At 43.4% G+C, this 176,453-nt stretch carries 197 protein-coding genes, 1 tRNA gene, 1 riboswitch and 1 other annotated feature; of the genes, 20 read left to right on the plus strand and 178 right to left on the minus strand.

Features of this window, described 5'->3' with window-relative positions; genetic code table 11:
- The 10 genes from GC093_RS30720 to GC093_RS30765 all read right to left on the minus strand — a co-directional run.
- Positions 1 to 1,718 (minus strand): dynamin family protein (locus GC093_RS30720; protein WP_171655762.1); only part of this gene is annotated, 1,718 nt, incomplete at its 3' end.
- Between the two features lie 76 nt (positions 1,719 to 1,794).
- Positions 1,795 to 2,067, minus strand: a complete 273-nt coding sequence (locus GC093_RS30725) for an NAD/NADP transhydrogenase alpha subunit (RefSeq protein ID WP_171655763.1) — start codon at positions 2,065 to 2,067, stop codon at positions 1,795 to 1,797.
- A 38-nt stretch (positions 2,068 to 2,105) separates the two neighbouring features.
- Positions 2,106 to 2,771: an endonuclease III gene (gene nth, locus GC093_RS30730; protein WP_171655764.1), complete on the minus strand. Its 666-nt coding sequence runs from the start codon at positions 2,769 to 2,771 to the stop codon at positions 2,106 to 2,108.
- Positions 2,772 to 2,982: 211 nt separating this feature from the next.
- The gene (locus GC093_RS30735; RefSeq protein WP_171655765.1) at positions 2,983 to 5,709 is read right to left on the minus strand and encodes an S-layer homology domain-containing protein; all 2,727 of its coding nucleotides are present in this window, start codon (positions 5,707 to 5,709) and stop codon (positions 2,983 to 2,985) included.
- A gap of 53 nt (positions 5,710 to 5,762) precedes the next feature.
- Positions 5,763 to 6,332: a GerMN domain-containing protein gene (locus GC093_RS30740; RefSeq protein WP_171655766.1), complete on the minus strand. Its 570-nt coding sequence runs from the start codon at positions 6,330 to 6,332 to the stop codon at positions 5,763 to 5,765.
- Positions 6,333 to 6,345: 13 nt separating this feature from the next.
- Positions 6,346 to 7,914: an N-acetylmuramoyl-L-alanine amidase family protein gene (locus GC093_RS30745; protein WP_171655767.1), complete on the minus strand. Its 1,569-nt coding sequence runs from the start codon at positions 7,912 to 7,914 to the stop codon at positions 6,346 to 6,348.
- Positions 7,915 to 8,122: 208 nt separating this feature from the next.
- Positions 8,123 to 9,631, minus strand: a complete 1,509-nt coding sequence (locus tag GC093_RS30750) for an AAA family ATPase (protein WP_171655768.1) — start codon at positions 9,629 to 9,631, stop codon at positions 8,123 to 8,125.
- Positions 9,624 to 10,157, minus strand: a complete 534-nt coding sequence (locus GC093_RS30755; RefSeq protein ID WP_171655769.1) for a hypothetical protein — start codon at positions 10,155 to 10,157, stop codon at positions 9,624 to 9,626. Before GC093_RS30755 ends, GC093_RS30750 begins: the two co-directional genes overlap by 8 nt.
- Positions 10,158 to 10,316: 159 nt before the next feature.
- Positions 10,317 to 10,808, minus strand: a complete 492-nt coding sequence (locus GC093_RS30760) for a cell wall elongation regulator TseB-like domain-containing protein (RefSeq protein ID WP_171655770.1) — start codon at positions 10,806 to 10,808, stop codon at positions 10,317 to 10,319.
- Between the two features lie 36 nt (positions 10,809 to 10,844).
- Positions 10,845 to 12,146, minus strand: a complete 1,302-nt coding sequence (locus tag GC093_RS30765) for an amidohydrolase (RefSeq protein WP_171655771.1) — start codon at positions 12,144 to 12,146, stop codon at positions 10,845 to 10,847.
- Positions 12,147 to 12,417: 271 nt separating this feature from the next.
- Between GC093_RS30765 and GC093_RS30770 the strand changes: the two genes are divergently transcribed.
- The gene (locus GC093_RS30770; protein ID WP_171655772.1) at positions 12,418 to 13,038 is read left to right on the plus strand and encodes a DUF47 domain-containing protein; all 621 of its coding nucleotides are present in this window, start codon (positions 12,418 to 12,420) and stop codon (positions 13,036 to 13,038) included.
- A gap of 29 nt (positions 13,039 to 13,067) precedes the next feature.
- Positions 13,068 to 14,066, plus strand: a complete 999-nt coding sequence (locus GC093_RS30775; protein ID WP_171655773.1) for an inorganic phosphate transporter — start codon at positions 13,068 to 13,070, stop codon at positions 14,064 to 14,066.
- Between the two features lie 98 nt (positions 14,067 to 14,164).
- On the opposite strand, the gene GC093_RS30780 is transcribed toward GC093_RS30775, so the two are convergent.
- The 14 genes from GC093_RS30780 to GC093_RS30845 form a co-directional block, all read right to left on the minus strand.
- Complete coding sequence (locus tag GC093_RS30780; RefSeq protein WP_171655774.1) at positions 14,165 to 14,788, minus strand: redox-sensing transcriptional repressor Rex; 624 nt, start codon at positions 14,786 to 14,788, stop codon at positions 14,165 to 14,167.
- Positions 14,785 to 17,634: an ATP-dependent DNA helicase DinG, 3'-5' exoribonuclease type gene (locus GC093_RS30785; protein WP_171655775.1), complete on the minus strand. Its 2,850-nt coding sequence runs from the start codon at positions 17,632 to 17,634 to the stop codon at positions 14,785 to 14,787. The genes GC093_RS30780 and GC093_RS30785 overlap by 4 nt, the downstream gene beginning before the upstream one ends.
- Before the next feature lie 103 nt (positions 17,635 to 17,737).
- Entirely contained in the window at positions 17,738 to 18,370 is a 633-nt protein-coding gene (locus GC093_RS30790; protein WP_171655776.1) for a tetratricopeptide repeat protein, read from the minus strand.
- Between the two features lie 67 nt (positions 18,371 to 18,437).
- On the minus strand, positions 18,438 to 18,821 hold the full coding sequence (gene panD, locus GC093_RS30795) for an aspartate 1-decarboxylase (RefSeq protein WP_171655777.1): 384 nt from the start codon (positions 18,819 to 18,821) through the stop codon (positions 18,438 to 18,440).
- Positions 18,822 to 18,909: 88 nt separating this feature from the next.
- Positions 18,910 to 19,776: a pantoate--beta-alanine ligase gene (gene panC / locus GC093_RS30800; RefSeq protein WP_171655778.1), complete on the minus strand. Its 867-nt coding sequence runs from the start codon at positions 19,774 to 19,776 to the stop codon at positions 18,910 to 18,912.
- A 12-nt stretch (positions 19,777 to 19,788) separates the two neighbouring features.
- Positions 19,789 to 20,646: a 3-methyl-2-oxobutanoate hydroxymethyltransferase gene (gene panB / locus GC093_RS30805; RefSeq protein ID WP_171655779.1), complete on the minus strand. Its 858-nt coding sequence runs from the start codon at positions 20,644 to 20,646 to the stop codon at positions 19,789 to 19,791.
- Positions 20,647 to 20,916: 270 nt separating this feature from the next.
- A complete protein-coding gene (locus GC093_RS30810; protein WP_171655780.1) occupies positions 20,917 to 21,906 on the minus strand; it encodes a biotin--[acetyl-CoA-carboxylase] ligase in 990 nt (329 codons plus the stop codon).
- Complete coding sequence (locus tag GC093_RS30815) at positions 21,893 to 23,194, minus strand: CCA tRNA nucleotidyltransferase (RefSeq protein ID WP_171655781.1); 1,302 nt, start codon at positions 23,192 to 23,194, stop codon at positions 21,893 to 21,895. Before GC093_RS30815 ends, GC093_RS30810 begins: the two co-directional genes overlap by 14 nt.
- Positions 23,195 to 23,207: 13 nt before the next feature.
- Positions 23,208 to 24,377, minus strand: a complete 1,170-nt coding sequence (bshA, locus tag GC093_RS30820; protein WP_171655782.1) for an N-acetyl-alpha-D-glucosaminyl L-malate synthase BshA — start codon at positions 24,375 to 24,377, stop codon at positions 23,208 to 23,210.
- 62 nt (positions 24,378 to 24,439) lie between these two features.
- Entirely contained in the window at positions 24,440 to 25,138 is a 699-nt protein-coding gene (gene bshB1 / locus GC093_RS30825; protein ID WP_171655783.1) for a bacillithiol biosynthesis deacetylase BshB1, read from the minus strand.
- A complete protein-coding gene (gene mgsA, locus GC093_RS30830; RefSeq protein ID WP_171655784.1) occupies positions 25,135 to 25,560 on the minus strand; it encodes a methylglyoxal synthase in 426 nt (141 codons plus the stop codon). The genes bshB1 and mgsA overlap by 4 nt, the downstream gene beginning before the upstream one ends.
- An 84-nt stretch (positions 25,561 to 25,644) precedes the next feature.
- On the minus strand, positions 25,645 to 26,448 hold the full coding sequence (gene dapB / locus GC093_RS30835) for a 4-hydroxy-tetrahydrodipicolinate reductase (RefSeq protein WP_171655785.1): 804 nt from the start codon (positions 26,446 to 26,448) through the stop codon (positions 25,645 to 25,647).
- A 55-nt stretch (positions 26,449 to 26,503) separates the two neighbouring features.
- Positions 26,504 to 27,019 carry a tetratricopeptide repeat protein gene (locus tag GC093_RS30840; RefSeq protein ID WP_171655786.1) on the minus strand — a complete coding sequence of 172 codons (516 nt, stop codon included), beginning with the start codon at positions 27,017 to 27,019 and terminating at the stop codon, positions 26,504 to 26,506.
- Positions 27,020 to 27,069: 50 nt separating this feature from the next.
- Positions 27,070 to 27,405 (minus strand): nucleotide pyrophosphohydrolase, encoded by a 336-nt coding sequence (locus tag GC093_RS30845; protein ID WP_171655937.1) that lies wholly within the window; start codon positions 27,403 to 27,405, stop codon positions 27,070 to 27,072.
- 206 nt (positions 27,406 to 27,611) lie between these two features.
- On the opposite strand from GC093_RS30845, the gene GC093_RS30850 reads away from it, so the two are divergent.
- Positions 27,612 to 28,481, plus strand: a complete 870-nt coding sequence (locus tag GC093_RS30850; RefSeq protein ID WP_171655787.1) for a YitT family protein — start codon at positions 27,612 to 27,614, stop codon at positions 28,479 to 28,481.
- 32 nt (positions 28,482 to 28,513) lie between these two features.
- Here GC093_RS30850 and GC093_RS30855 read toward each other — a convergent pair whose 3' ends face one another.
- The 61 genes from GC093_RS30855 to GC093_RS31155 form a co-directional block, all read right to left on the minus strand.
- Positions 28,514 to 29,383, minus strand: coding sequence for a sporulation protein YpjB (locus tag GC093_RS30855; protein ID WP_216624941.1), 870 nt, complete (start codon positions 29,381 to 29,383; stop codon positions 28,514 to 28,516).
- 54 nt (positions 29,384 to 29,437) lie between these two features.
- Complete coding sequence (locus GC093_RS30860; RefSeq protein ID WP_171655939.1) at positions 29,438 to 30,094, minus strand: DUF1405 domain-containing protein; 657 nt, start codon at positions 30,092 to 30,094, stop codon at positions 29,438 to 29,440.
- Between the two features lie 79 nt (positions 30,095 to 30,173).
- Positions 30,174 to 31,055 (minus strand): c-type cytochrome, encoded by an 882-nt coding sequence (locus GC093_RS30865; RefSeq protein WP_171655788.1) that lies wholly within the window; start codon positions 31,053 to 31,055, stop codon positions 30,174 to 30,176.
- 25 nt (positions 31,056 to 31,080) lie between these two features.
- A complete protein-coding gene (gene qcrB, locus GC093_RS30870; RefSeq protein ID WP_171655789.1) occupies positions 31,081 to 31,752 on the minus strand; it encodes a menaquinol-cytochrome c reductase cytochrome b subunit in 672 nt (223 codons plus the stop codon).
- Between the two features lie 16 nt (positions 31,753 to 31,768).
- Positions 31,769 to 32,314, minus strand: coding sequence for a QcrA and Rieske domain-containing protein (locus GC093_RS30875; RefSeq protein ID WP_171655790.1), 546 nt, complete (start codon positions 32,312 to 32,314; stop codon positions 31,769 to 31,771).
- Positions 32,315 to 32,643: 329 nt separating this feature from the next.
- Positions 32,644 to 33,084: a DUF2487 family protein gene (locus tag GC093_RS30880; protein WP_171655791.1), complete on the minus strand. Its 441-nt coding sequence runs from the start codon at positions 33,082 to 33,084 to the stop codon at positions 32,644 to 32,646.
- Positions 33,085 to 33,235: 151 nt separating this feature from the next.
- Positions 33,236 to 33,427, minus strand: coding sequence for an IDEAL domain-containing protein (locus tag GC093_RS30885; RefSeq protein WP_171655792.1), 192 nt, complete (start codon positions 33,425 to 33,427; stop codon positions 33,236 to 33,238).
- A 27-nt stretch (positions 33,428 to 33,454) separates the two neighbouring features.
- The gene (locus GC093_RS30890; RefSeq protein WP_171655793.1) at positions 33,455 to 33,841 is read right to left on the minus strand and encodes a gamma carbonic anhydrase family protein; all 387 of its coding nucleotides are present in this window, start codon (positions 33,839 to 33,841) and stop codon (positions 33,455 to 33,457) included.
- Between the two features lie 52 nt (positions 33,842 to 33,893).
- The gene (locus GC093_RS30895; protein ID WP_171655794.1) at positions 33,894 to 35,018 is read right to left on the minus strand and encodes a hypothetical protein; all 1,125 of its coding nucleotides are present in this window, start codon (positions 35,016 to 35,018) and stop codon (positions 33,894 to 33,896) included.
- A gap of 318 nt (positions 35,019 to 35,336) precedes the next feature.
- The gene (locus GC093_RS30900) at positions 35,337 to 35,915 is read right to left on the minus strand and encodes a histidine phosphatase family protein (protein WP_171655795.1); all 579 of its coding nucleotides are present in this window, start codon (positions 35,913 to 35,915) and stop codon (positions 35,337 to 35,339) included.
- A gap of 64 nt (positions 35,916 to 35,979) precedes the next feature.
- Positions 35,980 to 36,615 (minus strand): anti-sigma factor family protein, encoded by a 636-nt coding sequence (locus GC093_RS30905; protein WP_246315724.1) that lies wholly within the window; start codon positions 36,613 to 36,615, stop codon positions 35,980 to 35,982.
- Positions 36,612 to 37,202 (minus strand): RNA polymerase sigma factor, encoded by a 591-nt coding sequence (locus GC093_RS30910; protein ID WP_171655796.1) that lies wholly within the window; start codon positions 37,200 to 37,202, stop codon positions 36,612 to 36,614. The genes GC093_RS30905 and GC093_RS30910 overlap by 4 nt, the downstream gene beginning before the upstream one ends.
- Before the next feature lie 495 nt (positions 37,203 to 37,697).
- Positions 37,698 to 38,789, minus strand: a complete 1,092-nt coding sequence (locus GC093_RS30915) for a prephenate dehydrogenase (RefSeq protein ID WP_171655797.1) — start codon at positions 38,787 to 38,789, stop codon at positions 37,698 to 37,700.
- Between the two features lie 55 nt (positions 38,790 to 38,844).
- Positions 38,845 to 39,945: a histidinol-phosphate transaminase gene (gene hisC, locus GC093_RS30920; protein WP_171655798.1), complete on the minus strand. Its 1,101-nt coding sequence runs from the start codon at positions 39,943 to 39,945 to the stop codon at positions 38,845 to 38,847.
- Between the two features lie 228 nt (positions 39,946 to 40,173).
- Positions 40,174 to 40,983, minus strand: a complete 810-nt coding sequence (gene trpA, locus GC093_RS30925) for a tryptophan synthase subunit alpha (protein WP_171655799.1) — start codon at positions 40,981 to 40,983, stop codon at positions 40,174 to 40,176.
- On the minus strand, positions 40,970 to 42,175 hold the full coding sequence (gene trpB / locus GC093_RS30930; RefSeq protein WP_171655800.1) for a tryptophan synthase subunit beta: 1,206 nt from the start codon (positions 42,173 to 42,175) through the stop codon (positions 40,970 to 40,972). Before trpB ends, trpA begins: the two co-directional genes overlap by 14 nt.
- Positions 42,168 to 42,917 carry a phosphoribosylanthranilate isomerase gene (locus GC093_RS30935; protein WP_171655801.1) on the minus strand — a complete coding sequence of 250 codons (750 nt, stop codon included), beginning with the start codon at positions 42,915 to 42,917 and terminating at the stop codon, positions 42,168 to 42,170. Before GC093_RS30935 ends, trpB begins: the two co-directional genes overlap by 8 nt.
- Positions 42,918 to 42,924: 7 nt before the next feature.
- Positions 42,925 to 43,731 carry an indole-3-glycerol phosphate synthase TrpC gene (gene trpC / locus GC093_RS30940; protein WP_171655802.1) on the minus strand — a complete coding sequence of 269 codons (807 nt, stop codon included), beginning with the start codon at positions 43,729 to 43,731 and terminating at the stop codon, positions 42,925 to 42,927.
- The gene (gene trpD, locus GC093_RS30945) at positions 43,718 to 44,761 is read right to left on the minus strand and encodes an anthranilate phosphoribosyltransferase (protein ID WP_171655803.1); all 1,044 of its coding nucleotides are present in this window, start codon (positions 44,759 to 44,761) and stop codon (positions 43,718 to 43,720) included. Before trpD ends, trpC begins: the two co-directional genes overlap by 14 nt.
- A 132-nt stretch (positions 44,762 to 44,893) precedes the next feature.
- Entirely contained in the window at positions 44,894 to 46,435 is a 1,542-nt protein-coding gene (gene trpE / locus GC093_RS30950; RefSeq protein WP_171655804.1) for an anthranilate synthase component I, read from the minus strand.
- A 369-nt stretch (positions 46,436 to 46,804) separates the two neighbouring features.
- Entirely contained in the window at positions 46,805 to 47,182 is a 378-nt protein-coding gene (gene aroH / locus GC093_RS30955) for a chorismate mutase (protein WP_171655805.1), read from the minus strand.
- A 3-nt stretch (positions 47,183 to 47,185) separates the two neighbouring features.
- Positions 47,186 to 48,280 (minus strand): 3-dehydroquinate synthase, encoded by a 1,095-nt coding sequence (gene aroB / locus GC093_RS30960; RefSeq protein ID WP_171655806.1) that lies wholly within the window; start codon positions 48,278 to 48,280, stop codon positions 47,186 to 47,188.
- A 28-nt stretch (positions 48,281 to 48,308) separates the two neighbouring features.
- Positions 48,309 to 49,472, minus strand: a complete 1,164-nt coding sequence (gene aroC / locus GC093_RS30965; protein WP_171655807.1) for a chorismate synthase — start codon at positions 49,470 to 49,472, stop codon at positions 48,309 to 48,311.
- Positions 49,473 to 49,828: 356 nt separating this feature from the next.
- Positions 49,829 to 49,999 (minus strand): hypothetical protein, encoded by a 171-nt coding sequence (locus tag GC093_RS30970; RefSeq protein ID WP_171655808.1) that lies wholly within the window; start codon positions 49,997 to 49,999, stop codon positions 49,829 to 49,831.
- Between the two features lie 111 nt (positions 50,000 to 50,110).
- A complete protein-coding gene (locus GC093_RS30975) occupies positions 50,111 to 50,890 on the minus strand; it encodes a CheR family methyltransferase (protein ID WP_171655809.1) in 780 nt (259 codons plus the stop codon).
- A 15-nt stretch (positions 50,891 to 50,905) separates the two neighbouring features.
- Positions 50,906 to 51,349, minus strand: coding sequence for a nucleoside-diphosphate kinase (ndk, locus tag GC093_RS30980; protein WP_171655810.1), 444 nt, complete (start codon positions 51,347 to 51,349; stop codon positions 50,906 to 50,908).
- A gap of 42 nt (positions 51,350 to 51,391) precedes the next feature.
- Positions 51,392 to 52,366 carry a heptaprenyl diphosphate synthase component II gene (gene hepT, locus GC093_RS30985; protein WP_171655811.1) on the minus strand — a complete coding sequence of 325 codons (975 nt, stop codon included), beginning with the start codon at positions 52,364 to 52,366 and terminating at the stop codon, positions 51,392 to 51,394.
- Positions 52,363 to 53,226, minus strand: coding sequence for a menaquinone biosynthesis protein (locus GC093_RS30990; protein ID WP_171655812.1), 864 nt, complete (start codon positions 53,224 to 53,226; stop codon positions 52,363 to 52,365). The genes hepT and GC093_RS30990 overlap by 4 nt, the downstream gene beginning before the upstream one ends.
- Positions 53,186 to 53,821 carry a UbiX family flavin prenyltransferase gene (locus GC093_RS30995; RefSeq protein WP_171655813.1) on the minus strand — a complete coding sequence of 212 codons (636 nt, stop codon included), beginning with the start codon at positions 53,819 to 53,821 and terminating at the stop codon, positions 53,186 to 53,188. The genes GC093_RS30990 and GC093_RS30995 overlap by 41 nt, the downstream gene beginning before the upstream one ends.
- Positions 53,818 to 54,690, minus strand: coding sequence for a UbiA-like polyprenyltransferase (locus GC093_RS31000; protein WP_171655941.1), 873 nt, complete (start codon positions 54,688 to 54,690; stop codon positions 53,818 to 53,820). Before GC093_RS31000 ends, GC093_RS30995 begins: the two co-directional genes overlap by 4 nt.
- A 23-nt stretch (positions 54,691 to 54,713) precedes the next feature.
- Entirely contained in the window at positions 54,714 to 55,433 is a 720-nt protein-coding gene (locus GC093_RS31005; protein ID WP_171655942.1) for a demethylmenaquinone methyltransferase, read from the minus strand.
- A 10-nt stretch (positions 55,434 to 55,443) separates the two neighbouring features.
- Positions 55,444 to 56,307 carry a heptaprenyl diphosphate synthase component 1 gene (locus GC093_RS31010; RefSeq protein ID WP_171655814.1) on the minus strand — a complete coding sequence of 288 codons (864 nt, stop codon included), beginning with the start codon at positions 56,305 to 56,307 and terminating at the stop codon, positions 55,444 to 55,446.
- An 88-nt stretch (positions 56,308 to 56,395) separates the two neighbouring features.
- Positions 56,396 to 56,926, minus strand: a complete 531-nt coding sequence (locus tag GC093_RS31015; protein ID WP_171655815.1) for a hypothetical protein — start codon at positions 56,924 to 56,926, stop codon at positions 56,396 to 56,398.
- A 234-nt stretch (positions 56,927 to 57,160) separates the two neighbouring features.
- Positions 57,161 to 57,394: a trp RNA-binding attenuation protein MtrB gene (gene mtrB / locus GC093_RS31020; RefSeq protein WP_171655816.1), complete on the minus strand. Its 234-nt coding sequence runs from the start codon at positions 57,392 to 57,394 to the stop codon at positions 57,161 to 57,163.
- Positions 57,395 to 57,499: 105 nt separating this feature from the next.
- A complete protein-coding gene (locus tag GC093_RS31025) occupies positions 57,500 to 58,516 on the minus strand; it encodes a phosphatase PAP2 family protein (protein ID WP_246315726.1) in 1,017 nt (338 codons plus the stop codon).
- Positions 58,516 to 58,592: transfer RNA gene (locus GC093_RS31030), tRNA-Pro, on the minus strand. The genes GC093_RS31025 and GC093_RS31030 overlap by 1 nt, the downstream gene beginning before the upstream one ends.
- A 186-nt stretch (positions 58,593 to 58,778) precedes the next feature.
- Complete coding sequence (gene hbs, locus GC093_RS31035; protein WP_171655817.1) at positions 58,779 to 59,051, minus strand: non-specific DNA-binding protein Hbs; 273 nt, start codon at positions 59,049 to 59,051, stop codon at positions 58,779 to 58,781.
- A gap of 185 nt (positions 59,052 to 59,236) precedes the next feature.
- Positions 59,237 to 60,715 (minus strand): stage IV sporulation protein A, encoded by a 1,479-nt coding sequence (gene spoIVA / locus GC093_RS31040; RefSeq protein ID WP_171655818.1) that lies wholly within the window; start codon positions 60,713 to 60,715, stop codon positions 59,237 to 59,239.
- A gap of 312 nt (positions 60,716 to 61,027) precedes the next feature.
- Positions 61,028 to 61,768 (minus strand): YphF family lipoprotein, encoded by a 741-nt coding sequence (locus GC093_RS31045; RefSeq protein WP_171655819.1) that lies wholly within the window; start codon positions 61,766 to 61,768, stop codon positions 61,028 to 61,030.
- Positions 61,769 to 61,770: 2 nt separating this feature from the next.
- Positions 61,771 to 62,115, minus strand: a complete 345-nt coding sequence (locus GC093_RS31050) for a 2Fe-2S iron-sulfur cluster-binding protein (protein WP_171655820.1) — start codon at positions 62,113 to 62,115, stop codon at positions 61,771 to 61,773.
- Positions 62,116 to 62,164: 49 nt separating this feature from the next.
- Complete coding sequence (locus GC093_RS31055; RefSeq protein ID WP_171655821.1) at positions 62,165 to 62,770, minus strand: nucleotidyltransferase family protein; 606 nt, start codon at positions 62,768 to 62,770, stop codon at positions 62,165 to 62,167.
- 59 nt (positions 62,771 to 62,829) lie between these two features.
- Positions 62,830 to 63,123: a 2Fe-2S iron-sulfur cluster-binding protein gene (locus tag GC093_RS31060; protein ID WP_171655822.1), complete on the minus strand. Its 294-nt coding sequence runs from the start codon at positions 63,121 to 63,123 to the stop codon at positions 62,830 to 62,832.
- Between the two features lie 63 nt (positions 63,124 to 63,186).
- Positions 63,187 to 63,366: a DUF2768 family protein gene (locus GC093_RS31065; protein ID WP_171655823.1), complete on the minus strand. Its 180-nt coding sequence runs from the start codon at positions 63,364 to 63,366 to the stop codon at positions 63,187 to 63,189.
- A 111-nt stretch (positions 63,367 to 63,477) separates the two neighbouring features.
- Positions 63,478 to 63,756 carry a stage VI sporulation protein F gene (locus tag GC093_RS31070; protein ID WP_171655824.1) on the minus strand — a complete coding sequence of 93 codons (279 nt, stop codon included), beginning with the start codon at positions 63,754 to 63,756 and terminating at the stop codon, positions 63,478 to 63,480.
- Positions 63,757 to 63,852: 96 nt separating this feature from the next.
- The gene (locus tag GC093_RS31075) at positions 63,853 to 64,896 is read right to left on the minus strand and encodes an NAD(P)H-dependent glycerol-3-phosphate dehydrogenase (RefSeq protein ID WP_171655825.1); all 1,044 of its coding nucleotides are present in this window, start codon (positions 64,894 to 64,896) and stop codon (positions 63,853 to 63,855) included.
- 46 nt (positions 64,897 to 64,942) lie between these two features.
- Positions 64,943 to 65,545 (minus strand): glycerol-3-phosphate 1-O-acyltransferase PlsY, encoded by a 603-nt coding sequence (plsY, locus tag GC093_RS31080; protein WP_312886644.1) that lies wholly within the window; start codon positions 65,543 to 65,545, stop codon positions 64,943 to 64,945.
- 12 nt (positions 65,546 to 65,557) lie between these two features.
- Positions 65,558 to 66,880: a ribosome biogenesis GTPase Der gene (der, locus tag GC093_RS31085; RefSeq protein ID WP_171655826.1), complete on the minus strand. Its 1,323-nt coding sequence runs from the start codon at positions 66,878 to 66,880 to the stop codon at positions 65,558 to 65,560.
- A gap of 175 nt (positions 66,881 to 67,055) precedes the next feature.
- Positions 67,056 to 67,238: a capping complex subunit for YIEGIA gene (locus GC093_RS31090; protein ID WP_171655827.1), complete on the minus strand. Its 183-nt coding sequence runs from the start codon at positions 67,236 to 67,238 to the stop codon at positions 67,056 to 67,058.
- 4 nt (positions 67,239 to 67,242) lie between these two features.
- Positions 67,243 to 68,154, minus strand: a complete 912-nt coding sequence (locus GC093_RS31095) for a YIEGIA family protein (protein ID WP_171655828.1) — start codon at positions 68,152 to 68,154, stop codon at positions 67,243 to 67,245.
- A 36-nt stretch (positions 68,155 to 68,190) separates the two neighbouring features.
- On the minus strand, positions 68,191 to 68,691 hold the full coding sequence (locus GC093_RS31100; protein ID WP_171655829.1) for a hypothetical protein: 501 nt from the start codon (positions 68,689 to 68,691) through the stop codon (positions 68,191 to 68,193).
- A gap of 185 nt (positions 68,692 to 68,876) precedes the next feature.
- Positions 68,877 to 69,947 carry a type 2 isopentenyl-diphosphate Delta-isomerase gene (fni, locus tag GC093_RS31105; RefSeq protein WP_171655945.1) on the minus strand — a complete coding sequence of 357 codons (1,071 nt, stop codon included), beginning with the start codon at positions 69,945 to 69,947 and terminating at the stop codon, positions 68,877 to 68,879.
- A gap of 55 nt (positions 69,948 to 70,002) precedes the next feature.
- Entirely contained in the window at positions 70,003 to 71,247 is a 1,245-nt protein-coding gene (rpsA, locus tag GC093_RS31110; protein ID WP_171655830.1) for a 30S ribosomal protein S1, read from the minus strand.
- A 129-nt stretch (positions 71,248 to 71,376) separates the two neighbouring features.
- Positions 71,377 to 71,961 carry a lysophospholipid acyltransferase family protein gene (locus tag GC093_RS31115; protein ID WP_171655831.1) on the minus strand — a complete coding sequence of 195 codons (585 nt, stop codon included), beginning with the start codon at positions 71,959 to 71,961 and terminating at the stop codon, positions 71,377 to 71,379.
- Position 71,962: 1 nt separating this feature from the next.
- Positions 71,963 to 72,643 (minus strand): (d)CMP kinase, encoded by a 681-nt coding sequence (cmk, locus tag GC093_RS31120; RefSeq protein WP_171655832.1) that lies wholly within the window; start codon positions 72,641 to 72,643, stop codon positions 71,963 to 71,965.
- 416 nt (positions 72,644 to 73,059) lie between these two features.
- Positions 73,060 to 73,713, minus strand: a complete 654-nt coding sequence (locus GC093_RS31125) for a flagellar brake protein (RefSeq protein WP_171655833.1) — start codon at positions 73,711 to 73,713, stop codon at positions 73,060 to 73,062.
- Between the two features lie 127 nt (positions 73,714 to 73,840).
- The gene (ypeB, locus tag GC093_RS31130; protein ID WP_171655834.1) at positions 73,841 to 75,199 is read right to left on the minus strand and encodes a germination protein YpeB; all 1,359 of its coding nucleotides are present in this window, start codon (positions 75,197 to 75,199) and stop codon (positions 73,841 to 73,843) included.
- A 117-nt stretch (positions 75,200 to 75,316) separates the two neighbouring features.
- Complete coding sequence (locus tag GC093_RS31135) at positions 75,317 to 75,478, minus strand: hypothetical protein (RefSeq protein WP_171655835.1); 162 nt, start codon at positions 75,476 to 75,478, stop codon at positions 75,317 to 75,319.
- Between the two features lie 47 nt (positions 75,479 to 75,525).
- Positions 75,526 to 76,218 (minus strand): glutamic-type intramembrane protease PrsW, encoded by a 693-nt coding sequence (prsW, locus tag GC093_RS31140; RefSeq protein ID WP_171655836.1) that lies wholly within the window; start codon positions 76,216 to 76,218, stop codon positions 75,526 to 75,528.
- A gap of 247 nt (positions 76,219 to 76,465) precedes the next feature.
- Positions 76,466 to 77,710 carry a Glu/Leu/Phe/Val family dehydrogenase gene (locus tag GC093_RS31145; protein WP_376768691.1) on the minus strand — a complete coding sequence of 415 codons (1,245 nt, stop codon included), beginning with the start codon at positions 77,708 to 77,710 and terminating at the stop codon, positions 76,466 to 76,468.
- A gap of 195 nt (positions 77,711 to 77,905) precedes the next feature.
- Positions 77,906 to 78,508, minus strand: a complete 603-nt coding sequence (locus GC093_RS31150) for a genetic competence negative regulator (protein WP_171655838.1) — start codon at positions 78,506 to 78,508, stop codon at positions 77,906 to 77,908.
- 246 nt (positions 78,509 to 78,754) lie between these two features.
- Positions 78,755 to 79,138 carry a hypothetical protein gene (locus GC093_RS31155; protein WP_171655839.1) on the minus strand — a complete coding sequence of 128 codons (384 nt, stop codon included), beginning with the start codon at positions 79,136 to 79,138 and terminating at the stop codon, positions 78,755 to 78,757.
- A gap of 102 nt (positions 79,139 to 79,240) precedes the next feature.
- Here GC093_RS31155 and GC093_RS31160 point away from each other — a divergent pair, with 102 nt between their 5' ends.
- Entirely contained in the window at positions 79,241 to 80,170 is a 930-nt protein-coding gene (locus GC093_RS31160; protein WP_171655840.1) for a polysaccharide deacetylase family protein, read from the plus strand.
- 99 nt (positions 80,171 to 80,269) lie between these two features.
- Here GC093_RS31160 and GC093_RS31165 read toward each other — a convergent pair whose 3' ends face one another.
- Positions 80,270 to 80,497, minus strand: a complete 228-nt coding sequence (locus GC093_RS31165; protein WP_171655761.1) for a hypothetical protein — start codon at positions 80,495 to 80,497, stop codon at positions 80,270 to 80,272.
- Positions 80,497 to 81,090 (minus strand): CPBP family intramembrane glutamic endopeptidase, encoded by a 594-nt coding sequence (locus GC093_RS31170; RefSeq protein ID WP_171655841.1) that lies wholly within the window; start codon positions 81,088 to 81,090, stop codon positions 80,497 to 80,499. Before GC093_RS31170 ends, GC093_RS31165 begins: the two co-directional genes overlap by 1 nt.
- A 67-nt stretch (positions 81,091 to 81,157) precedes the next feature.
- On the opposite strand from GC093_RS31170, the gene GC093_RS31175 reads away from it, so the two are divergent.
- A complete protein-coding gene (locus GC093_RS31175; protein WP_171655842.1) occupies positions 81,158 to 82,075 on the plus strand; it encodes a BAR domain-containing protein in 918 nt (305 codons plus the stop codon).
- 106 nt (positions 82,076 to 82,181) lie between these two features.
- Here GC093_RS31175 and GC093_RS31180 read toward each other — a convergent pair whose 3' ends face one another.
- A complete protein-coding gene (locus tag GC093_RS31180) occupies positions 82,182 to 82,508 on the minus strand; it encodes a rhodanese-like domain-containing protein (RefSeq protein ID WP_171655843.1) in 327 nt (108 codons plus the stop codon).
- A 243-nt stretch (positions 82,509 to 82,751) separates the two neighbouring features.
- Positions 82,752 to 83,018 (plus strand) — a binding site (T-box leader).
- A gap of 69 nt (positions 83,019 to 83,087) precedes the next feature.
- Between GC093_RS31180 and serA the strand changes: the two genes are divergently transcribed.
- On the plus strand, positions 83,088 to 84,671 hold the full coding sequence (serA, locus tag GC093_RS31185) for a phosphoglycerate dehydrogenase (RefSeq protein WP_171655844.1): 1,584 nt from the start codon (positions 83,088 to 83,090) through the stop codon (positions 84,669 to 84,671).
- A gap of 113 nt (positions 84,672 to 84,784) precedes the next feature.
- On the opposite strand, the gene GC093_RS31190 is transcribed toward serA, so the two are convergent.
- From GC093_RS31190 to GC093_RS31305, 24 genes are all read right to left on the minus strand, one after another.
- Complete coding sequence (locus tag GC093_RS31190) at positions 84,785 to 86,650, minus strand: HAMP domain-containing sensor histidine kinase (RefSeq protein WP_171655845.1); 1,866 nt, start codon at positions 86,648 to 86,650, stop codon at positions 84,785 to 84,787.
- Between the two features lies 1 nt (position 86,651).
- Entirely contained in the window at positions 86,652 to 87,368 is a 717-nt protein-coding gene (locus GC093_RS31195; RefSeq protein WP_171655846.1) for a response regulator transcription factor, read from the minus strand.
- A 24-nt stretch (positions 87,369 to 87,392) separates the two neighbouring features.
- Positions 87,393 to 88,628: a cytochrome c biogenesis protein CcsA gene (gene ccsA / locus GC093_RS31200; RefSeq protein WP_171655946.1), complete on the minus strand. Its 1,236-nt coding sequence runs from the start codon at positions 88,626 to 88,628 to the stop codon at positions 87,393 to 87,395.
- An 11-nt stretch (positions 88,629 to 88,639) separates the two neighbouring features.
- Complete coding sequence (gene resB, locus GC093_RS31205) at positions 88,640 to 90,325, minus strand: cytochrome c biogenesis protein ResB (RefSeq protein WP_171655847.1); 1,686 nt, start codon at positions 90,323 to 90,325, stop codon at positions 88,640 to 88,642.
- A 339-nt stretch (positions 90,326 to 90,664) separates the two neighbouring features.
- Positions 90,665 to 91,195, minus strand: a complete 531-nt coding sequence (gene resA, locus GC093_RS31210; RefSeq protein WP_171655848.1) for a thiol-disulfide oxidoreductase ResA — start codon at positions 91,193 to 91,195, stop codon at positions 90,665 to 90,667.
- A 66-nt stretch (positions 91,196 to 91,261) separates the two neighbouring features.
- A complete protein-coding gene (locus tag GC093_RS31215; RefSeq protein WP_171655849.1) occupies positions 91,262 to 92,008 on the minus strand; it encodes a pseudouridine synthase in 747 nt (248 codons plus the stop codon).
- Positions 92,009 to 92,029: 21 nt separating this feature from the next.
- The gene (locus GC093_RS31220) at positions 92,030 to 92,371 is read right to left on the minus strand and encodes a peptidoglycan recognition protein family protein (RefSeq protein WP_171655850.1); all 342 of its coding nucleotides are present in this window, start codon (positions 92,369 to 92,371) and stop codon (positions 92,030 to 92,032) included.
- A 107-nt stretch (positions 92,372 to 92,478) separates the two neighbouring features.
- A complete protein-coding gene (locus GC093_RS31225) occupies positions 92,479 to 93,012 on the minus strand; it encodes a spore maturation protein (protein ID WP_171655851.1) in 534 nt (177 codons plus the stop codon).
- Between the two features lie 5 nt (positions 93,013 to 93,017).
- Positions 93,018 to 93,644, minus strand: a complete 627-nt coding sequence (locus GC093_RS31230) for a nucleoside recognition domain-containing protein (protein ID WP_171655852.1) — start codon at positions 93,642 to 93,644, stop codon at positions 93,018 to 93,020.
- A 32-nt stretch (positions 93,645 to 93,676) separates the two neighbouring features.
- A complete protein-coding gene (locus tag GC093_RS31235; protein ID WP_171655853.1) occupies positions 93,677 to 94,849 on the minus strand; it encodes a D-alanyl-D-alanine carboxypeptidase family protein in 1,173 nt (390 codons plus the stop codon).
- Between the two features lie 186 nt (positions 94,850 to 95,035).
- The gene (gene ytfJ / locus GC093_RS31240) at positions 95,036 to 95,524 is read right to left on the minus strand and encodes a GerW family sporulation protein (protein ID WP_171655947.1); all 489 of its coding nucleotides are present in this window, start codon (positions 95,522 to 95,524) and stop codon (positions 95,036 to 95,038) included.
- A gap of 135 nt (positions 95,525 to 95,659) precedes the next feature.
- A complete protein-coding gene (locus GC093_RS31245) occupies positions 95,660 to 96,334 on the minus strand; it encodes a DUF2953 domain-containing protein (RefSeq protein ID WP_171655854.1) in 675 nt (224 codons plus the stop codon).
- A 140-nt stretch (positions 96,335 to 96,474) separates the two neighbouring features.
- On the minus strand, positions 96,475 to 97,092 hold the full coding sequence (gene scpB / locus GC093_RS31250; RefSeq protein ID WP_171655855.1) for an SMC-Scp complex subunit ScpB: 618 nt from the start codon (positions 97,090 to 97,092) through the stop codon (positions 96,475 to 96,477).
- Positions 97,061 to 97,825 (minus strand): segregation and condensation protein A, encoded by a 765-nt coding sequence (locus GC093_RS31255; protein ID WP_171655948.1) that lies wholly within the window; start codon positions 97,823 to 97,825, stop codon positions 97,061 to 97,063. The genes scpB and GC093_RS31255 overlap by 32 nt, the downstream gene beginning before the upstream one ends.
- Before the next feature lie 193 nt (positions 97,826 to 98,018).
- Positions 98,019 to 98,486: a 6,7-dimethyl-8-ribityllumazine synthase gene (gene ribH / locus GC093_RS31260; protein ID WP_171655856.1), complete on the minus strand. Its 468-nt coding sequence runs from the start codon at positions 98,484 to 98,486 to the stop codon at positions 98,019 to 98,021.
- Between the two features lie 27 nt (positions 98,487 to 98,513).
- A complete protein-coding gene (locus GC093_RS31265) occupies positions 98,514 to 99,728 on the minus strand; it encodes a bifunctional 3,4-dihydroxy-2-butanone-4-phosphate synthase/GTP cyclohydrolase II (protein ID WP_171655949.1) in 1,215 nt (404 codons plus the stop codon).
- 44 nt (positions 99,729 to 99,772) lie between these two features.
- On the minus strand, positions 99,773 to 100,435 hold the full coding sequence (gene ribE / locus GC093_RS31270; RefSeq protein WP_171655857.1) for a riboflavin synthase: 663 nt from the start codon (positions 100,433 to 100,435) through the stop codon (positions 99,773 to 99,775).
- 2 nt (positions 100,436 to 100,437) lie between these two features.
- Positions 100,438 to 101,550 carry a bifunctional diaminohydroxyphosphoribosylaminopyrimidine deaminase/5-amino-6-(5-phosphoribosylamino)uracil reductase RibD gene (ribD, locus tag GC093_RS31275; protein WP_246315728.1) on the minus strand — a complete coding sequence of 371 codons (1,113 nt, stop codon included), beginning with the start codon at positions 101,548 to 101,550 and terminating at the stop codon, positions 100,438 to 100,440.
- 260 nt (positions 101,551 to 101,810) lie between these two features.
- A riboswitch (FMN riboswitch) is annotated at positions 101,811 to 101,975 on the minus strand.
- Between the two features lie 116 nt (positions 101,976 to 102,091).
- Positions 102,092 to 102,646, minus strand: a complete 555-nt coding sequence (locus GC093_RS31280) for a stalk domain-containing protein (protein ID WP_171655858.1) — start codon at positions 102,644 to 102,646, stop codon at positions 102,092 to 102,094.
- 229 nt (positions 102,647 to 102,875) lie between these two features.
- A complete protein-coding gene (locus tag GC093_RS31285; RefSeq protein ID WP_171655859.1) occupies positions 102,876 to 103,307 on the minus strand; it encodes a peptidylprolyl isomerase in 432 nt (143 codons plus the stop codon).
- A 141-nt stretch (positions 103,308 to 103,448) separates the two neighbouring features.
- Positions 103,449 to 104,780, minus strand: a complete 1,332-nt coding sequence (lysA, locus tag GC093_RS31290) for a diaminopimelate decarboxylase (RefSeq protein ID WP_171655860.1) — start codon at positions 104,778 to 104,780, stop codon at positions 103,449 to 103,451.
- 76 nt (positions 104,781 to 104,856) lie between these two features.
- Entirely contained in the window at positions 104,857 to 106,650 is a 1,794-nt protein-coding gene (locus tag GC093_RS31295) for a spore germination protein (RefSeq protein WP_171655861.1), read from the minus strand.
- Between the two features lie 48 nt (positions 106,651 to 106,698).
- Entirely contained in the window at positions 106,699 to 107,124 is a 426-nt protein-coding gene (locus GC093_RS31300) for a stage V sporulation protein AB (protein WP_171655862.1), read from the minus strand.
- Positions 107,117 to 107,755 carry a stage V sporulation protein AA gene (locus GC093_RS31305; protein WP_171655863.1) on the minus strand — a complete coding sequence of 213 codons (639 nt, stop codon included), beginning with the start codon at positions 107,753 to 107,755 and terminating at the stop codon, positions 107,117 to 107,119. Before GC093_RS31305 ends, GC093_RS31300 begins: the two co-directional genes overlap by 8 nt.
- A 220-nt stretch (positions 107,756 to 107,975) precedes the next feature.
- On the opposite strand from GC093_RS31305, the gene GC093_RS31310 reads away from it, so the two are divergent.
- Positions 107,976 to 108,191 (plus strand): DUF378 domain-containing protein, encoded by a 216-nt coding sequence (locus GC093_RS31310; RefSeq protein WP_171655864.1) that lies wholly within the window; start codon positions 107,976 to 107,978, stop codon positions 108,189 to 108,191.
- 126 nt (positions 108,192 to 108,317) lie between these two features.
- On the opposite strand, the gene sigF is transcribed toward GC093_RS31310, so the two are convergent.
- From sigF to GC093_RS31335, 5 genes are all read right to left on the minus strand, one after another.
- Positions 108,318 to 109,073 carry an RNA polymerase sporulation sigma factor SigF gene (gene sigF / locus GC093_RS31315; protein ID WP_171655865.1) on the minus strand — a complete coding sequence of 252 codons (756 nt, stop codon included), beginning with the start codon at positions 109,071 to 109,073 and terminating at the stop codon, positions 108,318 to 108,320.
- 14 nt (positions 109,074 to 109,087) lie between these two features.
- Complete coding sequence (gene spoIIAB / locus GC093_RS31320; protein WP_171655866.1) at positions 109,088 to 109,567, minus strand: anti-sigma F factor; 480 nt, start codon at positions 109,565 to 109,567, stop codon at positions 109,088 to 109,090.
- On the minus strand, positions 109,564 to 109,917 hold the full coding sequence (gene spoIIAA, locus GC093_RS31325; RefSeq protein WP_171655867.1) for an anti-sigma F factor antagonist: 354 nt from the start codon (positions 109,915 to 109,917) through the stop codon (positions 109,564 to 109,566). Before spoIIAA ends, spoIIAB begins: the two co-directional genes overlap by 4 nt.
- A gap of 142 nt (positions 109,918 to 110,059) precedes the next feature.
- Positions 110,060 to 111,259 (minus strand): D-alanyl-D-alanine carboxypeptidase family protein, encoded by a 1,200-nt coding sequence (locus GC093_RS31330; RefSeq protein WP_171655868.1) that lies wholly within the window; start codon positions 111,257 to 111,259, stop codon positions 110,060 to 110,062.
- A gap of 150 nt (positions 111,260 to 111,409) precedes the next feature.
- Entirely contained in the window at positions 111,410 to 112,744 is a 1,335-nt protein-coding gene (locus tag GC093_RS31335; RefSeq protein ID WP_171655869.1) for a pyrimidine-nucleoside phosphorylase, read from the minus strand.
- Positions 112,745 to 113,040: 296 nt separating this feature from the next.
- Between GC093_RS31335 and corA the strand changes: the two genes are divergently transcribed.
- A complete protein-coding gene (corA, locus tag GC093_RS31340; protein WP_171655870.1) occupies positions 113,041 to 113,994 on the plus strand; it encodes a magnesium/cobalt transporter CorA in 954 nt (317 codons plus the stop codon).
- 129 nt (positions 113,995 to 114,123) lie between these two features.
- Here corA and GC093_RS31345 read toward each other — a convergent pair whose 3' ends face one another.
- The 10 genes from GC093_RS31345 to ald all read right to left on the minus strand — a co-directional run bounded on the left by GC093_RS31345 (position 114,124) and on the right by ald (position 122,628).
- The gene (locus GC093_RS31345; protein ID WP_171655871.1) at positions 114,124 to 114,498 is read right to left on the minus strand and encodes a cupredoxin domain-containing protein; all 375 of its coding nucleotides are present in this window, start codon (positions 114,496 to 114,498) and stop codon (positions 114,124 to 114,126) included.
- Positions 114,499 to 114,705: 207 nt separating this feature from the next.
- Positions 114,706 to 115,110, minus strand: a complete 405-nt coding sequence (locus tag GC093_RS31350) for a flagellar protein (protein WP_171655872.1) — start codon at positions 115,108 to 115,110, stop codon at positions 114,706 to 114,708.
- A gap of 326 nt (positions 115,111 to 115,436) precedes the next feature.
- Positions 115,437 to 115,934, minus strand: coding sequence for a GNAT family N-acetyltransferase (locus tag GC093_RS31355; RefSeq protein ID WP_171655873.1), 498 nt, complete (start codon positions 115,932 to 115,934; stop codon positions 115,437 to 115,439).
- Positions 115,935 to 116,334: 400 nt separating this feature from the next.
- Entirely contained in the window at positions 116,335 to 116,643 is a 309-nt protein-coding gene (locus tag GC093_RS31360) for a hypothetical protein (RefSeq protein WP_171655874.1), read from the minus strand.
- 356 nt (positions 116,644 to 116,999) lie between these two features.
- Positions 117,000 to 117,848 (minus strand): purine-nucleoside phosphorylase, encoded by an 849-nt coding sequence (locus tag GC093_RS31365; RefSeq protein WP_171655875.1) that lies wholly within the window; start codon positions 117,846 to 117,848, stop codon positions 117,000 to 117,002.
- Between the two features lie 35 nt (positions 117,849 to 117,883).
- A complete protein-coding gene (locus GC093_RS31370) occupies positions 117,884 to 118,714 on the minus strand; it encodes a purine-nucleoside phosphorylase (RefSeq protein WP_171655876.1) in 831 nt (276 codons plus the stop codon).
- Positions 118,715 to 118,809: 95 nt separating this feature from the next.
- Entirely contained in the window at positions 118,810 to 119,982 is a 1,173-nt protein-coding gene (deoB, locus tag GC093_RS31375; RefSeq protein ID WP_171655877.1) for a phosphopentomutase, read from the minus strand.
- A gap of 148 nt (positions 119,983 to 120,130) precedes the next feature.
- Positions 120,131 to 121,027: a site-specific tyrosine recombinase XerD gene (gene xerD / locus GC093_RS31380; RefSeq protein WP_171655878.1), complete on the minus strand. Its 897-nt coding sequence runs from the start codon at positions 121,025 to 121,027 to the stop codon at positions 120,131 to 120,133.
- 103 nt (positions 121,028 to 121,130) lie between these two features.
- The gene (locus GC093_RS31385; protein ID WP_312886646.1) at positions 121,131 to 121,364 is read right to left on the minus strand and encodes a DUF4227 family protein; all 234 of its coding nucleotides are present in this window, start codon (positions 121,362 to 121,364) and stop codon (positions 121,131 to 121,133) included.
- 130 nt (positions 121,365 to 121,494) lie between these two features.
- Positions 121,495 to 122,628, minus strand: a complete 1,134-nt coding sequence (gene ald, locus GC093_RS31390) for an alanine dehydrogenase (RefSeq protein ID WP_171655879.1) — start codon at positions 122,626 to 122,628, stop codon at positions 121,495 to 121,497.
- Between the two features lie 193 nt (positions 122,629 to 122,821).
- Between ald and lepB the strand changes: the two genes are divergently transcribed.
- On the plus strand, positions 122,822 to 123,376 hold the full coding sequence (gene lepB / locus GC093_RS31395) for a signal peptidase I (RefSeq protein WP_171655880.1): 555 nt from the start codon (positions 122,822 to 122,824) through the stop codon (positions 123,374 to 123,376).
- A gap of 88 nt (positions 123,377 to 123,464) precedes the next feature.
- Here the strand turns inward: lepB and fur are convergent, their stop codons facing one another.
- The 6 genes from fur to GC093_RS31425 form a co-directional block, all read right to left on the minus strand.
- Positions 123,465 to 123,914, minus strand: a complete 450-nt coding sequence (gene fur / locus GC093_RS31400) for a ferric iron uptake transcriptional regulator (protein ID WP_171655881.1) — start codon at positions 123,912 to 123,914, stop codon at positions 123,465 to 123,467.
- 225 nt (positions 123,915 to 124,139) lie between these two features.
- Positions 124,140 to 124,781: a stage II sporulation protein M gene (gene spoIIM, locus GC093_RS31405; protein WP_171655882.1), complete on the minus strand. Its 642-nt coding sequence runs from the start codon at positions 124,779 to 124,781 to the stop codon at positions 124,140 to 124,142.
- A 63-nt stretch (positions 124,782 to 124,844) separates the two neighbouring features.
- Positions 124,845 to 126,032 carry an endonuclease Q family protein gene (locus GC093_RS31410; RefSeq protein ID WP_171655883.1) on the minus strand — a complete coding sequence of 396 codons (1,188 nt, stop codon included), beginning with the start codon at positions 126,030 to 126,032 and terminating at the stop codon, positions 124,845 to 124,847.
- 1 nt (position 126,033) lies between these two features.
- Positions 126,034 to 126,594, minus strand: a complete 561-nt coding sequence (locus GC093_RS31415) for an NUDIX domain-containing protein (protein ID WP_171655884.1) — start codon at positions 126,592 to 126,594, stop codon at positions 126,034 to 126,036.
- A 381-nt stretch (positions 126,595 to 126,975) separates the two neighbouring features.
- Positions 126,976 to 128,160 carry a DUF3866 family protein gene (locus GC093_RS31420; RefSeq protein ID WP_171655885.1) on the minus strand — a complete coding sequence of 395 codons (1,185 nt, stop codon included), beginning with the start codon at positions 128,158 to 128,160 and terminating at the stop codon, positions 126,976 to 126,978.
- 176 nt (positions 128,161 to 128,336) lie between these two features.
- Positions 128,337 to 129,470 (minus strand): M20/M25/M40 family metallo-hydrolase, encoded by a 1,134-nt coding sequence (locus GC093_RS31425; RefSeq protein WP_171655886.1) that lies wholly within the window; start codon positions 129,468 to 129,470, stop codon positions 128,337 to 128,339.
- 77 nt (positions 129,471 to 129,547) lie between these two features.
- Between GC093_RS31425 and prli42 the strand changes: the two genes are divergently transcribed.
- Complete coding sequence (gene prli42, locus GC093_RS31430; RefSeq protein WP_171655887.1) at positions 129,548 to 129,643, plus strand: stressosome-associated protein Prli42; 96 nt, start codon at positions 129,548 to 129,550, stop codon at positions 129,641 to 129,643.
- A 9-nt stretch (positions 129,644 to 129,652) separates the two neighbouring features.
- Here prli42 and GC093_RS31435 read toward each other — a convergent pair whose 3' ends face one another.
- The 4 genes from GC093_RS31435 to lpdA all read right to left on the minus strand — a co-directional run bounded on the left by GC093_RS31435 (position 129,653) and on the right by lpdA (position 134,651).
- Positions 129,653 to 131,023, minus strand: a complete 1,371-nt coding sequence (locus tag GC093_RS31435) for a dihydrolipoamide acetyltransferase family protein (protein ID WP_171655888.1) — start codon at positions 131,021 to 131,023, stop codon at positions 129,653 to 129,655.
- 74 nt (positions 131,024 to 131,097) lie between these two features.
- Positions 131,098 to 132,078, minus strand: a complete 981-nt coding sequence (locus GC093_RS31440) for an alpha-ketoacid dehydrogenase subunit beta (protein WP_171655889.1) — start codon at positions 132,076 to 132,078, stop codon at positions 131,098 to 131,100.
- Positions 132,078 to 133,091, minus strand: a complete 1,014-nt coding sequence (locus GC093_RS31445; protein ID WP_171655890.1) for a thiamine pyrophosphate-dependent dehydrogenase E1 component subunit alpha — start codon at positions 133,089 to 133,091, stop codon at positions 132,078 to 132,080. The genes GC093_RS31440 and GC093_RS31445 overlap by 1 nt, the downstream gene beginning before the upstream one ends.
- A gap of 138 nt (positions 133,092 to 133,229) precedes the next feature.
- A complete protein-coding gene (lpdA, locus tag GC093_RS31450; protein WP_171655891.1) occupies positions 133,230 to 134,651 on the minus strand; it encodes a dihydrolipoyl dehydrogenase in 1,422 nt (473 codons plus the stop codon).
- 238 nt (positions 134,652 to 134,889) lie between these two features.
- Here lpdA and GC093_RS31455 point away from each other — a divergent pair, with 238 nt between their 5' ends.
- Positions 134,890 to 135,159 carry a DUF2627 domain-containing protein gene (locus tag GC093_RS31455; RefSeq protein ID WP_171655892.1) on the plus strand — a complete coding sequence of 90 codons (270 nt, stop codon included), beginning with the start codon at positions 134,890 to 134,892 and terminating at the stop codon, positions 135,157 to 135,159.
- Between the two features lie 178 nt (positions 135,160 to 135,337).
- Here GC093_RS31455 and GC093_RS31460 read toward each other — a convergent pair whose 3' ends face one another.
- The 4 genes from GC093_RS31460 to GC093_RS31475 all read right to left on the minus strand — a co-directional run bounded on the left by GC093_RS31460 (position 135,338) and on the right by GC093_RS31475 (position 138,552).
- On the minus strand, positions 135,338 to 136,291 hold the full coding sequence (locus GC093_RS31460; protein WP_171655893.1) for a hypothetical protein: 954 nt from the start codon (positions 136,289 to 136,291) through the stop codon (positions 135,338 to 135,340).
- The gene (locus GC093_RS31465) at positions 136,240 to 136,944 is read right to left on the minus strand and encodes a glycosyltransferase family 2 protein (protein WP_246315730.1); all 705 of its coding nucleotides are present in this window, start codon (positions 136,942 to 136,944) and stop codon (positions 136,240 to 136,242) included. The genes GC093_RS31460 and GC093_RS31465 overlap by 52 nt, the downstream gene beginning before the upstream one ends.
- 81 nt (positions 136,945 to 137,025) lie before the next feature.
- Complete coding sequence (steA, locus tag GC093_RS31470; RefSeq protein WP_171655894.1) at positions 137,026 to 138,060, minus strand: putative cytokinetic ring protein SteA; 1,035 nt, start codon at positions 138,058 to 138,060, stop codon at positions 137,026 to 137,028.
- A gap of 216 nt (positions 138,061 to 138,276) precedes the next feature.
- Positions 138,277 to 138,552: a hypothetical protein gene (locus tag GC093_RS31475; RefSeq protein ID WP_171655895.1), complete on the minus strand. Its 276-nt coding sequence runs from the start codon at positions 138,550 to 138,552 to the stop codon at positions 138,277 to 138,279.
- Positions 138,553 to 138,663: 111 nt separating this feature from the next.
- Here GC093_RS31475 and GC093_RS31480 point away from each other — a divergent pair, with 111 nt between their 5' ends.
- The 4 genes from GC093_RS31480 to GC093_RS31495 all read left to right on the plus strand — a co-directional run bounded on the left by GC093_RS31480 (position 138,664) and on the right by GC093_RS31495 (position 140,568).
- Entirely contained in the window at positions 138,664 to 138,960 is a 297-nt protein-coding gene (locus GC093_RS31480) for a hypothetical protein (protein ID WP_171655896.1), read from the plus strand.
- A 215-nt stretch (positions 138,961 to 139,175) separates the two neighbouring features.
- Complete coding sequence (locus GC093_RS31485; protein ID WP_171655953.1) at positions 139,176 to 139,511, plus strand: ArsR/SmtB family transcription factor; 336 nt, start codon at positions 139,176 to 139,178, stop codon at positions 139,509 to 139,511.
- A gap of 104 nt (positions 139,512 to 139,615) precedes the next feature.
- On the plus strand, positions 139,616 to 139,993 hold the full coding sequence (locus GC093_RS31490) for a DoxX family protein (protein ID WP_171655897.1): 378 nt from the start codon (positions 139,616 to 139,618) through the stop codon (positions 139,991 to 139,993).
- 71 nt (positions 139,994 to 140,064) lie between these two features.
- The gene (locus GC093_RS31495) at positions 140,065 to 140,568 is read left to right on the plus strand and encodes an SRPBCC family protein (RefSeq protein WP_171655898.1); all 504 of its coding nucleotides are present in this window, start codon (positions 140,065 to 140,067) and stop codon (positions 140,566 to 140,568) included.
- Positions 140,569 to 140,757: 189 nt separating this feature from the next.
- On the opposite strand, the gene GC093_RS31500 is transcribed toward GC093_RS31495, so the two are convergent.
- The 28 genes from GC093_RS31500 to GC093_RS31635 form a co-directional block, all read right to left on the minus strand.
- The gene (locus GC093_RS31500; protein WP_171655899.1) at positions 140,758 to 141,165 is read right to left on the minus strand and encodes a DUF6843 domain-containing protein; all 408 of its coding nucleotides are present in this window, start codon (positions 141,163 to 141,165) and stop codon (positions 140,758 to 140,760) included.
- Between the two features lie 24 nt (positions 141,166 to 141,189).
- Entirely contained in the window at positions 141,190 to 141,780 is a 591-nt protein-coding gene (locus tag GC093_RS31505; RefSeq protein WP_171655900.1) for a hypothetical protein, read from the minus strand.
- 304 nt (positions 141,781 to 142,084) lie between these two features.
- A complete protein-coding gene (gene spo0A / locus GC093_RS31510; protein ID WP_171655901.1) occupies positions 142,085 to 142,891 on the minus strand; it encodes a sporulation transcription factor Spo0A in 807 nt (268 codons plus the stop codon).
- A 208-nt stretch (positions 142,892 to 143,099) separates the two neighbouring features.
- The gene (gene spoIVB / locus GC093_RS31515; RefSeq protein ID WP_171655902.1) at positions 143,100 to 144,437 is read right to left on the minus strand and encodes a SpoIVB peptidase; all 1,338 of its coding nucleotides are present in this window, start codon (positions 144,435 to 144,437) and stop codon (positions 143,100 to 143,102) included.
- Positions 144,438 to 144,555: 118 nt separating this feature from the next.
- Positions 144,556 to 146,250 (minus strand): DNA repair protein RecN, encoded by a 1,695-nt coding sequence (gene recN / locus GC093_RS31520; RefSeq protein ID WP_171655954.1) that lies wholly within the window; start codon positions 146,248 to 146,250, stop codon positions 144,556 to 144,558.
- Positions 146,251 to 146,264: 14 nt separating this feature from the next.
- Entirely contained in the window at positions 146,265 to 146,714 is a 450-nt protein-coding gene (gene ahrC, locus GC093_RS31525) for a transcriptional regulator AhrC/ArgR (RefSeq protein ID WP_171655903.1), read from the minus strand.
- An 81-nt stretch (positions 146,715 to 146,795) separates the two neighbouring features.
- On the minus strand, positions 146,796 to 147,275 hold the full coding sequence (locus GC093_RS31530; RefSeq protein ID WP_171655904.1) for a hypothetical protein: 480 nt from the start codon (positions 147,273 to 147,275) through the stop codon (positions 146,796 to 146,798).
- A gap of 112 nt (positions 147,276 to 147,387) precedes the next feature.
- Positions 147,388 to 148,221 carry a TlyA family RNA methyltransferase gene (locus GC093_RS31535; RefSeq protein ID WP_171655905.1) on the minus strand — a complete coding sequence of 278 codons (834 nt, stop codon included), beginning with the start codon at positions 148,219 to 148,221 and terminating at the stop codon, positions 147,388 to 147,390.
- 37 nt (positions 148,222 to 148,258) lie between these two features.
- Positions 148,259 to 150,187: a 1-deoxy-D-xylulose-5-phosphate synthase gene (gene dxs / locus GC093_RS31540; protein ID WP_216624968.1), complete on the minus strand. Its 1,929-nt coding sequence runs from the start codon at positions 150,185 to 150,187 to the stop codon at positions 148,259 to 148,261.
- Positions 150,188 to 150,323: 136 nt separating this feature from the next.
- A complete protein-coding gene (locus GC093_RS31545) occupies positions 150,324 to 151,229 on the minus strand; it encodes a polyprenyl synthetase family protein (RefSeq protein ID WP_171655906.1) in 906 nt (301 codons plus the stop codon).
- A complete protein-coding gene (xseB, locus tag GC093_RS31550) occupies positions 151,226 to 151,483 on the minus strand; it encodes an exodeoxyribonuclease VII small subunit (RefSeq protein WP_171655907.1) in 258 nt (85 codons plus the stop codon). Before xseB ends, GC093_RS31545 begins: the two co-directional genes overlap by 4 nt.
- Positions 151,458 to 152,834 (minus strand): exodeoxyribonuclease VII large subunit, encoded by a 1,377-nt coding sequence (gene xseA / locus GC093_RS31555; protein ID WP_171655908.1) that lies wholly within the window; start codon positions 152,832 to 152,834, stop codon positions 151,458 to 151,460. The genes xseB and xseA overlap by 26 nt, the downstream gene beginning before the upstream one ends.
- Positions 152,835 to 152,837: 3 nt before the next feature.
- Positions 152,838 to 153,710, minus strand: a complete 873-nt coding sequence (gene folD / locus GC093_RS31560; protein WP_171655909.1) for a bifunctional methylenetetrahydrofolate dehydrogenase/methenyltetrahydrofolate cyclohydrolase FolD — start codon at positions 153,708 to 153,710, stop codon at positions 152,838 to 152,840.
- 22 nt (positions 153,711 to 153,732) lie between these two features.
- Positions 153,733 to 154,182, minus strand: a complete 450-nt coding sequence (nusB, locus tag GC093_RS31565; RefSeq protein WP_171655910.1) for a transcription antitermination factor NusB — start codon at positions 154,180 to 154,182, stop codon at positions 153,733 to 153,735.
- Positions 154,183 to 154,387: 205 nt separating this feature from the next.
- Positions 154,388 to 154,627: a DUF2273 domain-containing protein gene (locus GC093_RS31570; protein ID WP_171655911.1), complete on the minus strand. Its 240-nt coding sequence runs from the start codon at positions 154,625 to 154,627 to the stop codon at positions 154,388 to 154,390.
- 14 nt (positions 154,628 to 154,641) lie between these two features.
- A complete protein-coding gene (gene amaP, locus GC093_RS31575; RefSeq protein WP_171655912.1) occupies positions 154,642 to 155,202 on the minus strand; it encodes an alkaline shock response membrane anchor protein AmaP in 561 nt (186 codons plus the stop codon).
- Positions 155,203 to 155,370: 168 nt separating this feature from the next.
- A complete protein-coding gene (locus GC093_RS31580) occupies positions 155,371 to 155,781 on the minus strand; it encodes an Asp23/Gls24 family envelope stress response protein (protein WP_171655913.1) in 411 nt (136 codons plus the stop codon).
- Between the two features lie 335 nt (positions 155,782 to 156,116).
- On the minus strand, positions 156,117 to 157,475 hold the full coding sequence (gene accC, locus GC093_RS31585) for an acetyl-CoA carboxylase biotin carboxylase subunit (protein WP_171655914.1): 1,359 nt from the start codon (positions 157,473 to 157,475) through the stop codon (positions 156,117 to 156,119).
- Between the two features lie 110 nt (positions 157,476 to 157,585).
- Positions 157,586 to 158,080, minus strand: coding sequence for an acetyl-CoA carboxylase biotin carboxyl carrier protein (gene accB / locus GC093_RS31590; protein ID WP_171655915.1), 495 nt, complete (start codon positions 158,078 to 158,080; stop codon positions 157,586 to 157,588).
- A gap of 124 nt (positions 158,081 to 158,204) precedes the next feature.
- The gene (locus tag GC093_RS31595) at positions 158,205 to 159,029 is read right to left on the minus strand and encodes a SpoIIIAH-like family protein (RefSeq protein WP_171655916.1); all 825 of its coding nucleotides are present in this window, start codon (positions 159,027 to 159,029) and stop codon (positions 158,205 to 158,207) included.
- Positions 159,030 to 159,080: 51 nt separating this feature from the next.
- On the minus strand, positions 159,081 to 159,716 hold the full coding sequence (gene spoIIIAG / locus GC093_RS31600; protein WP_171655917.1) for a stage III sporulation protein AG: 636 nt from the start codon (positions 159,714 to 159,716) through the stop codon (positions 159,081 to 159,083).
- Between the two features lie 32 nt (positions 159,717 to 159,748).
- Complete coding sequence (gene spoIIIAF, locus GC093_RS31605; RefSeq protein WP_216624950.1) at positions 159,749 to 160,540, minus strand: stage III sporulation protein AF; 792 nt, start codon at positions 160,538 to 160,540, stop codon at positions 159,749 to 159,751.
- Positions 160,541 to 160,567: 27 nt separating this feature from the next.
- Complete coding sequence (gene spoIIIAE / locus GC093_RS31610) at positions 160,568 to 161,701, minus strand: stage III sporulation protein AE (protein WP_246315744.1); 1,134 nt, start codon at positions 161,699 to 161,701, stop codon at positions 160,568 to 160,570.
- A 209-nt stretch (positions 161,702 to 161,910) separates the two neighbouring features.
- Positions 161,911 to 162,300, minus strand: coding sequence for a stage III sporulation protein AD (gene spoIIIAD, locus GC093_RS31615; RefSeq protein WP_171655919.1), 390 nt, complete (start codon positions 162,298 to 162,300; stop codon positions 161,911 to 161,913).
- Positions 162,301 to 162,334: 34 nt separating this feature from the next.
- Positions 162,335 to 162,538, minus strand: a complete 204-nt coding sequence (spoIIIAC, locus tag GC093_RS31620; protein ID WP_171655920.1) for a stage III sporulation protein AC — start codon at positions 162,536 to 162,538, stop codon at positions 162,335 to 162,337.
- A 49-nt stretch (positions 162,539 to 162,587) separates the two neighbouring features.
- On the minus strand, positions 162,588 to 163,106 hold the full coding sequence (spoIIIAB, locus tag GC093_RS31625) for a stage III sporulation protein SpoIIIAB (RefSeq protein ID WP_171655921.1): 519 nt from the start codon (positions 163,104 to 163,106) through the stop codon (positions 162,588 to 162,590).
- Positions 163,100 to 164,215 (minus strand): stage III sporulation protein AA, encoded by a 1,116-nt coding sequence (gene spoIIIAA, locus GC093_RS31630; RefSeq protein ID WP_171655957.1) that lies wholly within the window; start codon positions 164,213 to 164,215, stop codon positions 163,100 to 163,102. The genes spoIIIAB and spoIIIAA overlap by 7 nt, the downstream gene beginning before the upstream one ends.
- An 85-nt stretch (positions 164,216 to 164,300) precedes the next feature.
- Positions 164,301 to 164,567, minus strand: a complete 267-nt coding sequence (locus GC093_RS31635; protein ID WP_171655922.1) for a YqhV family protein — start codon at positions 164,565 to 164,567, stop codon at positions 164,301 to 164,303.
- 219 nt (positions 164,568 to 164,786) lie between these two features.
- On the opposite strand from GC093_RS31635, the gene comA reads away from it, so the two are divergent.
- From comA to GC093_RS31650, 3 genes are all read left to right on the plus strand, one after another.
- Positions 164,787 to 165,626: a phosphosulfolactate synthase gene (gene comA / locus GC093_RS31640; protein WP_171655923.1), complete on the plus strand. Its 840-nt coding sequence runs from the start codon at positions 164,787 to 164,789 to the stop codon at positions 165,624 to 165,626.
- Between the two features lie 101 nt (positions 165,627 to 165,727).
- The gene (locus GC093_RS31645; protein WP_171655924.1) at positions 165,728 to 166,468 is read left to right on the plus strand and encodes a 2-phosphosulfolactate phosphatase; all 741 of its coding nucleotides are present in this window, start codon (positions 165,728 to 165,730) and stop codon (positions 166,466 to 166,468) included.
- 67 nt (positions 166,469 to 166,535) lie between these two features.
- Positions 166,536 to 167,000 (plus strand): DUF441 domain-containing protein, encoded by a 465-nt coding sequence (locus GC093_RS31650; RefSeq protein ID WP_171655925.1) that lies wholly within the window; start codon positions 166,536 to 166,538, stop codon positions 166,998 to 167,000.
- A gap of 33 nt (positions 167,001 to 167,033) precedes the next feature.
- Here the strand turns inward: GC093_RS31650 and GC093_RS31655 are convergent, their stop codons facing one another.
- The 8 genes from GC093_RS31655 to GC093_RS31690 all read right to left on the minus strand — a co-directional run bounded on the left by GC093_RS31655 (position 167,034) and on the right by GC093_RS31690 (position 173,549).
- Positions 167,034 to 168,290 (minus strand): aspartate kinase, encoded by a 1,257-nt coding sequence (locus GC093_RS31655; protein WP_171655926.1) that lies wholly within the window; start codon positions 168,288 to 168,290, stop codon positions 167,034 to 167,036.
- A gap of 84 nt (positions 168,291 to 168,374) precedes the next feature.
- Positions 168,375 to 168,968: a histidine phosphatase family protein gene (locus tag GC093_RS31660; RefSeq protein ID WP_171655927.1), complete on the minus strand. Its 594-nt coding sequence runs from the start codon at positions 168,966 to 168,968 to the stop codon at positions 168,375 to 168,377.
- Positions 168,969 to 169,044: 76 nt separating this feature from the next.
- Positions 169,045 to 169,506 (minus strand): VanZ family protein, encoded by a 462-nt coding sequence (locus tag GC093_RS31665; RefSeq protein WP_171655928.1) that lies wholly within the window; start codon positions 169,504 to 169,506, stop codon positions 169,045 to 169,047.
- Between the two features lie 51 nt (positions 169,507 to 169,557).
- The gene (locus GC093_RS31670) at positions 169,558 to 170,106 is read right to left on the minus strand and encodes a GNAT family N-acetyltransferase (protein ID WP_171655929.1); all 549 of its coding nucleotides are present in this window, start codon (positions 170,104 to 170,106) and stop codon (positions 169,558 to 169,560) included.
- 661 nt (positions 170,107 to 170,767) lie between these two features.
- Positions 170,768 to 171,331, minus strand: coding sequence for an elongation factor P (gene efp / locus GC093_RS31675; protein WP_171655930.1), 564 nt, complete (start codon positions 171,329 to 171,331; stop codon positions 170,768 to 170,770).
- An 80-nt stretch (positions 171,332 to 171,411) separates the two neighbouring features.
- A complete protein-coding gene (locus GC093_RS31680) occupies positions 171,412 to 172,485 on the minus strand; it encodes a M24 family metallopeptidase (protein ID WP_171655931.1) in 1,074 nt (357 codons plus the stop codon).
- Positions 172,486 to 172,487: 2 nt separating this feature from the next.
- Positions 172,488 to 172,934 (minus strand): type II 3-dehydroquinate dehydratase, encoded by a 447-nt coding sequence (gene aroQ / locus GC093_RS31685; protein ID WP_171655932.1) that lies wholly within the window; start codon positions 172,932 to 172,934, stop codon positions 172,488 to 172,490.
- 99 nt (positions 172,935 to 173,033) lie between these two features.
- On the minus strand, positions 173,034 to 173,549 hold the full coding sequence (locus tag GC093_RS31690) for a YqhR family membrane protein (RefSeq protein ID WP_171655933.1): 516 nt from the start codon (positions 173,547 to 173,549) through the stop codon (positions 173,034 to 173,036).
- Between the two features lie 293 nt (positions 173,550 to 173,842).
- Between GC093_RS31690 and GC093_RS31695 the strand changes: the two genes are divergently transcribed.
- Both GC093_RS31695 and GC093_RS31700 read left to right on the plus strand, forming a co-directional pair.
- Positions 173,843 to 174,823, plus strand: coding sequence for a DUF1385 domain-containing protein (locus tag GC093_RS31695; RefSeq protein WP_171655934.1), 981 nt, complete (start codon positions 173,843 to 173,845; stop codon positions 174,821 to 174,823).
- Between the two features lie 64 nt (positions 174,824 to 174,887).
- Complete coding sequence (locus tag GC093_RS31700; protein WP_171655935.1) at positions 174,888 to 175,163, plus strand: hypothetical protein; 276 nt, start codon at positions 174,888 to 174,890, stop codon at positions 175,161 to 175,163.
- Positions 175,164 to 175,243: 80 nt separating this feature from the next.
- Here GC093_RS31700 and GC093_RS31705 read toward each other — a convergent pair whose 3' ends face one another.
- Complete coding sequence (locus tag GC093_RS31705) at positions 175,244 to 176,227, minus strand: patatin-like phospholipase family protein (protein WP_171655936.1); 984 nt, start codon at positions 176,225 to 176,227, stop codon at positions 175,244 to 175,246.
- Positions 176,228 to 176,453: the final 226 nt, after the last annotated feature.

Raw genomic sequence — 176,453 nt, forward strand, 5'->3', positions numbered from 1 at the left:
TCTCGCGCGGCGTCGCTGGGCTGCGCTAGCGCAGCAGCAGCGCCTGGCGCTGCCGCGCTGACCGCCGCGGCAGCCGGGTCCGGCAGCGCCGGCTGCGGCACGCGCAAGGCCGCGAACGGCGCGACCAGCGCTGCGGCGTAGGCCGCTTCAGCGGCAGCGAGCCGCTCAAGCTCGCGCAGGCTGCTCAGGCGGCCGTGCAGCACGTCAAGCTGCGCACGCAAGCCATGCAGCTGCGGCTGTTGTGCAGCACGAAGTGCAGCACTAAGCTCATCGATAAGCTCGAACGCTTGCTTCCTGTACAGCAGCTTTACCTCCGCTGCAACCTGCTTGGAATAATTCAACGTGTAATCGCCACCAAAGCCGGCAGCTGTATTCACCTGCTCTGCCAGCCATTCCGGCTTCACCGTAATATGAAGACGTTCTGCAATCTCTCTAACCTGCTCAGCTGAAACCGCTGTAACTTCATCCATAGATTTTGTTAGCAGCTGCTGAAGATGGCGTTCAATCTGTGCAGCTACCTGTCCCGCAAAATCAAGGTGGAACGCCCCAAGACGTCGTTCCACCTCCTTCGCCGTCTTTGCTGCACCTGCAAATAAGCCAACCTTAAAGCCAGGCTTGCGGCCCTGCAAATACTCATGCGCGAGATCGCGCGTCACCGCAGGCGTAATATTGGCGTTGTCCAATATTACTGCAGCCTCCTTGCGTAGTGCAGCACGCAGCTCCTCAGGCTGCGCTTCCGTGCTTGCTAACGTCGCATTCAACTCGACCCACTGCTGCTGAGCCGATTCAATCCCTTCGTCGGCAGCTAGACGGGCTCGCAGCTCCTCTTTGGCCGGCTCATTGCTCTCTGCAATCTTCAATGCATGTGCATCGGCCAAAAACTTAACTGACTTCTCTAGACTAAGTGCCGCAAGTGGCACTTTCTCTTCGATTAATCGTCCAAGCAGCCAATCCAGCTTGTTCCATTCGCTATGAGGATGATCTGGTAATTTAACAGATGTGTACACAATCCCATCCGGTTGAATGTGCCAGTTCGCGAAAGCTTCCTCTACACCTGTCCGGTAATCGGAAAATGACAATTCCTGGTCTCGATGTTTATCTACTTGGTTAATAATTAAATAGAGCGGCTTTCCCCACTCTTTCATTTTCTTGGTAAAAGCAAAATTTATTTCTGATTGCACATGGTTATAATCCATAACATAAAAAACGACATCTGCGAGATGCAGAGCCGATTCAGTGGCCAATTGGTGCGCATCATCAGTGGAATCAATGCCTGGCGTATCTAAGAGCGCCGTATTTGAACCTAAAAAGGGTATAGGATACTGTAAATTTATGGTTTCAATAGCTTCTCCATCTTTACAATAGGCCGCCAGTTCCTCCAATGGAACCATCTGTATCTTTGCAGATTGATCTGTTCCTTTTACGTCCCTGTGAACCACTTTGGCTACCGCTTCTCCATTACTGATACTCACAATGTTCGCGCTTGTAGGAATCGGACTCGATGGCAGCAGCTGATGACCACACAGCTTATTTATTAAGCTTGATTTCCCCGCTGAAAAATGTCCGCAAAAAGCGATATATAAATTTCCACTCTCTGACTTCTGAAGCAATTGCTCTAGCTTTTTACCATTTTCCGGATCCCCGGCATCAAGAACCTTTCCCAGAAGCTTTCGAATGGCTTCCTCTATTGTTTCCTCTAGCAATGCAATGTTGCTCATTCTTTATCTCCCCATACTGTGAAAATTTACGTTTATTCTTTCCGTTACAACAAAAAAAACCGAATGACTTCGGTTTTTAGTGTACCACACTTTCTGGGGCTGGAATGAAAATTTCAAACAAATTTTTATGCTGCAAAATCGTAATATCTTTATCACGAACTTTCATTACAACTACTTCTGGTTTTATTTTCATTCGATCCAGGTAGTTGTCAGGAACATCTCCGGACTCCGTTACTGTAATACCTTCTATTTGCTTTTCCTCATTCTCTGCCAAGGGCATGCTCAGAACCTGTTCATAGATGTCTGAAAACACTTCAAAATCATTCGTATACACCGATATGCATTTCATATTAATCCCATCCTTATCGTATTCTAGTGATATTAATTTTACTGTATAGGTTTCCTACGACTACCGGATTTCATACGTTTTTTTCCTTCGCGGCATCCTTCCACAAGTGAACACACGTCACATTGCGGGTTTTGCGCTTTACAATGGTAGCGTCCGAAAAAAATGAGCCGGTGATGTGTCAGCGTCCATTCTTCTTTCGGGACCAGCTTCATCAGCTTTTTTTCCACTTCTAGTACAGTATCCTTCAGGTTTGCCATTCCTAGTCGTTTAGATACTCGTTCTACATGCGTGTCCACCGCTATAGCAGGAACACCAAATGCATTCGACATAACAACATTGGCTGTTTTCCTTCCAACTCCAGGTAATTCAACCAGTTGTTCGTGCTGCTCAGGAATTTCACCGCCGTATTTGTTCAACAGAAGGACGCACAAAGCTTGAATATTCTTAGCCTTATTTCGGAAAAGCCCAATCCTACGAATGTCCTGCTCCAATTCCTCTATCGGTACAGCAATATAGTCTTCCGGCTTTTTGTACTTTTGAAACAAGGAAGCCGTCACTTTATTGACAGTTTCGTCCGTACACTGCGCCGATAAAAGTACGGCGATTGTCAATTCGAAGGGATTCGCGTGATTCAACTCACAATGGGCATCAGGAAACATACCGCCAATCGTATCGAGAATATTACGAACCTGCTTCTTGTTCATAAATGAGGACTACCTCTTTCTAATGGTATAAAATTTAGTTTACCCAATCCGCCGAGAGGAATCAATGACTTTACACGACAAAATCCGAACTTTTAACGAAATTTACCTTAATTTAAGGAACTTTTAAGAAAAAACCGCCTAATCGGTAGAATAAAACTCCTCTACCCCATAGACGGTTGTTTGACTATAAAAGTTTCCTCTTAAAAAATTATTATTTTTCTAACTCTATAATTTTGTTTGCTAGTACAAAAACGGTTACTTCATCATTTTCTACGAAAGCATTCGCAGCTACAATATTAGTCCCTTTATGAAGATATGCTTTTGAAAATAAGTTGTAGGTCGTTTTGTCACCGTTAGCTGTAGGCTTTAATACGATCTGATTGAGTACAATATCATAAGTAGCTACTGTACGTTTAGTGGAATCAGCTACTGTAATGAATGTTTTATCATCTGTATCACTAATAATTTCAACGCGATCATTCGGTTTTATAGATGTTAAGGCTGCTGAAGTCAACCCGCCTTGTTTTATTACAAACTTTTGGCCCACTGGAATGACTTGAACTCCATTGGCATAATCCTGAACAGTTACCGTGCCAGCGGCCGTATCAACACCAGTTACTTTACCACGGATAGTTTTTAGAATAGTAACATTGGTCAATGTATTGCCGGTGTAGGATACTTTCAAATAATCATCTTGTTGAATATCTCCAAAGGTATGAGTGTTTTTGTTCGCATTTGAAATAATATCATTATTATCGATTTTGAATGTGAATAGAGAACCTGTTTCATCCTCAGCGTTGACTTGTCTGGTGTCTGAATTCGCCATCAAAATTTTGTAAACCGCCGTTTTCTTTACACTTATTTGAACAATTGAATCTTGAGATGATTTCATTCTTGCTGAAATACTATCTCCAACCTTCAAATCTTTTAATGTACCGTTCGTGGTCGACCAAAAGGACACCCACAAATTATCAGGCACCTTGAAAGTGATGCTTTGACCGCTTGCCGTACGTATACTTACCTCATTCGTTGTTGTATTAACTTGAGTCAGAATTCCTTCCAATTGCTCAGTTAATTGAACCGTTATGACCTTATCTTTAGAAACCTTCAGGTCAATCTTATCTCCCTTATGGAAGTTTGCGGAGAAATCCGCCAATGGATAGGTCCGGTTGCCATCTTTAAAGACGGTGCTTTCAGTCAGTTTATAAGCAAACAGGTCTCCGTTTTCAAAAGTTCCTGTAAGTACCTTCGTATCATTATCATAATTAACAATTGTGGCAAACGCCATTTGTTTGATAGAACGGCTCGTAACATTTACCTTAACAACTTTCTCATTAACCAATTCCAATTTCAATTCATCGCCAACTACTACATCGAACAGCCCTGCGCTAGGCAATCCTTCAATGCTTACAAGAGCATTCTCAGCAATGAAATAAGCTCCGAGGCTTTTGCCTCCAATATTGATGGTCATATTCTTCTTATCGTCACTTATACTGATCAAAGTACCTTGAACTACATTGCTGATATCCGCTTGCTTGCGAATGGAAATGCCTGCAATTTGATTAGCCTTAATTTCGTATGATACTTCATCGCCTACACGCAGCTTAGATAAGTCAGCTGCTGTTTGATCCGGTAGTTTAACCGGAACAATAGGTCCCAACGGGAATGTTTCATTCTTACCGGATGTCTTCTCTAGAAAAGTAACGGTATTTTGATCTTTTTGTATGCTTATTATTGTACCTTCCCCTGTTTTACTAACAGGAGTTTGCTTAACTATTATTTGACTAATCTTCGCGTTAGGAACTAATAGATTCCATTTCAGCTCAATAATACTGCCTTGGGTAATAGAACCAAGACTTAAACCTCGTCCATCCTTGTCCGTCACAGTAACATTAGGAGCAAGCTCTTTCAGATCTACCCCTGAAGCCTGGTTAATAGCTATTTGCATATTAGGCAAAAACAGTTGATTCAAGCTGCCTTCAAGTGATCCCATTCTCTCTTGATCACTCGTTAATTCTATGTACGAAGCCGTCCCTTGGGTCTGAATCACATACACTTCATAAGTTTCCTTTAAGGCTGAAGAAGCTATGCGGCTGTCATCCTTTGCATTATAAATTACGGTATTAGCATTTATCGAATATTCACTAGATTGACCACGTTCATTTTGAATGGTCATCTTACTATTACTCAACCCCATCACATAGCCGATTGAGACTTTGTCCGAACGCGTAGTCAGCTCTTTATCCGCTCTGCTCAAGAAAGTAGCCATCTGTGCACGGGTTACGGCACCCTTTGGTTGAAAATTATTGTCATCAACTCCGTTGACAATTTTCAAGGATACAGCAGCATTTACATAACCAACAGCCCAATTAGATAAGTCCTTTTCATCTTTAAAAATCGAAGGTGTTAGTGCTTTCTCCTGAGCTAAACCTTGCTTACCAATAGCTCGAATAACAAGCTTTGCGACCCACTCTCTGCTCGCAGTACGTGCTCCCCATGCTGTCTTAGAAGCTGCTCCAGAGGTATCGGTCTCTTCTTTAATATCAAGCAGTTGTTTATCGAATGCGTATGCAATATATGGTTTAAAGAAGCTATCGACAGCAACTGGCAATATAGTATCCGACTTGCTCTTCAATGCTTCATTCTCAAGTCCCATCATTCTAATAGCCATAACGATAACTTCTTGCTGAGAAACTGGGTTTTCCGGTCTGTACTCATTTTTTTCATAGCCTTGAATGATGCCTAAAGCAGCCAATTTGGTTACATGCTTAATAGCCCAATGCTGTGCACTCACATCCGAGAATGCAGAAACTGCATTAACCGATGTAGACACTGGAGTAGTTGTTGTTTCTGCAGCATAGACAGGACTGCTCATTAAAACTGATAAAGCTACGAAACCCGCAGCTATTTTTTTTGTTTGCTTCTTCTTATGATTCATTCAATTGCCCTCCTGGCGTTCTCAACATTTACATTTAATACGAAATCTAAAAGTTAGTCACGTTTAATTGGATGCGACAGCTCCATATGCCCCATTAAACTATCAACTACTTTTCCATCAACCAATATTTCTAAACTCTGAATCTCTGAAAATTGAAACATCGTTTTTTTCATAGCTTGCAGCAGCAAATCTTCACCACCCGCGCCCATTCTGGCTTCAGGAGCTATAGATATGTCAACTGTAAGCTGTTGATTTTTCAAAACAGCTGATTTAATAGTAATTCCTTTGAGCAATGCTATCCGCTTACTGTCAGGAGCTTTACTCAGTGCTGCTAATGATGATGAATATTTCTCATCCTCTTCCTTATAGCTCACCACTGTTTCTTGTTCAACTAATTTCTCACCATTCTCATCGCCGAAATACACTTTGATACTGGTTTGCTTCATCTTATCTTGAACAGGTGATTTAACAGGCTGATTGGGCTCAGAAGCATTCGTCTGCACCTGTGGCTTTGTAGTTTGATCCCCTGTCCCTGTCCCCTGCATCTTTGCTTGTCCGCAAGCAGATAACAAAGCAAGTAAAGAGACGCTAATTAGCAAGCCGTTTAGCTTATTGTTTAGCATCGTTACCATCTCCTTAGTCGATATTCAACTGCTGCTTAATAGCAGTAACGATGGACGCGGCAACCTGATTTTGAAAAGCATCCTGAAACATAGTATTTTCTTCTGCTTGATTAGATAAAAAGCCTACTTCCAATAGCAATGAAGGCATGTTTGTATTCTTCACAACATAGAAGCCAGATTGCTTCACCTTACGGTCAGTAAACCCGGTGGATTTGAGCATTTGCTTATGCATCACATTGGCAAATTCTAAACTCTGCTCCGTATAATAATACGTCTCCACACCTCGAACGGTTTCTTTCCCTGCAGAATTTCCGTGAACCGAGACAAACAAATCCGCATCCCTGTCATTTGCAAAAGCAGCACGGTCAGCCAATTCGATGAACGTATCATCTTTGCGGGTAATAAAAGCTTCGATCTTAGGCTCCTTTTCAAGCAATGCAAGGATTTTGGTTCCCATTGCAAGCACGAAATCCTTCTCAAGACGTTTGATCGCTGAGATTGTTCCTGAATCCTTCCCGCCATGTCCTGGGTCAATTACCACTCTATAGCGATCTTTTGCAGGAATCAAAGCCCAAATAAATTGATTGGATGTGCTTGTTGTTACTGGTTTAAAAGCTGCCTTCTTGGATAAATCTATTATTATTCTAACGATAGATGAATCTTTTGAAAAGAGCAAATATCTAATTTGTGACACGGACTGATTGTTTCCTTTAATGATTCCCTCTCCATTTGTACCCAGCTTTAGAGCCGGATCCAGCTTGCTATTAGGAAAATCAATGATAATTCGGTTAGTATCAGCTGTGTAAGTCATGTTCGGCGTTGCTTTTGCTCCACTCGTTTTAACTATAAACTGATCACCATCCACTGCAATTGAACTTAGAGTCGTAAATAACTCTAAATTTTTATCAGCGGCAGAAGGATTTTGCTTACCAGGCTGTGCTTCAGTTATTGGCTTCTCACTCGGCTTAGCTGCTCCCTCTTTGGTAGGCAGTTGAGCAGAAGAATCCGTTTTGCCAGGAACGGTTTCAGTTACTTTAGCTGTTGATTTATCAGTATCAGTAGACTTGTCCGTTCCTTTGCCGTTAGAATTGTCGGCTGGTTTGACTGGAACTTTTGTTTGATTTCCAGTGCCAACTTGTCCTTCATCATTCTGTTCTGAATCAAATAAAAATACGGAATGCGTTAATTCATCCCATATGACTTTAACTCCAAGTTGTTCACTTACAAACCGCAACGGCAGCATCGTGCTGCCATCCATAATTGAAGGCGCTGTTTCCAGCTGATAACGTTTTTTATTTACTATTACATCCTGTTTGTTAATAAACAATTGAATATTCACTTCATCTTTATCTACCGTAACTTTGCCTGACTTCTCTTCCCACGACACCTTGGACCCGAGTGACTCGGCGATGATCCTAACAGGAACAATCGTATTACCTGCTACAATTTTGGGAGCAACATTAGCAGAGAGCTGCTTTCCATTCAAAAATAAACTAATCGGCTGCTCCGCGGCAAACGCCAACATTGGAATCAGCAATAACGACAAAAACAACAATGAAATAAACGTAGTTAGAACTCTCATTTTACACCTCAGCTTATCGTATGTATTAAAAAATATGCAAATTGAAAATAATGGGTAAGCGGCGTATAATGTGGCGAAATCTGCCAATCTATTAGACTATTAAAAACTAAAAAAGTTGCGGAATCTGACAAAAAAACCATAGCTTCACTCAGGCTTACTTCATCTTATGAATGCAAAAAAACCTTTAGCAGCCATAGGCTGCTAAAGGTTAGGCCATCTGTAAACGGGATTGCTCCAATAATTGACGGAACTGATCTCCAGATAATACTTCTTCTTTAGTCAAAATATGCAGCGACTCATCGAAAACTGGGCGATGCCGTTCCAGCAGCTCTCTTGTATTAATCGTTAACTGCTGCAAGATTGCTGCGTTTTCTTTCATTAACTCTTCTTTGGTTACCATCTGTCTATCGATAATTCCCAAGCTAGTTAAGCCTGAATCCATCATTGTACCAACTAAGTGAAGAGCTTGCTCGAAATCATTACGAGAACCAGTGCTGCGTCCTCCATAGTACATTTCTTCTGCAACTGAACCTCCAAGAGCAATAATAATTTGTTCCTCAATATTCTCTTTGGTATATAAATATTGATCCTGCTGAGGATTATGACGGACATAGCCCAACGCCTTGCCGCGCGGACTAAGTGCTACTTGAGATACCGATCCCGGTCGTACAACTTCTGCGGCAATAGCATGTCCGAGTTCGTGCAAAGCGACACGATCGCGTTCCTCCTTAGTCGATTCACGATCAGTCTTCTCACCAAGCATCACCTTGTCAACAGCTTGTGATAAATGCCGCTGTTCAATTTCCTCAGATTCTTCACGCATTGCGTATATCGCAGCTTCATTCATTACACTCTCCAACTGTGCGCCGGAAAACTGAAATGTTTCTTCTGCAATTAATTCTAAACTTGTAGTATCTGCTAGAGGCTTGTTTTTGGCGTGAATATTTAATATATGCAATCTGCCTTTCTTATCTGGCAAATCCACCTCGATATGACGATCAAATCGCCCTGGACGCAATAAAGCACTATCCAGCATTTCTTTACGGTTTGTAGCGGCTACAATTAAAATACGTGGAGTTTCGGTAGTGTGAATCCCATCCATCTCCGTAAGCAATTGATTCAAGGTTTGATCATACTCACGGTGCTGACCCCCGTCTCTTTTACCTCCAATAACATCAATTTCATCAATGAACAATATGGCACTATCCTTATTTTCCTTTACGGCTTTTGCCCGAGCTTCTTTAAACATATCCCGAACTCGGCTTGCGCCTACTCCAACATACATCTCAACAAATTCACTACCTGCTGCTGCCATAAACACGGAATTCGTGTAATGCGCAGAGGCCTTAGCCATTAATGTTTTTCCGGTTCCTGGGGGTCCGGTCAATAAAATACCTTTCAGTGGTCGTATGCCGAGCTTTTGAATTTCTTCATGCTTAATCAGAAAGTCAAGCGCTTCTTTTAATTCTCCTTTGGCCCGATGCTGACCCCCTATATCGTCAAAAGTCATATAACTTGGGGCCGCAGCATTACGTGCTTTGCGGTCAGATCCCCCGCCAAAGCCACCTCCAGCACCTCGCATTCGAGTCATATAGAAAAGTGCACTCAATATTATGGTCATAAATAACAAGGGAACTACGTTTACGCCAATGAAATAGAGGAACACTAAAATTACAGGAATAACCCCAATGAAAATCTCTTTATAAATTTTACTCATTTGGCCACACCCCCATTACAGAAGCTGCCCTAGGCATCATAATAAACTTGCTTTGATCACCATCTGAAAGGGTGATATAAACAAACTTATCATCCATTTCCGTTGATACTTTTAAACTATCTGACGCTGCAGCACGATCTTGTAAGGTTTTCGGAATCTGTGCGTAACGTTTGGTTTCCATAGCTTGAGCCACATCAAATAGTGCCGATGACCACCATTGCTCTAATTGCGGTGATGGATCATTTACTATCTTCAATTTCAATTCTCTTTTACCGAGTGCCGAGCCACCTTCATTCTGAATTTTACTATAAACCTCCCGAAGACTAACTCCAGATTGAAGCTTCAATTCCAACTCTGTAGCCGTATTGGTAATATGAGTATGCACCAATTCTACACCTGAAGTACTTTCAACAACTTGTTTCAATGGATTCTCCATAGCAACGCTTTGATATACGAACCATCCGCCGAATAGGACAACAGCAGAAATAGAAACACTTATTATCACAGGTAAGAGACGTAACTTCATTAGCTGACGTCCCCCTTTCTTATATATCGATTTGTATACCGTTAGTATATCACATGATATATACGAATTGATGATGCAATGTGTGGAAACAACAAAAAGAGCGTCTAGCCAAAAGCTTTTCGGATATCCGATCGCTCCTGAATAAACACTCAAATTAAATTATTCAATACTTAACCGATAAGTATCTATATAGGTTCCATCATGGAACGCATAGTAGTCATAATAGTATCGGCCGCTGCCAGCATTCTCAGGCAAAACTTTATAAAAAGCTTCCCAAACCGGACTCCCATTAATTATCCCTGGCATTAATCTTAATACTTCTGCCTCCGGCTGCCGCCCTAATACAAGCTGTTCGGCTTGTTCAGCGGAGATTCCATCAGTAGCCATTCGTGTATAAATACTTTCTTGCCCTACCCAAACAATAATATTCTGCCCGATCTTATCTTCACCGAAAATGACGGTGTATGGTTGATCACTCACATAGTTTTCAACCTTATTCGCCTTTGTTAAAATTGTTTTCTGGTAGGCTGTCTGCACGGCATTACGTTGAACCTTCCACTCATCCTCTTGTACCGCGTTAAAAAAGCGAATACCAAAGAATATGAGCAGCGATACTACAATTATACTGGCAGCTATTATTTTATATTTCACGGGATGCAGACCTCCTCCCCGTTGTAACTCGTTATTTTAAGCTTGTCCAACCAAACGCTCGAAGCAGCTTTGAGCTTCGTACAACACCTTTTCTTCATCCAAAGTAAGACACTCGCCATTTTTAACGAGCATTTTTCCGTCCACCCATACATCCACAACATCTTTAGCGGATGCTGAATAAATGGCATGAGAGATAAAATTCGTTTTGGGGAAGAAGTGCGGCTGATCGATATTCAATGCAATGAAATCAGCTTTCATGCCTGCTTGCAAGGCGCCTACATCCTCTAACCAAATGGATTTAGCACCATCAATGGTTCCCATACGTAGTGCTGCATCAGCAGGAACAGCAACAGGATCTCCGGAAACTCCTTTATGGATTAAGGCAGCCAGTCTCATTTCCTCAAACATATCCAAGTTATTGTTGCTTGCAGGTCCATCCGTGCCAAGTGAAACCATAATACCTTTGCGTAAAAGCTCAGGTACCCGCGCCACTCCACTAGCCAGCTTTAAGTTACTGCCTGGGTTATGGGAAACACGTACATCATACTGCTTCAAAATATCTATTTCTTCATCTGTTAGATGAACAGCATGTGCAACCAAAGCAGGTCTGGAAAAGACGCCTAGCTTAGCTAGATGGGCAACGGGTCTAGCCCCATACTGATCCACGTTATCTTGTACCTCGCGTGCCGTTTCGGACATGTGAGTATGAATTGGGAGCTGTAAGTCATGTGCCGCTTGTACAATCTTTTCAATATAATCAGGAGGACAAGTATAAGGAGCATGCGGCGACATCATAGTTGTAATCCGCCCCCCTGCTTTACCATGCCAATCCAGGGCAAACTGCTTAGCTTCGATTAGCTTGGCCGTCTGAACCTCTGGCGGACACAAGCCGATAACTCCACGAGTTAAGCAAGCACGCATACCGCTCTCTTCAACTGCTTGAGCAACTTCATTCATATGATCATACATGTCAACAAAAGTAGTTGTTCCACCCTTAAGCATCTCTATAATAGATAGTAGTGATCCCCATCGAACATCATGTGCTGTGAATTTGCCTTCCATCGGCCACATTTTCTCTTGAAGCCAGACCTGAAGCGCCAAATCATCACCATAGCCGCGAAGTAAAGACATCGCCGCGTGGTTATGAGTGTTGACTAAACCCGGCATATACAGCTTCTTCGAACCATCGATTCGCTCGTCATAATAGTCAAGAGGATGAGGAGGGTTGGCCCCTATATATGTAATCTGATTATTTTCAACAGCCATACACCCTTGAAGCACAGGATTCTGTTCGTCCATCGTAATAAAAGTACCATTAGTAATAATCCATTTTTTCATTATTCACATTTCCCTTCGCGCACAATAACAATCAAATTTAACTGTACATCTTCAAACCACAGAAATCAAGTAATAAGAGGTAATACCATCTAGCTAAAATTACATTTTTACACTTTGATGAACATATTCTAAATTGGATAAACTATGATTGCAATCCATCTGTCTATTGTGTTATTTTTAATTTTGTGTTAATTTTTCTCGGCAAAATTCTACATATTACTACGTAAATTGTTAATTTATTGTTAAAACACAAAATCTAGGAGGCTGCTTCATGCTTTTTGCAAAAAAAAATGACACTGACTTTTTGCTGCTGCTAATCAAAGCATCGGAAAATACGCTTCATGCCGCACAAATGTTCCGGAACGCCATTATGGGGGATCAACCGCCGGCTACATTTTACCCGCAGTTGAAGGATTTGGAGCATAAAGGGGATCAAATTACACATCAAATTTTTAAAGGGCTTAACAAAGTATTTATCACACCTCTGGATCGTGAAGATATTATGGAGCTTGCATCCAAGGTAGATGACGTAATTGACGGCATTGAAGCAACCATCGCTCGTTTCGATTATTTGAACATTTCGGAGAGCGATAAATATATGAAGGAATTTTCAGCAGTCATTGTTGCCAGCTGTCAGCATATTCTCGATGCATTCAAGCTGCTTGCCAAAAAGAAATATATGCAAATGACGGAGCACACAGTTCAAATAAACAGTCTAGAAAACGAAGCCGATCGTCTTATGAGGGAAGGCATCAGAGAAATATTTCTTAATCCTAAGGATCCGTATCATGATTTTAAACTGAAAGAGCTTTATGAACGTATGGAGCAAACAACGGATGCATGTGAAGACGTTGCAAACATATTGGAAAGCGTAGTATTGCGTTATTCGTAAGCAGCGTCCATATTTGGTAGGAGGATACTATGTTAACCTTATTGTTGATCATTGTTGGACTGGCGCTGCTGTTTGACTTCATTAACGGCTTCCACGATACAGCCAATGCCATCGCCACCTCAATTTCTACCCGGGCGTTGACTCCAAGAGTTGCTGTTTTCTATGCGGCAGTTTTGAATTTCATTGGCGCATTTTTGTCTTCAGAGGTTGCCAAAACTGTCGGCGGTAAAGTAGCAAATCCGGCCGAAATCGCAAATGGAGTGCCAATATTAATTGCTGCACTTTTGTCTGCCATTATTTGGAATCTGGTTACTTGGTATTTTGGAATCCCTTCTTCTTCCTCCCATACCTTGATCGGGTCTTTAGCTGGCAGTGTTATTGCAGGAGCAGGAACAGCAGCGCTTAATTGGGGCGGTTTTAAAGAAATCATTATTATTCTGGTCTTATCGCCAATAGTAGCTTTTGGAACTGGTTTTATCATCATGTGGATTATTCGTCAGCTTATCATAGTAGGCGGTAATCATTCACGATCCAAGCTAAATAGAACCTTCCGATTTTTTCAAATTATTTCAGCAGGTTTACTTTCCCTTTCACATGGAATGAACGACGCTCAGAAGGCTATGGGAATCATGGTATTCGCCCTTGTCACGCTAAATTATCAAACAACTATGGATGTCCCGCTTTGGGTTAAAGCAGGCGCAGCAATTGCTATGGGACTAGGTACATCGATTGGTGGCATGCGCATCATTAAAACAATGAGTAAAAAGCTGATCAAGATCGAACCCATAAACGGCTTCGCTTCCGATCTAAACTCATCGATAGTAATCCAAGTGTCTACCTACATGGGAATGCCATTATCCACCACTCACGTAATCTCATCCTCCATTATTGGTACCGGCTCTGTTATGAGATTCCATGATGTGAAATGGGCTACTGTTACGAAAATGGTTATGACCTGGATCATTACAATTCCAATTAGTATGGTTGTTGCTTTTCTACTTTTCAAAGTTGTGTATCTATTCTTCTAAAATAATAAAACGATAAAAAAGATCGTCAGGAAACTCCTGACGATCTTTTTTTTATGCGAACCGTACGTATGTGTGAAGGAAACAGATAGGAGTAAGGGCTATTCATCCAAATAGTACGCCAAGCTTTGCAGCTCGGTAGTGAAGTCAGCATGATGTATTCGAACCTCGCTAGGAACTTTTATTATAATCGGAGCAAAATTCAAGATAGCTTCTACCCCGCCTTCAACAAACTGATTTGCAACATTCTGCGCTTCCGCTGCTGGTACCGTTATAATCCCTATTCGTATGTTCAAGCCCTGAATCGTTTCCTTCAGCTCGCTCATTGGTTTTACCTTCAAATGATTGATTGACTCCCCTACTTTGCTTGCCATCTCATCAAATATAGCGACAATTTTCATATTATCCTTAAGATAGGCATTATAATTGCAGAGTGCACGCCCTAAGTTCCCTGCACCAACCAATACAACCGGAATAACCTTATCAATCTTAAGAATTTGACGAATTTTCTCAATCAAATAATCCACATCATAACCAATGCCCTTTTTACCGAATTCACCGAAATAGGCAAGATCCTTACGTATTTGAGCTGGATTTAAATCAAGCTTTATACCAAGATCCTGTGAAGAAACAGTATGCACATTTTTCTTGCTCAGCTCGTTAAGAAAGCGTAAATAAATCGGCAGTCTTCGTACGACTGCTTCCGATATTTTCAATGTTTTCATATATCGCTTTCCTCCATCCACTGCTTAATTCTTGGAACTAATTGACTAGTAGGCATATGTTCAATTTTGGGACCAGGCAGAGAATATAGAAAGTACTTGCCATACGTCGTATCAATTACCCTCGTGTCGTATATGATAACGATACCTCTATCTTTTGCCGTTCTTACGAGACGACCAAAGCCTTGCTTGAAGCGAATGACCGCTTGAGGCACCGATAGCTTCATAAAAGGATTATGGCCTAGCTTTTTCAAATTCTCAGTTTTGGCCTCAACTAATGGATGGTTAGGAGGTTGGAATGGCAGCCTTACAATAGCCAGACAGCTCAATGCTTCCCCAGGAATATCCACCCCTTCCCAAAAGCTGCTCGTTCCAAGCAAAATACTAGCGGGACTGCTTTGAAAAAGCCTTGTCAGCTTGCTGCGATTACTGCTATCTACACCCTGCCCAAGCACTTGGATGCCGAAAGGACTTAGCTTATCTTTCAAGGCCGTATGTGCCAGTTTTAGCATCCTGTTCGAAGTAAATAATACCAGCATACGTCCCTTCGTTTCTAAAGCTACCTCTGCTAATGACATACTCAAATGCTCCATGAACACTTTCTCACCGTTATTGCCGCGAATGCTCGGAAAATCTCTTGGAATGGCGACAAGTGCTTGCTGCCGATAGTTGAATGGAGATGGAAGCTGAACTGTCTTCAGCTTACCGTCATCTTCCTTAGTTTCCAGACCCAATTGCTCGCAGGTATAATCAAAGGATTTGCCCACCGACAATGTCGCTGAGGTCATAATAACACTATCCTTTATACCGAAGAAAAATTGCTGCAGCATAGAGCTTACATCAATAGGCACACTAACCAGCTGAAGAGACTTACTTTTACCGTTTCCTGCCTCTATCCAATACACATAATTATCATCGGGCATAGTCATGAAAAAATGTAAATTATCACGATGACGGTACATTTCCTTAAGTGTTCCGTTCAGATCGGTTAATAATCCTTGGATGTCTAATTCATCTTGAATTTCTTTCATTTCGTTAAACAGCTTTTCCAACTTTTTTAATACTTCGTTCATATGAATAAATATATTGTCTTCCAGCACTAATAATTTGTCCCAACCATTAGGCGCTTCGTCTTTTTTAATTCGGTATACTAGCTGGCCAGCATCGGTTTGTGATGGATCCGAGCGAGTAATTACCAATTGATACAATAGCTCAGCAAGTTCGTCCCATTCCTCTTTAATTTGCAGCAGTTTAGGCGTTACTTCATCAATCGTTTGACACCATTTCTGTGTTTGCTCCTTCTCATGCTTCTGAAGCTTTAACCGAAGCAGCGACAATTGACCACTTCTGCTGTCCTTGAACAACCACCAAAGCGTACTCAAAAAAGCTCCGTAATAAAGCTCTATTCCCAAATGCTTGCTAGCTACCTCTTCAAAATGATGCGCTTCATCAATAACAAGATGCTTATAGCTAGGTAGAAGTCTGTTTTCCGCTTTCATGTCCGTAAATAACAAAGAGTGATTCGTAATAATTACATCGGCAGTGTTGGATTGATGACGCGCACGATGATAGAAGCATTTCTTAAACCAGGGACAAGCCCTATTTAAACAGGAATCCGTGTCACTTGCTACAGAATGCCAAAACTGCACACCCTTATTTCCAAAATGCAGCTCTTCATCGTCTCCATGCTTCGTTTCACTAAGCCAAACCAACATTTGTCCCGCCGATAACCGATCATCCTTGCCGTTCTCAAAGTCCTGAACATTCATCTTATGCTCAAATTTGCGTAAACATAAGTAATGGCTTCTGCCTTTTAGTACGGCGGCCTGAAAGCCTACAGGAAATAAATCCTCCAGCAGTGGAATATCTCTTTCACGAATCTGCTCCTGCAGGTTGATTGTATGGGTACTTACTATAATTTTCTTATCTTGTTTAAGCCCATAATACAGAGATGGAATTAAATAACCCAGCGATTTACCCGTACCAGTACCAGCTTCAATCATGAGATGCTGCCCTTGCTGAAAAGCAGACTCCACTTCTTCAAGCATACGAACCTGTGCTTCGCGATCCTCATAAGACTCAAAACGCTGCTTCAATGCTTTCTTCAAGTCATCGTAAAATAACGCAAAAGTATCAGGCAAAACCTTTACATCCTGCTCACCGCGAATGGGTTCCTCTTCCCCCCAATCTTCAACATTAATTGCAAATTGTCGAAAATAGCGTGCTGTATCAGAATCTATGCTTGTGAACATTTCCTTATACGCTTTCATCTCTTGTATGAACCAGCCGAAATCTGTAGTTACTTCGTCAAAGATCAAAGATAACCTTTGAAGAGTTAATAAAGGCAAAGCTTGGAATCTTTGAAGACACTTAATCCATATTAAAGCTGTCACTTCAGCATCACTGTCAGCTTGATGCGGTCGTTCATGCTCAATACCAAAAGCATGGCAGACCATACTAAGCTGTAGGGTTGATAACGATGGGTAAAGTACCTTTAGAGTATCCATGGTGTCTAGCACCTTGCCGTCAAAAGGGAAATAGCCTTCTTCATCAAGAGCTCGTTGTAAAAAAGCTAAATCAAAGGCAATATTATGACCAACCAAAACACAATCTTGGAGTAAAGGCACCATATTTCCCATGACGCTATTAAGTTCTGGTGCGCCAGCAACCATGCTGTCATCAATTCCAGTCAGGGCAGTAATAGAAGAAGGTATACCGATCCCGGGATTTACCAAGGAGGTATACCTGTCAATGATGTAATCATCCTGTATAATGACGAGGCCAACCTGAATAATGCGATCCGTAGACTGGCTCCCGGTCGTTTCAAAATCCAAAACCGCGAATTTCATTACTCTTATGTCAATCCCTTCATTCCCAATTTCTTTCTAAGCATACCAATACTCATGGGAAAAGGGAATAGTAAACTTATTACAAGAAACTAATAATAATCAGCTAGTTTCTTGTAGGATGCTGTAGAAAATAGAGCTTGCCTTTGATTTCAGAGCATAATCCCATATCTACAAGTGGTTCGACACTGGATGGATCCGAATGATGTGCCATTGCGAAATATTCAAATGCTTTTTCCATATTCTGATATTGAATTTGAATACATCCCATAGCGCTATAGGAAATAGCTCTCATTCGATTGTTTTCCGTTACTTGGGATAGAAAATGGAACTGGTTATAGCTTTCAGATATCTCGCCCTTTTGCAAATAGCTCATGGCCAAATAGATGCGCGCCAAAGTAAATTCAGGCTGCTTTTTCACAATAGCTCTAAATTCTCGAATTGCTTCCTCATACATTAAGAGCTTATAAAAGCCCTGCCCTTTTAAAAAAGCATCTGAACGTTTTCCCGCCAATTCCGGATCCAGTAAATCATTTACTGACACAGGCTGATGCAGCTGATAAAAGGCCGCGAGCTTTTCTTCAAATAAAAGCCACTCTTCAATATAGGTGTCGCTCATTGCCTTCAACGTGTGGAGCTTATCTTGAAGCTCTTTTCTTTGGGAGCCAGACGCATCTGCGAACTGGTCATTCACTTCGTCGAGCATTTCATTCATGGAGGCAAATAGTTGTTTGAACATGATGATTGCATCCCACCTTAACGTTGAGCATACTTTCATTTTTTGTTTCATCGGCCTTTTTCATGCGTTACATAACAGTGGAATGAATTTCTTCTTTTAGAACGCTTATGACTCGGTTGTTTTCACCCATAATTGCGATTTGAGGATGATGCTTTCTTGCTTCTTCATCTGTCATCATCACGTAAGATAAAATAATAACCGTATCTCCAACATGAACCATTCTGGCTGCAGCACCATTTAAACAAATAACGCCTGAACCGCGCGGGCCTGGTATAACGTAGGTCTCAAACCTAGCACCATTGTTATTATTGACAATCTGGACTTTTTCATTAGGCAGCATATCTATCATATCAATGAGGTCCTCATCAATGGTAATACTACCTACATAATTAAGGTTAGCCTCCGTTACTGTAGCGCGGTGGATTTTGGATTTAAGCATCGTTCTGAACATAGAATTTCCTCCCTAGAGTTTTCATTTGAAAACTTTCTTCGTAAGTGTTACTTTTAGTAGTTTTCGCAAGAAAACTTTTTCCTTATGCTTATTTAAGACGAATAATTACATTGTCTATTAAACGTGTTTTGCCGAATTTTACCGCCAAGGCTATAATAATCTGCTCCGTATCTTTCAAGCTGCTTACAGTTTCCAAAGAAGGGTAGGCTAATATCTCCACATAATCAATAACAGCTAGCGGCGCTTGCCGTATAGTTTGGGATAGGGTCTCTATAAGCGACATCACATCCACTTCACCGTTTTGTTCACGAATCAAACCTTCAGCCAGCTTTAACGAAGCCGAAAGTACTAGTGCCTGCTCACGTTCCTCAGGCAGCAAATAAACATTGCGGGAGCTCATAGCCAAGCCGTCGCTCTCTCTTAGAATGGGACACGGCACAATCTCTACTGGCATATTTAAATCGTTCACCATCTGATTAATGACAGCAATTTGCTGTGCATCCTTCAGACCAAAGTATGCTGCATCAGGCTGAACGATATTAAACAATTTACTAACAATAGTCCCCACTCCATCAAAATGTCCTGGACGCGATGCTCCACATAGCCTATCCGTTATCTGGGACACCGTAATGATGGTTTTAGTTGGCTGCGGGTACATTTCGTCAACTGATGGTAAAAATACGATATCCGTTCCCACTGCTTTTGCTACAGCAAGATCCCCCTCTTCATTGCGAGGATATTTATCAAAATCCTCATTTGGACCAAACTGAAGTGGATTGACAAAGATACTTAAAATAACCAAATCGCATTGTCTGCGAGCTGCTTCCAGTAGGCTGGCATGTCCTTTATGAAGAAATCCCATTGTTGGAACAAACCCGATTCTTATACCGGGATGGTTAATTTTTGCTTGTTTAACTGCCGCGCGAAGTTCATTAATGTTATGGATAGTTTGCATAGTAGGATCCTCCTATTTCTTAGCGCTGCCATATAAAGCCCCTGCAACCTCATCCTCCATTAGGAACGCATGCTCCTTTGTTGGAAAGGTACGGCTCTTCACCTCATTGACATATTGCTTTAAGCCGTTTCTAATTAAGCTGCCGGCATCCGCATAGGTTTTAACGAACCGTTTGGGCGCCAAATCAGAGCCATAGCCAAGTGCATCATGAAAAACAAGCACCTGCCCATCACAGCGCGGTCCTGCACCAATTCCGATGGTAGGGATCGACAGCTGCTCCGTAATGTGCGCGGCTAGCTGCTCTGTAACCAACTCCAGTACTATTGCGTAAGCTCCTGCCTGTTCTAATGCTTTTGCATCATCAAGCAGCTGCTGTGCTTGCGCTGAATTTTTACCCTGGATTTTGTAGCCGCCTATTTGATGAATCGATTGTGGAGTTAAGCCAAGATGACCCATTACCGGTATTCCTGCCATTGTACAGGCTCTTACGGCATCAGCAATTTCGCGTCCACCTTCCATTTTAATTGACTTCGCCAAACCCTCCTGCATAATACGCGCCGCGTTGTGTAAAGTCTGATCGATACTGCCATGATAAGTCATAAAGGGCATATCCGTAATAATAAAAGTTGACTGAGCCGCTCTTACTACTGAACGTGTATGGTAAATCATATCATCGAGCGTAACCGGAATAGTCGAGTCATAGCCTAGCACAACATTTCCTAATGAATCCCCGACCAATATAGCATCAACTCCCGCTTCCTCTGCTAACATGGCTGAAGGATAGTCATAAGCTGTAATAACGGAGATGGGATTGCCGGTTTCCTTCATTCTTCTTAACTTGGCGGTCGTGGCCGCTTTGCGCTGTTCCATTCATGCACCAGCCTTTCTAATGTTTAGTTGTGCTCTTAGTATGAACAAAAAAAACCTTTTAGCCCCTAGGAGCGAAAAGGTTCACATGTTAAAAAAATCATATGATCCTTCTGTCTCGGTCCGTTAGGCTCAGAGCAGAATCCGACATACTTACAAGCATGGGTCGTATTAAGTTCGTGCAAATTCGAATAAATCAGATAAATAAAGTTACATTCGAGTGCAGTTCCTAGCGGATACCACCTCAGATGTAACCTTATTATACCAAACTTTTTATTCTGACGATAGTGGGATAAATTGAATCGTGCCTGAATACCACTTGGTTAATGAACCATCCTCCAATTGCACGATTAAGGCCCCAGAGTCATCCAGGCTAATAGCAATACCTTCTACCAGCCCTTGCGTTGATTGATTACGCACCTTACGGTTCAGAGATACGCTAAGTGCCTCCCACAGCAGTTTGATAGGTCCGAATCCTTGACTATGAAACAACTCGTAAAGTGTCTCCAACTCCTCCAAAAACCGGCATAACAGCTCTGTACGGTCAACAACATGGCCGGACTCGATCTGTAGTGAGGTTGCTATTGCTTTAAGCTCTTCCGAATAATCATCCTCGCCTAAGTTAGCGCTTATACCTACTCCCACGATTACATACAGAGGCTTCTCGTCCTCTGCAATGGATTCGGAGAGAATGCCGCTGATTTTCTTTCCATCAATTAATAAATCATTCGGCCACTTAATTCCAGCAGGAAGCGAAGTAACCTGACGAATTGCACGGCACAAGGCAACAGCTATCAATAAAGTTAGCTGAGGGGCGAACTGAAGCGGAATTCGGGGTTTCAGGATCATACTCGTCCAAATACCCTTTCCTTTGGGGGAATGCCATTTACGGCCCATTCTACCTCGCCCTTCTGTTTGCTGCTCGGCAATGACCAGTGTTCCCTCCTCTGCTCCTTGTCGTGCTAACTCATGGGCTTTCGTTTGTGTTGAACCTAACTGTTCATAATAATGGATGTTGCGTCCGAACACCTTGGTCTTTAATTGCTTTTCAATCGAGATAAGCTCCAGTTTATCCGGTTTTTCAACGAGACGATAACCTTTACGCGATACCGCTTCAAAAACATAACCTGCACTACGGAGCTTTTCAACATGCTTCCAAATCGCTGTACGGCTGCATTGCAAGGTGGAGCTTAACTCTTCGCCTGATACGAAAGCTCCCTCTTTCTCCTCAAAGAGCCGCACCAATTGTTCACTTATGTTCATGTGCACCACTTTCCTGCTGAATGATGCTTTCATAGAAACGTTCAGCTTCAGCTAACAATAAATCACTCTCATTGGCCAATCGTTTCAGCGCTGTTTCACGGAGCAAGTGGGCGAGCACTTTAGATACCCAAGGACCAGCCGGTTTGGATAGACGAGCAAGAAGCTCACGCCCGCCCAAGTCAAGCTCTTCTAAGCTGTGTACGGGCATATCTTTCAACCAGGTCAATCCGCAAGTAATTAAACTCTTGCTCCATTTATCAGCTACACCCAATTCGGTAAGCACCCCAGGTGAAGCTTGGAGAATTTGATGCAGCCCAACTATCGATTCCTGTCCGTATGAAATCACCGTTAGCTTCCAAGCTTGCTGCAAACCATCCTCATTGGGTTCTAAAGCAAGCTGACGGCTCAGCTCATGTGCTGCAGCTATTACCTGTCGCACCTGCTCAACCTGCTGCTTAGAAAAAGTCAGCGCTCTTAGCTCTTGTTCCGTTTCAGCAGCACTGACCCCCATGGACAAATACAGATAGGCCCATTTGAGAAGCGGATCATTGAGGGTGCTCCAGTCTCCAGAGAGCTTCTCCTGGTTCAAATCAGCCAGCCTTAGACTCTGTTTGACATAATCGAGAAGCCGGCTGCCCTCGAGCAGTTGGACTGCGTGAGCAGGAGCTGCTTCAGCAATCATACGCTCCAGCTCCATACGTACACGTTCCATGGCAATATGTTCTAGCAGCGGCGCTTGCTTAAGCAGTGCGAGCCACGTTTGATTTTCGATCTCAAGACCATATTGCGACGCGAACCGAATGCAGCGAAGCATCCTCAAGGCATCCTCTTGAAATCTTTCATTCGCATCACCCACACAACGCAGCAGGTTCTTCTTCATATCGTTAACCCCATCGAAGGGATCAATTAAATGGCCATCAATATCCAATGCCATCGCATTCATAGTAAAATCACGACGGCGTAAATCCTCATACAAGCTATCGATAAATTGAACCTCGGTTGGATGGCGAAAATCCTCATAGCCCGACTCCGTACGGAATGTAGTTACTTCAAACAAGCAATCATCCATCCTAACGGACACCGTTCCGTGTTGAAGTCCCGTTGGAATGGTTCGTTGAAATAATTGCTGTACCTGCTCCGGTTTAGCTGCTGTGGCGATATCGTAATCCTTTACCGGTCGATTTAACTGCTTATCCCGAACACAACCGCCCACCATATATGCTTCATAGCCATGTTCCAACAGCTTTCGTATCACTTTTTTCGCTTTTCTTTCCAGGTCCTGCGTCATAACCATCACCTTTTTAACAATTCAATGGTTTTAATTTAAGTTCTTCAGGCAAAGGCAACCCTAGCACGCGGTAATATATCTCTTCATATTGGCGTGTAATAACGTCATTACAGAATGTGAACCGAGCACGGTGCAAGCATGCCTCAGTCATTTTTTCATATAAGGCTGCATCTGTTAATAACATTTTCGTATAATGAGCCATCTGATCCACATCACCGATTTCTGCTAAAAAGCCACTTTCCCCATGAGTAATCAATTCAGGAATGCCGCCTGCGTCAGATGCTACAGTTGGAACTCCGCATGCCATAGCTTCCAGAGCAACCAAGCCAAAGCTTTCCTTCTCAGAAGGTAAAAGCATAACATCGGACAAAGATAACAATTGAGCCACATCGTCCTGTTTGCCACAGAAAGTCACCCGATCGAGCAACCCCTTCTCTTTAACTTTGCAAAGCACCTTGGACAGCTCAGGGCCTTCACCCACAAACAACAGCCTAGACGGGACATCTTTACTTACACGGTCAAAAATTTCAACCACATCTGTAACCCGTTTAACTGGCCTAAAGTTGGAAATATGTATCAAAATCTTCTCATCAGGGTGAGCAAATTCCTTACGCAGTGCGGTAATTTCCCGAGGGTAGTACACCCTTTTATCAACAAAGTTATAAGATAAATCGATCGGCTTATCAATATCTAACAGACTACGAGTTTCATTAATTAAATCCTTCGAAACGGCTGTAACTGCATCGCTTTTATTAATGGCAAAACGGATCAAATCGCTTAAAGATTCATCCTGTGCGAGAACGGTAATATCCGTACCATGCAGCGTCGTTACTACTTTCAATCGATCGCCAACCATTTGCTTGGCTAAAATTGCACATACTGCATGGGGGATCGCATAATGTACATGAAGTAAATCAAGCTCCTCCAGCTGAGCAACCTGTGCAAGCTTACTAGCAAGTGATAAATCATAGGGAGGATATTTAAATACATAATAGTCATTCACTTCAACTTCATGATAAAAAATATTTTTATCAAATTTACCTAAACGGAAGGGCATACTGTGCGTTATAAAATGAACCTCATGTCCTTTTTCCGCAAGCAGCTTGCCCAATTCCGTCGCTACAACTCCAGAGCCGCCAAGGGTTGGATAACAGGTTATGCCGATTTTTAATCGTTCTTTCATTGGGCTCCCTCCTTAGGGTTTTCGTCTGTAAACTTATTACAAGCCTTATTTTCGGCTATGGATTAGAAAAGATTAATCAAATAGGGAAGCTTGCTTACAAAACCTTCTGCGTATGGGAGCATATGCTTCTGTCCTAGCATTCTATCCTTAGCTTCCACTCGTTCCAGATAACCTTGATTTAAGGGTGTAACTACAAAGTCATTAGCCGCGCCCACCGCTTCGAACTGAGTTCTATACGCCTTCAAAGCTTGCATCTTCACATCATGCGTTCCCGTTATATCAACTAATAAATCGGATTCATAAATATCATTGATAAAATAAAAGTAAACTTGTTCCACTGTATGAGCTTCTGTCTCGGATTCGTAGCGGCGAAGCTTTGAATTAAAGACAGCTTCCTGAACGAGCTTGCTGCATGCGATGTGATCAGGATGCCGATCCTCCCAATAAGGCGCAAAAACAATCCGCGGTTTGTACTTGCGAATCTCCAGGGTTATCTCTTTAATCGATTCAGGACTCATCCAAAGACCCCGGTCAGGCAGACCGAGATTTGAACGAACAGTTAGACCTAATATCTCGGAAGCCTGAGCCGCTTCTTGCTGACGGATTACAACTGTTCCATTAGAGGACATTTCCGCTTTGGTCAGATCGCAAATACCTACACGGAGACCAGCAGATGTGTGCTTGTAGATGGTACCCCCCATCCCAATTTCCGCATCATCCGGATGCGCTCCGAAAACAAGAATATCAAGCCGCTCGCTCATTCTGTCTCACCTTGCTTATATTTATGTACGAGTTCTCTCCATGCAAAATCTCCGCGATCCAATGCTTTCACCAATATTTCTGCTGTAGCAATATTGGTTGCTACAGGAATCCCCTGAACATCGCATAAACGAAGCAAGGCTATAATATCTGGCTCATGTGGCTGTGCCATTAATGGGTCACGTAAGAAAATGATTAAATCCAGCTCATTGGTCGCTACCATAGCTCCAATCTGCTGGTCGCCGCCAAGCGGCCCAGACATATACCGGTGAACTAGAAGCTCGGTACTGTCCATAATTCGAGAACCCGTTGTACCCGTAGCGTATAATTGATGATGCTTAAATACCTGCTCATAAGCTATGACGAAATTTACCATTTCTTCTTTTTTACGATCATGTGCGATTAATGCAATTTTCATGGACATCCCTCTGAGCTCCTTTATTATTCTTACCCGATATGCACATAGAACAAAAAGCCTTTCTTAGGCTAGTCCTCGTGACTTTATAAATTAGTCAATAAAATGCTCGAAGCCGTATACAATTCCTGTTAGCTCCATAACCTTCTTTACAGCAACATTAACGCCTGGCATATAACCTGCTCGGTCATAGGAGTCATGACGAATTTTTAAAGTTTGACCAAAAGCTCCAAATATAACTTCCTGTTGGGCAAAAACCCCCGGCAAACGTACGCTATGTATTCTAAATCCATTGTATAATCCGCCGCGAGAACCTTCAATTGTTTCTTCTTCACGAGGATTCCCTTGACGTAATTCTTGTCGATTCTGAGCTATTAATTCGGCTGTTTTAATTGCTGTCCCTGATGGCGCATCCAGCTTTTGATCACCATGATATTCTATGATTTCCAGGTTCGGCAAATATTTGGCCGCCTGCGCCGCAAACTTCATCATTAAAATGGCGCCAATAGAGAAGTTGGGAGCGATAATGCCACCTATGCCTTGTTCCTTACATTGTTTATCGAAGTTCTCAATATCCTCCGGAGAGAATCCTGTAGTCCCGATCACGGGGCGTACTTTATGCTTAATTGCCAATGCTGTATTGGAAACAACGGACTGCGGCGTCGTGAAATCAACCAATACATCAGGTCTAGCTTCCACGAGAGCAAGCTCCAGATCCGTACTTAGCATAACGCCGCATGGTTCCAGCCCGACAAGTCGACCTGCATCTATCGATAGCTCTGATGAACGGTTCACAGCTGCAACTAGCTGCAAATCAGCATCCTCCAATACCATTTTCACTACTTCTCGACCCATACGACCGCTTGCTCCTGCTACTGCCACTCGAATTTGACTCATATTGATTTTCGTTCCCTTCGTCTAAATATCTGCAATTAAACTAATAATTATTTGATTAAGAGTTCATATATTGTCTGAGCATTAGTTGATATTCTGTTAATAATTGATTCCCTATTTCATGCTGAGGATCCAATATCAACAGTTCTTTAATTGCCCGAATGGCTTGACTATACTCCTTCAGCCGAGAGTAAGCAAGACCTAATAGCAAGAAAGCATCCGAAGATAAAGAATCAAGCTTAATTGCCTCTCGAAGCAGCGTTACTGCCATCCAAGACCGCTCCTCAGGTTCATCTATAAAATTTTGCGCCTGTTGGATCAATTCCTTCGCCTGTAAGTGCTGGAAATGAAATCGATAATGCTCCTCATCAGGCTCCAGCTTAACTGCTTCCTTGGCGTGCTCAATGGCTTTATTCAGTTTATTACTTCTCGCATACGTGATTGAAAGCTTGTAATGGTAGGCAGCATTGTCAGGTGCAATTGCAATTGCCTGCTCGAACCATTCTACAGCTTGTTCAAAATCATGCATTAAAATCGATTCGTATGCCTTCTTAATTTGCTCTTCTCCATCCATCTGCCCATCCTCCCTCATAACAAAGATGATGGTATAACATATGAATTTTGTTAGCTATCGGTGTTAATTTTAGTCCATCGATCAGCATCGCGTGTTTGAAATTTGTGCATTATCTTATCATGGGCCTCAGTTAAATCGATACCCAAAGAATTAGCAAAGCAAATGGTAATAAACAAAATATCACCTAGTTCCAGCTCAATCGAGTTATCTGCTTCGGTCGCCTTTTTAGGCTTTTCTCCATACTCGTGATTTACCTCTCTTGCTAATTCCCCAACCTCTTCCGACATACGGGCAAGCATTGCAAGTGGACTAAAATAACCTTCTTTAAACTGAGAAATGTATTGATCCACTTCCTTTTGCAGCTCTTGCAATGAACGTTCTGCCATATCGAATATCTCACCAACCTTATCCTTGTTCATCCTGATCCTCAATTACCACTTTTGGTAAAAAAGATATCTCTATCCATGTTATCGCAAACAAGTAGGGATGACAAATTTATTTTGTACTAGTAAAGGCATACTAAAGAAGAAGTTCCCTGCGGTTGAAAATATAAGTTAATGAAAAATAATTTACTTCGGAGGCCGAACATCCAATGTCAACCAAACACTCGTTGGAAAGACTCCATTCTATATTGCCCATATTACTGGGCACAGCCATCTACGCTTTTGGATTGCATTATTTTGTCATTTCAAACGAGTTAATGGAAGGTGGAATAACCGGGATCGCCCTACTCCTCAATTACATCTTTCAATTCCCTCCTTCAATCTCAACTTTAGTTATTAACGTTCCATTGTTTTTGTTAGGGTGGAAGTTTCTAGGGAAAGAGACCATGTTCTATTCCATCATTGGCACCGTTTCTCTTTCATTGTTTCTGTGGATTATGGAATGGTTGATTCAGCATAAATGGCTGGTACCCTTTCGTACAGAGCATGATTACTTTCTGGTCACAGCTTACGCTGGGCTAACATTGGGGATAGGTTTGGGGCTTGTATTTCGCTATGGAGGGACGACCGGTGGATCAGATATTATTGCTCGAATTGGCCAAAAGTGGAAAGGCTGGAGCATGGGCCAGGTCATTCTTTTGTTCGATGGCTTAGTTATAGGAACTGCGTTTTTTTTTATTCCTAAGGAAAAGATATTGTACACCTTAGTAGCCGTTTTCATTACTACCAAGGTAATCGATATTATCATTGAAGGTGCCTATGCGGCGCGCGCATTTACCATCATTACCGATCATGCCGAAGAGCTCGTTACGATGATTTCTGAGCAAACCGACAGAGGAGCAACCATCATTCCCGCAATTGGAGGTTACTCGAGACAGAATAAAAATGTTGTGTATTGTGTTGTCTATCGACAAGAAATGAAAAGGCTCAAAGACTTAACCCGTTCCATCGATCCCCATGCGTTTATAATAATAAACGAGGTTCATGATGTTTTGGGTGAAGGCTTTAAGCCTGAGTAAACTGATAAAGGTGATTCTTTAGAACCTCTAAATTAATCTGCATCCTGTCTTTTGACGGGTATAACTCCATTATCCTTTTTGGCCAGACGCCAACCTGCGAATGCCAGAGCCGCAATAATGAATGAACCTATTGCCAATGTCCATATAATTGGGTTTTGCTGGTCAATCACTGGCAAGTATGCTGTTGCTTCCTTCTTCATAAATAGCTTGTCAATATGCTGTCTTAAGGTTGGCAATATATTCGTAATCTGCTTATAGTTCTCTTGCTCAAGACGAGCTTGTCCCGATACAAAGCTGACGAGAGAGTCCAGCTTATCTACATCTGCCAATTCACGACTTATCAGCAAGCTGGGATGAATAACGGAGATATGCTGCTCAAATTGCAGTACGCCCTTTTGTATTCCGGCCTTCCTTTGCTCTTTGGCTGCTTGTTCCAATTGATCCATGTCTTCTTGAAGTAATTTGTAATACTGAAGCCACATTGGCTGTGTTGCATGCGTCAGCGCATCTGTGGCTAATCGAATTTTGGCTGCTGAAATTTGACCTTCTTCTGGTGAAAACCTTACGGAGTTAAATACTTTATTAGCTTCTGTTACCGTTTCCGTTAAAGCATTCAGTCCATCAACCGAGGTTATTCCCTCATAGCTAATTTGCGGAATCTGAACTCCTAGCTGTTGAAGAATAGCTCGTCCACCTGCATAATCTCCTTGCATCACCTTGCTGTACATATCATCTGCTGCTTGGTTCAGCAGTCCTACCCTTTGCAGCTGCTCCTGCGTTGGCTTTGGTGCTGCCGCTTCACGCGAGCTTTTGCTTGTGTTTTGACAACCTACAAGCAGCCCCACTCCCAGCAGAACTGCCAGAATGAGGCCTACCCCTTTCCTTTGGCTAAGGTACCACATCGGACATCCCTCCTACCATCATCGTATGGGGGGATGTCCATATTTAGACCTGTTTTAAAGCTCTCGCTTTGCCAAAATCAAGCGTATCTTCATCATCACATACGCAACTATTACACTCACAAAGCTCAGCTCCACTGTAAACGCTGCCACAGCATACAAATCGTCCTCTAACGATTCTGGCAGCCACGGATAAACTCCATAGCCATAGTCCATATAATCATTCAGAAAGGTCCAAGCCGCAACAACAAGAATGGACATTGAACGATAGGTGTATAATCGCAAATATAAAAGCGCCTCAGCAGCCATACCCAGATGAGAGATCGTTAGCATCCAATCCTGCCAATTAAGAGAATCCCCTTGATAAACTCCTGCCCATATCATGCTCACAGCCCATATTCCATATTTGAAGGAGGTGATTACTGCAAATGCCTCAACTATCCCTCGAATCCATCCATTGCTGGGTTGAGCACTCTGTTTTCGGTACGAATCCACCAATAGAAATCCAATAGCCCCAGTAAAAAATAAACTGGCAGTAGGACTATCAGGTACAAAAGGAAGATAAGCAGAGGACATCGTTTCAGCTGTAAAAGTCATTTGCTTCCAGTACCACTGATATCCATAGATCGTACCTAGCAAATTGATCCAAAACAAGCTCCATAGCATAAAGCGGCTTGATAAAAATGCCTTCGAAAAATACGTCTTAAAAGACATGCTCAACAAAAGAGATTCCTCCCGTATGACTTCTAATTAAAGAAAAAAACCTGACCGATCGTACGGTCAGGTCCATAAATTATTGTGCTTTTTGCTTGCCTAACCATTCTGCAAGTTTATTGATATCTGCATCAGTTAAGCCTTTTGCAATGTTCGCATCATACTGGGCGCCCATATTGCCTTGGCCTTTTTTGATGATTCCCATAATCTCATCTTTACTGTGCTTGTCGCCCACACCACGTAAAGCTGGGATACCGGAAGATGGCATACCTTTTAACTCGCCGCCATGACATTGAAGACAAGTCGATTTTTTATAGATCTCAGCAGCCGGATCATCAGCAGCAACAATTGCTGCTGCAGCAGCAGGCTTCTTAGCTGCGCCGCCACCGCTGTCACCTTTACCTGCATGCATCTCTTGTTCACGCTTGATATGCTCAGGAATAATGTTCTTTTCTTTCAATTCATGCTGATAGTGAGACCACGAAACTACAGTTAAGTAAGTAATAGCCACTAAGCTTAAAAGCATCAAAGCTGTAGTAATAGGACGTTTATAAAAACGTCTTTCCTTACCCGTATCGAGGAATGGTGCCAGCATCAGTCCTCCGAACAAAATTCCAGGAACAATAACCGTACCAAATACAACGAATTTATCGGAAGCATAAGGATATTTAAGCAACTGGTACATAAATAAGAAGTACCAGTCAGGCATTGGAATAAACGCTGTATTAGTCGGATCAGCCGGATAGCCAAGCGGAGCAGCCTCGGACATAACCAATACCAATATACCAACTAGACAAACAACAGCAACCATCCACTCTTTTAATAGGAAGTTAGGAATAAATACTTCCGACTTTCCGGGATAGGCTGAAAAATCCGGTTGAGGCAAACGTGAGGTTTTAGCACGTACGCGGGTATCCCCAACATAAACAATTTTCTCATCAGGCTTATGACCATGTGCCACTATTGATGCACCTCCTTGCTTTCTTTTATAGCGGTCCAGAAATCCCTTGTTTACGAATCATAAAGAAGTGTCCAGCCAATAGGGCGAGCAAAGCGCCTGGCAAGAAGAACACGTGTAAAGCAAAGAATCTTGTAAGGGTTTGTGCGCCTACAACTTCTCCACCTTGAAGGAATGTCTTGATGTAATCACCAGCATACGGAACCGAAGCGGCAATTTTGATACCAACTTGTGTTGCGAAATAAGCTTTGTTATCCCAAGGAAGCAGGTAACCAGTGAAACCTAGTCCCAACATAACAAAGAAAATCAGAACACCAACAACCCAGTTCATTTCACGCGGCGCCTTGTAAGAACCTGTAAAGAACACGCGCAGTGTATGTAAGAACATCATAACGATAACCAAACTCGCCCCCCAGTGATGCATACCACGCACGATGACGCCAAACGCCACCTTATGCTGAAGGTAGTCAACACTCGCATAAGCATTGATAATGTCCGGAACGTAGTACATTGTCAAGAACATACCGGAGAGAATTTGAATAACCGTAATAAAAAACGTCAATCCGCCAAAACAATAAACAAAAGCGGAAAAATGGTGGGCTGGATTCACGTGTTCTGGTACTTCGTGATCGGCCACATCTCTCCACATCGGCGTGATATCTAGACGTTCATCAATCCAGTTATACATGTTTTTAAACATCAGATTTTACGCCTCCTTATACCCTCTTGTTCGGACCAAGCTGTCCTACGTAAACAAATCCGTTTTCCACTTTGAGTTCGTACTGATCCAAAGGCAATGGCGCTACAGCAAGGTTTTTTCCGTCTGCCGTATAATGTGCACCGTGACATGGACAATAGTACTGGTCTTTGTATTCCGGACTTGCATTCCAGTTAACTGTACATCCAAGATGTTTACAGGTTGGATTTAAGGCAAACAAATTACCAGCCTTATCCTTGGAAATCCAAGCTTCCAATTCTGGATCACTCTCATACCAGCCGTCTACTTGATGCACTTTAAATTTGAAAGAAGTCGGTACATCGGTTACCTTCGAAGCCTCGACCACTTTTACCCAAGCCGCTTGCGATTTCGGTTGAAGGACCGGATCAATAGCAAAGCGAAGCATAGGAACAATCATACCAGCGCCCATGAATGCTCCTGCTCCCCCTAGGGTATAAGAAAGAAACTGTCTGCGGGACATCTCGCGACGTTTAACAGGCTTTTCCCCTTGATGCTGCGCATCATGATTATTGTGCTCACTCATTCTCGTTCTACCCCCTTTTGCAACATATATCACGTCGTTCGACATAACTTTACAACACATACTAGGACATTACTAATAATAGCTTACGAGTTAGGGTGCGTCAAGAATATAGCCTTCTCTTTAAAGGCTCCAATGCTTGTCCCAAGCGTAACTTTTAACGAAATTGTCACATATGCCCCTTCGGATTAATTAGTTTGTCCTGTACATAGAATTAGCAAATATGTCACTGAACATACACTCATCACAAACTATCCCTGTTACAATTGTTACACACCACAAGCTGTATCACTTGATAATCCTCTTGTGATTATTACACTCGCATTGCTTTGTCAGCTTTCAATCTTTTTTAACCATAATTGCTGTAGCTGGTTAGAGATTTGTTCTTTAACGCTTGGCATTGAATTACTTAACTGCTCTTTTGTTAACGTGAAGAACAAATCTGCTTCTTCGTTCATCAATAAGGATTCGAGCTCCGACTTTGCGCTAATGATCACAATATAACGAAATCCATTTGCTCTTAGATTACTGCACACAACCTTTAGCATCTGACTTGTTTCTTCGCCTAACGTATAATGGTAGGCTGGATAGGTCAAAACCCTTCCTTTGTATGGTATTTCAAAGCAATCGAGAGCATCCCTTAGCTCCTCCAGTGCTTGAACGGCCTCCCAAGGCTTCTCCGAGCCGGTTAACCCGGTAACAGGCAATAAGCAGGTATCCACGTAAGGACGTAGCTCCTGCCATGAACTCTGCGAAACATCACTAAATTTCATCTTTTTCTAACCTCCTTAGAGTCTCGCTTTAGCGAAGCTTACTTCGTATGTATATGTCTTAGTAGTACTTTAACACAGAAAAAAAGACATATGAACCAGCTTCATATGCCTTTCATTAAAATGTCACAACCTAAGGCCCAAGAGCATCCAGTTATTTTCCATGAGTGTAGAGCGATTTCAGTTCTGTGGTGAGGGCTAGAAACGTGACTTCATCTCCCTTGGCCAAAGCCAAATCAATCTCTTTGTACAAATACTGCTCCCTATGTTTGCGTATAGACTCATCAAGTACCATTTCGGCAAACAAGCTCAGCATCATATCATTGGAAACGTTCATTTTGCCCATAGAATCTACCTCCAGCTGGGTCGAGCTTCAAAATAGTGTGTTACCAGGGTTCACTTGATGCCGGTATTCGCTACCTTTTACACAATAGCTTTCCATAGTACGCTGCATTCGTTGCAAGTCGGCTTCAATCAATTCACGTATTACCTTTGCAGGAGAACCCAGTGAAAGAGTATGGGAAGGAAGCTGCTTATTCTCCGTAACGAGAGACCCTGCCCCTACTAAAGCATATTCACCAACATCGGCGCCGTTAAGTACAATAGCCCCCATACCGATTAATGTGCCTTTACCTATACGGCATCCATGGATTATGGCTCCATGTCCAACCGATACTTCATCTCCAATAATTTGGACACCAGCCGCAAGAAAAACGGTTGGATGTATTTGTGGCAATGTTCCGTTATAACTGTGCAGCATCAGGCCAACACTCCTTATTCCAATAGTTGGTGGAGTGATCTTAGCAAGCCTCTTAAAGTTTGACAAATGGCAAAACGATAAGATCTTCCTCTGGCACATTTATTCCCTGTATAATACGCCCACCTATTTTAGTCAACTGAATGACAGTCCCTTTTTCCTCATGCTGACCAATGCGGATTAACCCCAAATGCATCATCATTTGTAAGATACGCTGTTCCAGAATGGAATCTGGGTTATCGTAATAAAAAGGTCTGATCAATGGAACCAAAGCGGTTTTGACAGAATCAACAGTCGCCCATGTTTTCGTGAGTCTTTCCAACCATTGAGCAATCGACTGCAGGTTGGGAATGGCTCCTTTATACAACCTTAACCAAAAGCGATACACTTGAAGCAAATCTTCCTTTTGTGAGTTAGCAACTCTTTCTCTTCCCTTCTCACTCAAAGCCAGTACTTGATTATGCTCTGTAATTAGATCCTCAAAATAACAGTAATCATAAATAAACGAAAAGCGGTTTGGGTATTCCTTGAACATACGTCCATAGCCAAAACGCCATGCTGTTTTACCTACCAAATCTTCTTTAACAGAAAGTCGATCCAGCACCTGCAGCAAATAACGCTTATACATGTAGTTTTCTGCGGTCAGTACGGTTTCCTGCTGCCCTACAAAGTGAAGGAAATGATAGATATCTTCAATAATCAGCTTTTGCTCATCGCGATATACGCCTGGTTCATCGGATATATCAAGATGCTGCTGAAGCTGCTTGCCAAGAGCATCACCAAACCTTTTCTTTAAATCCGCTGGAACCTGAAACAAATAACGAGTGTCTCGAGAATATCCGTTAAATAACCATCCACGTTGTTTAAAGCGGGTAATCATGTCTCTCGGATTCCAGCCATCATCCTCTTCTTTAACAAACCGGCTTTGCTGAACACGAGCTACAAGCTCCTCTAGACTGAATGAACCTCTTTTATCAAAAATAAGAGAGTTCAAAAAACGAACGTCTTCTATGGAGAGTTCAACTACATGCTGTTCAAATACTTCTCTACGAGTTATTGTGGATAGGATTGATTGTATCAACTCATTTTTGGAGTGGCCGTTGCATTCACAATTGTACGTAGTGGCAATTCGACCCAAGTCGTGAATATCCGCATAACTTAACATATCCGCTAAATTCATGGAACTATACCTCCCGTACACGCTTAATACCATTATTGGAAGTTGTGCTGAATTTAAACACAGTTTGAAAAACTTTTCTTGAAAAACGAACTCAGAATAACCGACAAGGAAATCTGATATAATCCCTTTAAGTAGATAAGTTTTAGAAACAACACTAACATCTACTTTCAAGGCAATAATCACGGAAGTAGAGAATAATAACGGAAGTACTGGTTGCGCAATCACCTGCAATGCACACAAAAGCAAAGAGATACCGGAACATCTGGTTCCGGTATCTCTTTGCTTTTATGTATAATGCTCCCATTCACCCATTCAGATCTACAAATCATTCAAATGGGCCGTACAATTCAACAACAAACAATTCCATATTGATACATCACGCTTTATTACAGTTAATGATGTATTGCTCAAATGAGATTCAACTGGTTTGCCCATTAAATGTTCAAGCACAGGAGCAATATACCCACCATGACTAACAATCAACACTTTCTTACTCCTATGCTGCGACTCTAGATCTTTCAGAAAGGAGAACCACCTTGCGAGTAAATCTTCATCGCTTTCCATACCAAGATCTAGCTCTCTCCAACCTTCACCCCAGCGATTAAGCCGATCGTCTAGTGTGGTACCTTCCAGTTGACCGAAATGTCGTTCTCTTAACCTAGAATCCAATCCCCATAGAGGAGTACCTGTCTTTTCAGAAATAGTCTGCGCCGTCTGTTTAGCTCGGATTAAATCACTGGACATGATTCCATCCCATGTTTCCGATTTTAATCGTTCACCCAGCCGCTCGGCTTGAAGACGTCCAACCTCTGCTAAATCCGTGTCCATTTGTCCCTGCATTCGGCCTACTAAATTCCATTCCGTCGTGCCATGCCGTATTAAACCAATTGTAATCATGAAGTCTCCGCTCGCTTTCAAGTTCTTGAGATAAAAAGACCCCTAGTTAGGGGGACTTTATTGCCTATGATTTTGTCCTGGATAACCAATTCATTACAAGCAATGTGCAAGTCAAGCCAAGCAATGATAAGAATAGCATGTAATCCTGATACGTATGAATAGGTCCAACCTGATACATAAATGGCTCATTAAAACCCTTAAGACTGGCTACTGCGGATGGCATAGTATGAACATTCAGCGATTCCGTCTTACTGGCGGCAATTACTACCGGATCTCCAATCCGTCCAAAAACAGATGAATTTGTATGACCTGCTACAACTTCCCCTGCTGTTGATTGATGAGTAATGGAGTAAATAAAAGAAAATATAAACAAAGCCAAGCAGAATGCTATTGCAGCCGTAATGTTTCTGCGGAGTTTAAATGATATTGCGTATAATCGATCTGCAATAGGTACTCTCCAGCCCTCTTCTTCATAGATGCGATTCATAACGCTTCGCGATATTGGAGTTGACTGATCCGAATACTCACCAGATACAGCGGCTGATTTGATTAATTCCGTACTCTCCTGCCACATTTCGAACTCAGCTTGACAGCTCTCACAATGCTTTATATGCTCATCAACGCGTTGTCTTTTTAAATCATGCTCCGGCAGGTCCCAGTAGACGCCGAACAATTCCTGTATTTCTTCACATTTCATCATCGATTCATCCCTTCATACTCCTCAAAAATTGGATCAAGAAAGTATGGTTCCAACTGGAGCTTTACGCTAGCTCTCGCCCTGAACAATAAGGATTTAACCGAACTCACGGTTTGCCCAAGGATATTCGCAATTTCCTGGTAATCCAGCTGGTCATATTCACGCAGAATGAGGGCAGACCTTTGTTTTTCAGGAAGATTATTTATTGCATCGCGAACCATCGAAACTTTCTCATTGCGCAGCGCACTCATCTCAGGCATAGCATCTAATCCTGCGTGAGGCTCATGTCCGCTTTGATCCAAAGACACATTATTGCTTTTATTTTTACGCAGTTCGCTCAAAACTGTATTTCTGGCAATTGTATATAACCATGTCGAAAAAGTCGCTTCAACTTCTCGAAAGGAATGCAGGCTGCGGTAGGCTTTATAAAATGTCTCGTTACACAAATCCTCAGCATGAGACTCCATCTTTGCGCTTTTTAACATATGATAAATAAAGGCCAATATTTTACGTTCATAGCGACGCATTAAATCGTCATATAGTTGGACGTTACCATCTTTGATCTCTCTGATCAACTGGGAATCGGTCATTCACTACGACCCTCCTTGTGATTCCTAGCTTACTCCCAGTGATTCTAACAAGTTTTACTGGTTGGGAGTAAAAAAGTTGCGCTTATTTTTAAAATAATTCAAGAATATTTAATGCATAGTTATTATCATTCGGTAAAAACGGCACAATTCCTGCCTAATCGACATCTTTCAGAGTAATTTCCAATAAAAGGTGTATAATCTTACTACTATTAGTGTACGAGATCAGAGAGAATAAGAGAACTTTTATTCGAGTCCATATTCAGGAAGATATCATGCATACTCCTGTATTAAATGTATCGAACCTTCTAAGGGTTAAACACAAATAAAAAAAGGACAAAAAAAATCCACCTTATAACTAAGGTGGCTGCACAGAGTGCACAGGATTCGGATAGGAGTGGAGAGAAACCATACTGTACTTTTATTATATGTATACGTTTTCAAAATGTCAATGCTTTTTTTGAAAACGCTTAACTTCTTGTGGGAAAAACAAAAGAATTACACGTGAACCGTGTAATTCTCCTGTTTTAACAGTTCTAGTGCTCTGTCCATATGGCATTCTTCCCGGAACGATAGTCTTAAAACGCCAGGAGTATCTTCTCGGCTTTCGATAATATGAATGTTGCTCAAATTAATCCGTTGGTTACCGAGGAGCATCGTAATCTGCCCAATAATTCCTGGATGATCCGGAACATCCACATAAATTTCGTATACCGAGGTTAATACCCCTTTGCGGCGCTCAGGCAAGCTGCTTCGAAATTCTCCTGCCTTCTGAAACTGCTTCTCAATTTCAATGCCATCCTGATCCTGGAGCAGCTTAATGAAACGAGCTACTTCCTCATTCCAATCGGCGAGCAGTTTAAGCATAACGTCCCTGTTGTTGATTAGGATATCCCGCCACATGATGGGATCACCAGATGCAATCCGGGTAATATCCCTGAAACCACCAGCAGCCAGGTCCTGATACAAATGGTTATTTTCATTATAGGCAGCGATTTGATTTACAAGAGCGACAGCAATAATATGCGGTAAATGACTGATTGCACCAACCACTTCATCATGCAGTACTGCGTCGACTTTAATCAGAATCGCTCGGGTCCATTCAAGAAGCTCCTCTAAACGTCGGTAGCTCTCTTCTGGCACGGCTGCACTCGGTGTAAGTACGTAGAATGCATTTTCAAACAGATGAGAGGTTGCTGCCTCCACACCCGATTTTTCTTTGCCTGCCATTGGATGTCCACCGATAAAATACACATGGTCAAGATCCAGCTTAGCTGCACTGGCTGCCACTGAGGCTTTCGTACTGCCTACATCCGATATGATGCAGCCTGGTTTTAATTGCAGCTTAGAAAGTTTAATTAAATACTCTTCTAAAATGCCTACGGGGCCGCACAAAAAGATAAAATCTGCATCAGCCGCCGCTTCCTCCATCGAGGTCGTGGCTTGATCAACAACCTGGCGTTTTAAATATCTGTCAACGGATTGCGGATTATTGGAGTGGCCGACTACGGTTATTCCCGGCTTCCCCTTAAAGCAGAGTGCCAGAGAACCACCTATCAAACCAACGCCGAAAATAGCGATTTTTGTCATGAATAGGTTCCTTCTATTTTGTTATGATCCGTAAAAAATAACGGACTCCCTCGAACTATGCTTCTACAGCTACTTCATTTAGCGCATGTTCAAGAGCGCCGATGAATTTTTCATTCTGATCCTGGCTTCCTACTGTAACTCGAATCATCGTCGGCAGCTTCCAACCTGGGTCATGACGTACAATTAAACCTTTACGAAGCAAGGAATCATATACTTGTCCGCCTGGACGCTGAACATCGACCATCATGAAGTTGCCATGGGCTGGATAGTAGCTCAGCTTCATTCGATCAAACTGCGCTGATAAATATACAATACCCTTCGCATTGGCCTCACGGCAATCATTGATAAACTGCTCGTCCTTCAATGCTGCAAGAGCAGCCTTCTGAGCAAACCCTGTCGTATTAAATGGCTCACGAACTTGATTAACAGAGCGAATTACATCAGCATGTGCTATACCATATCCGATACGTAAAGATGCCAATCCGTAAATTTTCGAGAAAGTCCGAAGTATAATAACATTCTTGTATTGATTCACCAAGCCAATACTGTCTGGGTAAAGTCCACTCACATTGTACTCGGCATAAGCCTCATCCAACACAACCAGAACGTGTGCAGGTACTTTTTTCAGAAAATCAGAAACTTCCTGATCTGTATTCATTGTGCCTGTAGGATTATTGGGATTGCACAGCCAGAGGATCTTGGTTCGCTCTGTAATTGCACCCAGCATAGCTTCTAGATCATGTGTGCCATCCTTTAAAGGTACTTCGATACAAATAGCACCTTCAATTTCAGCATTGTGTTTATATTGCGGGAAGGTTGTGGTAGCCATAATGGTTTCGTCACCAGGTTCAAAATAAGCCCGAGCCAGCATCAAAATAATTTCATCTGAGCCCGCTCCGAAAATGACTTGATTAGTTTGAACCTTGAAATACTCAGCAACCGCCGCTGTTAATTCTACGGCACCGCCGTCTGGATAAATACTTGCTTGATCAACATGAGCGATAATTGCTTCTTTGGCTTTAGGAGAACAGCCGAATGGATTCTCATTGGATGCTAATTTAATGACTTCAGATAGTCCTAGCTCGCGCTTTACTTCTTCCATCGGTTTGCCTGGCTTATACACCGGCAGGTGGACAATATTTTTCTTTGGCTGCACGCAGGTCACCCCATTCAAATAGTTGGAACATCCATGTTATCGATTGCTTTATAAAAAGTGCCACATCGTTATGTAAGACGTAAACACTATTTTAACTTATCTATACCATAGTTACCAGTCTGTTTCATTATTTTTATTAGTAGTCGTTATGCAACAAAGCCGAATATAAAAACAAGCCCCCCCATTATCTATCGATTGTGTAATGAGGAGGTTTGTTAAATTATGAGCCTACTGAATAAGATTCCGCACAAATTGGTCAATTTGTATAAGTGCTTGTGAACGTGTAGCCTCTTTCTCAAACAAAGGGAGCACATCCTCAACCTGACGGACAAGAGCGCTTCCTACAACAACACCGTCGCATACTTTTGCAAATCGGGCAAATTGTTCATTTGTAGAAATACCGAAGCCTACTGCTATCGGGAGAGTAGTAGACTGCTTCACCGTATCGAGAAATTCATCAATACCGCTATGGAACTGTGATCTCGTACCTGTAACTCCTAGCGAAGATACACAATATACAAAGCCTGATGCCCGGGATACTATACGTTTAATCCGTTCATTGGAAGTCGGAGCTACCAAAGGAATCAAATGGATACCATGCTGCTCAGCCAGCATCCGCATTTCTGCATCCTCTTCCATAGGCAGATCAGGAATGATCATCCCACTAATGTCGCTCTCCTGCAGTAAACCGAAGATTTTATCGAGTCCAAGCTGGAGCACTGGGTTGTAATAAGTAAAAAGTATGAACGGAAGCTCGCAGCCCTCACTTCTAGCTTGACGTGCAGCTTCTATACAATCCTTGATCGAAATCTGGTTGTTCTTCAATGCACGCCCTGAGGAACGTTGAATGACTGGTCCATCCGCAAGTGGATCCGAGTAAGGAACACCCAGCTCTACCATACTGGCTCCAGATTGCTCCAGTTGTTTAATAATATCGATGGAGGTCCGTAAGTCCGGATCGCCAATCGTCAGAAAAGGAATAAATGCCGGCTTGTTCTGTCCTTTAAGATCGGCAAATGCCTTATCAATGCGATTCATTCGGCGTACCCCCCAAGTATTTCATAATAGCTTCGACGTCTTTATCGCCGCGTCCTGATAAGCTTACGACAATGATTTCATCCTTGGCCATTGTCGGAGCTACCTTCATAACCTGAGCAATTGCATGAGCACTTTCCAGAGCAGGAATAATTCCCTCTGTTCGGCTAAGTAGCTGCAAAGCGTCCAATGCTTCCTTATCTGTGATCGGGAAATATTCAGCACGATTAGAATCCTTCAAATAAGCATGTTCTGGTCCAATACCAGGATAATCGAGGCCAGCAGAGATTGAGTGCGCCTCTTGTACTTGACCATAGGTATCCTGGAGCAGGTAGCTCATAGAGCCTTGAAATACGCCATGACTGCCTTTAGTCATCGTAGCAGCATGCTCATTCGTGTCGATCCCTCTTCCAGCAGCTTCTGCACCAATCAGACGTACTCCCTCATCACTTACGAACGGGTAGAAAATTCCAATAGCATTGCTTCCTCCACCAACTGCAGCAATAACCGCATCCGGCAGCTTGCCTTCTTGCTCAAGAATTTGTCTACGGGATTCATCACCGATAATACGTTGGAAATCACGAACCATCATCGGATAAGGATGCGGCCCTGTAGCTGAACCAAGAATATAGAAGGTGTCCTCCACGTTGCTGACCCAGTAACGTAATGTTTCGTTACAAGCGTCCTTAAGCGTTTTGGTTCCAGAAACTACAGGAACTACTTCCGTCCCGAGCAGGTTCATACGGAAAACATTAAGCTGCTGACGCTTCATATCTTCTTCACCCATAAACACCTTACACTCGTAACCTAGAAGCGCGGCGACCGTAGCGGTAGCCACGCCATGCTGGCCAGCACCGGTTTCAGCTATTAGCTTCTTTTTGCCCATTGCTTTGGCTAATAAGCCTTGGCCCAACGCATTGTTAATTTTGTGCGCGCCTGTATGATTTAAATCTTCTCGTTTTAAATAAACCTTGGCCCCGCCTAAATGGGCAGTTAAACGCTCGGCATAGAACAACGAAGTAGGTCTACCAGAATAACGATGCAGCAAGTAGTTCAGCTCTTGCTGGAATTTCTCTTCCTTGACATACTTTTTATAGGCATCTTCCAATTCAATTAAAGCACTCATTAAGGTTTCAGGAACATAGCGTCCGCCAAATTTCCCAAACCGCCCCTGTTCATCAGGTACGTTATACACGATGCTTCACCCTCTCTACAAAGCTGATTATTTTATGCAAATCTTTCACTCCGTTTGTTTCCACGCCACTAGACACATCAATCCCATCAGGGGAAAAACCATCTATCAGAGAACCCACATTATCCGTTTGCAAGCCCCCAGCTACGAGCAGCGGAACTCCTGCAGCTCTACACCATGCCTGATAAGGAGGGATTGCGTCCCAAGCAAATGTCTTACCAGAACCCCCACCATATACGGGGTCAAATGTATCTAACAGTATTCCGTCAACTGAACCCAGGTAAGGGTCCAACAAAGCCGCAACAGAATAAGCAGCAATATTATAGTCAATCGGAACTTCGTTTAATGGAGATAATGGTGCCGAACCGATACTTTGGTGCTGCAACTGCACTTGTGTTACCGAAATGACTTTCCACACCTTCACGTAAGGGAAGGCTTCCTTCACACTACGACAGTATGCTGGGCTTTCTTGCCCATGCAGTTGAATCACATCTAGCGGTGCCTCCACCATCACTTCAGCAAGCTCAGTAAGCCCAGGATTAACGAAGACTCCAACCGTTAGTGGAACCTGCTCTCCGTCCCGGCGATTGTCAGTCAGTACTTGAATCATCGCTCTCGCCTGCTGCGCCGTAACCTGGCGCTTACTCTTAGCAAATAAAAAACCGATATAATCAATCGGTAAATGCAAAATAGCCTTCACCATATCCGGCTGCTGAAGCCCGCATATTTTCACAGTACTACTCATGCCCGACTCACAGCTCCTTTACAGCAGGAAGCCCCATTAAATCATACACAGCTTGCTCTACAACCGGCTGACGCATGAAATGCTCACCGATCAGAACAGCTTCAGCTCCAATGGACTGTAAGTAAGCAATCTCAGATGGCTGTGATATACCGCTTTCGCTTACAACGGTCACGCCCTTAGGAATATGCGCTATTAGCTCTTCCGTCGTTTTCAAATCAGTTACAAACGTTTTTAGATTGCGGTTATTAATTCCGATTAAAGAAGGTGCGTCTAAATCCAATACTCGATCAAGCTCTTCTTTATCATGAACCTCGATCAACACATCTAATCCGATTCTTTTGGCCGCCTCTGAAAATTCCTTCAACTGTGCAGTGGTCAAAATAGCAGCAATAAGCAGAATAGCATCAGCCCCAATTAAGCGAGCTTCATAGATTTGGTGCAGATCAATAGTGAAATCTTTACGTAGAATCGGGACTCCAACAGAACGTCTTACCAAACTCAAATAATCATTCGAACCTTGAAAATAATCCACATCAGTTAATACAGAGATGCAATCCGTTCCCGCAGCTTCATAGGCTTGTGCTAAGCTGACTGGATCAAAATCCTCACGAATCAATCCTTTGGACGGAGAAGCCTTTTTCACCTCGGCAATAAGTCCCATAGTACGATTGCGGCCCTTTGCCAATAATGCCTTCTCAAACCCAAGACATGCAGGCAGGGAAGCGATACCCTGCTCCATCTCCGCCAAACTGATTCTGCTCTGTAATGCCGAAACCTCTTGCGTCTTAGTAGCTACTATTTTATCTAGAAACATGGCTGATTTCTCCCGTACATTGGACTAGTTGTTGCAGCTTGGCCGCGGCTTTCCCCGAATCAATCACATGAGCCGCATATTTAACACCCTCCTGAAGGGTAGCACTTATACCTGTTACATAGAAGCATGCGCCAGCGTTCGCCAGAACAATGTCACGGCATGCCCCTGGTTCACCGCGAAAAATATTACGAATAATTTCCGCATTTATAACAGGACCTCCGCCGACCACTTCCTTTATATCATAGGAACGCAGCCCGAGTAAATCAGGAGTCACATCATAAGTGGTAATCTCACCATTCTTTAACTCTGTCACCTGCGTTGCATCCGAGATGCTGATTTCATCTAAACCGTCATAACTCGCCACTACAAGCGATCTTTTTACATTCAATGCTTGCATGACATGAGCGATAGTTTCCGTCTTGCCGCGATCGAAAATTCCAAGCACTTGACGATCTGCGCCTGCAGGATTGGTTAACGGACCCAAGAGGTTGAATACGGTGCGTATACCAAGCTCCTTGCGGGGAGCAGCTGCGTGCTTCATCGATTGGTGATACAGCTGTGCGAACATAAAGCAGATACCTGCCTGCTCTAAACATTGTGCTGCCTGTTGGTTGTCAAGCGTAATATTAACTCCCAAAGCTTCTAACACATCAGCACTTCCGCTTTTGCTCGACATCGCGCGGTTGCCATGCTTAGCTACACGAATCCCCCCAGCAGCAGCCACAATAGCGGCTGTAGTGGAAATATTAAACGTGTCTGCACCATCTCCACCGGTACCGCATGTATCAAGCAGATCGTTTTTCTCCGTTTGAACTAAATTTGCTTTTGCTCGCATAGCTTCGGCGAATCCAGTAATTTCCTCAATCGTTTCGCCCTTCATGCGAAGAACGGTTAGAAGACCACCGATTTGCGCCGGTGAAGCTAATCCGTCCATAATGCCGGACATCAATTCATTAGCTTCAGATCGTGTTAAATGCTGAGTTAAGATCACTTTTTGTATTGCCTGCTGTATTGATAATTTATTATCCATTTATAACTGCCTCCCCATCCATATACTAAGCAGCTTTCAATACTTAATGAGCTTGTTTAAGGGGTCCCCATTGACCGTTTAAACGGATACTTACAGCCAGATACGGCTGTTAAAGCTCATGAAGTGGTTCATTTATTCGTAATAATCGTGGTTGATCACGGAATGAGCATATGATTTTCGAGCAAACACAGCCTCAGCGATGCGAATCGATTTAAGCATCCCTTTTGCTTTATTAACTGTTTCCTCGTATTCATTCTCTGGAATGGAATCCCACACAATCCCTGCACCTGCCTGAACATAGGCTTTACCATTTTTGAAAATGATAGTGCGGATCGTGATGCATGTGTCCATGTTGCCCGAGAAACCTAAGTAACCGATAGCGCCGCCATACGCACCACGAAATTCATTTTCCAGCTCCGCAATAATCTGCATCGCTCTCAACTTAGGTGCTCCCGATACAGTCCCCGCAGGTAAGCAAGAAATAAAAGCATCGAAGAAATCTTTGTCTTTAGCGATCTTTCCCGTCACATTAGAAACAATGTGCATAACATGGGAATATCGTTCGACCTGCATAAATGTATCGCAATGCACGCTTCCAAATTCGGAAACACGACCGATATCATTACGTCCCAAATCAACTAGCATTAAATGTTCTGCTCGTTCTTTCTCATCAGCCAGCAGCTCTTGCTCATAAGCCTCATCCTGCTCAGGAGTTTTCCCGCGAGGTCTTGTCCCTGCAATCGGTCGTGTGTCTACCTTCTCATCTTCCACCCGCACCAGCAGCTCAGGTGAAGTCCCCACGATTACTTCATCGTCCATTTTTAGACAATACATATAAGGTGAAGGGTTTAAGGTTCGCAAAATACGGTATACATGAAGTGGCGAAACATCTGTCTTGATCTCGAAACGCTGAGACAGCACTACTTGAAAAATATCGCCTGCACGAATGTATTCCTTAGCTTTTTCCACATTGCCAATGTATTGTTCCTTCGTCATATTCGATTGGATCTCACCAAGCTCTACATCCTCCGGTATTGGCTGCTGGGACATCGATAGACCAGGAAGCGGACGTTTCAAACGTTCTATCGTTTCATTGATTTTCTTGCAGGTTGCTTCATAAGCGGCCACTATATCTGCATCCGTTCCATGCTGAGGAACATGCACATTAGCAATAACCTTTAGCTGCTGTTTAAAATGATCGAAAACAATAACCTGGTCGCAAAACATAAATTGAATGTCGTTCATCTCTAGATCATCAACTCGATGCGCCGGAAGCTTTTCGTAATATTGAAGCAGATCATAGCCAAAGAATCCTACCGCTCCACCCGTAAATCTCGGCAAATCAGGCAACGAAGGGCTCGAATAAGTACGTAAGCACCCTTTCAGCACTTCAATCGGCTTTTGTTTCGTAACTGTCTTCCCGTCTTGTCTCTCGATTGTAGTCACACCGTCTTTGGCTGTAATCATCAGAAATGGATCCGTACCAATAAAAGAATACCGAGCCCATTTTAATCCACCTTCTACACTTTCCAAAAGAAACGCCCGTTTCTCCTGATAAAAGTGTTGAAATACCCGGATCGGAGTTTCAGTATCAGCCATAATGGAACGTACCACGGGAATTAAATTGTACTGCTTAGACAGCCGAATGACTTCTTTAGCTTCCGGTGTGAACATGTTCATTCTCCTCTCGTCCGTCCCCCATCCTAACTCTTCCCTAGGGAGAGCTCCGAGGGCTGCTGCCCTCTGGACACCCTATGGTGACCGAGCTACGTTATATGGGGGATCGCTTTCGTCCCTATGGGGCTATATGAAATAAAAAAAACCTCTACGTCAAAGTAGAGGTGGTTTCGCAGATGATCATTACCGTACCGCAGCTCCCATTGCCAAAATAGCAATAATAAATAAAAGTGCTGGAACAACCCAACTTTTTGCGGGCATGCACGGGAACGGTGTTTCACTCGGCTCATCTCTGCTCAACTGTCTTGCTCACTCTACTCATCTCAACTGATCTTGCAACTCACTACTGATACTATACTATTGCGTTTATGCTTTTGTCAATTTCGATAAATCTGGACGTAAACGCATGGCTTCTTTCAAGTACACATGTACAATCTCATCCTGCTTTTTCTCTGTGTTAGTCATTACCATCAATCGGATACACAATGGCAAGCTGCCTGCAACTGGTACTTCCAAGGAACACATCAATGGAACCAACTCCCAACCAGCCATTGCACGAATGGCACGCGCTGGAAAAGTTGCTGTTAAGTCAGTTGTTACTGTAACGAACACACTCGCAATTTCATCAGGAATAATGCTATTCTCTGCAATAATATGATTCAGCAGCTCGGTCGTTGCTGTTAAAATCTCATTTTCCTCATTATGTTCTACTGTAGTTGCACCGCGAATTCCCCGAACAAACATAAACTAGACCTCCTGTTTCAGTTGCTCCACGACTTCTCTCACCCATGCCGCGGATACATTTTTGTTAATTTCTACTTTACCGATCTCAGTAGGGATAATATATATCATATTGCCTTCACTGAACTTCTTGTCATGCATCATAGCATTCATAATCGCATCCGTGTCCAAATCTGCCGGTACGCTAACAGGCAGACCGAAAGCTTGCAGAATCCGTTTGGTTACGGTGTAAATATGCTCGGGGTGTCCAAGTCTGATAGCCAATTTGGCTGCTCCTACCATACCGATAGAAATGGCCTCGCCATGAAGCAGCTTGTTGTATCCACTCACTGCCTCCAAAGCGTGTCCAATCGTATGACCCAGATTCAGGATAGCTCGAAGGCCATTTTCTTTTTCGTCTTGCGAAACCACTATTGATTTCACCTTACAACCAAAGTATAACCCATACTGCAAAGCTTCTTGATCAAGTGATACTAGCTTCTGCGCATTTTCCTCCAGCCAAGCTGTAAACTCAGCATCCCAGATCAAGCCATGCTTGATCATCTCGGACAAGCCAGCCTTTACTTCACGGTCTGGTAACGTCCGGAGTGTAGCCGTATCATACAGCACCAGTTCCGGTTGGTGGAACGCACCGATAATGTTTTTGGCAAGCGGATGGTTCACTGCTACCTTGCCGCCAACACTACTGTCATGCGCCAGGATTGTAGTTGGAATTTGCACGAAGCGAATGCCCCTCATATAACTAGCCGCTACAAAGCCTGCAAGATCGCCTACCACGCCGCCACCTAATGCAACAACTGTCGATTTACGGTCAAGCCCTGCTTGAAGCGCTGCTGACACTACATCCTCCAGTACGCTAAGCGATTTGGACTTCTCGCCCGCCGAGACCGTATATGAGGTAGTAGTGTACCCAGCTTCCTCCAGCCTGCTAACAACATCGCCGAGATGATGCTCAGCAACATGAGAGTCAGTTACTATGAGGAGAGGTGAACCTTTCCCAATGCCGTGCTTGGCGAAAAGTTCGCCGATTTGCTGTAAGATGCCTTCCCCTATGTAAATAGGGTACGAACGCTCACCTAAATCAACTGTTAGTTCTTTCATTCGTATCAGCACCCCATACCGTCCGAAATTAGTAGTTCTTAATTTGCTCTAAATAACTATTGTAGTTATTCCGTATCTCTTCCAAAGAGTCTCCGCCAAACTTCTCAAGAAATGCATTAGCAACTTCCCAAGCAACGATATTCTCAAGGATTACGCCTGCAGCAGGCACAGCGCAAGTATCAGAACGTTCAACCTGTGCAGTAAAAGCTTCCTTCGAATCAATGTCAACGCTTTGCAGCGCTTTGTAAAGTGTAGAAATCGGCTTCATAACACCACGAACGACGATCGGCTCACCCGTTGTCATACCGCCTTCAAATCCGCCAGCTCGATTGGATGCACGATAAAAACCACGATCCTCTTCATACATAATTTCATCATGTACTTTAGAGCCTCTAAGCTTTGCCGCTTCAAATCCAATACCGATTTCGCAGCCTTTAAATGCTTGGATGGACAGAACTGCTTGCGCTATACGACCGTCCAATTTGCGATCCCATTGCACATGGCTGCCGAGTCCAGTTGGCACGCCTTCAATTATACATTCTACTATTCCGCCCAGCGTGTCGCCTTCTTCCTTAGCGGCATCGATAGCAGCGATCATCTTGGCTTCCGCATTCTTGTCAACTACCCGTACCTCTGATTCCTCAGTAATGCGAATTAGCTCATCAATCGGAAGCTCTTGCCGTTCCACTTCCACTTCACCAATACGGATTACTTGACCTGCAACTTTAATACCGAATGCTGCCAGCAGCTGGCGCGCTACCGCACCTGTTGCTACACGCATCGTTGTTTCTCTCGCACTTGAGCGCTCCAAAATGTTGCGCAGATCCCTTTGATTGTATTTCAAGCCGCCATTCAAATCCGCATGACCTGGACGCGGGCGGTTTACTCTCCGTTTGGTTTCATCATTGCCTTCGATAGGCTCAATATTCATAACAGACGTCCAATGCTTCCAGTCATTATTTTCAACAACCAAAGCAATCGGTGCACCTGTTGTTTTACCGTGTCTTACTCCACCTACAATGTTAGCGGTGTCTTTCTCAATTTGCATCCGTCTTCCACGGCCATAGCCTTTTTGACGGCGACCCAATTGAAAGTTAACTTCCTCAAAATCAATGGTTACATTGCTCGGAAACCCTTCAATGATCCCAGTTAGCTGTGGACCATGTGTTTCCCCTGCCGTTAAATATCTCACGTGTTTGTCCCCTTTCATCCTATCCCAAAACACAGCTGACTGCTGCAAGCACATTCCGTTTGCGTTGTCTAAAAAACATTTACGCACTTTAACGCTTTTATGTACTCAATTCATGTGCTAATTATAGTATAGGTGTCACCGTTTGACAAGAAAATGCCCAACAATTAACGTCATATATTCCCAATAATCCAAAGTTAACACCATTCGAATCCTTAAAGGAAGAAGATGTTCGTTATGTATGTACTATGCTGGTCTATAAACTTATAGCTTATTCCAACAAAAAAAAGAGGCATCCTGACAACTTTGGAAGCTGCTCGGGTGCATCTCTACGAGTTTCTTTCAGTTTCAATTGATCTTTATCCATTGACCGAATGCTTCTTAGCTGCACGAGACTTATTATTCGGCTCCGGCTCCGGATCATCTACCAGACCTATAACCTGCAGCGAATCAACACCTAGAATCTGAGCGCATTCCTGTATCGTAATAAAACCTCTTCTGTAAGCCATGATCACTTTCCTTTTGTCCATCTGAGCTCCTCCTGATCATAAGCTGCCCTTCTGCTGCACAGACAGTAAGTTTAGTCTTATTTCGAATGGTACTAGTATGGGGAACAATGGAAATAATCATACCTGCGAAGACTACTCTTTTTTACGGTAAAAGAACGTTTCAGCCGTTTCCAGCTGGTATTGCCCCGGTGAGAAAATTTGCTCTGTACTGCCTACAAATAAGATGCCACCAGGCTTAAGGGCGTTTGCAAATTTTTGATAAAGCAGATGTTTGGCCTCTTCAGTAAAATAGATCATTACATTTCTGCATACAATCAGATCGAACTGAGTGTCAAATGTGTCTGTCAGCAAATTTTGCTTTTGAAAACGGATGCCCTTCTTCAATTCATCGGAAATGAGATAGGTCAGATTCTCCTGTTTATAGTACTTTTTCAAATAGTTTGACGGTACGTCTCTGACAGAACGCTCCGAATAAATGCCATTCTTAGCTTTTGCCAATGCACCATCATCTATGTCAGTTGCCAATAATTGAGCATCCTTCAGCACGTTCAACTCAGATAAAATCATTGCGAGAGTGTATGGCTCCTCACCTGTTGAACAGGCTGCACTCCAACATTTCAGCTTCCTGTTTTTGCGCAGCATCTCTGGAAAAAAGGTTTGTTCCAGTACCTGCCATCGATTAGGATTACGCCAAAACTCAGAAACGTTAATCGTCATTCTATCCAAAAACTCATAAAACAGTTCCTTGTCCTTAGTCATAGCATCGAAAAAGGAAACGAACGTGTTATAGCCTTTTTTCATCCTCAAAGTCGTAAGGCGCCTTTTCATTTGAGCTTCTTTATATTGTGAAAGATCAATGGATGTATAATCTTTAACCTTTTTAATAAATAATAGAAAATCCTGATCTTCCATTCTCTTAACCCCGCCTTAAATCCACGTTTGTACAGCCTTGTTGTAGCTAATCAGTTCTTGCTCACTGAAAAAATTGGCTATTTCTCTTTGTGCGCTTGCCGGAGAATCCGATCCATGTATCAAATTCAGATTAGTGTGGACAGCGTAGTCCCCCCGAATAGTTCCTGGTGCTGCATCCAGTGCACTTGTCTTTCCAATCATCGTACGAGAAAGCGTAATAATTTCGTCGCCCTGCCAAACCATAGCAAATACAGGGCCGGAAGTGATAAATGTAACCAGTCTTTCAAAAAAGTCTTTTCCCAGATGCTCTTGGTAGTGCAATTCCGCTTGCTGCCTCGATATTTGAACTAGCTTAGCTCCTACCAATTGAAATCCCTTTTGCTCAAACCGTTTAACAATTTCCCCAATCAAACCCCGTTGTACTCCATCAGGCTTAACCATTAAAAAAGTGCGTTCCATCTTCAATTCCCCCTATTCCTTATTTTTATTTTATAAGAGCTGTTAGTAAGACCTGTTGCCTATAAAGTGCGCGATACCGATAAAGTCTTTTTTTGCCTGGATATTTGGTAAAGGTTGCAGCGCGGTGATTGCTTTATCAATATAACGAGAGGCTAAATCCTCCGCTCTTTTTATTCCGCTGCTGTTACGGATTGAGCGCAGGAAATCACTGATGTCTGTTTGTCCATCAAATTGCTGAATGCGAGCGATCTCCTTCAACAAGCCGGACTTGAGTTCAATATCCTGAAGGGCAAAAATGACTGGAATGGATATATTACCTTGACGAATATCGCTCCCCGGAGGCTTGCCTAATTCCTTCTCCGTTCCGCATAAGTCAAGTATATCATCTCGAACTTGAAACGCCATCCCCACATTATAACCGTATGTATATAAACATCTGGAGATTTCTTCACTTGCCCCAGAGGCGATAGCCCCAAGCTGGCAGCTGATAGCAATAAGCAAAGCGGTCTTACGTTTAATTCTAAGCAAATAATCGCGCACCGTTTGATCTGAATTGAAGAAGAAACGTATTTGCTCCATTTCACCGATACTCATTTCCACGATGGCCTTCGACATAATCTGATGGATCACTGGATTTGGCAGCTGCGTAACTACACTAAGAGCTTTAGCAAAAATATAGTCTCCCGTGTACATGGCAATCTTGTTGTCCCACTTGGACTTCACTGTAAGCTGCCCTCTCCGCGTAGTTGCATCATCAATAACATCATCGTGAACTAACGAGGCCATATGGATAAGCTCTAAGGATACAGCCACATGCTTGATACGTTCCAGGTCATATGTACCGAATTTCGCACCAAGCAGCACATATACAGGACGAATTCTCTTTCCGCCTGCCTTCAACAGATGAAGCGATGCTTCTCGCAGTAGAGCATTGTCATTATCTATGCAGCGTTCCAGCTCTTTTTCTATATAGGAAATATCTTTTTTCAATTTTGCGTATAAATCAATAAGCTTCATTCCGTCACCTGTGTCAGCGTTTTATCGTTCCATAATTGAATGGGTGCCTCTTGCTTAAGAAAGCCCAATTCCCACGCATAGCGGTAATAAAGCTTTAAACCAGCCTGCTGCTCAGGACCGAACTCATAAATTAAAGAGGAGAAATACTGCTCCCAATAAGAAGCCGTGCCTCCTAACAAACCTTGTGCATCCCGAACCATGGAGGATAAATCTGATAACGATTCCCTTTTGCTTTCCATAAATGCTCTATAAATCCGGCTCACCAGCTCAGGACGTTCTTCTACCAGCTGCTTTCGTATCGCACACACTGCAAATGACATCCATTGGCCTGTCAAGCGATTCCATTCCTCTGCAAGGTCTGTAACCATTAAGCCGTTATCTTTCCAGCTTTCACGAATAGCATGATCTCCTATAAGCAATGCCGCGTCAGCAGACTTCAGCATGTCTTTCAGAACTGGGGCGTCATAATGATATTCAGGCTCCGCCTCATAGAAGCGACGCAAAATAATTTTGAGCAGATTTACTGACGTTGCAGAAGTTGTCGGTAAGGCTATGGAAGCACCGGATAATTCCTCTAGCGGTTTGCGGTGAAACAACAGGATGGATTTCACTCGTTTGTGAGCACTGACCGACATATTAGGCAACAGTACATAATCATCTGTATGCTCTCCGTAAGAAAACGAAGATATCGGACCGATGTCGATTTCTCCTTTAGCCATAGCCGCATTCAATTGAGTAGGCACTTGTGTTATAAACTCAACCTCTCCTTGAAACCTCTCCAACGGAAAGTTGTAAAACAAAGGCCATACGTTTGTAAAATCAATCCGCCCGATGCGAACGGGCTTGTACGTGCTGCTCATCCGACATACCCCATCTTTTATACAATTCGTGTTCCACATCCATATTATCCAGTACCTTGCCCACCATAAAGTCAATCATATCATCCAATGTTTGAGGCCCTTGGTAGAAGGCCGGCATAGCAGGAATAATACGCACGCCCATTCGGGAAAGCTTTAACATATTTTCTAAATGAATGGCATGAAGAGGCGTCTCCCTTGGCACTATGATGAGAGGTCTGCCTTCCTTCAGCATTACATCAGCGGTTCTTTCGAGGAGGTTATCGGATGCCCCGTTCGCAATTCCTGATAAAGTCCCCATCGAACAAGGAATAATAACCATACCATGCGTACGGAATGAGCCGCTGGCCGTGCTGGCACCAATATCCTGAATAGAATGATACTGGTAGGCTCCGGTACCATATCCCCCAAGTTGGGCTTCCAAAGTATCCTTGCGTTTAGTTACATCCCAGCCAAGCTCTTCTTTAAGCACTCTCCAACCAGCATCCGTTATGAGCAAATGAATATGCATTCCTTGCGAAAGCAAGTAACGGCATAATCGAACACCGTAGGCAGCCCCGCTCGCCCCAGTTATTCCTATCACCCAAGGCTTGCTCATTTTGGCAGCACCACCAGATCGATGAATGTAAACACAAACACTCCAATACTCAAAACAGAGTTCAAATTAAAAAATGCGATGTTCAGCTTGCTTAAGTTTTGGGGATTCACAATTTTATGTTCATAAAACAATAGCCCATTTGCAAAAATAATCCCAATTAAGTAAATCCAGCTTAAGTCCGTAATATAAAATAAGGTTAAGAATCCAATGGCAGTTACAATATGAAACCAGCGAGCAATATGGAGTGCATTAGCAATCCCAAAACGTTTAGGGATCGAATGCAGCCCTTCTTTTTTGTCGATCTCATAATCCTGGCAGGAATAAATAATATCGAAGCCAGCCACCCAAAAGGCAATGGACACATAGAAAACGATAGCCGCCGTAGAAATATCATTAGTTACCGCAACCCAACCCCCGAGAGGCGCGAGTGCAATGGTCATTCCTAGGATGATGTGACATGCCCACGTAAAACGTTTTGTATAGGAGTAGAAAACAAGAAAAAAAACTGCAATTGGCAGTAGTTTCATCGATAGTGAGCTTAGGTTGGCCGTTGCCCAAAAGAGCAATGTGAAGGAAATCACAATGAATATGATAGCTTCTTTAGATGAAATTAATCCAGCAGGAATCGCTCTTGCAATAGTTCTCGGATTCCTTCCATCAAACACCTTGTCGATAACACGGTTCAGTCCCATAGCCGCACTTCTCGCGCCGACCATCGCCATAAGTATCCAACCAATTTGTCCCCAGCTGGGAAGATGCTGCGATATTACCACAGACCCCAGAATAGCTCCCATAAAAGCAAAGGGCAACGCGAATAACGTATGTTCAATTTTAATCATTTCCAGAAAAATCTTTGCCTTTTTCAGCAGCATGTAGAATCCACTCCTGTCCCTTATTCCGCTTCCTGCTTCTTGATGCCGATATGAAGTGCTGCGATGCCTCCGGTTAGCGGATAAGCTTGTACATGGGTCAGCCCTGTTTTTCTGAAAATATCGGCTAATTTCTTATGATCAGGAAAGTGAATCAATGATTCAGGCAACCACTTGTACTGCTCGTAGCGTTTGGCTATCAGTTTACCGAGCAGCGGTAAAATATTTTGAAAATAGAAATAATAAAGACCCTTGAAAGGCTGCCAGGTAGGCTTGGACAATTCCAGTGAAACGATCATACCGCCAGGCTTGACCACCCTTTGCATTTCTTCAATTACTTTAACCAAATCAGGCACATTCCTTAATGCAAAACCAATTGTGGCATAGTCGAAAGTATTATCTTCGTATGGGAGCTCCATAGCATTGCCGCGAACTAGCTCAATCTGCTTGTCCAGCCCCTTCTCACGGATCTTCTTACTCCCGTAATCCAGCATGTTTTGGCTGAAGTCTAGACCGACAATATCACCAGTACCGCTTTCTTGTGCTAAACTGACTGTCCAATCACAGGTCCCGCAGCAAAGGTCTATAGCTTTGCTGCCTGGTTTTACATTCATCTTCTTCATTGTAAACTCTCTCCAGGCTTTATGCCTGCGAAAGCTAAGAATATCATTCATTATGTCATACTTGGGAGCTATGCTTTCAAATACGGAGTGAACGAATTCTTCTTTTGACTTGGATTCCACAGTAGTCACCTCAAATTTCTTCCAGTACTTTAGGTGTCGATAGGTAACGTATAAAAGGCTCTCCAATCGACAGCAATTCCTTGCTAAGCTCTTTAGAATCAAGACCCTGCAGCTTATCCTGCAGCAACAGCATACAACTATCCAGCTGCTGATAAAGCTGTAAGGTTACTTTATACTTGAGCCAAATAGAGCGAATTTTGCTTGGATCAGGTTCTTCAGACAATAAATACTTCCGCTCTTCTTTGGTTGCCTGCTGCATCACATGCCAATATCCCCAGCTTTCCCGAAATTGCTGAGCTAACTCTGATCTGGAAATCTCCTGCAATAGAACCTCACATTGAGTAAACAGCTTCAAGATCTCCGGCCAAGCGCCGTGTATCGATTCTTCCATATACTCAGTAAATGCGAGGTACAGCTGAGTGCGAATCTCCACCGCACGCTTCAAATACTCTTCTGCTGACAGCTTCACTTGCTTCATCAATTGGTACATATCGATCTTCAATCGGTTAGCTTCGCAAATTGCATGCGAAATGACCCGAATCAGATCAATATGTCCGGCATTGGAGAGCAAATAATAAAACCGGCTGCTGAAATAATCGCCCGCCAGTATTTTGAGTTGCCTCGATCTTGCTGCTTTCATTTCCTTAACCTGATTCGTTACGCTAACCATATCGTGTGTGTCCAAGCCAACCTGGACTAAGGCTGTTACGAGACTGAAAAGCTCGCTATAGCTCGACATTGTGCTATGTTTGCTTAAAAAAACATATAAAAGCTTTGTACGAAATTCAGGAAACACCGGTAATTCAGTATGTGTTTGGATCATATCGTATTCTATATATTTTCTCGCCATCTCTGGGATACGATAAGAATTCATAATTAGCCTCCGAACGAGTACAAAGAATCATTAGATCATAATCTTAACTATTATAGCATAGTACAGCCTTACGCGCATAATATCCGCCTCAACTTTTTATCTCAAAACGCTCTCTCCACCTAGTTGTGTAGGTCACCCGAAAGTGAGATTGCAGGTACTGTTCCATTTCCTCGATACCTCGAGTAGGAATCACATTTTCACTAGGGAGCCACTTTTCTCTTCTGGCATCTGTTGCAAGCAGCAGAGCCGTTCCGTTACCAGTGTTGCTTTTGCCACTATCAAGAACTCGCACCAGTACTTGATTAATATTCGTTGAACGGCTAAACAAAGCACGTGGAATTTCATACATATCTTGAACAATCTCATCTTTCTCCGAGGACGGTGAAGAAATGAGATCTACTGAAACAATAGCATGCGTTACTTCAACCTTCCGAATGCGAAGGTGCAGCTGCAGCTTACTCATGACATCCACAATATTAGCTTCAGATACAGGCTGCGCTTTAACCGAACGGAACACTGCGGAATTCGAACCATTCTCTAATTGGGGCAATAAAGACAATGTCACTACGACACTTACAGACAATAACGTTGTGATAAGAAGTCGGGGCAACCATTTCATCGGGCAAACTCCTCCTAAGAGTTTTTGCGTAAGCAAAAACTAGCGTCGTAAGCATCTGCTGAGTTCCACTTTAGCGAAACTCACTTCTCAAGCACCATCTGTGTATCGCAAAAGTGAATTCACCACGTAAGCAGCGTATGTAATAATGCGTTACAATTGAATGCTTGACCGAGATCCCTACTCTTATCATTGTACAACGAAAAAAAGCAGGCTATGCCTGCAGAAGCTGAAAAATTATTCCTCTGTATCCATAACTCCGTACTTTGTCATAACTGTAGCCTTACCTCTAATTTTTACTGCTGATGTGTGTGCTGTAAATTGAGCTATCATAACTTCGCCTTTATCAAGCTTTTCCGTATGATGGAACCTCGTATCCTGGCCTCGGGTCAATCCGATAACCTGAACTCCGTTTTCCTTTGCTTTGATAACAAAATAATCGCCTTGAGTCGGACTTGTGTTAGTATCCATCGTTATCTTCTTCCTTCCTGTCAAAACATACTTACTTGTATGATGCACAAAAAATAGGGCTGATGTCAACTGTTCAATGCTCAAATGGACAAAAAAGGCCGCGGATTAAGCGACCATTGTTTCCTTAGAGTAAGTTTTACCCTTTTTGCCGTAAAAACCTTTGAAACTGCTTGGCAGCAGCTTGGACGCAAGGCCAATAACTAAATCAGCTAATTTAACCGTTCCGTAAGCAAATGCCATTCCTGCAAACACATCCAGCACCCAGTGAATTTGCAAATACATGGTAGAAAAAATAATAGAAGAGCAGTAAGCTACCATCATATATTTAAAAATGCGGTCTTTCTCTCTTAATGCCAATAACAGCATAGCAAACGATATCGAAGTATGCATACTCGGGAAACAGTTCATTACACTAACAAGCAGTTCATTCTCAGTAGCGAAGCTGCGCCCTAATAAATCAGGTTGATGCTTAACCCACCAAACTTCACGGAGAAGAATCAAATTATAAAAGGGCAGGATTAATGGAAACTGCATTAAATGCCCTGATAAAGCATAAGAAAGCATCTTCTTCATGCTTCTTGTCCAAAAGCTGCGCACAATGCAAATCCATAACGAAAGCACGAAGCCATAATTATAGATCCATACCATCGCATGGTCAAGGGAAGGGGTATTGAAAGTTCTCGCCCAGGCACCATCGTTAAACGGAATACTGTTCATCCAAGCATCCCAATTCCAAGGATGACGGTTATTTTCAAACATCCAATTGGCGATTTTCCACCAGAAGCCATTGCCGGATCCATAAAAATAATAAAACACATACAGCATAGGGATAGCAAAAATAAAAAAACGTTTCCATTCGACTTCAATTTGGTCTCTTCTGACACCAAGCAAACACAATAATAATAATACCCAGCAAGCAGCGCTCCAATTCCCGGCTGTACCAATACGCCAAATCAAATAAATGGAAGCTATAATACCATACATCGTCCAATCCAACGATGATAGATATGCTTTTGTCTTATCCCCCACCCCAGTATCCTCCTCTAGCATGTCACCACTGAAAAAGCCCAATATCTTTGCTTTCAAAAGAAAAAGACACCGGATCGACGATGTCTCTCTCATGGTCGGAGTAACACGATTTGAACGTGCGACCTCACCCACCCCAAGGGTGCGCGCTACCGAGCTGCGCCATACCCCGATTCTTTACATTGCTTATTATAATTGCGGTCTTTTTAATTGTAAAGATGATCTTTATAATTAAAAGAATCACTCATTAATCCTCTCATTGATCAAGGTATAAATTAAAAACACCTGAATCAAAATCGATTCAGGTGTTACGGCCTACTCTTAAGTTCCAGCTATGATATGTAGGAAAGCATGGTTCTTACTGAATACCGTCTTTAAGTGCTTTACCTGGTTTGAAAGCTGGAATTTTGCTTGATGGGATATCGATCTCTTCGCCAGTTTGCGGGTTACGTCCTTTACGAGCGGAACGTTCACGAACTTCAAAGTTTCCGAATCCTACCAATTGCACCTTATCTCCACCCTGCAAAGCTTCAGAGATAGCTTCAAAAACAGCTTCCACTGCTTTGGTTGCATCCTTCTTAGAAAGCTCAGAGGTTTCTGCAACTTTGTTAATCAATTCAGATTTATTCATGCCATTCACCTCCCCCCACTATATCTCATATTACCCTTTGTTAACTGAATTGTTTAAAAATATACATATAGAACAAGGAAATCAAACAAACAAGACTATATTAATACACCCTAGTAGCTTTTTCAAGTGAAAACGAAAAAAATGCACCCAAAGGAGTGCATTTTCACTAGATTTTGTGACCAAAATCACAATATGATAGCTATTAGTCCACCCGAGCCTTCATTGATAATCCGGCCAAGAGTTTCTTGAAGCTTATAGCGTGCATTGTCCGGCATCATCGCTAGCTTGCCTTGAATTCCTTCACGAACGATAGAGTGAAGCGATCTGCCGAATATGTCGGATTCCCATATTTTCAATGGATTGTCTTCAAAATCCTGCATTAAATAACGGACAAGCTCCTCGCTCTGCTTCTCTGTTCCAATAATAGGTGAAAACTCAGATTCGACGTCTACACGTATCATATGGATAGAAGGTGCAGTGGCTTTCAGCCTCACACCGAACCTAGACCCCTGCCTGATCAATTCCGGCTCATCCAGAGCCATTTCCTCTAGGGTAGGCGGCGCAATGCCGTAGCCAGTCGTTTTAACCATCTCAAGCGCTTCGGCAAAATGATCGTATTCACGTTTGGCATGGCTGAACTCCTGCATCAGCTGCAGCAGGTGATCCTTGCCGCGAATTTCTACTCCAACTACTTCCATCAGAATTCGGTCATAGAGCTCATCTGGTGCGTACAAGTCGATTTCTGCCACACCTTGCCCCATGTTCATACCTGCCAGAGCGGCTTTGTCAATGAATTCATATTCCTCGAAGTGGCTTACAACGCGATCCACATCACGCAGCCTGCGAATATCCTGAACCGTTTCACGGACTGAATTTTCGAAATGCGAGCGCAGCCAATGGCTGTCTTCCAGTACCATGACCCAGCTCGGCAGATTAACGTTCACTTCGTGAACCGGGAACTCGTAAAGCACCTCACGCAGTACAGAGGTCATATCATCTTCATTCATGTTAGCTACACTCATTGCAACAACAGGGATATCATGTGTCGCCTGCAGCTCATTGCGTAATTCCTGAGCAATTTCACCATTAGGCTTCGTTGAGTTAACAATGACTATAAATGGTTTGCCGACTTCCTTCAGCTCATTGATTATTCGTGCTTCAGCGTCCGCATAGGAAGATCGCGGTATTTCTGCAATGGTACCGTCTGTTGTTATCACCACGCCCAATGTCGCATGCTCCTGGATAACTTTGCGGGTACCGATCTCCGCTGCTTCCTGGAATGGAATCGCCTCATCAAACCAAGGCGTATTAATCATACGAGGACCGTGCTCGTCTTCATAGCCTTTCGCGCCTTCGACAACATAGCCTACACAATCGACCAACCGAACATTAACATTCAGTCCTTCAGCCACATGCAGCTGTACTGCAGTATTAGGCACAAATTTCGGCTCAGTAGTCATGATGGTACGGCCTGCCGCGCTTTGCGGCAATTCATCCGTAGCTCGGATACGATCAGCATCGTTCTGAATGTTTGGTAGTACGATCGATTCCATAAAGCGTTTAATGAACGTTGATTTTCCCGTACGGACCGCTCCAACGACCCCCAGGTAAATATCCCCGCCTGTACGCTCTGCAATGTCCTTAAAGATATCCACTTTTTCCAATGAGAATCCCTCCTACAGGTTGTTTAAGACGAAACTCGTACCTATGCTTTCGGACTAGTAAAAATATATGTACTAGCAGAAGAATTATGATGAATTATTGGCACTTTTTATTTTAATCACTCCTTGCCCATAACGACTTTAGCCAAGCCGCCGCATGATCCCTAAGTGAATATATGAACAAGGGGCTGCGTATATGACGGAATATTAAAAAAAGCTTCAATTCGAAGCCTTTTCGGCGAATATGCATAGTGATAGTACAAAAAAACCTCTGTTACCCTTCTAAAAGGTTTACAGAGGTTTATATCATTCCGATTATTCCTTAATATCTGGTACAGGCTGCCCATTCTTCCAGCGGTACGCAAACGAGCGCGCAGGAACATAGAAGGATTCTTTCACCAATAACTCTCTTAAATCCTGCTTGGCATCTAAACTATTCTGAAGTGATTTCTTATCAATCAGCCGCATCAACTCTTCAGAATAGTCAATGGCTACTTGTCCGGAATCGTTCATAATAAAAGGCAAGATAACCTGACGCGTATACATGCTCTGAATCTGAATCGGCTTTTTATTTAACTTTTCAAAATCAATTCGAGTAAAAGAAGGAGCCACCACTTCACCCTTGGGCAAAGCGCCTGCATGCTTCGATTTGTAATCATCTACAAGCTTTTGCGCTTCTACAGTTTGCTGATAAGAAATCAAGTCCATCATTTTGACCATAGGTTTAGTTTCTGGATCAACCAGTACATAGATGGCTGTCCCGCCATTCTCAAAGGCGTTAGTCGGCACATTGCTAATAAATGCACGTTCTTTTAATTTTTTGAAATCAATTGGATATTTCTCGAAAAGGGGAGTAGACTCCGTACTGTTTTTAATAGGGAGGACACCCGTTTTCGCATGATATTGATCCACTGCATTTTGTACGACTACTACAAACTCTCCTGTAGCCGCTTGACTCTCTTTGCGCATTTCTTTAGGGTACATGCATCCTGTCATAATCGAGCAGCAAAGTAGTAGTAAAATAACAACAGAGGCTGCCTTTTTAACTTGCTTCACGTCTATTCATCCTCCTGCTGCATCATTTCCAGTTGCTTACGGATAGCTGCCTTTAATGGATCCTCGGGGATCGATACAGTTACATTCCCAACCACCTTGGCCTGGCAAGACAATCGGTAGCCCTGTTCCTGCAGTCCACCCAGCTTCAAACGTTCATTTTGATTCATTGGAGCCAGTCCAGAAGCATCAGAGTCCTTGACTATAATCTTACACATTAGACAGGCTGCTTTGCCGCCACAGCGCGTCCGAATCTGTACCCTCACTTTACGAGATGCATCCAATACAGTTGTTCCCGGCCGTACCTCTATGGTCTTGCCGTCCGGTAAAAAAGTTACATGTATACCCATCGGCTTGTAAACTCCTTTATACACACTCTGCCTACCTCATTATTTATACTTAAAGCAATTCCTTCAACTGTGCAATCACTGCATCGTCCAAGGAGTTGCGCTCGATCAGCTCCCTCATAATAGGAGTCAATTCAGCATTACGATTGCGTAAAACTACCGCAATCGCCTCATACCGATCTGGACGGTTTCTCAACACATTAAATAACAGTTCATGCTCTAATGGCATAACATTTAAAGCAGGAATAAGAGCTTCTGCATCTTGGTTATTTAGTAGAACTTCACCTATTTCCAGTGAAGGGGCCTCGGCCAAAAACGCGGCCTCAACTTTATAAATACTACCGAGAGCTGTTACTTCAAATTCACCAACCAATTCGACATGGATACCATTTATTTCATAATGACTTAATATCGATTTATAAATTCCAGACTGATCCTCTATCTGGTGGTCAATGGAATACGGTAACAAGACTTTATGTATTTCTGTCGCGCCCAGACTATCTGTATATAAATCGAGATCACGAGGGGCCGCATGTAACGGCACACCATGAAGAAGCAGACCGCAGCTGCCGCCAACGAGCCACGGTTCTTTCACACCCCGAAGACTTAACTGCACCTGTCTGAGAACTTCAATCAGTTTATTTATTGATGATTCCAAAGTACTAATCCACCTCTTCTACCCTGGATGGTTTTGGGACAGACTCACTTATTCCTTTTTTAAAAATAAGGCTTGTGAATCACAGTAATAGAACCATCTTGCTTAATAGCCGCCTGACAGCTAAGCCGAAACCCTTCTTCAAGTTCTTCAGGCTCTAGACGGTCCCATTCTTCGTCAGTTGGTTCATTCAAATACTCTTTACCCTCAGTTACGAGACAGCGGCATCTAGCGCACGTTCCACGGGCACATGAGAATCCCCAATCCACTTCATGCTTCAGCGCTAAATCCAGTAATGTAAGCTTTATCTCTGCAGGCACTTCTTTATGTACTTTCCGTCCTTTAAGCATTATCATAAGCAATTGAGCTCCCTTAGCTATTCAGCAATTAATAATCATAATCATCCTAATTGTATAGGGTTACAAAATAGACACAACCATATAGAGTAAAATGGGAACAAACAATAGAAAAGCAATAGTAGAAAGAATGAATCGCAAAACGCCAGTCGTTTTGCTGCGCGCAAAAGAAATCAGAAATGACGCACCCACCATCAAAGCAATGGCTATAAAGGATGCCCACATTTTATCCATAGAACTCATTTTATTGCTCCTATTCTATATTTTTTTCTATTCATACGAATTTAAACAACCCTGATTATAACATAAAAAAAGCACAAGCGCCCTTTCAGGGAACTCATGCCACAAAACTGTCTATTTTTTTGAAATCATTTTCATGAGTTGATCCATATTGTTTGCATTCATTTTGCTGGATTTAATTGCAGAGATCAACTCATTCATAGTCGCTTCAGAAACCGGTATATTCACTAAACTCGAAACCTGCTTAATCAATTGCTTCAATTGAGCATCGCTTTGAGTCGTAGAGGGCTTCACGCCGCTGGCCAGTTTATATATATCCTTCTCGCTGACGCTTTTACCGGTTTTTTTCTTAACTACGCTTAGCACATCTTTAGATACGTTCTTGTTGCTCATTGTCCTGTCCCTCCTTAACCTCATTGCTTCCACTGACGTGGAAAATGAATCTAAGGTAGTTTATGTACAGGAATGATTAATCGTGTAGGCGGTTGTCTACCCGAACCATTTTGTTTGAACAGGCTTGGCTACTTCTTCAATTTCGTGAGTGCGCCCACGTCCCATTAAATCCTGGGCTGCTGCTATCGCTGACTTCCCCTCAAAAAGGACGGCGTAAAGCTCATCCGCAATTGGCATAGTTATCCCATACTCACGTGAAAGTCTATAGGCGGCCTGAGTAGTCTTAACCCCTTCTACGACCATTCCCATTTGTTGAAGCACCGTCTCAAGAGGTTCACCTTGTGCCAGCGTGTAACCAGCACGCCAGTTGCGGCTGTGCTTGCTTGTACAGGTTACTACAAGATCACCGATGCCGGCTAACCCAGCGAATGTTAAAGGATTTCCGCCCATCGCAGTGCCGAGACGCGATATCTCAGCTAACCCTCGGGTTATCAGTGCAGCCTTTGCATTATCTCCATATCCAAGTCCGTCTGTAAGACCTGCGCCAAGCGCAATGATATTTTTTAATGCACCGCCTACCTCAACACCTATTACATCGGGATTTGTATACACACGAAAGTAGGAATTAATCAATAAATCCTGTGCGGCCTCTGCAGCTTCGGTATTTTCCGATGCAACAACCACGGTTGTTGGACACTGCTTAATCACTTCCTCAGCATGACTAGGACCGGACAATACAACAATAGAGTACGGATCATATTGAGGCAGCTCTTCAGCTAAGACAGTACTCATTCTTCGTAAGGTCGTCGCCTCAAAGCCTTTTGTTGCATGAACCAATATTGTCTCCTGCCGTAGAAAAGGACGCATCTGTAAAGCAACCTCGCGCATAGAAGCAGAAGGAGCAACAACAAACACTGCACGTGTTTCGTGCAGCGCTTCCTCCATTGATGTAGTAGCTCGAATCCTTGGCGATAGCTCTATATCTCCAAGAAAACGATGATTTCGGTGTTCGTTATTAATTTCCGCTACCTGCTGCTCATTACGAGACCACAGCGTAACATCCAATTGGTTCTCCGCCAACACAGAAGCAATGGCCGTCCCCCAACTGCCTGCCACCAGAACGGCTACCTTGTCAGACATGAACGCCACCTCCCTTAATAACTATTCAAACATAAAGCCTGAGCTGTCAACCCGATTTTGTTTTGGAACCAATTTTATTCTCCTGGCCCTTCAACAGTCTGACAATATTAGAACGGTGACGAATCCAAGCAAAAACGAAAACTAATAAACTAAAGTAAAAGATTTCAATCGGAAAGTGCATAATCCATACTAGTATAGGTAAAATTGCGGTAAACAATAAAGATCCGAGTGAAACATAGCGTGTTACTACAATTGCCAAAATACAAACGATACCCGCATACAAAGCAGGAAGTGGCGCTAAGGTAAGCATAACACCGATCGTTGTAGCAATCCCTTTACCTCCGCGGAACCCAAAATATACAGGCCAATTATGTCCTGCAATAGCCGCTACACCGCAGAGCACCAAAAGCAGCGCACTGCCATCACCGATCCAAATTCCGAGTAGGACGGCAATTACTCCTTTTATGGCATCAAGCAATAAAACCGTTACACCGGGTCCTACCCCTAGAACCCTCAATGTATTGGTCGCACCGGCATTCCCACTGCCATGTTTTCGGATGTCAATTCCTTTCAGCAGCTTACCAGCCAAAAAACTAAAACTAATCGAGCCCAACAAATACCCGATCAGGATGGATATGACAAACCACACTTGTCATCTCTCCTATTCATCATCCGATTTTTTACGTGTAAAGATCCTAAGTGGGGTTCCTACAAAACCAAAAGCTGCACGCACTTTGTTTTCCAAATATCGCTCATAAGAGAAATGCATAAGCTCTGGATCATTAACAAACAAAACTATCGTAGGAGGCTTGACCGCAACCTGTGTCGCATAGTTGATTCTTAAACGTCTGCCTTTGTCTGTCGGAGGAGGATTGATTGCAACCGCATCAGAAATAACATCGTTCAACACATGGGTTTGAATCCGGAGAGCATGCTGCTCCGCTACCTGGTTGACAATTGGAAGTAATTTGTGTACTCTTTGTTTCGTTTTTGCCGATAAAAAAAGAATCGGTGCATAGCTCATGAACAGAAAATGATCACGGATTTTCTGCGTGAACACCTGCATCGTCTTTTCGTCCTTATCAACAACATCCCATTTATTAACAACAAAAATTGCAGCTTTCCCAGCTTCATGGGCATACCCTGCAATATGCTTATCCTGCTCGATAATACCTTCTTCTCCATTGATCAGTACGAGAACCACGTCAGCACGTTCAATAGCTTTCATCGCACGCATTACGCTGTATTTCTCCGTGTTTTCATATACTTTGCCGCGTTTACGCATCCCAGCTGTATCGATAACTACATACTTTTGACCATCCTTCTCAAAAGGTGTATCGATTGCATCACGCGTTGTTCCCGCAACATCGCTGACAATAACTCGATCTTCTCCCAAAATGGTGTTCACCAATGAAGATTTCCCTACATTAGGTCGTCCAATAAGAGCTATTCGAGTTACGTCCTCACCATATTCATCATCAGTGGCATCAGGAAAATGCTGAACAACTTCATCCAATAAATCCCCTATTCCTGTACCATGAGAACCTGAAATGCCAAATGGAGTACCAAAGCCTAGGCTATAAAATTCATAAATGTCATCCTGCCGTTTGATATTATCAATTTTATTAACAGCAAGCACTATGGGCTTTTTAGAACGGAACAACAGCTCGGCCACTTCTGAATCCGACGAGGTGATGCCACCTTTGCCATCGACCATAAAGATAATAACATCCGCTTCTTCAATAGCTAATTCTGCTTGCACACGGATGGACTTAAGCATCGCATCGTCACCGTCGATCTCAATACCACCGGTATCTATCACACTAAACTGATGTTCTAACCATTCACCTATTCCATACAACCTGTCCCGGGTTACCCCAGGCATATCTTCTACAATTGCAAGCCTATCTCCGATAATGCGGTTGAAAATCGTTGATTTTCCCACATTAGGTCGACCGACTATAGCTACAACGGGTCTTGCCATCAGACTTCATTCCTTTCTTGGATCCAGCAAATTCGTAACATGAAAAATTTCACATTCTACATCATAGCACTTGCCAACCAGTAAATCAACGGCGCTTCCATATCTAATTATCAAGAATAAGCGGCTTCAATGACCTAATTGGACTAACATAATTCTCAAATTGGAGAACAAATTCTTAGATCTTATGATCAACCAATATCATGGTGCCATTCTGTAAATCATGTGCTGAAGCATCTAAAATCTTTTCTAATTTAAACGAAACCTTCTGCTGTTCATCTGAATTATTCACGATAAATATTGGCGCCCCTCCAGCTACTTGGTTCTTATCCGCTGTTACCACAGCAACGATTTTCCCCATTATACTATCCTTCCTTTCCCTCCGGTTTCAAGTTGGCTTCCGTTGGCATCCGTACAGCGCTTTCCAATACGGGTGATTGCAGTATCACACACCTTGCCTTCTCAATATCTCTTTCCTGAGGCAGTAAAAAAACAGCCAGCCGTCCATCAGCCATATCCAGCTTGGCTAACGGCAACAGAGAAGGTTCCCCTTCGTCACGATAAATGCCCAATATAGTTGAGAGATCATGAAGGAGAGCTTGGCGCTGTCCGACATTCGCAAGTGTGACACGGCAATTTTTGTTTTTTGGAATTAGAATAAGCCCGATTCCACGTTTAAGGATGATTTTCCTCGTATCCTCCAAGCCAACGTTCATTATATAGATGTCATCTACAAACAAATTCGGACCATCCAGCCTAACCTCAGAAATCTGCACATCTGCAATATGACTAATGCTTTTACCGGATTTGAAGTGGTTTGTAATCAGAATAGCAACTATCCCTGCAGCAATTCCCCAATACCACGAAAAAACTATACTGAACAACGCCGCTAGAAACGAGGTGAAAATAACCATATAATTTCGTCCTTCAAACACCATCGCTATCCCTTCTATGTAGGTTGCTCCTCGAGGAACCAGCTCCATACTGTCAATTTTGGAGAGAGTCTGGCGTTCCATATTCCTAACATCGCGAAATTGTTGAGCAGCAAGGGAGAGAAAGGTAACAGCAGTATAGTTTTTGTCGAGCAATGACGGGACAGCAACCGAGCCGAGTCCTGCGGCTATAACGCCTAGTGAAATGTGAATGATCTTCCCGTGCGGGTAAGTCGGATATTGTCGATAGTCCGTTCTTAGCATACTTAATCTCGCTGCAATCCCGAATACAACCCCCAGCACAATTCCGACTGTATATTTTTGCTCCACAATCCAGTTCAGCATAACAGCCTCTACCCCTCATTTCTATTGATCCCGAGTTTACTCACGGTGTCGGACTATTTTTCTAACTCCTGTTACAATCCAACTAACACTTTTCTTACTGATCAGAATCATACTGGCTAAAAGTAGTGATGTCACCCGAGTAATATATACGGTAAGCCACCAACGGTCCTGCAGCATAGTTGTTCCTAATTGAAACTCGATTTGTCCCTTATGAATAAACCGGAAATAAGTCTCTCCTAATAGAAGACCTAATGAAACTACAGCCAATTGAACAGCTGGCACTTTAATTAGCGAACTAACCATAAATCCAATCAGCAAAGCCATTGAGAATTCAACACTTCCGAGAACCATGGAGGGAAACAGATGAATCGTTTCCTGCAAAAAGAAAGAAACAGATCCTAATAATATTCCTACAGACAATACATGCAAATTATACATAATCCCGCTGGAACGCCACAAAGCAGCTACAATTAGAACCACTAAAACTATAATCCATAAACCAATCCGTGCATGTGGTAATGTGATCATGATCTCCATAGTGACTAACCATGAGACAAAAAAAAGAAGTATCACCTTTGAAGTTATACCTCTCATAAAAAAATCCATCCAGCCACTAGCGAATAAAATCAACGATACGACTAGGAATAATATTGACAAATATCCTGGATTCATTTGCACCACCTAAGAGCTTTACTTCAGTACCAGTTCTTAGTATGGCTTTATTATGTAATTTTTATCAATCCTGTTCTAGCGGCATACTGCCGGACATTTATTCCCCTTACCTCGCACCACTGTGCACTTTCTCCTGAAATGACTACAGGGACATTCCATAGATTCTGAATAGTTGGAGCTCCCAACGCTGTCATAATCAGGTTTAACTCCTGATGATAATCAGTAATTTGTTTGACTAATGCTGATGTACCTTCAGCACGTAGCGTTCGGAGGAACGTTCCTGCGATTCCAACAGCCGATGCCCCCAGAGTTAGTGCTTTGCATATTTCTAGAGTGCTGCGTATTCCTCCAGATCCTATTACTGAAATGTTGGATGGTATAGCGCTATTCAGCGAATTGGAGATATTCATTACTTCCATTAGTGAAACTGCCGTTTTACAACCCCAGTCGTTCAACCAATTCATAGGCAGAGTACGCCGCGCATTCTCGATAGCTGCAAAATTGGTGCCCCCAGATCCGCCCACATCAATAATTTTCACACCTGCTTGTACTAAAGCAGCCGCGCTTTCCTGAGCCATCCCGAACCCTACTTCTTTGACAATAACGGGAACCCCGACTCTTTCATTTATTAACGAGATCCGCTCCAGCATACCAATAAAATTACGATCACCCTCAGGCATTATCAGCTCCTGCATGACGTTCAAATGAATCTGCAGAGCATTAGCCTGCACCATCTCAACAGCTCGTTCCGCTTGTTCTAATGAAGCCTCGCTCCCCAAGTTGCCAAAGATGATTCCTCGCGGATTCACCTTACGAACGACTCGGTAGCTGGAAGCAAGCTCAGGATTTTTAATAGCGGCCATTTGTGAACCAACCGCCATTGCCAGTCCAGTTTCCCTTGCAGCAACAGCCAGCTCCCGATTGATCTCTTCTGTCTCCTGCGCTCCGCCTGTCATGGCATTAACAATAATCGGCGAGCTCAGAGTGAGTTCGCCGATTATTGTTTGTAATGAAATAAGCTCAGTAGAAGTTTCAGGGAGACAATTAGGTATCAATTTGATGTCAGTAAAGCCTTGTTCACCACTTTGCCCAAGTTGGAGAGCATGATGAACATGCTCCATTTTTCTTGGAATACGCACCCTGACTCCTCCTAAAATCCCATGATATTATTTCAACTTATTTAAATTTGCTCAACTTATCGCCAAAGCGCTCGCCTAGTGTCAAGTTAAGTCCTTGATTTTGATATTCTTCAGCAATAACAGTTTCTTTAGGCGCTCTTGCTGGTCTATCAGATTTAGGAGCACGTTCCGGAGCTGCTGGAGCTTCTTCTGTTTCTTTGATGCTTAAGCTGATGCGTTTGTCTACAGCATTAACATCAAGGATTTTCGCCTGAACCTCTTGACCTTCCTTCAATACTTCCGAAGGAGTTGCAATATGTCGGTGTGCAATCTGAGAAATGTGAACTAGACCTTCAACACCTGGAGCCACTTCGACGAAAGCACCGAATTGCGCAAGACGTTTTACAGTACCGGTTACAATATCACCAACATTGAAGCTGCTAGTTACTTGCTGCCACGGACCTGGTTGTGTTGCTTTAATACTCAAGCTAATACGCTCATTAGCAGGATCCAGCTTCAAGATTTGAACTTTCACTTGATCGCCTTCTTTTACAACTTCAGCAGGGGTTTCAACATGATGCCACGCCATTTCGGAGATATGCACTAAGCCATCTACTCCGCCGATATCAACGAAAGCGCCAAATTGCGTCAAACGTTGAACTGTACCATCTAATTTTTGACCAACGGAAAGATTCGCAAAGACCTCTTTCTTTTTCGCTTCGAACTCTTCATCCAATATGTCCTTTTGGGACAAGATTACTTTGTTCTTTTCACGATCCATCTCTTTTACACGCAATCTAAGTGTACGTCCTTTGTAATCACTGAAATCTTCAACAAAAGAACGCTCAACCATCGATGCAGGCACGAATCCTCTCAGGCCAACGTCAACTACAAGACCGCCTTTGACAACCTCAGCTACAACAGCCTCAAGGATCGTCTTGTTTTCCATTTCGCTTGTCAGTTGCTCCCATGCTTTTTCACTGTCAACTACACGCTTGGAAAGCTCCAGCTTCTCCTTGCTGTCATTGATGGATAGTACCTTTAATTCTACTTCCTGACCAACCTGAACACTTTCACCTGCGCTACCTACTGTTACGGATGAAAGCTCGCGAACTGGTATTACTCCATCATACTTATAACCGATGTCAACGAATGCTTGATCGTCGTCGACTTTAATAATCGTACCTTTAACTGTATCACCCTTCTTCAGAATCGCTACATTAGCCATAGATTCCTCTTGGGATACCTCTTGTTGTACTTCTTCTGCTTGAACGTTTTGTTCTACTTTTGTTTCCTCTGACATGGTTCAATTCCCTCCTTGATTAGCAACCTCAACCAATAATTTATTAGTTACAATTGCTGCTGTCTTATATAATTTACCGACGCAAAAAAAATACGCGGTTAATTGTTTTTCTAAGTATTCCACATTCTATCATTTCGATTCGTATTGCTTTACCATAGTACGGATAACCGACAAAATTTTGTCAGTAGCTTGCTCGAGTCCTTCTGACCCTTGATCGGCAAATTCACTTATATCAACGGGTTTGCCATATACCAACGTCAATTGTCTAAATGGCTTGTATCCACCAACGATAGCCGCAGGAACAACTGTTGCGCCTGATTTCAAGGCTAAGCTCGCAGCACCCTTCTTGCCCATCCCCCCTGCATTACTTCTAGAGCCCTCAGGAAAAATGCCAAGAATTTTATTCTCGCTCAGCAGCTGCAGCGACAAGCGAATCGATTCTTTGCTTACTCCGCCCCGTTTAACTGGAAATGCACTTATTCTTGGAAGAACCCAGCCAAGTACAGGAACATCGAATAGCTCAGCTTTCGCCATATAATGTACACGTCTTCCTACTAACGGACTCCCTAACAGCGGAGGATCCATATTACTTGTATGATTAGCACATAAAATGACGGGTTGGCCGTGCGGAACATTCTCCAAACCAACAACTTTCAGACGAAAAACAAACCGAAATATAAAATGAAAAAGGGCGCGAAGCGTTGAATAAAGCATACTATTTACCTCCGCCGACTTCAGTCCTGCAAAGCTCCAATATACGTTCAACCACTTGAGGTATGGGCATGCCGGTAGTATCTAGCAGAACAGCATCCGGTGCTTGAATCAGAGGTGCAATTTCCCTTGACTCGTCCATCCTATCCCTTGCCGCTATTTCGGCTTCAAGCTGCTCCAAGGTAACATCTGTACGGTCATCTTGAATTTCTTTGTACCTTCGTTCAGCTCTTACCCTCACACTAGCCGTTAGAAACACCTTCAACTCTGCGTTAGGAAGTACATGGCTGCCAATATCTCTGCCATCCATAACTACTCCTTTATCAACGGCCAATTGCTTTTGTTTGACAGTTAAGTTTCGACGAACTTCAGCAATGGCAGCAATTTGTGACACATTATTCGTCACTTCAGCTGAACGGATATCCACTGTCACATCTCGTCCATTCACAAACACCTGTTGACCATTCTCACCAGGGGCAAGACGAATCTCCATCTGTTCTGTAGCAGCAATAATCTCAGCTGGATGATCCAGACTCAAACCACTTTGTAGTGCATTCCACGTGACTGCTCTGTACATGGCCCCGGTATCTACGTAAACAAATCCTAATGTGTTGGCAACAAGCCGGGCAATAGTGCTCTTCCCTGCTCCCGCCGGACCGTCTATAGCAATGTTGAACTTATCCAAAACACGGGCCTCCCAGCAATAAAAAGAAAATACGATAAAGCTTTAATTAACAGGCCCTGCCTGTGATCGAAGAAAATTATACCATAGGTGAAAGAGGGATTGCAAAGACGCCTCCCTCTTAATCATTGTTGTGACAGTTTCCTTCATTCCGAACGAATGAAAGATACCCCCTCCAATTGTTCCACTCTCACTAAAAAATAACGGATACTTGGATACTGCAGTAACAGCTGAAAAATCAACAATAACGTCAATAATCCGAGTATTATTCGTATAAGCCATCTCTCCACTAAAGAAGAAAACTGCAAAAAAAGTTCTTCATAACTACTAGTTTGTTTGGAGTCATTATTATGAACCACAGTCACCGCTCCATAAAATACTTTTGGAGGTAGTTTGTCCATATAACGGTAAATTATGCATTAACGTTTACGGAAATCCAGCTGTCGTTCAAAGCAATAACGGATAATTTTCTGCCGGTCTCTGTCGGATATTTCAGCAAACCTCATCATGACCTGCTGTTTTCCGCTCTCCAATTGCTTAACGCGAACCAATTCTCCATTAAAAGGGATATGCTCGATCTGCCCGTTCCTGTAATTGGCCAATAACCAGCAGCTTACAATTTGTTGATTATCCAGTGGTATGTATCCGTCACAAATAAAAGATATGCCACCTCCGCCAACATCATCCGTTACGGCTATAAATTGCAGCTGCTCCGAAAATTTCACAGCCATTTCCAACTCTGCAGGCACTCTTAGAAAGCTACGACGTTGAACCTTAGTAATGGCATCAGGTTCCGGCTTCTTAATATGAACCATGCGGATGACATCATCTGAAAAACCTAATACCGAGGATGTAAAATAGTTCTTAACACCGCCGTCGGTTATAAAATAGGCCGACATCTCATCTCCTACATACAACCTCTTTAAACGGCCTGTTTTTTCGTTAATCGGAACTTCCATGCTGATATAGCTTGAACTAATATCAGAAATTCTCGACTTTAACTCTTGCTTTGCTTCTTCCTCATCAATCGAGTTTATTTGTATATGTAAAATTTGATTTACTTTTGGAAGCAATGTTTGCACCTCCCATCGATGTTATAACCAGTACCATAGTACTAGACTCTACCATTTATTATAGCATGACGAGAACAGATGGGAAGCAAAAAAAAGGAGACTTTGTAAAAGTCTCCTTAAAATTTACTCATGTTTTGCTTACATTTTCATCATTTTGTCGAAGCCTCTCTATTTTCTCCTCAACGCCGGTTTCCGCATTAATATAGATCCGGTATACACCACCGTTAATCTTACCCATAAATTGATAACACAACACTTCCTCTTGTGTATCATTGCGTATTAGCGCCAACGCCTCATGCTCCGTTTTAAAGTTCGGATTCAGCACTTTTCGAGCTTCCTCGATTGTTAGTTTGGCAGCCTTCAATTGGCGTTCCTTATGATCAAATACATAATCTGTTGCTTGAAGTCCAGTCACCTCACCATTGTCAAGCGCTACCTTAACCGCTAACTTATCCAGATAGTTGATGATCTCGTTATCTCGGCTTGCAAACGTAATATTACCTATATTGTTATACTCATCATAGCTTACTGCTGTCATATTAGCGTAGCCATGTGAATCCAGAAATTCAGCTGCAGTATCTCTGGCACTGCGAATATCCAGCTTCTTCTCCTTTACATCCCTTGTAAATGAAAACCACAACAATTGACCGCCTTTAGTGCTGTAATCCATGTGAATCCCATCCAATGAATTCTCCTTAGGTGCAGAAACACTAAAGGAATGGTATTCAGTTCCGGGACCATTTTCAACCACTTGAAAAGAACTAGTATCTTGCACTCCAAGAAATTGAGCTGCTTTTTGCTTAATTTCTTCAGCAGTCACATTATTGCCTGATAACATATTCATGTCATGCTTTTGATAAACATTTAACATGGTGGGACTCCACTTCACGTCCGAATAATCAGCAACTTTCTTGTCAACCGTTTGAAAGCCGTCAATGATTACATTATCCAGTGGCTCTTTCTGCGTAGCCAATGCCGTCTCAACATCCATCCAACGTAAGTTATTATCCAGCACCTTGGTCTGCATGCTCCGAAGATCGGTTGAAATTTCAGAAGCATGTGTATACAGCGCGTTCAATGTCTTCATTTCTTCTTCAGTCAACGGCTGCTTAGTTAAATCGCGAACTGCGGCTCTGTAAGAGAAATTAGCCATATTGGCCAAAAACTCCTCCGTCTTATTAAAAGGCAGTAGTGTCAAAGGCAGTTGATTAATTTCGCTTTGCGCTTGGCTGGTGATCCTCCAGACGTTGATTAAACCTTTTTTATACGAATCCTGGGACAATGTGTTGACTGCTAACGTGTTCCCTAATTCATTATGAAGACTTTCTACATGGAACGATAAATCATGAAAAGCCCTTTGGTACTGATTTTCGGCTTTGATCAAAATAGCATTTTTTTCTTGATGCTCTAAATATCCCCACAAACCGGCTCCAATCAAGGCTATAAACAAGATGGGGAACATGACATAACTTAATCTTCTATACATATTCGTGAAATCTCCCTTCATCAGCCAAACTTGGGCTTAGTTTTCGCTGAAGGAAGAAGTCTTATGCACATAATCGTTCAAAAAACGGTCAAAACAAAAAGAAGCCCGCAAGGCTTCTCACACACCATTCGTATCAATATCAAAATCAGAATCATTACTGCATATACATTGCTTGAACCCTGTATCAATTTTCCCTTTTTCTCTTCTCCCTTTAAGTACAAAGCGTTCGCCGCATTGTTTACAGCGAATGGTCACTTTGACACGATCGTTTACCGTCATGCATTCCCTCCGGTTTGTAATATTACTATGCAGTATGGACAAACCGGTTATATTTTAACCTGATCCTCTGCTTGCATAACTCGGAGCGGTGATTTGGAGTTGGCTCGATTGACCTTCCATATGCTGCGCGCCCACAAGAATACCATCAATGGAATCATAAACCACACCCAGTTCGATTTGGTAGTCAGCAAAATATAGTCGTATAAACCATGCCAAAAAATAGGGAATAAAATAGAAAATGCCAAGTACCTAGTTTTGCGATCAGGTGTAAACTTCGATTTTCCTAAGTAATAACCCATCATGACCCCAAACATCGCATGACCGGAAACAGGAAGCAGCGCTCTAGACAATAGTGAGGTTATAGTCGCCGAGTTAAGGAAGGCATAAAACACATTTTCCAATGTGGCAAAACCAAGGGATACGGCTACTGCATACACAATACCATCATACGGTTCATCAAATGAAGCATGCTGATATATTACAATGTAAACGATAAACCATTTTAAAAATTCCTCTAAGCCCGAAGAGATGATAAATGAAAATATGAGCGGATCATCACCTAGGCCATGAGCAAATGCCCGCTGCAGCACCATAACCGGAAAAACCAGGAGCACACCGAACAAAAATAATTTCATAACCAGATGAATAGGCTCAGTATCGTACCGGTCCTTCAAATAAAAATAAGCCAGCAGAGCGACACCCGGCGCAATGGCCGCCGTCAAGACTGACAAGACGCTCAACGTGTCCCCTCCGTTCCTGGGTTTTAATGGGATAAATCATTTTCTGACAAAAGTACATAATTCCGGATCAGCAGTAACTGCCTCCGACCACTGTTGATAATCGATTATTCGGTTAGAATTTTACAAGGTAGATAATCCATTATCAAAGGCAGCACGTAAACTCTCCGGCAGTTACTCTGACCTCCATTATTTCCTTCGTCAGAAAATAAGAAATCCAATAAAACCTGCCATTACTATAAATAAAAAATCAAACCCAGCCGCGGTAACGGGAGGCTTCAGCCATCTTACGTACACCGACCATGTACGCGGCCAGACGCATATTAATTTTTCTCGTGATATGAACATTATAGACATTCTCAAAGCCTTTTTCCATCATTTCTTGTAATCTGGCATGCACTTCAGCTTCTGTCCAGTAATACCCTTGGTTATTCTGTACCCATTCGAAATAAGAAACGACCACACCACCAGCGCTTGCAAGTACATCAGGTACTATTAAAATTCCCCGGTCAGTCAAAATTTCGGTAGCCTCCAATGTAGTAGGACCGTTGGCAGCTTCAACTATTATAGAGGCTTGAATACGTTCAGCGTTCTCCAAGGTTATCTGATTCTCAATTGCTGCCGGAACAAGAATATCACATTCCAGCTCTAACAATTCTTTGTTTGTAATGGTGTCTTTAAAAAGCTTAGTTACCGTCCCGAAGGAATCTCTTCGATCCAATAAATATTCAATATCAAGACCATCCTTATTATAAAGTGCTCCATATGCATCTGATATACCAATTACCTTGGCACCCATCTCATGCATGAACTTGGCCAAATAGCTGCCCGCATTTCCAAAGCCCTGAATAACAACGCGTGCATTATGAAGAGGGATTCCCTTCTTCTTTAATGCCTGGTCGATCATGATGGTAACGCCTTTGGCTGTCGCCGTTTCGCGTCCATGAGAGCCGCCAAGCACCAATGGCTTGCCTGTAATAAAATTGGGAGCGTCGAACTCTCTAATTCGGCTATATTCATCCATCATCCAGGCCATGATTTGGGAGTTGGTCATTACATCAGGCGCTGGAATATCCTTGGTAGGCCCAACAATTTGACTAATGGCTCTTACGTATCCGCGGCTCAATCGCTCAAGTTCTCGGAAAGACATCTTCCGCGGGTCGCATATGATTCCGCCTTTTCCCCCACCATAGGGCAAATCAACAATGCCACATTTTAAACTCATCCAAATGGACAGAGCTTTAACTTCGTCCTCCGTCACTTCCGGATGAAAACGAACGCCCCCCTTGGTTGGTCCAACAGCATCGTTATGCTGCGCTCGATAGCCCGTAAATATCTGGATAGAATCATCGTCCATTCGAATAGGGATTCGTACTGTCATAATCCTCATAGGCTCTTTCAGCAGCTCTACCATCGCGGAAGAATAACCAAGCTTGGTTAGAGCCTCTTCGATGATCAGCTGTGTGGCTTGAAGCACGTTTAAGTTTTCAGTCATCAGAACCATCCTTTGCTACTGCATTGTTTGTATTCTTACACTTTCACGCCGCCCTGATTCATCATTCCCTATACAAATAAAAACGTGCTGTATTTTCAGCCGTTCTATACGAACTAAAAAACGTTGTAGAGCCCTGCCCAACCGCAAAAAAGCACCCCACAAAAACAATACTGTTTTTGAGAATGCTTTGGGCAATTATTTGAAGTGCGTACAGAGTACATTAACAGCATCAGCAGCAATAACTGTTTTACCGTATTCCTCAAGAACTGCCCGAGTTACGGAAGCTGCATCTCCATACTCCGATAGAACTGCTATGACTGCTTGATAACCGCTCTCTTCCATATCAACGGCATCGAGCTGCAAAAACCATTTGTTCTTATAGGAGAATAAGATACCACCATCGGTTACCATCGGCTGTAACACTTTGGCCATACGTACGAGGTCTTCAAAATCATGAAACACATAAGAGATTTGATCGGACTGCTCCAATGTGACCTCTAATTCATACATCTCTTCGACTTCCTCATCATAAGAATCGCTTGAATGATGGAAGTCCATCTTGCTGCGTGTGACGATAACAACCATTCCTTGAGCGGGTAGCGCTAAAACTTCGACAGCCAAAGGTCCCGAAGGATCGAATCCTAATTCGGTGTAAGCTTGATCCATCATATCACTGAAAAGCTCGTGAACCTTAGGGATCTCCCTCCACATATCATCCTTTTGAATGCCTCGCTCCGTCAAGTCGTCGAATGTGAGAAAAATCCGTATCTTGTCCTGACTTAAACGCTCCATTTTCATACAGGATTCCTCCCTTGCCGCCACTTATAATAACAGCTTATGAAGTAAGGTTAAAAAGGTGAGTAAGCTTCACAGCTTGTATTCAATTATATGAGTATTATATCACAACATAACAAAAAATGTCTTGTGCTCACAAAAAAAGAAAAGGACATAAGCGAAAAATCCGCTTATGCCCAGCTTTTTATGGGTAAATTAGATTGGCTAACATAAATGACCGTTCCTTAAAAAGAAGTTCTATACGAAGCTCTATTGTGTTTGATAAGTTTCTTTGCCATTATTATTTTGAGCGATAATTTCTTGAACTGTTTCATTTAACTTCGGATCTTGCTTAATGATTTCTTCAACTTTGCCAAGTCCGCTGTTACTGTTTGTAGAGAAAGGATCTTCCTTTTTGAAGCCATTTGATGAAGATGTGGATGAAGCCGACTTATTATTCGTTTTGCCCTCAAATCCATGGGTTGCTGAGGAATCTGAAGCACCGTTGAATCTATCCTTCGCTTTGTCCATCATATTCCCAACCGACTGATTGCTGCTTAATGCGGAAAATAACATCGATTTGCTTTTATTATTCAAATATACGACTGCTGCTGCTCCAACTAATCCACCAAACAAAAATGATCCTAATTTCATGTTATCCCTCCATCCGAATAGGTTCAATCTTATTTTTTACTATGTACGAACGAAGCATGCATGATAAAATTAGGAAACCATCATGAATAGGAGCAACTACAAATGAATATGAAACTTACAACACTCTTTGCTGCATTGCTGATAATAACCACAACTGCCTGCTCCAATAATACAAGTACACCTGCTGCATCACAGCAGCCCTCACCTACGGTGCCGACTGCTCAGGGTTCAACAACCATCAATACGCCTCAGAGCACAGACCAAAAACCAATTCCCGAAAAGCAGACGGGAGCTGTCCCTATTCCCCCAATCGTTGATTCTAAAGTTCCTGCCGCCGGTAAAGAACCTAATGCATCTAATGAGCAGGCAGCCGCTCCTCAAACGACAACCAAACTTTACAAAATGAATCCAAAATCCTACGACATAGTTCCAATCGATCCTGCTACTACAGATAAAAAGGTTGTATTGCTCACCTTTGATGACGGTCCACGCAACAAAGAAGTACTGGAAGGCATATTAAACACATTGGATAAACACAAAGCCAAAGCTATCTTCTTCGTTAATGGTTATTTAGTAAAACAAAAGCCTGAGCTGCTCAAGCTAATTAAGGAGCGCGGCCAAACGATTGGAAATCATTCTTGGGACCATATTGATTTAAAGAAAGAAGGCAAGGATAAAATAGATCAGCAAGTCGAAGACGTCCAGAAAATTGTGAAGGAATTAACAGGCAGCGCACCCCAGTTTTTCCGCCCGCCTTTTGGTTCAGGCAGTGATGAATTGCGAGCCAAGGTGAAACAAGAAAACATGCTATACATGACATGGTCAAATGGATCTTTGGATTGGGAAATGTCCGCTAAGAAAAATGATCCGAATAAGGTAATCAGCAATGTTATGGAGCAGCTAAGAGGAGGCAGCAACATCTTAATGCACGAGCTGCCCTGGACTGAAAAGGCTTTGGATAGCATGCTTACTCAGTTGGAGGAGAAGCAATACGGCTTTGTTGATCCAGAACTTATCGAGGTAAACCCATAATAAAAAGCCTCCCATAATATGAAGCCATGCAGCTTACTTCATATTGCAGGAGGCTTTTTAATTTTTCCCTATAAGCAGCTAACTTACACCCTACGGATGTCAAGCTTCTCCTTTAACTTTACGCCAGCCCCACACTAACAGCCCTACAACCAGCAATATAAATAACCATAATAAGGTTCGGTAGAAAATGCGCAGCCATTTTTCTTTCTCAGTTGGATGGACCGCATTGCGCGGAGGAAGAAAAGTATCATCCTGCTGATCTTCTGCCGTTCCTTTTTTCATGTCATTTGATTGATTCTGCAGATTTTGATTTGAATTGGAAAACATTAATCTTCTCTCCTGTAGCGAATGATGCAACCCATGATAAAGTCGATAATAAAATGTGCAACAATTGGTGTCCACAACGACCCTGTCTGAATATAGATCCAGCCCAGCCCGTAGCTTATACTAAAAACCAAGCCTGTCATAAGCCAATGCTGCAAATACCTGATATGAATAGCAGCGAACAGAATACTTGTCCAATAGGGACCCCATGATGCTTGAATCGCGCCGCGGAATAACCATTCTTCGCAAATAGCGACAACAAACGACAGTAACGCAATGTGCCATAACGGACGATTTTTAAAAATCATTTCATTAATACCGCCGTCATCCATAACTTCTGCTGGAACCCATCTCGAGACAAGAATATCGACAAGGAGCACTACCCCGGCAAAAGCTATCCCCCAAATTGGAATATATATGCCTTTCTCTAAAGATAACATCGTTCCCAAGGAAGGTCGTTGAAATAGCATAATAATACATGCTATCACAAACACGACTAACTGCGTCATGTACAAGTTGATCAAAAGCATTCTGTCATCTAAAGTTTGGATATCCACTTTTTGAAATTTAAACTGTTTGAAATTAATTTTTTTCATCAATTATTCCCTTTTTCGACAATATCACCTATACTATCAATAGAATTTAAGATAAGGAGCTAGGGTCATGAATAAGCGGCTGTCACGTACCGATTACTTATTTGCCATCATGTTTATCTTTATGCTTGTACTTGCTCTTGGCACCTTCTTCTTTGGTCTAAGGATGGGACAAGAACGAGCCACAACAAAGTATGAGGACCTGCTCTTCAAGAAAAATGAAGTAGCTAATGGATACTCTGCTTATCATCAACAATATTTGGTGTCCTACTATCATACCATTTATCAGCCTTACAGGGAATTTCATAAGAAATGGTTTGAGAAAATCAATGAATTGGAGCAAAACCGCTCTGCCGATGGGGCCCTTATTTTAAAAGAATTAAGTAAGCTGGCTAAAGAGAAATACGATGAATTAAGCAATAAAACCATGCCCGATTCTTCTCCACTGCTTCAAGAAGCTCAACAAAATTATGCGAAGAGCCTTAAGCTATTTAATGAAGCGCTAAACAGTCTAACCGCCAGAGCGAATGGAATGCCTGGATCCGAACTGGTTAAGCTAATGGATAAGGATGTTTATTTATCCGAAGCTCAGCAATTTTCTCTAAACTCGCAAAAAAACTATTATGAATCCATCATTAAATGGAATGAAGCTGATAATCCACAGCTAAAAAAGGTCGATCTCACTAAATCGCTTCTCCTTACTGATTGGGGTACATTAAGTCTGAACGTGAAGAACGAATACATAGCACAAGCACTTTTAACCGGCAAATCCTTCACACCCTTTACTCCACAAGACTTATCTGTTCGAATCGATGAAATCATTGCATCCGGACAAGCTAAGAAGATGAATCTGACCGAGGTTCAACAAGTAATCAGTGTACTTCTGGCAACGGAAGCTGTTCGTACGGGCGATTTTATCCGGAATAAAGCGAAATTTTATCCGAATGAAATCCTTCCGCAGCTCCCATTCTTCTCAAGTCAAAATTAGTGATACACTATCGAAGTGAGCCCTTACAGTATATTATGAAAAAAAGCCATCGTGTAGGAGCCTTGCTCCTACAACGATGGCTTTTCATTTGAATAGCACAGATGTCCTAATCGTACTGAAACCCTCTAAGCATAGCAACAGCCGCCATGCCACCGTCGACATTAATTACATCCTCATACCCCTGCTCCTGTAAGAAATAGCATACATTCGCGCTGCGTACGCCATGCGCACAAATAATATATAACTTGCGATCCCTGGGTAACTGATCCAAATTAGCAGGAATAGTATTCATGGGGATTAAAATCGATTCTTCCAGGTGATAATATTCCCATTCCATCTGTTCGCGTACATCTATGACTAAAGCATCTTCCAGTTCACCCTTATTAAGTAATCCGGTAAATTCTCTTGGTGAAATGATTTCAAATGAATCCATATTCGTCACTCCTCTCATTAGTGTTGATTGAAGAATAAACGAAAATTCATATTAGATCAACCCAAAACCATTGCAATTCTGCCGAGATTGCCATAAAATATGGTAGTGCTCTTACACAAGTCAACATTTTTTTATGAAGTGCACACCCCTGTTTTCCTTAGGTTTTGAATAAGCTGTGACAACATTCTTCATCTATTGACATGGCCTTCCAGGTCATGTTACGCTTATGAAAATTTCATTTGTAACAAAACATTGACGGAGAACGTGTAAACTTGCTAATGCACAGAGAGCCGATGATAGGTGCGAATCGGACATTATTGTTTACACAAAGCACTCCAGAGTTGCTGAGCTGAAAAGTGAAGGGTTATTCATTAGAATATCTGCTTCCTCTAGGTACAGCCGGGTAGAAACCGTTATATTTCTGGGTCTTTAACAAGGACCCATAAGGTTGCAGGTGCGAGCTTGCAACGAATTAGGGTGGTACCACGAAAGTTACTCTTCGTCCCTTGTATACGGCAATCGTATGGGGATTAGGAGTTTTTTTGTGTTTGTTTAAATATGAATTGGAGGTCATTAAGAATGTATAAAGTGTTAGTTATGGATGGCATCAGCGATTTGGGAATCCAACTGCTGAATGACGCAGCTGATGTAACAGTGGATAAGAAGGCAGGCCTATCCGAAGATGAACTGATTGCAATCATTGCTGATTATGATGCAATGATGGTACGCAGCCAGACGAAAGTAACCGAGAGAATCATGGCAGCAGCTCCTAAGCTTAAGGTTGTTGGCCGTGCAGGTGTTGGAGTCGATAATATCGACCTCGAAGCTGCAACTCAGCGCGGTATCGTTGTTATTAATGCTCCTGACGGCAATACAATTGCCACTTGCGAATTAACGTTCGCCATGATGATGGCAGTAGCTCGTTCCATCCCTCAAGCATACAAAAAAACGGTTGAAGGCGAGTGGGATCGTAAAACATTCGTCGGTGTCGAGCTACGTAATAAAGTACTTGGTATTCTCGGCATGGGCCGTATCGGTAGTGAGGTAGCTAGACGCGCGAAAGTATTCGGCATGGAAGTCATCGGATATGATCCTTTCCTAACGGAAGAGCGTGCAGAGAAGCTTGGCGTGAAGCTAGGTACAGTTAATGAAATCGCAGCTCAAGCGGACTTCATAACTGTCCACACACCACTTACTAACGAAACTCGCCATATTATCGCCCGTCCACAATTTGAATTAATGAGAAAAGGCGTAAGAATTATTAACTGCGCCCGCGGCGGCATCATTGATGAGTTGGCATTGGTTGAAGCTATTGACGCTGGAATCGTGGCAGGAGCTGCTTTTGACGTATACGAGCAAGAGCCGCCTCAAGCTGACCATCCTTTCTTAAATAATCCAAAGATCATTGTAACCCCTCACTTGGGAGCTTCGACTGTTGAAGCTCAAGAGAACGTGGCTATAGATGTTTCCGAGGAAGTGCTTCATATCCTACGCGATGAACCGTTCAAAAATGCGGTTAACATGCCTCCGGTTCCAGCAACCGTACTGAATCAGCTTCAGCCATACTTCTCGCTTGGAGAAAAGCTGGGCCAATTCATTGGACAAACAACTGAAGGTGCTGTTAAGGAAATCGTTGTAAGCTATGCTGGAGATTTGGCAGATGTGGACACTAATCCACTTACTCGCTATATTGTCAGAGGCATCTTATCTAACCAATTGGAAGGCGTGAACATCGTTAATGCGATGCACCTTGCCAAATCACGTGGTGTTAATGTCGTTATTCAAAAATCGGCAGCAAGCAAAACCTTTACTAATTTGTTATCTGTTACACTTAAAACCAAAAATGAAGAGCACATCGTAGCAGGAACTCTACTCAGCGGTTATGGCGAGCGTATCGTTCAAATTGACCAGTATCCGGTAGATATTACTCCAAACGGAAATCTTCTTCTTATCTCACATAATGACAAACCAGGTATCATTGGTAAAGTCGGAACTTTGCTTGGAAGCAATGACGTCAATATCGCCACCATGCAGGTAGGCCGTAAAGTGTTTGGCGGTTCTGCTATTATGGTATTGACGACTGATAAGCAAACTCCAAAGGAAGTCCTAGGCCAATTGATCCAGCTGCCTGAGCTGACTCACGTGAGCGAGCTATCTCTCTAGTATTTTTCGAGGCTAAGCCTACTTACGAAGCCTGATTGTTTCACGAACAACAAGATAAAATCTTACGTTTCAACAAAAAGAGAGCTTCCGATCCTAGAATCGGAAGCTCTCTTTTACATTTTTGGGTCTTTCAGAGGAAGAATTACGGAAAATGTCGTTCCTTGGCCTACAGTGCTTTTAACCTGTACAGTGCCCTGATGTGCCTCCACAAGGTTTCGAACGATTGACAGTCCTAAACCTGTTCCTCCTGAAGTGCCCCTTGTACGAGCCTTATCGGCCTTATAGAAACGCTCAAAGATGTAAGGCAAATCGCTTGCCGCTATTCCGTAGCCTTGGTCACTTATTTCAATAAGCGCAGCCTTCTCGCCTTTAAACTGAATCGTTTCCGCTCGCATCTCAATCGCTGCATCACGCGGGGTATGGCGAAAAGCATTGTCCAACAAATTTGTCATTACCTGTTCTAGCCTGTCTTCATCAGCCTCATGCAGGATCAGTTCTTGATCCGGTAGTTCGCAGGTTAAGGAGATGTTCTGGTCCTTAGATAACACAGCAAACTTGCGATGAATTCGTTTCATGAAGCTTCCGACTTCCATTGGTCTGAAATGGAGTTCTATATTGCCTGTCTCCATCCGAGCCAAATCCAATAAATCACGCACTAGCCTTCCCATACGTAACGACTCATCATGAATAACTTGAGCAAGCTCTTGGCGTTCTTCAGGGGTTCCCGCGATATCATCCAGCAATGCCTCACTATATCCTTGAAGCATCGATAGAGGCGTTCGCAGCTCATGTGATACATTAGCAACGAAATCCTTACGCAGCTTATCTAACCTGAACTCCTCTGTCACGTCACGAAGTACAGCTACGACACCACGTACTGCATCTCTTGAATATAGTGGTGCCATTACAACGGACCAAACTTCATTTTGTACGTGAAGCTTGGATGAAATCTCATGTGCCCCGCTTATCACATCATCAAACAGCATCCTCATCGGTTCGGGTATCTTGCTATCCTGTATTTCCATAGAAGTAACGATAGAACCCTCTGACTTCAAATCATCGTTCCACTGAATCTCGTTCCATTCCGTAATAATTTTGTTCCCTTGCGGGTTGGTTAAGATAACATTCCCATCCGCATCGAACGTCACAACCGCATCTGTCATACTTCGCAGTACGCTTGATAGATGCTCTTTTTCATGGCTTAAAGCCTTAATTGTATCCGATAACTCCTCGCCCATGCGGTTAAACGTTCTGCCTAGTTCACCAATTTCATCGGTTGAGGCTACCGGAACTCTTGTGCCATATTCCCCGTGTGAAATCAAATCAGCTGCTTTCTTAAGGCGAAGCAAAGGCTGAGTAATTTTCGTAGAGAGAAAGAAGGTGAAAAAGGTAGTCATCAGAAAACCGATAACTCCAACATAAGCAAATACTCGCTTTACGTAGGCTTGCGTCACCTCAACCGATTGAGTGGACTGGTACAATATAACCGCGCCGATAATATTTTGCTGAATGCTGTCCATCAGCGGTACAGCTACAGCAGAATACAAATTATTTGTCTGCTGCTTTTTCCCGCCTATTGTTCCAGTTCCAGCAATTTGATTATCTATCGACTCACCACTAAACACAGATTGGAGCGATTGCTTGGTAAAAAAATCATCATAATGCATATCATTCAAATTGCCATTATCGCGAAACGTATTTAGCTGCTTATAATCGGTATTAATAATAAATACGGTCGCTTCCTGTGCACTCAATAAGTCATTTACTAACGTTATATAGCGATCCTCTTCCATGTGATTGGAAATACCGCTTGCTACTTTTATAGCTACTCTATGCAAATTTTCGGTTTGATCCTGTGATTTCGGAAATGAGGTTTCAATATATTGGCTAAGAAACAAGCCTAACACAACCAGTATAACAGCTACCAATCCAATGATGGTCAGCCATAGCTTACCTACTACGCTTTTTAAAATAAACACTTTACTTAGGCACCTCTAGCTTATAGCCCACGCCCCACACGGTTGTAATCATGGATGCAGCATCAGGAGAAACCTTATTTAACTTCTCTCGCAGCCTTTTAACATGAGTGTCCACGGTGCGCAGATCCCCAAAAAACTCGTAATTCCATACGTCCTTCAATAGCTCTTCTCTGGAAAACACCTTATCAGGAGAAACAGCCAAATAGTGCAGCAGCTCATACTCTTTAGGAGTAAGCGCCACTTCTTGACCGCCAGCGCTTACGCGGTGGGCATCATGCTCTATTACAAGGTTCGGGAACACAATATTGTTGCTTGTATTTACTTCCTTGGATAGATAAGCCGTTACCGAAGATCTACGCAAAATCGCTTTGACCCGATAAATCACCTCACGTGGACTGAAGGGCTTCACAACATAATCATCAGCGCCCATTTCAAACCCTTGAACACGGTTCGTTTCTTCACCTTTAGCTGTAAGCATAATAACTGGAGTAGACTTCACCTGACGCAATCTAGCGCACACCTCATTACCGTCGATACCCGGCAGCATGACATCGAGAAGTATTAAATCATAATCAACCTCTAGCGCGTATTTCAGAGCAGTCTCGCCATCTTCCGCCTCTTCGATAATAAAATTTTCTTTTTCCAAATACATCCGCAATAAGCGGCGAATTCTTTCTTCGTCATCTACAACCAATATGGTCATCTTTGCTTCTAGCATCGATATCAACTCTTTTCCAATTAATTATACGCCCGAGTAAGAATGAAGTCCGGCAATAACAAGGTTAACGCCGATTAATGTAAACATTACAACCATAAAGCCGATAACAGCAAGCCATGCAGACTTCTTACCCTGCCAGCCTTTTGACAAACGGAAATGTAAATAAGCTGCATAATACAACCAAGTGATCAAAGCCCATACTTCTTTGGGATCCCAACCCCAGAAGCGTCCCCAGGCTTCAGCAGCCCAAATCATGGCGAATATTAATGCACCGAGCGTAAATATGGGGTAACCAATAGCTATCGCCCGGTAGCTGATCTCATCGATATCCTCTCCATCAATGCCATTAAGCATAGGACTTAGCATCATACCCAAAGGCTTACGGGCAATGAGCCGCAGCAAACCATACAAGATCAAGCCTGAAAGAACAGACCATACAACCGTATTCAGCTTACGTCCTGCATTTGCACCCTTCATCCAAGAAGGAGCTTCGAATGGAGCTTCCGTCATACCGAGGAACGGCTTCATGTCCAACTGCTCCCCTTCGTATGGCTTAAAGATCGGCGGCAGCACGTAATCTACAGGCTGCTTAACAGTTTGCACAATACCCTCTTTATCGGTATATGTAACATCATTTGCGAACTTGGCATGATAGCCTGTTGCATTGAATCCGAATATAGACACCACGAACGCTACGATCATAACAAGAAAAAATAACGTGAACTCAACTCCACGCTGCTCCTTACGATCGGCAGCTTCCTTGCTTTTGAAATTAACGCTGCGCAGCAAGTACATAAGTCCTGCCGCAAACCCGACAGCAAAAAAGGCTTCGCCAGTCGCTGCAGTAGTTACGTGGATTTTGAGCCAATAGCTTTGCAAGGCAGGGATTAGTGGTTGAATTTCTTTTGGAAATACCGAAGCATAAGCAATAATGATGATGCCAACCGGCAGTGCAAATGCACCAAGCACCGGTGCACGGTATATAAAATAAACAATGATAAAAGCAAACATAATCATCATGCCGAGAAAGGTCATGAATTCGTACATATTGCTGATTGGAATATGGCCGCCTTCCGCCCATCTTAAGAAGAAAAAGGATATATGGCCAAGGAATCCAACAATAGACAAACCTATTGCAATGTTGCCCCATTTTCTTGTGTGCGCTTCAGGATCCTCCTTATTCCATTTTTTACCGAGAATTGCGATAACAAAGCTCAGAAATGCCGCATTATACACAATAAACGCGATTAATAAAAACATACTGCTATCCACTATTTCACCACTCCTGCTTCTAACGATTTAGGATCTACATCGATTCCTGACTTATGAAGAATTTGAGCTACTTCTTTACGGACGCCAAACCAGTTTTTGTTAGTATGCGCCCCCAATGCTAATCTTCCATTATCGATACGAAGCCAGATCCGGCGATGATGCCAATAAAAGCCCATAATTAAGCCAATCATTGAAATCGTTGCTCCTACCCAAACGAATGGCATGGCACGATCAATACGTATATTTAAATAACTGATATATTCAGAGAATTTCACATCCGTCATTGAATTCACAGACAATTCCAGTTTGTCCGCCATCGCTCCATTGATTTTATCCTGCTGAAATGCTTCCTTATCAATCTGTCTTGGGAAATAAAGATAAGGCTCGCCCTGTGGCAGCAAATCAGGTCCGGTTATAGAAAAAATAAAGGCAGGCTTTTTCGGTTCATTCGAGTTTGTCATCGGCACTCCCTTGGAATCCAAACCAAAATCAGGGAAATAAGCCTTCAATGTTAGCGTATAAGCACCTGCTTTATAGCTTTCTGCAGGCCTTGACATCGAAAGATCGATACTGCCGTATGCTTCGCCTGTTTTTTTATTCTTGAGCGTCGGCTTCACTGAAATCAGCATCGGTGATTCCTTATAATCGAATTGATAAGCCATAAAACCTTTATATTGAAGCGGCGTATTGACGATAATGTCTTGACGGTATACTTCCTTGAGCTGCGGCTCTTTCCCGGATTCATTACAATCAGCTGTGCATTCATATAAGACCGCCTTGGTCTCATACACTTTAGGAACAGCTTGCTGTTTCTCGCGGAACCCCTCAGACATTTCCTGCTCGCTATAATATTCAAGCGTAAATTTTTCATTTTTCAAATAATACGGCGTATCGGTAATTTTAATGGCTTGGCCCTCGGGAAAAGCAACGTGCTGATCCATATGCCAGCCTGGAATACCTCTCATTAACACAGCCATGAGAAAAATAATAAGACCAATGTGATTAATGTATGGACCCCAACGGCTAAACCTGTATTTCTCTGCAAGTAATGCGGTTCCATCTTTATGTACACGGTAGTTCTGCTTTTTTAGCAGCACTGCTGCTTGATCGACCCATGCCAATTCCTCAGCCTTGGAAATCTCAGTATCCGTACCTGTGTTTCTTAACTGTCCATCATAAGATACCTTTTGCCGTAAAATAAAGTCCAGATGCTTGCGGATCTGCTGTTTATTCAGGGCACGATAAAGTGGAAGCACACGATCTAAGCTGCAGACGACAAGTGAAGTCCCAATCATAAATAGGAGCCCTATAAACCACCATGATTCAAATGTGTGCGATAAACCGGTTAAATAATAAATTTCTCCAAATGTTCCGTAGGTGTCCTTATAGTAGGTAGAAGGATCAAAATTAAGAAAGGTACTTTCCTGAGGATAAATGGTTCCGAGCGATGATCCTATAAGTGTAATTATTATCAGATAGATCGCGATCTTTACGGAAGAAAAGAAGTTCCATACTCTATCCAGCAGGTTGGGATTTTCCTTCTGTGATCGTCTGGCCACCCCATCGTAACGCATCTCCAGTGGAGCCTCTCCTGTGACCTCATACAAGGGTTTTCCACAGGATTCGCAAAGAACGGTACCTACATGATTCTGGTGGCCGCATTCGCATTTTGTGTTTTGAATCATGGTGGTCCTCCTAAGAGCTAATATGTGAGTTAGTTTCAGCGTTGCGTAAAAGAGAGCGCCTTCGGCCGCTGTTGAAAGAGTGTTCCCTTAATTGGAAAAGAATAAGCTGTAGGAATACTCTTTCAAAAGGGGGCGCGTGAAATCTCCTGCAGCTCTCTTTTACTCCACTGACGTAAACCATCAAGACAAATAACTCTAATCGTTATTTGTAGTTGAGATTAGTAAACTCCCTAGTCGTTTACTTTATTGGAGAAAAAACACTAATCAAGAATTAAGCAGCAGGAGATAGTATCACTCCAGCTGCTTTCCTGTATTTCGCTGAAGCGATACTAAGAGCGTTTACTTAGAAGCGGCAGTAATGGAAGCAATGGTTTGCTCAATGAAGGCTTCGGTCATTTCTCCGATCCAGATCTTGGCGATTTTACCATCGGGGCCAACAAAAAAGGTCGTGGGGTAATTCATAACACCGTAGCGCTTTCGCGTTTCCTCGTTATCATCTAACAAGATTGGAAAAGTAATTTTGTACTGATCAATGAAATTTTGGACAGTAATCTTGCTTTCGCCCAAGTTCAAGCCCAAAAACTCCACCTTCTGTGCGTTTCGTTTATCAAACTGATGCTGGATCGCAGGCATTTCATCCTTACAAGGAGGACAGAAAGTACCCCAGAAGTTGATCATTACCGTCTTCCCTTTATAATCAGACAGCTGATGCTCCTTGCCATCTAATCCAACAAGAGTGAAATCCGGTGCCTTGCTTCCTTCTACCGGCTTTTTATCCTTAGCATACAAGTTGTTGATTAGCGTTAAAGCCCCAATCAAAAGAACAGCAGAAAAAATAACCAGCTGCACCCATCGTTTATTTTTTCCCATTGGTTTACACCTCAAACGTTTGCTTATCAAGCCTACACCTATTATATCGAAAATTACAGTCCGTGCTTATTTCCCTTTTTGAATATTATGTGTCTTGAGCGCATTGTCTGTCAGTTCTTTGATCTCTTGTGTTGTTAAATGACGATATCTGCCGCGGCCGACCCCTGTCAAAGCTAACGGGCCAAACATTACGCGACGAAGCCTGATAACAGGAAATTGAATCGCATCGAACATCCGACGAACCTGTCTGTTTCGACCCTCATATATGGTTATGGAGACGATAGTTTCTTTGTTATCCGGACTGATGTCGTGATAATCAACCTCCGCCGGAGCCGTCATACCGTCGTCTAGCTCAATGCCGCTGCGCAGCTTGTCCAAAAGAGAACCATGAGGCACACCTTTTACGGTAGCGTGATAGGTACGGGGAACGTGGTGCTTGGGATGTGTCAACAGATTGGCAAATTCGCCATCATTAGTCAACAGCAGCAATCCTTCCGTATCATAATCCAGCCGACCGACTGGGTATATCCTCTCTGAAATATCATGAAGAAAGTCTGTGACAATTTTGCGTCCTCCAGGATCTGAAGCACTTGTAATAACTCCTTTTGGCTTATGAAAGAGCACATATACCTTTTTCTGCTGCCGAATGGCACGTCCGTCCACATGGATCACATCCTGATTAGCACTCACTTTCACGCCTAAGGTTGTGATCACCTCACCGTTTACCATCACGCGGCCCGCAGTAATTAATTCCTCACATTTTCTTCGGGAGGCTACTCCCGCTTCTGCCAATACTTTTTGTAATCGTTCCATTAGTCTCCATTCACCTCAACCCTAATGATACCTATCCTCAGAGGAAATCACAAGCTGCGACCAAGGAAAGAATGCGCCAGGGCAAGATAAAGTGTGAGGAAAAATATCATCATGCTCGAACTTGAACGTGCCAGCCAACCTTAGAACCAATTTATTCAACAGAAAAAATTGCTCTTTCTCTTCCAATGAAAATGGATACCGGAGATCCGAAAAGTCTCCTTCCAAGCAAACATGAATATACAAAGGGTCCGTTTGTTCGGAAGAAGGGATGATAGCTCCATTGCGAGTGATAAAGAAATCATACCCTTTTCCATTAATGGAGGGACATACTGAATGATGGATAACAATACCAAAAAACTGCACGCAGCTCACTCCTTAGTGCTACCATGACTTCCCATGCATCGTGAAGGTGGTCAGCACTTATTGATCCGTTAGCTGGTACAGTATATGTGCGGAGAAAAGCGAGGGTTCTAGGCAAAAACTAAATAACATATAAGAATCGAGGCTGCGAATCCAATAATATCTGAAATTAACCCCACCTTTAGAGCATAGCTCGCTTTTCGTATACCGATAGCCCCAAAGTAAACTGTAATCACATATAACGTAGTATCTGTACTGCCCTGAATCGTCGATGCAATACGACCTACCATGGAATCGGGACCAAATTGCTGCAGCAAATCAGTGGTGAACGCGAGCGACCCTGCCCCCGTAATCGGACGCAAGATCGCTAGAGGAAGAACTTCACTTGGTATTCCAATCATCTCGAAGAACGGACGCGACCATCCAAGCATAAGCTCCATCGCTCCCGAAGCCCGGAATACGCTGATGGCTACCATCATTCCGACAAGATGGGGAATAATTCGAATTGCTGTATCAAACCCTTCCTTCGCGCCGTCAACAAAAGATTCATAGACCGGTACTTTCCGATAAGCAGCATATAAGGGAATAAAAACAATAATGACTGGAATCGCCCAAGCCGAAATTAAATTAACTATTGAATACAAGGGAATCACCCTTTCCCTTTTGGATTATGATCAGTGGGCCGACCTTGTTGTGACAACAAATATTTACGTCTGTACCATTTATCCACTAGGATAGCAGCAACGGTCGATACAAATGTTGCGAGTAGTGTAGTCCCTACAATTTCTGCCGGGTTAACGGAATTATAATTCATCCGAATCGCAATCAAGGTTGTAGGTATCAGCGTAATGCTGGCTGTATTCAGCGCAAGAAGTGTACACATCGCGGGACTTGCAATATCTTTCTGAGAATTCAAGGTTTGCAGCTCCTGCATCGCCTTGATTCCCATTGGAGTGGCTGCATTTCCAAGGCCCAGTATGTTAGCAGCCATATTGGACATGATGTAGCCTAAGGCTGGGTGATCCTTGGGAACACTAGGAAATAAGAAGCGCACTGCTGGTCGAATCAATGCAGACAACACTCGCAGCATACCGGCATCCTCGGCAATGCGCATGATGCCAAGCCAAAAAACCATTATGCTGATTAGACCAAAGCAAACGGTTACCCCGCTTTTTGCCCCATCAAATGTCGCCTGAGTAACCAATTCTATCTTACCTTGAGCTGCGGCGACAATAAAACCGGCAACGATGAAAAACAACCAAATCACATTAACCATAGGTTATCGCCACTCCTTCCCCGGTTTGGCAGTTAATCGGAATTTCCCATAAACAAAACCCTCATCAGAAAATGTAAATTAAACAACCATTTATCCATAACGGATACTTCGCCTATCCCAGTTTCTGTGAAAGAGAATGCGCTGTTGTCTTTCAGCTTCAATCTTGGACTATCCTTCATATATAATGGCACGCTGCCAATCGATTTGCCGTTTAATAAATATTCTTGTTTGCCTAACTCTCCCATTCGAAAATAGATAGATCCCTGCTTATTCAGATCTATTTTTGAAGTAACTTGCGATTGCTCCATATCAAGAACGGGATAGGCGAAACTCGCTCCTGCTACATATTCCGTACCTTGAATGGCATCTCCTTTTTGAATGTAAGTTTGCAGAGGGTAGTTCTTGAACCCATAATCCAACAGCTTAGAATGATCCGCCCAGTCATCTGCATCATTCAGCGTTACCACAGCCAATTGTTGACCGTTACGTGTTGCAGAGGACACTAAACATCGTTTAGAGAGCTTGGTATAACCGGTTTTCACTCCATCTGCACCGTCATAAAGATTGAGCATTTTATTTTTATTCATCCATGTATAATCCCAAGCTTCATTTGGATTGGGTGCTTTTTTCACCTTCGTCTTCACGATCTCTTGAAATACTGGATTTCGCAGAGCGTAGGCTGTCAGCTTGGCCATATCATTGGCCGTGGAAAAGTGATTTTCCTGATCTAAACCAGATGGATTTTTAAAGCTAGAATGCTCCATACCGATCATCCTAGCCTTCTCATTCATTAGATAAACAAAACCGTCCAACGTCCCCCCCACATGCTCTGCAATAGCTGTAGCGGCATCGTTACCAGATCGCAGCATCATCCCATAAAGCAAATGCTGCAGGCTCATTTCCTCATTCAATTTCAAGTAAATAGAAGAACCCTCTTTGCCAGCTGCGTTTTTACTGATTGTAGCTGTACTCGATAGTTTGCCATGTTCAATTGCAACGATAGCCGTCATAATTTTAGTTAAACTCGCAATACGCATAGTTTTGTCACCTTGTTTGCTGTACAACACTCTCCCTGAACGCACATCTATCAAGGCCGCCGCTTCTGCGTGTGTTGAGATTGAGGGAGCAGCTTGTACGCTAATAGGCGAATAAATCGCAGAACTAAGCAAAGTCAAAGCAATTAACAGCATAATGATTCTTTTCATTTGGATCCTCCTAAGAGTTTTCGTTAGAAAACTTACTTCGTAAGCACAAAACTTTCAGCCCTATATCTTGTACATATATATGCTTATCCACACCAGTTATGTCCAAACAAAAAGAACCCTGCCAAGAACCTGTAGGTTCTTAACAAGGCCATAAATTCGTTTTATATTATGATACAAAGCTGCAAGTTAGACAATAAAGTTCTGATTCTCAATATTGTTTGTTACGGATGATGTCCCAGCGCTTGTTCCAGCACCATTGTTCATCCCATTGCCTATCGTACCTTTCATCATGCTTTGAATCCTGTCAACTACCGTAGGAGCCGAATCAATCAACCGCTCCAGCAAATGAGTCTGATTATCAAGCGGCACAATCTTAACCCCTGATTTACTTACCACCAAGAACGCAATTGGAGTAATGGATACTCCACCCCCGCTGCCTCCACCGAATGGAAGAGATACATTAGCATTCGCTGCATCATTGCGGTTCGAGCCGTTTTCCTCTGAACTAAACTCACTGCCTCCCGCTGCAAAACCAAAGCCTACCTTCGATATCGGCATAATCACACTACCGTCAGGGGTTTCCACAGGGTCGCCTACAATTGTGTTAACGTCCACCATCTCTTTGATGTTTTCCATGGCTGTTTTCATTAACCCTTGTATCGGATGTTCTGTCATCGTCATGTCGTCCTCCTTAATCCTTTTATAATAAAGTTCTTTTAAGCATTTGTTAGAATTCCCTGCAAGGATGCGGCATATCCCGAACTCCTCTTGTTAAAAAATCACAATCCACAATCAAATTAAGTTTCAACCTTATGCCTTAAACAGCACGCGCTGCCATGTTCTCCAGCCATCCTTGATCTTTATAATCCTGAAGAGCAAATGCAACCCAGCGAGCAAAATAAAATACATGCGAATTCGAGCCAAGCATAATACCTCTGTTGAGAACTTCACCTCGTTGAATTGCGGTATGACCATAATTTCCGGGCGGGTATCGAGTTTAATGAAACGAAACAGAAAGCCTAACAGAGATGTTTTTAATCCCCACACCATCCCAGTCGTCAATGCGGTTTCTGCAGCGTCCCCCACTCCCACATTCGTTTTCCAAACTACTCGAGTACAATGAACATGTTTCAATGTATCTAGAAGCCATTCATTAAACTGAAAGCAATGAGAGAGAAGGTTACGCATGATATCGAAAGCTTCTTTTATGGACCGTTTGGTTATTTTTTTCTCTGCATCCATAAGCACTTCGTCCTTCGTTTTATCCACATATTCTGTCTTAATTCCTACTCCTTCTGAAAAGCTCTTAAAAATAATAACGGGAACTTCGAATCGCTTTTTCACTAAGCCGAATACACCTTGAATATCGAGAACAATATCGTCATTATTTTTTTTACGTACAACTTTAAGACTAACCTTCACATTACTTGAAATCAACATGACTAATAAGACAACAGCTACTCCTGCGACCCAGGGCCAAACCATGACTAACCTCCACTCTTGCAGCCTTTGCGAGAAAAAGAAAAACTCCCTATGCAAGAAGCGCTGCTTCTTTTCATTTAGGAGTTAGTATAGCCCTGTATTGGCAAAACATTCGCTGTTACTATCATAGCCTTTCTGCCTGTTTATTCCGTATCCGAAACATCCTCGAAGGTTATTTGCGTAGTGTCATCACTTCCGAGTTTATCAAATAAGAGCCTCGTTTCTTCCTCTAAGTTATCCTCATTGTGGAATAGAGAAGACTCTGGAAGCTCCGCTATACTGGCTAAAGCAAAATAATCGAGAAACGATTTGGTCGTACCATATAGGATCGGTCGACCTGGAGCATCTGCCCGATCTACCTCATGAATCAGATCTTTGGCGACAAGCGTTTGAAGAGCACGGTCTGCTTTAACGCCACGGATCTCCTCGATTTCTACTCTGGTGATAGGCTGCTTATAAGCAACAATCGCCAATGTCTCTAAGGCCGCTTGTGACAATGATGTACGAGAAGGAGAATACGCAAGCCGCTCAAAAAAAGGAGCATGCGCCGGCAGGGTCGTTAATTGAAAGGTTCCTGCAAGCTCTACAATCTGCAAACCTCGCTTGCCGCGGCGCAAATCAGCTTTCAGATCCAATACAAGACCCCTTACGAAATCAGTATTTTGCTCAAGTACCTCGGCTAAATGTTTGACATCGAGACCTTCATCTCCCGCTACAAACAGTAGGCCTTCAATAACTGATTTCATCTGCCGTGAATCCATCTGCAGTCCCATCCTCTCTTGCCTGAATCACAATTTCCTCAAATAGTCGATGCTGATAGCATATAACGACCTTTACCTTCATTAACTCAAGCAGTGCCAAAAAAGTCGTAACAATCCCTTCGCGGGACATGTCCTCATCAATTAATTTGGAAAACAGCAGCTTGCCGCCTGCTTGTTCAAGCCATAACACAACTTCTTTCATTCGATCCTTCACAGAAATCTCATCCTTGCGGATTTTGGCAATCATATTCCGGCTTGTCATTCTGCGAAGCGCTTTCTGGAAAGCATGAACCAAATCAGCAACGTTCAAGCCCTTGACCGGATTCTCAATTTTATGCGGGATATAAGGGGTCAGATCCTCAGGCTCGCGAGTATAAATGAGGCTTCGCTCCAGCTCTTTGTCTCTCAAATGGTCGGCTATAGCCTTATATTTACGATACTCAATCAGCTTGGCTACGAGCTCTGATCGCGGATCATAGTCCTCATCGAGCATATAATCATCATCATAATCCATCTCTATAATAGGTGGCTTCGGCAGCAGCATCTTGCTTTTTATAGACAGAAGCGTTGCCGCCATCACAAGAAATTCACTCGTTATTTCAAGCTCCAATTCCTGCATATCACCTATGTATGCCATATATTGATCAGTAATTTCTTTGATAGGGATGTTATAAATGTCTACCTCAGATTTATCAATAAGATGCAACAGCAAATCAAGGGGGCCTTCAAACATATCCAGTTTGTATGTAACTTTGTCCAACTAGATTTTCCCCCTAAGAGCTTTCTGTAGGAAAGCTAACTTCGTAAGCGTTATGTATTCCTGGCCTTCATATGAAAAGCTTTTTTCGCAAGCATGCTGAGCTCCCAAAAGGAAACTCAGCATGTGTCATTACTCTATTATACTGATTTTATAGGAAAAAGCTAAATTAAGATAGTTGTTTTGTTAAATTTGCCATTTCGATGGCGGTTACAGCAGCTTCCCAGCCTTTATTACCGGCCTTAGTGCCCGCACGTTCCACCGCTTGTTCAATGGAATCCGTGGTTAATACTCCAAAAATAGTAGGAACGCCGGTCTTAAGATTGATAGCAGCCACACCTTTGGCAGCTTCGCTGCACACATAATCGAAATGAGGAGTTGAGCCACGAATTACAGCACCCAATGTGATCACTGCATCGTATTTGCCGCTCTCAGCCATTTTTTGTGCTATCAACGCGATTTCAAATGCACCTGGAACCCAAGCTACCTCTACCTCTTCCTCAGTAGCACCGTGACGCTTCAAAGCGTCTAAAGCGCCACCCAACAGCTTGCTAGTGATGAATTCATTAAATCTTCCAACAACGATTCCGTATTTCAGTCCTACCGATATTAAATGTCCTTCGTATACTTTTGCCATGTTTGTTCAACATCCTTCCGATATTTTTTATATTTGAAAATCAAGCATATGGCCTAATTTTTCATGCTTCGTATGCAAGTAATTCGAGTTAGACTCGTTCTCTTCCATCTGAATTGGAACTCGTTCCACCACTTTTAAACCATAGCCCTCTAGCCCTTTGATCTTCCGCGGATTGTTAGTAAGCAGCCGGATTTGGGAGACCCCTAAGTCTTTAAGGATTTGAGCACCAATACCGTATTCTCGTAAATCAGGGGCAAACCCTAACTTAAGATTCGCATCAACGGTGTCCAATCCTTCTTCCTGAAGCACATAAGCCTTCAACTTATTAATCAAGCCAATGCCGCGGCCCTCTTGTCGCATGTATAAAAGCACGCCAGAACCCGCTTCATCAATCTGCTTCAATGCTGCATTTAGCTGTGGTCCGCAGTCACAACGATGGGAATGAAATACATCTCCCGTTAAGCATTCCGAATGTACTCGAACCAACGTAGGGATCGAACCATCGATCTTACCCTTCACTAAAGCGACATGCTCTTTTTGATCTAATGCATTAGTATAGGCAATTGCTCTATAAACACCGTAGTCCGTAGGAAGCTTTGCTTCAACCTCGCGCTGAACCAGTTTCTCCTTCAGATTGCGGTATTGAATTAGATCTCGGATAGTAATGATTTTCATATCATGCTTGCGGCTGAACTCCAGCAGCTCTGGAACACGGGCCATCTCCCCATCTTCTTTAATGACCTCGCAAATAACTGCCGCTGGGTAAGAACCACACATCCGGGCTAGATCAACTGCTGCTTCTGTATGTCCTGTTCTCCGCAGTACACCGCCTTTTTTGGCGATCAATGGAAAAATATGACCAGGACGTCGAAAGTTTTGAGCTTTCGTAGATGGATCAATCAAGGCTTTAACTGTCATCGAACGCTCAGAAGCAGAAATGCCTGTTGTCGTGTCACTATGATCCACTGAAACTGTAAATGCTGTTCCATGATAATCCGTATTTCTAGCTACCATTGGGGGAAGCTCCAGCTCCTGGGCACGTTCCTCCGTAATGGGCACGCAGACAAGTCCACGACCTTCCTTGATCATAAAATTAATGACCTCTGGAGTCGCTTTATCCGCTAATGCGATAAAATCGCCTTCATTCTCGCGGTCCTCATCGTCGACTACTATGATAATCTTGCCTAGGATCAAATCATAGATGGCTTCTTCAATCGTATGAAATTGGCTCGGTTCCGTCATTTCCACTCCCTGCCTTCCTTATCTCTTAATTTCTATCTATTCGATTAAATAAATCCGTTATCCGCCAGAAAAGCTTCGGTTAATGTGCTTTGTCTTTTTACCGTTTCACCACCGCTGCGGAAATTCAACAGCTTTTCGACATATTTACCAAGAACATCTGCCTCAAGATTAACTTGATCACCGGGCTGCTTGGTTTGTAAAACAGTCTGAGCAAGCGTATGCGGTATGATAGAAACGGTAAAACGCTGCTCTGACACATGAACCAACGTCAGGCTAATGCCGTCTATTGTAATGGAGCCGTGTGGAATCATATACTTCAGAATAGCTGTGTCCTCCGGCTCAATCTGAAATACAACAGCATTCTCTTCAGGTGTGCGACCGGTAATAATCCCCGTTGAATCCACATGGCCTTGAACGATATGACCGCCGAAACGGCCTCCTGAAGCCATTGCGCGCTCCAAATTGACTCGATCACCAATATGAAGCTTTTGGAGAGACGTTCTGCGGAATGTTTCCGGCATCACATCGACTGTTATTGAAGTTTCATCGAACTGGATAACCGTTAAACATACGCCATTTACCGAAATGCTGTCCCCCAGATGTACATCCTCCAATATTCGCTTCGCCCCGACAGTCAGTACCATCGCTTGCCCCTGCTTCGTTATCCTTCTCATGGTCCCAATCTCTTCAATAATACCTGTAAACATGCCTACACCTCGTTCCTGTATAGCGGATAACCGGCAATACAAATGTCTTCGCCAAACTGCTTCACCAGGGTACGCTCCAAGTGAATGGCATCCTTCATTAATTCGAAACCTGGAAACTGAAAATTATCAGGGGCCAAGCTGCCGCCTCCGACAATTTTGGGAGCAAAGAACATCAGTAGCTTATCAATCAAGCCAAGCTCCAACATGGAGCCGTTAAGCCGCCCTCCGCCTTCAAGTAAAATCGACGAGATTTCTCTCTCGCCGAGCAATTCCATGGCTCTAGTCAAATTCACTTGTGGACCAGCTCCACAATCCAACACGGTCACACCAGCAGCATCCAACTCCTGCCGTTTTGTTTGATCGGCTTCCGCTGTTGTTAGCACAAGGGTCTCAGCCGAACGATCGACCACAACTTGAGCATCCAGAGGCAGGCGCAAGTCTGAATCTACTATCACACGAATCGGGTGCAAGCCCGGTATATCCAATCTAGTTGTTAACAGCGGATCATCACTCAGCACGGTACCGATACCAACCATAATAGCTTGATTGCGGTGGCGCAATGTGTGAACGTAGCCTCTTGATTGTGCATTTGTAATCCATTTACTATCACCTGTACGTGACGCAATCTTACCGTCTAAAGTGCTGGCTGTTTTTAAAGTAACAAATGGACGTCTCGTCATGATGAACTTGTTAAAGACTTCATTCAGCTGCCGAGCTTCTTTCTCCAGCAAGCCTACATCCACTTCAATGCCGTGATTTCTCAGCTTGGCAATCCCTGTTCCTGCTACAAGCGGATTGGGATCACTACAGCCGACAACTACCCGTTTAACTTTTTCCTTAATCAACCGGTCACTGCATGGCGGAGTTTGACCGTGATGACTGCAAGGCTCCAGAGTAACGTAGGCGGTACTTCCTTCTGCTTCCTCTCCAGCCATCTGTAGAGCATGAATTTCCGCATGGGGAGTCCCTCGTTTCAGATGTGCGCCCATTCCAACGATACGGCCCTCTTTTACTAGCACACAACCAACAACTGGATTAATACCCGTTTGTCCTGTCGCGCCTTCTGCAAGCTGTATCGCCAGCTGCATGTAGTATTCATCATTCAATAGTTGCAAAATTCAGCTCCCTCCCCCTAACTTACAGAGTAACCGATGGACTCGTTTAAAACGGATACTTCTATGTGATAACAAAAAAGGCCCACTTTTCCTAAGAAAAGGGGCTTGTGTGTGATAGGCATACGTAAAAACGCAGAACAAATAGGTCAAGTGACATAGCTGAATAATACTGACAGCACAAAGTAAACAGTCGCTTGAGACTGTTAATTAAATAAACTGAGGCTGCTCAGTTTCAGGCATGACAAAATAATACTGTTCTCGTTTTCCTTCTCCCATCCAGACTATACTGTCGGTCTCGGAATTTCACCAAGTCCACCGCCTGCGGCTTACAAGAAGCTGCAGAACGGGTCACGGACTGAACAAAGCGCGCTAGAGCGCTTCGTATCACCGCCGGTGGGGAATTGCACCCCGCCCCGAAGGAAATCATTTTACTGTAGGTATCTGAATATTCAAAATACCTCAATTGCTTAGAAATATTATCATTAACTAAAAAAAAAAGCAAGGAAATTATCCTCACTTTTAATTAGTAAATATATTAAATTCATTTAGATATATTAAATTTATTGTTTTCGAGACTTATTTTCAGGCCCAATTCTTCCACCGCAAATCGCCAAGTCATTGGAAAATAAGTGACATCGTTAAAAACCAAAACCGGAAATTCTTCTTTGTCATTATCAATTTCGTTATTATTTACGCGAATTGAAAATTCGGGCATCTTAGCGTACAAATGTCTGGCAGAAATAATAGCTACTTCATTGGCAAGCTTTTTGGGTCCTTGATTGCTTTTATTAATAGCAAAGCCTTTCTCAGCATCCCAACGTACATCTAATCCAAGGGCTTGTGTAAATCCCCACGTCATTGGGAAATAGGTTACTCCTTCGTACATCAAGACAGGATATTTCGATATTCCATTGTCAAAATGTAAGTTGTTGATCGTAATTTTGAAGCTCGGAAACTTGACTTCGTACACCTTCTTCTGATTGATAGTGTCGCCGCTTAGCCCAGAAGAATTGTTCGAAGAATTGGCTAATGTTAGTGAGGGGAATAGGATGAATAGTACCAGGACTAATAAACTACGAACAAAACTGATTTTCATGGGCTTTTGCACCTCCAAATAGTTAGTTATGCCCACGACTATAGTACCACGTTCTGACTATTAGTCTCAACTGAAAAGTATCTATCAGAGCATAACTAATAACCATCCTATGCTTGTCCCTGTACACAAATACCACTTTATTCCCAAAAAAGAAAAAGTCGAACATTCCTTGTTCTCCAAGGAAGTTCGACCTTTTAAACCTATGTAGCTCTTCGATTATGATATGATTTTACACTTCAACGATCTTAACGGATTCCATTTTGTCTTTTCCTTTGAAAGCATCAACAAGATCCATACCGGAAACAACTTTGCCGAATACAGTATGCTGACCATCCAAATGAGGCTGCGGCTGATAAGCAATGTAGAACTGGCTGCCTCCAGTATTACGTCCAGCATGCGCCATAGCTAAAGATCCGCGTTCATGCTTGTTAGGATTAATTTCGCAGTTGATTTGGTAACCAGGACCACCAGTTCCTGTTCCGGACGGGCATCCTCCTTGTGCTACAAAACCAGGAATTACACGGTGAAATACCAAACCATCATAGAATCCTTCGTTAGCTAATTTCTCGAAATTAGCTACTGTGTTCGGTGCATCCTTTTCGAATAAATCAATGACGACCTCGCCGCCATTAGCTAGTTTAACATGTGCTTGCTTTGCCATAATGTATATAACACTCCTTTAATTATTCAATGTGTTTTATTGTACTATATATGCCGAGTCTGCACAAATTTTAGCAAAAAATGAGAACGTCGGCAACCGATGGTTGACCGGAGCCGACGTTCTGCCGCTATTCATTCCGTGCTAAACCGTTTTGGAAACTTGCTTCATCCGCGAAGGCACAAGATCATTGCCCACGATATCATCATAGGTTTCACGCTTAACGACGATATCCGCTTCTCCATCCTTTACAAACAAGACAGCAGGTCTGCGGATCCGGTTATAGTTGCTTGCCATTGAATAGTTATAAGCACCTGTGCAGGTTACAGCCAGAATATCACCTGTATTTACCTTTGGCAGCTCCACATCCCAGATCAGCATATCGCCGCTCTCACAGCATTTACCTGCTATAGAGACTACTTCTTCAACCGGCTCATTCGCTCGGTTCGCAAGAATCGCCTCATAGCGGGAATCGTAAAGCGCAGGACGCGGGTTATCCGTCATCCCGCCATCAACTGCAACATATTTACGAATGCCGGGAATATCCTTGTAGGTGCCAACCGTATAAAGCGTAGTACCAGAATCGCCTACAATACTGCGGCCTGGCTCAATCCAGATCTCAGGTGTAGGATAATCATATTGGCTGAAATTGGTTTTAATCGACTCTGTGATCGCTTGAACGTAGCTGGCAACTGGAAGCGGAGTGTCGCCTTCCACATAGCGGATACCAAACCCTCCACCCAAATTAATGACGGAGAAAATAAATCCAAGCTCATCGCGAACCTTCGCAGCAAAACCAATGACTTTATCGACTGCCAATTGGAACCCTTCAACTTCGAATATTTGTGATCCAATATGAGAATGAACCCCTAGCAGCTGTATATTAGAAAGCTGCAGCACCTCTTGAACCGCTTGATAAGCCGAGCCATTGTCCAAATCGAAGCCGAATTTCGAATCGTTCTGTCCTGTGGATATATACTCATGGGTATGCGCTTCTACACCTGGTGTAATGCGGAATAACACATTCACCTTCTGGCGTTTTTCTGACGCGATAGCATTCAGCATATGCAGCTCTACCAGATTATCTACAACAAAGCAGCCAATCTGTTCATCAATTGCCATAGCAATTTCATATGGCGTCTTATTGTTGCCATGAAAATGAATCCGTTCTGCAGGAAAACCAGCTTGCAGAGCCGTATAAAGCTCCCCATCGGATACAACATCAAGCGACAAGCCTTCTTCTTCTACAATGCGGCACATAGCCATAACACAGAATGCTTTACTTGCATAGGCAACCTGAAACTTCAGACCGGAAGCACGGAAAGCATCCACAAACTCACGGCATCTTTGACGAATTAATGCTTCATCCATTACATATAAGGGCGTTCCGAATTGTTGCACCAGTTCTGTAGCGTCACGGCCGCCGATTTGAAGGTGGCCTTTATCATTTATTTTACTTGTTCCATGCAGGTACATAGTCAGCTTTCCTCTCCTGTAAACATTACCTCTAAGTTACCATAATGAAGTGTATGCTGACAATACACAAAGCGCTTTACGCTTTGGGATTACGAGTGCTGTCTGATGTTTTGGTTAAGCTCATTCTTGTTTTTGCTGTTAAAAAAGGCCTTCTGAGCAATATCTCAGTCAACGCTTTTCCGTTAAATGGTATAAAAGGCCACATATAAGGCGCATTATAGGATCTTTTGGCTGAAAGATACATTAACCATACCGTAGAGGCAATGATAAAACCAGGCACTTTAAAAATTGCAGTTGCTACCAGCAGCATCAATCTGGTCAAGCGGTTTGCAAGACTCATTTCGTAGCTCGGGGTTGCAAAAGTGCCTACAGCCGCAACTGCCAAATACAATATGACTTCATTTACGAACAGCCCCGTCTTTACAGCAACGTCACCAACCAGTATCGCGGCCACCAAGCCCATAGCGGTAGCTAGAGGTGAAGGTGTATGAACGGCTGCCATTCGCATCAGATCCGTACCGACCTCGGCGATTAAGAACTGCAGCAGCAGCGGAATATTGGCTTGTTTTTGCGGCCCAATAAATTCAAGGCCAGCAGGCTTCAGTTCGGGAGCAGTCACAAGCAGAAACCAAAGAGGCAGCAGAAATAACGAAGCCGCGATTCCAATGAAACGGACCCAGCGCAGGTATGTCCCCACCATCGGGGTCTGTCTGTACTCCTCCGCATGCTGGACATGGTGAAAAAATGTAGTAGGCAAAATAATAACACTGGGCGATGTGTCCACAAATACTGCAACATGTCCTTCCAATAGGTGAACCGACACGACATCGGGCCTCTCCGAATAACGCACCATCGGATACGGATTCCAGCCCTTTCCACAAATGGCTTCCTCTAATTGTTTCTCTGCCAGCGGGAGTCCATCAACCTCGACCTGTTTGACTTTATCACGAATGGATTCTATCAAAGTAGGATCGCAAATATCATCAATATAGGCTAAGCAAATATCTGTATGTGTTCTTCTTCCGACTCGATGCATTTCCAACTTCAGCCGCGGGTCGCGAATTCGCCGTCTAACCAGCGTTACATTCGTAAGCAGTGTTTCCACGAAGCCATCTCTTGCCCCGCGCACCACACGCTCCAAATCAGGTTCTGCTGTAGAACGCACCGGGAAGGTTTTGGCATCCACCAGAAGGGCTGAAGAACAACCTTCGAAGAAAAAAGCTGTAGCTCCGGTGGCGACGGTATCTATAACCTCGCTTAAGCTATTGGACTCCTTGACTTGGATGTGAGGAACTAGCGCATCCATAAAAAGCTGTACCGTATCCTGCCCTTCATCTCCGTGAACGCTATGCTTAATTGGGGAAGAGGATAAGTCATTCTGAGCCGATTCTCCAGTATCCACTACCTCTGATAATCGCATAAGTATTTCAGTGAGCACGGTATCTTTTGCAAACCCGTTGTAATAATATATACCTGTCTTCTGCCCTCCAAATACCATCTCCCGAAACACAACATCAAAGCTTATATTAAATCCAACACGCTCCTCAAGCTCCCTTTTCAGCTCACCGAAGTCAGTTGTTATAATGTCATCTTTATTCTGATTAGATCCCTCTTCTTTCTTCTCTCCTTCTTCTGGCGGCTTCCCCATCTCAGTGTTTCGTCTACGCTCTTGAATGCCTCGATGCTCTTGATGAACCTGATCTATGATATTGCCTTCCTCGTCTATAGCAAGCTTAGCTTCTTGGTTTGGACTTTCATAGTTAACTTCATCATGGTTTGCTGCATCCTGGTTAAGAGCATCATTGTGTACGGCTTCTTTCTTATCAACGCGTCCCAATAATTGTGTAGGTTTGATATGTGTTTTTTTCATGGTGTCATCAGCCTCCCTGCATCTTGGTTAAGTTTAACTTAGCACCTTTTATTCTAAAAAATGCAGCCAATCCAATAAAGAACCTACCATTTTCCCAAAAATCATCGCCATCAACAGCCAGATCATATACGAGCCCATTCCAATCCGTTTCGCTAATATAGGAAGCACATTAACCACTTCCGTTAGGGCTCCTGCCAGCATTCCGATAAACCCCCCAGCAAACAGACCAAATACTGCCGCTGACAGCGGGAACAGAGAATACGTGATATTAAAAAAATCGGTGCATGTAAAAAATAACGAGCCCAAAATTACTGCCCCTTCATACCAGCCTATTAAGTGATAGGAGCGGGTAATCTGTGCCAGACGAGGCAGTACATCCAGCACAATCAGAAAAGCCACCATGCCGCTGCCAACTGCTAAACCACCCGCAAAACCAATAAATATTTGTACGGGGATTACCCACCATTCATTCATGACGACGATCCTCCGCTTCAAATATTTTCGTATATTCCTCTGCGGTGACGTAATAATTCACATTTTCCTGATACATAAACATTTCTAATTCCAGCGGACTTGGCTCTTCATTGAACTTCTTTTTGAATAGATGGTTAAAAAACACAATCATGCCTATACCAATCCCAATTGAATAAGGAATTTGCAGAAGCAGCGGATGCTCCACCCATTTCCCTGTTAAAAGCTGATAAATGCGTTGATGCACAACACCCATACTCACATCAGCATGAAAGTTCATTATTGCAAGACCTGAGCCTATAAAAAGTAACAGCCAAACCATAACAATCAATATTAAACTGGGAGGTTTACGTTTCTCGGATATTTCAATTAAGCAATGAGGTTCGCCAAAATGCTCAATCTGCATAAATGGAAATTGCCGTTTTATCCTGTCAACAATAAGTAACATATCGATCAATACAATATTGCCCTCGTTGTCCTTTGGCTCAAGCAGCAGCAGTTTGTGCAGAGCATATTCATACTGGGGGTCTACAAGCATTTGCGCAATCCTTCCTAGGTGAACGGATTCACCGCGACGGATACACATCCTTTTACGCAAACGGATATACAAGATTGAGACGGGAGCTGGTTGCATCCGCATTCACTTCCCTTGTTCATTTATGTGACAACCAGCCTCGTATTGGCTATTTCAGAAGTTATTGGTTGTACAGATATCCCATAGTATGAAAAAAAAGTGCAGCTCATAAACATGATTTTGTCTGGCAAAAATTCTCTCTCCATGTATAACTTTTTATCTTTTATGAAAAGATTATATATACGGACATAAATTCCTATTTAAAGAGAGGATGTTGGTCATGGGCAAATTTGCTCTAACCTTAGTCATTATCGGAGCTTTGAATTGGTTATTGGTCGGGTTATTCCAGTGGGATCTGGTTAGTGCGATATTCGGCGGTGATTCTCACCGGGCATCATCAGGGTTCAGCCGAATCATCTATACATTGGTGGGTTTAAGCGGCTTGTATTGCATCAAATATTTGTTCTTGGACGAATCTCGGGGTAGAGCCAGATAATAGGCGGAAACTACATTCAGACACAAAAAAACCAGATGCCATAGTCATAGGCGGCATCTGGTTTTTTTTGTACAGCAGGGGGCGTCCTCAGCCTAAATAATCAACTGATTGAATCAGCAAATTGCGCTACTGGGCGATCTGGTCTTTGATCGATTGCAGTATTTTTTTCTCGAGCCTCGATACCTGCACTTGAGAAATACCTAATCGATTTGCCACCTCAGATTGAGTTTGATCTCGGAAATACCGCAGATAAACAATCAACCGTTCTCGCTCGCTTAATGTCCCGATGGCTTCATTCAATGCAAGCTTCTCAAACCACTTGTCCTGTCCATCATCAGCGATTTGGTCCATTAATGTTATCGGATCCCCATCGTTCTCAAATACGGTTTCATGAATAGACGAGAGAGGCTTATTAGCTTCTTGAGCGAAGACCACATCCTCGGGCGTGATTTGCAGCTCTTCTGCCACTTCTTTGATCGTAGGCAGCCTTCCATTTCGTTTGGACAACTCATCCTTTGTTTTGCGAATCTTGTTGGCCAATTCCTTAAGCGATCGACTAACCTTAAGTGTGCCGTCATCACGTAAAAAACGTTGGATTTCACCAATTATCATAGGCACAGCGTAGGTAGAAAACTTGACGTCATAGGACAAATCGAATTTGTCCACTGACTTCAACAGTCCGATACAACCAATTTGAAACAAATCCTCGGCCTCGTAGCCTCGGTTCAAAAAGCGCTGTACAACGGACCAAACCAAACGAATATTGCAGTTTACTAACGTTTCTCTGGCAAGCGCATCTCCGGATTGGCTTAAAGCAATTAACCGTTTGACCTCGGTATCATCCAAATAGCTGTGGGAGGCATGTTTCAAATCGACATCCATAGTTGATCAGACCCCTAATTGAACAAAGCTTTTTTAGATTCAATTCGCTTTTTCATTTTGATTTTTGTACCGATCCCAACAGTCGTCGTCACTTCGAATTCATCCATAAAATTTTCCATAATCGTAAAGCCCATTCCCGAACGTTCCAGCTCCGGCTTCGTAGTGTACAAGGGCTGCTTGGCTTGTTCCAGATCGATAATTCCTGCACCCTGGTCCTCTATAGTGAGGTAAACCATCTCATCGTCTATCTCCGCTTGAATAGTAACTACACCATCCGGTCGATTGTTATATCCATGTATGATCGAATTGGTAACGGCTTCGGATACAACCGTTTTAAGATCTGTAAGCTCATCAAGCGTTGGATCCAGTTGAGAAACAAAGGCAGCGACTGCAACGCGCGCAAATGCTTCATTCTCTGAACGGCTGGCAAACTGCAGAGTCATAAAATTCCGCTCACTGTCAGCAAAACTGCGAAGCGTATTGTTTTCACTCATGATACAACCTCCAAACTGCTTAGAGCTTGAGTTTCGTTATCCTGAATGGACAATATTTTGAATAACCCCGACATTTCAAACAATCGATAAACGGATGGATTAACATCACATACAACCATCTTTCCGCCTTTAGCCACAATCTGCTTGTAACGCCCGAGAATGACTCCAAGCCCTGAGCTGTCCATAAAGGACAATTCCTTCAAGCTTAAGATGATATGACTCACATTACCTTTCTCAAGCGCTTCCTCCATACGTGCCCTGACCGTATCGGCAGTGTGATGATCCAACTCACCCTTAAGCCGGACAATCAATGCTTTTCGCTGATGCTTTAGTTCAATATGAAGACTCAAGCTGTTCACTCCTTCCCTTTCATGCACACTCATTTCTACACGGGATTTACCTTTTCCTGCCACCCGACAAAACTAGAAGAAATGCGCCACAATCAGGAAAAATGCGACATTTTACGCTTGAGCCTGCTACGGATTCAGGAGATCATTTTACGCTCTCTGCTGGATCCATATAGAACAAATGTTTGGCCGTACGTTTCATCAGCATCCACCAGCCCGCCTTTTTAACTTCTACGGACGATTCTAATGGAAATTCAGATAAGACCTGATCACCTTTGTAAACAACAATTTTACCTATGGACTGACCGACTGCAATCGGTGCTTTTAAATTTGGATTGATCTGTACTTCATGGCGGACTCCGTCACCAGCCTCACCTTTTTTCAAAACAATGCTAAATGGATGCTTGGCCGTAATTGGCACAACTGCCTGCTCGCCTTTGCTGACTTTAAATTCACCTATGGCATCACCGGTTTTATAGATCGAATAGTTGGTATACTGGGAAAAAGCGTAATCGAATAAACCTGACACTTCCGCATTCCGCGTTTTCGTATTCGGTTCGCCCAATACAACAGCTACGATTCTAAAATTATCTCTCTTTGCGGTTGCGGATAAACAAAACTTGGCCTCACTCGTATAGCCTGTTTTCAACCCGTCAGCTCCGCTGTAAAAGCGCACTAATTTATTCGTGTTAACCAACCAGAACGGTTTCGATGTTTCTTTTCTAAGGTAATCTTGATACATCCCCGTATACTGGGTGATTTCTTCGTGCTTTAGCAGCTCACGTGACATGATAGCAATATCCATAGCTGACGAATAGTGATTATCAATCGGTAGGCCATTAGGATTGGAAAAATGAGTGTTTTTCGTCCCAAGCTGCTGAGCGCGTTCATTCATCATTTGTACAAAAGCGGCCTCAGAGCCTGCCAGTTTCTCTGCCATCGCTACTGAAGCATCATTCCCTGATGCCAATGCAATGCCCTTCAGCATATCTTGTACTGTCATTTCTTCGCCTGGCTCCAGGAAAATTTGCGAGCCTCCCATGGATGCAGCATATTCACTGGTGCGTACTTTATCATCCATTTTGATTTTCCCTTGATCCAGCGCTTCCATAATTAGAAGCATCGTCATGATTTTAGTAATGCTGGCAGGAGGAAGCTTGGCATCTTTATTTTTCTCAAACAGGATCGTTCCCGTATCCGCATCCATCACGACAGCCGAAGTAGCGTTCGGTGTCAAATCAATTGTCGGACTCGGAGCCTTCTTTTCTTCCGCAAACGCGGCCGGCAATGCTAATGCCATTAGCAAATGAATCGAAATAAACAGCTGTAGTACCTTCTTGAGCATCCCTTTCTACCCCTCCATAAATAAGGTTATATTGCTGCTAATCAGTGTTGACTAGTTTGCATCAAAATATTCCATTACAGGAATGAAAAAGCAAAACACCCACTTACCGGACTCTACCGGTAAGCGGGTGTTCTATATTGAACCAGCTAACTATTGAAGCATCTGTACCCCATCCTTGGTGACAACCGCATAGATGAGAGGAGCCTTCACTACCTCACCTTGGCTTAAGGTGAAGACGCTACGTGTCCGCTGCGTCATATCCTCGGTGAACATTGGTTCATTACGGTTCATGTACAATTCTGCAAGGGTCTCGCCTGCTGATACACGATCACCGACTTTTTTGCTAAGCACGATGCCAACCGCTAGATCTATGTGATCCTCCTTCGTTGCTCTCCCAGCACCGAGCATCATCGCCGTAATGCCTAACGCTTCGGCGTCAATGTGAGATACTGTACCGTCCTCCAATGCCTGCACAGGCACCTGATATGCCGCTGATGGCAGCAGCTCCACCCGATCGGCGACCTCCGGGTTTCCCCCCTGAGCTGCGATCAGCTCTCTCAGCTTGCCCAGTGCTGCGCCGCTGCGGAGCAGCTCCTCGGCGAGGCTCCTCGCTTCGCTGTAGGACGCCGCCTTGCCGCCAAGCTGAAGCATATGGGCGCCGAGCACCAGACACAGCTCTGTCAGATCGTCAGGCCCTTCTCCGCGCAGCGTATCAATGGCCTCACGTACCTCCAGAGCATTGCCAATAGCGAGCCCTAGCGGCTCGTCCATGTTTGTTATGACGGCTACGGTTTCCCTGCCGACCTGATCTCCGATCTCGACCATGGCTTGAGCCAGCTTTATGGAATCCTCCAGTGACTTCATGAAAGCGCCGCTGCCGGTTTTCACATCCAGCACAATGGCATCGGCCCCCGATGCGATCTTCTTGCTCATAATCGAGCTCGCAATCAAAGGGATCGAATCTACTGTAGCCGTTACGTCGCGAAGCCCATAGAGCTTCTTATCTGCTGGCGTGATATTGCCCGATTGACTTATAACAGAAACCCCGATCGATTTCACCTGCTCTAGAAATTGCTCCTTCGTCAGCTCCACCTTAAAACCCTCTATGGCCTCTAGCTTATCAATAGTTCCGCCCGTATGCCCTAGTCCGCGGCCTGACATTTTGGCAACAGGTACACCTGCTGCAGCTGCCAGCGGAGCCAGAATTAAGGTTGTAGTGTCCCCAACTCCACCCGTGCTGTGTTTATCCACCTTCACTCCGGGAATTGAGCTTAAATCAGCCTGATCGCCCGATCGCGCCATCGCTAAGGTCAAGTCAGCTGTCTCCGCAGCTGTCATGCCATTAAAGTAAACGGCCATCGCCCAAGCGGACATTTGATAATCGGGTATTTCTCCGCTGACATAGCCCTGAATTAATGCTTCAATTTCCTGTGTAGTTAATGGCTTGCCATCCCGTTTCTTTTGGATGATATCAACTGTTCTCATTTCAGCCACCCCACTAATTTAGATTCATTACAAACAACCATCTAAATTTTAACATAAAACATCCCTTACATCGACCACATACCTAAGCAGTTGCTCCTCTTGCGTTGAATCGATAAAATCAGCTGTATCAGCATAACTCCACTTCGGGTGAAGGCAGCACCGTAACTGTCTTTTAGGATCGCTATAGGATGATGAAGAATTGCGGGATCCTTCTGTTCAACATCAATGAGGAAGTGTATCCTTTAAATAGAGAATTGGACAAAATGAGAGCACTGAACTCTAAGGAGGAGCCCCCTTTGATTCGAATATTGGCTATTAATGAGGAATACGAACTGCTTACTGATATATCCGTTCAAGACCTTAAGGATAATCCGAACATTTTCTGGTATTGGGTTGATTTCAACGAGCCGACGGAGGAAGAAGCTCTTTTACTGGAAACACATTTTCATTTTCACCCGCTCGCTATAGAGGATTGTTTCCACTTATTGCAGCGGCCTAAAGTCGACCATTACGAGGATGTTAACTTCTTTGTTGTGCATGCCCTTAATCCCATTTCCTTAGCTGCTGAAGAAGTAGATTTATTCTGGGGAAATCAATTTATTGTCACCTTTCATTTATTCCCTTGCAGTGAAATAGATGATGCCTGGAGCCGGATGACCGAACAAAGCAAGCTTCGAGAAAAAGGCCATGCATATGCCGCCTACCTGGTTATGGATAAGCTGGTGGATGAGTATTTTCCAAGTGTGTATCAGATTGAGGATCAACTCAATGAAATCGAAGCCAAAGGAAAAGGCGAGTCCATTCATGAGCTGATGAACCAAGTATTTGAAATCAGGGCCCGGTTGTTAAAGCTCCGAAAAACAATTATTCCTATGAGGGACCTCTTTTATAGAATCATAAGCACCGATAAGATTGATGGAATTAAATCACATATCGTCTATTTTACCGATGTTTATGACCATCTTCTCAAGCTTTCCGAACTTATTGATTCGAATAGAGATATGACGGCTGATATAAGAGACAGCTACATCTCTCTGAACTCAAACCGAATGAATGAGATTATGAAAACTTTAACCGTGATCACGACTATCTTCATGCCGCTTACCTTTCTGGCCGGAATTTACGGAATGAATTTTCAATATATGCCGGAGCTTACTTGGCACTGGGGCTATTTCATTTGTCTGCTTGTGATGTTTGGAATAGGGCTTGGAATGTATAGCTGGTTTCGTAAAAAGGGATGGTTTGATTAAAGCAGGAACTATGTCCTCATGGGCAACGGGAGCAGAAACGGTTAGCATTCATGAAAAAAAGACTATTGAGTTAAACTCAACAGTCTTTTTTATGGAAGGCAGCCAGGAAGGCTTCCTTGAATGACGCTATTATTGAACGATCAATTTGGATTTCATTTCTGCATGTCCAGGACCGCAAGGAAGGATGCAGTGTACTTCATAAGTTCCAGGCTTGTCAAAGGTAACATCAGCTGATTTGGTGTTGCCATCCAGCTTAACGTTCAAACCTACGATTTCCATAGCATGAAGACCTTCTTTGTTTTGAAGAGAGACAGTAACCTTTTCGCCAGCTTTCACTGTATATTCAGGCTTGTCAAACTGGAAGTTCGAGGCCACGAATTTCAACGTTGGTCCGGCTTTGGATTCTGAGGCCATTTCCGCTTGGCGCTCAGAGATGTTCTGGAACAATACACCTGCACCTAACACACAGGCAACGATAAACAAACTAAACATAATCCACTTCATTGGAAAATCCCCCTAACTAGTTTACACATCAGACGTATATCATTATTGTACATAAAGAAACGAGCTTTACCTATTCCTATTTGAGGCATTCCGGTGAAAAATTTGTGACAGTTTGTGCCACTTTCTCGTTACCTAAGCCATTTTATCATATATCCTTACAAAATCAAAAATCCCAATGCGTAAGCCGCACAGGGATACAAGTACCTATTAATAACGGAATGTACGGCTCCTGAAGCCAATGCCTTGTGATTGGGTGCGTATAGTCTCCTTGTCCTGCAATTCTTTAATCTCCTTATTAAGCCTGCTGCGGCAAGGGTAACACATTTGCTCCTGACGGATAGGCCCGTTGCAACTATTACAAGGATAGGTTAAGTTAGGGTAATCACTAGCAGGGAGGCGCCTGTCCTTAATCCATGTAAAAATTTGCTGCTGGGATACGCCCGTTTCAATGCTAAGCTGACTAGTCGTTGCTTTCCGGTTGCAGCGCAAATAATTAAAACAAACGTCAAATTCATTCTCTAACGATTTAACGCAGTTCATGCACAAATTACGCAGGTTTTTTTGAAAGACCTTGCCGCACCCCGGACAATTGGCCACCATCAAAATACTCATGGTCGTCACTTCCTAACACCGAATGTAGTACTTATTGCCTAATTATATCACGATATCTCACAGTGTTACAGTCCTATTATGCATCTTAATATATTTTTTTACCGATTGCACATGTATATGCAACAGAATTGCAAGTCATACTAAAAAAGCTTTTTAGTTCTGTTATTGCTTTGGAGGTGAACCCGCACATGTCGGACAAACAACAAGGGCACGGCAATCAAAATACAACAACACGCACCAGTGACAAAGGCTCCAAAAAATCGAAAAAAAAGTAAATAACACAAAAAAACGGCCGTCCTTAGAAATAAGGATAGCCGTTTTTCTTCTCAAGCCAAATCCAACACCATTCTGGTAGTTTTTAAAGTATATTCATTAAATGTTTCTTCGAGATCATTCACTTTACTAAACCCTTTCGAGATATAGAATGCTATTCCTGGCAAATTTTCCTGCTCCACATTGAGAAATAAACAAGTTATTCCTGGTAAATCCTCTAAGCCTTTTTCTATCAGCTCAGAACCAATTCCTCGACCCTGATATTCAGGAACAACATAAATGGCCCACAGTTCAGCAGCATCTTGAATGGTCGTTGATTTAGAAAAATTAGCAAATCCAACGATCTCTCCCTCTGTTTCATCTTTTGCAACAAGAAGCAAAGAACGCTCCATCCTTCTTCTCACATTTCCATCGGAGTATGCAATTCGAAGAAAATCCTGCTGTACTTTCTTAGGAATAATGCCTTTATAAGTAACATGCCATGTTGTATGTGCTACGTATTGGATAGAGGCTACATCTTCTATTTGTGCGTAACGAATTTGAATGGTCACATAAATCTCCTCCTGGGAGTGTAAGCTTCTATTGGATCCATATATGTAATCTCATTATAACAACAAAAAGACTACTTCCACCCGATTGATGATCGATGAAAGTAGTCGCTGCACCGTACATTTATACGACTTAGAGCTGCTCGAGAAAGTTTTGAATGACTAAGAACGGAATGGCTCCTATAGAAATGAAAGCAAAGAAGAAACCATAAAGAAAACTTTTTAACTGTGCCATGTCAATCACTCCGATCTTTTTTGTCAAAATTGTGAACATGCGTTAATTATAAACCTTATCCCTATATCTTTTATTAAAAACAAATGAGTTTTTCATTAATTTTTTTCTAAATTTTAGAAAAAAAAGCTCTCCTTCCGTTTTTTAACCGAAGAAGAGCAGCTCTATTTATTATTTAATGACCTCTGTTTTGAATACATTATCTAACTTCCCATCCAGTCGTTTCTTTAATGGAATTTTAATATCTCTGCCAAGTTCTTTAAAAAATGTGTCCACATCGCAATTAACGTTTTCAAGTATAATTTTTAGCGAGCCATCTACGGCAATATTCTGATTGGTTTCAGCTGGAACCGTGGCATCAACCGCGTATTTCTTAGTTAATGTGTTAATGTATCTGCTGAATATTTCAATTAACTCATCATTATTAAAATTCTCGATTGCCACTTGACCCTTATTAGTAAATTTCAGATTGATTCTCACTTTCCAAATTCCCCTTTTCTGTTAAACCATCTATTTTTGAAGTATTTAGTTAATATGGCTGATCTTATGGTTCTTCACAAAGAAAAGGTGCAATAATCTGCTGAAGACTACCCTTCGTTTTTAAGTCAGTATTTATTGTTTTCTTATCCATCCATAAATATATCATACTTTTGACTTTTTTCCGATGGTTTTCAACGTTTATTTCACAATAAAGTTAAAATAAATGGTCCAGTGCCCTTTTTTTGAGTAATATTCGTCAATTTCAACAGTAAAAAGACTACTTCCTCTCGATTTACCGAATCGATAGAAAGCAGTCCTCGTTACTTAAAATTAATTACAGCTGCCCTTGCCTTACCTCAATTAGTTACTTGAGCCACAAAACGCCGTACAAGCTCAATAAACATAGGCTTCGTCTTGTTCGCTACAGCTACCACCTGTTCGTGCGTCAGAGGCTCTAATTCTTCGCCTATCGCCATATCGGTAATGCAGGAGATTCCAAGCACCTTAAGTCCAGCATGTCTCGCAGCAACTACTTCGCCGACTGTGGACATCCCCACGGCATCTCCGCCTAAGCGAGCCAGCATGGTAAGCTCCGCAGGGGGCAAATAGCTAGGCCCGGTGATGCCGCTGTACACACCCTCCTGAAGACGTATAGATTTACCTTCATTGCGCATATCATCGGCAATTTGTTTCGCCAACTCGCGGTAGCTGCGGCTATATGCCTCCGACATATCTGGGAAGCGTAAACCAAGCTCTGAATGATTAAATCCGATGAGAGGATTATCCCCAGTTAAATTTAAGTGATCGGAGATAAGCATCAGATCACCAGCTTGGAAGCCACGGTTCATACCTCCTGCCGCATTCGTAATAACCAATGTATGGATGCCCAACTGTTTCATAACGTAGATTGGAAAAACGACTTTTCGCATAGAATAGCCTTCATAATAATGAAAACGTCCCTGCATAACAATAACAGACTTACCCTCAAGCGTACCAATCACAAACTGACCTGCATGACCTTCTACTGTAGATACCGGAAAATGGGGGATCTGGTCGTACGGAATGATAGTCGAATTTTCCACTTGTGCAGCCATATCGCCCAACCCAGAGCCCAGAATAAGTCCAAGCTGTGGTGCATTTCCTTGCAAGCGCTGCTGAATCCATTGCGCTGCTTCTTGAATTTGTTGTATGTAATTAGTTTCCAATCTATTCGGTTCCCCTTCCAAGATACAGTTTGAAATTAGTCTAGCTTAGCCACAATACCCAGAATCAATTTCAAGAATTTCGGCTTGACGCGCTCTGTCGTCTCCATAACCTCTGCATGGGATAACGGTTGATCAAGAATGCCTGCAGCCATGTTAGTTATGCAAGAAAACCCTAGAACCTCAATACCTGCATGACGGGCTACCACAACCTCAGCCACCGTGGACATTCCTACTGCGTCAGCACCTAATGTACGTACCATACGGATTTCAGCCGGTGTCTCATAGCAAGGACCCAACAGACCGATATAAACACCCTCTTGGAGCTTAATTCCTTGCTCTGAGGCAACCTCATGAGCTGTCTTCCTCAAGCCGCGGCTGTAGGCCTCAGACATATCCGGGAATCGCACACCCAGCTCATTGAAATTCGGACCAATTAGCGGATTGCAGAAGGTGAAATTAATATGATCCTTAATCAGCATAAGATCTCCCACTTCATAGGAGGTATTAACGCCACCAGCAGCATTCGTAACAATCAATTTCTTAACTCCCAGCTCTTTCATCACTCGGACTGGGAAAGAAACCACATCAACTCCATATCCTTCATATAAGTGAAAGCGGCCTTTCATCAACAGCACCTGTTTGCCATGTATCGTTCCAAGCAAGAGCTCACCTGCATGTCCTTCGACAGTGGAAACTGGGAAATTAGGAATATCCTTATAAGCGATCACCGTCGGCTGTTCGACTAAATCGGCAATAACCCCAAGTCCTGATCCAAGTATCATTCCGATTTCCGGAGTAGCTCCATATTGAGCCCGAATGTAGGCAGCAGCCTCTTTAATATGGTTGAGCACCGATCTATCTTCCATGTTTTATCCTCCTTTGAGTTTGCATTAAACTTGCTTCATAAGACTTGAAATAAGTTTTCGCAACAGAACTGCCTTCGCACACCCTACTGAATAGATTACAGCTTTCCTAAAAAGCTGCTGCCATTGCCTGTGCTCTGTACGCCGAAATTATCAGCTATCGTTGCCCCAAGATCAGCGAATGTCTCCCGGATGCCAATGGATATCCCTTTCTTCAAGCGCGGGCTGTATATTAGCAGCGGCACATACTCTCGAGTGTGGTCGGTTCCAGCATGAACAGGATCATTCCCATGATCAGCAGTTAGAATCAGTAAGTCATCTTGTCCGATTTCATTCATGATTTGCGGGAGCCACTCATCGAATTCTTCAAGTGCTTTCGCATAACCCTCAGGATCACGACGATGACCATATAAGGAATCAAAATCAACTAGATTGGTAAATAACAGCCCTTTAAAAGGCTTCTTCAAAAAATCAATGGTCGTTTGAATTCCATCCAAATTGCTTTTAGTTGACTTCGCTTCTGTTATACCTTCTCCAGAATAAATATCATTGATTTTACCGACCGCAATACAGTCTAGACCCGCATCCTTCAAATGATTCATAACGGTAGGCTGAGGAGGCTTGACCGCGTAATCATGACGGTTAGGAGTCCGTTTGAATGCCCCAGGTTGGCCATTATAAGGCCTCGCAATAACCCTGCCAACCGCGTAAGGCTCCTCTAGCGTCAGCTTGCGTGCAATTTCACACGCTCGGTATAGCTCCTCAAGAGGAATAATATCTTCATGAGCGGCCAGTTGAAATACACTATCTGCCGAAGTGTAGACAATCCAGGCTCCTGTATTCATTTGCTCTTGTCCTAACTCATCCAAAATCTCCGTGCCGGAAGCAGGTTTATTGCCAATAACCTTACGTCCGGTCTCCTTCTCGAAACGATCGATCAATTCTTTAGGGAAGCCATTCGGGAACACGTTGAACGGTATTTGAACTCTTAAGCCCATTATCTCCCAATGGCCCGTCATTGTATCTTTCCCTACAGATACCTCAGCCATTTTACCAAAGGCAGCATCTGGCAGCTCAGATGGCTCAATTCCTTTAAGCGGGGCAATATTGCCAATTCCCAACTGCTGTAAATGTGGAAGCGAAAATCCTGCAACAGTCTCTGCAATATGCCCAAGGGTATGTGAGCCGCTGTCACCGAATGCCTCGGCATCTGGAAGCTCACCAATTCCTACACTATCCAATACGATTAAACATATACGTTGAAAGGTCAAACAAGCCACCTCCTATTGGTAATAACTATCCATTGTATTATCGCAAAACGATCGCTGGTTTGCAAAATCGATTTTCAATTGCAACTGCCAAAAAAAGCCCCTTCCATATACTCGGAAAGAGCCTAATGCATGTATCTCAGCTACACCCCTACCGTTTGGCTCTTGGATGCGCACGGTCGTAGACTTCCTTCATTTTGCTGCGAGTTACTTGCGTATAGATTTGTGTTGTTGAAATATCCGCATGACCTAACATTTCTTGTACCGAACGCAAATCTGCGCCATTCTCCAATAAATGCGCGGCAAAAGAGTGTCGGAGCGTATGGGGTGTAATCTCTTTGACGATCTGTGTCTCGGCCGCATATTTTTTGATGATTTTCCAGAAGCCTTGACGGGTAATTCTAGTCCCCAGATGGTTAATGAACAATGCTTGTTCTGTCTCAGAATGCTTCAAAAGTCGGGGGCGCATTATTTGGATATAGGAAGCGACATAATCAGCAGCAATGCCTCCAAGAGGGATGATCCTCTCCTTCAGTGCTGTGCCGACACAACGAACAAATCCTAACTCCAGATTCACATTCTCAACATCCAAGTAGATCAACTCGGAAACCCGGATTCCTGTGGCATACAACAGTTCCAGCATGGCTTTATCTCGCATTCCGTTGGGTACTTCAGTATTAGGAGCATCTAGAAGTGATTCCACTTCTGTGATCGTTAACACATTGGGTACCCTTTTCTCCAGCTTAGGTGTTTCTATATACAACGTAGGATCCTGCTGTATTCTCCGTTCGCGAACCAAATAATGATAGAACGCTCGGATCGAAACCATATTACGAGACTGAGTAGCAGCAGCCCTTCCTAATTGTTTCAAATGCATTAAATAACTGGATATTTGTATTTTTTTTGTATCTGTAAGCGATTCAATGCCTTGCTCCTCAAGAAAGCTAAGATATTGGATAATATCCCTTTCATAGGATTCCAGCGTATTTCGGGCCAACCCCCGCTCATCAGATAAAAAATGGATGAATGACTGCAGCTCGTTTTTCATTCTGATTTCCCTTCCTATGTCAATCCGTGGATACTCAACTAAGGTAATCCTCTAGTAAATTCAACATGAAAGGGCAGAATCCTGCTGTAGTCGCAAAAGCTTATTATTCTCCAAGCCAATAAAACAATTTCAAGCGGTCACGCATAGAGCCTTGATCCGATATAGACACTTGATTTTGAAATACCTTTACTGCTTTTCCAGCCGGTTCCTTGTAGCGTTGAGTCGGTTCAATCCATTGGGTTATCACGATTAGCATGTGATAAAGCGCGTAAGTGAACACACAAAATACTAGTACAAACTTGAACCGCCCCATCCATCTTCTAATATTAAAGATCACAGCCTGTACCTCCTTAAGAGTTTTTGCTTACGCAAAAACTTGCTTTGTTACTGTCTGCTCAATTTTACAAAGCATCTTCTCTTAAAGTTAGACTATGATCATTGGACCAGCTTTATGATTGGAACAATGCCTATGGCGTTAGCAGTATTTCAACTTTACTATAGGGTAAGCCCACAGCTTCAGCGACTGCTGGGTGCGTAACATGACCCATGAATGTGTTCACCCCCAAACGCAGATCTGCATGAGTGCTGAGCGCTTGAATGACCCCCTTGTCAGCAAGTTCCAAGGCATAAGAAAGTGTGACGTTGGTGAGTGCCAATGTCGAGGTTCTTGGCACAGCGCCTGGCATATTCGCTACAGCATAGTGAAGGACTCCGTACTTCTCGTAAACCGGGTCGTTATGTGTTGTAACCCGGTCCACCGTTTCTATGGAGCCTCCCTGATCGACAGCCACATCAACAATCACGGAGCCTTGTTTCATATGTTTCACCATATCCTCAGTGACCAGCTTCGGAGCCCTCGCTCCCGGGATCAGCACTGCGCCGATTAATAAATCGGCCTTCTGAACAGCGCTTGCTATATTGTACGGGTTAGACATAAGCGTCCGTATCCGTCCTTGGAATACATCATCCAAGTAGCGCAGCCGCTCTGCGCTGCGATCGATAATGACGACATTCGCACCGAGTCCAAGTGCCATTTTGGCAGCATTCGTCCCTACGATCCCTCCGCCCAAAATGATGACATCCGCGGGAGGCACTCCAGGGACACCGCCCAATAATATACCTCTACCGCCATAGAACCGCTCCAGAAACTGTGCTCCAACCTGTACCGACATTCTTCCTGCTACCTCGCTCATCGGTGTAAGCAACGGTAAACTGCCGTTTGGAAGCTGGATGGTTTCATAGGCAATACCTGTCACTTTACTATTTACTAGCGCCTCTGTAAGCTTGGGCTCTGCTGCCAAGTGAAGATAGGTAAAGAGCGTCAGGTTCTCACGAAAATATCCGTACTCAGAAGGCAGGGGCTCTTTAACTTTCATAATCATATCCGACTGAGCCCATACCTCGGCTGCTTGCTCCAGCACTATGGCGCCTACTTTTACATAATCATCATCTGAAAAACCGCTCCCTTCACCGGAACCGGCTTCCATGATTACTTTATGCCCATGCTGCAGCAGCAATCCCGCTCCTCCTGGAGTTAACGCTACTCTGTTTTCGTTATTTTTCACTTCCTTTGGAACACCGATTACCGTAATATTCTGCATATGGCCTGCTCCCCTTTTCAGTTTCTTTCCTTTGCAGGTAATTTCCCCAAAAGGCCATTACATTAATCAGTCCCTACTAGTGAACCAACTCCAAAAATCGCCAGGCATTAGCCTATAGCTCTGGTTTTGAAATTTAGGATTAGAACATGCTATACTTTTAAATGAAACAAATGTGTAGTGTGGGGGATTATGGATGAAAAAAATAACTACTGAAATACGCAGTTGGATATACTCTATCGGAATTGCTTTTGCCTGTGCTCTCTTAATCGGTGTATTTATTTTACAGCCTACCAATGTGCTGGGGCATTCAATGGACCCGACCTTGCATGATGAGCAGCGTATCTTTGTCTCCAAAATTTCGCATACCTTTCACTTGGAGCCCGACTATGGGGATATCGTTATCATTGACAGCCGTGTGGACCGAAGCCGCAGCGTGCTTGACGACCTCATGGAACATCCACTAGTTTCCCTTTTATCTGACAAAGATGACCGAATTATTTATATTAAACGAGTCATCGGTAAACCCGGCGATGTTCTGGAATTTAAAAATCATCAAGTCTACCGTAACGGCGAGCCGCTGAACGAGCCTTATCTTAACGAGCAAATGAACTATACATCCTCACAGCAGTATATCGTACCTGATAAACATCTTTATGTGATGGGAGACAACCGCAATAACAGCAAGGATAGCAGAAATATCGGCTTTATCCCGCTAGATCATGTTTTAGGTATTAAATTAGGCAAATAACTCCTTACTTTTCCAAAAGCGGATATTAAACATACTATGACAAAAAACCTTCAAACTTGTTAAAACAAGCTGAAGGTTTTGTTCGTTTTTATGGTTTGTTTTTGTCGTTGCAGCGGTGACATATTCCTTGAAAATCAAGCCGATGATCCAACACTTGAAAACGATACTCGCGTTCCAAGCGCTCCTCCAGATGCCCCAGCCAGTCTTCCATTATTTCATCGACTGCTCCGCACTGTACACAGATTAGATGGTGATGATGATGACGAGTGCTGTCATTTCGCAAGTCATACCTAGCTACACCGTCGCCGAAATTCATTTTCTCCACGACATGCAGGTCGCTTAATAATTCCAACGTACGGTACACAGTGGCAAGACCGATTTCGGGAGCTTTATCCTTAACAAGCATAAATACATCTTCAGCGCTAAGGTGATCTTCTTCATTTTCCAGCAACACACGGACGGTAGCTTCCCGCTGAGGAGTTAACTTATAGCCTTGTGATTGGAGCTGCTGTTTAATTTTATCAATGCGAGATTCCATGTTCCTCCCCCTACGGGCTTTGCAATAAACAAAACCTGCTACGTAAGCCTATGCCCAATTGCAACAATAAAAGCCGAATATTTTGCTGGGCTTCATCTTACATTATAGGTCGGGTTTAGTTGGAAAGTCAAACATAATAAGGTAAGCTGCTGATCTTTTCTCACAAGGATTGTCGGTTTAAACTCCATGAGAATTTTACATTGTATCCAAATAAGAAGATCACGCTCAAGGGGCCATCGTAATAAGCATCGGAGTCACCCATTTCATAATAACCGGGGATAGGTAGGCCTCAAACAACGCAACTCCAGCCAATAATACACCCGACAGTAGAATGGTTGAGGAATACCGCATAAAAGGCTCATAGAAAGCCCCTTTGCGGGTCATAAATCGATGTTTAACCAAATGGATTGAGAAGGCCATCGCCGTTACACTGCAAATGAGCAGAGCCGGAATAACAAACAGATTTTGCGGAACGATGGAAACGAGAGCAAACAACAGTCCTTTCCAAGACAGCTGTCCTACTAAATACCCTACACTAAAGCCGATCAATACACCCTTTAGAAAATCAAGAATTAATATCAAGGGCAACCCGATTACAGACATACCGAGCACCCATATGATCAGTATCCATTTGATATGCAGGGCAAAGGATTGTTGAAAGGACGCTTTAATATCACTAAAAGCCCCTTGCTCCACAGCTGAGAAAAAGTTGCCCAAATAACGCATAATCTCCTGTTTTTGCTCAAAGGACAACGCGTTGACCATCACAGTTCCAAAAACAACACCGGTTATAAATATAATACCTACGAAGATGTAAAGCGACAGATGCTCCTTCATATAAAGCTGCAGCGAACGGTTACGGTTCATGGTGGGTCAGCCTCCCTTGCACTATTAGTACAAGCATATGAGAAGCTTCTCTAGGTTATGACATTATCTGCCTCTTACTTTACCGTATTTACCTCCGCCGCCTACCTGAAGCAATAGCTTGTCCTCCCGGGCTTGCACAATATATTCAGCAACTACGGAGCCAGCTGCTTGTTCCAGTTCCTCGTAGGAAGCCTTATGAAGCAGGTTCATTTCCGTGCCGAACCGTTCAAGTAGCGCCTGGAGCTTCTTGGGCCCTAGACCAGGTATATATTCCAGCGGCACCTGGTAGTGATAAGGCGGTCTGTCATCGGGTACGAACGGGTGTCCCGCATCACGGTCGGCAATACTTAAGATTCGGTCCAACACACCTCGAACAATCCGTTTGCTGCCGCAGTATAGGCAGCGTTCCACTGCCGTCTCCTGTTCATCCAGAACAGAGCTGCAATCAGCGCAGTACGTACGGTGGTATTTGCCAAGCCTCGGGTTCAGGCCGTAATTGGCCTGCACTTCTCTTCCATCCTCTCGTGCCAGCGCTTTGCGCAGCTCTTCAAAGCTAGGCTCCTCCAGCTTCAGAACATTGTATTCGCGGCCAATTTTAGCCAAGGAATGCGCATCAGAGTTAGTTAAGTAGGTGTAACGATCCAGCTCGGATATATAGCCTGCCATTTCGGAATCAGAGCTTAAACCAAGCTCAACAGCTGCAATCCCATCCAAATCGAGCAAATGCTCCATTCGCGTCGAGCTGCTGCCGTACACACTCTTATGAGGGGTAAATATATGCGCAGGTACGAGCAGGCCTCCGCGTCCTATTATCTCCTGCTGCAGCTCCTTCGCAGGAACATAAATACGCTGTGAGCTTAAGCCAACATTTTTCATATGCTTGTCCATCCAGATGGTGAACTCCTGCATATCACTGAGGTTAGGCAAATACGCCAATAAGTGAGCTGCCCCCATCCCTGGGTCCCGAACTTCAATTTCACTGCCTAGAATGACGGTTGTATTGTGATACCTTATACCTCCACCCCGTAGCTCCTCCATCTCTCCCCTATCCAGGTAAGCCTGCATATCGCGCTGCACGCCGGGGGATTGACAGTCAATGATGCCTACAATATCCATGCCTTTACGCTCTGAAGCTTCATGGGCAATATTGTAAAAGGTCAAGTTATTGGAAGCGCTGATTTTTACAGCCTGACCTTCTTCTGTTCGACCTATATGAATGTGCAAATCGGCATAAAAAGAGTGCAGTCCCATCCTAGAAGCTTCCTGTCAGCTTGTAAAGCTGCCAAGCATACACAGCCATTATCGTTTTGGAGTCACTGATACGCTGTTCGCGTATATACTGCTGAGCTTGCTCCAGGGTAATGCTTTCACAGTCCAGAAATTCATCCTCATCCAAATGAACCTCTCCTTTTTCCAGATGCTCCGCCACGTAAAGGTGAAGAATCTCATCTGCAAACCCCGGTGAAGTATAGAAGGAGCTTAAGTGCTTCAAAGATTCTGCGCGATAGCCAGTTTCCTCCTCCAATTCTCTTTTAGCAGCCTCCACCAAGTCCTCTTCAGGCTCCAGCTTCCCTGCTGGTATTTCCACCTGACTTTTACCCAAAGCCTTTCGATACTGCTCTACCACGAGCATGCGATCCTCTATCAGAGCAAGTACAGCCACAGCACCGGGATGTCTAATTATTTCACGAGTAGCAGTCTCTCCATTAGGCAGTCTAACGGTATCTACCTGCAAGGAAACCACGCGACCTTGAAAAATAGGCTGAGAGGATAGCGTCGTTTCTTCATATTTGTTAGATGCGGGTTTATTCATTATAGATTCCTCCTTGAAAATTTTGTAAAGAACTTTTTCCAATGTTGATTACTTTATTTATTAGGCAGGTAATTATGTTTAAAGTTTAAAGCAGCTTCTTTTACTATTGTCTATTATACCATACGAACAGCAATACTATTTTTATAGCAACAGCTTGTCATAACCTCTCTTCGCTCCGCATAGGGTGTATCAAAGATATTCATTGCAGGAAAGAAGGGGTACAATCTATGAAAACGTATATGACAGAAGGACAAATTCGATTGGTAGGACGTGTGTGGGAGATTCGGAGGTTTTTAAAGCTAGCTCAGCAGCGCAGGACAACTGATGTTAGTTTGCTGGAATTTTTGTCGGAACAAACGGGCTATGCAAATAAGAAGCAATCTACAGATCTACTTCATCTCGATGGCGAAGCTGCTTATTTCCCTGAAAACAGTTCCATGCAGCCGCGGCCGCAGCCTGAACACCAGCAAAAAACACAGGATCCGAATGTAATTCCCTTCCCATTGAGGTAATTGACATTGAATATGCTCTGAGCGCTTCTTCATGATTGATATCGGGGCTGACTGCCGTCCATTGCCAATGCAGCCCATGTTTATGTATCAGTCCAGCACGCTCGATCTGAAGCTTCAACCACTCCCCTTCCTCACCATCCAGTTCGGGCAGTGCTGCAATTACGTTAGCCTGAACAATCTCACGCAATACGGTTAATGTATGATGGCTGATTCCATGATGTCGTTCCCGCTTATCCGCAAAGCTAATTCGTGAGATAATGATGGGCTGCCCGTTTAACGCTGAAACAGCATTAACAATTTCGCCAACCTCCAGTCCACTGAATCCCAAGTGTGTGTTCGTTCCTACACAGCCAGGTCCCATCGTAACTATGGTTAGGTCTGCATGCAGTATATGCTTGGCTGCTAATAAAGCCGTATATTTATTAACGGTTTCGATATCTCCTCCATATGCGTGACCGTATGTAATGGTTCCAATAAGCCAACCAAGCTTACGGAGCTGAATCACATGTTTGCTAAAAGCAATCGGCAGCGCCCCTCCATCTGACATGATATAAGCAATACGAAGAGGCTTCTCCCCTCCATGATCCAACTGCCGTAAATAACAAACGGCAGCAGGCAGCATACTGTGCAGTTCTCCTACGAGTACAGGCATACCATCCAATTCTTGCTCAGAGCTGCTGAACAATTCGTGATAAGGGCTTGAGGGCTCTTCTGCTGCAAGCACTGACCGCTGCAGTGAAGTGTATCTAAGCTTCATAATATGGCCAGACTGCCGATTATTGATTGATGTGCTTTTTGAAAGTATCGCATGCACAAAGTGAACGCCCCCTGTACCCAAGTGAAGAGATCCGGCTGTCGTATTAAGCAGCACCTTATCTCCTGCTTCTAAGACAGGCATACTGTCAGTATAATGCACAGCTTTTTCTAATGTTTGGCCATCTCCGCCATCCATCAGCACCTCAACTTCCTGCAGCCCCCCTCCTTCCGAATCAAAGGAATCGCAAGAATCATCGACAACAACACGCTGAACAACCCCCAATTTCCATTCGATCACCTTTAACACCCCATTAATCTTCCGACATTCGTTCCATTTAATGTATGCATCAACCAAATGCTTCTTTCCTGCTTGTTAAGATGGGGTGAAGGGAGGAAAAAAAAGGACCTTCCAATTATCGGAAGGCCCTGCAAACAGATACTTATGAAGCTTGTGAATTGTTACGGACTTGCTCCTTAAGCTCCTGCAACTTCTTTAACAATTTGAACAACAACCTCGGTCACTTTGACCAAGTCTTTAATCGCAATCTGCTCTTGTGTCGTATGGATGTGTTCATAGCCAACTGCCAAGTTGACTGTTGGTATCCCCATGCCATTAAACACATTGGCGTCACTACCCCCACCGGAATGGAACGTTCTTGGGGTGCAGCCCACTTTTTTCAATGCTTCCACGGCCAAATTAACGACCGGCGCTTCCAAATCATACATGTAAGCCGGATAAATAATCTCGCTCTGGAAATCGACCTGAGCACCCATCATAGCTGCTGCATCCTCACAAGCTTTGCGCATTGAAATCAGCTGGCGGTCCAGCTTATCCTGAACGATACTGCGCGCCTCTGCTTCCAGCTCAACACGGTCAACTACAATATTCGTCGCACCATTCACCCCTCCGGCGAATCGGCCGATATTGGCCGTTGTCTCACTATCAACCCGTCCTAGCTGCATCTGTGAAATAGCTTTACTGGCAACCGTAATCGCGCTGATTCCTGATTCAGGATTAACTCCCGCATGAGCGGAACGTCCAGTGAACGCAATATTGACCTTTGCTTGTGTAGGTGCAGCTACCGCGATATCTCCAATATCCCCATTGGAATCCAAAGCATATCCGAAATCAGCCTGCATCCATTTAGCATCCATCGCTCTTGAACCCTTCAGCCCCGCTTCTTCGCCTGCGGTTATGATAAACTGAATTTGTCCATGTTTGATGTTTTGTTCCTTCAGGACACGAATCGCTTCCAGCATAGCAGCCAAGCCAGCTTTATCGTCACTGCCCAGAATGGTCGTACCATCACTTCGAATAATGCCATCCTCGCCTATGATAGGCAAAATCCCTTTACCAGGAGTCACCGTATCCATGTGTGAGGTGAAAAAGATGCGCGATACCTTGGCATCCGTCGTAGCAGCTAGTGTACATATCAGATTGCCAGAGCCATGTCCAATCTTCTCAGCAACATCATCTTCTTCCACACTTAAACCAAGCTCTGTAAACTTTTTCTTTAGCACACGGCTAATTTCCTGCTCAGAACGGGTTTCGCTATCCACCTGCACCAACTCGATAAATTCGGTCACCAATCGTTTTTCCTGAATCATCTCTTTCCTCCTATGCCCGTTTTAAGTTAAAATAGTATTACTAACAACTGAATTGTCACTAAGAGGAGTTGAATTTGATGCGAAACAAGCTAGTGTTTAAAGTTATTATTTACTTAATGATCGCTTCCATGCTGTTATCAACGTTATTATTTACCGTTAATTTATTTATGTAACGCCCTAACTCAATACAACTTGGATTCCTGATTATAAGACTCCATGTTTTCCTTGACGCGCTGCAGGAATCGCCCACAAATAACTCCGTCCAAAATACGGTGATCTAAGGACAAGCATAGGTTGGCCATAGAACGAACCGCTATCATATCTTGAATAACAACAGGCTTTTTGACAATAGATTCAAAGGTCAATATAGCGGCCTGTGGATAGTTGATGATCGGATATGAAGCAATAGAACCGAACGATCCTGTATTATTCACTGTAAAGGTTCCACCTTGCAAATCATTAAGGGACAGCTTGCCGGCTCTGGCCTTTCGAGATAAGTCATCTACTTCTCGAGCCAGACCGGCTATATTTTTTTGATCCGCTTTTTTGATAACGGGAGTAATAACAGAATCCTCGGTCCCTACTGCCAATGATATGTTAATATCGCGCTTCACAATTATTTTATCGACGGCCCAAACAGAGTTCATGATTGGATAATCTTTAATCGCACTTACAACTGCTTTAAGCATAAAAGACAGATAGGTTAGGTTGACGCCTTCTTTTTGTTTAAATTCATCCTTAAGCTTATTCCGAAGCAATACAAGATTAGTGACATCAACTTCTATCATGGTCCAGGCATGAGGAATTTCTGTCACGCTTTGGCGCATCCGAGTCGCGATCATATTACGGATCGGGGTGACATCGATCAAATATTCACTACGACCTTCAAGTTCTTGACCTTCCACCTCAATATTAGGTAAAGGCGGGTTATGCGATAGATGGATACCCGTCGATCTTACAGGTCCTTTTGGCTGGCTTGGAATAAATATATCCCCGCTTTCAATTGCAGGAGCAGATTTGCTTCCATTTACTGGTTCGGAACCGGCGACGGTGCGTATAGGGTTGCCCGATGCAGTGAAGGCTTCAATATCTTTGCGCGTAATACGCCCCCCCAAGCCGGTGCCGCGAACATCCTCAAGTCGTATTCCTTGCTCAGCCGCCAGCTTAAGCACTGCCGGTGAGTACCTGCTGCGCATGCTCTCATCTGCCTGAGAAGCCTGAGAAGTGGTCTGAACAGCAGCACTCCCAGCCGGACGGCTTACAGCATTAGGGATGGATGATGACTCTGATGAGCTGCCACCAGCCTCCTCAATGATACAAATCGCCTCACCTACTGCAGCAGTAACACCTTCATCAACTAACAGCTTTGTTAATCGGCCTGCAATCGGTGATGGCATTTCTGTTGTTACTTTATCTGTGATCAACTCACATAACGCATCATATTCTTCTATGTAATCACCAGGCTTTTTGAGCCATTTGCCTATTGTTGCTGAGACGAGACTTTCTGCAAGATGCGGAACCGTTACTTCCGTTTCTCGTTTATTTCCGCTCATATGATTTCCTCCTTTATTCGCTCCCCCCACCCCCAGGGATTTTCCCCTCAGGGAGGGTTTGGGAGGGGGACCTCCTAGAATTCCGCTAGATCGCGCATAGCATCCTTAATCTTATCCGAGCTTAGCAAGTAGAACTTCTCCATGGGCGGGTTCATTCCAACTGCCGGTACATCGGGAGCGCACAGCCTTCTGATCGGTGCGTCTAGTTCAAAAAGCAGCTCTTCGGCAATAATCGCCGATACTTCAGCTCCGACTCCGCCTGTCTTATTATCCTCATGGATAATCAGCACCTTGCCCGTTTTAGAGGTTGCTTCAAGAATAGCGTCCTTATCTAGAGGCTGAATCGTACGCAAATCCAAAATATGCACGCTGATACCTTCCTTAGCTAGCTCTTCGGCAGCTTGCAGCGCATATTGTACGGTAATACCGTAGGAAATAACGGTAATATCCGTTCCTTGTCTTTTAATATCAGCTTTCCCAATTTCGATTACATAGTCACCTTCAGGCACCTCACCGGTCACGCCGAGATAACATTTTTTATGTTCAAAATAAAGCACAGGATCCGCATCGCGAATCGCCGCTTTCATCAACCCTTTTGCATCATAAGGATTAGATGGAGCTACCATTTTCAAGCCTGGTGTTCCGAAAAAAACCGATTCCGGGCATTGTGAATGATAGAGTGCACCGCCGCCGGTAGCACCATAAGGCGCACGAACAACAATCGGACAATTCCAATCATTGTTGGAACGATAACGGATACGTGCTGCTTCACTAATAATTTGATTCGTTGCTGGGAAAATAAAATCAGCAAACTGCATTTCAGCAATTGGCTTCATTCCGTACATTGCAGCGCCAATTGCGACCCCAGCGATAGCCGACTCTGCCAATGGTGTGTCCATAACACGATCTTCACCGAATTTATCACGAAGCCCTTTGGTTGCATTCAGAACGCCGCCTTTACCGACATCCTCACCAAGAACAAATACGGATTCATCCCGCTCCATCTCTTCATACATGGCGGAACGGATGGCTTCCAAATAAGTAATAACCGCCATTACCGCACCTCCCCTTCTTCTGCATAGACATGCCTTAATGTGTCCTCTGGTAACGGAAAGGGAGCTTGCTCCGCATAACGTGTAGCATCCGTAATTTCCTGCTTCAGCTGCTCCAGAAGCTCTGTTTCCTGTTCATCGCTCCACAAGCCACAATCAACCAGATACTTCCTAAATTTCGGAATTCCATCCTTCGCACGATTCTCTTCCACTTCTTCTTTCGTACGATAGAGCATATCGTCATCGGATGTGGAGTGCGGCGATATCCGGTACATTACAGCTTCAATCAGTGTTGGTCCTTCACCGCGGATAGCACGCTCACGCGCTTCCTTCATAACACGGTAAACCTCCAGAGCATCGTTGCCGTCTACCTTGATGCCGGGAAAACCATAACCTGCTGCACGCTCTGCTATACTTCCTGAAATCTGCTTATGCAGCGGGACCGAGATTGCATATTGGTTATTCTCGCACATTAATATGACAGGCAGTTTATGAACGCCGGCAAAATTACAACCCTCATGGAAATCACCTTGATTGCTTGAGCCTTCTCCAAAGGTTACAAAGGAGACAAAATCCTGCTTCTTCATTTTTGCAGCCAAAGCAAACCCAACAGCGTGTGGGACTTGCGTTGTTACTGGGCTGGAGCCCGTCACAATATTGAGTTTTTTATGACTGAAATGACCAGGCATTTGCCTGCCTCCGCTATTCGGATCCTCTGCTTTTGCAAACACGGATAGCATTAATTCCGTAACAGACATCCCTACAGAAAGTACAAACCCGTAATCACGGTAATATGGCAAGAAATAGTCTTTTCCTTGTTCCAACGCAAAGGCTGCCGCTACTTGAGCAACCTCTTGACCGATCCCGGAAACGTGAAACCCAATTTTACCCGAACGCTGCAATAAAAATCCCCGCTCGTCAAATTTTCTTGCTTTTTGCATAAATCTATACATCTCAACTGCGCGCTCGTCAGACAGTCCAAGCTTGCGGTGCTTCGCTAATTGTCCGATAGACATGGGTGCAACCCCCTTCTAACTCCATAATTGTTACTAGGTACTAATACTTACCTCTATAAGTATATTATAAACCGTTTTAAAAATGAACACAATTTTTAAAACAAATAAATACCGCAATTGGCCCACTCTATGTATCAATTAAATCCCAATCGCGCGGCCATCCACGGCCAGCATCGCTTCACCCAATGCCTCAGAGAGCGTCGGATGTGGATGAATAGTTTGTCCGACCTCCCAAGGAGTTGCATCCAATACTTGGGCTAATGCGGCTTCGGAAATATAATCAGTTACATGAGCGCCGATCATATGAACACCAAGGATATCATTGGTTTTTTTATCAGCAATGACCTTAACAAAACCATCGGAATCGCCATTAACCAGAGCTTTTCCAAGCGCAGAAAAAGGAAACCGTCCGACCTTAACCTCATGTCCACGATCCAACGCTTGCTGCTGTGTCCACCCAATAGAGGCCGCTTCCGGACGTGTATATACGCAGCGCGGTACTTGATGCGCACCGAAGATATGAGGCTTCAGCCCGCTTGCATGCTCCACTGCAATTATCCCTTCATGACCAGCGACATGGGCAAGCTGCAGCCCTCCATTGACATCTCCAATAGCATATATGTGCGATTCTGTCGTTTGCATGAATTCATTAACGCGAATAGCACCGTTGTCGATCTTAATATCGGTGCCTTCCAATCCGATTCCTTCAACGTTAGCTTGACGTCCAACGCTTACCAACACCTTGTCCGCTTGAAGCTGCTGCTGCTCACCCTTGCGTTCAAACTTGACGGTTACTTGTCCTGCGTCAACCCTCGTATCTTCCGCTAAAACGCGGGCATCGGTCAGAACTTGAACGCCCCTCTTCTTAAGCACCCGCTCCATTTCTTTGGAAATGTCGGTATCCTCAGTAGGCAGTAATCTGGATGCATATTCAACAACCGTCACCTTAACCCCAAAGTCACTTAGCATGGAAGCCCACTCTACGCCAATGACGCCTCCACCAACTATGATTATCGAGGAGGGCAATGCCTCTAGCTCCAACGCTTCATCACTGCTAATAATGAAGCTTCCGTCAGTCTTTAGACCGGGCAGCTGCTTAGGCCTCGATCCAGTTGCTATGATCAGCTTCTCCGGTGTAAGTGTAATAATTTCTCCATCGTCTTGCTCCACGGAAACAACCCCGCTTCTCGGTGAAAAGATCGAAGGCCCAATTATACGGCCATTACCGTAAAACACTTGTATCTTATGCTTACTCATTAAGTATTGGACACCCTTATGCAGCTGTTCTACTATGCTGAGCTTGCGTGATTGTACTTTGGGAAAATTCAATTGTACGGAGGACGCTTCAATGCCATACTTATCGCTATCCAGCATAGTTGCATATACTTCTGCACTGCGCAGCAATGCCTTGCTAGGTATACAGCCGCGATGCAAGCATGTCCCTCCGAGCTTTTCTCGTTCCACGACGGCAACCGTTTTTCCTAATTGTGCGGCGCGGACGGCTGCTATATATCCTCCCGTTCCTCCTCCGAGGATTACGATGTCAAAAGCTTGCGTCATGTTTATTCAACCTCCTATGAGTTTTGCTTTAGCAAAACAAATCTTCCTAAGCATCTGCTTAATTTTATATAGTAAAAGTTACTACATAAGCAGTAGTTTAATCTATGATTCTCTTATTGTAACCCTATTTCATGTGATAAATATAGCACAATTTGCGAAAGATGAATGAAATATGGTCAATAATATGGTACTTTAAAACTTGTAGTTTTGCACTAAGCAGGAAGAAAAGGAGCTCGGCATGAAAGTTATGATTGCCCGTTTTATCGCTGTAATGATGCTAGTCATACCCGGAGTTATGGCTACCTATGGATTTTTAGCTATGAAAGATGCTTGGTTCGCCCAGTTCGGAGCAATTGAGGCGGAACCTCATATACAATGGGGAAAGCTGGTCATCGGACTGATCTTATTTTTGGCAGGAGTTTCCTACCTTGGAGGATGGATTTTTTTCCGTGACCGCAAGCGCAATTATGTCGCTCCCCGCTTCAAAGTAAAGCGTAAAAGACAATAAAAGCCTTCACCTGAGATGGTGCGGCTCCTATGTACTTCTTAGAAAAACTCCGATTTGGAGTTTTTCTTCGTTGATTTTATAGTATCAGCTGCTACTTCACTTCGCACTATGTTCGAGAAACTTATAGGATTCTTTAGTCTAAAAGCTAACCTACACATTGCGAAGTCGTTGTCTGCGATTAAACTCTACCGTGTCGACCTAAAAGGTCAAACCAATGAAGCAAACGATTGCGTTCTATAAGAGTACTCAGTGAAGATCGCCAAGTCAAAATATGCAAGAATACCATCAAAATCAGCCATACAGCCTGCATCATCCATCCGGCAGAAAGGATCACCCAGCAGCCACCTGCAAAGCCCAGTATATTGGCTCCCGTGTCGCCCAGCATCAGCTCCCCCCGCAAATCCGGGCCAAGCAGAAAGCAGGCACCAATCATCAAAGGAAGGATAAAGGGTAGAAGCCACAAGCTTGTAGCCAAGCTGTTTTCCATGACCGTACTAGGATATAACCAAATGCCAGAGGTCAGTAAAACAGCAGACAATGCAAAAAAACTTTTTAACGCTCGGCCCGGCCGTAAATCCAGTAGATTCATCCCATTTGTCATAAGCATTAGTAAAAGAGTGCAACAGACCCACTGTAAGAAGGATATCTCCGTTTGTTGGAGCACAAACACTGTTGCTGCTATTGCTGTTCCAGCAGCTTTTAACAGCCCTGTGCTGAGTAGCCTGCTTTCCTTCCACAGTCTCCAATGACCCGCAATCCCTTTTACTTCTTTCATTCCTGACGCATCGTCCATGAAGCCCAATAATGCTATTACACTGAGACTCATTGAATAAGTTATAAACAGGGAGAAGTGTTGACCTATAAAGGATCCTTCCTCCCCCCATAACCTGTCCAAAACCGATATGATTACCGTCTCCAGTAATATTAGGAGCCATAACAATAGCCCACATGCCGTTGGGATAGTTTCACCTCGATAATTCCTGTCTACTAATCCATGCGCCTCCATAAAGCTCGACATTAATGGTAACAAGGCCCGGCTAGCCAGCGCCAGTAGTCCACATTGAAGCAGCATGACTATTATCAGCATATCGGCTTTGTCCAGCGCGTCCACAGCGTTTCTCCGACAGCACATAGCTGTTTGCCTCGATGCAACCAGCCTTGCATATCCCGCCCTGTTTCCCTGTGTGCAAATGGAATCATCAGCTCCTGCACCCTATAACCTAACTTCACAGCATCTATGGTCAGACCAACCTCTACGCCAAAGCCACCGGATACTCGGCCAATACGTTCCATCACTTCCCTTTGTATAGCCCTTTGACCGGACAATGGCGCAGTTGTCTCGAATCCAGACAGGCGGTATACTCCATGTTTCGCCAGCATTTTCACAAAACCGAAGCCGCCTCGTTTTTTCGCTGCAGGTAGACGTGCAATAACCATGTCTGCTTGTTCCGCACTAATTGGCGCAATAAGCTCAGGGAACCATTGCGCTGTTGCTTCTAAGTCAGCATCTAGAAACACCAACACATTACCTCGCGATGCCCTACTTCCAGTATTCATTGCCGCCCCTTTACCGCGGCGAAAAGGGTGACGAACAATCTTATCCGCCCATGGGATAGCTCTAGAATAAGTTTCATCCGTACTTCCATCATCAACAACAATTAGCTCATAAGAGAAGCCATTTGTTTTATCAGCAGCAGACCTGTAGATGGCCTTCAAAGTTTCAGCTATATACATCTCTTCATTCCAAGCAGGGATTATTATGGATACATCCAGCATTGCCTTCATATTTGGAGCCCCTTTCCTATAAAACGACAAAAGCATCCAAAAATAGCGGAGCCAAAACAACGAATTTCTAAGCAGCCTGTATTAATTGTAATTTCCTTGCAGTTCCGTTAGCTTCCCTATTCCTTTGGCATCTGTCAGCTTATCCCCAACCTTCATTCTGACAAGAACAGTACTGCCCATTCCCTGTCTGCCCTTTTCCAAGAAATCATACATACTGCTATGCAATCCGACTGTCACAATCTGCTCGCACTGATTATCGTAGGATAGCAGCAAGGCCATATCTTCACTTGTTCCGTATGAAGCTAGCGTTACCGCTTGGAGACCCATTGCGCGCAGCCGTTCCAAACCAGGAGCTTGACCGTTTCGAAAGGCATGTACAATAAGCTCAGCACCACAATGCAAAGCTGAATCTGACACGCTATCCATATCCCCAATAATAATATCCGGAATATAACCTTGTTCCAACAGAGCGTCAGCTCCTCCATCAACACCGATAAGGACAGGACGTTTCTGTCTAATGTATCCTCGAAGTGCAGCTAAATCTTGTTTAAACTCACGTCCTCTTACAACAATAAGAACATGCTTGCCTTCGAGAACAGTACTCATTTCCGGACATTGCAACGGCTTAAGTACAACTTCTCGTTCAACCTGTGCATAGGTTAATGTGTTGTCAATAAACTCGCGCAATTGTTCATGCATAAGGTTTTTGGCAGATAAATTTAAATAAAGCCACTTTTCTTTTGTAAAAGGATTACAGGGAATAATAAGACCATCGTCCACTACGATTTCATCACTGTATATCATTAGCTCTTTCTGATTTAGAATCATAGGAAACCAAATAGGCTCTATCTCAACGATCGGGATACCGCTTTTCAACAATAGCATAGGTCCATGTCCGGGAGTTTTACCTGACATCGTTTGTCCAGCATTGACCACAGCCTTAACCTCAGCCTGAATTAGACCACTAGCAGCCAATTCATCCAAATCGTCATGGTGGATGACAGCAACGCTTCCTGGCGAAATATTTTGAAGCAGCCGTTTCGTTAACCGGTCTACTTGTGCCACCCCTCTGGTAACCATTGACTGCTGAAGTGAATGCCTTTTGCTTACTGCCATCGATCAGCACTTCGCTTTCTCCTGCCACTCCGCTTATGCAAAAGTAAGTACCGGCTGTCTATCCGATTCTGCATTTAAGGTACTGGCATTAATATGACTCCATTTCTATAATCTGTTTAAAACATCATTCTCATGCATGAATCAAAATTTACGAAATACAAAAAAACAAACCTCGGCTTGATCCACCTGGTTTGCTTTTACACATTGGTTATTTAATCAAAACTTTAAGCCTCCCTGATACCAGTTAGCATAATCTGAATCAGCCAATTCACCTACAAGGTAATCTTTTATTAATGCGCATTCATCAGGCTTGAAAGTATACTTGCAATCATTACCATTAAAATATAATTTAAGCTCCTGAACAGTTCCATCCTGCAATGTGTCCAATTGAATCACATAAAGCTCATCAGGCTCATCTGCAAAACGACAACCCACAATAATCGTCAAAAAACCACTCTGTAAAGATTCTAATTCATAATAGTCGAAAATCATAAATAAACCTCCATAATTTGTAAAATAAACCAGTTGATCAACAATATTCTACATTTTGTGCATTTTTTCTATGCTATAATTAGGTCAATCTTAGCGTAAGGGGTAGGGACAATGCAAAATATATGTCAAAAAATTGTTCGGGTTCAGAATGGTCTGATAACGGAAATTTATGATGGACTAATGTATCGTGACTTCACGGATAACGATGCCGCATTGAAGGAACTTCTAATGGATGACATTGGATCGGACTTTGATACCATGCTAAACACTTACGAGAAGCTTATTCATGATTTATCCGTTTTCTTCCCTCAGCTTCAAGGCTTTATTAATGAACACCTTCCTGAGGGCTGGTTAGATCGCGCTGAACAATGCTACTCGGACGTAAGTTCGCGTCCCTCACCCTTCTAGTTTAAGGTATTTGTTTTAAAGCAAATTAATAACATAGCCTTTCGCAGTACATAACTATTCACCTTATGATTAGGAAAGCCCGTTGGTTCATTGAGCCGACGGGCTTTCCTATTTGTTTTATAAAGACGTTACTTTTTACTACTTCATTGGGCAAATTAAAAAATCATTCGGAATATTCCTTGACAGGAATATTCCGAATAAAGTATATTGTGATCATGAACACCACTTTTAGCGCTCTTGCCGAGCCCAATCGATTACTCATAGTCGAACTCTTACGTAACGGTCCCCTTTCTGTAGGGGAAGTTGCCGAACAACTTGGCCTCAACCAACCCCAGACATCCAAGCATCTCCGAGTACTTTGTGATGCTGGACTCGTTGAGGTTCATGCAGTCGCTAATCGACGGATTTACAAATTGCGGCCCACCCCGTTCAAGGAGCTTGACACCTGGCTGGAGTCCTACCGACGTGTCTGGGACGAAAGATTCGATCGATTGGACGATTACTTGCTAGAGCTGCAAAGAAAGGAAGTGCCCCCCGACGACAAGCAGTAGCTCTAGCAAACTATTGGCGCATCTCTAAAAAGGCAGCTCAAGTAAACCGGTAATGAGTCATGTATCTGAGAATTTACTTACCCAAAGAAGGGAACGATACTTAAATGAAAAAAATAACAATTGGCTACTGGATCTGTACAGTACTGACGGTAGTATTAATGGGTGTGGGGGCTATTCCGGATTTATTGTCTGTTCCCGATGCAGTAACTTTATTTGCTCATTTAGGTTATCCCGCTTACCTGCTTCCTTTTCTGGGAGTTGCCAAAATATTAGGGATAGTAGCGATTCTTGTGCCAGGCTTTCCGAGAATTAAGGAGTGGGCTTATGCAGGTTTGGTTTTCGATTTGACGGGCGCAGCTTATTCGAGCTTGGCAGTGGGTGACCCTGCCATTGGATTAGTATTTTTCTTAATCGGATTCCTTGTGATATTTGGGTCTTACGTTTTATACCACAAAAGACTTAGAGCAGCATCATTAAGGTAGTACAAAATAACTTAACCATTATGGAGTTTCATTATTTATTTAAAAACAACCAAAATTAGGAGGAATTAAATATGTCCGCAACAAATCATGAAAATGAATTGGTTATAACACGCACCTTCAATGCTCCGCGTGATCTGGTATTCAAGGTGTGGACTGAGTCAGAACACTTAGCGAACTGGTGGGGACCCACAGGCTTCTCAATTAGTGTCTCAAAATTTGATATACGTCCTGGGGGAATTTTTCATTACTGCATGAAATCCTCTGATGGCCACGAAATGTGGGGCAAGTTTGTGTACCAAGAAATCATCTCGCCTGAAAAGCTCGTTTTCGTCAATTCCTTCTCCGATCCAGAAGGCAATACGGTCCGGGCACCTTTTAGCCAAGCGTTCCCTCTCGAAATCCAAAATGTCTTCACCTTTACGGAGGATGAAGGCAAGACAATATTAACGATGCGTGGAGGACCTATTAATGCTACGGAAGAGGAACTCCAATTCTTCTACTCCATGCACGGCTCTATGCAACAAGGATTTGCTGGAACCTTCGGCCAACTCGACGAATACCTTGCAAAGCTTTAAGCATTGTGTCTTTAACATAAAGCGTCGGGATGAATAATCCTGGCGTTTTTTATCATTCATAAAAATATAGAAACCCACAGCTTACTTTCGTCAGCTTTTATGGTTATACTTTTTTAATTTACTTGAACCATTATAGATAAAGGCTACAGCAGACCCTCTTTCACCATAAAAGTCAGTTTTTAAAGTCATTTATTTACCCCATAACATAAAATCTTGGCTACACCGGGTCTGGGTAATTTCTAATTCAACGTGTGGATATATTCTTCCATTCCCTTCTTGTGAAGAACCAGTCCCTAGTAAACTAATGCACTCCTTTTCCACTGGCTTTCTCTTTCCTTCTTTATCTACTAGATAATATTTATCTGTTACAGTTCCATATTCCATATTCACATTAGAAGTAGAAAAAGTACCATCATCTTTAACTGGGATAACGTCAAAATTGTTTTCTTTTATAAGTGCCGGGGCACCCTCTACATTATATGTAACCTTAATCCTGCCCTCATAGCCTTCTGGAATTAAGTAAATATCATTTGTTTGAGACTCACAACCAAAGAGGGGCAACAGCAGCAAACAAATAATTATTTTCTTTGGCCTCATTTCTAAACCACCTTATTTGTTTCATCAAGAGATTTTAATGAATTTCCTTGAGTACTTTAATCTCTCGTCTTTTGTAAAAAATTTATTAACAACTTTGTCTGTCCACACCACGTGGTCCATCGAAGCTAATTTAACGTTTAAATAGTCTTCTACAGTCGAGCGATCTGCATTAACAAAATACGTTTTATCTTGATAGGACAGACTCATAGAGACATTTTGCAGGTCAGGGAATTCCTTTAATAGTATTATTGGTTCTTCCATTAAGACTTTGTTTATTGCGTCATCTGTTGCCCAAAAATTATTGAAATCATCTTTGCTAAGCTTTGAGTCTATATTGGCTGTTTTAAAATTATCATAGGATTCGTAAAATTCAATGTGAGCTTCATTCGAATTAGCGATGACAGAACTCTTTATTAACACTGCACCTTGGATGTTCTTTACAAAAGCATTAAACTTTTCAGTATCTAGCGCTGCCTTAGTGACAGTCGTAGGAGAAGAACTTACTTGCGATTTAGCTTCAGAAACTTGAGTTTCAGGTTGGCGATCACCACACGCTGATACTACCAATACTGTAGCTAATATTGCCGTAAATCTCATGATCTTTGGTAGTTTCATTGTAACCTCCAAAATACCCCATAGCAAAGAATCTTGGCTTCGTTTGGGTAACCTCGTATCAATCTATTACATAGTTCTTAATTTGGAGCCTCATTGGAGGCTTGTTCCTTTTTCTACATTCCCTAGACTCAATAATAACTATCTAAGGACCCCTACAAACATAAACACCCAATAAATCCTAAGATTTATCGGGTGAGATGGGAAAATTTAATCGGCGGTTCACAAATGTTTATTGGCTTTCATTAATTATTAGGAAGTAGTTTCCAACCTCCGAAATCCCTTACACACAAGGCTCCTAACCCTTTCAACTAACCTTATGCTCGATTCTCAGCTTATCCGCCACCATCGCAATAAACTCGCTATTGGTAGGCTTAGCTTTCGATATATTAATCGTGTAGCCGAACAGGTGCGAGATGCTGTCGATGTTGCCGCGCGTCCAAGCGACTTCAATCGCATGACGGATAGCACGTTCTACGCGGCTCGGGGTTGTTTTGTATTTTTCGGCAATTGCCGGATATAATGTTTTTGTAATTGCACCCAGAATTTCGATATTGTTATAAACCATTGTAATAGCCTCACGTAAATACTGATAGCCTTTGATATGCGCTGGCACTCCTATTTCGTGAATGATCGTCGTAATATTCGCATCCAGGTTTTTACCCTTTGGCATTTGGACAATATTTGCTCTCATGCTGCTGGAAGACGTAGACATGATTGAATTACTTTGATTGCTAGTAACTAGCTGACGAATTCGATTTGTTAAAATCTCCATATCAAACGGTTTTAAAATATAGTAGGAAGCACCCAGCTGAACTGCTTTTTGTGTAATATTCTCTTGGCCGAAGGCAGTTAACATAATTATCTTTGGTTGAGGATTAAGGTCCATTTCACGAAGCCTCTCCAACACACCCAAGCCATCCAAATGAGGCATGATGATATCAAGAATCAAAACATCTGGCACACGGTTACTTTGTTCAATCAATCGTAGAACGTCGTTACCGTTATATGCAACACCAGCTACATGCATATCCTCTTGTTCATCGATAAATTCAGATAGAAGGTTTGTAAATTCACGGTTGTCATCGGCTAATAAAACTTCAATCATTTGCAACGGTTTTTCCTCCTTCAAATGGCGACAAAATTATGTTTACATGATTTTCCTAATGTATACTTTCGACAGGCTAAATAAAAATCCTTCTGTCGAAAATTATTTTTCTGGATTTTTTTTCATTTTTATTTTATAATGATAATTTTACATCAAGGATATACATTATTCGACAAATGCAGTGATAAACTAACAAACAAAAAGCTGAGGGCAATTAACTTGCCTTCAGCTCTGTTATTGTTGTTGGCGCCGGTCTAAGCATAATCCCCGCATCCTGAAGCATCCACTCAATAAAACAACCATAACCGCTTGAAGGATCGTTCACGAATACATGCGTCACTGCGCCAATTACTTTTCCATTTTGGATAATCGGACTTCCACTCATCCCTTGAACGATACCACCTGTTTTATCAATCAGACGAGGATCTGTAATCTTAATTACCATCCCTTTAGTTGCAGGGAAATCTTGTTTGGCCACATGGATAACTTCAATATCGAATTTCTCGACCTTCTGACCATTCACAACCGTGTATATTTGAGCTGGTCCTTCCTTTACTTCTTCAGCAAATGCAACAGGAAGCGCTTCTTTAGTCAGTCCATGATCAGGCAGTTCAGCCATTTTACCAAAAATTCCGAATGATGTGTTTTTCTCAATATTTCCAAGAACCTTGCTTTCCTTTGAAAATTGAGCTCTTTTCTCCCCCGGTTCCCCATTCTGGCTTTTCGAGATTGAAGTCACATTAGAATGCACGATTTCTCCTGAACCGACTGTAATCGGAGTCTGTGTATCCATATCCGTTATAACGTGTCCTAGGGCCCCATACACGCCTTGATCTGGCGCATAAAAGGTTAATGTACCTACACCAGCAGCCGAGTCGCGAATATACAAGCCTAGACGGTAGGTCTTGTCCGCAACATCATAGGAAGGCTGAACTTGAAGCTCAATGGTTTCATTATTTCGAGTTATTGTTAGCGTCAGCGGTTTTTTATTTTCTCCTGCCGCGGCAACAAGCTCAGAAACTTTTGACACATCAGTCAATGGCTTCCCATTTATTTTCACAATCAAATCGCCTAGCTGAATTTTGGCATCCTCGCCTGGAGAGATTTTCTTATCATCTGCAATCGTTACTAAATGATGACCGACAACTAGAACGCCTGCAGACTTCAATTTAACACCAATTGTATGCCCTCCAGGAATAACTTTAAGATCGGGGACAACATTAACCTTAACTGTTTTGAGGGGAATTTTGCCAAAAAGCTTAAGTTTCATTTCAGCTTGACCTGCTTTGTAGGATTCCAAAGAAATTGGATTATGGAGATCTACTTGAAATGAGTGCTTGGTTGAACCATTAACCTTGACTATTTCCGGATTATTCACTGTAACCTGTGCACTGACGGGCATTGTCAGCTGGAGACTTGCTTGTTGGCCAGTGAAAAGCCGGAGCTCCTCGGGAAACGAGGCGAAACTCTGGAAAGGTGTGGATAGGCTCCCCAGACAAACGAAGAAGACGAGCAGCAAGCCAATCAATTTCTTTTTTTGGTTGGAACTCATGGTGTCACGCTCCCTTGCTTCCTCTGCTACAGCGGCAAATTCTCACCGCCGTTTTGCGTACCCTTAAGGTATCCCCACACCTTTCGTTTTATAACAGAAAATGATGCCTCACTTGACTTTACATCCTTGATTTCTTGTCATTTGCCAAATCGAGCATTTCTTGAGCATGCTGTAAAGTGGTCCCTGTAACCTCTACACCGCCCAGCATACGAGCAAGCTCATGAATTCGTCCTTCAGTTTGCAGGTCGTCAACATGGGTAAATGTTCTTTCACCGTCTGTTGTTTTATGAATGCGATAATGAGCATCAGCCATGCAAGCAACCTGAGGTAGATGAGTTATTGAAAACACCTGACAGCTGCGGGACAAACGCGACATCTTCTCAGCAATAGCCTGAGCAGCTCTTCCGCTTACTCCTGTATCCACTTCATCAAAAACAAGCACAGGGATACGGTCAACTCTTGCAAAAATTGATTTTAAAGCCAGCATTACCCTTGAGATTTCTCCACCGGAAGCAATTTTACTTAAGGATCTGAGCGGCTCCCCTGGATTTGCTGAAATAAGAAATTCAACACTGTCAGCACCATCTGCGGATAAAGCATTCTCATTGAATGAAACCTGTACTTTAAACTGAGTTTTTTCCATATGTAAATCACGCAACTCTGAAACAATTTCACCTGCCAGTCTTTCTGCAGTCACCTGTCTCTGATCAGATAATTGGCGTGCTAAACTTCTTACAACGGAGATAATCTGCTGTTCTTGCTTCTGAAGCTCCTGCAGCTTCTCATCTTTATTTTCAATCAAATCTAATTCCTCTTGAATTTTAACTAAATACTGCAAAATATCTGCAACACTTTCCCCGTACTTTCTTCGTAACGACGAGATCGTGTCCAATCTTTGCTCAATAAAATCAAGACGGGCAGGATTAAACTCTATATCATCGCGGTAATCTCGAATTTGGTAGGCGGCATCCTCCAGCTGGTAATAAGCATTCTGCGCTTGTTCCATAATAGGTTGTAGCTTAACAGGGTCAAGCGAAGTGATATCTTGAAGCTTTTGAACAGCCTTGCTTATCGACTCCAAACCTTTTTTCCCGCCGTAAACAAGTTCATAAGCATCAGAAGCGTGTTGGAATAATTTTTCCGCATTGGCTAGTTTGCGCTTTTCTTCGGCTAATAATTCATCTTCACCAATTTTTAATTTAGCGGAAGTAATTTCTTCCACTTGAAATCGATATAAATCCAGCATTTGCAGCGACTGCTTACTTGTTTCTTCAAGCTCTTTCAAGTTTTTTCGAATTTGTATGTAGGAATTATAAGCTTCCTGGTAGTCGCGCTTAAATGGCCCAATCTCCGTTTCTCCAAACAAATCAAGCCAGCGAATATGCTCGTCTACATGGAACAGAGATTGATGCTCATGCTGTCCATGAATATTAACAAGCCATTCCCCGACTGATTTTAACCCTGATAAATTAACCAATTGTCCATTAATTCGGCTAGTGCTTTTACCTTGAGAAGTAATCTCGCGGCGAATGATCAAATGTTCTTCCGCATCAGCTTCGATGCCAAGCCCTGCGAGGGTCTGCCAGACAGGATGGCCCACCTCAATGTGGAACAATGCTTCTATATAAGCTTTGTCACTGCCATACCGAACTAAATCTGCTGAACTTCTTCCACCTGCGACAAGGGTTAAAGCATCGATGATAATTGATTTCCCCGCTCCTGTTTCTCCGGTAATTACATGAAAGCCTTTGCGGAAATTCAGGTGAACAGACTCAATTACGGCTAAGTTTCGTATAGATATTTCAAGCAGCATCGTTATCTCTCCCGTTAACTTAACATGGATAAAATCTGATTGACCACTACAGAGCTCTGGTCTTTGTTTCGGCATATGATCAAAATCGTATCGTCACCGCAAATCGTCCCCATAATTTCGTTCCACTCTAAGCTGTCAATTAATGCTCCAATTGCATTAGCCGTACCTGGCAAGCTTTTTAATACGACCAAATTTTCCGTATAGTCAATATGGACGAAGTGATCATTTAGAGCACGTTTAAGACGGTGCATTGGGTTATAACGCTGATCTGCTGGAACCGAATATTTGTATCGCCCATCATCCAGCGGCACCTTAATCAGATGTAATTCCTTTATATCGCGTGAGATGGTTGCTTGTGTTATAGGAAAGCCAGATAACCTCAGTTGATCAACCAAATCATCCTGCGTTTCTATTTCATTGTTGGTTATAATTTCTCTTATTTTTATGTGCCTTTGGCCTTTCATTGGTTACCTCCTAATCGTAAGCATAATCTCAACTAATCTTTTCCTTCGAAAAGGCTAGTTAGTAAGCGTATGTATTTTATCTTATCCAGCGTGTTCTTCGGTATCTAATTCAAACACAATCAAGCTCACCTTACTCTGTCCAAGGTCAACATATAACACACCGGACGTTTGTGGGTAAACCAGCTGGTATACTAATAATCGGTCTCGAAGGGCGCTTCCTCTCATGTCCAGTGGCCTGCGATCCTTAGCTATTTTTACTGCGTAATAAAATCCATCCTTTTCGGCAAAATAATCTATAAACAAGCGACTTTGCAAAAGCTCCGCATCATCATTTATAGATATTTGAATGGGAATTCGCTGCTTGCCGCTAACAATGCTATAACCTTCTTCAGATAACAACTGCGTAACATCATCCTCTGACACTGTTTCATCATCTTCTGGGATCGTTGGAGTGGCCCCATTCTGCACTATATTATTCATCCGATTTCGAATATAAAAAAATAGCCAAATGCCCAATACCAACAAAAGAAGAACGAGTATGACCCCATCTCCACTTTTCATAGAAACATCACCTCTACCTTTAATGCGTTAATAAATAGCCACATCATTAGTATTCTAGAAATTAGTGTCAATATCCTCCAGTTAGCCACTTTCCATTCAACAAAAAAACTCATCATCCCGATGAGTTTTGAAGCTTCCCGGCATCGCTGACTGCTTGACGAATCCAATCCTCCACTACCTCTGGAGAAAGAGCAGGCTCGTCCGAGTTGCATACCAAATATGCCAAAAACTCCACATTGCCTTCTCCGCCTCGAATCGGTGAATAGGTCAGACCCTTCAATACAAATCCCGCTTCCGATGCGAATCCTAGCGTTGTTTGTAAAACTTCTGTGTGAACGGCAGGCTCACGTACAACACCCGTTTTGGGTACCTTCTCACGTCCTGCCTCGAACTGCGGCTTAATAAGAGCTACTACTTCTCCCCGTTCCGCTAATATCTTCCTCAATGGAGGGAGAATCAGCTTTAGGGATATGAACGACACATCGATTGAAGCAAAAGTGGGCTGAGGCCCCTCTAGATCCTCTGGCTGCATAAACCGGAAATTGGTTCGTTCCTTCACATGAACCCTTGGATCATTACGAAGTGACCAGTCAAGCTGGTTATAGCCCACATCTACTGCATAGACAAATTCAGCCCCATTTTGAAGAGCACAATCTGTAAAGCCACCTGTCGAAGCTCCTATGTCCAGCATGGTAACTCCCGAAACATCAATGGAGAAATGCTTTAAAGCCTTTTCCAGCTTCAAGCCACCTCGGCTTACATAAGGATGAAGAGCTCCTTTGACAAGGATCTTTGCCGTTCTTAGTATTTTGGTACCCGCTTTATCAACCGGCTCATTATCAACTAAAATCAATCCAGCCATAATCGACGCTTTGGCCTTCTCACGAGTTTCAAAGAAACCCTGCTCCATCAATAGTATATCTAAACGTTCCTTATCTGCTGCCATGGTCATTCATACTCCTATTATCTTCTGCTGCAACGGGTTACGCATGCTGACGCTTACGTGGTACAAGCGATTTGACCTCGGACACGAGCTTCTCTGCTGTAAGTCCAACTTCCTTACGCTGCTCAGGAACCGACCCATGTTCCACAAAATAATCGGGAATGCCTAGAATTTTGATTCGAAGCCCATAGAGATTCTGATTCGCGTAGTATTCAAGCACGCTACTGCCAAAGCCGCCCATGAGCGCGCCTTCCTCCATCGTGATGATCGGCAGATTATCCTTCGCCAGCTGGAGCAGCATAGCTTCGTCCATCGGCTTAATAAATCTGGCATTAACCACTCGCAATTGAACTCCATCCTTGCTCAACTGCTCAGCAGCCTCCATAGCAAGTGGAATCATCGGTCCTACAGCAAGCACTACAGCGCTGTCCCCAGGTCTTAACACTTCCCAGGTTCCAATAGGAAGGGTCTGGTAAGGATTATCCATCGAAGTTCCAAGACCACTGATCCGTGGGTAACGGATTGCAATTGGCCCCTCGTTATAGTCGACAGCTGTCTTCATCATATGTCGTAGTTCATTCTCATCCTTAGGCATCATGAGCACCATATTCGGAATGCTGCGTAAATAAGCGATGTCGTAAACACCTTGGTGAGTCTCACCGTCAGGTCCAACGAATCCAGCACGATCAATGGCGAATATTACATTCAAGTTCGCGCGGCAAATATCATGTACAACCTGATCATAAGCACGCTGTAAAAAGGTAGAGTACACGGCAAAAACAGGCTTAATGCCTTCATTCGCAAGTGCTGCACACAATGTGGCCGCATGCTGCTCTGCGATGCCTACATCTATCATGCGATTAGGAAATTCAGCAGCAAAGCCTAATAAACCAGAACCACCCGGCATTGCTGGTGTAACGGCAACGATCCTCGAGTCCTCACGGGCTAACTCAATTAATGATTTACTGAATACCTCTGTATACATAGGAGGACCAACAGATTTGAGCATTTGTCCAGATTCGATCTTATACGGACTTGCTCCATGCCAAGCATGGGAATCGGCTTCAGCTGGTGAATACCCTTTACCCTTCAAGGTAACGACATGCAATAAGACCGGGCCTTCCACTTTCTCCGCTTGCTTTAGCGTTTCTAAAAGTACAGGCAGATTATGACCATCTAGGGGGCCCAAGTAGGTTAAACCCAGCTCTTCGAACAATACGCCTGGTACAACCATATATTTCAAGCTGTCCTTCAGCTTTTCAATTGTTTTGGCAAGTGTCCCGCCAATGGCAGGAATTTTTTTGATCAGATATTCCACTTCTTCTTTTACTTTCACATAATGCTTATCGGAACGAATTTTACCTAAGTAATTATGCAAGGCTCCTACATTAGGAGCAATGGACATTTCGTTATCATTAAGAACAACGATCAAGTTCTTTTTTTCATGTCCAATATGGTTTAATGCTTCGAGCGCCATACCACCTGTCAATGCTCCGTCGCCGATAATAGCTACTACCCGATTATTGTCGCCTTTAAGATCACGAGCTATTGCCATCCCCATAGCAGCTGACAATGAGGTGCTGCTGTGTCCGGCTTCCCAGACGTCATGCTCACTTTCGGATCTTTTAACAAACCCGCATAAGCCCTTATATTTACGCAGCGTGTCAAATTTGTCCATACGTCCGGTTAACATTTTATGAACATACGACTGATGACCCACATCAAAAATAAATTTATCATTCGGACTATTAAATAAATAATGAAGCGCTATAGTAAGCTCAACAACACCAAGGTTAGACGAGAGATGTCCGCCGGTAACCGAAAGCTTTTCAACAAGAAACTGCCGGGTTTCCGTAGCTAGTTGTTCCAGTTGCTCTATAGACAGTCGTTTCAAGTCTTTGGGCTGAGTAATTTGTTCGAGCAGCACGTGATTCCCCCGCTTTCCTGTTGGGATAAAAGAAAACTCCATCAGATGGAGTGATTGTTCATCAGGTTCATCTTTTTTCGACATAAACCTATGTATCCCATTAAACTTGCACCCATTATAGCATAGAGAAGGATGCCACTCAATGATAGTGCGATACAAAAGTTATACAATTAACCATTTAATGGTCTCTTTTCGTCAAATAATCAGCAAGTTGAAGCAGCCTGTCGGGATTAGGAAAATGTGCATTTACAATGGCTTGCTTGCCTTGCTCCGTTAATTGCCTGATTTTCTCCTGCGAAGCTTCTATTCCCACAAAATAAGGGTAGGTCACTTTTTGCTGCTTCTCATCGCTTTTAACCGGTTTGCCTATTTTCTTCTCATCCCCGATTAGATCAAGAATGTCATCCTGAATTTGAAAGGCTAGTCCAATATGATACCCGTACTTTTCTAATGCTTGCAGCTGCTTAGGAGTTGCTCCGGCCAAATGGCCTCCCGCCTTGAGAGAAAACACGACCAAATCGCTCGTTTTGTGAATATGGATATACTCCAATTCCTCCAGCTTAGTGATCCCCTGCTCCCCCTGCATATCAGCGGCTTGGCCGCCCACCATTCCCGACGCGCCTGCCAGCTTGGACAAATCCTCGATTATCTCAACAATTTGTTCAGCTGGAACTTCATAAGCACGGAACGATTGAACAATAGAATAAAACGCATGGGTCAACAGCGCATCTCCCGCTAAAATTGCCATCGCGTCACCGTATATCTTATGATTAGTCAGCTTCCCGCGACGATAGTCATCGTTATCCATAGCAGGTAGATCATCATGAATTAGTGAATACGTGTGTATCATCTCAATCGCGCAAGCAACAGGCATTGCTGCCTCCGTACTGCCACGCAGAGCTTCGACTGTTGCCAAAACCAAGGTAGGACGAAGTCTTTTCCCACCTGCCATTAGAGAATACATCATAGATTCTCTAAGCGTGTCCGGTATGCTCCATATCGCAGGCAGCGATTCCATAAGCTCCGCTTCGATCCGTGCTGCTTTTTCCTCTATGTATTGTTTGATGGTTAACTCGGTACTCATTTGATTTCACCCTTCTCGTCAGTTGCAGGGTTGAACGGCTTCTTCACAAGTCCGCCCTCTTGCTCCATTAGAATCTCAATCTTTCGCTCAACCTGCTCTAGCTTTTGTCCGCACAGCTGAGAAAGCTTCATACCTTCTTGAAAAAGCTCGATAGCCTGTTCCAAAGGTACATCTCCGCTCTCCAGCTGAGCAACGATTTGCTCCAGCTTATCCATCGCCTGCTCAAAGCTAGGCGTCGTTTCCTGTTTTGTCATTTTGCTTCTCCTCCATTGACCACACATGACAATCCACACTGCCGTCCATCAACCTTAGCTTCAACACATCCCCAAGCTGCACCTGTTGTATGGATTTGATTAGTTGCTGTTCCTTCTCGTCATATACGAGGCTGTAACCCCGCTGCATTACTTTTAAAGGGCTCAGAGCATCCAGCTGGCGAATGGCAGCGAACAGATTCTGCTGCTTATGTTTCTTAGCTGTTTGCATCGCTTGCTGAAGCTGTCGCAACGATGTTCCCAGTCGCCGCTTGGCAAAGCTTGCCTGTTCCTTCGGATTAAACGAAGATATCCGAAGGTCAAGCTTCATACGCTGCTCCTGCAGCTTGGCAAGACGCCCACGCAGCTTGTAGGCAAGCTGCTCCTTCGTCCGGTCCAGCCGCTCCATAGGCTGTATAAGAAGCTGCCTGCGCGGGTTAGTCAGAACTGGCGATCGTTGCAGCCTGTTTAAGCGCTCACGGTTTCTGTCCAACTGATTGGACAGCCCTCCGTAAAGCTGTTGCTTGAAATATCCAAGCTGCTGCTTCAGCTCTTGATGGTGAGGCACAGCCAGCTCAGCAGCTGCGGTAGGGGTAGCTGCTCGAAGATCAGCCACAAAATCCGCTATGGTGAAATCAGTCTCATGACCGACCGCGGAAATGACCGGGATTCGTGAGGCAAAAATAGCGCGTGCAACACTCTCCTCATTAAAAGCCCACAGCTCCTCCAAGGAGCCGCCGCCCCTACCAACTATCAGCACATCCACTTCATTCATCGTATTCATCGCTTCGATAGCTTTGACAATCGCTGGAGCCGCTTGGTTTCCTTGAACCAGCACCGGATATAACTGCACCGGCACATTGGGGTAGCGGCGCTGAAGCGTTATAATAATGTCTCGAACTGCTGCTCCAGTTGGCGAAGTAATAACACCGATAGCCTTTGGGTAGCGAGGAAGCGGTTTTTTCCGCTGAGAGGCAAACAGCCCTTCTCCCTCAAGCTTCTTCTTCAGCTGCTCAAAAGCCAGATACAGGCTGCCAATGCCATCAGGCTGCATTGTCGTTGCATAAAACTGGTATTGTCCGTCCCGTTCATAGACGGAAATATTCCCGCAAGCCAGCACCTTGGTGCCTTCCCGCGGGATAAAGCCTAGACGTTGGTTATGGGAAGCGAACATAATGCTTTTCAGACGGCTGTCCGCATCCTTCAGCGTAAAATACATATGTCCGCTGGAATGATGGGTGAAATTGGATATTTCTCCACGCACCCATACATCCTGAAGCACGTTATCCGTCTCCAGTCGCATTTTTATGTATCGGTTTACATCTTTGATTGAGAAAATACGCTGATCTTTCATAGCTTATCGGTTTGTTGCAGACTGTAAAGCTGCCGCACGTTTAGCCGCTTCCAGCGTATTTCTCAGCAATACCGTTATTGTCATTGGGCCAACACAACCCGGAACCGGGGTTATATAGCTTGCTACATCCAGCACATCATCAAAATCAACGTCACCTGCCAGCTTGCCCGTATCCAAGCGATTTATTCCAACATCGATAACAATGGCACCCGGTTTTACATGCTCGCGCTTCACCATCTTCGGCTTGCCGACCGCTGCGATCAAAATATCTGCTTGACGCGTAATTTCCGCCATATTGGCCGTTCTGGAATGACATACGGTAACCGTCGCGTTCTCTCTTAACAGTAAGATCGCCATTGGCTTGCCAACAATGTTGCTCCGTCCGATAACTACTGCGTGCTTGCCTGCTATATCAACGCCGATCTTCTTAAGAATCGAGATGACGCCAGCCGGCGTACAAGGAGCAGGGCCTTCCTTGCCGATCATCAGATTGCCAACGTTAACAGGATGAAAACAATCCGCATCCTTGTGTACTGCGATGGCTTCTACGATCTTCTCTTCAGAGATGTGCTTGGGAAGTGGTGACTGTACTAAAATGCCATGAATCTTAGGGTTCTGGTTTAACTGTTCAATCAAACTAAGTACATCGGATTCCGCTGTGGCTCCATCCAAGGTGTGAACCTCAGAATAAATTCCTGCTTCTTCACAGGCTTTCGCCTTATTACGAACATAGACTTGAGAAGCAGGATCCTCGCCGACCAGAACGACCGCCAAGCCTGGTTGAATTCCTTGCTGCGTCAGAGCCCCTACTTCTTCTTTAATTTGTGCGCGATAGGCGCTGACAATTTCTTTTCCGTTAATGACTTGTGCTGGCATGATGGCCCCCTCATCCTATTTGTTAGCTTTTTGATTTGATTTCTTCGAGTTCCTTGATCATCTTTCCAAGTACGCCGTTAACAAATTTGCCTGATTCATCTGTTCCAAAATGCTTGGCCAGCTCGATAGCTTCATTTACTACAACCTTAGGCGGGACATCATTGCGGTATACCATTTCATAGGTAGCCAAACGCAGGATTTCGCGGTCAACTCGTGACAGTCTGTCCATTTTCCAGCCCTTTAAATAATCCAGCAACAGCCTGTCTATCTGCTCTTTGTTCGAGTAGGTTCCTTCAACAAGCTCACTTATTTGTTCAAGAGCGATAGTATCCTTCGTATGGGTTAATTGAGCCTCGTCGTCTGTCTGTGCTTCTTCCACCACAATACCGATTGCCTCGCCCATGTTGACTTCGTTCATTTCCATTTGGTACAGGCTTTGAACCGCCAGTTCCCTTGCCAATCTTCTTCTCATTCTTTGTGTTTCCTCCTAAGAGTTTCGCTTAAGCGAAACTTGCATCGTAAGCATTTGGCTGAGTTTCGCGTTAGCGAAGCTTGCATAATAAGCATTTGTTGAATTTCTTTGAGTTCTTCTTCATAAACATGAAAAAAATCCTTGGGTTCGAACCAGGGATTTTCATTGCAACTGCCACACACGCGCAGCTGTGTCAGTTGTCAATTCATCTTAACAATCTCCATTTGTCCAATAACCAACGCCAAAATTGTTGAATGGGAACAGGCGTATCGCCCCGTTCGATTCTTTTCCCTATATTATAACAAGTATATACGATTAGGACAAAGATTAACATATCCCACAAACCGCAAATCAAATAGATGAGCCCAAGCAGAACACCTGCGGCTGCGCCCAAGGTTTTGCCCCTGTGCCTTTCCCATAGATGTTCCCACAGTTGAATCCACATGTTGGAGCTCACCTCTATTCCACTCTACTTTTAAAAGTAGGTGCTGATTGTTGAATGTTTGCTACAAACACGGTCACGACTGCAACGGGAATGCCAGTAATCTCTTCGATATGATTTTTGACACCAGACTGCATCTCTTCAGTCAATTGTGGAATCGAGCTTTCCCCATCAACAATAACACGAATAACAATTTCCAAGCCCGCCGGGCTTACTCGCACACGCGCCTTCAAATCCTTCACGCCGCGGGTACGTTTGGCTGCCTTTAATGATAAGTTTTCCACCGTCTCTATTGAAATACGGATATCGCCATAATCTGTACGTTGATCAATAGAGGGAGCATTGGCCCTGCCTCTGCGTACTGCGACATATAGAAAACGGATACTTACCAAGGCTACCACGATCGTCAAGGAAATGAAGGGAAGTGCAGTATTTAAATCATAGTAGACATTATGAGCGAAAGCACCTACACGCTCAAACGAAATCCAACCAAATGCGCAAACCAGAAGAGTACAAGCTGCAATGAGAACAACCAAGCTAAAAATAAATAGAAGTAATCTGTCTACAACTTTAACCACGAAACCGGACTCCTTCCCAATTAGAGGAAACCCCCTTACAACTTGAAGGGGGTTAGCCAAACGTTTATTTAGTTGACTAAAAAGCATGAATTGTTATGCCTTCTATACATCAACCTTGACAAACGTGCGCGTCCTGAAAGGACGGCTAAGCCGTTTATCCTTGCTTAGTTACTTGACTCGATTTGGAGATGCTTCTATCTCTTCTACTTTCTCTGCACCTTTGAAAATGACATCATGAATATGTACATTCACTTGAACCACACTAAGTCCTGTCATCGACTCAATCGCATGTTTAACATTTTGTTGAACGCCGGATGCTACCTCAGGGATTCTTGTTCCGAATTCAATAACAATGGACACATCGATTGCAGCTTCACGCTGTCCAACATCTACCTTTACACCCTTGGACATATTCTTACGCCCCAACAATTCGGCGATTCCGCCAGCAAATCCGCCGCTCATACCAGCAACGCCAGGAACTTCAACTGTCGCCATCCCTGCAATGATTTCAATAACCTCGGGTGCTATCTGAATCGTACCAATATCGGTTTTCTCATAATCCGCAGCTATGATTGTCATAATCGGCGCCTCCTTGGAGTTTTACAAGCCCTTGCATAATAAGTGGTATCATAATAGATGAATCTTCTTCTCTAAATATGTGTTTAAAAAGTTCACTTTCAGAACCGAGAATATTGGGCAAAAGCCGAGGAAGGAGGACGGAGCGTAGGCAATATCTACGCGAGTACCAGACTTCCCGGGCTTGTTCAATATTCGATGCCGATTCACTTCCTGTGTTACTTCGTTATCAAAGTGGACTTTTCAAACAATCTCTATTATGGATATGCTTGAGTCAAACAAAACTTGTCTTAGTCTATATACTATATCATTATCCTAAAATGTTGACAAATTACGGTTTACGAGTCAGGATCATTCACATCATGCTCTTCTAGGAACTTAATGTCAAAATCACCTGCAATAAACTTCTTATGTTCCAGAAGCTTTAGATGAAAGGGAATGGTAGAGTGGATGCCTTCTACCGAAAACTCGGATAAGGCACGTTTCATACGTTGAATGGCCTCATCTCGATCCCTCCCCCATACAATCAGCTTAGCGATCATCGAATCATAATGAGGTGTGATGGTATAGCCTGGATAGGCAGCACTGTCAACCCTTACACCAAAACCGCCCGGCGGGAGGTAAAATTGAATTTGACCAGCCGAAGGCATGAAGTTGCGGGTAGAGTCCTCAGCATTAATCCTGCATTCTATAGCCCATCCATCAATCTTCACATCATCTTGAGTAAAGGATAGAGGCTCGCCTTCCGCTACATGAATCATTTCCTTGATGATATCTATACCCGTGATGAGCTCTGTAACCGGATGCTCAACCTGAATCCGAGTATTCATTTCCATAAAGTAAAACTGCCCGTCCGCACCAAGTAAAAACTCTAAGGTGCCAGCTCCTGAATAAGAAACGGATTTAGCTGCACGTACTGCGGCGTCCCCCATAAGGGCACGAATCTCCGGAGTCAGTATCGGACAAGGAGCTTCCTCGACCAACTTCTGACGTCTACGTTGAACCGAACAATCACGCTCACCCAAATGCACTACATTACCATGCTTGTCTGCTAATATTTGAATTTCTACGTGCTTCATACCTGTCAAATATTTTTCCAGATAAACACCTGCGTTACCAAACGCGTTCTGAGCTTCCTGCTGGGCTGTTGTGATTTGTTGGATCAGCATTTCCTCATTCTCAGCTATACGGATCCCTTTGCCGCCGCCACCGGCAGTAGCTTTAATAATAACAGGGTAACCGATCTCACGACTGATTCGCACTGCTTCGTCCATATCCTGCACAAGTCCATCCGATCCTGGAATGACAGGAACATTAGCTTCCTTCATCGTTTGCTTGGCAACCGCCTTATCTCCCATACGACTTATCGCATCAGGAGAGGGTCCGATAAAGGTTATATTACAACTTTCGCATATCTCTGCGAAATTAGCATTCTCAGCCAAAAAACCATAACCAGGGTGAATCGCATCTGTTTCCGTTAATGTAGCTACACTCATAATGTTAGTTAAATTTAAATAACTGTCTTTGGAAAGAACGGGGCCGATACAATAGGCTTCATCAGCAAGACGAACATGCAGCGCTCCCTTATCAGCTTCCGAATATATCGCAACGGTTGATATACCTAATTCACGGCAAGCGCGAATGATTCTGACAGCAATCTCACCGCGGTTGGCAATTAATACTTTTTGAAACTTCAATTGGGTATTCTCCTCCTAAGAGTTTTCGTAAGAAAACTTACTTCGTAAGCATAAGCAGAGTTTCGTTTTAGCGAAAAGGCTTTACTTTACGGGACTATGATTACAAACAATTATTCCGGTCTCACCAGGAATAACGGTTGACCATATTCTACCAATTGTCCATTTTCCACAAGCACTTCGACAATTTCACCTTTAATTTCAGCTTCGATCTCATTCATCAGCTTCATTGCTTCAATGATACAAACAACGGACTTTTCTTTCACTTGGCTGCCCTTGGAAACAAACTCTGGTGCACCTGGTGATGGAGATTCATAGTATGTACCTACCATGGGAGAAACGATTCTATGTAAGTTGGCATCCGTTGCGGACGTCTTATCGGCAGCGGCTTCTGCTTGGGGAGCTTGTCCCCCTGCAAATGAAGCTGGCTGCTGAGTAACAATTGGTTGAAACGATTGCTGATAGGGTGCTGCGTTAACTACAACCTGTTCAGTTTTATTAGGTTTACGAATCATAAGGCGGGAGCCTTCGCTTTCAATTTCTAACTCTTGCAAAGAGGTTTGATCCACTAGTTTGATTAACTCTTTAATTTCGCTTAGTTTAAACACAAGATTCACTCCTTCAACGATAGGTGAAACAATAACGTTGTTATTATAACACATAGATAAGAAATGGAAAGAGTCCAGTTGCTCCGGACTCTTTTTTTCTGTTACCTATATTCAATTATACAGCTTAAGGAACATATTGAACGACAATTTTTTCTGCACCGACATTCATTTCATTCATTACCTTCTCAATAATGCTGACCGCTTGGCTTTTCTCTAGCTTATTGCTCTGAACAGTTATCTTCCATTTGCTGGACTCTTCAGTAATAACAGCTTGCGGGAATTCCTTCATCAAAGTTTCTTCCAGGCTAGTAACCTTGGCTTCGTTATCCTGAATTTTCCTAAGCTCCGATTCAGCTTTAGCTGCTGCTTCAGCAGTTTGTTTAGGATCTGATATAATAGTCATCCACTTTTCAGTTTGCTTGGCTAAATCTTCATTTCGTTTAAGACCGATGTTGGTAAAATAGTCTGTCCCTGATTTGGCCTGCGTCATTACTTGTTGAAGGACTTTGGCGTCAGCTGCGCTTACTTGAGTATCTGCTTTTGCCGTTGGCTGTGCAGCTTTAGCGTCTGTTGCGGTATTGGATTTGGCACCAGACTGGGCTGCATTGGACTGAGCGCCCTTGCTTGGATCTGTTTTAACGCTGCTCTCTTTTTGCTCCGGTTTTACTGGTGTAGCAGATTGCTGATTCATTTCTGGAGTCGTGGCTGCACTTGCTTTCTTGTCGGTTTGAGCGCCAGATGGTGTTGGATTGACATTAAGGTCATTAGTGTTCACAACAATTTCTTTAGTGCTGGGACTCATTGTGCTTGTAGTACCAGTTGATTTGGTTGTTTCTTTGGAGCTGAATTGCAGGTTATTAACGTCCTCGGTAAAGAGATAATAAGCGGAAAGCACAACCATTAAACTCAGCATAGAAACCAGCCAAATTGTTTGCCTTTTCGAATTCATGTTCAAATTCCTCCTTAAGTTTTTGTATGATGATCAAGTTTGTTCCAATCCTTACTGTTTCCTGGGAAGGATTGAGATACGATTAGCCGGCACATCCAGACCGCGTTCAACGGCCTCAGTTATCATTTTTTTCACAGTCAAATTTTCAGCGCCTTTCGCTACAACCAAAACCCCCCTGATTTTCGGTTTAATGGTTTTCACAACCAACGGCTGCTTACCTCCTGAAACTTCATACAAAACCACTTCCCCGCTCCGGGAAACATCCGTAATATGGCGGGTTGCTCCATGTTGGTCCTTCTCATTGGTTACTTGCTGCGAATCTTTGGAATTGCGCTCCACCATGATCTCCTCAGTGGATTCAATAGTAACCAGCACTTCCGCTTCGCCGACTCCGACAATCTTGGTTAATATCTCTTGTAATTGCAGCTGATAAGCTTCCTCGTATTCACGGAACGCGTTCCGCTCCTTGCTTACGGATCCGCCGAAGGCCGGCTTGGCTGGATCAGGAGGAGATGCCCTCCCTACACCAATGGGATCAACATCCTTCACTGTTACATAGGAGTTGAGAATCATAAACGCTGCACCTACTAAGCCAAGCAGCATCAGCCAGCGAAACGTTGCAATTCGCTTCGTTCCACCCGGTCCGCCACTAAACCATTGCTCCAACCATTTCATCATACCGCCCATCAGATCACCTCCTCGGCATAAGCTTTATGGGATCAGGAATCGGCTTTGCCGTTTGAAGCTGCAATCTCAACCGTGATACGCTCCAAAGGAACCTGCCAGTCTTTGTTCAGGAGCATTTTGATTTGTGTTTGTTCTTGTGTGTTTGCCGTATTTGGTTCCTTGCCTGATATTACGTTGTTAGGATTGGGGCCAACCTTGTCCTTATTACCTCCAAATGCTGCCTCCGACTTAGGTTCAATCGTAATGTCAACCTGCTTGATAGCTTCAATGGTTATTGGTTTGACAGTGGCGGAAGAGGTCTGTTTGACACCTTTTGATTTGGAAGGCGCATTGGCTTGAACATCTACTTTGCGAATCTGCATTTGACCGCTCACGTCTTTCCCAATCTCCACACTCAGATTCGTCACCATGAGGCCTGTGGTTTGTTCAATGTTTCTCTTCATCAATTCGCTAACCTGCTGCTGAGCTAAACTTTGGGACTGCTGTTCTTGCCGAGTTTTAAGCTGCTCGGCCTGCCGCTCAATACTATCCAACGACTGCATGTCAGCCGCCCCCCCCTGCCGTTGACCTAATGCCGCGAGCACGCTTTTGTCACTAGAACCTTTAAACAAAGCGTCAGCATCTGCCAGCATGCTATCGATCGAGGTGTTTTTTTGAAACAAAGACAGCAGAGGCTGTAAAAGGGTCAGTAGAATAAACAGACTCATAACTGTTTTTACATAGCGCTGCATGGTCTGGTTCGGGAGAAGAATATCCACAAAAGTAGCAAGCATAATGATGAGAATAATAGCTTTGAGCCAACTGCCCAGCCAATCCAATTGCAAACCGCTCCTTTCTGCTAATCGGCTAATCTAACGCATCATAACTGACAAGTTTCCTGCGGTAATTAAGATCGTAATAGCAAGAAAGAACATTAATCCGACTATAGCCAGAGCTGCAAACACATATATCATGCTTTTTCCAATGGTCTCCAAGCAGGCAATCATCGGGTTATCTCCAAGGGGCTGCATGATCGCGGCGGACAAGTTGTATATCAAGGCTAACGCCATTATTTTCAAAGCTGGAAAAGCGCAAAGCATAATGATGATCACTACTCCGGCCAGTCCAACCGCATTTTTCACAAGTAAGGAAGCTCCGATAACCGTTTCTGAAGCATCCGAAAACATTCTGCCGACTACCGGAACAAAATTCCCTGCAATATACTTAGCTGTCCTTATCGTAACTCCATCCACTACCGCGCTTCCTACACCACGTACCGATATAACCCCTAGAAACACAGTGACGAACACCCCTAGACAGCCAACACTAATGGTTCGAAGCAGATTGGCAAGCTGCGTTACCTTGTATTTGTCCGATAGAGAGCTGACTATATGGAGTACTGCCGAGAAAAACAATAATGGAAATACAACCAAGTAAATTGCGGTTCCTACGGCGTGAATCATGAACACGATCAAGGGGTGAAGCACTGAAACTGAGACGACATTCCCCATTGAGGCCAGCAGTGTCAGCAAAAGAGGAATGACAGCGACCATGAAATGTATCATGTCTGATATAGCCGCATTGGCATATCCTATCGCTACGCTGAAGCTATTGATAGCCATAATCATTAGCACCATAAATGCAATTGCATAAGCCACCTTACTCACTGTATTTTTCTCAAATGAGCTCTGCAGCGTCTCCAGAAGCATGCTGAAAATGGTCAAAATGACTATGGATGCAAGCAGCTTCCCGTTGTATAGGATCTCATGAAAAAAATATAGAAATATTCCTGAAAAAATAGAACTCATTTTAAAATCCTTAGCTCCTGAGAGAAGATCGACAAATGTCGGGGTTTTACTATCAGGAAAGTAACCTCCGTACTTCTTCATCAATTGATTCCAATACTGCTCCACCTGATCTGTCTGCAGCCTCTCCGCCTGTTCCTGAATGATCTGTTCTACCGGTGTGGCTGCATAAGCTTGAGCACCTGAACCGTCACCAGCCATAAATCCAGGAGCTCCGAAGGTAAAACAATAAACGGTAAACATAAATAGCAGCATCGTTTGTTTAAGATATACGGACGGAGCTCGGTTTGCCTGCAAAGTGTTCTCTTTCATTAAACCGGAGGGTCGAAACTTTGTTATCAGCTTCAGCAGCTTGAGCGTGGTCGAATGCTTCATCTCCTGGTATCCTCCGTCTTCATTTACATAAGCGTTTATGCCGGCAGAAGCTTAACTACGGTTTCAATAATGACAGACACGATAGGAATGGCCATGACCATTATTAAAATTTTGCCGGAGAGCTCGATCTTGGATGCAATGGACTCCTGACCGGCATCCCTTACGATCTGAGCACCGAACTCGGCTATATAGGCTATGCCGATGATTTTTAGAATTGTTTTTAGAAAAATCATATTGATGTTTGCCTTGAGCGCCAGATCTTCCAGTACTTGAATGACAGACGAGATTTTGCCGATCAGAAACAAAAATATGGTGATACCCGTAAAGGCTGTGAGCAGGAAGGCAAACATTGGCTTCTGCTCTTTGATGATAAGAACCAGTACGGTGGTAAGAAGGCCCAAGCCTACGATTTGTATGATCTCCAAGACGGTTCACCTCTCCTGTATTTCGGAGAATAATCTACTGGAATAAGAAAATAGTTTTGATCTCTTTAAATAAGTTATCCAGCAACCTTACGACCATGAACAGAACGACTACGAATCCGATTACCGTAACCCAATGTGCCATATCCTCTTTGCCCATTTGCTTCAGGACGGTATGGATCATCGCGATAATAATGCCAATTCCGGCAATTTGGAATATCGCGTTCACATCTACATTCATTCGTGGCACCTCACCTCCAGCCTCAAAGCACTAACACATTCAAGGTTATTCAATACATCAATATGACTATGAGCGCCCCCATCAAAAGCCCTAAGGTCCTCCACATGCTCTCGTAACGCTTGCGGTCCTCTTGAGCATTTTCCAACTCACTTTGCAGCTGCTGCACAGCCAAACGGAGATGCTTCACCTGATCAGCTCCATCTGACAAACCTAATGTGAAACCGAGCTGGCGAAAAATATCCTGTTCACCTGACTTCATGGAGGTATGTCTCCAATCTGCTGCAACGGTCTGCTGCCAAATGGACTGAACCGAACGCCCTCCCGCTCTCAGCAATTCCTCGGCTACATGGCGAAAGATTAAATGAAGGGGAGCAGGACAAGTTTTTGCTACTTGCAGCAATGCATCGGGTAATGGTGTCGAACCGTAAATAATCTCGGTTTCCAACCTTTGCAGAGCCCGTATCATGTCACCAATCTGTTTCGGGCGTCGTGCAAATTGCTGTGCTTGGTAAAAGCCAAATAAGGTAGCTGCTAGCAGAATCAGCATGGCTCCCAGCAGCTTCAGCATAATGGTTCCCGCTTCTTAGGCAAGAGCTTCCCTTGTAGCAGAGAAGCGTTCGCTGTCCAGTCGATTGATACATTCGGGCTTCCTCGTTCTTCTTTCCACGAGGCTTGGACTGTTCCAACGGACTTTGAAAGCTCGGTATGCAGCATCACCGGACATCCCTCAGCATCATAGACTCCCAGAAGCGTTCCAACGCCATTCTGATTGCCCAGGACTACAATCCGACTGAATACTCCTTCTGCAAGCATCTCATGCAAGACTGGCCGCTTCATTACATCCACATGATCCAAGCCATGTGCGGTAGCAATAACCCGAATACCTGCATGAACGGCTTCGTGGATAGCAGCTGCGTCTTCTGTTCGTCCGATTTCATCAACAACCAACACTTCAGGGGACATAGATCGGATCAGCATCATCATCCCTTCCGCTTTTGGACAAGCATCTAGCACATCGGTTCGTGGACCAAGTTCAAACCTGGGCACCCCTTTGACACAAGCCGCGATCTCTGAGCGTTCATCTACAATGCCTACCTTGTAACCTCTGTGCATCAAGCTGCCATCACGGATTGAAGGTCCGCTGCTAACGATTCGAGCTAAATCGCGAATTAGCGTGGTCTTGCCCTGCTGAGGTGGCGAAACAATCAATGTGTGATGTATGCCTCTATGTCCCTGCTGATGATCCAACAAATAAGGAAGAACCTTTACTGCCGCACCTCTATGTTCATTGGCAATGCGGATATTGAAGCCGGTAATTTCCTTCAGATGCTTTACCTTCCCATGCTCGAGCACCGTCCGACCCGCTAGTCCGACCCTATGCCCACCCGTTACGGTAATGTAGCCTCTGCGAAGCTCTTCTTCAAAGGTGTACAGGGAGTGCATCGTCAACATCTCCAAAAGTGTCGCACAGTCCTCACGAGTTGGCAGATAGGCCAGAGATGGGTCTTCGCACAGCCCAGATTGTCGGGATACAAAACCATAGCTGCGTCCCCAAGCGATTTCTAACGGCCTCAGCTCCCGTACCCTTATCTCTTGTAATTCCTCAATAACTTGCTTTGGTAGAGTTGCTAGTCTTTGCCGCAAAGGGACAGAAAAAAGCCGGAGTATCGATTCCATCCTTATCATCCCTCCAAGCTCTCCATCATTAATACTTGTACTTTTAATATTCATATGTATGCTTGGACGAATTAAATATGACCATTTACTTTTTCAAAATACCAATGAAGATACAGCTAACTCCAGCCAATACCCAGAGCATTTTGCCATAAGACAGCTTATCCGCAAGTCCTGCCAGCCCAATTGTCGTAGTAGTCAGCAGTATGAGCGGTCCGACCATCGCAAGCCCTGTATTGACCATCAGAGCTTTATCAATTTGATTAAAACGAAGCATCAGCAGCGCCGCTATGATCTCAATACTGCCGGACATTAGCCGCAATGTTGCCATGCTGAGCACGATTTTGTTCAACATCGTTTAGTTCACCTCCTTAGAGTTTTCGTCGAATACTTGCTTTGTAAGCATTTGGGTGAGTTTTGCTTCAGCAAAAAATTGCTTCGTAAACTCTAGACAAGCCTCTCTATCAATCTATGCAAACCCAGCTAAATTTAGGCATCATGGGCACACCACTAATTCCAGCTGCATATGATGACACTGAAACTTAAACAAATAGAAAACGCGAGGCGATCAATCATGGAGGCAACATCACATCTCAAGTGGCATCCGCTACTCAGAGATCCGTCAAGCAGACGAACGGACAAACCGAGAATGCTAGGTAAAACGATGGTTATTGATAAAGGCTTGGGCCTACATGCACTCGATGATTTTTTGCAAACTGCAGGTGCTTATGTAGATATGCTAAAAATGGGATTTGGCACTTCCTCCCTTTATAAGACGGAGTTGTTAAAGCAAAAAATTGAAATGGCCAAGGCGCAACAAATCCTAGTGTATCCTGGTGGTACTTTCTTGGAAGTAGCGATCCAACAAGGAAAAGTTGATGCTTTTTTTGACATGGTCAGTTACTTAGGCTTTAACGGTTTAGAAATTTCCGACGGAACGATTCAGCTTGACCGCAGCTTGCGCAGCGAATTAATTCTACAAGCAAAAGAACAAGGCTACTCAGTAATCACTGAATATGGGAAAAAATGTTGGGGATCGTCCATTGAAATCGATGATTTAATTGAGACGGTTATTATCGACGCTGAATTGGGTGCCAGCCTAATAACCATTGAGGGCCGAGAATCAGGCAAGGGCGTTGGTATTTTCGATGAAAATGGAGCCTGTAAAGACAATGAAATCGAGCAGGTGCTGCAGCAGGTGCCAAGCAAGCATTTACTACTTTGGGAAGCACCACAAAAGGATCAACAGGTTCATTTACTGAATATGTTGGGACCCGATATTCATCTAGGGAACATTGCACCTCAAGACTTAATTTCATTAGAAGCGCTGCGCAGAGGGCTAAGGTCCGATACCTTGCATTTTGGAACTAGAACGGATGCTGCCGTAAAGTACGATGGAAATTGGGAGATTTAAAGGATCAGAAGCTCTTGAGGTTGGTTTTTCTATAGAAATCCAAGGATAGGCTTACGAAGTAAAGTTTTTGCATATGCGAAAACTTTTAGGAGGTTACATTTGTGGAAATATTGGTAATTCCCAGCGTCAATGAAGCGCGCATGGATGACCTAGCGAATAAAACCGTGATAGTCATCGATGTGCTGCGGGCAACGAGTACGATGTTAACCGCGTTAGCTCATGGATGCAGGGCGATCATTCCTGTGGAAACGGTATTGCAAGCTAAGCAGCTTCAACAACCAGGCTATTTACTCGGCGGAGAACGGGCTTGCAAAAAAATTCCTGGGTTCGATTACGGAAACTCACCTTTTGAGTATATGGATGATAAGATAACCGGTAAACACCTTATTATGACTACAACTAACGGCACTCGGGCCATACAAAAATCGCTTAAAGCCAGCACCATAATTGCGGCCTCGCTGCTGAATGGAAAAGCTTGCGCCAAAGAAGCCGCTGCTTTAAGGAGGGACATCGTAATTCTCTGTTCAGGAACTCAGGACATCTACTCTTTAGAGGACGGAATTTGCGCCGGACAACTTATTGAGGAGCTCCAAGACATCCTGCTGTCTACTGGCGGCATAGAGCCTGAAATCAATGATTTAGGACTCAGCATGTTATATGCTTACAGACAAGTTCAGGGCAATATGACTCAGGCCTTGCTTAATTGCTCTAATGGAAAAAGGCTTAGTAAACTAGGGTTCACTGACGATATTATTTATTGCTCACGTCTTAATTTAATCGATCTGGTGCCCATCATCCAAGATGGCAAGCTAATAGCCACTCCTGTAAACCAGTTCATCTGAAGCAGTTCTAAAACAATGCCCCCCTCATACACTTAGAGAGAAATCAATGAGACAAGGGGTCCTACAAATGTACGGTGACATATTACTCGTAGTACTCATCATTATCGGGCTGATCGGACGCTCACACATTATTACGACGGCAGCATGTGTACTGCTCATAGTCAAGCTGATTAGCCTTGAAAGATTCCTCCCGACAATCGAGCGCAGAGGTCTTGAGCTTGGATTGCTGTTTCTAACCATGGGGGTTCTGGTTCCTTTTGCAAGTGAAAGGATCTCTTACAAAGACGTGGTCAGTATTTTCACATCATGGCCCGGTATTTTGGCTTTGCTCGGAGGAGCAATCGCTACGTATATGAATGGTAGAGGTCTAGCTCTATTGAAAATAGACCCACAATTAATTGTGGGTCTGGTAATCGGTTCGATCTTTGGCATTGTCTTTCTAAAGGGAATTCCCGTTGGGCCGCTAATGGCAGCGGGAATCACTGCTTTTTTATTAAAGCTGTTTACATTTGTGTTCGATAAAATAAAGTAGCTCGACCGCTAGCTATGGGACGAGCTATGAAAACTAACGTCTGTCAGAAGGTCCACCAACAAATGCCTGCTGATCTGTATCCAAGCCATATGCTGTGTGCAGTGCTTGAATAACCTCGTTCAGTCGAGTGTTATCGATAACGCAGGATGTTTTGATTTCGGATGTGCTAACCATATTAATGCTTAGGCCCAGGTCAGAAATCGTTTCAAACATCTTAGCAGCAACTCCTGGAGTGCTCACCATCCCAGCACCTACGATGGAAACCTTAACCAAATTCTCTTGGGAGGTAACCTCGCGGAATCCCACTTCAGAACGGATGCCTTCGATGACACCTAGTGCACTGTCTTTATCAGTTAGTGCAACTGTAAAGGAGAAATCAGCCAGTCCGTGAAGGACTCCGCTTTGAACAATAATATCCACATCAATTTGTGCGCTGGCCAGAGCTGTAAATACTTTAGCCAACTGCCCCGGTTTTTCTTCTACTCCGAGAATACTGATTCTTGCTACATTCTTATCGCTTGCAATCCCGCGAACAACGATTCCTTGTTCCATCGCTGCTTCCTCCTTCACATTCGTACCTGCATTATGGTTGAAGCTGGATCTTACGACCAGCGGTACATTATAATTTTTGGCATATTCCACAGCTCTTGGATGCAGCACTGCAGCTCCCAAATTCGCAAGTTCCAGCATCTCATCATACGTGATCTCAGGAAGCTTACGAGCGCATTTAACCACACGTGGGTCCGTAGAATAAATGCCGTCTACATCGGTAAAAATTTCACAAACGTCCGCTTTTATTGCGGCTGCTAAGGCAACTGCTGTTGTATCGGAACCGCCGCGGCCCAAAGTTGTGATCTCGCCTTCTTCAGTCATACCTTGGAATCCTGCAACAATTACCACATTTCCCTGGTCCAGCGCATTTAACACACGCTCTGGCTTAATATCTGTGATTCTTGCCTTTCCGTGCACGGCTTCGGTGTACATCCCTGCCTGCCAGCCTGTATACGATACGGCCGACTGCCCCAAGCTATGTATCGCTATTGACAGCAAAGCAACAGAAACCTGCTCCCCTGTGGATAACAGCATATCCATTTCTCTGGTCGGTGGCGTTTCGGTACTAATCTGCTTCGTCAAGTCGATCAAATCATCCGTAGTATCACCCATAGCAGAGACAACAACTACGCATTGATTACCATTCCTTTGTGTCTCTACTACACGGTTAGCCACGCGCTTCATCCGTTCCGCATCACCCACAGAACTTCCGCCAAATTTCATTACTATAAGAGACAAAGCTGTTCACTCCCTACCGAAAAATACATAACAATGTATCATTATACCATAACTGCCTCTAACGTTGAAGCAGAAAAATGTCCGCTATATCGAAAGCTGTTTCCAGCCCGTTAAACCTACCTGTTCAGATCGCCCAGGCAAATCATCTCGGCTTTGCTTGCCTCTTCGTATGTACTCCACATAGGAAGCGATCGTTCCATCGTGACTGACTATGTGCACCTTTGTTTTATCCAACCTTTTACACCAAGCGATAAATTGATCCGCCCATTTTTCAAAAAGGAATGAAGGTACTGTATTAATTCCTTGAAGCCATAAATAAGCAGGAATATCAGTAGGCAGCAAAAAATCGCTGAACAGCTCTATTAAACGCGGCGGCTCTAATGTACTATCACAGGGCATTGTTGTAAAGTCATAGCGATTCGGAAACTGCCGCGGCCCGATAGCCGGATGAATAAACCGTGCCGCATTCGTTCCGGTGCACCACAATTGGGCCGTTTGCAGCGAGCATCGTGTTGGACTTGCAATAACAGCATCCTGCTCCGTTAAAGGCAGCGTTAATCTCAGACGGGCTGCTTCCTCTACACCCTGTTGAGTTAATCCGGGATCGGCTACATTGTAGCTGGCCGGTATATGCACCATATGCTCTCCATGACCATGACGAACGAATACAATCTCCATATGCCGCCACCCCTAATCTTGTTGTTATCCTATTTTATGCACTCTCACCTCGTCTTACATCCTTATTTATTACTACCTATTTTCTAGCTCCTTTAACCAAACCAAGCCAAACCATTAATGAAAAACAACCTCTTCCTATCATCACGCCAAGTAAATTCAATAAAATATCATCAATGTCAAAGCTGCCTACTTTACCAATGAACTGCAAGGATTCAACAGCTGTTAAAACCAATACAAAAAGACTTGCTAGGTGTAAGCGCTTAATATAGCGGGGGAATAACATAGGTATCAAGATTCCAAAAGGGATAAAGGCCCCGACGTTACCAAATAAATTAATAACCCAAATGCCGAAATTATAATGGTGATATTCTTGAATATAATTGGCGATCGTTTTAAAAGGAATAATGTTATACATCCGATCTGTCCGATTAGCACGCGAAAAGCCAAAAAACAGCAGGTAGATCATAAAGGAGGAGTACCCGGTAAATAGAAACCATGCAGCTACCCGCAGCCGTTGATGAAATCGAGCTGTACTCAAGCTGACCAGCTCCTCTTCACAATAAATTTAGTGCTTTAATATAGACCAGTATTACCGTTTCGCATCCCATTCTCGAGCAAGCATCCCGTAAATAACATGATCAATATAATGATCATAAAGCCATTCAGCCTGCCGAACAACCCCTTCCTGCTTAAATCCAAGCCTCTCTGGAATCGCTCTGCTTTTGGCATTCAATTCCCCAACTTTAATTTCTACACGATTTAATTGCATGACTCCGAACAAATGATCAACAACTGCACAACAGCTTTTCGTCATGAGCCCTTTACCCTCGAAGCCTGTGGCAAGCCAGTAACCAATAGATGTTTTTTTATGAGTCCAGTCAATGGAATGCAGACCAATATTACCAACAAGCTCTCCCTGATAAAACATTAAATAATTAAAACCATTGTTCGCAGCATGCTGCCTTATACAGGATTCAAGAAACATCTGGATATAAGCTGCGCTTCGCGTACCATCTACCCAAGGCAGCCATTCGCGCAGGTGAGCCCGATTGCTGTTAACCAGATCATACAATTGAGCGGCATATTTAACCTCACACAATCGAAGCTCCAGATCTTCATCTACTTTACAATTAATCATAAGCTTGTTATCTCCATGTCTGTAACATCAATTTTAAATCCTAAAAAAGGTTCAACCTCAAAAGCAGTGCTTGACCCTCCCCCGGCCATCAGCCTGCACAATCCTGCAAACATGCAGTTATTAACTACTGAAATTTGCTTGTGGAGGAAAGAACTGCAAAAGTACAGCCATTTTCATGTAAAATGGTCCGATTAAGCTTAGAATGCACAGAAAGATGCACATTTACATGAATTCATGAACACTGCCGATAAAATTTCCAAGAAGCTGTATAGATGCAGGTTTTCGGAGTAGGCCGTAGCTTCGAATAATGTCTATTTGATGCCAATGCCGTTCGAAAAGTCTTATCCAGCGATGAGTTAGGTATGAAACTGAAATCGAATGGCTTCGTCAAGGGCTGAGCAGGATATGAGCCGAAATCGAATTAGATTTCGTCAAGCGCTGATTTCGTTTCTGAGCCAAAAAAAGATTTACACCTTTCGGCAGCTGATAAACAGCAAGCTTAACAGGCATAAATCTTAGTTTGCACTACTTATAAGAAAGCTTCAATTCGAAGCCTTTTCGATGAAGGTACCTATGTGTCTTAACGGTAGCTTTTCATGCTATACCAGAATGGTTCAGCTCCGCTGAAGCTTATACATTCTGATACATAAAATGACTGCAACTACTCTTTGGCACGGGAAATATATTTGCCTTCGCGTGAGTCAATTAGTAGTACGTCACCTTCATTAATAAATAGAGGAACCTGTACACTAAAGCCGGTTTCTAGCTTAGCGCTCTTCGTTGCTCCTTGTGCAGTATTACCTTTAATACCTGGCTCGGTTTCAGCTACTTTTAGCTCGATGCTGTTAGGAAGGTTAATTCCTAGAATCTCACCTTGATAGCTCATGATATGAATCATCATATTTTCTTTAAGGAAATTAAGCTCCCATTCCAGCTGCTTGGCAGTTAAAGTGAATTGGTCGAAAGTTTCAGTATCCATGAACGTATGTTCAGTACCGCTTGCATACAGATATTGCATCTCACGGTTTTCAATATGTGCGCGACCTACGTTCTCACCCGCACGAAAAGTACGCTCAACTGTATTTCCGTTACGCAGGTTTTTCAGCTTGGAGCGCACGAATGCAGCACCCTTGCCTGGTTTTACGTGTTGAAAATCAATTACTGTGAACAAATCATGTTCTACTTGGATGGTCAAACCTGTTTTAAATTCGTTAACTGAAATCACTGAAAAATACCCCCTAAAAATGTGAGCAGACGGCATGATTTGCCGTAAGACAAAGGTTCAGACGCTGCTAAATTGTAATGCTAATCAAGCACAATCAAGTCTTTACTTGAATGTGTTAATTTCTGGTTACCGGTTTCAGTAATAACGATATCGTCTTCGATGCGTACTCCACCAAAGCCCGGCAAATAGATACCCGGTTCGACAGTTACCGTCATTCCTGGTGTTAGAACAACATCCCCTTGGGTGGACAGCCGCGGCGCTTCATGTATTTCCATGCCAAGTCCATGGCCTAGTCCATGACCAAAAAACTCGCCGTATCCATGCTGTTTAATGACATCTCGGGCTATTGCATCGGCCTGCTGCCCCGTCATTCCAGGCTTAATCTTATCCAATGCTGTTAGCTGAGCCTCCAGCACGATGTTGTATATTTCCTTGTGCTTGTCCGTCGGTTTCCCGAGTACGATAGTTCGTGTAATGTCCGAGCAATAGCTTTTGTAGTAAGCACCGTAATCCAATTTCACAAACTCATTCATTTGCAAGATTCGATCGCTTGCCTTACCATGCGGCAGTGCGGATCGTTCACCGGAGGCGACAATGGTTTCGAAGGAAGTCGAAGCAGCTCCATTCTTCCTTACGAAAAATTCAATTTCAAGCGCAATATCCAGTTCTTTAACTCCTGGCTTCAGAAAGGGCAAAATATGTGTAAAGGTTCGGTCAGCCAAATCAGCCGCTTCCTTCATGACATCAAGCTCAGCAGCATCCTTCACCAATCTCAACCTCTCAACAAGCCCGCCGGTGGCAACCAATTCAATCCCTTGAAGCGCTTCGGCTGTAGACAGGTAAGTGCCATAGGTCATATCCATTTTCTCAAAACCAACCTTAGATATCCCATGTTTAGTCAGTAATGCACGAACCGTCTCCATTGGCTTAGGAGCATGCTCTACAACCTCATAGTGTACAGCCTGTACAGGCGCTTGACTCATGTAACGGAAATCCGTTAGCAGATAAGCTTTGGCTTCAGTTAGGAGTACATAACCGGATGAACCGGTAAATCCAGTCAAATATTGACGGTTTACCCCATTGGTGATAAGCAGTGCTTGCAATCCTTGTTCTTGCATAACAACTCGGATTCGACCCAATCGTGCTTGCTGCATTGTTATCCCTCCAGTGACTTGAGGTGGTTTACCATAGCGCGTAGGCCAAGTTCATAGCCTTCCGCACCCAATCCTGCAATTTGTCCCAGTGCAACAGGAGCGATCACCGATACATGGCGAAATGCTTCTCTTTTGTGAATATTGGAGATATGCACCTCAATAAGCGGAAGCTGTACAGTACTGATTGCATCCCGCAGTGCATAGCTGTAATGCGTGAAGGCACCAGGGTTCATAATTATGCCATCCATAGTGCCAAAGGCCTCATGAATTTTATCGATCAAGGCCCCTTCGTGATTGGATTGAAAGCAATCCAGTTCAATTCCAAGCTCTGTTGCAAGCTTCCGAAGATTGTCTTCAATGGCCTTTAACGAAATAGAACCATAAATACCGGGCTCACGTACACCCAGCATGTTTAAATTAGGACCGTTTAATACTAAAATCCTCTTCAAACGCAGAACCTCCACATACCCTTAAAATACACGTACAAAATATTTTACCATAACTTTCTTCTATTTGAGAACTTTTTTTTACGAAGATAAGCTAGATGGCTATTCCGGCTGTGGATTGTTCGATCCTGTACTGAATGGTTCACGAGCACTTTCATCGTTAAATTCGAAGGCAATACTGTATCCAATAAACAAGCCCCAAAGCATAAATAGGCAAGCTTCTGTGAGGATGGTGTTCCAATCCAAGAACGCAATCCAGTTCATCATCCCTGTGATGGGTCCAATTAAGAGGAAGATAATCCCCCAGATTGCCAGCCCGTAAACAACACCAACCCATGGTCCTATGGCCTTAGCAAAGAAAATGGTATACAACAGTGTCGCCACAATTGAAAATAAAATAAAAACCGCCCAACCGAGCAAATAACCTTGCCAGGTCAGCAAAAAGCTCCTTTTGAAGAACGGCTCCACTAAAAATCCAGGCGGCAAGCTGGTAAAATGAAAATAATGTTCTACCATTTTAACAGCTCCCCAAAACAGTCCAGCAAAAAAACCAATATACAGTGAAAAAGTCCATTTATTGGAACGTTTTATGGTTTCCTTTTCTCCCTCGACTTCCATAACGGCCCTCCCTTTCTTCTAGGATGATTAAATGGGTTTAGGTTCTGAATAACTTTAGTATATGCAATTTTTTGTACCCTAAACTTTACGTTGTCTATAGGGCAGATATGTATTAGTTACCAATCTAATATCTAGGACATTTAGCATCGAAGTCCTCATGGATGGGCAGGTTTATCGAAGTTTACCAAGCAAAGTATATAAACTTATACTTCCTGTTTAACTTAAATCTAAGGCTGATTCTTATTTTCATACCCAGCGGTAGCTTTCTCTCTTTGAATCCGATACAATAAATAATGAAACCTACACATATATATCAAAAGAAGGTGTTTTCGTTGTCGCAAAATGAGCAGCCATGTACGATTTACGGCGGTCAAGCCGTGATCGAAGGAGTAATGTTTGCAGGTCTTAAAACCCATGTCACGGCCGTACGCAAAAAGGATAATTCCATCGCCTATTTCGAAGTGCCAAAGAAGGAAATCGGCTGGGTGCAAGCTTTGAAGAAAATACCTTTCATTCGCGGAATTGTTGGCATAGTTGAAGCAAGCGCGAAGGGTGCACAGCATTTGAACTTTTCTGCAGAAACATTTGCTGAGGAGCAGGGTGAAGAACAAACACCTAAGGAAGAACAGAAAGAATCCTTCACTGGAAAAATTTCGATGATTCTCGGTGTAGCTGTAGTAGGGGTTTTATCCTTCCTATTTGGGAAGTTTATATTCACACTGGTCCCTCCTACTATTGAACAAGTATTATTCGGTAAACTATTCGTCAACCAGATCGGACATAACTTGCTCGAAGGACTTATCAAAATCGTTTTGCTCGTTGCCTATATATACTTTATTTCACTCACACCCATGATTCGCAGATTGTTCCAATATCATGGAGCGGAGCATAAGGTTATAAGCGCATATGAGGCAGGTGTTGAGCTGACTGTAGCAAATGTACAGAAATTCAGCACACTTCACTATCGCTGCGGAAGTAGTTTTATCGTCTTTACGGTATTAGTCGGGGTAATTATTTATTCGTTTTTCACTTACGATACCTTTGTTGAAAGAATTGTGCAGCGAATCATTCTTCTGCCAGTAGTAATTGGGGTTTCGTACGAGGTGTTGCGTTTCACTAATTTGCTTCGCGATATACCGGTACTTCGGTACCTTGGTTATCCAGGATTGTGGCTGCAATTGCTAACCACCAAACAACCTGATGATTCTCAAGTCGAAGTGTCAATCGCTTCTTTTAATCGGATGCTGGAGCTGGATAAACAAGCAAGAGTGTGAGATGAAGACTCACTCACTTTCGAAGAAAGTTCTGTTAAAGCGAAACTCTAAGGAGGAAATCGTGATGAAGAAACGTTATCCTATTGCCGCCTATATTATCCTTGGATTAGCCTTGATTGGATTGGCGTCCAAAGCATTATCTCTTATTATTCCTATAGCTGTGTTTGCTGTCATTTTTCTGCTTTATAAATTCCCGCCAAGTACTTGGGGACGAAGTGGAAGAACCAAGCAGGGACCCAAAAATTTCAGCCGCACTAAAGAGAAACGAAGCAGAAATGCTACGTTCCGCGTCATTGACGGCAATAAGGGAAGCTCAGATGAGCCTCCCAAGTATCACTAAACGGCGATCTAATCGCCGTTTTTTTATTTTCCAAGTCTCAGTTGCACGCTGTGGCGCAGTAGGCAGCAGTTAAACCCCTATTAGAATGTAATGGGGGCTCTCTTACGGACCACATGCTGCATATAGCTGCTTTTGTAATCAGTCAATTTCCACTTGTTTAAGAAATTCTCAGCGGCTCGGTTGCCTGATTCATAAAGCTCCCGACTTTTTTCCTTGGATATGTCAAACTCTGTGTTACTGACTCCTAAGGTAGGAATTTTCACTGTACGGAAGCGGTTCGCATCTTCAATGTAACGTTCATCATGGGCATCCATCATTGTAGAGAAGAGTGCCTTCAACATGCTTAAGGGGCCGAAAATTTTATTGGGCTTACCCGTTCCACGCCCTACCAATTGAAAGCCGATGGTAGGTATCATGGAATCCAAAGCCGGAACCTCATCTTGATCAAACAACCATAGTGGAAAATTGCTTAATAGCCCGCCATCTACGATATAAACAAATTGATCGGCAAAGGTTTCCGTTGGGAGCCTTTTAGATGCTGATTTACGGATTATGACGGGGTCGAAAAAATAAGGAATGCTTGTACTCATGCGCACAGCCTTGGAAATGGGAAACTGAACGGGATCAATGCCATAATCAGCAATATCGTCCGGTAGAACTAGCAGCCTACGACCGGAAATATCCGAAGCGACAATACGCAGCTGGTTAGGCCGAAGATCACCAAATGTACGGATCCCTTTGGCTAGAAGCAATGTGTGAATCCAATACTCCAATGTTTCCCCCGAGTACAAGCCTTTTTTCAAAAATAAACGTGCTAACGGTCCGACCAATTTGGTATCAAAAATCTTGGAACGCTGCATAAAAGCACTGAATGGAGTAGCTTCTATGACTGCTTTCAGTTCATCCGACGTATAGCCGGCAGCTACTAAAGAGGCAATAATAGCCCCTGAAGACGTTCCAGCCACTTGATTAAAGGTAAGTCCCCTGCTCTCTGCAGCGTGTACAGCACCGGCCAATGCGATCCCCTTAACCCCTCCACCTTCAAAAACGGCATTAATTTTCACATATATCCCATCCCCGCTGTTATATATTCCGCAACAGACCAAGCAACTCATTGGAATATATGCAGGGCGGGTTTGACCCAATACCCGTTTTTTCAAGGAACAAATGACTCGCTGACCAAAGAATCGTCCAAGATTTCGGGGTTACTTGGGCTGCTACCTGATGTGATGGAATTGAACTATGTGTGTACGACTATGAGGTGCGGCATAAAAAAAGCATCCGATAAAT

The sequence above is a fragment of the Paenibacillus foliorum genome, from assembly GCF_013141765.1.
GTDB lineage: Bacteria > Bacillota > Bacilli > Paenibacillales > NBRC-103111 > Paenibacillus_S > Paenibacillus_S foliorum.

Bases quoted from the DNA above. Each gene is read 5' to 3' on its own strand.
- GC093_RS30725 (WP_171655763.1), bottom strand. From the start codon at position 2,067: ATGAAATGCATATCGGTGTATACGAATGATTTTGAAGTGTTTTCAGAC.
- nth (WP_171655764.1), bottom strand. From the start codon at position 2,771: ATGAACAAGAAGCAGGTTCGTAATATTCTCGATACGATTGGCGGTATG.
- GC093_RS30735 (WP_171655765.1), bottom strand. From the start codon at position 5,709: ATGAATCATAAGAAGAAGCAAACAAAAAAAATAGCTGCGGGTTTCGTA.
- GC093_RS30740 (WP_171655766.1), bottom strand. From the start codon at position 6,332: ATGCTAAACAATAAGCTAAACGGCTTGCTAATTAGCGTCTCTTTACTT.
- GC093_RS30745 (WP_171655767.1), bottom strand. From the start codon at position 7,914: ATGAGAGTTCTAACTACGTTTATTTCATTGTTGTTTTTGTCGTTATTG.
- GC093_RS30750 (WP_171655768.1), bottom strand. From the start codon at position 9,631: ATGAGTAAAATTTATAAAGAGATTTTCATTGGGGTTATTCCTGTAATT.
- GC093_RS30755 (WP_171655769.1), bottom strand. From the start codon at position 10,157: ATGAAGTTACGTCTCTTACCTGTGATAATAAGTGTTTCTATTTCTGCT.
- GC093_RS30765 (WP_171655771.1), bottom strand. From the start codon at position 12,146: ATGAAAAAATGGATTATTACTAATGGTACTTTTATTACGATGGACGAA.
- GC093_RS30770 (WP_171655772.1), top strand. From the start codon at position 12,418: ATGCTTTTTGCAAAAAAAAATGACACTGACTTTTTGCTGCTGCTAATC.
- GC093_RS30775 (WP_171655773.1), top strand. From the start codon at position 13,068: ATGTTAACCTTATTGTTGATCATTGTTGGACTGGCGCTGCTGTTTGAC.
- GC093_RS30780 (WP_171655774.1), bottom strand. From the start codon at position 14,788: ATGAAAACATTGAAAATATCGGAAGCAGTCGTACGAAGACTGCCGATT.
- GC093_RS30785 (WP_171655775.1), bottom strand. From the start codon at position 17,634: ATGAAATTCGCGGTTTTGGATTTTGAAACGACCGGGAGCCAGTCTACG.
- GC093_RS30790 (WP_171655776.1), bottom strand. From the start codon at position 18,370: ATGTTCAAACAACTATTTGCCTCCATGAATGAAATGCTCGACGAAGTG.
- panD (WP_171655777.1), bottom strand. From the start codon at position 18,821: ATGTTCAGAACGATGCTTAAATCCAAAATCCACCGCGCTACAGTAACG.
- panC (WP_171655778.1), bottom strand. From the start codon at position 19,776: ATGCAAACTATCCATAACATTAATGAACTTCGCGCGGCAGTTAAACAA.
- panB (WP_171655779.1), bottom strand. From the start codon at position 20,646: ATGGAACAGCGCAAAGCGGCCACGACCGCCAAGTTAAGAAGAATGAAG.
- GC093_RS30810 (WP_171655780.1), bottom strand. From the start codon at position 21,906: ATGAACATAAGTGAACAATTGGTGCGGCTCTTTGAGGAGAAAGAGGGA.
- GC093_RS30815 (WP_171655781.1), bottom strand. From the start codon at position 23,194: ATGACGCAGGACCTGGAAAGAAAAGCGAAAAAAGTGATACGAAAGCTG.
- bshA (WP_171655782.1), bottom strand. From the start codon at position 24,377: ATGAAAGAACGATTAAAAATCGGCATAACCTGTTATCCAACCCTTGGC.
- bshB1 (WP_171655783.1), bottom strand. From the start codon at position 25,138: ATGAGCGAGCGGCTTGATATTCTTGTTTTCGGAGCGCATCCGGATGAT.
- mgsA (WP_171655784.1), bottom strand. From the start codon at position 25,560: ATGTCCATGAAAATTGCATTAATCGCACATGATCGTAAAAAAGAAGAA.
- dapB (WP_171655785.1), bottom strand. From the start codon at position 26,448: ATGAGTCAAATTCGAGTGGCAGTAGCAGGAGCAAGCGGTCGTATGGGT.
- GC093_RS30840 (WP_171655786.1), bottom strand. From the start codon at position 27,019: ATGGATGGAGAAGAGCAAATTAAGAAGGCATACGAATCGATTTTAATG.
- GC093_RS30845 (WP_171655937.1), bottom strand. From the start codon at position 27,405: ATGGCAGAACGTTCATTGCAAGAGCTGCAAAAGGAAGTGGATCAATAC.
- GC093_RS30850 (WP_171655787.1), top strand. From the start codon at position 27,612: ATGTCAACCAAACACTCGTTGGAAAGACTCCATTCTATATTGCCCATA.
- GC093_RS30855 (WP_216624941.1), bottom strand. From the start codon at position 29,383: ATGTGGTACCTTAGCCAAAGGAAAGGGGTAGGCCTCATTCTGGCAGTT.
- GC093_RS30860 (WP_171655939.1), bottom strand. From the start codon at position 30,094: ATGTCTTTTAAGACGTATTTTTCGAAGGCATTTTTATCAAGCCGCTTT.
- qcrB (WP_171655789.1), bottom strand. From the start codon at position 31,752: ATGTTTAAAAACATGTATAACTGGATTGATGAACGTCTAGATATCACG.
- GC093_RS30875 (WP_171655790.1), bottom strand. From the start codon at position 32,314: ATGAGTGAGCACAATAATCATGATGCGCAGCATCAAGGGGAAAAGCCT.
- GC093_RS30880 (WP_171655791.1), bottom strand. From the start codon at position 33,084: ATGAAATTTAGTGATGTTTCGCAGAGTTCATGGCAGGAGCTACGTCCT.
- GC093_RS30885 (WP_171655792.1), bottom strand. From the start codon at position 33,427: ATGGGCAAAATGAACGTTTCCAATGATATGATGCTGAGCTTGTTTGCC.
- GC093_RS30890 (WP_171655793.1), bottom strand. From the start codon at position 33,841: ATGCTGCACAGTTATAACGGAACATTGCCACAAATACATCCAACCGTT.
- GC093_RS30895 (WP_171655794.1), bottom strand. From the start codon at position 35,018: ATGAATTTAGCGGATATGTTAAGTTATGCGGATATTCACGACTTGGGT.
- GC093_RS30900 (WP_171655795.1), bottom strand. From the start codon at position 35,915: ATGATTACAATTGGTTTAATACGGCATGGCACGACGGAATGGAATTTA.
- GC093_RS30905 (WP_246315724.1), bottom strand. From the start codon at position 36,615: ATGATGAAATGTGAAGAAATACAGGAATTGTTCGGCGTCTACTGGGAC.
- GC093_RS30910 (WP_171655796.1), bottom strand. From the start codon at position 37,202: ATGACCGATTCCCAGTTGATCAGAGAGATCAAAGATGGTAACGTCCAA.
- GC093_RS30915 (WP_171655797.1), bottom strand. From the start codon at position 38,789: ATGACAAAAATCGCTATTTTCGGCGTTGGTTTGATAGGTGGTTCTCTG.
- trpA (WP_171655799.1), bottom strand. From the start codon at position 40,983: ATGAATCGCATTGATAAGGCATTTGCCGATCTTAAAGGACAGAACAAG.
- GC093_RS30935 (WP_171655801.1), bottom strand. From the start codon at position 42,917: ATGAGTAGTACTGTGAAAATATGCGGGCTTCAGCAGCCGGATATGGTG.
- trpC (WP_171655802.1), bottom strand. From the start codon at position 43,731: ATGTTTCTAGATAAAATAGTAGCTACTAAGACGCAAGAGGTTTCGGCA.
- trpD (WP_171655803.1), bottom strand. From the start codon at position 44,761: ATGGATAATAAATTATCAATACAGCAGGCAATACAAAAAGTGATCTTA.
- trpE (WP_171655804.1), bottom strand. From the start codon at position 46,435: ATGTTCACACCGGAAGCTAAAGAAGTCATTCGGCTGTCTAAGCAGTAC.
- aroH (WP_171655805.1), bottom strand. From the start codon at position 47,182: ATGTTTGTTCGGGGAATTCGCGGTGCAACTACAGTAGAACATAATGAG.
- aroB (WP_171655806.1), bottom strand. From the start codon at position 48,280: ATGAAAGAACTAACAGTTGATTTAGGTGAGCGTTCGTACCCTATTTAC.
- GC093_RS30970 (WP_171655808.1), bottom strand. From the start codon at position 49,999: ATGGACAAAAGGAAAGTGATCATGGCTTACAGAAGAGGTTTTATTACG.
- GC093_RS30975 (WP_171655809.1), bottom strand. From the start codon at position 50,890: ATGGAAGATCAGGATTTTCTATTATTTATTAAAAAGGTTAAAGATTAT.
- ndk (WP_171655810.1), bottom strand. From the start codon at position 51,349: ATGGAACGCACTTTTTTAATGGTTAAGCCTGATGGAGTACAACGGGGT.
- hepT (WP_171655811.1), bottom strand. From the start codon at position 52,366: ATGAAGCTTATTGATTTATACGCAAAATTGAAAAAAGATATTTCCTAT.
- GC093_RS30990 (WP_171655812.1), bottom strand. From the start codon at position 53,226: ATGAGCAGCACGTACAAGCCCGTTCGCATCGGGCGGATTGATTTTACA.
- GC093_RS30995 (WP_171655813.1), bottom strand. From the start codon at position 53,821: ATGAGCAAGCCTTGGGTGATAGGAATAACTGGGGCGAGCGGGGCTGCC.
- GC093_RS31010 (WP_171655814.1), bottom strand. From the start codon at position 56,307: ATGAATTCTTATCGTATCCCAGAGATGGCGAGAAAATATATAGAATAC.
- GC093_RS31015 (WP_171655815.1), bottom strand. From the start codon at position 56,926: ATGAAATGGTTGCCCCGACTTCTTATCACAACGTTATTGTCTGTAAGT.
- mtrB (WP_171655816.1), bottom strand. From the start codon at position 57,394: ATGGATACTAACACAAGTCCGACTCAAGGCGATTATTTTGTTATCAAA.
- GC093_RS31025 (WP_246315726.1), bottom strand. From the start codon at position 58,516: ATGAGAGAGACATCGTCGATCCGGTGTCTTTTTCTTTTGAAAGCAAAG.
- hbs (WP_171655817.1), bottom strand. From the start codon at position 59,051: ATGAATAAATCTGAATTGATTAACAAAGTTGCAGAAACCTCTGAGCTT.
- GC093_RS31050 (WP_171655820.1), bottom strand. From the start codon at position 62,115: ATGGGTATACATGTAACTTTTTTACCGGACGGCAAGACCATAGAGGTA.
- GC093_RS31060 (WP_171655822.1), bottom strand. From the start codon at position 63,123: ATGATAATGCTTAAAGGACGGAAAGTACATAAAGAAGTGCCTGCAGAG.
- GC093_RS31065 (WP_171655823.1), bottom strand. From the start codon at position 63,366: ATGAGTTCTATGGATAAAATGTGGGCATCCTTTATAGCCATTGCTTTG.
- GC093_RS31070 (WP_171655824.1), bottom strand. From the start codon at position 63,756: ATGAGCAACAAGAACGTATCTAAAGATGTGCTAAGCGTAGTTAAGAAA.
- GC093_RS31075 (WP_171655825.1), bottom strand. From the start codon at position 64,896: ATGTCTGACAAGGTAGCCGTTCTGGTGGCAGGCAGTTGGGGGACGGCC.
- der (WP_171655826.1), bottom strand. From the start codon at position 66,880: ATGGCAAGACCCGTTGTAGCTATAGTCGGTCGACCTAATGTGGGAAAA.
- GC093_RS31090 (WP_171655827.1), bottom strand. From the start codon at position 67,238: ATGGGGAAAATCGTTGCTGTGGTAACAGCGGATAAGAACCAAGTAGCT.
- GC093_RS31095 (WP_171655828.1), bottom strand. From the start codon at position 68,154: ATGCTGAACTGGATTGTGGAGCAAAAATATACAGTCGGAATTGTGCTG.
- GC093_RS31100 (WP_171655829.1), bottom strand. From the start codon at position 68,691: ATGGAGATCATGATCACATTACCACATGCACGGATTGGTTTATGGATT.
- fni (WP_171655945.1), bottom strand. From the start codon at position 69,947: ATGGAGCATGTTCATCATGCTCTCCAACTTGGGCAAAGTGGTGAACAA.
- rpsA (WP_171655830.1), bottom strand. From the start codon at position 71,247: ATGTCAGAGGAAACAAAAGTAGAACAAAACGTTCAAGCAGAAGAAGTA.
- GC093_RS31115 (WP_171655831.1), bottom strand. From the start codon at position 71,961: ATGCTTTATTCAACGCTTCGCGCCCTTTTTCATTTTATATTTCGGTTT.
- ypeB (WP_171655834.1), bottom strand. From the start codon at position 75,199: ATGTATAGAAGATTAAGTTATGTCATGTTCCCCATCTTGTTTATAGCC.
- GC093_RS31135 (WP_171655835.1), bottom strand. From the start codon at position 75,478: ATGACGGTAAACGATCGTGTCAAAGTGACCATTCGCTGTAAACAATGC.
- GC093_RS31145 (WP_376768691.1), bottom strand. From the start codon at position 77,710: ATGACTGAAAACTTAAACGTGCTTCAAGCCACACAGCTGATCATCGAA.
- GC093_RS31150 (WP_171655838.1), bottom strand. From the start codon at position 78,508: ATGAAAATGGAGCGTTTAAGTCAGGACAAGATACGGATTTTTCTCACA.
- GC093_RS31155 (WP_171655839.1), bottom strand. From the start codon at position 79,138: ATGAAATTAGGATCATTTTTGTTTGGTGGATTAGTTGGAGCAGCAGCA.
- GC093_RS31160 (WP_171655840.1), top strand. From the start codon at position 79,241: ATGAATATGAAACTTACAACACTCTTTGCTGCATTGCTGATAATAACC.
- GC093_RS31165 (WP_171655761.1), bottom strand. From the start codon at position 80,497: ATGTTTTCCAATTCAAATCAAAATCTGCAGAATCAATCAAATGACATG.
- GC093_RS31170 (WP_171655841.1), bottom strand. From the start codon at position 81,090: ATGAAAAAAATTAATTTCAAACAGTTTAAATTTCAAAAAGTGGATATC.
- GC093_RS31175 (WP_171655842.1), top strand. From the start codon at position 81,158: ATGAATAAGCGGCTGTCACGTACCGATTACTTATTTGCCATCATGTTT.
- GC093_RS31180 (WP_171655843.1), bottom strand. From the start codon at position 82,508: ATGGATTCATTTGAAATCATTTCACCAAGAGAATTTACCGGATTACTT.
- serA (WP_171655844.1), top strand. From the start codon at position 83,088: ATGTATAAAGTGTTAGTTATGGATGGCATCAGCGATTTGGGAATCCAA.
- GC093_RS31195 (WP_171655846.1), bottom strand. From the start codon at position 87,368: ATGCTAGAAGCAAAGATGACCATATTGGTTGTAGATGACGAAGAAAGA.
- ccsA (WP_171655946.1), bottom strand. From the start codon at position 88,628: ATGTTTTTATTAATCGCGTTTATTGTGTATAATGCGGCATTTCTGAGC.
- resB (WP_171655847.1), bottom strand. From the start codon at position 90,325: ATGATTCAAAACACAAAATGCGAATGCGGCCACCAGAATCATGTAGGT.
- resA (WP_171655848.1), bottom strand. From the start codon at position 91,195: ATGGGAAAAAATAAACGATGGGTGCAGCTGGTTATTTTTTCTGCTGTT.
- GC093_RS31215 (WP_171655849.1), bottom strand. From the start codon at position 92,008: ATGGAACGATTACAAAAAGTATTGGCAGAAGCGGGAGTAGCCTCCCGA.
- GC093_RS31230 (WP_171655852.1), bottom strand. From the start codon at position 93,644: ATGGTTAATGTGATTTGGTTGTTTTTCATCGTTGCCGGTTTTATTGTC.
- GC093_RS31235 (WP_171655853.1), bottom strand. From the start codon at position 94,849: ATGAAAAGAATCATTATGCTGTTAATTGCTTTGACTTTGCTTAGTTCT.
- ytfJ (WP_171655947.1), bottom strand. From the start codon at position 95,524: ATGACAGAACATCCGATACAAGGGTTAATGAAAACAGCCATGGAAAAC.
- GC093_RS31245 (WP_171655854.1), bottom strand. From the start codon at position 96,334: ATGGTTTGGCCCTGGGTCGCAGGAGTAGCTGTTGTCTTATTAGTCATG.
- scpB (WP_171655855.1), bottom strand. From the start codon at position 97,092: ATGGATTCACGGCAGATGAAATCAGTTATTGAAGGCCTACTGTTTGTA.
- GC093_RS31255 (WP_171655948.1), bottom strand. From the start codon at position 97,825: ATGTTTGAAGGCCCCCTTGATTTGCTGTTGCATCTTATTGATAAATCT.
- ribH (WP_171655856.1), bottom strand. From the start codon at position 98,486: ATGGCAAAAGTATACGAAGGACATTTAATATCGGTAGGACTGAAATAC.
- GC093_RS31265 (WP_171655949.1), bottom strand. From the start codon at position 99,728: ATGACGGAACCGAGCCAATTTCATACGATTGAAGAAGCCATCTATGAT.
- ribE (WP_171655857.1), bottom strand. From the start codon at position 100,435: ATGTTTACAGGTATTATTGAAGAGATTGGGACCATGAGAAGGATAACG.
- GC093_RS31280 (WP_171655858.1), bottom strand. From the start codon at position 102,646: ATGAAAATCAGTTTTGTTCGTAGTTTATTAGTCCTGGTACTATTCATC.
- GC093_RS31285 (WP_171655859.1), bottom strand. From the start codon at position 103,307: ATGGCAAAGCAAGCACATGTTAAACTAGCTAATGGCGGCGAGGTCGTC.
- lysA (WP_171655860.1), bottom strand. From the start codon at position 104,780: ATGTACCTGCATGGAACAAGTAAAATAAATGATAAAGGCCACCTTCAA.
- GC093_RS31295 (WP_171655861.1), bottom strand. From the start codon at position 106,650: ATGAAAAAAACACATATCAAACCTACACAATTATTGGGACGCGTTGAT.
- GC093_RS31300 (WP_171655862.1), bottom strand. From the start codon at position 107,124: ATGAATGAATGGTGGGTAATCCCCGTACAAATATTTATTGGTTTTGCG.
- GC093_RS31305 (WP_171655863.1), bottom strand. From the start codon at position 107,755: ATGCAACCAGCTCCCGTCTCAATCTTGTATATCCGTTTGCGTAAAAGG.
- GC093_RS31310 (WP_171655864.1), top strand. From the start codon at position 107,976: ATGGGCAAATTTGCTCTAACCTTAGTCATTATCGGAGCTTTGAATTGG.
- sigF (WP_171655865.1), bottom strand. From the start codon at position 109,073: ATGGATGTCGATTTGAAACATGCCTCCCACAGCTATTTGGATGATACC.
- spoIIAB (WP_171655866.1), bottom strand. From the start codon at position 109,567: ATGAGTGAAAACAATACGCTTCGCAGTTTTGCTGACAGTGAGCGGAAT.
- GC093_RS31330 (WP_171655868.1), bottom strand. From the start codon at position 111,259: ATGCTCAAGAAGGTACTACAGCTGTTTATTTCGATTCATTTGCTAATG.
- GC093_RS31335 (WP_171655869.1), bottom strand. From the start codon at position 112,744: ATGAGAACAGTTGATATCATCCAAAAGAAACGGGATGGCAAGCCATTA.
- GC093_RS31345 (WP_171655871.1), bottom strand. From the start codon at position 114,498: ATGAAGTGGATTATGTTTAGTTTGTTTATCGTTGCCTGTGTGTTAGGT.
- GC093_RS31350 (WP_171655872.1), bottom strand. From the start codon at position 115,110: ATGAGTATTTTGATGGTGGCCAATTGTCCGGGGTGCGGCAAGGTCTTT.
- GC093_RS31370 (WP_171655876.1), bottom strand. From the start codon at position 118,714: ATGGAAGATAGATCGGTGCTCAACCATATTAAAGAGGCTGCTGCCTAC.
- xerD (WP_171655878.1), bottom strand. From the start codon at position 121,027: ATGAAAAACGAGCTGCAGTCATTCATCCATTTTTTATCTGATGAGCGG.
- ald (WP_171655879.1), bottom strand. From the start codon at position 122,628: ATGCAGAATATTACGGTAATCGGTGTTCCAAAGGAAGTGAAAAATAAC.
- lepB (WP_171655880.1), top strand. From the start codon at position 122,822: ATGAAAAAAATAACTACTGAAATACGCAGTTGGATATACTCTATCGGA.
- fur (WP_171655881.1), bottom strand. From the start codon at position 123,914: ATGGAATCTCGCATTGATAAAATTAAACAGCAGCTCCAATCACAAGGC.
- spoIIM (WP_171655882.1), bottom strand. From the start codon at position 124,781: ATGAACCGTAACCGTTCGCTGCAGCTTTATATGAAGGAGCATCTGTCG.
- GC093_RS31410 (WP_171655883.1), bottom strand. From the start codon at position 126,032: ATGGGACTGCACTCTTTTTATGCCGATTTGCACATTCATATAGGTCGA.
- GC093_RS31415 (WP_171655884.1), bottom strand. From the start codon at position 126,594: ATGAATAAACCCGCATCTAACAAATATGAAGAAACGACGCTATCCTCT.
- GC093_RS31425 (WP_171655886.1), bottom strand. From the start codon at position 129,470: ATGATTCAGGAAAAACGATTGGTGACCGAATTTATCGAGTTGGTGCAG.
- prli42 (WP_171655887.1), top strand. From the start codon at position 129,548: ATGCGAAACAAGCTAGTGTTTAAAGTTATTATTTACTTAATGATCGCT.
- GC093_RS31435 (WP_171655888.1), bottom strand. From the start codon at position 131,023: ATGAGCGGAAATAAACGAGAAACGGAAGTAACGGTTCCGCATCTTGCA.
- GC093_RS31440 (WP_171655889.1), bottom strand. From the start codon at position 132,078: ATGGCGGTTATTACTTATTTGGAAGCCATCCGTTCCGCCATGTATGAA.
- GC093_RS31445 (WP_171655890.1), bottom strand. From the start codon at position 133,091: ATGTCTATCGGACAATTAGCGAAGCACCGCAAGCTTGGACTGTCTGAC.
- lpdA (WP_171655891.1), bottom strand. From the start codon at position 134,651: ATGACGCAAGCTTTTGACATCGTAATCCTCGGAGGAGGAACGGGAGGA.
- GC093_RS31455 (WP_171655892.1), top strand. From the start codon at position 134,890: ATGAAAGTTATGATTGCCCGTTTTATCGCTGTAATGATGCTAGTCATA.
- GC093_RS31460 (WP_171655893.1), bottom strand. From the start codon at position 136,291: ATGTGCTGTCGGAGAAACGCTGTGGACGCGCTGGACAAAGCCGATATG.
- GC093_RS31465 (WP_246315730.1), bottom strand. From the start codon at position 136,944: ATGAAGGCAATGCTGGATGTATCCATAATAATCCCTGCTTGGAATGAA.
- steA (WP_171655894.1), bottom strand. From the start codon at position 138,060: ATGGCAGTAAGCAAAAGGCATTCACTTCAGCAGTCAATGGTTACCAGA.
- GC093_RS31475 (WP_171655895.1), bottom strand. From the start codon at position 138,552: ATGATTTTCGACTATTATGAATTAGAATCTTTACAGAGTGGTTTTTTG.
- GC093_RS31480 (WP_171655896.1), top strand. From the start codon at position 138,664: ATGCAAAATATATGTCAAAAAATTGTTCGGGTTCAGAATGGTCTGATA.
- GC093_RS31485 (WP_171655953.1), top strand. From the start codon at position 139,176: ATGAACACCACTTTTAGCGCTCTTGCCGAGCCCAATCGATTACTCATA.
- GC093_RS31490 (WP_171655897.1), top strand. From the start codon at position 139,616: ATGAAAAAAATAACAATTGGCTACTGGATCTGTACAGTACTGACGGTA.
- GC093_RS31495 (WP_171655898.1), top strand. From the start codon at position 140,065: ATGTCCGCAACAAATCATGAAAATGAATTGGTTATAACACGCACCTTC.
- GC093_RS31500 (WP_171655899.1), bottom strand. From the start codon at position 141,165: ATGAGGCCAAAGAAAATAATTATTTGTTTGCTGCTGTTGCCCCTCTTT.
- GC093_RS31505 (WP_171655900.1), bottom strand. From the start codon at position 141,780: ATGAAACTACCAAAGATCATGAGATTTACGGCAATATTAGCTACAGTA.
- spoIVB (WP_171655902.1), bottom strand. From the start codon at position 144,437: ATGAGTTCCAACCAAAAAAAGAAATTGATTGGCTTGCTGCTCGTCTTC.
- recN (WP_171655954.1), bottom strand. From the start codon at position 146,250: ATGCTGCTTGAAATATCTATACGAAACTTAGCCGTAATTGAGTCTGTT.
- ahrC (WP_171655903.1), bottom strand. From the start codon at position 146,714: ATGAAAGGCCAAAGGCACATAAAAATAAGAGAAATTATAACCAACAAT.
- GC093_RS31530 (WP_171655904.1), bottom strand. From the start codon at position 147,275: ATGAAAAGTGGAGATGGGGTCATACTCGTTCTTCTTTTGTTGGTATTG.
- GC093_RS31535 (WP_171655905.1), bottom strand. From the start codon at position 148,221: ATGGCAGCAGATAAGGAACGTTTAGATATACTATTGATGGAGCAGGGT.
- dxs (WP_216624968.1), bottom strand. From the start codon at position 150,187: ATGGAGTTTTCTTTTATCCCAACAGGAAAGCGGGGGAATCACGTGCTG.
- GC093_RS31545 (WP_171655906.1), bottom strand. From the start codon at position 151,229: ATGAGTACCGAGTTAACCATCAAACAATACATAGAGGAAAAAGCAGCA.
- xseB (WP_171655907.1), bottom strand. From the start codon at position 151,483: ATGACAAAACAGGAAACGACGCCTAGCTTTGAGCAGGCGATGGATAAG.
- xseA (WP_171655908.1), bottom strand. From the start codon at position 152,834: ATGAAAGATCAGCGTATTTTCTCAATCAAAGATGTAAACCGATACATA.
- folD (WP_171655909.1), bottom strand. From the start codon at position 153,710: ATGCCAGCACAAGTCATTAACGGAAAAGAAATTGTCAGCGCCTATCGC.
- nusB (WP_171655910.1), bottom strand. From the start codon at position 154,182: ATGAGAAGAAGATTGGCAAGGGAACTGGCGGTTCAAAGCCTGTACCAA.
- GC093_RS31570 (WP_171655911.1), bottom strand. From the start codon at position 154,627: ATGTGGATTCAACTGTGGGAACATCTATGGGAAAGGCACAGGGGCAAA.
- GC093_RS31580 (WP_171655913.1), bottom strand. From the start codon at position 155,781: ATGACAATCATAGCTGCGGATTATGAGAAAACCGATATTGGTACGATT.
- GC093_RS31595 (WP_171655916.1), bottom strand. From the start codon at position 159,029: ATGAATTCGAAAAGGCAAACAATTTGGCTGGTTTCTATGCTGAGTTTA.
- spoIIIAG (WP_171655917.1), bottom strand. From the start codon at position 159,716: ATGGGCGGTATGATGAAATGGTTGGAGCAATGGTTTAGTGGCGGACCG.
- spoIIIAE (WP_246315744.1), bottom strand. From the start codon at position 161,701: ATGGCTGGTGACGGTTCAGGTGCTCAAGCTTATGCAGCCACACCGGTA.
- spoIIIAC (WP_171655920.1), bottom strand. From the start codon at position 162,538: ATGAATGTAGATGTGAACGCGATATTCCAAATTGCCGGAATTGGCATT.
- spoIIIAB (WP_171655921.1), bottom strand. From the start codon at position 163,106: ATGCTGAAGCTGCTGGGAGCCATGCTGATTCTGCTAGCAGCTACCTTA.
- spoIIIAA (WP_171655957.1), bottom strand. From the start codon at position 164,215: ATGGAATCGATACTCCGGCTTTTTTCTGTCCCTTTGCGGCAAAGACTA.
- GC093_RS31635 (WP_171655922.1), bottom strand. From the start codon at position 164,567: ATGTTGAACAAAATCGTGCTCAGCATGGCAACATTGCGGCTAATGTCC.
- comA (WP_171655923.1), top strand. From the start codon at position 164,787: ATGGAGGCAACATCACATCTCAAGTGGCATCCGCTACTCAGAGATCCG.
- GC093_RS31650 (WP_171655925.1), top strand. From the start codon at position 166,536: ATGTACGGTGACATATTACTCGTAGTACTCATCATTATCGGGCTGATC.
- GC093_RS31660 (WP_171655927.1), bottom strand. From the start codon at position 168,968: ATGGAGATTGTATTCGTTCGTCATGGTCATGGAGAGCATATGGTGCAT.
- GC093_RS31670 (WP_171655929.1), bottom strand. From the start codon at position 170,106: ATGATTAATTGTAAAGTAGATGAAGATCTGGAGCTTCGATTGTGTGAG.
- GC093_RS31680 (WP_171655931.1), bottom strand. From the start codon at position 172,485: ATGCAGCAAGCACGATTGGGTCGAATCCGAGTTGTTATGCAAGAACAA.
- GC093_RS31690 (WP_171655933.1), bottom strand. From the start codon at position 173,549: ATGGAAGTCGAGGGAGAAAAGGAAACCATAAAACGTTCCAATAAATGG.
- GC093_RS31695 (WP_171655934.1), top strand. From the start codon at position 173,843: ATGAAACCTACACATATATATCAAAAGAAGGTGTTTTCGTTGTCGCAA.
- GC093_RS31700 (WP_171655935.1), top strand. From the start codon at position 174,888: ATGAAGAAACGTTATCCTATTGCCGCCTATATTATCCTTGGATTAGCC.